Origin of the sequence: Mesorhizobium sp. ESP-6-4 (assembly GCF_020164735.1) — a bacterium.
Lineage (GTDB): Bacteria > Pseudomonadota > Alphaproteobacteria > Rhizobiales > Rhizobiaceae > Mesorhizobium.
This window is the reverse complement of the sequence record NZ_JAIUGS010000006.1, coordinates 169,844-344,615: the sequence shown is the minus strand read 5'-3', so window position 1 is coordinate 344,615 and position 174,772 is coordinate 169,844. Positions and strand designations below refer to the sequence as shown.

The 174,772-nt window shown below is 64.3% G+C and carries 164 protein-coding genes, 1 tRNA gene and 1 pseudogene (1 of these 166 only partly in view); 100 read left to right on the top strand and 66 right to left on the bottom strand.

The genetic code is table 11. From position 1 onward, the window contains the following. Positions 1–115 precede the first annotated feature (115 nt). A complete protein-coding gene (locus tag LB523_RS15095; protein WP_095766723.1) occupies positions 116–373 on the bottom strand; it encodes a hypothetical protein in 258 nt (85 codons plus the stop codon). 121 nt (positions 374–494) lie between these two features. Here LB523_RS15095 and hemF point away from each other — a divergent pair, with 121 nt between their 5' ends. From hemF to LB523_RS15070, 5 genes are all read left to right on the top strand, one after another. Then, entirely contained in the window at positions 495–1,406 is a 912-nt protein-coding gene (gene hemF / locus LB523_RS15090; protein WP_224603762.1) for an oxygen-dependent coproporphyrinogen oxidase, read from the top strand. A 260-nt stretch (positions 1,407–1,666) separates the two neighbouring features. Then, entirely contained in the window at positions 1,667–1,927 is a 261-nt protein-coding gene (locus LB523_RS15085) for a DUF1344 domain-containing protein (RefSeq protein WP_095766498.1), read from the top strand. A gap of 168 nt (positions 1,928–2,095) precedes the next feature. Continuing rightward, positions 2,096–2,281 (top strand): DUF1059 domain-containing protein, encoded by a 186-nt coding sequence (locus LB523_RS15080; protein ID WP_095766497.1) that lies wholly within the window; start codon positions 2,096–2,098, stop codon positions 2,279–2,281. Positions 2,282–2,484: 203 nt separating this feature from the next. After that, positions 2,485–3,147 carry a hypothetical protein gene (locus LB523_RS15075; protein WP_224603759.1) on the top strand — a complete coding sequence of 221 codons (663 nt, stop codon included), beginning with the start codon at positions 2,485–2,487 and terminating at the stop codon, positions 3,145–3,147. Positions 3,148–3,232: 85 nt separating this feature from the next. Next, the gene (locus LB523_RS15070) at positions 3,233–4,213 is read left to right on the top strand and encodes a S8 family serine peptidase (RefSeq protein WP_095766496.1); all 981 of its coding nucleotides are present in this window, start codon (positions 3,233–3,235) and stop codon (positions 4,211–4,213) included. A 23-nt stretch (positions 4,214–4,236) separates the two neighbouring features. On the opposite strand, the gene LB523_RS15065 is transcribed toward LB523_RS15070, so the two are convergent. The 3 genes from LB523_RS15065 to LB523_RS15055 are packed head-to-tail and all read right to left on the bottom strand — an operon-like array spanning position 4,237 to position 6,808. After that, complete coding sequence (locus LB523_RS15065; RefSeq protein ID WP_224603755.1) at positions 4,237–5,505, bottom strand: CCA tRNA nucleotidyltransferase; 1,269 nt, start codon at positions 5,503–5,505, stop codon at positions 4,237–4,239. Further along, the gene (locus LB523_RS15060) at positions 5,502–6,134 is read right to left on the bottom strand and encodes a CoA pyrophosphatase (protein ID WP_224603752.1); all 633 of its coding nucleotides are present in this window, start codon (positions 6,132–6,134) and stop codon (positions 5,502–5,504) included. Before LB523_RS15060 ends, LB523_RS15065 begins: the two co-directional genes overlap by 4 nt. Then, positions 6,134–6,808, bottom strand: a complete 675-nt coding sequence (locus tag LB523_RS15055; protein WP_411966464.1) for a DUF1285 domain-containing protein — start codon at positions 6,806–6,808, stop codon at positions 6,134–6,136. The genes LB523_RS15060 and LB523_RS15055 overlap by 1 nt, the downstream gene beginning before the upstream one ends. Positions 6,809–6,962: 154 nt before the next feature. Between LB523_RS15055 and LB523_RS15050 the strand changes: the two genes are divergently transcribed. The 4 genes from LB523_RS15050 to LB523_RS15035 are packed head-to-tail and all read left to right on the top strand — an operon-like array spanning position 6,963 to position 13,791. Then, a complete protein-coding gene (locus LB523_RS15050; protein ID WP_224603746.1) occupies positions 6,963–7,967 on the top strand; it encodes an AAA family ATPase in 1,005 nt (334 codons plus the stop codon). Continuing rightward, a complete protein-coding gene (locus LB523_RS15045) occupies positions 7,967–8,881 on the top strand; it encodes a DUF58 domain-containing protein (RefSeq protein WP_095766492.1) in 915 nt (304 codons plus the stop codon). The genes LB523_RS15050 and LB523_RS15045 overlap by 1 nt, the downstream gene beginning before the upstream one ends. Continuing rightward, on the top strand, positions 8,878–11,700 hold the full coding sequence (locus LB523_RS15040; protein ID WP_224603743.1) for a DUF4159 domain-containing protein: 2,823 nt from the start codon (positions 8,878–8,880) through the stop codon (positions 11,698–11,700). Before LB523_RS15045 ends, LB523_RS15040 begins: the two co-directional genes overlap by 4 nt. Before the next feature lie 3 nt (positions 11,701–11,703). After that, positions 11,704–13,791 carry a hypothetical protein gene (locus LB523_RS15035; protein WP_224603739.1) on the top strand — a complete coding sequence of 696 codons (2,088 nt, stop codon included), beginning with the start codon at positions 11,704–11,706 and terminating at the stop codon, positions 13,789–13,791. Between the two features lie 170 nt (positions 13,792–13,961). On the opposite strand, the gene clpS is transcribed toward LB523_RS15035, so the two are convergent. From clpS to LB523_RS15015, 4 genes are all read right to left on the bottom strand, one after another. Then, positions 13,962–14,267, bottom strand: coding sequence for an ATP-dependent Clp protease adapter ClpS (gene clpS, locus LB523_RS15030; RefSeq protein WP_224603737.1), 306 nt, complete (start codon positions 14,265–14,267; stop codon positions 13,962–13,964). A gap of 127 nt (positions 14,268–14,394) precedes the next feature. Further along, a complete protein-coding gene (locus tag LB523_RS15025) occupies positions 14,395–14,727 on the bottom strand; it encodes a hypothetical protein (protein WP_140838734.1) in 333 nt (110 codons plus the stop codon). 152 nt (positions 14,728–14,879) lie between these two features. Further along, entirely contained in the window at positions 14,880–15,155 is a 276-nt protein-coding gene (locus LB523_RS15020) for a hypothetical protein (RefSeq protein ID WP_095766487.1), read from the bottom strand. A gap of 37 nt (positions 15,156–15,192) precedes the next feature. Further along, positions 15,193–15,498, bottom strand: a complete 306-nt coding sequence (locus LB523_RS15015) for a hypothetical protein (protein WP_224603735.1) — start codon at positions 15,496–15,498, stop codon at positions 15,193–15,195. 246 nt (positions 15,499–15,744) lie between these two features. On the opposite strand from LB523_RS15015, the gene LB523_RS15010 reads away from it, so the two are divergent. The 3 genes from LB523_RS15010 (at position 15,745) to LB523_RS15000 (ending at position 18,337) form a co-directional block, all read left to right on the top strand. After that, positions 15,745–16,461 (top strand): response regulator, encoded by a 717-nt coding sequence (locus LB523_RS15010; RefSeq protein WP_095766485.1) that lies wholly within the window; start codon positions 15,745–15,747, stop codon positions 16,459–16,461. Next, entirely contained in the window at positions 16,458–17,867 is a 1,410-nt protein-coding gene (locus LB523_RS15005) for an ATP-binding protein (RefSeq protein ID WP_224603733.1), read from the top strand. The genes LB523_RS15010 and LB523_RS15005 overlap by 4 nt, the downstream gene beginning before the upstream one ends. Positions 17,868–17,962: 95 nt before the next feature. Beyond that, positions 17,963–18,337, top strand: a complete 375-nt coding sequence (locus LB523_RS15000; protein ID WP_224603731.1) for a YciI family protein — start codon at positions 17,963–17,965, stop codon at positions 18,335–18,337. Between the two features lie 20 nt (positions 18,338–18,357). Here the strand turns inward: LB523_RS15000 and LB523_RS14995 are convergent, their stop codons facing one another. Continuing rightward, positions 18,358–19,836 (bottom strand): pyridoxal phosphate-dependent decarboxylase family protein, encoded by a 1,479-nt coding sequence (locus LB523_RS14995; RefSeq protein WP_224603729.1) that lies wholly within the window; start codon positions 19,834–19,836, stop codon positions 18,358–18,360. A gap of 80 nt (positions 19,837–19,916) precedes the next feature. Continuing rightward, positions 19,917–21,002, bottom strand: coding sequence for a PLP-dependent cysteine synthase family protein (locus tag LB523_RS14990; protein ID WP_224603727.1), 1,086 nt, complete (start codon positions 21,000–21,002; stop codon positions 19,917–19,919). Between the two features lie 235 nt (positions 21,003–21,237). Here LB523_RS14990 and LB523_RS14985 point away from each other — a divergent pair, with 235 nt between their 5' ends. Continuing rightward, the gene (locus tag LB523_RS14985) at positions 21,238–23,238 is read left to right on the top strand and encodes a BTAD domain-containing putative transcriptional regulator (RefSeq protein WP_224603726.1); all 2,001 of its coding nucleotides are present in this window, start codon (positions 21,238–21,240) and stop codon (positions 23,236–23,238) included. 149 nt (positions 23,239–23,387) lie between these two features. Here LB523_RS14985 and LB523_RS14980 read toward each other — a convergent pair whose 3' ends face one another. From LB523_RS14980 to LB523_RS14965, 4 genes are all read right to left on the bottom strand, one after another. Beyond that, positions 23,388–24,425, bottom strand: coding sequence for an MBL fold metallo-hydrolase (locus LB523_RS14980; RefSeq protein ID WP_224603722.1), 1,038 nt, complete (start codon positions 24,423–24,425; stop codon positions 23,388–23,390). 108 nt (positions 24,426–24,533) lie between these two features. Continuing rightward, positions 24,534–25,715 (bottom strand): choline ABC transporter ATP-binding protein, encoded by a 1,182-nt coding sequence (gene choV, locus LB523_RS14975; RefSeq protein ID WP_224603713.1) that lies wholly within the window; start codon positions 25,713–25,715, stop codon positions 24,534–24,536. Next, on the bottom strand, positions 25,712–26,566 hold the full coding sequence (choW, locus tag LB523_RS14970) for a choline ABC transporter permease subunit (protein ID WP_095766478.1): 855 nt from the start codon (positions 26,564–26,566) through the stop codon (positions 25,712–25,714). The genes choV and choW overlap by 4 nt, the downstream gene beginning before the upstream one ends. Positions 26,567–26,688: 122 nt before the next feature. Beyond that, the gene (locus LB523_RS14965; protein ID WP_224603698.1) at positions 26,689–27,624 is read right to left on the bottom strand and encodes a choline ABC transporter substrate-binding protein; all 936 of its coding nucleotides are present in this window, start codon (positions 27,622–27,624) and stop codon (positions 26,689–26,691) included. Positions 27,625–27,909: 285 nt separating this feature from the next. Here LB523_RS14965 and LB523_RS14960 point away from each other — a divergent pair, with 285 nt between their 5' ends. The 7 genes from LB523_RS14960 (at position 27,910) to LB523_RS14930 (ending at position 38,016) form a co-directional block, all read left to right on the top strand. Then, on the top strand, positions 27,910–28,521 hold the full coding sequence (locus LB523_RS14960; protein WP_224543208.1) for a thymidine kinase: 612 nt from the start codon (positions 27,910–27,912) through the stop codon (positions 28,519–28,521). Between the two features lie 429 nt (positions 28,522–28,950). After that, a complete protein-coding gene (locus tag LB523_RS14955; RefSeq protein ID WP_224524557.1) occupies positions 28,951–30,039 on the top strand; it encodes a hypothetical protein in 1,089 nt (362 codons plus the stop codon). Between the two features lie 34 nt (positions 30,040–30,073). After that, entirely contained in the window at positions 30,074–31,219 is a 1,146-nt protein-coding gene (locus tag LB523_RS14950; protein WP_224603697.1) for a hypothetical protein, read from the top strand. Between the two features lie 23 nt (positions 31,220–31,242). Continuing rightward, positions 31,243–33,153, top strand: a complete 1,911-nt coding sequence (locus LB523_RS14945; protein ID WP_224603694.1) for an AAA family ATPase — start codon at positions 31,243–31,245, stop codon at positions 33,151–33,153. A gap of 222 nt (positions 33,154–33,375) precedes the next feature. Further along, entirely contained in the window at positions 33,376–34,680 is a 1,305-nt protein-coding gene (locus tag LB523_RS14940) for a DUF6638 family protein (protein WP_224603691.1), read from the top strand. Between the two features lie 218 nt (positions 34,681–34,898). Continuing rightward, positions 34,899–36,023, top strand: coding sequence for a DUF2333 family protein (locus tag LB523_RS14935; RefSeq protein ID WP_224603688.1), 1,125 nt, complete (start codon positions 34,899–34,901; stop codon positions 36,021–36,023). A 313-nt stretch (positions 36,024–36,336) separates the two neighbouring features. Then, positions 36,337–38,016 carry a formate--tetrahydrofolate ligase gene (locus LB523_RS14930; protein WP_224524542.1) on the top strand — a complete coding sequence of 560 codons (1,680 nt, stop codon included), beginning with the start codon at positions 36,337–36,339 and terminating at the stop codon, positions 38,014–38,016. A 65-nt stretch (positions 38,017–38,081) separates the two neighbouring features. Here the strand turns inward: LB523_RS14930 and LB523_RS14925 are convergent, their stop codons facing one another. The 3 genes from LB523_RS14925 to LB523_RS14915 form a co-directional block, all read right to left on the bottom strand. Then, entirely contained in the window at positions 38,082–39,386 is a 1,305-nt protein-coding gene (locus LB523_RS14925) for a hypothetical protein (RefSeq protein WP_224603685.1), read from the bottom strand. Positions 39,387–39,401: 15 nt separating this feature from the next. Then, the gene (locus LB523_RS14920; RefSeq protein WP_224603672.1) at positions 39,402–39,617 is read right to left on the bottom strand and encodes a hypothetical protein; all 216 of its coding nucleotides are present in this window, start codon (positions 39,615–39,617) and stop codon (positions 39,402–39,404) included. Between the two features lie 159 nt (positions 39,618–39,776). Further along, positions 39,777–40,418: a cysteine hydrolase family protein gene (locus LB523_RS14915; protein WP_224603669.1), complete on the bottom strand. Its 642-nt coding sequence runs from the start codon at positions 40,416–40,418 to the stop codon at positions 39,777–39,779. A gap of 127 nt (positions 40,419–40,545) precedes the next feature. Here LB523_RS14915 and LB523_RS14910 point away from each other — a divergent pair, with 127 nt between their 5' ends. Beyond that, complete coding sequence (locus LB523_RS14910) at positions 40,546–41,532, top strand: helix-turn-helix domain-containing protein (protein ID WP_224603666.1); 987 nt, start codon at positions 40,546–40,548, stop codon at positions 41,530–41,532. On the opposite strand, the gene LB523_RS14905 is transcribed toward LB523_RS14910, so the two are convergent. Further along, complete coding sequence (locus tag LB523_RS14905; protein ID WP_224603663.1) at positions 41,519–42,076, bottom strand: sugar O-acetyltransferase; 558 nt, start codon at positions 42,074–42,076, stop codon at positions 41,519–41,521. The genes LB523_RS14910 and LB523_RS14905 overlap by 14 nt on opposite strands. A 133-nt stretch (positions 42,077–42,209) precedes the next feature. Between LB523_RS14905 and LB523_RS14900 the strand changes: the two genes are divergently transcribed. The 5 genes from LB523_RS14900 to LB523_RS14880 all read left to right on the top strand — a co-directional run bounded on the left by LB523_RS14900 (position 42,210) and on the right by LB523_RS14880 (position 48,671). Next, the gene (locus tag LB523_RS14900; RefSeq protein WP_224603660.1) at positions 42,210–42,671 is read left to right on the top strand and encodes a DUF4126 domain-containing protein; all 462 of its coding nucleotides are present in this window, start codon (positions 42,210–42,212) and stop codon (positions 42,669–42,671) included. After that, on the top strand, positions 42,668–44,044 hold the full coding sequence (locus LB523_RS14895) for an FAD-containing oxidoreductase (RefSeq protein WP_224603656.1): 1,377 nt from the start codon (positions 42,668–42,670) through the stop codon (positions 44,042–44,044). Before LB523_RS14900 ends, LB523_RS14895 begins: the two co-directional genes overlap by 4 nt. A gap of 190 nt (positions 44,045–44,234) precedes the next feature. Continuing rightward, positions 44,235–45,290, top strand: coding sequence for a succinylglutamate desuccinylase/aspartoacylase family protein (locus tag LB523_RS14890; RefSeq protein WP_224603654.1), 1,056 nt, complete (start codon positions 44,235–44,237; stop codon positions 45,288–45,290). Between the two features lie 238 nt (positions 45,291–45,528). Continuing rightward, positions 45,529–47,718 (top strand): anthranilate synthase, encoded by a 2,190-nt coding sequence (locus LB523_RS14885; protein ID WP_224603652.1) that lies wholly within the window; start codon positions 45,529–45,531, stop codon positions 47,716–47,718. Between the two features lie 5 nt (positions 47,719–47,723). Further along, positions 47,724–48,671, top strand: coding sequence for a cation diffusion facilitator family transporter (locus LB523_RS14880; protein ID WP_224603650.1), 948 nt, complete (start codon positions 47,724–47,726; stop codon positions 48,669–48,671). Positions 48,672–48,823: 152 nt separating this feature from the next. Here LB523_RS14880 and LB523_RS14875 read toward each other — a convergent pair whose 3' ends face one another. Continuing rightward, positions 48,824–49,924: a hypothetical protein gene (locus tag LB523_RS14875; RefSeq protein WP_224603648.1), complete on the bottom strand. Its 1,101-nt coding sequence runs from the start codon at positions 49,922–49,924 to the stop codon at positions 48,824–48,826. A 187-nt stretch (positions 49,925–50,111) separates the two neighbouring features. On the opposite strand from LB523_RS14875, the gene LB523_RS14870 reads away from it, so the two are divergent. The 5 genes and pseudogenes from LB523_RS14870 to LB523_RS14850 all read left to right on the top strand — a co-directional run bounded on the left by LB523_RS14870 (position 50,112) and on the right by LB523_RS14850 (position 52,780). Next, on the top strand, positions 50,112–50,546 hold the full coding sequence (locus LB523_RS14870) for a DsrE family protein (RefSeq protein ID WP_224603647.1): 435 nt from the start codon (positions 50,112–50,114) through the stop codon (positions 50,544–50,546). A gap of 68 nt (positions 50,547–50,614) precedes the next feature. Next, a complete protein-coding gene (locus tag LB523_RS14865) occupies positions 50,615–51,388 on the top strand; it encodes an SDR family NAD(P)-dependent oxidoreductase (protein WP_224603644.1) in 774 nt (257 codons plus the stop codon). Between the two features lie 51 nt (positions 51,389–51,439). Then, positions 51,440–51,751, top strand: coding sequence for a putative quinol monooxygenase (locus tag LB523_RS14860; protein WP_224603642.1), 312 nt, complete (start codon positions 51,440–51,442; stop codon positions 51,749–51,751). A gap of 1 nt (position 51,752) precedes the next feature. Then, positions 51,753–51,876: pseudogene (locus LB523_RS14855) on the top strand (AbrB family transcriptional regulator); the annotation flags it as partial. 151 nt (positions 51,877–52,027) lie between these two features. Beyond that, positions 52,028–52,780 carry an SDR family NAD(P)-dependent oxidoreductase gene (locus tag LB523_RS14850; protein ID WP_224603783.1) on the top strand — a complete coding sequence of 251 codons (753 nt, stop codon included), beginning with the start codon at positions 52,028–52,030 and terminating at the stop codon, positions 52,778–52,780. A 34-nt stretch (positions 52,781–52,814) separates the two neighbouring features. Here the strand turns inward: LB523_RS14850 and LB523_RS14845 are convergent, their stop codons facing one another. Continuing rightward, positions 52,815–53,702: a LysR family transcriptional regulator gene (locus tag LB523_RS14845; RefSeq protein WP_140838790.1), complete on the bottom strand. Its 888-nt coding sequence runs from the start codon at positions 53,700–53,702 to the stop codon at positions 52,815–52,817. A 144-nt stretch (positions 53,703–53,846) separates the two neighbouring features. Between LB523_RS14845 and LB523_RS14840 the strand changes: the two genes are divergently transcribed. From LB523_RS14840 to LB523_RS14830, 3 genes are all read left to right on the top strand, one after another. Continuing rightward, positions 53,847–55,382 carry an MFS transporter gene (locus LB523_RS14840; RefSeq protein WP_224603639.1) on the top strand — a complete coding sequence of 512 codons (1,536 nt, stop codon included), beginning with the start codon at positions 53,847–53,849 and terminating at the stop codon, positions 55,380–55,382. 109 nt (positions 55,383–55,491) lie between these two features. Next, positions 55,492–57,603, top strand: a complete 2,112-nt coding sequence (locus LB523_RS14835) for a TonB-dependent siderophore receptor (RefSeq protein ID WP_224603636.1) — start codon at positions 55,492–55,494, stop codon at positions 57,601–57,603. After that, positions 57,603–58,820 carry an MFS transporter gene (locus tag LB523_RS14830; RefSeq protein WP_224543237.1) on the top strand — a complete coding sequence of 406 codons (1,218 nt, stop codon included), beginning with the start codon at positions 57,603–57,605 and terminating at the stop codon, positions 58,818–58,820. The genes LB523_RS14835 and LB523_RS14830 overlap by 1 nt, the downstream gene beginning before the upstream one ends. 9 nt (positions 58,821–58,829) lie before the next feature. Here the strand turns inward: LB523_RS14830 and LB523_RS14825 are convergent, their stop codons facing one another. The 5 genes from LB523_RS14825 to LB523_RS14805 form a co-directional block, all read right to left on the bottom strand. Beyond that, positions 58,830–59,903, bottom strand: coding sequence for a siderophore-interacting protein (locus tag LB523_RS14825; RefSeq protein ID WP_224603633.1), 1,074 nt, complete (start codon positions 59,901–59,903; stop codon positions 58,830–58,832). 150 nt (positions 59,904–60,053) lie between these two features. Continuing rightward, entirely contained in the window at positions 60,054–60,368 is a 315-nt protein-coding gene (locus LB523_RS14820) for a nuclear transport factor 2 family protein (RefSeq protein ID WP_224603631.1), read from the bottom strand. Positions 60,369–60,525: 157 nt separating this feature from the next. After that, positions 60,526–61,302 carry an esterase family protein gene (locus LB523_RS14815; RefSeq protein ID WP_224603618.1) on the bottom strand — a complete coding sequence of 259 codons (777 nt, stop codon included), beginning with the start codon at positions 61,300–61,302 and terminating at the stop codon, positions 60,526–60,528. 4 nt (positions 61,303–61,306) lie between these two features. Further along, positions 61,307–61,639: a hypothetical protein gene (locus tag LB523_RS14810; protein WP_224603616.1), complete on the bottom strand. Its 333-nt coding sequence runs from the start codon at positions 61,637–61,639 to the stop codon at positions 61,307–61,309. Then, on the bottom strand, positions 61,615–62,472 hold the full coding sequence (locus tag LB523_RS14805; protein ID WP_224603615.1) for an ATP-grasp domain-containing protein: 858 nt from the start codon (positions 62,470–62,472) through the stop codon (positions 61,615–61,617). Before LB523_RS14805 ends, LB523_RS14810 begins: the two co-directional genes overlap by 25 nt. 440 nt (positions 62,473–62,912) lie before the next feature. On the opposite strand from LB523_RS14805, the gene leuA reads away from it, so the two are divergent. From leuA to LB523_RS14785, 4 genes are all read left to right on the top strand, one after another. Beyond that, on the top strand, positions 62,913–64,643 hold the full coding sequence (gene leuA / locus LB523_RS14800) for a 2-isopropylmalate synthase (RefSeq protein WP_224603613.1): 1,731 nt from the start codon (positions 62,913–62,915) through the stop codon (positions 64,641–64,643). 327 nt (positions 64,644–64,970) lie between these two features. After that, positions 64,971–66,758, top strand: coding sequence for a tetratricopeptide repeat protein (locus LB523_RS14795; protein WP_224603610.1), 1,788 nt, complete (start codon positions 64,971–64,973; stop codon positions 66,756–66,758). A gap of 205 nt (positions 66,759–66,963) precedes the next feature. After that, a complete protein-coding gene (locus LB523_RS14790) occupies positions 66,964–67,767 on the top strand; it encodes an alpha/beta fold hydrolase (protein WP_224603779.1) in 804 nt (267 codons plus the stop codon). A gap of 134 nt (positions 67,768–67,901) precedes the next feature. Then, entirely contained in the window at positions 67,902–68,519 is a 618-nt protein-coding gene (locus LB523_RS14785; RefSeq protein WP_224603607.1) for a hypothetical protein, read from the top strand. Here the strand turns inward: LB523_RS14785 and LB523_RS14780 are convergent. Beyond that, positions 68,509–69,444, bottom strand: coding sequence for a metallophosphoesterase family protein (locus tag LB523_RS14780; RefSeq protein ID WP_224603604.1), 936 nt, complete (start codon positions 69,442–69,444; stop codon positions 68,509–68,511). The genes LB523_RS14785 and LB523_RS14780 overlap by 11 nt on opposite strands. 164 nt (positions 69,445–69,608) lie before the next feature. Here LB523_RS14780 and LB523_RS14775 point away from each other — a divergent pair, with 164 nt between their 5' ends. After that, positions 69,609–70,112, top strand: a complete 504-nt coding sequence (locus LB523_RS14775; RefSeq protein ID WP_095766444.1) for an NUDIX domain-containing protein — start codon at positions 69,609–69,611, stop codon at positions 70,110–70,112. Here the strand turns inward: LB523_RS14775 and LB523_RS14770 are convergent, their stop codons facing one another. After that, positions 70,113–71,099, bottom strand: a complete 987-nt coding sequence (locus LB523_RS14770; RefSeq protein ID WP_224603602.1) for a glutathione S-transferase family protein — start codon at positions 71,097–71,099, stop codon at positions 70,113–70,115. 326 nt (positions 71,100–71,425) lie between these two features. Here LB523_RS14770 and LB523_RS14765 point away from each other — a divergent pair, with 326 nt between their 5' ends. The 6 genes from LB523_RS14765 to LB523_RS14740 all read left to right on the top strand — a co-directional run bounded on the left by LB523_RS14765 (position 71,426) and on the right by LB523_RS14740 (position 76,170). Further along, the gene (locus LB523_RS14765) at positions 71,426–72,031 is read left to right on the top strand and encodes a GNAT family N-acetyltransferase (protein ID WP_224603599.1); all 606 of its coding nucleotides are present in this window, start codon (positions 71,426–71,428) and stop codon (positions 72,029–72,031) included. 26 nt (positions 72,032–72,057) lie between these two features. Next, positions 72,058–72,819, top strand: a complete 762-nt coding sequence (locus LB523_RS14760; RefSeq protein WP_224603597.1) for a 3-hydroxyacyl-CoA dehydrogenase — start codon at positions 72,058–72,060, stop codon at positions 72,817–72,819. Between the two features lie 6 nt (positions 72,820–72,825). After that, a complete protein-coding gene (locus LB523_RS14755) occupies positions 72,826–74,013 on the top strand; it encodes a CaiB/BaiF CoA transferase family protein (RefSeq protein ID WP_224603594.1) in 1,188 nt (395 codons plus the stop codon). Positions 74,014–74,049: 36 nt separating this feature from the next. Continuing rightward, entirely contained in the window at positions 74,050–74,820 is a 771-nt protein-coding gene (locus LB523_RS14750; protein WP_224603591.1) for a HugZ family protein, read from the top strand. 158 nt (positions 74,821–74,978) lie between these two features. Continuing rightward, positions 74,979–75,317 (top strand): ArsR/SmtB family transcription factor, encoded by a 339-nt coding sequence (locus LB523_RS14745; protein WP_095766438.1) that lies wholly within the window; start codon positions 74,979–74,981, stop codon positions 75,315–75,317. Between the two features lie 55 nt (positions 75,318–75,372). Continuing rightward, positions 75,373–76,170, top strand: coding sequence for a TrmH family RNA methyltransferase (locus LB523_RS14740; protein WP_224603590.1), 798 nt, complete (start codon positions 75,373–75,375; stop codon positions 76,168–76,170). Between the two features lie 179 nt (positions 76,171–76,349). Here the strand turns inward: LB523_RS14740 and LB523_RS14735 are convergent, their stop codons facing one another. Together LB523_RS14735 and LB523_RS14730 are read right to left on the bottom strand one after the other, a co-directional pair. Then, positions 76,350–77,492 carry a hypothetical protein gene (locus LB523_RS14735; protein WP_224603588.1) on the bottom strand — a complete coding sequence of 381 codons (1,143 nt, stop codon included), beginning with the start codon at positions 77,490–77,492 and terminating at the stop codon, positions 76,350–76,352. 134 nt (positions 77,493–77,626) lie between these two features. Beyond that, positions 77,627–78,163, bottom strand: coding sequence for a DUF1134 domain-containing protein (locus tag LB523_RS14730; RefSeq protein WP_224514585.1), 537 nt, complete (start codon positions 78,161–78,163; stop codon positions 77,627–77,629). Between the two features lie 382 nt (positions 78,164–78,545). On the opposite strand from LB523_RS14730, the gene chpT reads away from it, so the two are divergent. Beyond that, positions 78,546–79,175 (top strand): histidine phosphotransferase ChpT, encoded by a 630-nt coding sequence (chpT, locus tag LB523_RS14725; RefSeq protein WP_095766435.1) that lies wholly within the window; start codon positions 78,546–78,548, stop codon positions 79,173–79,175. A 220-nt stretch (positions 79,176–79,395) separates the two neighbouring features. Next, on the top strand, positions 79,396–79,764 hold the full coding sequence (locus LB523_RS14720) for a response regulator (protein ID WP_224603777.1): 369 nt from the start codon (positions 79,396–79,398) through the stop codon (positions 79,762–79,764). Between the two features lie 188 nt (positions 79,765–79,952). On the opposite strand, the gene ctrA is transcribed toward LB523_RS14720, so the two are convergent. Further along, a complete protein-coding gene (ctrA, locus tag LB523_RS14715) occupies positions 79,953–80,648 on the bottom strand; it encodes a response regulator transcription factor CtrA (protein ID WP_006203583.1) in 696 nt (231 codons plus the stop codon). A gap of 449 nt (positions 80,649–81,097) precedes the next feature. Here ctrA and LB523_RS14710 point away from each other — a divergent pair, with 449 nt between their 5' ends. Further along, a complete protein-coding gene (locus LB523_RS14710; protein ID WP_224603586.1) occupies positions 81,098–81,475 on the top strand; it encodes a flagellar export protein FliJ in 378 nt (125 codons plus the stop codon). Positions 81,476–81,556: 81 nt separating this feature from the next. On the opposite strand, the gene LB523_RS14705 is transcribed toward LB523_RS14710, so the two are convergent. Next, complete coding sequence (locus tag LB523_RS14705) at positions 81,557–81,958, bottom strand: winged helix-turn-helix transcriptional regulator (RefSeq protein WP_140838824.1); 402 nt, start codon at positions 81,956–81,958, stop codon at positions 81,557–81,559. 92 nt (positions 81,959–82,050) lie between these two features. On the opposite strand from LB523_RS14705, the gene LB523_RS14700 reads away from it, so the two are divergent. Beyond that, a complete protein-coding gene (locus tag LB523_RS14700) occupies positions 82,051–82,977 on the top strand; it encodes an NADP-dependent oxidoreductase (RefSeq protein ID WP_224603584.1) in 927 nt (308 codons plus the stop codon). A 66-nt stretch (positions 82,978–83,043) separates the two neighbouring features. Here LB523_RS14700 and LB523_RS14695 read toward each other — a convergent pair whose 3' ends face one another. Next, entirely contained in the window at positions 83,044–83,319 is a 276-nt protein-coding gene (locus tag LB523_RS14695) for a DUF1153 domain-containing protein (RefSeq protein ID WP_006203587.1), read from the bottom strand. 254 nt (positions 83,320–83,573) lie between these two features. Here LB523_RS14695 and mnmA point away from each other — a divergent pair, with 254 nt between their 5' ends. Next, on the top strand, positions 83,574–84,764 hold the full coding sequence (mnmA, locus tag LB523_RS14690) for a tRNA 2-thiouridine(34) synthase MnmA (protein ID WP_224524460.1): 1,191 nt from the start codon (positions 83,574–83,576) through the stop codon (positions 84,762–84,764). 18 nt (positions 84,765–84,782) lie between these two features. Here the strand turns inward: mnmA and LB523_RS14685 are convergent, their stop codons facing one another. Continuing rightward, positions 84,783–85,748 carry a Gfo/Idh/MocA family protein gene (locus LB523_RS14685; protein ID WP_224524457.1) on the bottom strand — a complete coding sequence of 322 codons (966 nt, stop codon included), beginning with the start codon at positions 85,746–85,748 and terminating at the stop codon, positions 84,783–84,785. A gap of 252 nt (positions 85,749–86,000) precedes the next feature. On the opposite strand from LB523_RS14685, the gene LB523_RS14680 reads away from it, so the two are divergent. Both LB523_RS14680 and LB523_RS14675 read left to right on the top strand, forming a co-directional pair. Further along, a tRNA-Met gene (locus LB523_RS14680) sits at positions 86,001–86,077 on the top strand. 46 nt (positions 86,078–86,123) lie between these two features. Beyond that, complete coding sequence (locus tag LB523_RS14675; protein WP_224603582.1) at positions 86,124–86,402, top strand: hypothetical protein; 279 nt, start codon at positions 86,124–86,126, stop codon at positions 86,400–86,402. 153 nt (positions 86,403–86,555) lie between these two features. Here LB523_RS14675 and LB523_RS14670 read toward each other — a convergent pair whose 3' ends face one another. Further along, positions 86,556–87,731 carry an acetate/propionate family kinase gene (locus LB523_RS14670; protein WP_224603580.1) on the bottom strand — a complete coding sequence of 392 codons (1,176 nt, stop codon included), beginning with the start codon at positions 87,729–87,731 and terminating at the stop codon, positions 86,556–86,558. Positions 87,732–87,792: 61 nt separating this feature from the next. Continuing rightward, positions 87,793–90,174 (bottom strand): phosphoketolase, encoded by a 2,382-nt coding sequence (locus LB523_RS14665; protein ID WP_224603578.1) that lies wholly within the window; start codon positions 90,172–90,174, stop codon positions 87,793–87,795. Here LB523_RS14665 and LB523_RS14660 point away from each other — a divergent pair. Next, a complete protein-coding gene (locus LB523_RS14660) occupies positions 90,155–90,790 on the top strand; it encodes a divalent metal cation transporter (RefSeq protein ID WP_318011959.1) in 636 nt (211 codons plus the stop codon). The genes LB523_RS14665 and LB523_RS14660 overlap by 20 nt on opposite strands. Positions 90,791–90,829: 39 nt before the next feature. On the opposite strand, the gene LB523_RS14655 is transcribed toward LB523_RS14660, so the two are convergent. The 3 genes from LB523_RS14655 to LB523_RS14645 all read right to left on the bottom strand — a co-directional run bounded on the left by LB523_RS14655 (position 90,830) and on the right by LB523_RS14645 (position 93,359). Beyond that, complete coding sequence (locus tag LB523_RS14655) at positions 90,830–91,591, bottom strand: SDR family NAD(P)-dependent oxidoreductase (RefSeq protein ID WP_224603575.1); 762 nt, start codon at positions 91,589–91,591, stop codon at positions 90,830–90,832. Between the two features lie 68 nt (positions 91,592–91,659). Then, positions 91,660–92,430 carry an SDR family NAD(P)-dependent oxidoreductase gene (locus LB523_RS14650; RefSeq protein WP_224603573.1) on the bottom strand — a complete coding sequence of 257 codons (771 nt, stop codon included), beginning with the start codon at positions 92,428–92,430 and terminating at the stop codon, positions 91,660–91,662. Positions 92,431–92,525: 95 nt separating this feature from the next. Continuing rightward, a complete protein-coding gene (locus LB523_RS14645) occupies positions 92,526–93,359 on the bottom strand; it encodes a GNAT family N-acetyltransferase (protein WP_224603572.1) in 834 nt (277 codons plus the stop codon). Positions 93,360–93,822: 463 nt separating this feature from the next. On the opposite strand from LB523_RS14645, the gene LB523_RS14640 reads away from it, so the two are divergent. Continuing rightward, positions 93,823–94,689: a hypothetical protein gene (locus LB523_RS14640; RefSeq protein WP_224603570.1), complete on the top strand. Its 867-nt coding sequence runs from the start codon at positions 93,823–93,825 to the stop codon at positions 94,687–94,689. Positions 94,690–94,817: 128 nt separating this feature from the next. Here the strand turns inward: LB523_RS14640 and LB523_RS14635 are convergent, their stop codons facing one another. After that, a complete protein-coding gene (locus LB523_RS14635) occupies positions 94,818–96,020 on the bottom strand; it encodes an ROK family protein (protein ID WP_224603568.1) in 1,203 nt (400 codons plus the stop codon). Positions 96,021–96,243: 223 nt separating this feature from the next. On the opposite strand from LB523_RS14635, the gene LB523_RS14630 reads away from it, so the two are divergent. The 6 genes from LB523_RS14630 to LB523_RS14605 all read left to right on the top strand — a co-directional run bounded on the left by LB523_RS14630 (position 96,244) and on the right by LB523_RS14605 (position 102,419). Continuing rightward, complete coding sequence (locus LB523_RS14630) at positions 96,244–97,482, top strand: extracellular solute-binding protein (RefSeq protein WP_224603557.1); 1,239 nt, start codon at positions 96,244–96,246, stop codon at positions 97,480–97,482. A 187-nt stretch (positions 97,483–97,669) separates the two neighbouring features. After that, positions 97,670–98,554: a carbohydrate ABC transporter permease gene (locus tag LB523_RS14625; RefSeq protein ID WP_224603545.1), complete on the top strand. Its 885-nt coding sequence runs from the start codon at positions 97,670–97,672 to the stop codon at positions 98,552–98,554. Then, on the top strand, positions 98,554–99,399 hold the full coding sequence (locus LB523_RS14620; protein ID WP_224603535.1) for a carbohydrate ABC transporter permease: 846 nt from the start codon (positions 98,554–98,556) through the stop codon (positions 99,397–99,399). Before LB523_RS14625 ends, LB523_RS14620 begins: the two co-directional genes overlap by 1 nt. Before the next feature lie 2 nt (positions 99,400–99,401). Continuing rightward, positions 99,402–100,418: an SIS domain-containing protein gene (locus tag LB523_RS14615; protein WP_224603533.1), complete on the top strand. Its 1,017-nt coding sequence runs from the start codon at positions 99,402–99,404 to the stop codon at positions 100,416–100,418. Next, positions 100,418–101,356 (top strand): PfkB family carbohydrate kinase, encoded by a 939-nt coding sequence (locus LB523_RS14610; RefSeq protein ID WP_095766418.1) that lies wholly within the window; start codon positions 100,418–100,420, stop codon positions 101,354–101,356. Before LB523_RS14615 ends, LB523_RS14610 begins: the two co-directional genes overlap by 1 nt. Further along, entirely contained in the window at positions 101,343–102,419 is a 1,077-nt protein-coding gene (locus LB523_RS14605) for an ABC transporter ATP-binding protein (RefSeq protein WP_224603531.1), read from the top strand. Before LB523_RS14610 ends, LB523_RS14605 begins: the two co-directional genes overlap by 14 nt. A gap of 87 nt (positions 102,420–102,506) precedes the next feature. Here LB523_RS14605 and LB523_RS14600 read toward each other — a convergent pair whose 3' ends face one another. From LB523_RS14600 to LB523_RS14550, 11 genes are all read right to left on the bottom strand, one after another. After that, positions 102,507–104,021 (bottom strand): aldehyde dehydrogenase family protein, encoded by a 1,515-nt coding sequence (locus tag LB523_RS14600; protein WP_224603529.1) that lies wholly within the window; start codon positions 104,019–104,021, stop codon positions 102,507–102,509. A 179-nt stretch (positions 104,022–104,200) separates the two neighbouring features. Continuing rightward, on the bottom strand, positions 104,201–105,475 hold the full coding sequence (locus tag LB523_RS14595; RefSeq protein ID WP_224603528.1) for an RNA polymerase sigma factor: 1,275 nt from the start codon (positions 105,473–105,475) through the stop codon (positions 104,201–104,203). Further along, positions 105,472–105,846 (bottom strand): YciI family protein, encoded by a 375-nt coding sequence (locus LB523_RS14590; RefSeq protein ID WP_095766415.1) that lies wholly within the window; start codon positions 105,844–105,846, stop codon positions 105,472–105,474. The genes LB523_RS14595 and LB523_RS14590 overlap by 4 nt, the downstream gene beginning before the upstream one ends. A 110-nt stretch (positions 105,847–105,956) precedes the next feature. Beyond that, a complete protein-coding gene (locus tag LB523_RS14585) occupies positions 105,957–107,048 on the bottom strand; it encodes a DNA topoisomerase IB (RefSeq protein WP_224603525.1) in 1,092 nt (363 codons plus the stop codon). Positions 107,049–107,111: 63 nt separating this feature from the next. Continuing rightward, positions 107,112–107,855: a hypothetical protein gene (locus LB523_RS14580; protein ID WP_224603522.1), complete on the bottom strand. Its 744-nt coding sequence runs from the start codon at positions 107,853–107,855 to the stop codon at positions 107,112–107,114. Then, positions 107,852–108,724 (bottom strand): glycosyltransferase family 2 protein, encoded by an 873-nt coding sequence (locus tag LB523_RS14575; protein ID WP_224603519.1) that lies wholly within the window; start codon positions 108,722–108,724, stop codon positions 107,852–107,854. The genes LB523_RS14580 and LB523_RS14575 overlap by 4 nt, the downstream gene beginning before the upstream one ends. Beyond that, a complete protein-coding gene (locus tag LB523_RS14570) occupies positions 108,724–109,659 on the bottom strand; it encodes a glycosyltransferase family 2 protein (protein ID WP_224603516.1) in 936 nt (311 codons plus the stop codon). The genes LB523_RS14575 and LB523_RS14570 overlap by 1 nt, the downstream gene beginning before the upstream one ends. 110 nt (positions 109,660–109,769) lie before the next feature. After that, a complete protein-coding gene (locus LB523_RS14565; protein WP_095766410.1) occupies positions 109,770–110,654 on the bottom strand; it encodes a transglutaminase N-terminal domain-containing protein in 885 nt (294 codons plus the stop codon). Positions 110,655–110,778: 124 nt separating this feature from the next. Next, on the bottom strand, positions 110,779–113,190 hold the full coding sequence (locus LB523_RS14560) for a circularly permuted type 2 ATP-grasp protein (protein ID WP_224603513.1): 2,412 nt from the start codon (positions 113,188–113,190) through the stop codon (positions 110,779–110,781). 6 nt (positions 113,191–113,196) lie between these two features. Then, positions 113,197–116,547, bottom strand: coding sequence for a DUF2126 domain-containing protein (locus LB523_RS14555; protein ID WP_224603496.1), 3,351 nt, complete (start codon positions 116,545–116,547; stop codon positions 113,197–113,199). A gap of 106 nt (positions 116,548–116,653) precedes the next feature. Further along, the gene (locus LB523_RS14550; RefSeq protein WP_224603493.1) at positions 116,654–117,850 is read right to left on the bottom strand and encodes an acyl-CoA dehydrogenase; all 1,197 of its coding nucleotides are present in this window, start codon (positions 117,848–117,850) and stop codon (positions 116,654–116,656) included. A 106-nt stretch (positions 117,851–117,956) separates the two neighbouring features. Between LB523_RS14550 and LB523_RS14545 the strand changes: the two genes are divergently transcribed. Next, the gene (locus LB523_RS14545; protein ID WP_224603489.1) at positions 117,957–118,868 is read left to right on the top strand and encodes a LysR family transcriptional regulator; all 912 of its coding nucleotides are present in this window, start codon (positions 117,957–117,959) and stop codon (positions 118,866–118,868) included. Here LB523_RS14545 and LB523_RS14540 read toward each other — a convergent pair whose 3' ends face one another. From LB523_RS14540 to LB523_RS14505, 8 genes are all read right to left on the bottom strand, one after another. Continuing rightward, positions 118,869–121,190, bottom strand: coding sequence for a Tex family protein (locus LB523_RS14540; RefSeq protein ID WP_224603487.1), 2,322 nt, complete (start codon positions 121,188–121,190; stop codon positions 118,869–118,871). Between the two features lie 122 nt (positions 121,191–121,312). Beyond that, positions 121,313–122,491, bottom strand: coding sequence for a serine hydrolase domain-containing protein (locus tag LB523_RS14535; RefSeq protein ID WP_224603484.1), 1,179 nt, complete (start codon positions 122,489–122,491; stop codon positions 121,313–121,315). A 29-nt stretch (positions 122,492–122,520) separates the two neighbouring features. Continuing rightward, entirely contained in the window at positions 122,521–123,717 is a 1,197-nt protein-coding gene (locus LB523_RS14530; protein WP_224603481.1) for a serine hydrolase domain-containing protein, read from the bottom strand. A gap of 121 nt (positions 123,718–123,838) precedes the next feature. After that, positions 123,839–124,867: an extracellular solute-binding protein gene (locus LB523_RS14525; protein ID WP_224603478.1), complete on the bottom strand. Its 1,029-nt coding sequence runs from the start codon at positions 124,865–124,867 to the stop codon at positions 123,839–123,841. 45 nt (positions 124,868–124,912) lie between these two features. Continuing rightward, positions 124,913–125,725 carry an ABC transporter permease gene (locus LB523_RS14520; RefSeq protein ID WP_224603474.1) on the bottom strand — a complete coding sequence of 271 codons (813 nt, stop codon included), beginning with the start codon at positions 125,723–125,725 and terminating at the stop codon, positions 124,913–124,915. Next, the gene (locus tag LB523_RS14515; protein WP_224603473.1) at positions 125,718–126,665 is read right to left on the bottom strand and encodes an ABC transporter permease; all 948 of its coding nucleotides are present in this window, start codon (positions 126,663–126,665) and stop codon (positions 125,718–125,720) included. Before LB523_RS14515 ends, LB523_RS14520 begins: the two co-directional genes overlap by 8 nt. Continuing rightward, positions 126,665–127,768, bottom strand: a complete 1,104-nt coding sequence (locus tag LB523_RS14510; RefSeq protein WP_224603471.1) for an ABC transporter ATP-binding protein — start codon at positions 127,766–127,768, stop codon at positions 126,665–126,667. The genes LB523_RS14515 and LB523_RS14510 overlap by 1 nt, the downstream gene beginning before the upstream one ends. A gap of 141 nt (positions 127,769–127,909) precedes the next feature. Then, positions 127,910–129,577, bottom strand: coding sequence for an amidohydrolase (locus LB523_RS14505; RefSeq protein WP_224603470.1), 1,668 nt, complete (start codon positions 129,575–129,577; stop codon positions 127,910–127,912). Between the two features lie 250 nt (positions 129,578–129,827). Here LB523_RS14505 and LB523_RS14500 point away from each other — a divergent pair, with 250 nt between their 5' ends. The 4 genes from LB523_RS14500 (at position 129,828) to LB523_RS14485 (ending at position 133,463) form a co-directional block, all read left to right on the top strand. Further along, positions 129,828–130,481 (top strand): TetR/AcrR family transcriptional regulator, encoded by a 654-nt coding sequence (locus LB523_RS14500; RefSeq protein WP_224603466.1) that lies wholly within the window; start codon positions 129,828–129,830, stop codon positions 130,479–130,481. A 41-nt stretch (positions 130,482–130,522) separates the two neighbouring features. After that, complete coding sequence (locus LB523_RS14495; protein ID WP_224603465.1) at positions 130,523–131,554, top strand: histone deacetylase family protein; 1,032 nt, start codon at positions 130,523–130,525, stop codon at positions 131,552–131,554. A gap of 431 nt (positions 131,555–131,985) precedes the next feature. Next, positions 131,986–132,696, top strand: coding sequence for a helix-turn-helix transcriptional regulator (locus LB523_RS14490; protein ID WP_140842032.1), 711 nt, complete (start codon positions 131,986–131,988; stop codon positions 132,694–132,696). After that, complete coding sequence (locus LB523_RS14485; RefSeq protein WP_140541759.1) at positions 132,693–133,463, top strand: helix-turn-helix transcriptional regulator; 771 nt, start codon at positions 132,693–132,695, stop codon at positions 133,461–133,463. The genes LB523_RS14490 and LB523_RS14485 overlap by 4 nt, the downstream gene beginning before the upstream one ends. A gap of 160 nt (positions 133,464–133,623) precedes the next feature. Here LB523_RS14485 and LB523_RS14480 read toward each other — a convergent pair whose 3' ends face one another. Genes LB523_RS14480 through motA form a run of 6 tightly spaced genes read right to left on the bottom strand, consistent with a single transcriptional unit; the run spans position 133,624 to position 138,508 of the window. Beyond that, positions 133,624–134,061, bottom strand: coding sequence for a hypothetical protein (locus tag LB523_RS14480; RefSeq protein ID WP_224603463.1), 438 nt, complete (start codon positions 134,059–134,061; stop codon positions 133,624–133,626). A gap of 17 nt (positions 134,062–134,078) precedes the next feature. Beyond that, complete coding sequence (gene flhB, locus LB523_RS14475; RefSeq protein ID WP_224603459.1) at positions 134,079–135,161, bottom strand: flagellar biosynthesis protein FlhB; 1,083 nt, start codon at positions 135,159–135,161, stop codon at positions 134,079–134,081. A gap of 24 nt (positions 135,162–135,185) precedes the next feature. Beyond that, complete coding sequence (locus tag LB523_RS14470; protein WP_224603457.1) at positions 135,186–136,208, bottom strand: flagellar motor switch protein FliG; 1,023 nt, start codon at positions 136,206–136,208, stop codon at positions 135,186–135,188. Positions 136,209–136,251: 43 nt separating this feature from the next. Beyond that, positions 136,252–136,632, bottom strand: a complete 381-nt coding sequence (fliN, locus tag LB523_RS14465; RefSeq protein ID WP_140541755.1) for a flagellar motor switch protein FliN — start codon at positions 136,630–136,632, stop codon at positions 136,252–136,254. 30 nt (positions 136,633–136,662) lie between these two features. Further along, positions 136,663–137,598 (bottom strand): FliM/FliN family flagellar motor switch protein, encoded by a 936-nt coding sequence (locus LB523_RS14460; RefSeq protein ID WP_224603454.1) that lies wholly within the window; start codon positions 137,596–137,598, stop codon positions 136,663–136,665. Between the two features lie 34 nt (positions 137,599–137,632). After that, on the bottom strand, positions 137,633–138,508 hold the full coding sequence (gene motA, locus LB523_RS14455) for a flagellar motor stator protein MotA (RefSeq protein WP_095766389.1): 876 nt from the start codon (positions 138,506–138,508) through the stop codon (positions 137,633–137,635). Between the two features lie 148 nt (positions 138,509–138,656). Between motA and LB523_RS14450 the strand changes: the two genes are divergently transcribed. The 32 genes from LB523_RS14450 (at position 138,657) to LB523_RS14295 (ending at position 169,080) form a co-directional block, all read left to right on the top strand. After that, a complete protein-coding gene (locus tag LB523_RS14450) occupies positions 138,657–139,778 on the top strand; it encodes a DUF1217 domain-containing protein (protein ID WP_224603453.1) in 1,122 nt (373 codons plus the stop codon). Between the two features lie 7 nt (positions 139,779–139,785). Then, positions 139,786–140,508: a flagellar basal-body rod protein FlgF gene (flgF, locus tag LB523_RS14445; RefSeq protein WP_140688792.1), complete on the top strand. Its 723-nt coding sequence runs from the start codon at positions 139,786–139,788 to the stop codon at positions 140,506–140,508. 4 nt (positions 140,509–140,512) lie between these two features. Continuing rightward, positions 140,513–141,919, top strand: coding sequence for a flagellar protein export ATPase FliI (gene fliI / locus LB523_RS14440; protein ID WP_224603451.1), 1,407 nt, complete (start codon positions 140,513–140,515; stop codon positions 141,917–141,919). Further along, complete coding sequence (locus tag LB523_RS14435) at positions 141,900–142,676, top strand: hypothetical protein (RefSeq protein ID WP_224603448.1); 777 nt, start codon at positions 141,900–141,902, stop codon at positions 142,674–142,676. The genes fliI and LB523_RS14435 overlap by 20 nt, the downstream gene beginning before the upstream one ends. Before the next feature lie 195 nt (positions 142,677–142,871). Beyond that, positions 142,872–143,252 carry a flagellar basal body rod protein FlgB gene (gene flgB, locus LB523_RS14430; RefSeq protein ID WP_224603446.1) on the top strand — a complete coding sequence of 127 codons (381 nt, stop codon included), beginning with the start codon at positions 142,872–142,874 and terminating at the stop codon, positions 143,250–143,252. 2 nt (positions 143,253–143,254) lie between these two features. Further along, the gene (gene flgC / locus LB523_RS14425; RefSeq protein WP_095766383.1) at positions 143,255–143,671 is read left to right on the top strand and encodes a flagellar basal body rod protein FlgC; all 417 of its coding nucleotides are present in this window, start codon (positions 143,255–143,257) and stop codon (positions 143,669–143,671) included. Continuing rightward, positions 143,671–144,000: a flagellar hook-basal body complex protein FliE gene (locus LB523_RS14420; RefSeq protein WP_095766382.1), complete on the top strand. Its 330-nt coding sequence runs from the start codon at positions 143,671–143,673 to the stop codon at positions 143,998–144,000. The genes flgC and LB523_RS14420 overlap by 1 nt, the downstream gene beginning before the upstream one ends. Positions 144,001–144,004: 4 nt before the next feature. Beyond that, complete coding sequence (gene flgG, locus LB523_RS14415; protein WP_224603445.1) at positions 144,005–144,793, top strand: flagellar basal-body rod protein FlgG; 789 nt, start codon at positions 144,005–144,007, stop codon at positions 144,791–144,793. A 3-nt stretch (positions 144,794–144,796) separates the two neighbouring features. Further along, positions 144,797–145,321 (top strand): flagellar basal body P-ring formation chaperone FlgA, encoded by a 525-nt coding sequence (gene flgA, locus LB523_RS14410; protein WP_411966463.1) that lies wholly within the window; start codon positions 144,797–144,799, stop codon positions 145,319–145,321. Positions 145,322–145,470: 149 nt separating this feature from the next. After that, positions 145,471–146,559 carry a flagellar basal body P-ring protein FlgI gene (locus LB523_RS14405; RefSeq protein ID WP_224603773.1) on the top strand — a complete coding sequence of 363 codons (1,089 nt, stop codon included), beginning with the start codon at positions 145,471–145,473 and terminating at the stop codon, positions 146,557–146,559. A gap of 2 nt (positions 146,560–146,561) precedes the next feature. Then, positions 146,562–147,173: a MotE family protein gene (locus LB523_RS14400; protein ID WP_095766378.1), complete on the top strand. Its 612-nt coding sequence runs from the start codon at positions 146,562–146,564 to the stop codon at positions 147,171–147,173. Next, positions 147,170–147,874: a flagellar basal body L-ring protein FlgH gene (gene flgH / locus LB523_RS14395; RefSeq protein WP_095766377.1), complete on the top strand. Its 705-nt coding sequence runs from the start codon at positions 147,170–147,172 to the stop codon at positions 147,872–147,874. Before LB523_RS14400 ends, flgH begins: the two co-directional genes overlap by 4 nt. A gap of 18 nt (positions 147,875–147,892) precedes the next feature. Beyond that, positions 147,893–148,387 carry a flagellar basal body-associated protein FliL gene (gene fliL / locus LB523_RS14390; RefSeq protein WP_095766376.1) on the top strand — a complete coding sequence of 165 codons (495 nt, stop codon included), beginning with the start codon at positions 147,893–147,895 and terminating at the stop codon, positions 148,385–148,387. Further along, positions 148,384–149,115 carry a flagellar type III secretion system pore protein FliP gene (fliP, locus tag LB523_RS14385; RefSeq protein ID WP_224603440.1) on the top strand — a complete coding sequence of 244 codons (732 nt, stop codon included), beginning with the start codon at positions 148,384–148,386 and terminating at the stop codon, positions 149,113–149,115. The genes fliL and fliP overlap by 4 nt, the downstream gene beginning before the upstream one ends. Before the next feature lie 248 nt (positions 149,116–149,363). Then, positions 149,364–150,350: a flagellin gene (locus LB523_RS14380; RefSeq protein ID WP_224514468.1), complete on the top strand. Its 987-nt coding sequence runs from the start codon at positions 149,364–149,366 to the stop codon at positions 150,348–150,350. A 258-nt stretch (positions 150,351–150,608) separates the two neighbouring features. After that, positions 150,609–151,679 carry a flagellin gene (locus LB523_RS14375; RefSeq protein ID WP_224603439.1) on the top strand — a complete coding sequence of 357 codons (1,071 nt, stop codon included), beginning with the start codon at positions 150,609–150,611 and terminating at the stop codon, positions 151,677–151,679. A 173-nt stretch (positions 151,680–151,852) separates the two neighbouring features. Continuing rightward, positions 151,853–153,511, top strand: a complete 1,659-nt coding sequence (fliF, locus tag LB523_RS14370; protein WP_224603438.1) for a flagellar basal-body MS-ring/collar protein FliF — start codon at positions 151,853–151,855, stop codon at positions 153,509–153,511. A gap of 3 nt (positions 153,512–153,514) precedes the next feature. Beyond that, the gene (locus tag LB523_RS14365) at positions 153,515–154,141 is read left to right on the top strand and encodes a hypothetical protein (RefSeq protein WP_224603437.1); all 627 of its coding nucleotides are present in this window, start codon (positions 153,515–153,517) and stop codon (positions 154,139–154,141) included. Continuing rightward, positions 154,138–155,556 carry a MotB family protein gene (locus tag LB523_RS14360; protein ID WP_224603436.1) on the top strand — a complete coding sequence of 473 codons (1,419 nt, stop codon included), beginning with the start codon at positions 154,138–154,140 and terminating at the stop codon, positions 155,554–155,556. Before LB523_RS14365 ends, LB523_RS14360 begins: the two co-directional genes overlap by 4 nt. Next, positions 155,553–157,016 carry a chemotaxis protein MotC gene (locus tag LB523_RS14355; RefSeq protein ID WP_224603435.1) on the top strand — a complete coding sequence of 488 codons (1,464 nt, stop codon included), beginning with the start codon at positions 155,553–155,555 and terminating at the stop codon, positions 157,014–157,016. The genes LB523_RS14360 and LB523_RS14355 overlap by 4 nt, the downstream gene beginning before the upstream one ends. Continuing rightward, positions 157,013–158,362: a flagellar hook-length control protein FliK gene (locus LB523_RS14350; protein ID WP_224603433.1), complete on the top strand. Its 1,350-nt coding sequence runs from the start codon at positions 157,013–157,015 to the stop codon at positions 158,360–158,362. The genes LB523_RS14355 and LB523_RS14350 overlap by 4 nt, the downstream gene beginning before the upstream one ends. Further along, positions 158,292–158,882, top strand: coding sequence for a transglycosylase SLT domain-containing protein (locus LB523_RS14345; RefSeq protein ID WP_224524331.1), 591 nt, complete (start codon positions 158,292–158,294; stop codon positions 158,880–158,882). The genes LB523_RS14350 and LB523_RS14345 overlap by 71 nt, the downstream gene beginning before the upstream one ends. Positions 158,883–159,103: 221 nt before the next feature. Then, entirely contained in the window at positions 159,104–159,772 is a 669-nt protein-coding gene (locus tag LB523_RS14340) for a response regulator transcription factor (protein WP_095766367.1), read from the top strand. A 91-nt stretch (positions 159,773–159,863) separates the two neighbouring features. Continuing rightward, the gene (locus LB523_RS14335) at positions 159,864–161,117 is read left to right on the top strand and encodes a flagellar hook protein FlgE (protein WP_224543337.1); all 1,254 of its coding nucleotides are present in this window, start codon (positions 159,864–159,866) and stop codon (positions 161,115–161,117) included. 29 nt (positions 161,118–161,146) lie between these two features. Beyond that, positions 161,147–162,598, top strand: coding sequence for a flagellar hook-associated protein FlgK (flgK, locus tag LB523_RS14330; protein ID WP_095766365.1), 1,452 nt, complete (start codon positions 161,147–161,149; stop codon positions 162,596–162,598). A 3-nt stretch (positions 162,599–162,601) separates the two neighbouring features. After that, entirely contained in the window at positions 162,602–163,651 is a 1,050-nt protein-coding gene (locus LB523_RS14325; protein ID WP_224603431.1) for a flagellar hook-associated family protein, read from the top strand. Between the two features lie 31 nt (positions 163,652–163,682). Next, entirely contained in the window at positions 163,683–164,030 is a 348-nt protein-coding gene (gene flaF / locus LB523_RS14320) for a flagellar biosynthesis regulator FlaF (RefSeq protein WP_040989989.1), read from the top strand. Then, positions 164,027–164,464, top strand: coding sequence for a flagellar biosynthesis repressor FlbT (gene flbT, locus LB523_RS14315; RefSeq protein ID WP_224603429.1), 438 nt, complete (start codon positions 164,027–164,029; stop codon positions 164,462–164,464). Before flaF ends, flbT begins: the two co-directional genes overlap by 4 nt. A gap of 1 nt (position 164,465) precedes the next feature. Then, a complete protein-coding gene (flgD, locus tag LB523_RS14310) occupies positions 164,466–164,873 on the top strand; it encodes a flagellar hook assembly protein FlgD (protein ID WP_224603428.1) in 408 nt (135 codons plus the stop codon). Between the two features lie 121 nt (positions 164,874–164,994). After that, positions 164,995–165,261: a flagellar biosynthesis protein FliQ gene (gene fliQ, locus LB523_RS14305; protein WP_095766361.1), complete on the top strand. Its 267-nt coding sequence runs from the start codon at positions 164,995–164,997 to the stop codon at positions 165,259–165,261. Positions 165,262–165,420: 159 nt separating this feature from the next. Beyond that, entirely contained in the window at positions 165,421–167,286 is a 1,866-nt protein-coding gene (gene asnB, locus LB523_RS14300) for an asparagine synthase (glutamine-hydrolyzing) (protein WP_224603427.1), read from the top strand. 150 nt (positions 167,287–167,436) lie between these two features. Next, the gene (locus LB523_RS14295) at positions 167,437–169,080 is read left to right on the top strand and encodes an MFS transporter (protein ID WP_224603426.1); all 1,644 of its coding nucleotides are present in this window, start codon (positions 167,437–167,439) and stop codon (positions 169,078–169,080) included. Between the two features lie 99 nt (positions 169,081–169,179). Here LB523_RS14295 and LB523_RS14290 read toward each other — a convergent pair whose 3' ends face one another. Next, positions 169,180–170,961, bottom strand: coding sequence for a chloride channel protein (locus LB523_RS14290; protein WP_224603425.1), 1,782 nt, complete (start codon positions 170,959–170,961; stop codon positions 169,180–169,182). 321 nt (positions 170,962–171,282) lie between these two features. Then, positions 171,283–171,582, bottom strand: a complete 300-nt coding sequence (locus LB523_RS14285; RefSeq protein WP_224603424.1) for a putative quinol monooxygenase — start codon at positions 171,580–171,582, stop codon at positions 171,283–171,285. Positions 171,583–171,707: 125 nt separating this feature from the next. Here LB523_RS14285 and flhA point away from each other — a divergent pair, with 125 nt between their 5' ends. The 3 genes in view from flhA to LB523_RS14270 are tightly spaced (at most 2 nt apart) and all read left to right on the top strand, a layout consistent with a single transcriptional unit that may run on beyond the window. Beyond that, entirely contained in the window at positions 171,708–173,795 is a 2,088-nt protein-coding gene (gene flhA / locus LB523_RS14280; protein ID WP_095766356.1) for a flagellar biosynthesis protein FlhA, read from the top strand. After that, a complete protein-coding gene (gene fliR, locus LB523_RS14275; protein WP_095766355.1) occupies positions 173,792–174,544 on the top strand; it encodes a flagellar biosynthetic protein FliR in 753 nt (250 codons plus the stop codon). Before flhA ends, fliR begins: the two co-directional genes overlap by 4 nt. Before the next feature lie 2 nt (positions 174,545–174,546). Then, positions 174,547–174,772, top strand: the 5' portion of a protein-coding gene (locus LB523_RS14270; protein ID WP_095766354.1) for a hypothetical protein. The gene runs 161 nt beyond the window's last position; the window shows 226 of its 387 coding nt (coding positions 1–226); its start codon is at positions 174,547–174,549; its stop codon lies beyond the right edge, outside the window.

Genomic DNA, 174,772 nt, shown 5'->3' with positions numbered 1-174,772 from the left:
GAGTCGAAAATGGTGGCTTCCGAGAACCGGAGCGGAGCGTACTTAAAGTACGTGAGCACCGGAAGCGCAGGAAGCCGGCATTTGCAGGCCGGCATCACCTGAATATCAATGCACCTTAATCGGCCGCCGGCAGCCGCCGCATGGTAAACTCGATCACATCGCCCGGGCGCTCGAACCAGCTTTCGATCTCGGTCCAATAGGCCTGTTTCGGAAAACGCTCGAACCACTCCTTGGCCTTCAGGCGCGCATCCGGGCGCGGCAGCACGAAGGTTTCGCGCAGGAAACCGTCGCGCGGCTGGTTTTCGCGCTCAGCCCGTGAGCGCTCCAGCCTCTTGCGTAAGCCATCCAGCGGCGGTCTTGCCGGGGTGCGCACGAAGGAACTCCCTTGCACCTTGGTCAGACAGGACTTGACCCTTCCTCTCAAGAGATTAGGGATCGCGCCCTGAAAAGACGAGTCATTTGTCAGGCAAGCGCGCCTGCGACTGGAGACCGAATTGGAAAGACCTGACCTTCCCGTGGGCCTGCCGGCCGACATCGAGCAGAAGAAGATGAAGGCACGTCTGTGGTTCGAGGCCTTGCGCGAGCGTATCTGCGCCACTTTCGAGCAGATCGAGCAGGAACTCACCGGCCCGCAAGCGTCATGGTCGCCCGGCCATTTCGAGAAGACCCCCTGGGAGCGCGACGAGGGCCGCGGCGGCGGCACCATGTCGATGATGCGCGGCCGCGTCTTCGAGAAGGTCGGCGTCCACACCTCGACCGTCCATGGCGAATTCTCGCCCGAGTTCAGGAAGCAGATTCCCGGCGCCGAGGAAGACCCGCGCTTCTGGGCGAGCGGCATCTCGCTGATAGCACATCCCTGGAACCCCAACGTGCCGGCCGTGCATATGAATACCCGCATGGTCGTCACCACGCGCCAGTGGTTCGGTGGCGGCGCCGATCTGACGCCGGTGCTCGACCGCCGCCGCACCCAGGACGATCCCGACTCGATCGCCTTCCATCGCGCCATGCAGTTCGCCTGCGAGAAGAACGCCGCCGTCGCCGACTATCCCAAATTCAAATCCTGGTGCGACGAGTATTTCTTCCTGCCGCACCGCAACGAGCCGCGCGGCATCGGCGGCATCTTCTTCGACTGGCTGCATTCTGACGAGGACAGGGGCGGCTGGGACGCCGATCTCAATTTCGTCCAGGATGTCGGACGTTCTTTTCTCGTCGTCTATGCCCATCTGGTGCGGGGCAACTTCAACCAGAACTGGACCGATGGCGAGCGCGAGGAACAGCTCATCCGGCGCGGCCGCTACGTCGAATTCAACTTGCTTCACGATCGCGGCACCATCTTCGGCCTGAAAACCGGCGGCAATGTCGCCTCGATCCTGTCCAGCCTGCCGCCCGAGGTAAAATGGCCGTAACGATCCGGTGAGCGCGGCGACGGCCGCATTGCTGTCCAATTCGCCGAATCTTGGCCGGCAATGTGGCAGGGACGATATCTTTTTCGTCTAATATCCTTTTGAAAAAATTGAGCTATTTAAGATCGCCGGGTCGGGAAGCGCCGGCGGTCGAAGCGGAGATCATCTCGTCTCCCTCCGGCCGTGAGCCGGCGCGACTTGACGACCCTGATCACGAGAGGTGCCTCGCCGAATCGGGCACCCGCATTCCAGGAGAGCACGCCATGCGCAAGCTTATCGTGACCGCAGCTACCGCCGCCCTTCTCGCCTCCGGCGGCGCCGCGTTCGCAGCGGTCAAGCACACCACCGGCACCGTCAAGAGCTTTGACGGAACGGCCATGAGCCTTGTTCTGGACGACGGATCCACTTTCAAGCTGTCCAAGGCCTTCAAGGATCCCGGCATCCAGGCCGGCGAGAAGGTTCGCGTCTCCTGGGACATGAGCGGCAAGAACAAGATTGCCGAGGCCGTCAAGATCATGAAGTGAAGGCCTGCCCGTCAAAGGCAGATCGAGTTCTCAGGCGGCAAGGAAGGCGGGGCAGCACTGCTCCGCCTTCCTTTTTGGAGAGAAAAGCAGTCTGCCGCGGGCTGCGATGCAACCGAAACCGGTCGCATGTGTTATGGTTTTCCAGCAGAACGAGGAAAGGAAAGTCCCATGAAGGAATTCCAATGCGGGTCGCTTGTCCCCGGCTGCGACTGGCATACGCGCGCCGAGGAAGAAGCCGAGGTGATGCGCCGTGCCGTCGAGCACATGCGCGAGACGCATGGCGAGACCGTCATCCGCGAGACGATGATCGAGGCGATACGCTCCCGCATCCAGAAGGTTCGCGACGCGGCCTGAGGGACTTCTCACCTTCGAACAGATCGACCGGCAGCGAAATCAGGACGGCTCAGGGCCTGAGCATGTTCCATCGCGAGTTGCGAACCAATTTGCCTGAGTCGATCCCGGAAGGTCCGGACCGGCCAGGCATTTCAAACAGATACTTATATTCGAGTCGTCTCATTTAAGTTTGCGGTAACGGAATTCGTGCCACCGTCGGGCAAATGATCCGGCTGCAGGGCTGGCCGAGAAACTCGCCGCCACCCAAGGCGCTGACCGGATCGGTGGGGCGAGGTGTTTCGCGCATGCGCGAACGATCCGGCAAGAGGAGCACATCGTGCGAGGCGGCGCTGCTGCTGTGCGCATGTCTCGGCGCGTCTCCCGCGACCGCCCAGGAAATGATGACCACCTCGCTGATCGGCATGCATCAGGGGTCGCCGCTGAGCGACCGTGCCCGAGGCCTCGGCGGTGGCGGCTATGAGCTGCAGAATGGAAGCTGGGTCTCATTCAACCAATGGTACCACACGAACTGGGTAGACATGCATGTCGACCTGCTCACCCAGGTTACCGAAAACACCGGCATCCTTTGGGGGTTCGGGACCGGCGAACAAGGCGACAAATACACCATCGGGCCCAGCCTGAAGCTCGGTTTCCTCACCCAGACGCATCCGAATCCGAACAGCACCCTGTCGCTGTCCGTAACGTCGATCATCGGCGGAAACCTCACCGAGAAACCTTGCCTGGCCGACTACGGGGATCTGGGCTCCTACGGTGTCAATTGCCGGCTCGCAGCCGGTGAGATGGCGCCGCAGGAAACCCTGAAATACCTGGTTAGCGCCAAGCCTGAGAGCATGCATCTGTGGCTGAATTATCGTCTCACTTTCTGATCGCCGGGAGCCGCGAATGAAAAGTCCATCTCGTCCCGAAACGCGCGATCGCCCGTCCTGGTTCTTGTTTGGCTGGAGTTGGAACATGTCTGCTGGTCACCTGAAATTCGGCCTCGTTGCCGCCCTTGCCATCCTTTCGGCGCCCATTGCCTCGGCGCAGGAGGGCCTCGGCGCGGACGAGACGGCGGCGCTCTGCCATGGCGGCGGCTCCATCTGCGTGAGCGCAAAGATACCGGTCGCGCGCACGACGCAAACGGTACAGAACTGGATGAGCCCCGACGTCGGCGCGGCATGGGCCGCCGGCTACAAGGGCAAGGGCGTCACCATCACCATGGTCGACGACTTCAGCAGCACCTCGCGCTTTTCCGGCAATTTCGGGATCGGCGTGCAGACCCAGCGACACGGCGAATGGACGCGCGAGGAAGCAAGCATGATTGCTCCCGCCGCGACCATCCGCTCCAAGGATTTCTCGACGGGCACGGCCGTTTCGCTGGCACGCGGCCTTAATGTGCTGAACCTGAGCTACGGCATGTACACAACCGCAGGCTACAGCGCGAACCAGATCTGGTGGGCTCCAGAGGAGTCCTCGATCATCTCCTACGCCACCAAAGGTTCGGCCATCGTCTCGAAGGCGGCCGGCAACGACGCGGTCGCTGTTGGCGGGGTCACTGGTGGCCAGCAGGACTATCTCGACCTTGCTTTGATCGGCAAACCGACCGCGATCTTCGTCGGCGCGCTGTCGACGAACGGAACCACAGCCAACAAGGCCCAGCTCGCCTGGTATTCCAATTATGCCGGCTCCGACCAGGCTGTGCAGAGCCACTTCCTGGTGGTCGGCGTCGAGGGTGACAAGACCGGGCTCTACGGAACGTCTTTTGCCGCGCCGATCATCTCCGGCTATGCTGCGATCATCGGCAGCAAGTTCACCAAGGCGACGCCCGTCCAGATCACCAACGACCTGCTCAATACGGCCCGCACCGACACGCTGGCCAATTACGACCCGTCCGTCTACGGCAAGGGCGAAGCAAGTCTCTCGCGCGCTCTCGCTCCTGTGGCCATACACTGACAGGCACCGGCCGTTCCGGCCCGTCAGCTCTCCAGCGCCTGCGCGGCGCGTTCCACCAGCGCGCCGCGTTCCAGGGTGAAGCCGGACTCGACCCATTCCTTCTCGAGGTTCTTCAGCGTGGCGCCGAGCTTCGGTCCTGGCGACGCGCCAAGCGCGGTCAGGTCGGCGCCTTTTATCGGAAACACCGGCTTTTCCCATTTCAGCGTGAAATTGAGCAGGCGTGAAAAGCCGCCGGCTTCCATCATCGCCTGATTGTCCTCGACTGCGCGCGTCCGCGCGGCGGCAAGCGCCAGCCGAATGCGGTCGATATAGCCGTTGCGATCGCCGTAATAGAGTTTCTTGGCCAGCTCGGTCTCCGTCGCCTTGGCATCCGGCGCGATGGTCAGTGCCCAATGCCGCAGGCGGCCGGCCTCGTCGTTCGACAATCGCAGCCGCTCGCCAAGCGTCTTCATGCGCACGGCATCGGGCGGGACGATTGCCTCCAGCCTCAGCACAGGATCGGCGGCCCAGCCGAGATCTTTTCCAGTTTTGACCAGGCCATGGACGGCGTCGATGCCCCACTTCTCGCTTTCCGGCAGCACGGCGGTGAGCACGCCTGCCTGGCGCATCCATAAGAGCGCGCGCGAGGGATCGGGAGCCGACAGCAGCTTCTTCAGCTCGGACCAGACGCGTTCGGCCGAAAGCCGGGCAAGTCCGTCCTTCAGCCTGGCACAGGCCTTCAGCCCTTCCGCGTCCGGCCGTCCGTCGCCATACCAGGCAAAGAAACGGAAAAAGCGCAGGATGCGCAGATAATCCTCGCGGATGCGCGCCTCCGCGTCGCCGATGAAACGCAGCCGTCGCGCCTCTATATCGGCGACACCGCCGACGAGATCGACGACCGTGCCGTCCGCTTCGGCGTAGAGCGCGTTGATGGTGAAGTCGCGCCGCTCGGCGTCCGCTTTCCAATCGCGCCCGAAGATCACCTTTGCCCGCCGGCCGTCGGTCTCGACATCGGCCCTGAGCGTCGTCACCTCATAAGGCTTGCCGCCGGCGATCACCGTGATCGTGCCATGCTCGATGCCTGTCGGCACCGTCTTGAAACCGGCCGCCTCGGCGCGCCGGACCGTTTCCTCGGGCACGGTGGTTGCGGCGATGTCGATGTCGGCGACCGGCTGGCCGATCAGCGCATTGCGCACCGCGCCGCCGGCGACACGCGCTTCCTCGCCGCCCTGCTTCAGCGCGGCAAGAAGCTTCTGCAGATGCTTGTCGGCCAGCCAATCGGCCCTGCCCGAGAGTGACGCCTCAGCGGTCAACCATAAAGCCTTTCATAGAGCGTGCGGATGATGCCGGCGGTGACGCCCCAGATACGCTGGCCGCCATAGGGCATCTCGTAGAAGAACCATTCAAGCTCGTTCCACATGCGGCTGTCGCGCGCGTGGTTGGCCGGATCCATCAGGAAACTCAGGGGCACCTCGAAAGCCGCGTCGACCTCATCGGCATTGAGCGTCAGCGAAAAACCCTGGCGCACGATGGCAAGCACCGGCACGATGCGGTAGCCGCTGCCGGCGACGTAATCGGGCATGCGGCCGATGATCTCGACGAAATCCCGTTCGAGACCGATCTCCTCGAAGGTCTCGCGCAAAGCGGTTGCCTCGGGGCTTGCATCGGTCGCATCGATGGTGCCGCCCGGAAAGGCCACCTGGCCGGAATGGCTGCGCAGCCTCTCGGCGCGCTTGGTGAGCAGCACCATGGCGCCCTCGGCGCGGTCGACCACGGGAATCAGCACCGCCGCGTCTCGCAGCGGCTTGATATTTTTGAGCCTGGGATGGCCGGGATTGAAGCGATGATCGCCGAATTCGTTGCCGGGAACGATCGCCGCTTGCGCCGCGACGCGCGCCCGAAAATCCGCGACCGAAAACGCCGCCGGCGTCACCTGGTCCATCACGCGCTCAGCCGCTTCAGTTTCTCGGCCGGCATGATTGGATAGACCTCTCCGCCCGAGCGAATGGCGAACATCGCCTTGCCGCCGATGTCGATCTCCTCGCCATGCTCGACCAACTCATACATCACCGGACGCGCCACCAGCGCTTCCAGTCGTCCGCGCACCAGCACATAGGGTTTCAGTCCGCCGGTTTCGTCCTCGTCGACGAAGCGCAGCGCATGGCCGGGGCCGGCGGCGACGACATCGCCGACATTCGTGCGGAAGGTGACAACCTGGTCGTTCCCGCTCCCGGACACGTTCATTTCGACGGCGATGAAGGGCGCGTCGACGACGCGGATCCCAACCCGCTCGACCGGCGTCACCAGATAGGTCTTGCCGTCGGCATCCTTGCGCAACACGCTGGAAAAGAGCTGCACCAGCGGCATGCGGCCGATCGGCGTGCCGAGATAGAACCAGGTCCCGTCGGCCTTGATCTCCATGTCGAGGTCGCCGCAGAACTCCGGATTCCAGCGCTCGACCGGCGCCGGCCCCTTGCCGGCCCGGGCCGCGCGGGAGATCAGCGCCTCAAGGCCGCGCGCCTCTGTGGCGCCGATCAGGCTCTGTTTGCTCAAGCTGTGCTCGCCAGCGCTCTGTTCGTCAGGCGTTTGTTCACGATGTTCGCTGCGTTCGGCCATGGTCACGAAATAGTCACTGTTGTCCCGATTGTCAGCCTTGTCCGCCCGAGTCTGTGATTTAAGTTCAATTACAGGCGCCAGGTGAGGCCGAATCGAGGCATTCTGCGGCATCGAGAGTGCAGGCCGGCATTTCCAACCACAAGGATCGAACGGCATGAGCGTGATGATCAAGGAAAGCCCGATCAGCGAAAAAGCGATGATCGAGGAAGCCGAAAAGGCGCTGGCCGATATCTCCAGGATCCGCGACGCGGTCGGCAGGGTGATCTTCGGCCAGGAGGCGGTCGTCGAGCGCACGCTGGTGGCTCTGCTGGCCGGCGGTCATGCGCTGCTGGTCGGCGTGCCGGGCCTCGCCAAGACCAAGCTGGTCGAGACACTAGGCATCGTGCTCGGCCTCGATTCGCGCCGCGTCCAGTTCACGCCCGACCTGATGCCGTCGGACATCCTCGGTTCCGAGGTGATGGAACAGGACGAGTTCGGCAAGCGCTCCTTCCGCTTCATTTCCGGGCCGATCTTCACGCAATTGCTGATGGCCGACGAGATCAACCGCGCTTCGCCGCGCACGCAATCGGCGCTGTTGCAGGCGATGCAGGAATATCATGTCACCATCGCCGGCGCCCGCCACGACCTGCCCTCGCCCTTCCATGTGCTGGCCACGCAGAACCCGCTGGAGCAGGAAGGCACCTATCCCCTCCCCGAAGCCCAGCTCGACCGTTTCCTGATGCAGGTCGATATCCTTTATCCGGAGATCGAGGCGGAACGCCGCATCCTGCTTGAAACGACCGGCGTCGACGAGGCCAAGGCCGACAATGTGCTGCAGCCGGCCAGGCTCAGGGAAATCCAGACGCTGATCCGCCGCATGCCGGTGCCGGAAAGCGTCGTCGAGGCGATCCTCAAGCTGGTGCGCTCGGCGCGGCCAGGCCAGGGCAATGCCGAGACCGACAAGCACGTCGCCTGGGGGCCGGGCCCCCGCGCCAGCCAGGCGCTGACCCTGTGCGCCCGCGCCCGCGCCCTATATGATGGCAGGTTGGCGCCTTCGGTCGACGACGTTCGCGCCTTGGCCGAACCGGTGCTGCAGCATCGCATGGCGCTGACTTTCGCCGCCCGCGCCGAAGGCACTTCCGTGCGTGACGTGGTGGCGAAGCTGGCAAAAGGCATCTGATGGGTCGAATAGGCGAGGTCCAGGCACCGGTTGCGACGCGCGACGCGCTCGCCCGTGGCCGGTTGCGGGCTTCATTGGTGCCGGACCTGCTGGTCGAGGCGCGCCGTATCGTCAACACGGTGATCGCCGGCTGGCATGGCCGCCGCAAGCGCGGCATCGGCGAGAATTTCTGGCAGTTCCGGCCCTATGTCGAAGGGGATTCCTCGCGGATCGACTGGCGCCGCTCGGCGAGAGACGACCATACCTATGTGCGCGACCGTGAATGGGAAGCCGCGCACACCGTCTGGCTCTGGGCCGACCCCTCGCCTTCCATGCTCTACAAATCCGCCGCGGCAAGCGTTTCCAAGCAATCGCGCGCGCTGGTGCTAGCGCTCGCCTTGGCCGAGCTCTTGTCGCGCAGCGGCGAGCGCATCGCCTGGCCGGGCCTGACGGATCCGTTCACCGCCCGCAACGGCGCCGAGCGGATCGCCGCCCAGCTCAGCCACGCCGCCGCGCTTCCGGCCAAGCCCGATCTGTCGGCCATCCGCCGTTTCTGCGACATCGTGCTGGTCAGCGATTTCCTCGATCCGGTTGAGGAAACCATGGCCTGGCTCGACGTGCTCGCCCGCCACGGCGTGCGCGCGCATCTGATCGAGGTGGCCGATCCGGCCGAGGAAACCTTCCCCTATGCCGGCCGCACCGAGTTCACCGATCCCGAGACCGGCGACAAGCTGACCGCCGGCCGCGCCGAGATGCTGGCCGAGGAATATCGCCTGCTTTACCGGGCCCGCCGCGACGAACTGGCTGCCTGGTGCAAGCGTCTCGGCTGGAGCTACACCGTCAACCACACCGACCGCCTCGCCTCCGAGGCGCTGGTGCGCGTCCACCTGGCGATGACCGCCGACGGCACCAATTTCGGAAGGGCGGTCGCATGAGCTGGCTGCCGCTTTCGTTCGGGGCGCCCATGGTGCTGTGGGGCCTTCTGGCCCTGCCGGTGATCTGGTGGCTGCTGCGGCTCACCCCGCCCAGGCCGCAAACGGAAGTTTTTCCGCCGCTGAGAATCCTCGCCCGGGTCCTGAGGCGCGAAGAAACCCCGCAGCAAAGCCCGTGGTGGCTGACGCTGCTTCGGTTGCTGATGGCGGCGCTCATCGTGATGGCGCTGGCCGAGCCGGTCTTCAACCCGCGCGAAAAACTGCCGGCGGAGGGCGCCGCCCTGGCGCTTGTCGTCGACAATGGCTGGGCGAGCGCCGCCGACTGGAACAAGCGCGTCGCCACCGCCGAGCGGCTGATCGCCGACGCCGGCTCGAACGGCGTGCCGATCGTCATCGCCTTCACCGCCGAGAAGCCCAATGCCGAGATCGGCCCTTTCGACGCTTCGGGCGCGCTCGATCACCTGCGCGCCGCCAAGCCGCGGCCGATTCCTACCGACAGGCCCGCCGTCTACGCCCGCGTCGCCGCCGCGTTGGAGCGCCTGCCGGGTGCCAGCGTCGCGGTGCTCGCCGATGGGCTTGCCGCCAAAGGCGACGAGGCCGCTTTCAAGACGCTGCTCGAAAAGAATGCGACACGGCTGGTCTGGGCCACGTCCGACCGGCCTTCCGTGACCGGCCTGATCGGCGCCGACAACCAGGTCGATGGTTTCGCTTTGAGCGCCATTCGCGCGCCGGGCAATCCGGCGCCGGCGCAGGTCACCGCTGGCGCCTTCGATGACAAGGGCCGCCGCATCGCCGATGCGACGCTGACCTTCGCGCCGGGCGAAGCCACCGCCACGGGGACGATGGCGGTTCCCTTCGAGCTGCGCAACGACTTCGCTTCGATCGCGCTCGACGGCGAGCACCAGGCCGGCGCCGTGCGCGTGCTGGACGAGAGCTCCAAACGCCGCCGCGTCGGCCTTCTGTCGCAGGCCGAAGCCGACCAGGCGCAGCCGCTTCTGTCGCCGCTCTATTACATCCGCCGCGCCCTGCAGCCCTTTGCCGACCTGGTCGAGCCGTCGAGCGCCGATCTCGCCGACGCCATTCCGCAGCTTCTCGACCAGAAGCCGGCGATGATCATCATGGCCGATGTCGGCACCATCCCGGCGCAGGTCAAGCAGCGGCTGGTCGACTGGGTCGACAAGGGCGGCACGCTGGTCCGTTTCGCCGGTCCCCGCCTTGCCGCGTCCGGCAATGACGACGACCTTTTGCCGGTCAGGTTGCGCAGCGGCGAGCGCGCGCTGGGCGGCGCGCTGTCGTGGACGACGCCGCAGGCGGTGACCGAATTCCCGAAGAGCGGCCCCTTCGCCGACCTCTCGCCGCCCTCCGAGGTGACGGTGAGCCGGCAGGTTCTGGCCGAGCCGACGCCCGACATCGTCGAGCGCACCTGGGCCACGCTCGCCGACGGCACGCCGCTGGTGACGGGCATGAAGAAGGACAAGGGCACGCTGGTGCTCTTCCATGTCACGCCTGAGGCGACCTGGTCGAACCTGCCGATCTCCGGCAGCTTCGTCGAAATGCTGCGGCGTGTCGTGCAATTGTCGCGCAACCAGGGCGCCGCGATCGCCAATGCCGAAGCCGCCGCCGCGTCGCTCGCGCCCTACCGCATGATCAGCGCCGACGGCATGCTGACGCCGCCCTCGCCGGATGCCCGACCGCTGGTGCCCGGCGCCGGTCCGCTGCCGGTGACGCTGGAGAATCCGCCCGGCCTTTACGGCTCCGAGACGGGCGTCTTCGCACATAATCTGCTCGATGCGTCGAGCACGCTTACGCCGCTGGTCCGTCCGCAGGTTTCGCTGCCGGTGACAGCCATCCCCTACGCCTTCGATGAATCGGAGAACCTGAAGGGGCCGCTGGTCGCCATCGCGCTGCTGTTGATGGTGCTCGACACTTTGGCCGTGTTCTGGATGGGCGGACTGCTGGCGCGCCGGCCGCGCCGCGCAGGCACGGCGGCGACCGCCGCGGCCGTTCTGGTCGTGCTGGGCGGCCTCTTCGGCCATGCCGATCTTGCCCGCGCCGATGATTCCAAGCCCGGCGACACCCAGGCGATCGAGGATATTTCGAAAACCCGCATCGCCTATGTCATCACCGGCGAGCCGGGCGTCGATTCGATCAGCCGCGCCGGCCTCGAAGGCCTCACCCGTTTCCTCATCGAAAAGACCGCGCTTGAGCCCGGGCCGCCGGCGGGCGTCGACATCGCCAAGGACGAGCTGTCATTCTTCCCGCTGATCTATTGGCCGATCGATGCGACGGCGCCTATGCCCAGCCAGGCGGCGATCGCCCGCATCGACGCCTATATGCAGCAGGGCGGCACGGTTCTGTTCGATACGCGCGACCAGTTTTCGAACGGCATCGGCGCCGGCTCGGCAAGCCCGGCGACCGAGCGGCTGCGCGACATCCTCGGCAATCTCAACGTGCCGCCGCTGGAGCCGGTGCCGTCGGACCACGTGCTGACCAAATCCTTCTTCATCCTTCCGGAGTTCCCCGGCCGCTTCAACGGCAGCCCGCTCTGGGTCGAGGCCTCGCTGGACGCCAGCAACACCGAGAACCGCCCCGTGCGCACCGGCGACGGCGTCTCGCCGATCATGATCACCGCCAATGATTTCGCCGGGGCCTGGGCCATCGACGAGAACGGCGATCCGATGCTGCCGACCGTGCCGCCGGACCCGATGCAGCGCATCTACGCGCTGCGCGCCGGCGTCAACATCATGATGTACATGCTGACCGGCAACTACAAATCCGATCAGGTGCATGTGCCGGTGCTGCTCGAACGGCTGGGGCAGTAGATCATGAACTGGTCGGTCTCATTCGAACCGCTTCTCTCCTGGCCTCTCTTCGGCCTGCTCTTCGTGCCGCTGCTTTTGCTGGCGCTGGTCGGCCTGTGGTTCCGCCAGCGCGGCTCGGCATTGCGCTTCATCGCGCTGCTCGCACTCGCCGCTTCATTGCTCAATCCCGTTTTCCTCGCCGAGGAGCGCGAGGCGCTGAAGAGCGTCGTCGCCCTCGTCGTCGACCGCAGCCAGAGCCAGGACATCGGCGACCGCACCAAGCAGACCGACGAGGCGCTGGCCGGCCTGCAGCAGCGTCTTGCCCGCTTCAAGCAGTTCGATGTCCGTGTCGTCGAGGCCGGCAAGTCCGAAGCCGCCGACGAGCGCACCGAAACCAGGCTGTTCAACGCGCTGGAAGGCGTCTTCCGCGACGTGCCGCCGTCGCGCATCGGCGGTGCCGTCATGATCACCGACGGCGAGGTGCATGATGCGCCTGCCGGCGCGCCGGAGTTCAACGCGCCGCTGCATGCGCTGATCACCGGCAACGAGCATGAGAAGGACCGCCGCATCCGCTTCGAGAACGCGCCGCGCTTCGGTCTCGTCGGCAAGCCGCTCGACATGACCTACCGCGTCATCTCGACGGAAGGCGACGGCGCTCCGGTGGACGTGCGCGTCTCGGTCAATGGCGAGCAGGTCTCGGTCGAGCACGCGACCGTCGGTCAGCCGATGAAGCTCTCGGTCACGATACCCAATGCCGGCCGCAACATCGTCCAGCTCGGCATCGACCGGGAGCCCGGCGAGCTGACCGACGCCAACAACCGGGCGATTGCCCTGGTCGACGGCATCCGCGAGAACCTGCGCGTGCTCCTGGTTTCCGGCGAACCGCATGCCGGCGAGCGCACCTGGCGCAACCTTTTGAAGTCGGACGCGTCGGTCGATCTCGTCCACTTCACGATCCTGCGTCCGCCGGAAAAACAGGACGGAACGCCGATCAATGAGCTGTCGCTGATCGCTTTCCCGACGCGCGAGCTGTTCGTCGAGAAGATCAAGGATTTCGATCTGATCATCTTCGACCGCTACCAGCACCGCGACGTGCTGCCGATCCTCTATTACGACTACATCTCCGAGTATGTCGAAAAGGGCGGCGCGCTGCTGATTGCCGCCGGCCCCGAATATGCCGGCGAGAACTCCATTGCCCGCACGCCGCTCAATGCTGCGCTGCCGGCCATGCCGACCGGCGAGGTGGTGGACAAGGCCTTCTACCCACGCCTGACCGATCTCGGCCAGCGCCATCCGGTGACGCGCGGGCTCGACGGCTCGGCAAGCGAGCCGCCGCATTGGAGCCGCTGGTTCCGCACCATCGGCGTCAAGAACCCGGAAGGCGAAGTGGTGATGAAAGGCGCCGACGATCGGCCCCTGCTCCTGCTCGCTCGCAAGGGCGAGGGCCGTGTCGGCATGCTCCTGTCCGATCAGGGCTGGCTGTGGGCGCGCGGCTTCGAGGGCGGCGGGCCGCATGTCCAGCTTTATCGCCGCATCGCCCACTGGCTGATGAAGGAGCCGGAACTGGAAGAAGAACGGCTAACCGCCGACGGCCGCGGCATGATGCTCGAAATCCGCCGCCAGACGATGAGCGACGATCCCGGTCCCGCCCAGGTCATCACGCCGTCCGGCAAGGCGGTGGCGGTGAAGCTCGAGAAAGCCGAGCCCGGCATTTTCACCGGCAGCCTGCAGACCGGCGAGATCGGCCTTTACCAGATCGGCAATGGCGACCTTACTGCGCTTGCCCATGTCGGCCCGATCAACGCGCCGGAATTTTCCGACGTGATCTCAACCGAGGATCGGCTGAAGGCGCCCGCCGAGGCGACCGGCGGCAGCGTGCGGCGGCTGGCTCCGTCGTCGACGCTCGGCAATCTCGCCGGCGGCTTGACACTGCCGTCGATCGTTCCCGTCCGCTCTTCAGCGGCCGCGTCGGGCGACGACTGGATCGGCCTGCGCACCACCGACGACAGCACGCTCAAGGCCGTGTCGCGCGTGCCGCTGTTCGGCGGCTTCCTCGGCCTCGGCCTGCTGCTGCTCGCCATCGGCTCGATGTGGTATCGCGAAGGGCGGTGACGCCACCTTCTTCCTTCTCCCCTTGTGGGAGAAGGTGGATCGGCGCGCAGCGCCGAGACGGATGAGGGGGTGTTCCAGCGGAGTGAGGCGTCGGCGTTCCCTGGAGCACCCCTCATCCGGCCGCTCGCGGCCACCTTCTCCCACAAGGGGAGAAGGGAAAGCGCCTGCCCCTACTCTTCCGGTTCTGTGGTGAACAGCAGCGGATAGCCCTTGGCCTTGCCGGCGTCGGTCGCCCGCGTCGCCTTGGTCTCGGCGATATCGCGCGTAAACACCGCGACGACGCACACGCCGCGCGTATGCGCGGTGATCATGACGCGATGCGCCTGATCGTCACTGAGCTTGAATTCGCCCTTGAGCACCGTCACCACGAACTCGCGCGGCGTGAAATCGTCATTGACGAGGATGACCTTGTAGAGCTTCGGCCGCTCGGTTTTCGGCTGCGTCTTAGTGCGGGGTTTGAGGACGGTTTCGGGCATCGGATCCACCAGCGAGAACTGGGCTCTCTCGCTCTCATTCTGTCACGCAGCAAATATACGTCCAATTCCACGCGCGGGTAATGCCGGCTTGGACCATCAGCCCTATGTGGGGAATCACTGCCGAAGGTCAACGGCCCTGGCGGCGCAACGCGGTGCCCGATCTGCCGGAACCTGCACCGCCATCCATGTCGGAGCCGCGTTCGACGAAGGCGAAGAACATCCAGCCGACAAAGCCGATCACGGTCGCACCGGTCAGCAGGATCAGGACCCAGGACTGCGCCGGCGTGATGTAGTCGAAGCTTGAAGAGATCAGCGGAGCGAACAGCTCGGGCTCGGTCCTGCCGCTGGCGGGATCCGGCACGGGGCTTGCGGTAAAGATGATCAACGATCGTGCCGCCGCGGTGGCGATCAGGCCGCCGAGGGTCAGCGAACGCATCAGGGACGAAAACCGCTTCTTCATGCGGACTGTCCTACAGCACCGGCATTGCGATCGGGTTAAGGATAGGACTTGAGCGCGGTGGAAACCTGCTGGTTTCGGGCTCCCTGCCGCAAGCAAGCCGCCCCTGCCGAAATCGACCGGAGCGGCTTCGTCTAGTGGCGCAGAGCGCTGGATCAGGGCTTCTTGGCAGCCGGCTTCGCAGCAACGGGCTTCGCAGCCGACGCTTTCTTCTTGACCGGGCACTTGTGCGTCTTGGTCACTTTGCAGGCCTTCTTGGCAGCGACCTTCTTCATCGGCTTCGCAGCCGTGCTATCCGCCGGAGCAGCCGTGGTGGTCGCGGTCGAAGCAGCCGGGGCAGCCGTCGTCGTGGCGGCGGCGTTGCCGAGCGCCGGCATCGCGAAGGCGAGAGCAACACCGAGGCCGAGGGCGGAGAGGATGGACTTCTTCATGGCTTCATTTCCTTTTTCTTGCGGGTCTGGGTGGGTGTCACTGAACGGGATCGATCGGTGCCACTCCAAGCAGCTTCAAAGCATTTGCGAGCATCCGGATTCCCTGTGCCTGCTTCTTGTTGGCGCAGAACCGGTTTCCCCTTCTTTGCAGTGCTTTCGCCGCGGTGACCTGCGTTGCCGCGGCATGGGTTTCGAGAGCTTCGTCAAGCTGACGGCTCAGATTGGTGCAGCGCTCGGTCCGGGTGAGCGGAGCGACGACCTTTGCGGTGGAGGCGCCGTCCGCGGCTGTGATGAGCGATATGCTGAGCAAAGCACCCATCACGCTGATCCAGAACCTCTGCATTGGTCTTGTCCGTTACTCCGGAAACTCGCGTCGCAGCCGATGACCTGACCGCCACGGCACCGGTTATGCCCTTGAAATTTTTCACCAGTTTTTCCCAACTGTAGAATTTTGTTTCTGGATTGTTTCTGGGCACTCAGCCGGCGCGGCGATCGCGGCCACTGGCCAAGATGTGGCCCGAATTCTATCGTGTGGGTTGTCTCGAACGGATATCCAGCAAGAGCCGGCAAAGAGAATCATAGGTTTCGAGTGAAATCCGATGCGCACATACTGATCGTCGACGACGACAAGGGCATACGCGACCTGCTGCAGGAGTTCTTCCACAAGCGCGGGCTGCACACGACGGTTGCCGGCGACGGCACCGAGATGGAAGCGGTCCTGCGCCGCACGCCGGTCGACCTGATCGTTCTCGATGTGATGCTGCCCGGCAAAAGCGGACTTGAGCTTTGCCGCGAGATCCGCGCCAACTACACCACGCCGATCATCATGCTGACCGCGGTCACCGAAACGACCGACCGCGTTGTGGGCCTCGAAATGGGCGCCGACGACTACGTGCCCAAGCCCTTCGATCCGCGCGAGCTGTTGGCCCGCATCCGCGCCGTGCTGAGACGCAACGGCAGCGCCGAGCCGCGTCGGCCCGCCGCCAGGCAGGTCTACCGCTTTGCCGGCTGGACCATGGATTGCGCGCGCCGCCGCCTGACCGCGCCCGACGACGTCCGGGTTGAGCTGACGATGGCGGAATTCAACCTGCTGCAGACCTTCGTCAAGAGCGCGCAGCGCGTGCTTACCCGTGAGCAGCTGATCGAGCTGTCCGGCGGCGACACCGGCTACAGCTTCGACCGCAGCGTCGACATTCTGGTGAGCCGGCTGCGCCGCAAGATGGAAGACGATCCGAAAACGCCGAAACTGATCCTGACCGTGCGCAGCGGCGGCTATCAGTTCCTGCCCGAGACGACGGCCGAATGAGACGCTTCCTGCCGCAGACCCTGCCAGTCTGGGTGCTGCTCATCGTCATTGCCGGTCTCATGCTGAGCCAGGTGACGACGCTTTACATCGTCGCGCGCGATCGGGCCGCCGCCAACGGCGTCGTCGATCTCTACCGGTTGAACGACCGCGCCTATTCGCTGGTGCAGCTGATGCATGACGCCACGCCCGAAGAGCGCAAGGCGACCGCCTCCGGCCTGTTCAACTCGACCTATGCACTGACGGTTTCGGACACGCCCGCCGTCACCTCTTCGATCGCCGGCGACGACCAGCTTGCCGAGTTGGAGGATATCCTGGTCGGACGCTTGTCGAAGTTCGGCATCACCGATGCGCGCGTGCGGCGCGATCCGGCCACCCAGGAGGCCGATGTCCCAGACGGGCAGGCGGTGAACAAGGATGTCGGCCAGGTCGAGCGCGACCTGCTGGTCTTGGCCGCGGATTTCGCGCAAAGCGACAAGCTGACCGCCTCGCTGCGCTTTTCCGACGGGCAGTGGCTGAATTTCACCGAACCGATCACGCCGGCGGGACCGATTCTGAGCCTCGACAGCCTGCCGCTTTACTCACTGATCGCCGGCTTGATCATCATCATGTCGATCTGGTCGCTGCGCCGGCTGACCGCGCCCTACCGGATGATGGAAACGGCGGTGACGCGCATTGGCAACGATCTGAAAAGCCCGCCGATCGCCGAAAGCGGCAGCCGCGAGATCCGCGCGGCCGCAAAGGCGATAAATGCCATGCAGATGCGGCTGCGCGATTATGTCGAGGACCGCGAGCATCTCGCGGCAGCACTGGCGCATGATCTGCGCACGCCGCTGACCCGGATGCGCCTGCGCCTCGAACTGTTGCGCAGGTCGCCCGCGCGCGAGGCGCTGGCGCACGACCTCGCCGACATCGAAAGCATCGCCAGCTCGGTCATCGACTTCGCCAAATTCGAGGTGACAGAGGAAAAGGCCGAGCGGATCGATTTCTGGTCGCTGGTGGAATCGGTGGCGGACTCCTTCGACGGCGCGTCCTTCGACGAAGGCGTGGTCCCGTCGCGCGGCCTGATCTGCGTCGCGCGGCCGGTGGCGCTGCGGCGCTGCGTCACCAATCTTATCCAGAACGCGGTGACCTACGGCAAGAAGGCGCATCTCGGCGTGCGGCGATCGGGCGACATGATCACGCTTTCGATCCGCGACGAGGGCCCCGGCATCCCGCAAGCGAAGCTGGACGCGGTGTTCGGCTCCTTCGTGCGGCTGGAGGAATCGCGCAACCGCACCACTGGCGGTCTAGGCCTCGGCCTCACTATCGCCCGCAACATCGCGCGCGGCGCCGGCGGCGAGGTCGATCTCTCCAACTACCCCGGTGGCGGGCTGTTGACGGAGCTGCGGCTGCCGCTGGCAGCTTGAGTCAGGAGTGGGCTCTGTCCGCCACCGGCGCCACTGGATCAGCCGAACCATCCTTGTGATAGTGCGGCCCGCCTGGTCACGAGGGAAATCCACCCATGTTCTACGCCGTCCTTGCCTATCATGTCGAAGACACCGTGCAGTCCTGGTCGCCCGATGAGGATGCGGCGCTGATGAAAGACCTGCTCGAGGTCAACGACAGGCTGACGCGCGAGGGCAAGCTCGGGCCCGCGGCCAGGCTCGGCGCGACGGCCAAGGCCGTGACGCTGCGCGGTCCGGGCGACGGCTTGGTGATCGACGGTCCCTTCGCCGAGACCAAGGAGCAGTTGCTCGGCCTCTATGTCCTCGACTGCGCGACCCAGGACGAGGCGATTGCCGCGGCGCGCGATCTCAAGCGCGTCAACCCCACCGCCGTCTACGAGATCCGACCGATCATGCTCTATCTTCCGGGCGCCACGCTGACGGTAAGCTGAGATAGCTTCCCGAGCGTGCCTCAGACCGGTATCGCGGCCTCGATTTCCCGTCCCAGCCGGAGCATCTCCGTCACCAGCAGGTCGAGATCGCTGCGGCGGGTGCGGTGATTGGCGATCGCCACCCTCAGGCAGTGCCGGCCCTGCACCGTGGTATCGGACAAGGCCGCGGTGCCCTCCTCCTGGAGTCTCAGCATGATCTCGGTGTTGAACGCCTTGAGCCGTTCCTCGGATGCCCCATCCAGGCGATGGCGGAAGCAGACGATGTTGATGGTGGTTGGCGCCATCAGTTCGAGCGCCGGCTCCGCCTCGATCAGACGGGTGAGGTGGCGGGCCTGGGCGATGTTCTGGTCGATCAGGCGGCCGAACTTCTCGACGCCATGCTCCTTCAGCGCCATCCAGATCTTGAGCGCACGGAAGCCGCGCGACGTTTGAAGCCCATAATCGTGCAGCCACTCTCCGGAGGCCAGGCCCCGCGGCGTCGATTCCAGATATTCCGGCGTCACGGCAAACGTATTGCGGTGCTGGGATGCGTCCCGCACCAGGGCGCAGCCGGCTTCGAACGGCGCGTGCAGCCATTTATGCGGATCGAGCGCGATCGAATCCGCCTGTTCGATGCCCGCGACGAGCGATCGGTTCTCAGGTGCGATCGCGATGAGCGCGCCGATGCAGCCGTCGACATGGAACCAGAGGTCCTCTTCGGCCGCCACGCTCGCCAGCGCCTGCAGGTCGTCGACCGCGCCGGTGTTGACGGTGCCGGCGGTGCCGATCACGCAGGCCGGCCTGAAGCCCGTCTCGCGGTCCTCCGCGATTGCCGCCTTGAGCGCGGCGATATCGATGCGCAAGCCGGCATCGGTCTGGATGCGCCGCAGCGCCTGATTGCCGAGGCCGAGCGCCTCCACAGCCTTGCGATGACAGGAATGGACCTGGTCCGAGGCGTAGTAGCGCAACGGCTTCGGCATGGCGCCGACACCCCGCTCGCGCACGTCGACGCCTGCCTTGACGTTGCGCGCCACGGTCAGTCCGATAATGTTGGCCATCGAGCCGCCGCTGACCAGGGTGCCGCTGGCCGAGACTGGGAAACCGACCATCTCCTTCATCCAGTTGACGACCTGGCTGTCCATCAGTGCGGCGGCATGGTTGCCGCCGCCGAGATTGGAGCCCTGGATCGCCGCCAGGAAATCGCCGAGCGCGCCGGTGAAGTTGCTGGATCCCATATACCAGGACCAGAAACGCGGATGGATGTTGCCCATCGGATAAGGCATAAGGTTACGGGCGACGTCGTCGTATACGTCGGCCGCGGGCGCCGGAGATCGCGGCAACGGCGCCGAGAAGAATGAGCGCACTTCAGCCGGCATCTCGCGCCAGACCGGCCGGTCGCGGACATCCTCGAGATAGGCGATGGCATCGTCGAGGATTCGGTGCGAGAGCGCTCCCACATCGGCCCAATCCGGCGGATCGAGCGTTTCCTCCGCGTTGGTCGCTTCCGGAAATATATCCATCTCGCCTCTCCCGCCGGCGTGGGTCGACCCGCGCATAAAAGAACGACGCCGCCATGCGGGGCGGCGTCGCGTTTCTGTTCTCAGCCTTCGAACTGGCAGCTCGGCGTCGAGCGCGACAGCGCCGTCTCCTCGGCGTCCATCTCGGCCTCGATGCCGTCGAAAAGCGGCGTCGACATGTAGCGCTCCCCCGTGTCGGGCAGCATGCACAGGATCACCGAGCCGGCGGGGGCCTTGCCCGCGATCTGCCGCGCCACGGCGAAAGTGGCGCCGCCGGAGATGCCGGTGAAGATGCCCTCCTGCCGCGCCAGCGCCTTCGTCCATTTGATGCCTTCGGGACCGGGGATCGGCACCACCTCGTCATAATAGCGTTGGTCGATCGCCTCCTGCAGCACGTTGGGGATGAAGTCCGGCGTCCAGCCCTGGATCGGATGCGGTTCGAAGGCCGGATGGCTGGCTGACGGCGCGCCGCCGGCGCCGCGCTCCTGGGCCTTGCCGCTGCCGATCAGCTGCGCGTTCGCCGGCTCGGCGAGCACGATCTTCACCTCCGGCCGCTCGCGGCGCAGCACGCGGCCGACGCCGGCCACCGTGCCGCCCGTGCCGTAGCCGGTGACGAGCACGTCCAGCCTCGAGCCGGCGAAGTCATTGATGATCTCGCGCGCCGTCGTCGCCTCATGAATGGCGGCATTGGCCTCGGTCTCAAACTGGCGCGCCAGGAACCAGCCATTGGCCTCGGCAAGCTCGACCGCCTTCTTGTACATACCGAAACCTTTTTGGGCGCGCGGCGTCAGCACCACCTTGGCGCCAAGCATGCGCATTAGCTTGCGGCGCTCGATCGAGAAGCTGTCGGCCATCGTCACCACCAATGGGTAACCTTTCTGCGCGCAGACCATGGCAAGGCCGATGCCGGTGTTGCCGCTCGTCGCTTCGACCACGGTCTGGCCAGGCTTGAGCTTACCGCTGCGCTCGCCTTCCTCGATGATGTTGAGCGCCAGCCGGTCCTTCACCGAGGCCGCCGGGTTGAAGAACTCGGCCTTCACATAGATCGTGGCATGCGCCGGGCCGAGATTGTTGATGCGGATGACCGGCGTGTCGCCGACCGTGTCGAGAATGCTGTCGAACAGACGGCCGCGCCCGGCCGTGGTCCTGATTTTCAACTGATGCAACATGGCCTTTCTCCTCACGTGCCGGTTACAAACCGGCGGCTTGGGCGGCGCGGTTTCGACACCTTGCCGCGTTAGTTGCGTGTGACTTGCCGGCAAATTCGGCAAAGGCCGCATCCGGCTCGAAAATTCGCCGCAGGATGCACCCTGTCGTGTTTGGTGATAGAACATGGACCAACTGTTCGGCGTGGGAGCGAGCGTGGAAACGGACGTGGAATCCGTTCGGTCGACTCTGAAAAGCATGCCAGCCAGCCTTTCGATCAGGCTGCTCGGCCCGTTCGCGATCATGCGCGACGATGTTCCTGTGGCCTTGCCTTCGTCACGCAAGCTGCGCGCCCTGCTGGCCTATCTAGCGCTGGCGCCCCACCCAGTCAGCCGCAGCCGTCTTTGCGAACTTCTCTGGGACGTGCCCAACGATCCGCGCGGCGAGTTGCGCTGGTGCCTGAGCAAGCTGCGTGCCGCGCTTGACGAACCGGGCTTGCGCCGAATCGAGACGGAAGGCGACACCGTGGCGCTTCGCCTCGGCGATGTGAGCGTCGATGCCGTCGAGGCCGCTGCCGCCGTGGCGGAAGGCATTGAGACGCTTGGCCTCGACCGCCTGCGGACGCTTGCGCAACTGTTCGCCGGCGACTTCCTTGATGGCCTGGAACTCGATCGCAGCCCGCATTTCGGCAGCTGGCTGACGGCGCAGCGCCGCCGTTTCAGCGCATGCCATGTCGCGGTCCTGGAGCACATTATCGGCCTTGTCCCGCAGGGAGCCGATGAGGCCGGCCCCTATATCGACAAATGGCTGGAACTAGCGCCCTTCGACGGCCGCGCACATGTGGCGCTGCTGGAAAATCTGGCACGGCGCGGACAGATCGGCGCCGGCGAGGAGCATCTTGCCACCGCGGCGGAGCTGTTCCATTCGGAAGAGCTGGATTTCACGCCATTGCGCGAGGCGTGGCAGGAGATAAGAGCCCGGAACGCCGGCGCAACGGCATGCGCCCGATCCGGGCCGGCTTTCCCGCTCCCGGACTTGCCGGTCACCGCGATCGAATCCGAGCCCGTTGCGACGCGCCGGGCTTCGCTCGCGGTGATGCCGTTTGCGGAGAGCGCCGGCACTGGCGGCTTCCGCGGCGGGCTTGCCGACGGCCTCACGCATGACATCATCACACGACTTGCCAAGCTGCGCGATTTCTTCGTTATCGCCCGCGGCTCTGTCTTCGCGCTCGCCGAGAAGAACATCGCGCCGGAAGACGCCGGGCGCAGGCTGAATGTCGACTATGTCGCGACGGGCTCGGTGCGGGCTCTGCCGGGCAGGTTCATCGTCTCGGTCGAGCTTGTCGAGGTCCGCACGGCAAGGATCGTTTGGGCGGAAACCTTCGAGCATAAACCCGACGACATCTTCATCGTCATCGAGGATATCGGCAACAGCATCGTCTCATCGATCGCCGCCGAGATCGCGACGGTGGAGCGCAACCGCGCATTACTGAAAGCGCCAAACTCGCTCAATGCCTGGGAGGCCTATCATCGCGGCCTCTGGCACATGTATCGCTTCACCCGCCAGGAAAACGAGCTGGCGCAGCATTTCTTCGGCGAGGCGCTGAAGCTCGATCCCACTTTCGCGCGCGCCTATGCCGGCATGTCCTTCACCCACTGGCAGAACGCTTTCCAGCGCTGGGGCGACCGCGACCGCGAGGCCGCGCTTGCCTTCGAGAGCGCCGGCCAGAGCCTGCTGGTCGACGACCGTAACCCAGCCGCCCATTGGGCGATGGGCCGCGCGCTATGGCTGCGCGGCGAGCAGGATGGATCGCTGCTGGAGCTCGCGAGCGCCGTCGACCTCAGCCCCAATTTCGCGCTCGGCCACTACGCGCTGTCCTTCGTCCATTCGCAGTCGGGCGACCCGCAATCGGCGATCGGTTCGTCCGACCATTCCCGCCATCTAAGCCCCTTCGATCCGCTGCTGTTCGGCATGATGGGCGCGCGCGCCATGGCTCATGCGAGGCTGGGCGAATTCGAAGCGGCGGCCGAATGGGCGCTGAAGGCCGCGGCACGCCCTAACGCGCATCTCATCATCCTGGCGATCGCCGCTCATTGCCTGGCGCTGGCCGGCCGGCAGGAGGAGGCGCGAACCTTTGCCGCCGCGATCCGCAACACCTTGCCGAACTATCGCGCCGACGATTTCATCGCGACATTCCGTTTCGACCGGGATGGAGAAGCCCTGTTCCGGAACGGCGCCAAGCTCATCGGGCTGAACTGAACCTGGCCGGCGCGCCTAAAGCAATTCCAGGAAAAGTGTGAGCGGCTTTCCGTCCGGAATTGCGTAAAAAACAAAGAGATAGGGCGTTTCGCCGTTTCCGTGAAACGGTGAAACGCACTAGTGCATGTCGCCCAGAAGTGCGACGCGCTTTAATGCATCAGCGGGCCGCTGGCTTTCCGCCAGGCGTCGATGCCGCCCTGGATATGGCGGGCACTGGTAATCCCGACATCCTGCGCCGCTTGCACCGCCATCGCCGAGCGCTCGCCGAAGGCGCAGTAGAACAGGATCTGTTTGCTGGTCGATTTCGCCAGCTCGTGCAACATGCCGCCGGCGGCGATGTTTTCCTGCAGCCTCGCATAGGGCAGATGGATCGCGCCGGGGATGACCCCGTGTCGCTCGCGCTCGGTTTGCTCGCGCAGGTCGATCAGCGCCACGTCGGCCCGCCCGACCAGCGCCAGCGCCTGCTCCGCGCTGACCGCCCAGCCGCGGCTGGCGATGTCGTCCTGATGCAGCCCGACCCGCATGTTGGCGGGCACGGCCACATCCATCATTTTCGGGTTGGACAGATTGAGATTGTTCATGATGTTGACATACTCGTCGACCGACTTAACCTGCAGGCGCGGATTGAAGGCCTTTTCCTCGCCGATCGTCGACACGGTCTCGCCCTTATAGTCATGCGCCGGGAAGATCAGCGTCTCGTCGGGCAGCTTGAGCAGGCGGCCGAAGATCGATTCATATTGCTGGCGCGGATCGCCGTTCTGGAAGTCGGTGCGGCCGGTGCCGCGGATGAGCAGCGTGTCGCCGGTGAAGACCCGGTCGGGCAAGATGAAGCTGTAGGAATCGTCGGTGTGGCCCGGCGTGTAGATGACGTCGAGCGCCAGGCCTTCGATGCCGAGCTTGTCGCCGTCGGCAAGCCGCATCGACACCACGTCGGCCTTGGTCTGCTCGCCCATCACGGTCACGCAATGCGTCTTGTCGCGCAGCGCGCCGAGTCCGGTGATGTGGTCGGCATGAAGATGCGTGTCCACAGCCTTGACCAGCCTGAGGTCGAGCTCATTAACGAGCTGCAGGTAGCGCTCGACCTTCTCCAGCACCGGATCGATGATCAGCGCCTCGCCGCCGCGCCGGCTGGCAAGCAGATAGGAATAGGTGCCCGAAACGGAATCGAAGAGCTGACGGAAGATCATTCGCGCCTCTTTCGCCTGACGCCGGTTGTTCGGCTGCCGACCAGTCTAGAACAAGCGCGAGGTGCCCGCCAGCGGCACAACTCGCGCCCGTCAAAAAGGCTGAAGGCCCTACCGCCTCAGCACGGCACTCAGCACGTCCCTGATGCCAATCGAGCCGACGAAGCGCGAGCCTTCATCGAACAGCGCCACCGGAGCCGTCTGCGACCGGTGCATGGCGAGCATCACCGTTTTCAGCGGCGTGCCGGGATTGGCCCAGAACACCTGGGCGCCCTCCTCCGGCTGGCGCTCGACATCGGCGCAGGACACCCACACCGCCGGCTTGCCGTCGCGCTCGGCCGCCGCCACAAGGCCGTGGTCGTCGATCTTGAAGCGTGTCGTCTTGCGTCGGTCGAGCCACACCCAGCCGTTATCGCCGTGCTCCAGGTCGCGACGGTCCCGCATCACGTTCCACGCCGTCAGCACCGACAGCGGATTCACATTGGCGATGAAGTCGCGGACATAGTCGTTGGCGGGCCTGAGCACGATGTCTTCCGGCGCGCCGGTCTGGACGATGCGGCCGCCCTCCATGATCGTGATGTGACTGCCGATCTTCAGCGCCTCCTCGAGGTCGTGGCTGACGAAGATGATGGTCTTCTTCAGCTCGGCCTGGAGCTGCAGCAATTCGTCCTGCAGCTTGGTGCGGATCAGCGGGTCCAGCGCCGAAAACGGCTCGTCCATCAAAAGGATCGGCGCCTCGGTGGCGAAGGCCCGGGCGAGACCGACACGCTGCTGCATGCCGCCCGAAAGCTCATGAGCATATTTCTTCGACCATTGGTCGAGATGGACCAGTTGCAATTGCTTCTGCACGCGCGCCTTGCGTTCCGCCTCCGGCACGCCGGCAAGCTCGAGGCCGAAGCCGACATTTTCCTCGACCGTGCGCCAGGGCAGCAGCCCGAACTGCTGGAATACCATGGCCACCTGCTTCTGGCGCAACCGCCGCAAGGTCGCCTCGTCGCAGGTGACGACATCGACCACACGATCGCCGTCCTTGACCAGCACCTGGCCGCGCGACACCACATTGAGCCGGTTGACGGCCCGCAGCAGCGTCGACTTGCCGGAGCCGGACAGGCCCATCAACACCGAAATCTCGCCCTCATGGACGGTCAGGCTGGCGCCGGCGCAACCCAGCACATTCCCGGTCTTTTCGAGAATCTCGGCGCGCGTTGCGCCCTGGTCGATCAGCGCCAGCGAACCTGCCTGATCAGCGCCGAAGACGATGTCTACGTTCTTGAAATCAACCGCGACGGTCATTTCTTGCCTCCAACGCCGATGCGGGTCATGCGGTCGAGCACGATGGCGAGCACGACGATCGCGAGGCCCGCCTCAAGCCCGAGATCGATGCGGCGCGAGCCGAGCGCCCGGTTGATTTCCGTGCCGAGGCCGCCGGCGCCGATCAGGGCGGCGAACACCACCATCGACAGCGACAGCATGATCGACTGCGTCAGACCCGCCATGATGGTCGGCAGCGCCGAGGGCAGTTCCACCTTCCACAGAAGCTGGCGCTTCGTGGCGCCGAACGCCTCGCCCGCTTCGATGATTGCCTTGGGCACCGAAACGACGCCCAGATGGGTGAGCCGAACGGCCGTCGGGATGACGAAGATGATGGTGACGATGAGGCCGGGCGCATTGCCGAGCCCGAACAGCGTGAGCACCGGTATCAGGTAGACGAAGGTCGGCAGCGTCTGCATCAGGTCGAGCACCGGCAGCATGACGCGGTAGACCTTCGGCTTGTGCGCCGCCCAGATGCCGAGCGGCACGCCGATCGCCATTGCCATTGCGGCGGCGGCAACGACCAGGACCAGCGTCTGCACCGTCTGTTTCCACAGATTCTGGTTGATGATGAAGATCAGGCCGAGGAAGACGCCGATGGCGAGCGGCCGCGAACGCTGTAAGAGCCAGGCGATGAACGCGATGACCAGGGCCAACAAAACCGGCGGCACCATGAGCAGGAGGCTCACTGCTCCGTCCAGGATGAAATTCAGACCGTTTGAAAATGCGCGGAAGATGGTGTCGAAATTGTCGGTCAGGAAACCGAAGAAAGCCTTGCCCCATGGCCCGATCGGAATTTTGTAGTCGGTCAGGAATTTAGAAATCGGATCCATCTTTCCCCTCTCGGCTTCGCCGCGCTCGCCGCACGGTTATCCTCTCACGTCTCCAGGCATATGAAAAAGGGCAGCCTCTTCAAGGGCTGCCCTTTTCCGGAAATCATCCCGGTCCCAAGCGATCAGCCCCCGAGCGCGGTCTTGACGGCCGCAGCCGCGTCGCCGCCATCAAAGGTGGTGACGCCGGCGATCCAGGGCGCCACCGCGTCCGGATGCTTCTTCAGCCAATCGGTCGCCACCGTCTGCGGATCGCCACCCTTGAGGATCGCGTCCATCATCTCGCCTTCCATGTCGAGATTGAACTTCAGGTTGGCGATGAACTTGCCGACGTTCGGGCATTCGGTGGTGTAGCCCTTGCGCACGATGGTATAGACGGTGGCGGCGCCGAAGCCGCTGTCGCCCATGCCGTCGAGATAGGTGATCTTCATGGCGCCCATCACCGGATGCGGCGTCCAGCCGAGGAAGGCGATCCACTCATTGTTCTTCATCGACTGCTCGGCCTGCGTCAGCATGCCGGCCTCCGAGGATTCGACCAGCTCGAAGCCTTCGAGATTGTCCTTCGGGTTCTTGATCATGTCGAGGATGATGCGGTTGCCGTCATTGCCGGCCTCGATGCCGTAAATCTTGCCGTTGAACTTGTCCTTGAACTTGCCGAGATCGGTCAGCGTCTTGACACCGGCATCCGCGACATAGGTCGGCACGACGATGCCATAGCCTGCGCCGGTCAGGTTGGTGCTGATCGTCTCGATCGAGCCTTCCTTGGTGTAGTCCTTGATGTCGTTGGTCATCGACGGCATCCAATTGCCGAGGAAGACGTCCAGGTCCTTGTTCTTCAGCGAGGCCATGGTCACCGGCACCGAAAGCTGGATCGTCTGCGGCTCATAGCCGAGCGCGGTGAGTAGCACCGAAGCCAGGCCCGTGGTGGCCTGAATGTCGGTCCAGCCGACATCCGACAGCCGCACGGCCTTGCAGCTCGCCGGATCGCCGGCATTGGCGGCGGTTGTCGACAGGAACGCCGCAAGGCCGAGGCCTGCGACGAAAGATTTCATACGCGACATGAACTTATCTCCCATTGGATTTCCGAGGCAAAGCGAAGTCACGGTTCTTGCGCCCGCCTTGTTTCGTCAGCCAAACACCATTTTGATGTTGTTTCAAGCGGTTCAACGTCGCGACGAACGGCGCGCGCTGGCCATTAAGCGACATGACAGCTTTTTGAACGACATCGAGTTTTTGGTGGACGGAGCCGGTGCCCTCTCCCCGAGCCGCGGCTAGTCGGCTTAGGGTGTGTCGGAATTCAGGTCGGGCCGGCCTCGCCTGAATCCCGACACACCCAAAAGAGCGACATGGCCAAGCTTTACTTCCACTACGCGACGATGAACGCCGGCAAGACGACGATGCTTTTGCAAGCGTCTTACAATTATCGCGAACGCGGCATGTCGACGATGCTGTTCGTCGCCGGCCACTATCGTAAGGGCGACACCGGGCTGATCTCGTCGCGCATCGGTCTCGAATCCGAGGCAGAGATTTTCCGCGACGGCGACGACCTCTATGCCACGGTCGCGGAGCACCACCGGCATGGCCCTGTGCATTGCATCTTTGTCGACGAGGCGCAGTTCCTCGAGGAAGAGCAGGTCTGGCAGCTCGCCCGCATCGCCGACCGTCTGGGCATTCCGGTCATGTGCTACGGCCTGCGCACCGACTTCCAGGGTAATCTGTTCTCCGGCTCGCGCGCTCTGCTCGCCATCGCCGACGACCTGCGCGAGGTGCGCACCATCTGCCGTTGCGGCCGCAAGGCGACGATGGTGGTGCGCCTGGGACCTGACGGCAAGGTGGCGAGACAGGGCGAGCAGGTGGCGATCGGCAAGGACGTCTATGTCTCGCTCTGCCGCAGACATTGGGAAGAGGAGATGGGCCGGGCCGCGCCCGACGACTTCATCGGCTTTGTCAACCGCTGAGCCGAAAGCCTGCATAGAGCAATTCCAGGAAAAGTGCATAGCGTTTTCCGTCCGGAATTGTGTAAAAACAAAGACTTAGAGCAGTTCGGCGATTCCGTGAAACGCTGAACCGCTCTAGAGCCGGATGTCGTCCGAAAACCGCTTCAAGCCCTGACTGGCGCCGGTGAAACCGGCATCGCCGCCGCAAGATATTTGCCGGCGCTGTTTCATGGCCGTTCGCAAAAACAAGACCTTAAGGCATGTCAGCAAAAGCTGTTCGATGATGGTGCGCGTTACTATGCGCCATGCGCATGCTTGCCTTGCCTTTCAAGGACCTAACCAATTCTTTTGTTTTGACGCTTCCCTTTGTCTTCCTTCTTTCAATCCCTTGAAGCCCCACATATATTCGCCGCCACGACACGGAAACGGATGCCGAAGCGGGAGGCCCCAATGGCGACATTGCAGAATTTCGATGCCGAAATTGCCAAGACCAAGCAGGTCGTGCAGGACATGCGCAGCAAGATCGAGCAGTCCGGCACGGTGCTCGACACGCTTGCTCAGGCCGACAAGAAGATCGGCGACGCCAATTTCGACATCGAGAACGCCCGCATCGAGGACGTGCTCAAGCAGCAGAAAGTCATGGAAGGCAATATTGCCGACCTGATCATCGGGCTCGAGGACGCAACCAATGTCTTCGGCGCCGAGTTCGAAAGCATGAAGAACTACACCGGCTGGGAAAATTTCGTCGGTGTCTTTTCGGCGCAGCGCAAGCAGCGCATGCGCACCGACCGCGTCCGCAACATGTCGCTTGCCGGCAATCTGCAGGAGCTGCTGGCCAAGTCGGACACCATCGTCGGCATCCTGAAGGCGCAGAAGCAGGTCCTCGACCAGCGCTACAAGACCTCCGAGGCCAGCCTTTCGCAGGTTATCGAACGCCGCAAGATGACGATGACCAACCTTGAAGCGGTGCAGAAGCGCATCGAGGAATTGAACCCGATGCTGCTCGACATCGAAAACAAGATCGCCGCCTCCACGACCCAGAAGGAGCGCACCGAGCTTGAGGGCGAGCGCTCCAAAATGGCGACCGAATACAATGAAAAGCAGGCCAAGGAGCAGGAGCTGCTGGCCGAAAGCCAGACGCTGGAGCGCTACACCTCGATGTTCCAGACCTTCGTCGATTCACTCAACAACCAGATTGCCGCGCAGTCGACGCTGATCAACAAGCTGACCATCGACACCGAGCAGCGCATCGTCCTCTACAAGGCGCTGGAAGATTCGCTCAAGACCGCCGCCCAGCAGGACGTCGCCCACAAGATCAACACGCTGGGCAGCCAGGTCGACAACACGGCCGAGGAGACGATGGCCGGCATCGGCGCCGCCTCGCAGAAGCATATCGGCGACCTGCTCGAGATGCATGAGAAGAACATGGTGGCTTCAGCCGACATCCAGCGCCGCAAGAAGCTTGCCGACGATGCTTTCGCCCGCCGCTTCGACGATGTGATGAAGAAGCACAACGCCGCCAACTATGTGCAGCAATAGGCGGCGCCGCTGATTTCATTTCCACGGCAGCCACATGACACCTGAGAACGACGCCGCGGCACGCTATTTTTCCGCCATCACGGCGGCGCTGAGCGGGCTGGAAGTGTTCATGCGCGACGACCGCTCGCCGCTCTACCGGCACGGTATCGTCGCCAGGATCGTCGCCGAGTATATCGCGCGGCTCGACAAGTCCTTTGCCTGCTGGCGCAACCGGCTGGGCTTCATGGACACCTTCCGCATCTCGCGCGCCGAAAGCGGCTATCCCGTCTTCCAGAACCTGCTGGAGCTGGAAAACGACCGCCAGCAGGCCGATGCCCGCCTGGCCAACATCCCGCAGGCCGGCGAGCTGCGCGAGGAGATGGCCGACTTCATCCTGCGCCATAAGGAATTTCCCGAGGCGCTACAGAAGTCGATGGCCGAGCGGCTCTATCTGGAGGACGTCAAGAGCGAGGCGACCTTCGGCCCGTTCACGCTTGCGCAGACGGCCAAGGTCTCGGTCAACCCGAAAACCATGCGGCCCTATTACCTCGTCCACTGGGCCGCGTTCGACGGCAGCGCCAACCTGCCGCTGGTCTACATGGTGACGGTGGAGGACTCCTCCGAAAGCATGGTGCGCCAGCTGGTCGACGTGAACGGCAAGCTCAACGAGCGGGTCGATATCCCGCTCCCCGTCGACGGCTTGCTCAACCCGGAGCTTGCGCACCGCTTCGACGATTTCACCGAGAAGAACTCGGCCTATACGCTGTCTCCGGCGACGATCGCCGTCAATCTCGACAAGGATTTCGAGCCGCTGCATCCCAAGCAGCTGAGGCGCGTGGTGCTGGGGCCCTTCTACTCGGCCGGCATCACCGAGAACAATTCGACGGTGGCCGAGGTGCTGGCCAAGGTGCGCAAGCCGCAGAACGCCTGGCTGCTCACCTGGACCATCCAGGAAGTCTTCTCCAAGAGCGAGAAGCCCGGCCGCAGGGGCCTGTTCTCCAGCGAGAAGACGACGCAGGAATTCTTCATCAACACCGACGATCTCGAAGCGGCGCGCCAGGGCGTGTCGAGCTACGAGAACCACGCGCTGATCCCGCACGAGGCCTATCAGGCACTCTACGCCGCCGGCGAGGCGCAGAAGATCTTTTCCGGTTACAAGGTCCACATCCTGTCCAACGGACAGGTGATCAGCGACGTCTGACCGTCAATCGCGGAGCATCCTTCATGGACACCGGCCTGACCACGATCTCGGAAGCCGCAATCGAAAAGCACCGCGCGACCGCGCAGAGCTTCATCACCCGCATCGTCGTGCTGGAGGACCCTTCGCGCGAATCCGGCACGGCGCTTGCCGGCACCAACCGCCGCTTCGTCTCGACCGTGTCGGTCGGCTCGGTGCGCCGCACGCGCGAGGTCGAGCTCACGAAAACAGTAACGGCCATTCATCCCGACGACCAGTTGATGAGCATCCCGCAGCACACGCTGCTCTACCGCGCCCGCCGCGGCCTGGCGATCGCGCTCGCCATATCCGACGTCTTCGCCGAAGGCTCCGACCTCGAAAGCCTGCAGGCGAGGAATGCGCGTGCGCCGCTGGAAGGCGATGAGGCAGCCACCTTCAAGAAGCTTCTGTCGGCCTCGGCTTACGTTTCCGCCTTCAGTTTCGCTTCGTATCTCTTCCAGCTGATCGACAGCGATGGCGAGGCGCCGAACGACATCCCCGAGCCCGACTTCCTGTTCGACACACCGCAGGACGCGGTCAAGTCGATCATCGCCGGTCTCGACAAGGCAATAGCCGGCTCGAAGGACGACGCCGACCTGACGACGCGCGCTCGCGCCTTCGCCCGCGTCGCCATCGACGGGTTGCTTGCGCGCAAAGGTCGCTTCGACGGCATTGGCCCGTTCGAAAATGCGCATATCCGTATCGACGTCGACGATTTCACCCTCGATGGTTTCGACGTCGCGCCCGGCAAGCGCACCAAGCCGCTGGTGATGACCTTCAAGAAACCGGAAGAGGTCATCGGCAACCACATCGCCAAATTCCAGTCGGTCAGGCTGGCCAAGATGCTGATGGCCTACGACTTCGAGCGCGAACTGAACCCCTTCGTCGAGCTCGGCGGGTTCCTGTTCACCTTCATCGGCGACGGGGCGCCGGGCACCGGCAAGACGACGCTGATCCAGATGATCGCCGGCCTCGTCAACGGCTACTGCCAGGTCGCCGGCTATCCCTTCGCCTATGAGAATTTCGGCGTCGACCAGATCTCGTCCTACCAGGGCAAGTCGGGCCAGAACTGCCGACAGTTCATCAACAACGTGCTCAATCCGCGCGTCATCGGCTTCGGCACCATCGACGACATCGACCAGGTGGCGGCGCGCCGTTCCGACGACCGTGCTTCCGCCGGTCAGCAGGAGATCACCGGCGTCCTGATGGACGCCTTCGCCGGCGCCTCGACGGTGGTGCGCGGTAATTGCTCCTTCGGCATGTTCTCCAACTATCCGGAAAATGTCGACGATGCGCTGCGCCAGCGCGCCGGCGCGCGCTGGCTGGTCGACGGCCCACAGACCCGCGACGACTATATCGACATCTTCGTGCTGCTTGCCGGCAAGAACCACGAGATCCCGCTTGGCAAGCACGAGCTCTATGCCGCGCAGGAAATCCAGCGCGCCGTGGCCGAGGCCTATGAAGAGCACGAGAAGCCGCAGGAAGACGGGCTGATGAAGGTCTATGAGCGCTACATGAAGGAAAACGGCGCGCCGAAGACCATGGCCGATGTCGGCACCTATCTGCACATGATCAAGGACGCCGAGCCGCGCTTCACCGGTCGCGCCATCAAGAACGTCACCGACGCCATCAAGATGCGCGCCATGGACATCGAACTGCCGGACGACTGGTTCGAGAAGCCGGAAGCCTTCATGCACAAGAGCTACGACGACAAGAAGGCGATGATCGAGGAACTGCGCGGACCGTTCTCGATGGACATGGTCATGCAGGAGATCAACCGCTACGCCGATTCCGAGTTCCGCTATTCCGATAAATCCGACGACGCCGCCGTGGAGAAGCTCCTGCGCGACGCCAGGCTGCGCGAGCGCGCAGCGCGCGAGATGGAGGAGTTGAAGAAGAAGGGGCTGTGGAATGCGTGAGTTGCGCCGACCTCGCCTTCTCCCCTTGTGGGAGAAGGTGTCGCCGAAGGCGACGGATGAGGGGGGCTCCAGGGAACGCCAGCGTCTCACTCCGCTGGAACACCCCTCATCCGTCTCGGCGCTATCGCGCCGATCCACCTTCTCCCACAAGGGGAGAAGGAAAGGTCGCGCCCCTCATCCGCCCTTCGGGCACTTTCTCCCCGTGAACGGGGAGTAGGGAAGATGAGCGCAATTAAAAAACCCGACCTTCTGCGCGACAACGAGCTGATCTACGGCAGGCTGCTCGCCATCGACGAGCCGCATCTCATCCAGCGCTACAACAAGGCGCTTGCCGCTTTCGGCCTCGAGCCCACCAAGCTTGCGAGCTTCCAGATCGACCGCACCGGCTTCTCGCCCGAAATCGCCGAGGAATGCGGCGACTATAACTATCTCGATCCCAATGAGGTCAACCGCCGCTTTATCATCCTGACGCCGTCGCAGATCGACCTGCCGGTGGTCCACACCGCCTTCTCCAACACCTCGCAGTTGATGTTCGAGTTCATGTCGAAGAACCGGCGCGCCATCGACGCGCTGACCATCAAGGACGTCATCTACGGCGAGATCGAGGACTCGGTTCCCAAGGTCAACGATATCGAGGACCTGCTGTCGATCAACCAGGTCGAGTTCAAGGTGTTGTCAGCCGAGGACGTGCTCGGCAAGGCGGCTGAGCTCGGCAAGCTCGTCGACCGGCTGAGGCAGGAGCCTGACGCCTGGCGCGACGACGCCATGCTTGAGCGCATGGTCGAGCTTGCCAAGGTCTGCGGCGACATCCGCGAGAACGCGCTGGTGCCGGACCAAGTGATCTTCCGCCACAACGCCTACTGGACCAGCCATTTCGGCGGGCTCTACGTCTTCGTCGACCCCGATATGACGACGGTGATCAGCGATCCGGCCGCTCCCGGCTTCCGCCGCTCGCGGCCCTGGCAGGTGAGCTATCTGTCGATCAACGACGCCGACAAGGTGTTCGGCTTCCTGGCCGCCACCGGCCGTCTCGATCTGCCTCGCGCCTCCTGGATCGAGACTTCCGGTTATCTCGAACACCGCGCCGAAATGGTCGTGCGGGCGCTGATCCGCGACGCCGAGCCCAACCGCAATCTGACCGATGTCGACAAGGTCTGGCTGCAGACCTGGATCCTTGGCCACGCCGACCTGATCGCCAGCGACGGCAATTTCCCCTTCCTCAACGCCGCCAAGCGCGAGATCGCTCAGCTCGGCCATCTCAAGATCGAGGATGTGTCGCCGCGCCAGCGTTTCCTGGTCGTGCGCGCCAAGCCCGATCATGCCGATGCCTGGCTGACCAACCAGCTGATCTCGGATTTCGTGCCGCAGGACTTCGTGTCGCGCTACGTCTTCAACAAGCCCGGCTTCTACAAGGATTATGACGGCTTCAGCGACGCCTGGCGAAGCCATGTTGTGGACGTTCTGAAAACCACATATCTGAAGGACAAGGCGGCGTTCCGCGCGCGCCTTTACGGTTTGACTGACTAGAGCATGATTCCGAAAAGTGGGAACCGGTTTTCGGGGGAAATCATGCTCCAACAAAGAGTTAGATCAGGATGACGTTTCAACGAAACGTTATTCTGATCTAGAGCAATTCCAGGAAAAGTGTGGGCGGTTTTCCGCCCGGAATTGCGCCAAAACAAAGGGTTAGGGCAGATCGCCGTTTCCCTTGAAACGGTGAAATGCTCTGAGGGGGTACCACAGCCATGCTCGACCCGATCGTGAACTTCTTCACCCGGATTTTTCAATGGATCGGCCGCGGCATCGGCTTCGTTATCGGCCTCATTCTGTGGCCGTTCATGTGGGTTGGCCGCTGGTACGGCCAGCGCGGCTGGATCCTCAAGGCGGTGGTCGGCCTTGCCGTTCTGGTATTGATCGGCCTCTACGCCAATTTCTTCTACGCCACGCAGTGGTGGAACAATTTCAACCCGAACTATCCCGACACCTACATTTTCGAGAAGCGGAACGTGTCGGCGGGCGAGCAGGTTTCAGCCGGCAGCGGCACCGATACGGCCAAGACGTGCGGCAACTCGGCGATCGCCCAGGTTGCCGCCGATTTGACGGACTTCAACGTCAACCAGAATGCCTGGATCTCCTCGATGATCCTCTACAAGCTCGGCTTGTTCGGCATCGATTGGGACCACACGCCCTGGATGGACAACAAGGCCTCCTTCCAGCGCGGCATCAACCAGGCGGTGCGGCGCACCGCGACCGAGCTTGCCGACAATCTCGGCCGCGTGCGCACGACATCGCAGATCGACGCCGACCTGCAGGATGCGCGCGGCAATCTCCAGTTCGATGAATACACCTGGTATTTCGGCCTGAACCCGTTCGGCCCCAAGACGCCGACGCCGAGCTATTATCGCGACGCGGTGCGCAAGCTGCGAAACTTCAACGCCCGGCTGGCCACCTGCCAGGCGACGTTCGACGCCCGTGCCGACAATCTGAAGCAATATATCGACCGCATCTCCTCGGACATCGGATCGACCTCGGCCATCCTCAAGGAGCGCGCGGAAAACCACAATGATGGCTGGTTCGATACCCGCGCCGACGACCGCTTCTGGTTCGCCTATGGTCAGCTCTATGCATATTACGGCCTGATGAAGGGCGCCCAGGCCGACTTCGACGACGTGATCAAGGAAAAGCACCTACAGAGCCTTTGGGACACGATGGATTCGCAATTCGTCTCGGCGCTGCGCATCCAGCCCTTCATCATCGCCAACGGCCGCGAGGACGGCTGGCTCCTGCCGACGCATCTGACGACGATGGGCTTCTACATCCTGCGCGTGCGCTCCAACATGGTCGAGATCAGCAACGTGCTCACGCAATAGCGCCTTTCGAGGCGACACGGCGATGGTGGATTTGCGCCGTCGCCTCTGTCGCTTTTCGCGTATTCAGCGGCTGTTTTGAGACGGCGGAACGGTCTTGGCTCTGGCTTCTATACGCCGCAAGCGACCGGGGCCGAAGACCCGAACAGGTCGGACCGGGAACAGCAGTTTTTCTTTGCAGGAAACTTAGTTGCATGGAAGTTGACGCCGCGGCCGCGACAGGGTTAGAACTTGCCCTTGCGCCCGCGCGGCGTTTCGAACATGCACAAATGATCAAAACCGTCCCTTCCACCGCCCAATCCAGAGGAAAGCCGTCATGGCCGAAGTGAAGTCCGACATCGAGATCGCGCGCGCCGCCAGGAAGAAACCGATCCAGGAGATCGGCGCCAAGATCGGCATCCCGAACGAGCATCTCCTACCCTATGGCCACGACAAGGCGAAGGTCTCGGCCGAGTTCATCAAGTCGGTGAAAGACAGGAAGGACGGCAAGCTGATCCTGGTCACCGCCATCAACCCGACGCCGGCCGGCGAAGGCAAGACCACCACCACGGTCGGCCTTGGCGATGGCCTCAATCGCATCGGCAAGAAGGCGATCGTCTGCATCCGCGAGGCCTCGCTCGGACCGAATTTCGGCGTCAAGGGCGGCGCCGCCGGCGGCGGCCTCGCCCAGGTGGTGCCGATGGAGGACATGAATCTCCACTTCACCGGCGACTTCCACGCCATCACCACCGCGCATAATTTGCTATCCGCGCTGATCGACAACCACATCTATTGGGGCAACGAGCTCGGCATCGACACCCGCCGCGTCGCCTGGCGCCGCGTTATGGACATGAACGACCGGGCGCTGCGCGAGATCATCTGCTCGCTCGGCGGCGTCGCCAACGGTTATCCGCGCGAAGCCGGCTTCGACATCACCGTGGCTTCCGAAGTCATGGCGATCCTGTGCCTCTCCACCGACCTCAAGGACCTCGAGAAGCGCCTCGGCGACATCATCGTCGCCTATCGCCGCGACAAGTCGCCGGTCTATGCCCGCGACCTCAAGGCCGACGGTGCCATGGCGGTGCTGCTCAAGGACGCCATGCAGCCCAACCTCGTGCAGACGCTGGAGAACAACCCCGCCTTCGTGCATGGCGGCCCGTTCGCCAACATCGCGCATGGCTGCAACTCGGTCGTCGCCACCACGACAGCGCTGAAGCTTGCCGACTATGTCGTTACCGAAGCCGGCTTCGGCGCCGACCTCGGCGCGGAAAAGTTCTTCGACATCAAGTGTCGCAAGGCGGGGCTGAAGCCGTCGGCGGCGGTCATCGTCGCCACGGTGCGCGCCATGAAGATGAATGGCGGCGTCAAGAAGGAAGACCTCGGCAAAGAAAACATCGAGGCGGTCAAGAAAGGCTGCCTGAATCTCGGCCGCCATATCGAGAATGTGAAGCAGTTCGGCGTGCCGGCAGTGGTGGCGATCAACCACTTCACCACCGACACCGAAACCGAGATCCAGGCGATGAAGGACTTCGTCAAGGCGCAGGGCGCCGAGGCCATCCTGTGCAAGCACTGGGCGCAGGGCTCGGCAGGCATCGAGGACCTCGCCAGGAAGGTGGTCGAGATCGCAGAATCCGGCGCCTCACAGTTCTCGCCGCTCTACCCGGACGAGATGCCGCTGTTCGAGAAGGTCAACACCATCGTCAAGCGCATCTATCGCGGCGACGAGGCGATCGCCGACAAGTCGATCCGCGACCAGTTGCATGCCTGGGAGCAGGCCGGCTACGGCAATCTGCCGGTCTGCATGGCCAAGACCCAGTACTCGTTCTCGACCGACCCGAACCTGCGCGGCGCGCCGACCGGCCATACCGTGCCGGTGCGCGAGGTCAGGCTCTCGGCCGGCGCCGGCTTCGTCGTCATCATCTGCGGCGAGGTCATGACCATGCCGGGCCTGCCCAAGGCGCCGTCCTCGGAGAAGATCTTCTTGAACGAGGTTGGCCAGATCGAGGGCCTGTTCTAGACGCTGCTCGAGCTGAAAGACCAAAGGCGCCGCCTCACCGCGGCGCCTTTTTTCTTCGCCGGCTTTCACGCCACCGTGGGCGAGCCGAACTTCTTGATGCCGGCGACCGACATCGAGACGAACTGGTCGAGGATGGCGAAGAAGATATCGAGGCTGAAGCCGAACAGGAAAGCGAAGGTGAACAGGCTGAAGCCTATGCCGGTCACCTCGCCGCCGAGCTTGGTTCCCGGCGCCATGAACCAGGCGAGGATCATGCCGGCAAGCCCGCCCAGCGCGATGCGATGAATGAGCCGCGACAGCGGCGGATTGGGCAGAAGCGGGTTCAGGATCATGCGCATGTGGAACATGATGCCGCCAAGCGCGCCGTAAAGCGCGGGCAGGATCCACAGCGCATAGGGGCTGAGGACTTCGCTGAGCGTCTTGGCCTGCAGTGTCAGCGTCGAAATCGAATTCGGCGTGATGGTAATGACGCCTTCGCATTGCAGGTCGCGTGTCGCCTCGTCGAAATCCGCGCTCACGTCTTCGACCATGCCGGTAGAACTGACGACTTGCATGCCGCCTTGAGTGTTGCCGTTGTTCCTGCAATCGAAGTCCGACTGCTTGAGCGGCTGGCTGCTCCCGGCCCCGCTCTGCTGTTGCGCCAGCGCGATTTGCTGGCCGCAGAACTGGTCTATGGCCATCTGCCTGGGGTTCGAGAAATCGAGCGGCGCGCCCGCTTTCCCTGGCGAAGCTGAGAGCTTGCAATAGGCCCATTGCATGCCCCAGAGCGGAAACGGCGCCTCCTGCGTCATGAACCCCTGCGCCCGCACCAGCAACGAGGAAAAACGCTGGTCGAGCGAATGCAGGTTGTCGACGGAATTGTAATAGGCGTCCTTCAGAAGCGTCAGATCGGTCGCCGACGCCTGCTGGGCGGCGGCCGAGCTCGATTGCTTCTTGGTCGCCCAGACCTGCCTGATCGACTGCCCGAACCGAGCGCTGAAATCGTTGTTGTCGATCTCCTGCAGCTCCGCGTTGATCGAGACGCCCCTGTTGTAGACATAGGTCAGCTTGCCGATGACGATCATCATCGTCACCGACAGGGCGATGAGGAAATAGGTCGCGAGCGCGGTCCGGCGCGACATGTCGCCCGGCGACCAGCCGGTGCGCAGCGCAGCCAGGGTTGAAAACGGCACGGTGCTGGAGCAGTCGTTGAGCACCGTTTGAAGTTTGACGACCTCGGGCTGGCTTGCGCTCGCGTCACTGAGTTTTTCCGCGTCGCCGATCGCAGCGAAGAGCGCGCTGTCCTTGAACACGCCGTAGCGGCCGTAGCCGGCAACCAGCTTGGCGTCGGCAAGCAACCCGGAGACAAGAGGATCGTGGAATGTCGTCATCGCGCCCCCCGACGACTAGCCCAGATAACCCTGCACGAAGCCATATTGCGACGGGCATCCGCAGGGATAGCCGGCCGGCCCGGGCGGTTGCGCCCAGCACCAGAAGAATTGGGTGAAGCAGATCGTACCTGGCGCATGCGGCGGCACTTGCGCGAAGGCGGGCCACGGCAGCAGCGCCGCGCCGACAGCGAGGGTCAGGATGACCAAGGTTCGTGCAACGCGCGCCTTCAATCCAGCCCCCCGAGCCATCCGCGCTTATTCACATGCGCGGCGACTTTCTGAAAATACCGGAACGGCGTCCGTGAAATGGCTCACGCTCTTGCTGGATATTTGGCGCCAAGAAAAAGGCGCCGCATCTTGGCGGCGCCCTTGCTTTTGAAAGGCTTCGGGTTACGCTGCGTTCCGCTGCAGGGCCCGCTGGTTGGACGCATAGATCGTGTCGCGCTCGGGCAGGGCGCCGGTCTTCAGGCAATCGATCCACTCGGCGGTCTTGAGCACCGCAGCGAAGCGCGACTGCAAGACGACGCTCACCACCCGGTGTATGTCCTCGGCGGACGCGTAGCCGGCGCTGTTGGCATAGGGCACCGAGCCGCTGGCATCCGAAAGGAACTCGACGGCAAAGCCCATATGCACCGCGTGGATGATGGTCGACAGATCGCAATTGTGGGTCATGTAGCCGACGACCGCGATCGTATCGATGGCGTTGGCGCGCAGCCAGGCTTCAAGATCCGTGCCGGTGAAGGCCGAAGGCAGCGTCTTCTCGACATAGTGGTCGCGGGCGCGCCTGGCGATCTCGGGATGCAGCTCGCCGCCATGGCTGCCCTTGGCGAAGATCGGCGAGGTCTCGGGCGCCATCTGCTTGACGACGACGATTTTGATGCCGGCCGCCGCGGCGGCATCCATGGCGCGCGCCACATTGGCGACGGTCTCGTTGAAGGGCGGATGCTGGATGGCGAGGTTGCCGCCATCGTAGTCGTTCTGGACATCGACGACGACAAGCGCGCGGCGCGGCTGGGTGGCTGGTGCTGACATGGCGGTTTTCCTTTCGACCGGGTTGATGGACGCAAAGCTAGGCCGATGTTTCGAGTCGAGAAAGTGTCCCGATTGACATCATTCGAAAAAATTGGGACATTCAACTTTCAACGAAACGATGCTTGCCATGAAGAATCCGATCATCGTCGCCGTCGCCTTCGACGGCATCAGTCCTTTCCACCTCTCCGTGCCGTGCCTGGTGTTCGGCACCGATCGAACCAGGCTTGGGCTGCCGCGCTTCGATTTCCGCGTCTGTGCGATGGACGAGGGACCCATTCATACCGATGCGGGGCTGAGCATCGTCGTGCCGCACGGGCTTTCGGCGCTCGACGAGGCCGACATCGTCATCATCCCAAGCTGGAAGGATCTCGAGGATCCCTTGGCCGCGCCGTTCAAGGACGCGCTGCAGCGCGCGCATCGGCGCGGCGCGCTCATCGTCGGCTTGTGCCTCGGCACCTTCGCCATTGCCGGCGCCGGATTGCTGGCCGGACGCAAGGCAACCACCCACTGGGCCTATACCGACCGGCTGCAGGCGCTGCATCCCGACATCGCGATCGATGCGGACGTGCTCTATGTCGACGATGGCGACATCGTCACCTCCGCCGGCGTCGCTGCCGGCCTCGACTGCTGCCTGCACATCGTTCGCGCCCGCTATGGCGCGGAGGCCGCCCTTCGGGTTGCCCGCCACGTCGTGCTCTCGCCGCATCGGCAGGGCGGCCAGGCGCAGTTCATCGAGCGCCCGCTTGCGCCGACGCCGAATGCCGACCGGTTCTCGCGCGCTCTCGACCAGGTGCGGGCGACGCTCGGCGAACCGCACAGCCTCGACAGCGTCGCCGATGCGGCCGGCCTCACCCGCCGCACCTTCACGCGCCGCTTCCAGAAGTCGATAGGCACCAGTTTCGGCGACTGGCTTGCCGACCAGCGCGTAGCACTTGCGCAGAGGCTGCTGGAGCAGACGGACAAATCGATGGACATCGTGGCCTTCGAAGCCGGCTTCGGCAGCGCCACCTCGCTGCGCCAGCATTTCGCCGCGCGGCTAAGAACCTCGCCGTTGCGGTACCGGCGTGAATTCTCAAAAACCGCTCAAAACGCCGGTGCGCTCATCGGCGCGTAACGGCCCGTGCCGGGTTGCCGACGACGGTCGCGTTGGCCGGTACGTCGCGGGTCACCACCGCGCCCGCGCCGACGATGGCGCCCTCGCCTATGCTGACGCCGGCGAGGATCACCGCGCTGCCACCGATCCAGGCATTGTCGCCGATCGTTACGGCTTTTGCGATCTCCAGCCCGGCCAGCCGGCCAGAAGCTTCGCGATGATGCTCGGCGCAGTAGATCTGCACATTGGGCCCCAGCATCGTCCCCTTGCCGATGCGCACCGGCGCGGTGTCGAGGATGGTGCAGCCGGCATTGAGGAAGACGCCGTCGCCGAGGAACAGGTTGAAGCCATATGCGCAGTGGAACGGCGCCTCGATGCGCGCCCCCTCGCCCGCGCCACCGAGCAGCGCCTGCAGGGCCGGGGCGATATCACCGCGCTGCCGGGGCGGCAGGCTGTTGTGCTCGAACACCGCATCGCGTGCGGCGATGCGCAACGCCTCGAGCTCATCGTCGATGCAGGTGTACCATTCGCCCGCCGCCATCTTTATGCGTTCGCTTGTCGTCATGGTGGCCCTCAGGTTTTCGTCTGCTCCCAAAGCACAATCGATCGTCTGACAAAAGCCCCGTAGCCAAACGCCTGGCTTGTGCTAGCCTGCCGTTGCGAGGCCATGCGACGGTCTCGGTTTGAGGGGGTCGATCATGCTTTACATTCTTGCATTGCTGATAGGCGTCATTGCCGGCCTGCGCGCCATGACGGCGCCCGCCGCCGTCGCCTGGGGTTCCTATCTCGGCTGGCTGCCGGTAACAGGCACCTGGGCGAGCTTCATGGGCCACTGGATCACTGTCGGCATCTTCACCATCCTGGCCATCGTCGAGCTGGTCGCCGACCAGCTGCCGTCGACGCCGAGCCGCAAGGTGCCGCCGCAGTTCGGCACCCGCATCGTCGTCGGCGCCTTCTGTGGCGCAGTCATCGGCGCGACCGCCGGCGCCACCATCGGCGGCCTGGTCGCCGGCGCGATCGGCGCGGTGATCGGCACGCTGGGCGGCGCCGAGGTCCGCGGCCGGCTGGCCGCCGCATTCGGCAAGGATCAGCCCGCCGCCTTCATCGAGGATGCGGTGGCCATCATCGGCGGGCTGCTCATCGTGGCGGCGGTCGCATGAGCGCAAAGAGCTTCGACGCCATCGTCATCGGCGCTGGCCAGGCCGGGCCGCCACTGGTCGGCCGGCTTGAGGCCGCCGGCAAGAAGGTTGCGCTGATCGAGCGCAAGTTCATCGGCGGCACCTGCGTCAACACCGGCTGCATGCCGACCAAGGCGATGGTAGCGAGCGCCTATGCCGCGCATCTCGCCCGCCGCGCCGCAGACTACGGTGTCGCCCTCTCGGGCCCCGTCGGCGTGGACTACAAGCGCATCAAGGCGCGCAAGGACAAGGTCACCAACGACGCCCGCGGCAATCTCGAAAAATGGATCGCCGGCCTGAAGGGCTGCACGCTTTATCGCGACCATGCCCGTTTCGTCACCTCCGACACGGTGCGCGTCGGCGATGAGCTGCTCACCGCGCCAAAGATCTTCCTCAATACCGGCGGCCGCGCCTCGGTGCCCAATCTGCCCGGCGTCAACGACATACCCTATCTCACCAATTCCTCGATGATGGATCTCGATGTGCTGCCCAGCCATCTGATCGTCGTCGGTGGCAGCTATATCTCGCTCGAATTCGCGCAGATGTTCCGCCGCTTCGGCTCAGAAGTCACGGTGATCGAGAAGGCGCCGCGGCTGACCGGCCGCGAGGATGAAGACACCTCCGCCGCCATCCAATCGATACTCGAAAACGAAGGCATCGCCGTCCATGTCGGCGCGGACGACATCGCCTTTGCCAGACAAGGCAATGGGATCGCCGTCACCTTCGCCGCCGGCAAGCCGCCGGCGGTCGGCTCGCATGTGCTGCTGGCGCTGGGGCGCAAGCCCAACACCGACGATCTCGGCCTCGACAAGGCCGGCGTCGCGGTCGACCAGCGCGGCTATATCGTCGTCGACGACCAGTTGCGCACCAATGTGCCGGGCATCTGGGCGATGGGCGACTGCAACGGCAAGGGCGCCTTCACCCACACCTCCTACAACGACTTCGAGATCGTCGCCGCCAACCTGCTCGACAACGATCCGCGCAAGGTGAGCGACCGCATCGAAGCCTATGCGCTCTATATCGATCCGCCGCTCGGGCGCTGCGGCATGACGGAAGCCGCCGTGAAGAAATCAGGCCGCCGCGCGCTGGTAGGACAGCGGCCGATGACGCGTGTCGGCCGCGCGGTCGAGAAGGGCGAGACGCAAGGCTTCATGAAGATCCTGGCCGATGCCGACACCGGTGAAATCCTCGGCTGCTCCGTGCTCGGCCCGGGCGGCGACGAGGCGATCCACTGCGTGCTCGACCTCATGTACGCCAAGGCGCCGATCTCGACGCTGGCGCGCGCCATGCACATCCACCCCAATGTCTCGGAGCTGCTGCCGACCATCGCCCAGGAGCTGAAGCCGCTGGAGTAGAGCAATTCCGGAAAAAGGCGCAGCGGTTAGGCTCGGCAACTTCGCCGTAGCAAGGCTCGGCAACTTCGCCGTAGCAAGGCTCGGCGTCTTCGCCGTAGCCACGCTGCCCCGACAACCCGGCGCGGCTGGACCACTCGACAGCCCGATCGCAACAATGCATGGCTGAAACCTCCTCACGCGGAGATATCCCATGCAGAAGACGATCGAACGCATCGCCGGCGACAGCGAGGGTGTCGCCTACGAATTTCCGGTCTTGCGCTTCGAGGGCAAGGACAAGGCGGCTCCCTCCGCCTATCTGCAGGCGGCGCTGCATGCCGGCGAGCTGCCGGGCGTCGTCGCCATCGACGCGCTGATGCCGATGCTGGCCAAGGCGGAGGCCGAGGGCCGCATCAAGGGTCCGATCACCATCGTACCCTGGGCAAACCCGATCGGCCGCGCGCAATATCATTTCGGCGAGCACCAGGGCCGCTTCAATCTCGGCACCCGCACCAACTTCAATCGCTCCTTTCCGCTGCTTGCCGCGCCCGACGCCAGGCTTCTGCCGGATGTCAGCCTCGGCGGCGCCGATCGCCGGCTGAAGAACCGGCTCGTCCAGCTCTCGCTCAGCACCGACATCGTCCTTGACCTCCACTGCGACGACGAAGGTCTGGCCTATCTCTACATCCACACCAGCCTGTGGCCGCATATGGCCGATTGCGCGGCGGCCATGGGCGCCGAAGCCGTCCTGCTGTGGAGCGAGGACGATACCGGCACCTTCGAAGGCGCCTCGATCATGCCCTACCAGAACGTGCCGGCGAGCGTCGCGCGCTTCGATCGCCGCGCCGTCACCACGGTCGAATATCGCGGCATGCTCGATGTCGACGCCGCCTTCGCCGCGGCCGATGCCGCGGGACTTTACCGACTGCTTGTGACGCGCGGCGTCGTCCAGGACTCATCCGTGCCGAAATTCGAGAAATTTTCCGGACCGGTCGTACCGCTGGAAAACATCGACATGATGCCTTCGCCCAGGGCCGGTGCGATCCTTTACGACGTCAAACCCGGCGACCGCGTCAAGAAAGGCGAAAGGCTGGCGACGATCGTCCACGCGCCCGGCGAAGCCGGCGGCCGCACGGAAGTGTTCGCCCCTCAGTCGGGCTTCATCCTGACCCGCCGCGCGCGCCGCATCATCCGCGCCGGCGAGGATCTTCTGAAGCTCGCCGGCGACGCCAGGAGCACCGATGCACGCTCCGGCACGCTGGAAGACTGAGGCGTAGCGGCTTTCACCATCGCCGTGAAATCCAGTTGCATGGACCTCCATTCGCCGCTATGGGAGTCGCCATGAACATGCGTTCGAACAAGACCATTTGGTGGTGGGCTCGCTGACAGCGGCCTGTTCGTGCGTGTGCGCGTGAAAAAGAGGGTGGCCGCAGCGGAATATCCGGGCGGCCATTTGTTTTTTAACGCCATTCCCGGGTCCGTTGCCCAAGACGCTGATGGAGACGGCAATGACGACTAAAGTTCTGGACAACGGGGCCGAGCGCTTCATCACCGCGGGCGGCGTGACGATCACCCGCGAGCGGCACGACCGGCCCTATGAAGGCGCGATCGATGCCTATGTCGACGGCCTGAATTCGCGCCGCGGCGCGGTGTTTTCCTCCAACTACGAATATCCGGGCCGCTACACGCGCTGGGATACGGCCATCATCGATCCGCCGCTGGTGATCTCCGCGCGGGGACGCACCATGCGCATCGAAGCACTCAACAAACGCGGCGAAGTGTTGCTGCCGGTGATCGGCAAGGCGCTTGGCGAGCTCAGTGAAGTGACGATCGTCGAGACCTCGAAGACGCTCATCCGCCTCGATGTGGCAAAGCCCGGCCGTGTCTTCACCGAGGAAGAGCGCAGCCGCGTACCGTCCGTGTTCACCGTGCTGCGCGCCATCACCGCGCTGTTCAAGACCGCCGAGGACGCCAATCTCGGCCTTTACGGCGCCTTCGGCTACGACCTAGCTTTCCAGTTCGATCCTGTCGACTACAAGCTCGAGCGCAAGGAGAGCCAGCGCGACCTGGTGCTGTTCCTGCCCGACGAGATCCTCGTCGTCGACCATTATTCGACCAAGGCCTGGACCGACCGCTACGACTATTCCGGCGACGGTTTTTCGACCGAGGGCTTGGCCCGCGATGCCCATGCCGAGCCGTTCAAGACCGCCGACCGCATCCCGCCGCGCGGCGATCATGAGCCGGGCGAATACGCCAACCTGGTGCGCCGCGCCATGGAGAGCTTCAAGCGCGGCGACCTGTTCGAGGTCGTGCCTGGACAGATGTTTTACGAGCGCTGCGAGACCCAGCCTTCCGACATTTCGCGCAAGCTGAAATCGATCAACCCCTCGCCCTACTCCTTCTTCATCAATCTCGGCGAGAACGAATATCTGATCGGCGCCTCGCCGGAGATGTTCGTGCGCGTCAACGGCCGCCGCGTCGAGACCTGCCCGATCTCCGGCACTATCAAACGCGGCGACGACGCCATTTCCGACAGCGAGCAGATCCTGAAGCTGCTCAACTCGAAGAAGGATGAGTCCGAGCTCACCATGTGCTCGGATGTCGACCGCAACGACAAGTCGCGCGTCTGCGAGCCAGGCTCCGTGCGCGTCATCGGCCGCCGCCAAATCGAGATGTATTCGCGCCTGATCCACACCGTCGACCATATCGAGGGGCGGCTGCGCGAGGGCATGGACGCCTTCGACGCGTTTCTCTCGCATGCCTGGGCGGTCACCGTCACCGGCGCGCCGAAACTGTGGGCCATGCGCTTCATCGAGCAGAACGAGAAGAGCCCGCGCGCCTGGTATGGCGGGGCGGTCGGCATGGTCAATTTCAACGGCGACATGAACACCGGGCTGACCTTGCGCACCATCCGCATCAAGGACGGCATCGCCGAGGTCCGCGCCGGCGCCACACTGCTTTTCGACAGCATTCCCGAGGAAGAAGAAGCCGAAACCGAACTGAAGGCATCCGCCATGCTCTCCGCCATCCGCGACGCCAAGACCGGCAACGCCACCGGAACCGAGCGCACCACCGCGCGCGTCGGCGACGGCGTCAACATCCTGCTGGTCGACCATGAGGACAGTTTCGTCCATACCTTGGCCAACTACTTCCGCCAGACCGGCGCCAACGTCTCCACGGTTCGCTCGCCGGTGCCGGAGGAGGTCTTCGAGCGGTTGAAGCCGGACCTCGTCGTGCTGTCGCCCGGCCCTGGCACGCCGAAGGATTTCGACTGCGCCGCCACCATCAGACGAGCGCGCAGCCGCGACCTGCCGATCTTCGGCGTCTGTCTCGGCCTGCAGGCATTGGCCGAGGCCTATGGCGGCGAGCTCAGGCAGTTGCACATCCCCATGCATGGCAAACCGTCGCGCATCCGCGTTTCGAAGCCCGGCATCATCTTCTCAGGCCTGCCCAAGGAAGTGACCGTCGGCCGCTATCACTCGATTTTCGCCGACCCGGTGCGCCTGCCCGACGGTTTCGTGGTGACCGCCGAGACCGAGGACGGCATCATCATGGCTTTCGAGCACCGCAAGGAGCCGATCGCGGCGGTGCAGTTCCATCCGGAATCGATCATGACGCTCGGTCACAATGCCGGCATGCGCATCATCGAAAACATTGTCGCGCATCTGCCGCGCAAGGCCAAGGAAAAGGCCGCGTAGGACCTATGGCTGCGACGCAGGACACGGTGGCGGCCGCGGCGAAAGCCGCGACCCGCGAGAAGATTGCCAGGCTTGCCTTCTGGTCGATCCTGGTCGCCTTCGTGGTGCTCGTCTTGAAGCTTGCCGCCTGGTACATCACCGGTTCCGTGGCGCTCTATTCCGACGCGCTGGAATCGATCGTCAACGTGATCGCATCGGCCGCCGCCTTCTGGGCGATCCAGGTCAGCTACAAGCCCGCCGACCAGGACCATCCCTTCGGTCATCATAAAGCCGAATATTTTTCCGCCGTCCTCGAAGGCGTGCTGATCGTCGTCGCGGCGCTGCTGATCCTCAACGAGGTCTGGCAGTCCTGGCAACATCCCGCCCCGCTGGAACAGCCTTGGGAAGGACTTGCCGTCAACGGCGTCGCGACGGTCATCAATGCGATCTGGGCCTGGACGCTGATCCGCGCCGGCCGGAATGCGAAATCACCTGCGCTTGTCGCCGACGGCCAGCACATCATGACCGACGTGGTAACATCAGTCGGCGTGTTCGGCGGTCTTGTCGGTGCCGTGCTCACCGGCTGGCAGATCCTCGACCCGGCACTTGCCGTGATCGTCGCGCTCAACATCCTGTGGCAGGGCTGGCATGTCATCGGCTCGTCGATGAGCGGGCTGATGGACCGAGCCGTCGACAATCATGAGCACATGCAGATCCGCGACATCATATCGGCCAATTCGAAGGGCGCGCTCGAGGTGCATGATCTCAAGACGCGCATTGCCGGGCGCGCCACCTTCATCGAGTTCCATCTGGTGGTCGACGCCGACATGACCGTCGGCGCCAGCCATGTCATCTGCGACCGCATCGAGGACGCGCTGAAGGCCGAGATCCCCTCGGTGCGCGTCACCATCCATGTCGAGCCAGACGACGAAGCGAAGCTGCCGAAAGGCACCGCGGCGGTGCCTTTCGCTTAGCAGAGCGCGAAGGTCCGTCGAGATTCAGGTCAGGCCGAGTCGAGAACGACGGCTTCCGAGAACCGGAGCGGAGCGTACTTGAAAGTACGTGAGCACCGGAAGCGTAGGAAGCCGTCGTTCGCAGGCCGGCCTCACCTGAATACCGGCAAACCTCACGGAGCGCATGCCGACTGCGGCATCGGCTGCAGCCGATAGACCTTGTCGTCGGACCTGGTCTTGCCGCTCGCCGCCTTCGAACAGAGATCGACAATTGCCACTGCATTGTTGGGATTTGCGACCATCATCGTCCCGTTGACGCCGCGCTTGAGGAAGATCTCCTTCTGCGAGACGTCGCAGGAAAAATCGCTCATCTTGGAACTGGCCGAGCAGCGCCACTGATCGGCCTCGCCCTGGCAGGAATAGGTCTGCGTGACCTTTTTCCCTTTCTGCCTGGTCGTCACCGAAACGGCGACATCCGCCCCATCCGGCCAGTTCGCGGCATCGCCGCCGGCTGAGAAGGAGGCGAGCTCGACGGGTCCGCGAAACACGCGGATCGATTGCGTCAGCTGGTTGGGATGCGACTTCAGATGCGCATCGTCGTAGTCACGCCCGAAGCAGAAGGGCTGATCGGGCTTCAGCCGCACGCGCAGCGGATCCCCAAGCGCCGGATCGATCGGGTCGATGCGCGCGAACTCCGCTTTGCACGTCTCGGCCGGCATCGGGTCCAGCTTGAAATTGTCGTCCTCGCTGCCCAGCGCCTGCTTGTTGTACTCGGCCTTGCCGAGATCCTCCTCGGCGCCGGCGTCGAGATACACATCAGGCTGTACGTTGGAGAGGAGTAGCCGGCCGTTGTCGTCGACTTTCAGCGAGGCGAGCGTGCGGTCGCATTCCATGCCGCAGCGGATGCCGCTTGCGGTGTCGCCCGGGTCCTCCTTGTTGCACCAGCCAGCCGCCCAGTCCGGCTTCTTGGCGCCGCGCACCGTGGTGGTGAGAAAGCCGTTATAAGCGGCGTCCGACATCGTGCTCGGCTCCTCGTTCGGTCGGCTGACCGGGTCGTGCCCGTAGTAGAAGAAGATGCGCGCCACCTTCTGGTGCGGATGAGCCTTGAGATGGGCGGCATCATAAACGCGGCCGAAGCAGGCGTCGGCGCCGGTCGGGCTGAGTTCGGGAAGCTTGGGCGGTTGTTCGGCGCGCGCTACGCCGGCAAAAGCGACAAGGGCGGCGCAAAGCACCGCGCCCGCCATGGCCCTCCCCACAACGATCCTCGATGCCATATGATCCTCCTCCCGCCACAGGACTGGCTTCATGCTAGAGCAATTCCAGGAAAAGTGTGAGCAGTTTTCCGTTCGGAATTGCGTAAAAACAAGGAGATAGGGCGTTTCGCCGTTTCCGTGAAACGCAGTAATCTAGGAGCCCGGACCATGCAAAATTGAGCGAACGGGCAAGGCAAGGGAGGACAGGATGCTGCGCCGTGACATTTTTCGTGCCGGTCTCGCGGGCGCCGCGGGCCTGTTCGGCCTGAGCCGTGCAAATGCGGCAACGCCTGAGGGAAGGCTGAAAGTCGCCTATCACCTCAGCGACGCCGACAAGGTCAACTTCGTCCTCGGCAACATCAAGAACCACTATGAAGGCACCGGCGGCAATGTCGACATCGTGCTCGTGGTGCACGGTCCGGCTCTGGCCGCTTTCAAAGCCAAGGGCGCATCCGGCGCTGTTTCCAGCCGCTTCGCCGGCCTTGTTCAGCGGGGACTCGTCCCGCAAGCCTGCGGCAACACCCTGCACGGCATGGATATCACACTGACCGACCTGCTGGCGGGCTTCGAGCTTGCCGAGAAAGGCGGCGTCGTGAAGCTCGCCGAACTGCAGCACCAGGGCTATCTATATCTCAGGCCCTGAGCGCGACCGGGCTTGAACGGCAGGCAGGCAATGGCCTACGAAGGATGGCAACTCGGAGGCCAGCCGACATGACGACACTTGCCATCCCCGATCTTGCCGGCAAGGCGGTGCTGGTCACCGGCGCTTCGACCGGCATAGGCGCAGCACTTGTTCGTGCCTACGCGGCGCAGAGGTGCCGTGTCGCGCTGCACTACAATGCGAGCCGCGAGGCCGCCGAGAACCTGGCCGGATCCATCCGCGACGATGGCGGCGAGGTGTTTCTGGTCCAGGGCGACTTCTCGAAACCTGCCGACGTCGAGCGTGTGGTCGAAGAGAGCGCAAACCACTTCGGCCGGCTTGACGGCCTGGTCAACAATGCCGGCGGCATGCTTGGCCGCGTCGCCTATGCCGATCAGGATGAAGCGCATTACGACGCGGTGATGGACCTCAATGCGCGCTCGGTGCTCACCGCCTCGCGCAAGGCGATACCATGGCTGAAGCGCCAGGGCGGCTTCATCATCAACACCACCTCGATCGCCGCCCGCAACGGCGCCGGCGGCGGCGCCGGCCTCTACGGATCGTCCAAGGCCTTCGTTTCCAACGTGACGCGCGGCATGGCCAAGGAGCTGATCGGCTTCGGCATCCGCGTCAACGCCGTGGCGCCCGGCACGATCTTGACGCCCTTCCACGAACGCTATTCGAACGCCGAGCAGATCAAGGCCATGGTCGCCACCATTCCGCAAGGGCGCGCCGGAACGCCGGAGGATTGCGTCGGCGCTTACCTGTTCCTGTCGTCCGATCTGTTGAGCGGCTACATCATCGGCCAGGTGATCGAGGTCAATGGTGGCCAGTTGATGCCGTGAGCGGTCGACTGCATACTCGATGCAGCGCACAACCTGGAGGAGATCAAGGGCATGTACGGACTGATCGGCAAGATGCGGGCGGCGCGCGGCCAGCGCGATGCGGTCATGGACGTGCTGCGCGAAAGCACCGGCGCTCTCCCCGGCTGCCTGAGCTACATCATCGCCACCGATCCAGCCGACGCCGACGCCATCTGGGTCACCGAAGTGTGGACCGACCAGGCGAGCCACAAGGCATCGCTGCAGCTGCCGGAAGTCCAGACGGCGATCGCCAGGGCGCGTCCCTTCATCGCCGGCTTCGAATTCCAGATCGAGACCCATCCCGTTGGCGGCTTCGGCCTTCCTGCGCCCGAAAAGGCCGGGTGAAATCGCCGCCGCGGCGCAGAACGTCGACATCTCTTTCTTCATGGCCTTGCAGGCGGCGCGCTTCCTGGTCGTGCTGCTTTGTGCCAAGCGTAGCCAGGCTGGTGGCGCGAAACGTCGGGGCTTGATCCGGGGTATCCAATGCCAAAGGAATTCCAGGAAAAGTGCTCGGCGGTTTTCCGTTCGGAATTGCGTAAAATCAGAAAGTTGGAGCAAGTCAGCAATCCATCAGGATGCTGAATTGCTCGACGAGCAAGGGAATTGCCAATGAACCGCCGTTTGAACGCCGTCGATCTTTCCGGCCGCGTCGCCGTGGTGACCGGCGGCGCGCAAGGCATCGGCCTTGCGGTCGCCCGGCGCCTGTTGTCGTCGGGCGCCGGCGTTGCCATCTGGGACGTCGACCAGGCCGCAATGACCCAGGCTGTCGCCGAGCTCGCTTCGCTCGGCCGCGTTGAAGCCATTCTCTGCGACCAGTCCCAGATCGAGGCCGTCGATCGCGCCGCCGCCGCGACTGAGCGCTCGCTTGGCCCCGTCGATCTCCTGGTCAACAATGCCGGCATTGCCGGGCCGGCGGCGACCGTGGCGGACTACGACCCCGCCGCCTGGCGTCAGATCGTCGATATCGACCTCAACGGCGTCTTCTACTGCTGCCGGCGCCTGGTGCCCGGCATGGTCGCGCGCAATTACGGCCGCATCGTCAACATCTCCTCGGTGGCCGGCAAGGAAGGCAATCCGAATGCCGCCGCCTATTCGGCCGCCAAGGCCGGCGTGCTGGCGCTGACCAAGTCGCTCGGCAAGGAGCTCGCGGGACACGACATCGCCGTCAACGCGCTGACCCCCTCGCCCGCCCGTACCAGAATTCTCGAGCAGCTCACGGAAGCGCAGGTCGCTTATATGCTCGGCAAAGTGCCGCGCGGCCGCTTCGTCGAGGTGGAAGAGGCCGCCGCGATGATCGTCTTCATGCTGTCGGACGAGAACTCTTTCACCACCGGCGCGACCTTCGATCTCTCCGGCGGCCGCGCGACCTACTGACCATCCCCGCGGAGCTTCGTTTGGATTGCCGGGCCTATCGCCCCGCCGCAAGCCTCTCGGGAAGAAAATCGACGAAGACCCGGACCTTCGGCGAAAGATGGCGATTGGACGGCCACAGCATGCGGAACTGGCCGCGGCCGTCGACATGGTCGTCGAGCACGGCGCGCAGCCTGCCGTCATGCAGCGCCTCCCGCACCAGGAAGTCGGGCATGCAGGCGATGCCGAGACCGGCAATCGTCGCGCCCTTCAATGCCTCCATGTTGTTGCAGGTCAGCATCGAACGGATCTGCGGCTCGGCGCTCCCGGTGATGAACGGCCAGTTGAGCAGCCTGCCGCTGTTGAGAAAGCGGAAGTGTATCCCGAAATGTGCCGCTAGATCCGCCGGCGTGCCGGGCGTGCCATGGCGATCGAGATAGGAGGCGGCCGCGCACAAGATCATGCGAAAGGGCGCGACCGGCCTCGACACCAATCGCGAATCGGGCAGCTCTCCGCTGCGGATCGCGACGTCGATACCCTCGTCGATGACGTCGACGATGCGATCGTTGAAATCGATGTCGAGCTCGATTTCCGGGTATCGCGCCATGAATTCCGACAGCACCGGCAAAAGCAGATGATAGGTGACGATCGGCGTTGAGATGCGCAGCCGGCCATGCGGCGTTTCGCGTGTACGCGACAGCATCGCCTCCGCGTCTTCTATGTCGTCGAGGATGCGGCGCACCCGCTCGTTGAAAAGCTTGCCCTCCTCGGTCAGACCTATGCGCCGCGTGCTGCGCTGCAGGAGACGCACGCCGAGTTCCTGCTCGAGCCGGGCGACGCTCTTGCCGACGGCGGAGGCGGAAATGCCGAGCGCTTGTCCGGCGGCGACGAAACTGCCGAGCTCGGCGGTGCGGGCGAAAGCCAGAAGGCCGTTGAGACGATCCATGGTGAACCTATTCGAGCGTTTTGTTCCGAGATGAACGGAGATTTAATACTATTTTGCCGGAAACGTCGCCGCCCTATCTTGTCGTTGCGATCGGCTGTGCCAGTCAGGACATGCCGGCAAATCCCGCCCCGGATAGGAAAATCCATGACTTTGATGACCAGAACCGGCCCGGCCGGCAGATGGCTCGTGCTGCTGTCGGTTTGCCTCGCAGCCATGACGATGCCGTTGAGCTTCACCGGTCCCGCCGTGGCGCTGTCCCGCATTGCCGCCGATCTCGGCGGCAGTCCGATCGAGCTCAATTGGGTGACCAATGCCTTCATGCTGACCTTCGGCGCCGGCCTAATGGCGGCTGGAGCGCTGGCTGACAATCATGGCCGCAAGCGGATTTTTCTCGCCGGCCTCGCCGCCTATTCCCTAGCCGCGCTGGGCTGCATGCTGGCGCCAGGCATCGTCTGGTTCGATTTCTTCAGGGCTCTGCAAGGCGTTGGCGGCGCTGCCGCCTTCGCCGGCGGCGCCTCTGCGCTTGCCCAGGAATTCGACGGGCAATCGCGTTTGCGCGCCTTCAGCTTCCTCGGCACCAGCTTCGGCATCGGCCTTGCCTTCGGCCCTGTTGCCTCCGGCCTGCTCATCGACGCGTTCGGCTGGCGCGCGATCTTTCTTCTGGTGGCGGTGCTTGGCGTTGCCGCCGCCGCGCTCGGCCTGCGCACCGTCGCCGAATCGCGCGACCCGGACGCAACCGGGCTCGACTGGGCGGGAGCCGCCACCTTCACCATCGCGCTTGCCGCGCTGACCTGCGGCGTGCTGCAGGCGCCCCAGAGCGGTTGGGCCAATCCCCTCGTTATCGCCCTCCTCGGCGTTGCAGCCATCTTCTTTGCCGCCTTCGTCATTGTCGAGCGGCGCGTGCGCCGGCCGATGCTGGACCTGACGCTGTTTCGCTTCCCGCGTTTCGTCGGCGTGCAGTTCCTGGCCGCCGCACCTGCCTATGCCTTCGTCGTCCTGCTCGTGCTCTTGCCGATCCGCTTCATCGGCATTGAGGGGATGAGCGAGATCAAGGCGGGGCAATTGATGATCTGCCTGTCCGGGCCGCTGCTGATCTTGCCGCTGCTGGCCGGCCAGGCGGCACGCCGGATCGCCCCGGCCACCATCTGCGGTGTGGGCCTCCTCGCTGCCGCGGCCGGCCTGGTCTGGCTCAGTTGCGTACCCGTGGCGGACAACGCGCTGCTGCTCCCGCTGGTCTTGGTCGGCATCGGCATCGCCTTGCCCTGGGGACTGATGGACGGACTTGCCGTCAGCGTCGTGCCAAAGGAGCGCGCCGGCATGGCGGTCGGCATATTCAACACCACCCGCGTCGCCAGCGAGGGCGTGGCCCTGGCTATCGTCATGGCGGCCTTGTCCGGTTTCACGGCCACGCAGCTTGGCGCTCAAGGATTGGCCTCGCCTGCCGAAGCGGCCGCGGCGGCACAGCTACTGGCAACCGGCAATATCAGCGAAACGGTGCAACATCTGCACTTGGCCGACGCCAGTGCCCTGGTCCAAGCCTATGAGACGGCTTTCGACCGGCTGCTCATCGTGCTGGCGACGATCACCGTGCTCACCGCCGTCGTCGTCTTCTTCGGCTTGCGTCGCGGATCGCCGTCGCAACAAGACGTCGCGCCTGTCCCGGCCTGCCTGGAAGGCTGACGCCATGTGACGCCGTCAAGTCCGGCGAGGTATCCAAAAATACTTGACTCTCTTACTCATATTTGAGAGCGCGGAGGCGCAACCAAACATGAGGATTGGAGACAAGTTAATGACGAAGCGGTCGAGGACGTGGCGCCGGGGATTATCATTGCTGGCGGGCAGCGCCATCCTCGGCCATGCCTGGCCGACAATTGCCCAGGAAGGCGGCGACGCCACCGTTCTCGACAGGATCGAGGTGACCGCCGAGAGCAACGAGATCCTGAAGCAGGACGGCTACGTCGCGAAGAAGGACCGCATCGGCACCAAGACCGACACGCCGATCGCCAGGATCCCGCAGGCGGTCTCGGTCGTCACGCAGAAGCAGATCGAGGACCAGAAGCCGCGTACACTGAACGACGCGCTGGGCTACACGGCCAGCGCCAATCCAAACAGCTTCGGTTTCGACACGCGCTACGACGCCTTCTTCCTGCGAGGCTTCCAGGCCTTCTACAACGGCATGTTCCGCGACGGGCTGCGCCAGTACAACGGCCCTTCCGCCTGGTTCAAGACAGAACCTTACGGCATCGAGGGCGTCACCATCCTGAAGGGACCGGCCTCCTCGCTTTACGGCGTCAGCGGTCCGGGCGGCATCGTCAATGTCGTCACCAAACGCCCCAAGGACGAGCCGTTCCATGAGATCGAGTTGCTGGCCGGCGAGCACAACCGCTTCCAGGCGGCGCTCGATGCTTCCGGGCCGGTCAATGACGACGGCAGCATTCTCTATCGCTTCACCAGCCTCGGCCGTCTGAGCGGGACCGGCCTGCCCGACTATCCCGACGATAAACTCTATCTGGGGCCGGCTGTCACTTTCAAGCCGGACGAGGACACCAAGCTCACCATCCTCGGCGAATATTCGAAGTCCGTCACCGGTGGCACCGCCGCCTTCTACAACTCCGCCTATGGCGTGCTGTCGAACGTCTATGAAGGCGATGCGTCCTGGAATGATTTCACCCAGGATCAGGGGCGCATCGGCTACGAGTTCGAGCACCGCTTCAATGACTGGCTGACCGTGCGCCAGAACCTGCGCTACAACGCCGTTGACTCGGATATCGAATATAGCGGCCATTACTCGATCGGCGCCGATCAGCCGCTTGAGCGCTACTGGGGCCACTATACCGAGACGATGAAGAACTTCGTCGTCGACAACATGGCGCAGCTCGAATTCGACACGGGTCCGGTGCGGCACACCGTGATTGCCGGCATCGACTATGCCTGGTCGGACTATGACGCCGGCAGCGGGCTTTCCTATGTCTCGGTCGAGGATATCAAGGCCGCTCCCGTCCCCCATTTCGGCGGGCAGGAGATGAACCAGCTCGGCGTCTACCTGCACGACCAGATGGAGTGGAACGATTTCACCCTGTTCACCAGCGGCCGCTACGACTGGGTCGACACCACCTCCACCGCGGCGGATTTCAGTCAGTCGAAGCAGAAGGACAGCGCCTTCTCCGGCCGCGTCGGCCTGTCCTACCGGACCGAATGGGGCATCATCCCCTACGTCAACTATTCGACCTCGTTCTCTCCCAACATCGGCTTCGTCTATGACGACGTCTCGAGTTCCGTCAGCCGCGTCGCCCGCCCGACCATCGCCACGCAGACGGAGATCGGCGTCAAATACGAGATCCCCGATCACAACGCGACCGTCAGCGCCGCGCTGTTCGACATCGACCAGAAGGACGGCGTCGTCTTCGACGCCTCGACCGGCATCAACAAGCAGCGCCAGCTCGACCTCAACTCGCGCGGCGTCGAGCTGGAAGCCGATGCCTCGCTCGATGATGGCTTCAGCCTCATCGCCTCCTACACCTATCTGCGCGTGAAGATCGAACGCGGCGCCGAAGGCACCGACGGCAAGGAACTGTCGGCGACGCCGAACCACATCCTGTCGCTCTGGGGCCATTACCAGTTCGAGAACGGCACGCTTGAAGGGCTTGGGCTCGGCGCTGGCGTGCGTTTCGCCGGCGCGAGCTACGGCGACGACACCAATACTTTCAAGAACGACGCGCGCGCCTTCGTCGATGCCTCGCTGTCCTATGATTTCGGCTATCGCAACCCGAGGCTCGAAGGCGTGAAGCTGCAGATCAACGCCAAGAACCTGTTCGACAACCAGCAGGCAATTTGCTCGGCCGGCTATTGCTACCGCGACGAGGGCCGCTCGCTGTTCGGCAGCCTGCGCTATCGCTTCTGATGTCGGTCTCCGTCTCGAACCGGGCCGCCTCGTCGCCGGCGGCCATCGTCGCTGCGATCGGCGGCCTCTATGTGGCGCAGAGCGTGATCGGCGGCATCACCTGGACGGGTCTCCCGGCCGTGATGCGCGACCAGGGCCTGCCGCTCGACCGCATCGGCCTGCTCACCCTGATCGCCCTGCCATGGGCGCTGAAGTTCCTGTGGTCGCCGGCGGTGGAGCGCTACCGGCTTCCGCCAGCGGGCAGGAATCGCACCGGCGCGATCGTCCTCATCGGCGGCCTCATCTCCATCGCCGGACTGCTGGCCATCGCCCAGTTCGGTCCCGCCGCCTTCTGGCCGGTCGTCGCCTGCCTGACGGTGGTCGCCTTTGCCGCCTCGACGGTCGACATCGCCTGCGATGGCTTTGCGGTGCAGAACCTTGCCGGCAAAAATCTCGGCTGGGGCAATGCCGCCCAGGTCGGCGGCGCCTATTTCGGCTCGGCGATCGGCGCCGGTCTTTTCCTCTATCTGGTCGAAATCCACGGCTGGCGCGCGGCGGTGTCGGCGATGGCCTCGCTGCTGGTGCTGCTCGGCCTGCCCTTCCTGCTCGGCATCGCCGGCCGATCGCGCGAGGAAGTGCGCCAACACGTGCCCGCGCTCGGCACGGCGCTGCGGCGCCCGCAGATACGCCGCGGTCTGGCGGCGTCGGCGATCTACGTTCTGGCGCAGAAGGCGGCGCTGACCATGCTCGGCCCGTTTCTGGTCGATGCCGGGCTCAGCCTTTCCACGATTGGCCTGGTCAACGGTGTCGGCAGCATGGTTCTCGGCGGCGCGGCCGCCCTTGCCGGCGGCGCTCTTGTCCGATGGCTGGGCACGCGCAGCGTGCTTGTGCTCGCGCTTATGCTGCAGGCCGGATCGCTGTTCATCCTCGCGGCCTTCGCGCTTTCCGGCGTTTTCCCGGCAGGCCCGCTGGCGGCCGTCGCGACGCTGAGTTCCTCCGGCATCATGGCGCTCGGCTTCGTGGCGCTCTATGCGCAGTTCATGCGCTGGTCGGATCCGAGGCAGGCAGGGGTCGATTTCACGCTTTTCCAGTGCATGGATGCCTTGGTCAGCATGGCGGGCGGCATCCTGGCCGGCTATGCGGCGCAGCATCTGGGCTATGGCGCACTGTTCGGCGGCGCGGGCGTCGTCGCGCTGCTGGCGGTGCCGGCCATCGCCATGGTCAGCGATCGCAACTAAAAGATTGAACTATTCCTCGCCGGCACCGTCTCCGCCCGACGCGCCGCGGCGCCAATAGGCGGTGACAAGATGCCGGTTGCGCGACAGGGCCCATTCCTTGCGCACGGTCCGGCGGATGTCGCGGAAGTCGGCGAACTCGCATCCGGCCCAGACAAAGAGATCGTCGGCCCCGCGGCCGCGCTCGCGCAGCGCTTCCGGCAGCAGGCCGGCCCGGCCTGCTTCGCGGCCATGCCGATAAAGCCAATGAACAGCGATGTTCTCGCCCGCCGCCAGCGTCACCCGGTCTTGCGGACCGTCAACCTCGATGAAGGCCTCGGCACGGACGGACGGCGCAAGCTCTTCCAGCATCCGGCCGATCGCCGGAAGCGCGGTATCGTCGCCCAGAAGAAGCAGGTTTGATGCCTCGGGCACATCGCCGCCGCCGGGGCCAATCATGCCGATGATGTCCCCGGCCCTCGCATTCTGCGCGAAACTCGCAGCCGGCGTCTCGGCGCCGGGATGCAGCACGAAGTCGATGTCGAGCCAACCCTCGGCCACGTCCAGCGCGCGGATCGTATAGACGCGGATGGTGAGCGCATCCTCGCCCGACGGCCAGACGATCAGGCCGTCCGCGCCCATGGTCGGCCAAACCGCCTGCCGTCCGGCCGGCGGCAGCAGAAGCCGAACATGAAATCCGCCATGGGCGAAGCGTCCGAGGTCGCGGCCGCAGAAGCGCACGCGTTGCATATGCGGCGACAACCGCCTCGAGGACAGGACCGATATCTCGCGGAAGAATATCGGCGTGCCGGCATCCTTGCCGTCTCCTTGCCAGCGCAAGCCTTCGGTGGTGCTGAGATGCGCGGCGATGTGGCCGGCGAAGATCATCTTCATGTAGGAGAGGCAGGTCTCGTCCTCCGCCGCGACACGGACCAGCACGCCGCGGTCGTCGAATGAGGCATTCAACGTGCCGTAATGCATACGGAATTCCCATTGGCCGGCAACGCCGGTGTCGCTTTCATAATCGCCGTGCTCGGCGCGCAGCCTGTCCATCACCGCGCGGATGTTGTCGTTTTGGATACGGGTTTGCGCGCTCAAGAGCTTCATCGCCGGGCCTTCCGATATAGACGAGATCGGCCGAAGCCCCATATCGCCGCGCCGGCATGCCACAGCGCCGGCGGCATTGCCACAAAAACATGATTACAATGATCATATTTTTGGACGATGCCGCACGAAGGTCGGCGACGCATCCGTTCTTCAGCTGATGACCAGGCTCGCGATCCGGTCGCCGTTGAGCGTGAAGGCCATGTCGCCCTCGCCGTTGAAGCCGTTGCCGGTCACGGCGACGCGGGCATGGTAGACGCCGTCGCGCTCCGCGATGCGAACGATGCGAAGGTTGGACTGCACGCCGATATTGTCCGACTGGTTCCACTGCGCGACGCCATCGCGGCCACTGAAATCGCGACCCCAGTCGCTGAGGAAAGCATCGTCTGTGAATGTGGCCAGAAAGGCTTCGGTATCGGCGGCGTTGGTTGCTTCGACAAAGCGACGGATCGGATCGGGTGTGGTCATTGGTCTGTACATTTTGAGGTGTGTTGAGATTCAGGTCAGGCCGAGACGAAAATGGTGGCTTCCGAGAACCGGAGCGGAGCGTACTTCATGTACGTGAGCACCGGAAGCGCAGGAAACCGCCATTTGCAGGCCGGCCTCACCTGAATATCAACGCACCTCAGTCCAACCTGTGCATGAGGTCGTCATCCAGCCAACGGCCGAAGAAATAGACGAGCTGCTTATGCCACCACGGCCAGTCATGGCTGACGTCGCCACCCCAATAGTCGACCCAGGCCGGGATCGATTTGTCGCGCAGCACCTGTTCCAGCTCGCGCGTTTCGACCAGCATGCGCTCTTCCCAGGCGCCTTGGCCGCAGCAGAAGATCAGCCTGAGCGCCCTGAGCCGCCCGAGCAGCTTCTGGTCGACGATGCCGGGCAGATAGTCGAGCGGCGAATTGAAATAGATGTTGCCTTCAAGCACCCGGCCGAAGAAATCGCGGGCCGAATAGACGCCGGACAGCGAGATCACCCCGCTCGCCAGCTCCGGGAAGCGGAACACGAAATTGGATGAGTGATAGCCGCCCATCGAGCAGCCGCAAAACAGCGGCTTCAAAACGCGGCCACCGTTGGACCTGGCGGCAACCGCCTGCAATTCCGGCAGCGCTTCTTCGCGCACATAGCGGAAATAGGCTTCGTGGCGGGCGATGCGTTGCGCCGGGTCGGCACGCTTGTCGAAGAAGGATTCCGAATCTACGCCGTCGAGCGTGAAGAGCTGGATGCGGCCGGTGTCGATGAAGTCGGCAAGCGCGCCGATCCCGCCCGAATCCTCGAGCTGGTAGAACCGCCCTTGCGAGGTCGGGAACACCACCACCGGCCGCCCGGCATGGCCGTAGCGCTTGTATTCCATGTCCCGGCCGAGATTGCGGGCATGACCCTTGTGATAGGAGACGTCCATCGGCTCAGGCCTTTTCCGCGTGGATGTAGTCGACCGCCTGGCGCAGCGCCTTCGGATCCTTCGAACGCATCTGGTAGGCGTAATTGCCCATGGCGCGGCTGAAGACCTCTTCGATGGCCTGATGATGGACGATCTTGTCGCCGTGGGCGGCTAGCACGTCCGCATGGCTGTGCAAATAGTCGATGTGGCGTTTGCGGCTGGCATAGGCGGTGAAATACTTGCCCTTGTAAGGGCCGCCGGCGGCATCCTTGACCACCATGTCGGCCCAGGCGGCATAGACGTCGATGTCGAATGTGTAGTTGATGGCGTCCGTCATCCAGGCGCCGGGCGGCCGCATGTTGACCTCGAGCGCGATGACGCGCTTGTCGCTGGTTTCGAACAGCTCGATATGGAAGAAGCGCTCGCGTACGTCGAACGCCTTGAGGATCTTGCGGCCCGCCTCCTCGACTTCCGGGCTGATCTCGGAAAGCAGGTGTAGCTCATATGGCGATCCTTGTTGACCGCCTCCATGATGCTCTGATCGTAACGGTGGCTGGCCGCCAGCACCACCTCGCCGTCGCGGTTGACTAGCCCGTCGAAGGTCACCACCAGCCCTTCTATGAACTGCTCCATGACGAAGGTGACACCCTCCGGCTTGTCCTTGAAGAACTGGTCGAGCTCCTTGGCGTTGGAGATCTTGAAGGTGTTCGAGGCGCCGGAGCCCGAATCCGGCTTGACCACCACCGGAAAGCCGACGCGGCGGATGAAGGTCATGGCGCCGGCGCGGTCGGAGCATTTGCGCTGCGGGATGGTCTCCACGCCGCTCTTGCGGAAGAAAGCGCGCATACGGCTTTTCCGCTTCAAATTCTTCACGAAGTCGAGCTTGGTGCCGAAGATGTTGAAATCGGTGCGGATGTTGGCTTCGAGTTCGAGCCAATGCTCGTTGAGGGACTCGAAGCGATCGATGCGGCCCCATTTATGGATGAAGTGCCCCATCGCCCGGAAAACGGCGTCGTAATCTTCCATGTCGGCGATGCGGTAATATTCCGAAAGCGCCGCCTTGAGCTTGGCGTTCAAGGTTTCGTAAGGCGCATCGCCGATGCCGAGCACGGTGGCGCCCGCCTTTTTCAGCCGGTCGCAAAAATCGGTGCCGTTGGCCGGGAAATGCGGCGAGAAGAACACGAAATTCATGGACGAACCCCTCCCCGGAGCTTCGCTCGGTGCCAAGCCTTCGAAACCAAGTCTGGCGCATTTGCGAGGCGCGGGGAAGACTGTCCGCACCGGCGGCGATATTAGGCAAGGGCGTTCATTCATGCGTCCCGCTTGCCTCCGACGGGCCGCTCCTGTAAGAGAGCCGGCATGACCACGCGCGTCCGCTCCGTCGCCTCCTCTCGCACCGGCTTTGCCGGCGAGACCGCGCGCGCGCTCGCCTCGACCCTGCTTCTTCTCGGCCTTATCGGCGATCGCCGGGTTCGCTGAAGGAGCGCCCGGCGGTCGAAACCGCCGCTCAAGGCGCATGCTCCTTGGCCAGACTTTGGCAAAGTCACATCAAGCGAACGAATTTTTGGTAGAGGCGACGCTCGCCACCCATCCGCCTGAAGCGGGCATGCGGGCCGCCGGGAGAAACGACGATGAACGCACGAGAAGAAATCCGCGCCGGCGAGGCTGAAGCCGGGAAGCGCGCGGCCGGCCACATGCCGGATGCGGCACGCAAATACCAATCCTACCCGACGGTCGGCCTGACCGACCGCACCTGGCCGAACAGGACCATCGACAAGGCGCCGATCTGGTGCTCGGTCGACCTGCGCGACGGCAACCAGGCGCTGATCGACCCGATGGGTCATGAGCGCAAGGCGCGCATGTTCGCGCTGCTCCTCGACATGGGCTTCAAGGAAATCGAAATCGGCTTCCCCTCGGCTTCGCAGACGGATTTCGACTTTGCCCGCTGGTGCATCGAGGAAGGCGGCGTCCCCGCCGACGTCTCGCTCCAGGTGCTGGTGCAGTGCCGGCCCGAGTTGATCACGCGGACCTTCGAGGCGCTCAAGGGCGCACACCGCCCGATCGTGCATTTCTACAATTCGACCAGCGAGCTGCAGCGCCGCGTCGTGTTCGAGAAGGATGTCGCCGGCATCAAGCGCATCGCCACCGACGCCGCCAAGATGATCACCGACATGGCCGCCAAGGCCGGCGGCGGCTACCGCTTCGAATATTCGCCGGAGAGCTTCACCGGCACCGAGCTCGAAGTCGCGCTGGAGATCTGCAACGCGGTCACCGAGATCGTGAAGCCGACGGCCGACAACAAGCTGATCATCAACCTGCCGTCGACGGTCGAGATGTCGACGCCCAACGTCTATGCAGATCGCATCGAATGGATGTGCCGCAACCTCGATGCCAGAGAGAACCTGATCGTCTCGCTGCATCCGCACAACGACCGCGGCACCGGCATCGCCACCACCGAGCTCGGCCTGATGGCTGGCGCCGACCGCGTCGAAGGCACGCTGTTCGGCAATGGCGAACGCACCGGCAATGTCGATATCGTCACGCTGGCGCTCAACATGTTCACCCAGGGTGTCGATCCGGAGCTCGACTGCTCCGACATAAACCGGATGAAGGACGTCTACGAATATTCGAACCAGCTGAAGATCCCGGAACGTCACCCTTATGTCGGCGAGCTGGTCTACACGGCTTTCTCCGGCTCGCACCAGGACGCCATCAACAAGGGCATGAAAGCTCTGAAGAAGGCCAACACCCCAATCTGGGAAGTGCCCTATCTGCCGATTGATCCGGCCGATGTCGGCCGCACCTACGAGGCGATCATCCGCATCAACTCGCAGTCCGGCAAAGGCGGCATCGCCTATGTGCTGCAGGCAGATTACGGCCTCAACCTGCCGCGCAATCTGCAGATCGAGTTCAGCCAGGCGATCCAGGCGATCACCGATGCGGAAGGCAAGGAAGTGCCGGCCAGGCGCATCCACGAACGCTTCCTCGAAACCTATGTCGACCAGCCCGGCGCGCGGCTGAAGTTCCTCGACCATCGCACCTATCCCGATACCGAGGTGAAGGGCCGGCGCATGGTCGAAGCGGATATTCTCGACAATGGCAAGGAAGTGACCATCACCGGCTCGGGCACCGGCCCGATCGACGGCTTTGTCGATGCGCTCTCGCGCCATGTGGGCGTCGACATGTCGGTGCTCGACTATTCCGAGCATTCCTTGCAGCGCGGCTCCAACGCCTCGGCGATCTCCTATGTCGAGATGGAGTATCCGGGCGGCAAGCTGTTCGGCGCCGGCATCAACACCAACATCGTCGCCGCCTCGCTGGAGGCCGTAGTTTCGGCCGCCAACCGGATCATCGGCGGCTAGAGCAAATTCCAGGAAAAGTGTGAGGCGGGTTAGGCTCGGCGGTTTCGCCGTAGCCTTCCGTCCGGAATTGCGGTCAAACAAAAAATTGAGCGGTTCACCGTTTCGTGAAACGGTGAACCGCTCTAGCCGGATGATCTGATTCAGCGATGGAGCTGGCGCGTTCCAGCTTGCGCCACGCTGCAGACGCGGACGCGAATCTGCCATTCGTTAACCGCCGGAGGAATTTCCGGTGGCTTACGCGATCACATAATAGAAGCATCCTTGTGCGCCGGCGCGAGCGCTATATTATCGCTCCCTAACCTGTGCCGACTTCGAAAGGTTCGACACTTGGAGCATGCCCCGCCTGCCGCCCCCGCAGTGCGCGAGACATTGGAGCGACTGCTTGCCAGCGAAACGTTCGGCCGATCCGAGCGTGCCCGCAGGCTATTACGCTATCTGGTCGAACGCGAGCAGGCCGGCGAGGCGGACAGGCTGAAAGGCGTTTCCATCGCCATGGACGTCTTCGGCAAGGACGGCGATTTCGACGCCTCCACCGATGCCGTGGTCAGGGTTCAGGCCGGTCGTCTGCGCGAGCTTCTGGAGCAGTATTTCGCCAATGAAGGTGTCGCCGAGCCGGTGCGCATCGCGATCCCGCGCGGCGGTTATGTCCCGTCCTACGAGCCGAATGCGATCCGCCTGCCCAGCGACGCCAGGTCCGCCTCCAAAACCGTCGCGCAGCGGTCCGACGCTTTGGCCGAAGCCGCTCAGGCCGCAACCGAACATCTCGACGCCTCTGCCGCGGGCGAACCTGCAGCGCTGATGGCGCCGGCAGCACCCGCCCAGTCGCTCACGCGGCAATTGCGGTTCTTCTGGGCTGCCATGGCTCTGGTCATTGTCATGCTCGGCGTGCTCATCGTGCGTCAAGGCAATGCCTTCCTCAACGGCGGCGACACTGCCGCGACAGTCGAGACGGCGCGCCTGGCCGGCACCGCCCAGTCCGGATTCGAATCCCTGCCGCTGATCTACATCGCCGTCAAAGCCGATGGAGCGGAGGCGGCTCGCGTCGCGTCGTCGCTGCGCGCCGGGCTTGCGGGTTTTGACACCATCGATTTCATCGGGCGCGATGCGGATTCGACGCGTGATCGGTCCGCCGATCCGATCAGTTTCGTTTTCGAAATTGTTCCCGGGCCCGCTGCCGGCGACGTCACGGTGGAGTTGCAGAGCGTCGGGACCGGGCGGGTTCTCCTGTCGCGCAACCTTACATCGGCCGAGAGCGCCCCTGGCGCGGTTGAAGGCAACGTCGCCAGCCTTCTCACCTCGACAGTTCCCGCTTCGGGCGCGATCTACAGCTACATCGACCAGAGCGACATCCGGACCAGCCAGATCGGATGCCTGGTGCTCGACGACCGCTATTATCTCGACATGAGCGCCCAGACGCACGAAATTGCGTATCGCTGCCTGGAGAAGCTGGTCGGCGAAGGCACCAAATCGTCGCTTGTCTATGCGGAGCTGGCCGCGCTTCATGTGGAAGCCGTCACCGCGCACTATGCCTATCCGCCGGAAGCGACGCTCGAAAAGGCCATGTCGCTTGCCCACCGCGCCGTCCAGATGGGGCCGATGAGCCCGCACGCGCATCGCGCCTTTGGCTACGTCAACTCGCGTCTCGGCAACACGGACGAAGCGATCCGATTGATGCGAAAGGCTTACGAACTCAACCCGTACGACCTCGGCATGGCCGCCGCCTATGGCTACGGCCTGATCTTCGCCGGCAAATATGATGAGGGAACGCCGATCCTGGACCACGCGGTCGAAGCCTTCAGCGGCCATCCAACCTGGTGGGATTATGGCCTTTTCGTCGGAGCCTTCATGCAGGGCGATATGAAAAAGGCCGCGCTCGCCAGCGAGTCGCTGCGCACGACGGCATCAAAGTCGCATTACCTGGCCGCGCGCCTGATCGGCGCCAGGATTTCGGGACGCGACAAGCTGGCGGGCAAGCTTGCCAACGAGCTCACCGCGCAATTCCCGAAGTTCGCCGCCGACCCGCGCGCGACATTCGTCGATCGCAAATACCCCCCGGATCTCACCGATCGGCTGGTTCAATCCTTGCGGGCCGCTGGGATCGGCAACCCGAGCTAATCCAACTCTCCATACTCATTTGGGCCACACGAATGCCGGAGCACCAAACTATGACGCTGTGATCCGGCATATATTAGGACATTCTTGCGCATCGAGCGCCTGACGGGGCGCTGCGGTCGCGAAAATTTTACTGGCCATCAATCCGGTTCGGGAGCAATTCAGCCACAATTTGAAGCTCCTGCCTTGTTCACCGCCCCATTTTTTCATGCGTCCATTCCCTTATGCGGTCGAAAGCGGCGCCCGTCCGAGGACGATCGTGCTTCTGCACGGCTTCGGAGCATGTGGTGAGATCTGGCGTGACGTCGCGGCCTCGCTGGCGGCGCGGGCGAGAGTGTTGGCCTATGATCTGCCGGGCCATGGACAGTCCCTGGAAAGCGAAGGCCTGGGCGGCGCCAAGCCAGCCGCGCGAGCCATCCTCGCCGATCTGGCCGCCCGCCGGTTGGGCAAGGTCCATCTCGTCGGTCACTCAATGGGCGGCGCGGTCGCGACATCGATGGCGCTTGCCGACCCCGACAGGGTGGCCTCGCTTACGCTGTTGGCGCCCGGCGGTTTTGGCCCGGAAATCAACGCCGACTTGCTGCGCCGCTACGCCGCCGCGGCCGGCAGCAACCAGGTCCGCGCCAGCCTTGTCGCCATGTCGGGTCCGCGCAGCGTGCCGCCTGATCACGTGGTGGATGCACTCTGCCGGATGCGCACCCGACCGGGCCAGTTGCAGACCCTGATCGATATGGCGGCCGCGATGACGAGGGATGACCGGCAAGGGATCATCCCCCGCGCGCAGTTGGATACGCTTGACATGCCGGTCATGGTCGTTTGGGGAGCGGAGGATCCGCTGCTGCGGATTGAGCAGGCCGAGGCGCTGCCGTCGCATTTCCATCTGCATCATGTCCTTGACGCAGGTCACATGCTGGTCGAGGAAGCTCCTGACCTGATCGCCGAAATCGTGCGTCGCAACGTGCGGCGGCGCGGCAGACGGTTGCATCCACCGCTGGACGCTTCGGCGAGTTGATCTCTCCCGGACCGATCTCGAAACGTCCCTTACCCGCTTTCGCCGGACCGCGGCAGTCGCGCGGTTCGTCGTCGGCAGTGCATTTTGCCGGCGACTGTGGTAACTCGCTGTTAACCAACAGTGAGGCAGCCGCCATGACGGATGCAGGCGACAAAATCACCCCGATCGAACCGTCGCGAAAGCTCGCCGATGCCGTACGCGACGTCAAGAACGCCTTTGCCGACCGCGATGACGTGGTCGTCGACATGCGCGAGGCGCACCGCATGCGACTCGATCTTCTGGCGAGCGAGCTTGCCCCGGTCTTTGCCGATGTCCCGGCCGACATGGACAGCTTCGACTTCGCCGTCTCGTCCGGCCTGCAGCCGCGGCTATGGATCGATGCGGTGAGCCATGTCGCCATGGGACGCGACCGCCGCACCTATCGCTTCCTCAGGGATACGCGCATCGGCCGCGTGGTGCTGGCCGAATCGACCGAGATGAAAGTCGTTGCCGATGCGGTGATGCGCTACGTGGCCGAGCGTGTCGTCGAGCGGCAGCGCATGATGGAAGGGAGCGTGGAGAGCGCCGTTCGCGGCCTGCATCGCCCCGTGGTCCAGGAAGCGGAGCCGCCCATCCGATCCGAAAGCGGCCGCAATGGCTGGACAACCTTCTTCGCCGGCCTCGGCCTGATCGCCGCAGGCGCCCTTGTCGGCCTGGCGGTTTCGCTGGCGTTGTTTTGGGACCGCATCATGCAGATGAAGATCAGCTTCTGACGAGCTGGCGCGCCGTGCCGGCGGGCACATCGAGGTCGATGGCCTGCAGGTCGGCAGGCGGCAGGGCTGGCCCCGTCAGGCCGCGCCGGATCAGGCGAAGACGCCAGTCGCCCTTTTCACCGTCGATTTCGAAGATGTTGTATTGCGCCGGCGGGTGTTTGCCGCCGGGCGCCTGGCCCGCGGCGGCAACCCCGACCACGGGCACCTTGGCGCCCCGTGCGCCGATGGTGAACAGTGACGGCAGATGCGAATGCCCGTGCAGGACGAGTTCAGCGCCATGACGGCGAATGACCTTGTGAAAGCGAGTGATGCCGAACAGCCGCTTATGCTGCGGGACGGCACCGCGCACCGGAGGATGGTGGATCATGATGGCGCGGAACAGCCCTTGCTCCGCGGCATCGTCGAGGATCTTGGCGAGCCGCTCGGCCTGCCCTTCCATGAAGAAGCCGTTGGCCATGAAGGGCGCGGTGGCGCGCGCCGTGGTGACGCCGATCAGCGCTACATTGCCGCGCACACGCAGATACGGAAAGGAATTGCGGTCGACCGGGCTATTGACGCCGTCGCCCGTCATCCAGGGAGCCCACGACCGGCAGACCTTGTCGAAGGCGCCCGGCACATAGGCGTCGTGATTGCCGGGGACCACGGAAACGTCATTTGGCGATCCAAGCGTCTCCAGCCAGTGCTTGGCCATCTCGATCTCGCCATCGAGCGCCAGGTTGACGAGGTCGCCCGTGACGGCCAGGTGATCGGGCGCGCCGGCCTTGATGTCGGCGACGATGGTGTCGATCACCGAGTCATGCATATGGCGGCGGCGATTGCGCTGCCAGTTGACGTAGCCCAGCACGCGCTTGGAGGCGAGGTCGCGATAGGTTACATCGGGCAGCGGTCCCAGATGAGCATCGGAAATATGCGCGAGCCTGAACATGGCCCCTTCTTAAGCGACGCCGACGAGGCTTTCCACTCACCGTTTGCTGTTCGCCCAAGCAAGTTCCGCAAAAGTGTCCCACGGTTTTGCGGCCAGAACCTGCGAAAAACAAGGAAAGCCAGGCAGATGTTCGTGGGGCAACCCATCTGCTTGGGGATCGTTGAATGAACCGCCCGGCCGATCCTGACGCGGCATTCCGCCAGACCGGCTGGCCGGGGTTGCGGGCAAGGCTGTTCCATTTCTACTTCCTGCTGCGCCGCCCGATGACGCTTGGCGTGCGCGGGCTGGTCTATGACCGTGCCTCCAACTCAGTCTTCCTGATCCGCCACACCTATGTTCCCGGTTGGCAATTGCCGGGCGGCGGCGTCGAGGTGGGCGAGACCCTTGAGGAAGCGCTGGCGCGCGAACTGGCCGAGGAAGGCAACATCGCTCTGACTGCGCCGCCGGTGCTGAAGTCGATGCATTTCAACCATCGCCCCAGCAAGCGCGACCATGTCGGCCTTTATCTGATCGAAGCCTTCTACCAGACGGCGCCGAAACTGCCTGACCACGAGATCGCCGAAGCGGGTTTCTTTCCGCTCGACCGCCTGCCGGAGGGCACGACGCCGGCGACGCTGCAGCGGATAGCGGAGATTTTTGGCGGCGAGCGTAACTCGGCTTACTGGTAATCACGCCGCCTTCCTGAACCTGTTCCGGTCATGCGGCGCGGCATAATCAAGCTCCGGCCCTGCCGGAATGATCCCCGTCGGGTTGATCGATCTGTGGCTGCCGTAATAATGCGCCTTGATGTGATGCAGGCTGACCGTGCCCGCGACGCCGGGCACCTGATAGAGATCGCGCAAATAGTTCGACAGGTTCGGATAGTCGGCGATGCGGCGCAAATTGCATTTGAAGTGGCCGACATAGACCGGATCGAAACGAACCAGCGTCGTGAACAGCCGCCAGTCGGCCTCGGTGATGCGTTCGCCGGTCAGAAAGCGCTGCTGCGAAAGCCGCTCTTCGATCGTATCAAGCGCTAAGAACAATTCGCCGAACGCTTCCTCATAGGCTTTCTGCGTGGTGGCGAAGCCGGCGCGATAGACGCCGTTGTTGATTGCCGGATAGACCAGCGCATTGATCCTGTCGATCTCCGCGCGTAGCGCCGCCGGATAGAAGTCGAGACCGGCGTCGCCCCATTCGTCGAAGGCGGAATTGAGCATGCGGATGATCTCGGAGGACTCATTGTTGACGATGGTCTCTTGCCTTTTGTCCCACAGCACCGGCACCGTCACGCGGCCTGAATATGCCGGATCGGCCTTGGCATAGACCTGGTGCAGAAAATCGAGGCCGTAGAGCGTGTCGCCCGTGGCGCCGTCCTCAGCTTTGAAGGTCCAGCCGTTCTCCCCCATGAAATGGTGCACCACGGAGACGGAGATGATGCCCTCCAGCTTCTTCAGGACGCGAAAGATCAGTGTGCGATGCGCCCATGGGCAGGCGAGCGACACATAGAGGTGATAACGGCCGGGTTCCGCCTTGAAGCCGCGCGTGCGCCCTTGCGCCGGCACGCCGTCGCGCGTGATCCAGTCGCGCCATTGCGATTCCGTTCGCACGAACCGGCCGCCGCTGTCGGTGTTGGGCGCGCGATCCTGCCATCTGCCTTCAATCAGCAATCCCATGCGAAAAATCTCCCTGCGGCTCGATATTATCTAGGTTGATGACCGGGCTGGCGAAGCCCTCAGCGGATGAACAGTTCGTCAAACGACGAACCAGTTCGTCAAATGACCAACCGCTCCGGGGACGGATAAGTTCGTCATGGACGCAAAGAAAGCCTGAAAGCACCGATTGCAGCGGCCCAAAATTGATGCTAGCGGAGGCGCCCATGTTCGACTTTGCCTCGATCCGGTTCGACCGACGACGAAAGGGCGCCCGCGCTTAAGAAGCGTTGACTGGCGAACGCTGCCGCTTTGCAGCAGACCTTCCTCGATACCGGAACGCAAAGACCATGAGCCTTGCCGACGTGAAATACCTGCCGGAGACTCCGGCGCATGACCCTGAAATCGAAGCCATCAACGACGAGGCCTTCGGTCCGGGTCGTTTCGTGCTTGCCGCCTACAAGATCCGCGAGTCGGGAGGACATGACCGCTCGATGTCCTTCGTCGCCGTCAAGGACGGCACGGTCATCGCTTCGGTGCGCATGACGCGCGTGGCAGCGGGGGCCGGACGCGCTATGATGCTCGGCCCGCTTGCGGTGCGCCCTGCCTACAAGAATCTCGGCATCGGCCGCAAGCTGGTCGCGATCGCGCTGGAGGCGGCCAGGACGGCCGGCGCGTCCGCCGTTATCCTGGTTGGCGACGAGCCATACTACGGACCGCTTGGCTTCAAGCGCTTTCCGCGCGGGCAGATCACCATGCCACGCCCGGTCGATCTCGACCGGTTGCTGCATCACGAGATCAAGCCGGGCGCCGTCGCCCGCTTTACCGGCGAGGTCTGCCACGCCAACATGACGAGGGTTGCGGAACTTGTCCCGGCCCTGGCGCGGTCGGCCGCTACCGGGCAGGCATCTGTCGACCCGCCTATTGCTGTTGCGCCTCCTTTGCGCGCTTCGTAGCATAATCCGGTCCCTGGGAGGCCTGCATGAACCCGAACGGCCAGATCGCGATCGTCACCGGCGGCGGGTCGGGCCTTGGCGAGGCAACGGCGCGCGCCTTGGCGGCCAAGGGCGCCCGCGTCGCCATCCTCGACGTGGGCATCGAGCGCGCGGCGAAAGTTGCAGCCGAGATCGGCGGCGTTGCCGTCCAATGCGATGTCGGCAGCGGCGACCGCGCTACGGCCGCGATCGCCGAAGTGGCTGAAAAGCTTGGGCAGCCGCGCATCCTGATCAATTGCGCCGGCATTGCCATCGGCATGAAGACGATCGGCAAGGACGGACCGCATCCGCTCGACCAGTATCGCAAGGTGATCGAGATCAACCTGATCGGCACCTTCAACATGATCCGCCTCGTTGCCGACCGGGCGGCGAAACTCGAACCGCTTGCCGGCGGCGAGCGCGGCGTCATCGTCAACACCGCATCCGTCGCCGCCTATGACGGCCAGATCGGGCAGGCCGCCTACGCGGCATCCAAGGGCGGCGTCGTCGGCATGACGCTGCCTGTGGCCCGCGATCTGGCGCGATCCGGCATTCGCGTCTGCACCATCGCGCCCGGCATCTTCAAGACGCCGATGATGGCCGGCATGCCGCAGGAAGTGCAGGATTCGCTCGGCGCTTCCGTGCCCTTCCCGCCGCGGCTCGGCGAGCCGTCCGAATATGCGTCGCTTGCGCTCCACGTCGTCGAGAACCAGATGCTGAACGGCGAGACCATCCGCCTCGACGGCGCTATCCGCATGGCGCCGAAATAAGCGGGAATGTCTGGCTCGCCGACAGGCGCCGGTGCTTCCACCGGAAAGACCGGGCCGCTCGCCGGCCTGAAAGTGATCGAAATGGCCGGGCTTGGTCCGGTGCCGCTTGCCGCCCTGATGCTGTCCGAAATGGGCGCCGAGGTGCTGCGCGTCGAACGTGCCGATGCCGGTCAGCCGCTTCTGAGCCTGCCCGAACAATACGATCTCGACCGCCACGGCCGTTCCATTCTCAAGCTCGACCTGAAGAGCCAGGCGGGCGCCGACCTGCTGCTGTGCCTTGTGGCAGGGGCCGACGTGCTTGTCGAAGGCTTTCGCCCCGGCGTGATGGAACGGCTCGGCCTCGGGCCGGATGCCGTTCTGCAGCGCAATCCGGCGCTGATCTATGGCCGCTTGACCGGATTCGGACAGGACGGGCCGCTGTCCGGGCGAGCCGGGCACGACATCACCTATCTCGCCTATGCGGGCCTCTTGCATGCGATCGGCAGGCAGGACGCGCCGCCGGTGCCACCGCTCAACCTCGTCGCGGATCAAGGCGGCGGCGCCATGATGCTGATCGCCGGCGTGCTCGCCGCTCTTTTCCAGCGCTCGCGCAGCGGAAAGGGCCAGGTGGTCGATGCCTCGATGATCGAGGGAGCCTCGATGCTCGCCGCACCCATCCACGCCTACATGGCGGCGGGTCTCTGGAGCGACAGGCGCGGCGACAACCTGCTCGATTCCGGCGCGCCTTTCTACGATACGTATGAGACGGCTGACGCAAGGCACATTGCCGTCGGCTGCCTCGAGCCGCGCTTCTTCGCCGAATTCGCCAGGCTGCTGTCTCTCGACGAGCATTTTGTCGGCAGCCAGTTCGACAAGTCGTCGTGGCCCGCAATGCGCGCCGCCATTGCCGGCCGGATCAAGCAGAAGACGCGCGACGAATGGACCACGCTTTTCGCCGTGACCGACGCTTGTGTGGCGCCCGTGCTGTCCCTGGTCGAAGCCAGGAACCATCCGCACAACCGCGCCAGGAAATGCTTTGTGAAGTCCGGCGAGCTCGACCGCCCGGCACCGGCGCCGCGTTTCTCGCAAAACCCGCAGACGCTTGCCGCGGCGCCGGACGTCGCCGATCGCGACCCTGCGGACATATTGAACCGTTTTGGGTTGAACGAAGACGAAATCGCAGCCCTTGCAAAGGCGGGTGTACTCGGCCGATAACCGGAGAGCAGAAATCAACTTATCTCGGGTGAACCTGTGACCGAACCGAAAAAGGACGTCATTCGCGAGACCGACGCCGAGGCGATCAGGCTCGCGAAAACCCTGATCCGCGCGGCACGTTTCGGCGCGCTCGCGGTGATCGAGCCCGGCACCGGCGCGCCGCTGGCAAGCAGGGTTGGCGTCGCCACCGACATCGACGGCACGCCCCTGATCCTGATCTCGATGCTGTCCGCGCATACCGGTGCGTTGCTCGCGGATCCGCGCTGCTCGCTGCTGCTTGGCGAACCCGGCAAGGGCGATCCGCTGGCGCATCCGCGCATCAGCCTGGCATGCCTGGCCCGGCGGCTGGAGCAGGGATCTGCCGATCAGATCCGAGCCGAACGCCGCTATCTCAACCGCAATCCGAAGGCGAAGCTCTATGCCGGGCTCGGCGACTTCTCGTTCTTCCGGCTCGAGCCCGAGCGCGCCAGCCTGAATGGCGGCTTCGGCAAGGCCTTCCTTCTCGACCGTGATGATTTCATCACCGATCCCACCCTTATCGAGGAGTTCGCCGGCAGCGAGCAGGCCGCACTCGATCACATGAATACCGACCATCGCGACGCGCTTGCCCTTTACGCCCGTCATTTCGGCCGCGCCGAAGACGACGGCTGGATCGTCACCGGTTTCGACCCCGATGGCATGGATCTCGCCGCCCCCGATGCGACCTGCAGGATTTTCTTTCCCCAGCCTTTGCAAAGCGCGCGCGAATTGCGTTCGGTGCTTGTCGAGATGGCCAGGGCGGGACGCGCGGCCGAGCAAGAACGATAGTTGATCGCGCGCCGGCAAAAGCAACGCTTGAGATTCAGATGAAATGATCTACCTTTGTAGTGGCGCTGATTCAGCAGCGCCTAGCGACATCTGAACATCGTGGAATCAGGCGCCATTGCCCCCTGGCGTCTGGATGAGCCAGGACCCTTGGGGGATCTATGATCTCAAATAAGCTAATCGCCAATGCGGAATCGGCGGCCGCCTTTCTCACGCTCATGGGCAACGAAAAGCGCTTGCTGATCATGGCTCACCTGATCGACGATGAAATGTCGGTCGGCGCCATCGCCGAGAAGGTGCAACTCAGCCAGTCCGCGCTGTCGCAACATCTCGCCAAGCTGAGGGCGCTCGATCTCGTCGAGACCCGGCGCGACCGCCAGATGATTTACTATTCCTGCAAATCCGAGGCGGTGCGGGAATTGCTGCGCATGCTGGAAGGCATTTTCGGCGACGGCGACCTTTCACAGATGGCCTATCGGTTGCGCCGCGCCGGGGCTTGACCCGCGCCATCCAAAGCCCCTTATCTCGCTGGCAATGTTTGCCGGCGAGATTTGGATGAATCTCATCCCCATCGACGATCCTCGGGACCCGCGCGTCGCCGTCTATCTCGACATCCGCGAGCGCGACCTCGTCGGCCGGCATGGCCGCTTCGTCGCCGAAGGCAAGGTCGTGCTGGACCTTCTTCTGTCGAGCGGACGCTTCGCCGCCGAGTCTGCCCTCATCCTCGAAAACAGGCTGGCTGGCGTGCAGGACATCTTGCGCAAGGCGCCCGCGGGTTTTCCGGTCCATGTCGCCGCCGGCGAGGTCATGGACCGGATCGCCGGCTTCCACATGCACCGCGGCATCCTGGCGATCGGCTTGCGCGGCGATCCGGCGCCCGCCGAGATTCTGGTGGAAACCTTGCCCCGGCGTGCCTTGGCCGTCATCCTGGTCGGCATATCCAATCACGATAATATGGGCGCGATCTTCCGCAATGCGGCGGCCTTCGGTGCGGACGCGGTGCTGCTGGACCAGACGTGCTGCGATCCGCTCTACCGCAAGGCAATCCGTGTTTCCGTCGGTGCGGCGCTGAAGGTTCCCTTCGCGTCATTCGGCGACATCGGAAGCTTCACCGCGACGCTCGATCGGCTTGGCTTCGCCCAGTTCGCACTATCGCCACGCGGAAACGTCGACATCCGCGCCGCGGAGCGATCGGCGCGCCTGGCGCTTTACCTCGGCACCGAAGGCGAAGGCCTGCCGCAAGACCTGCTTGCCCGGTTGCACACGGTGCGGATCGGCATGGCGGAAGGTTTCGACAGCCTGAACGTCGCCGCCGCGTCGGCCATCGCGCTGCACCACTTTTCAAACCGCTAGCGGTCCCGACCTGGGAGCCCGAACAGCTGCAACGCTTGAGGTGTGTTGAGATTCAGGTCAGGCCGAGTCGAAAATGGTGGCTTCCGAGAACCGGAGCGGAGCGTACTTTAAGTACGTGAGCACCGGAAGCGCAGGAAGACGGCATTTGCAGGCCGGCCTCACCTGAATACCAACACACCTCAGTTGGACGAGCCGGCCTTCTGCAAAGCCCTCACGCGGTCGGCAAGGCTGACGCCGCGCCCATTTTGCTGCCCCTCGCCCGCCAGGGCCTTGGCGATAGGCGAATCCGGCCCGTCGAGCTTCATCGTCAGATTGACCACCTCGGCTGCCAGTTCGTTCATTTGTTCGCGGAGGCCTGCACCGGAGCGTGCGTCGCCCGCCGATTCGGGCATTGCCGCCCTCGTGGCGGCGGCAAGATCGGTCTTCAGCCGCTTGTTCTCGCGCGCCAGCGCCGTCAGCCTCGCCTCCAGCCGTTCCCGATCGCCCTCGAGCCTGGCGATTGCCTTGTCGACATCGTCGCCTTTCGTGTCCGTTCCGGCAGCCAGCCGCGCAACGCCGTTTGCAGCGCTCTCCTTCGAACGTTCGCGCATTCGGGCGAGATCCTTCTCGCGCCGGTTGAGCTTTTCCTCGCGGTCGGCAAGCGTCGCCAGAAGCCGCTCGACCTTCTTGTCGAGCTCGGCCGTTTTCTTCTTCTCCGCCTTCAGCGCTTCGCGTGCGGCCTTGCTTTCCGACGCGACCTCCTGATTGCGTCGGTCCGCCTCCCTGCGCTGGCCTTTGAGCAACGCGATGTCACTGGCGAGCTTTTCCAGCTCCGATTCGCGGGCAACCAGCTCGATCTGCCGGTTCGAGGACGAGAAGCTGGCGTCGTCATACATCTGCTCGAGCTTCTGCAACTCCAGCGCGCGCTTCTCCAGCGCCCGTTCCGTCTGCGCGTGCTTCTCCGCCAGGCGGTGCAACTCTTCCTCACGCTGCCTGAGCTCCGCAGTCTTGGCCTGCAGGTCGGAAAGCGCCTGATTCTTGTCCTTTCTTTCAACCGCGAGCCCCTTCAAAGCCTCGTTCGCGCGGCCGATCTCCACCAGTTGCTCAGCGACCCTTTGCTGGAGGTTCTTGACGGTTATCTCCAGCCGGCGCGTCGTCATGGCATATTCCGCCCGCACCCGGTCCTTGTCCGCCTGGATTTCGGCTGGTGTCAGCGGCAGCGAAGCCTCGAGGCGCCTGCGCGTCAGGACAACGGCCCGCCGCCAGACGGCCGGCGCGACCAGCGACGCCAGAAAAACGGCGCAAAGGAAACCGAGTACGAAGAACAGAACCGACTGGACCAAGGCGTGCTATCCACTTTACGGCGCGGCAATCGCTGGATCGTGCCAGCTTGGCATGGCGGAAATTCAACGCGGCGGCAAGAGCCTGCCGCGGCGCGATCAGCACTGTCCGAGCGATCGTAGCGAGCGCAATCCGATCAGAACGGGTTCCAGGTCGGCCTTTCGGTGAGCTTCAGATAGCCGAGATTGACTCCCAGACGCGCGCCGACGCCGGTGCGGATCGGCACGAGCAGCACCCGGTTGCTCTGCAGCACGTTGAAGCCGACGCCGGCGATGACATAGGCTGAGCCGGCAACGCCGCCGAAGCGGTTATAAAGGCTGCTGATGTCGTCGAGGTTATAGACCAGCATCATCACCCGGGACCCCTCGCCGCCAAAATCCCAGCCGAGCGAAGGGCCTTGCCAGAACACCTTATGGTCGCCGGCGTTCTTGGTGTAGAGCGTCCCCTCGCCATAGGTCAGGCCGCCGATCAGGGCGCCGGATCCTTCCTCGCCGAGCAGGTAGCCATTGGGCAGACCGTAGGAGGCGAAGATCTTCTCGACGACGGTGGCCAGGCCGCCGGATGTCTCGCCGAAGAATTTATGACCGGAATCGACGATTTCCTGAGCGGTGTACTGCTGAGCCCGCGACGCCGAGGTCGAAAGGACCAAAGCCGCCAGGAGTGTGATGGTCATGGTGAGGACGCGGACGAACGTCCGGTCGTAGTATCGGGAAAACATGCTTCCAATCTCCGTCAGGGAGCACTTTCGCCGACGCCTCGCACCCCTGCGGCTCTTGCCGGCCGTTCGGGGTGGCTATCACGGGCAAATTATGCCGTAATCCTTTTTCAACCATTAAGCTCCCACACGAAGATGGCGGTTCGAAGGCTGCGCTTTTGCCGCTGCGGCGGGTTTCCCCCGCGAAACACACCATTTTCGCCGTCGATGATTTTGGATTTGTTGATGCGCGCTCGGGCCCTGTGTATTCAGAAAGCCTTGGAAAAGAGCGTGATTCGTGTGGGCAGGCGCGAAACCGTCGCTCGGCCATGAACAAATGACTTAAGCAGGGATTTCGCCGATGGCCGAGCTTTTCACCCTTTCCGCGCCAGATCTCGCCGCGCTGCTTTGCAGCCGTGTCTGCCACGACATCATTTCGCCGGTCGGCGCAATCAACAACGGCCTCGAGCTGCTCGACGAAGGCGGCGCCGACGAAGACGCCATGAAACTTATTCGCCAGAGCGCCAAGAACGCTTCGGCGCGATTGCAGTTTGCCCGCATCGCCTTCGGCGCCGCGGGTTCCGCCGGCATGATGATCGACACGGGCGATGCCGAGGCCGTGGCCATCGCCTTCTTGAAGAACGAAAAGCCGGAACTGCTGTGGAACGGCCCCCGTGCGCTGCTTCCTAAGAACAAGGTCAAGCTGCTGCTCAACCTCATTCTCGTCGCCAACGCGGCCATACCGCGCGGCGGCAAGCTGGTGGTCACGCTGGAAAGTCTCGAAACCGAGCCGCGTTTTTCGCTGTCGGCCAGTGGCCCGATGCTGCGCGTGCCGCCGAAATTCCTCGAGCTGCATTCCGGCCACAAGCCGGAGGAGCCGATCGACGCCCATTCGGTCCAGCCCTATTATACGCTGCTTCTGGCGCGCGAGGCCAATATGACGATCTCGATCCACGCAACCGCCGAGGAGATCGTGCTGACGGCTGCCTAAGAAAAACCGAAGTATCTTTTATTGCTGATATTTTTGCTGGCGGCGCAGATTGAGCAATGCCAGCCGCGATCCATGTAATCGCGCCGCGGGGTCAAGGCCGCGCGATACCGTGTTTGGAAAAACTTTACCTAACGGCTTTTCGGCTTCTTTACCAGATTGGCCTATGGTGGTTTGCGGCCACCCCGATTGCGGTTCGGCAGATGGCAAAGAGGACCCGGACATGAAGCGCTGCCTGTTCGTCGATGATTCGAGCGTCATCAGGAAGGTCGCAAAACGCATTCTTGGCGGCTCGGATATGATTGTCGTCGAGGCCTCGACCGGAGTCGAAGCGACCGACATTTGCGCCGGCGACATGCCCGATGTCATCGTCATCGACGGTGGTCTTGCCGACGTCCCGGCCGTGGACCTTATTCGCCGCATCCGTGCTATCGAAGCGCCCAACAAGCCGCAGATCCTGGTCTCGCTGGTCGAGGTCGACGTCGCGGCGATCATGCGCGCCAAGCGCGCCGGCGCCCAAGGCTATCTGCTGAAGCCCTTCAACCGTGCGCAACTGCTCGAAAGCTTTCGCGTCCTGAAGATAGCCGCCTGATTCGCCGGAACCGTTTTCAAGCAAAAACCCGGCCTGAGCCGGGTTTTCGTTCGAATCACCTGGATCGCTTATGCGCTCAAGCAAAAACCCGGCCTGAGCCGGGTTTTCGTTCGAATCACCTGGATCGCATATGCGCTCAAGCAAAACCCGGCCTGAGCCGGGTTTTTCGTTCGAATCGCTGGGATGGCTTATGCGCTGACGCGAATATCTTCCGGCTCGCGCAGCACATAGCCGCGGCCCCACACCGTTTCGATGTAGTTCTGACCGCCGGACGCCGCGTCGAGTTTCTTGCGCAGCTTACAGATGAAGACGTCGATGATCTTCAGCTCCGGCTCGTCCATACCGCCGTAGAGATGGTTGAGGAACATTTCCTTGGTGAGCGTCGTGCCCTTGCGCAGCGAGAGCAGCTCCAGCATCTGATATTCCTTGCCGGTCAGGTGCACGCGCTGACCGCCGACCTCAACCGTCTTGGCGTCGAGATTGACCACAAGGTCGCCGGTGGTGATGACCGACTGGGCATGCCCTTTGGAGCGGCGCACGATCGCGTGGATGCGCGCCACCAGCTCGTCCTTATGGAAGGGCTTGGTCATATAGTCGTCGGCGCCGAAGCCCAGGCCGCGCACCTTGTCCTCGATGCCGGCCATGCCGGAGAGGATCAGGATCGGCGTCTTGACCTTGGAAAGGCGCAACGTGCGCAGGACTTCATAGCCCGACATATCAGGGAGATTGAGGTCCAGAAGGATGATGTCGTAGTCGTAGAGCTTGCCGAGATCGACACCTTCTTCGCCGAGATCGGTCGTATAGACGTTAAAGCTCTCCGACTTCAGCATCAGTTCGATGCTCTGTGCGGTTGCACTGTCATCTTCAATCAGCAGAACACGCATTTCATTCCCCTTTTCTGCTGCCGGACCGTGTCACGACCCGTCCGGGACCCGGAGCAGTGATTGCCTGAACAGAAGGTGCCACCGACTGGTTAACAAATCCTAATTTCGTGCCATCCACGATACCAGATTTTTTAACCGCTTTCTACACCCACTTGAATCTAATAACGAATCACAGACCAAAACCGCTAATGCACCACATTAAGAAGTCAGCCTAAGTGACTCCAGGGACTCGCTGGCCCGGGCTTCCCGCCGCCGCCGGAATTTTTACCCGGCCTTAAGTCCTCGCCCGTATGATTAACAATGCCCGTAAATGAATGGTTACCGCCGGCGAAAATCTTTAGGGCTTTGTTTCCTATAGCCCAGGGAAAGCCGGGGGAAACGGGCGGCGCTTAGGTCTTTCCGGGCGGACTGGACGGTATTGCAGGTGTGCGTTTGCGGAGTATCGAGTCATGAAGTCACGTGAAAACCTCGTTCGACTGAAACAGTTTCACGTGAATGAGAAGCGGCGGCAGCTCTTGCAGCTGGACATGATGATCGCCGAGTTCGAGCGCATGGCCGTCGAGCTGGAGGCGCAGATCATCGCCGAAGAGAAAAAAGCCGGCATCACCGACATCAACCATTTCGCCTATCCGACCTTCGCCAAGGCGGCCCGCTTGCGCCGCGACAACCTCAGGAATTCACAAAGTGACCTCGCCCAGCAGCGAAGCACCGCCGAATCATTACTCGGCGAAGCTGAAGCGGAGCTGTCCAAGGCAGAGATGCTGGAATCGCGCGACACCAAGATCCGCGAGGCCGAAACGGGCGGCCGCAGCGCCATGATCGGCTGATCGCCGGGCATAGTCGAGTCATGCCGGAGACCTGCCGGCATCCTCAGAGCTGGCAATCGCCAAAAATCGGCCTCGCCGTCTTCACGGCATAGCGGCCTTCTCGCCGTGATCGGCCGATGCCCGGGTTCGGGCATCCTTGATTTCGGATGCATGCTCTTCCGCCCAGGAGCGTATCTGGCTGAGCAATCCCGCAAGGTTCCGCCCAAGCTCCGTCAGTTCGTACTCCACGCGCGGCGGGATCACCGCGAACACCTCGCGCCGCACGAGGCCGTCGCGCTCCAGCACGCGCAGCGTCTGCGTCAGCATTTTGGGCGTGATGCCCTCCAGCTTGCGCGCCAGCTCGCCATTGCGCAGCCGGCCGCTCCGCAGCGCGCAGACGGTGAGATAAACCCATTTGCTCGCGAGCATCTCGAGCACGGTATGCGATGGGCAGGAGCGCCGGAACGCGTCGTAGCCGAAGGGAGATCTGTCTTCGCTATCCATGAGGTGCCTATATATACAAAAGGTACATACTCGACAATCGAATACTACTATCCAAATGATAGCGGGCACATTCACTCGAACAGGAGGCGTTCATGCGTGCCGTTATCCAGACTTCCGTCGGCGGACCCGAGGTCCTTTTCGTGGCCGAGCAGCCCGACCCCAAGCCCGGCCCCGGTGAAGTGCTCGTCCGCGTCAAGGCCGCGGGCGTCAACCCGGTCGATGGCGCCGTGCGCGGCGGTTTCGTTCCGCTGCTCGGCGAACCGCCTTTCATCCTTGGCTGGGACATTTCCGGGACCGTCGCGGCGCTCGGAGACGGCGTGACCGCCTTTAAACTCGGCGACGAGGTGTTCGGCATGCCGCGCTTTCCCAAGCAGGCCGGCGCCTATGCCGAGCTCGCCGCGGCGCCGGCGGACGAGATCGTCGCGAAACCTGCCGCCATCGACCATGCCCATGCCGCGGCCTTGCCGCTGGCCGGTCTGACGGCCTGGCAAGGCCTCGTCCGCCATGGCGGCCTGCAAGCGGGCCAACGGGTGCTGGTTCACGCCGGCGCCGGCGGCGTCGGCCATCTGGCGGTGCAGATCGCCAAGGCGCGCGGCGCCTGGGTGGCATCGACCGCCAGTCCGGACAAAACCGACTATGTCCGCTCGATCGGCGCCGACGAGGTGATCGACTACACCAGGGACGATTTCACCGGGAAGGTCGGCAATGTCGATCTGGTGCTGGACCCGATCGGCGGCGACCACGCCGACAAGTCGCTGGAAGTGCTGCGTGACGGCGGCGTTCTGGTGTCGCTGCTCGACGTTCACGACGCCACCAGGGCGAAGGCCAAGGAGCGGAACATCCGCGTTGAACGCATGTCTGTGGTGCCTGATCGCGAGGGGCTCGCCGAACTCGCCAGGCTGGTCGGGGCCAAAAAGCTGATGCCGCATGTGGCGAAAGCTTTCCCGCTCGACCAGGCGGCGGCCGCCCATGCCTTCCTCGCGACCCGCCCCATCGGAAAGGTCGTGCTGACAGTTTGAATGGAAGGCCGCCGCAAAAGCGAAGGGCGCGGAGTCCCGCGCCCTTGCACGTTTTCGGCCGGCAGCTTAATGCCGGTATTGCTGGATTCGCGTGGTGCGCAGCCCGGCAAGGCCGTATTCGTCGATCGATGCCTGCCAGGAGAGAAATTCTTCGGTGGTGAGCTTGTAGCGCTGGCAGGCTTCCTCAAGGCTGAGCAGGCCGCCGCGTACAGCGGCGACCACTTCCGCCTTGCGCCGGATAACCCAGCGCCGCGTGTTCGTCGGCGGCAGATCGGCGATCGTAAGAGGGCTGCCGTCGGGCCCAATAACATACTTGACTCTAGGTCTAACCAGATCGGTCATCGTACTCTCTACTAAAAACTCAAAGACCCAATCCCCGCCACAGTACCGTCACAGCTTTAAAAATTGCCTAAGCGAACCCTAATGACTAAGTAAGGATCGTGAACGCCCGGTTAGGATTTCGTTTAGAATTTGAAACACCGGCCTCCGGGCCTTGATTTTTGCCGGTGAACTCGTCTTGGCCGCAAGCTGGCGCATGCGTGGCGCTTGACCTATATTCCGGCCATTGGCATTGAGCGCCGCACAGTGAAAGCATCATGAACAGCCTCGATCTCCCTCGCCGCCCCGAAGAAACCCGCGTCGTCGTCGCGATGTCGGGTGGTGTCGATTCCTCGGTGGTTGCCGGCATCCTCAAGCGCGAAGGCTATGATGTCGTCGGTGTGACGCTGCAGCTTTACGACCACGGCGCGGCCACCCATCGTGCCGGCTCCTGCTGTGCCGGACAGGATATTGATGACGCGCGTCGCGTCTCGGAGACGCTCGGCATCCCGCATTACGTGCTCGACTACGAGGAACGTTTCCGCAAAGCGGTCATCGATCCCTTTGCCGAAAGCTATGTCGCCGGCGAGACCCCCATCCCTTGCGTGTCCTGCAACCAGACTGTGAAGTTTGCCGATCTTTTGGCGACCGCTCAGGATCTCGGCGCCGACGCCTTGGCCACCGGCCATTACATCCGTTCGCGCGCCAATGGCGCGCATCGTGCGCTTTACCGGCCGGTCGACGCTGACCGCGACCAGAGCTATTTCCTGTTCGCCACCACGCAGGCGCAGATCGACTACCTGCGCTTCCCGCTCGGCGGCCTGTCGAAGCCGCAGGTCCGCGCCATCGCCGAGGAAATGGGGCTTACCGTCGCCGCCAAGCAGGATAGCCAGGACATCTGCTTCGTGCCGCAGGGCAAATATTCCGACATCATCGCCAGGCTGAAGCCGGCCGCCGCCAATCCCGGCGACATCGTCCATATCGACGGCCGCGTGCTCGGCCGCCATGAAGGCATCCTGCGCTACACGATCGGCCAGCGCCGCGGCATCGGCATCGCTTCCGGCGAGCCGCTCTACGTCGTTCACCTCGACGCCGACCGCGCGCGCGTCATCGTCGGCCCGCGCGAAGCGCTGGAGACGCACAAGATCTATCTGCGCAACATGAACTGGCTGGGTGACGGACTGTTGTCGGATGTTCCGGCCGGCGGGATCGAGCTCTTCGCCAAGGTCCGCTCGACCAGGCCGCCGCGTCCGGCCGTGCTGCATCACCGCGACGGCGTGACCTCTGTCGAGCTGGCCGACGGCGAGTCGGGCATCGCGCCGGGGCAGGCCTGTGTGCTCTATTCCGACGACGGCAACGAGGCGCGGGTGTTCGGCGGCGGCTTCATCGAGCGCTCCGAGCGCGGCGCCGAGGCCGAGGCCATGCTGTCCCGGCTGGCGGCCAGGCCGGCGCAGATTCCCGCTGAGTAAATTCTCGATCTGATTGCTTTATGCAGACGAGCCGGTGTGGATCACTGTGCCGGCGGTCAGGATGCGCAGCACCCGGATCGCTTCCTCGCCATCGGTGCGGGGCTCGGCGCGCGTCTCGATGCATTGCATGAAATGGGCAAGCTCGCGAGTCAGCGGCATGCCCTCGCCGACGGCCACATAGGCAGGTTCGTTGGCGGTGAAGGCCCACTGGCCGCTGTCCTGCCACACTGCGTGGCGGTAGACGGCAAGCTTGCGCTCCCAGGGCTCGACGTCGTCGAACACCGCCATCGCCTTGGTGCCGACGACCGTCAGCCGCCGCTCCCGATAGGGATTGAGTCGCGAGGCGAAGAGATGGCTGCGCAATCCGTTCGGGAAGCGCATATGCAGATGCGCGAAGTCGCTGAGGTTGTCGAGGAGTGCTGCCCCCTCGCCCCTCACTTCGATCGGCTCGGTGCCGGTGATGGCGAGGATCATCGACAAATCGTGCGGCGCAAGGTCCCAGAGAGCGTCGTTCTCGGTATGAAACTTGCCGAGGCCGAGCCGGTGCGAATGGATGTAGCGCACCTCGCCGAGCTCGCCATTGTCGATCAGCGCCTTGAGCGTCTCGAATGCGGGATGAAAGCGCAACACATGGCCGACCATGAAGATGCGGCCATTGTCCTTTGCCGCCTTCACCGCGCGCTCGGCGTCGGCGACCGTCAGCGCGATCGGCTTTTCCACCAGCACGTCCTTGCCGCTTTCGACGGCCCGCACCGCGGTGTCGGCATGGAATTGCGGCGGCAGCGCCATGACGATGGCGTCGATATCGTTGCGCTCGAACAGCCTGTCCGGCTCGATTGCCAGGCAATCCTGCTCGCTGGCGAAACCTTCGGCGCGGGCGCGGTTGGCGTCGGAAACGGCATGGAGCGCGCCAAGCGCCTTGAGGGTGCGGATATGGTTGCTGCCCCAGTATCCGCAACCGAGGACGGCGATGCGCGGCTTCATTCGCTCAACTCTAGAATTTCTTGGCCGAGACATAACGACGTGCCCCGCCGAACTCAACCCCGGGGCAGGCCCTGAGTGTCTGTCCGGCAAAGCTTTTCTGGGATGAGATCATGACGGCCGGATTATGCCCACATGTCGGCCGCTTCGAAGCTTGACAGGCCCACCCTCCCAACCTTATATCCGCGCGACCTTGGCGAACGCCTTGAAACAACCCGTCCGTCCAGGACGGTTTTTCGGGCCATTTGCCACCCTGGCGGGGTAGCTCAGTTGGTTAGAGCACGGGAATCATAATCCTGGGGTCGGGGGTTCAAGTCCCTCTCCCGCTACCATTGCTCCCCCTGTACGGCCGAAATGCTTAGAGGAATGCTGATCGCGGTGGCGACCCTCGCAGCCGATCCGGCCGACAGGCGTGGCGAAGTCGCCATCTGCATTCGCGAGGACCGCAAGCATCTCGGCGTCGGCTGGGAATTTCTCGGCTATATCGCGCACTATGCCGACGACCATGGCATCGAGACGCTCGAGTCGATCGAAAGCCGCGAGAACCGTGCGGCGATCGAGCTTGAGCGCGAGATGGGCCTCACTGTCGCGATGGTTCCCGACGATCCGACGCTTGTCCTGGTCCAGCGGAAGCTCGGCGCCACGTTGGCGAATTAAGATCCTGCCATTTCCAGCCGTATGGGAGCCGCTACCAGGATCGTCGAGATCGGTAGCGGGCGCAAATGGCTGCCCGAGGGATCGGCCATCCACCTCAATCGACAGCTCAGGCATGCGAGGGGCGTTCCGCCAATAAGCGGGAGACTGTTCCGCTCAAGCCGTTTCGACGCCGAGCAGTTCTGCCGCCACCGCGCGTTCTTCGTCGGCCGGAATGACAAGCACATCGACACGGGAATTCGCGGCACTCACAAGGTCTTCGCCGCTGCCATTCAAACCGTCATCCATAGCGACGCCCAGCCATGCGGCAGCCTCGCATATCCGTCGCCGGATCGCCGGCGCATGCTCGCCTATGCCGGCGGTGAACACCAGCGTGTCGAGCCCGCCCAGCGCGGCCGCCAGTGATCCGATCTCTCGCCCGACCCGATAGACGAACAGATCGACAGCGCGCATTGCCGCCGGGTCCTTCGACGCCAGCAGCGTCTGCATGTTTCCCGACATGCCAGATACGCCGAGAAGCCCGGACTTCTCGTAAAGCAAGGTGGACAGTTCGTCGGAGGACAGCTTCCTGTCTTGCAGAAGGTGCAGGAGGACGCCCGGATCGATCGCGCCGCAACGCGTGCTCATGACCAGGCCGTCGAGCGTCGAGAAACCCATGGTGGTGGCCTGGCTTACCCCTGCCTTCATCGCGCAAAGGCTTGCGCCGCTGCCAAGATGGGCTACGACGGCGCGGCCACCCGCGCCGGCGCCGTAACGCCTGCGGAGCTCGTTGGCGATATGGCTGTAGGAGAGCCCGTGGAACCCAAAGGACACGATGCCCTGCTCCGACATCTCGTGCGGCAGGCCATAAAGTCTTGCGATCTGAGGCTGCGTGGCATGAAAGGCGGTATCGAAGCAGCCGACCTGCATGGCGCCGGGCAAAAGACGGTGGGCCAGATCGACGAGCTCCAGGTTGATCGCCTGATGAATCGGAGCGAGCGGCTCGAGCTTGTGCAAGGCATCGAGCGTGGCCTGGTCAAGCAGCGTTGCGCGGGCAAACTCCCGACCGCCATGGACGATGCGATGCCCGACCCTGCTCACGCGGCGCAACAGGCCGCGGTCCGTCAGATAGGACGCAACGGCTTCGAATGCCTCGCCGACGGAGATCGCTCGTTCGCCGAGGCTCCTGTCGAACGGCGGCGTCGTTGCAGTCGGCGCGACATGGAGTCTGGGCCGCTCGCCGATCGACGAGACGCTGCCCCGCATCAGCAGGTGAAGCTCGCGGCGTCCTTGAAAGGCGGCGAACTTCAGGCTCGATGAGCCGCCATTGAGGACAAGGATGACATCAGTCATGTCCGACAGTTCCAGCCACTTTTGCGGGTCGGATCCTGTCGGCCTGGCGCTTCGGCATCGGCTACTGCTCCCATTTCCAGCCGAGGATCTCCGGCATGTCCTGCCCGTGCTCGCGGATATAGGCCCGGTGCTCGATCAGCTTGCCTTCCATGGCCTGTTTCAGCTGGATATGCGCACCGGCCGGCTCGGGAATGCGGTCGAGCACGCCGAGCACCAGATGATAGCGGTCGAGCCCATTAAGCACGGTCATGTCGAAGGGCGTCGTCGTCGTCCCCTCCTCATTGTAGCCGCGCACGTGGATGTTGTCGTGATTGGTCCGCCGGTAGGTCAGGCGATGGATGGTCCAGGGATAGCCGTGATAGGCGAAGATGACGGGCTTGTCCCTGGTGAACAAAGCATCGAATTCGCGATCCGACAGCCCGTGCGGATGGTGTTCCCTTGGCTGCAGGGTCATCAGGTCGACGATGTTGACCACACGCACCTTGAGGCCGGGAATGTGGCGCCTTAGGATTTGAACGGCGGCCAGCGTCTCGAGCGTCGGCACGTCTCCGGCGCAGGCCATCACCACATCCGGCTCGGCCCCGCCGTCGGTCGACGCCCAACCCCATATGCCGATGCCGGCGTTGCAATGGACTTTCGCCTCGTCGATGGACAGCCACTGCCAGGAATTGGCTTTCCCGGCGACGATGATGTTGATGCGGTTCCATGTCCGCAGCACATGATCCGTCACGCAGATCAGGCTGTTGGCATCCGCCGGCAGATAGACGCGCACGACATCCGCCTTCTTGTTCAACGCCACGTCGATGAAGCCCGGATCCTGATGGCTGAAGCCGTTGTGCTCCTGCTGCCAGACATGGCTGGACAACAGATAGTTCAGCGAGGCGATCGGCCGCCGCCAGGCAAGCTTGCGGCAGGCATCGAGCCATTTCGCATGCTGGTTGAACATGGAATCGACGATGTGCGTGAAAGCCTCGTAACAGGAAAAGAAGCCGTGGCGCCCGGTGAGCAGGTAACCTTCCAGCCAGCCCTGGCAGGTATGCTCGGATAGAATTTCCAGAACCCTGCCTTCTCGACCGAGATGCACGTCCTCGGGCAGGATCTCTTCCATCCAGGCACGCTCCGTCACCTCGAAGACGTCCTGCAGCCGGTTCGATGCCGTTTCATCGGGCCCGACGATGCGGAAGTTCCTGGTGCCTTGATTCAATGCCATGACGTCACGCAGGAAACGGCCCATCACACGGGTCGACTCCGCCTTGACGCCGCCGGGCCGCTCGAACGGGACGGCGTGCTCTTGCAGGGCGGGCAGTTCCAGAGACCGGCGCAGCAGGCCGCCATTGGCATGCGGGTTGGCGCTCATGCGCCTTTCACCTTTTGGCACGGTAGCGCGGACCGCAGCCACCGGCGCGCCGGCGGCATCGAAAAGCTCTTCGGGCCGGTAGCTTCTCATCCATTCCTCGAGCATCCTCAGATGCGCGGGGTTATCGGCGAGGCCGGAAAGCGGGACTTGGTGGGCGCGCCAGAACCCTTCGGTCTTCAGTCCGTCGACCTCCTTGGGACCGGTCCAGCCCTTCGGGCTTCGCAGCACGATCATCGGCCAGCTCGGCCGCGGCTGCGCGGTCTTCGCGCCGTTACGAGCCGTGTCCTGAATCGCCTTGATGCGGTCGAGCGCATCGTCGAGCATGAGCGCCATTCGCTCATGCATCCATGCCGGATCGTCGCCCTCGACGAACAGCGGCTCGTAACCATAGCCGACGAACAAGGCACGCAGCTCTTCTTCGGGAATGCGGGCGAGAATGGTGGGATTGGCGATCTTGTAGCCGTTGAGATGGAGGATCGGCAGCACCGCGCCGTCAAGCGCCGGGTTGAGGAACTTGTTGGAATGCCAGGAGGTGGCGAGTGGTCCGGTTTCCGCCTCGCCGTCGCCAACCACGCAGGCGACGACAAGGTCCGGGTTGTCGAAAGCCGCGCCATAGGCATGCGAGAGCGCGTAGCCAAGCTCGCCGCCTTCATGGATCGAGCCGGGCACGTCGGGAGCGGCATGGCTTGGGATGCCGCCCGGAAAGGAGAATTGCCGGAAGAGCTTCTTCATTCCAGCCTCGCCCGGCGCGACGTCCGGATTGATCTCGCTGTAGGTGCCTTCGAGGTAGCTGTTGGCGACCATCGCGGGTCCGCCATGACCCGGACCGCAGACATAGATGACATTGGCGTCGCGTTGCCGGATCATTCGGTTCAAATGCGCATAGATGAAACTGAGGCCCGGCGATGTGCCCCAATGGCCGAGCAGCCGCGGCTTGACGTGCTCCAGCCGAAGCGGCTCGCGAAGCAGCGGATTGTCGAGCAGATAGATCTGCCCGATGGTCAGATAATTGGCGGCACGCCAGTAGGCATCGATGTCGTGCAGTTCCTGTGCGGACAAGCGATAGGTGCTGGGACGCTCGGTCATTTTCCGACTCCTTCGCTGGTGCCAGACCCACCCGGCTGAAGCTGAACGCTTGAAGGCCGCCACCGGTTCACCGCTGGTCGGTGTCAACAACGGACGAGCTTTGATCCATCGCAGATGCCGGTCGTGTGCGACCCGAATTCCAAAGCCCGGTTGTGTGGCAAGACAGCGCCGTCTTGGTTTCAGAGCCGCTGGCGGGCGATTTCGCCTTCGTGCTTTTTGCCGCCGGCATACTGGGAGTAGAATTGATTGGCGTGCCCGTCCTGGCGTATCGGCGGCTTACGCGCTGGCGGAGGCCACGGGCTGGCAGGAGGGGCTTGAGCGCAAGGCGGGCGATGCGCGTGGCTTCTATGGCGTCATCGCGGTAAGCATCCTGGCGGCGCTGGCCATCCAATATCTGCCCATCAGCCCGATGAAGGCGCTGTTCTGGAGCGCCGTCATAAACGGCGTCGTCGCGGTGCCGCTCATGATAGTGGTCATATTGCTGGCCTCAAGCCGATCGGTTGCGCGGACAACCCGTTCAGGACAGCGTGGAGAGCGGCCCTATTTTGCGGGTCCCTCTGGTTACCGGCCAGTTCCTCGTGTTTCTGGGTTCCCATTTCATCCTGTTATGAGCTGAGTATCGAGGCGTCCTGTATTTTGACTTTCGCGCTCGCGGTCATGCCTTGCGTTCCTGCAGGATGTTGCCGCCGTCCACGACGAGAACGGCGCCGTTGACATAACTGGCTCCGTCGGACGCCAGGAACAGCACGGCCGCCGCGACTTCCTCGGGGCTGCCGGCACGGCCAAGCGGTGTGTTGCGGGCAGCGACAAGCTCCTCGGGCGTCGAGGCGCCCGTCGCGATCCATCCCGGCGCCACGGCATTGACCGTGACGCCGCTGCGGCCGACCTCCAGGGCAAGCGCATGCGTCAGCCCGATCATGCCGGCCTTGGCCGCGGAGTAGGCGGCCTCGCCTTCATTGGATACGTAAGGCCCGGTCACCGATGCCATGTTGACGACGCGTCCATGGCCGCGCTGCACCATGCCGGCCAGAAAGCCGCGCGTGCTCAAAAAGGCGGTTTTCAGACTGACATCGATGCCGCGATCCCAATCGCTTTCTGTGAGATCGAGAAACCGCCGCTGCAGCGCCGGCTGGGCAACGGTGCCCATCCCGGCATTGTTGACGAGGACGTCGATCTCGCCGGTCTCGGAGCGTAAACGATCGACGTCGCCCGAGAGCGTCAGGTCGGCCGCGAAAGCGCGGACATCGAGCCCCTCGCCCCGCAGTTCCGCCGCTCGTTGCTCGACGCGTGCGGATGAAGCGGTGATGGTGACCGAAACACCGGCCTCGGCCAACGCACGCGCGATCGCCACGCCGATGCCGTCGGCGGCGCCCGCGCCGGTCACCAGTGCCTTGCGGGATTTGCGGAACACGACCATTTGCCCTCCAGGATGCAGGCGCCGACATGCCGGCGCGGCCAATCACAGCCGCGACGACCCGAACCGGCTCAATAGCCGGCGCTGACGCCGAAATCGATCGAAAGCGCGGCCCCGGTGATCGGCGCCGCGCCCGGCTGGCACAGATAGTGGATGAAGGAAGCAATCTCCTCCACCTGGATGAACCTTGCCTTGTCCCCTTGCGGATAGTGCCCCAGGAGCCGGCGCTTGTAGCCGTCGGGGTCGTCCGCACCATAGGTCTTGGCCTGATATTCGATCATCGGCGTTGCCGTGTCGCCAGGACAGACGGCGTTGACCCTGATGCCTTGCGGGGCGAGTTCCAGCGCGAGAGCCTTGGTCAAGAGCACCAGTCCGCCCTTCGAGGCGCAATAGACGGAAGCCCCGTTGTTGCCGACGATGCCGGCGTCGGACGCAATGTTGACGATCACGCCCTGCGCCGCCGACAGATGCGGTATGGCTGCCGAGATCAGGAAGAAGGCTCCCTTGAGATTGACGTCCAGCACCAGGTCCCACTGATCTTCCTCGACCTCGCGGGCCGGTCCCTCGAGCCAGACCCCGGCGGCGTTGACGAGAATGTCGATCGCACCGCCCCACTCCCTGGCCTTGCCCACCACGTCGCGGCAGGCAGCGACGGAGCGGATATCGAGCGGCAAGCCGATCGCGCCCGCCCCGGCCGCGGCAATCTTGGCCACGGCGCCGTCGAGCTTGGGGCCGGGAAGATCCGCGAGCACGATCCGCTCGCCGTCGGCGGCGAAACGCAGTCCGGTCGCCAGACCCATTCCGCCGGCGCCGCCGGCGATCAGAACAGTCCTTCCAGCCATTCGATAGTCTCCGAAACGCAGCTCGGCAAAGGCAACCACGTCATGAAGCCATGTCGCATGGACCAGCCAGGCAAAACAATGATCTCAGCACGCGATCATCCCAGCTCGAGCGTCGTGACGCCGAAAACCGTCGACTGGTCGTTGCCGGGCTTGCCGCCCTTGTACATGCGTGTCGTCGTGAAGCCCGGAACCATGCCGGCGGCCTGCAGCATGGCGGTGAATTGAACCTGGCCGGCCGGCACGTCGATATGCAATTCCTCACCGGCAGTTGTGTCCGACAGGTCCGCCAGCATTGCCAGGGCCAGGTCCGTCCGATCTGCGAACAGCGGCCCGACCTTGAAACCCTGCCTGCAGCGGCGCGCGAAGCCGTAGCCGGTAATACCGTCCGGTCCGGCTGAGAGCCGCGCAATCCGCGGCGGCCGCAGCCACTCGCCAAAGAAGGTTTCGCGCAGTGCTGGAAAGCACTTGCGATCGTAGGCGAAAATCTCGACCATGTCGCCGGCCGCCACGGGTCTTGTCTTGTCGCCCTCGGGCAAGCCGGCGGGGCGGCCGCTGTGGCGGACGGTCTCATAGGCAGGCACGAAGCCCATACGCCGGTAGTTCGCCTGCTGCTCGGCCACCCCGTCGAGACCGATGATGCGGTTGCCCAGACGCGCCATGCCGGCGTCCCAGACCGCCTTGCCGTGACCTTCGCCACGCCGGTCGGGCCGGCAGATGTAGAGGCCGATAAAGCCAAAGCCCGAGCCGTATGCGACGGCCGAAATGCCGGCCACCATCTCGCCGCCGACAAAGGCGCCGATGAACCCTTGCGGATCGACCGCCCGAAACGCCGCGGCATCGCCGGTGCCCGGATTCCAGCCCTCCTCCGCTGCCCAGCCAACAAGCGTTTCCACCTCGCTGGCGGTCAGCGTCCTGATTGTTCTCGGCATCGTTTCACTCAGGGTCGGCCATCACCGACCAGGATAGGCCGCCCTCCTCAGGCTGCAAAGTGCTGCGCGGATTCCTCGTCAACCATACGTTATCGATCGGCGCCGACCGGCGCGGCCGACGCCAAGGCGCATGTATTGGAGACCGTCGCGCTGGCCCGACAAACGCGGCATCCTCGAAGCGCGGATCCTGCAGGATTGTCTGCGAATCGGCACCAGGGACGGAGCCCGGCCCCGGGAAGCACTCCCCGCAGCCCTGATGGCGCGGAACCTATGCTCGCCTGGCGGGACTCGTCAATTCAACGCAGGAGCTGCGGGCCCGACGGCTTTCCCGAACCGATGCAAAGAGTTAGCAGCGAATTCACCGCCTGATCGTTCGTTGTTCCAATGGGCAACTGGACACGACCGGCGAAGACTGGGAATCTTCATTTGTCGTTGCTTGGAATCGCATGGAGTGCCGTAGGAAATGCCGCTGAGTGCCGCAGAGATCGCCCGTCATCCGGCAGCGCTTCACGGTATCCAGGAGCAGTCCAAGGCGCTCATCCATATTTATCAAACGAGCCCGCGGCTGGCTGCCGTGTTTGCCACCCAGCAGCGCTGGCTGCTCGCTCATGTCGGCTTGGCTCTGCATTTCCGGCGCGATCCCAACGACCGCCGTACCGACATGACGATGGCGCGTTTCATCGAGGTCGTGCGCCGCAATTCCGTGGCCAGCCGCAACACCGCCGAGGCCTTCGTCAAGGAGATGCTGCGCTACAACATCGCCGAATATATTTCGGCCAGCGGTGATGGCCGCGCCCATCCGTTGCGGGTCACGGCGGGCACCATAGAGACCTTCACCGGCTGGATTTACGCGCATCTGAGAACGCTCGACCGCATAGATGGCGCGAACCGGCTGGAAACCTTCCTCGAGCGACCCGAGATGCTGCCCATCCTGCAGCCTCTGATCGCCGATGGATTGCTGGCCAGCGGCGCAGTGCGGGAGCCTGGGCAGACCTTTTCATTGTTCATCTGGCTAAACAACGGCGGCATCGTCATGGACTGGCTGATGTCCGGTATCGATCCTGAGGATGTCCATCTCGACAGGATACCGACCGGCGTCATCTCGGTCAGGGAATTCGCCCACTGGTTGAAGCTCTCACGCACCCATCTGGCGCGCAAACTGTATGATGCCGAGGCGCTCGGCAGCATCGGCTGGATCGGCCAGCGCGGCCATTCCGTGATGTGGGTTTCGAGGACTTTCTTCGACGAATACATGGCCGTCCAGGCAGCCAAGCTCGCCGTCGTCGACGAGGCCTTCGAAGCCTGTATCTCAGCTCTGAAGAATCGCTGACCGTCAAGACTCCGCCTGGCGCCGCGCAAGACCGGTACCCGCGCTGGCGGGCGCCGCGCAGGCGGTCAAGCTCGCCATCATCGTCGCGGCTTTCGCCGCAAGCGACGCAGGCGACGGGCCGACAGCTTCTATCCGGCCTTCAGGATCGCGGAAAAGCGCGGATCGAAGGCCCGGCTGATCGGCTCTGCCGCGGCGCCGACCGCGATCGCCCAGGGGTCGGTGGTGCCCAGTTGCAGCCGTGGCAGGCGCCGGACCGGGCGATCCGCGATCGACGGCAGCAGCGGATGCATGGCCCGAAGCAGGAGCCGGGCGAGCGCCTCCGGCGCGCTGGAGGTGAGGATGACGGTTTGCGGATCGAAGATCGTTTCGATCAGATGCACGCTCCAGCGCAGGTCGGACGCGGCTTTCTCGACCCAGCCCATGACCCTCGGGTCTTGCGCGAGCGCCAGCGCGCCGAGCGTCTCGTAAAGCCCCCTCTCGGTGGGGTCGAGGCCGAGATGCTGGTAGAGCGAGGCCAGCGATGCACGGTGTTCGAGCGGCGTGGAACCGGGGCCGGCCGGCGAAAGCAGGGCCATGCCGACCTCTCCCGCATTGCCGTTGCCGCCGCTGTAGAGCTCGCCATTGAGGATCAGTCCGGCTGCTATGCCGTAACCGACATAAAGGCAGACGGCGTGGTCGACGCCATGCGCCGCGCCGACGATCCGCTCCGCCGTCGCGCAGGCCGCCGCATCGTTCTGCAGGCCTACATCGAGCCCGGTGCCGGCCGCAAGCGCCTCCACCAGCGGAAATTGCTGCCAGGCAGGCATCATCCATTTGTTGTCGGGGTTCTTCAGCCCGAACGGTCCCGGCATGGCGACGCCCAATCCGACCAGCCGCCGCTCGGACTGGGCAAACAAGGAAGCCAGCTCGCCTCTGACACGGTCGACCAAGCCGAGGATTATTTCCACGCCCTCTGAGGGCACGTCGAACGGCAGCCCCGCCTCGGCGCGTGCGATCACCTTGCCGACGAGATCGACCACCACCACGCGTGTCAAATGCCGGTCGATCTGCAGCCCGATGGCGAAAGCTCCCTCAGGGACCAGCCGGTAGGGCGTGAAAGGCTGTCCCCTGCCCTTGCGCACCGCATCCAGCGCCACGACCAGGCCATCGCGCTCGAGATCCTCGACGATGTTGGAGACCGCCTGCTTGGTAAGCTGCGTCGCCCGCGCCAGGTCGGCGCGCGAAAGCGCGCCGTTGAGCCGCAGCGCCTCGATCATGACGCGGCGATTATGGGCGCTCGTTCCCTCCTGGTTGGTGCCGCTTTTGGCGCGGATCGGGCTGATGTCGTGCACCGTCGTTTCCCCTCTTGACTCCATTAAAGGATTGATCGACTAATTAAGTCAAGCGAATTGACTTAATAGGTGAAACCCGCGCGGTTCTAAAAAAAGACGGCAAAAGCTTTCGAGCTCCGCCGCATGCCGTTGGGGATGGATCCGGTCAGACGCGATGCGAATTCGAGAAAGCGGCACAGCCTTGGCCGCCCACTCGCAGCCGTCGAAAATGGGAGAAATACAAATGCTGAAATCGACCGGTAAGACACTTCTGGGCGCGGTGTTCGTTGGCGGGCTGCTCGTCCCCCACGCCTTTGCTGAAACCACCTTGAACGCGCTCTTCATGGCGCAGGCCGCCTATAGCGAGGCCGACGTGCGCTCGATGACGGAGGCCTTCACCAAGGCCAATCCGGACATCAAGGTCAATCTCGAATTCGTTCCCTATGAAGGCCTGCACGACAAGACCGTGCTCGCCCAAGGATCCGGCGGCGGCTATGACGTGGTGCTGTTCGACGTCATCTGGCCGGCCGAATATGCGACCAACAAGGTGCTGGTCGATGTCTCGTCGAAGATCACCGATGACATGAAGAAGGGCGTTCTGCCCGGGGCCTGGACCACCGTCCAGTATGACGGCAAGTACTATGGCATGCCGTGGATTCTCGACACCAAATACCTGTTCTACAACAAGGAAATCCTGGAAAAGGCAGGTATCAAGGCGCCGCCGAAGACCTGGGAAGAACTCGGCCAGCAGGCCAAGGCCATCCAGGACAAGGGCTTGCTGAAGACGCCGATCGCCTGGAGCTGGTCGCAGGCCGAAGCCGCCATCTGCGACTACACCACGCTGGTCAGCGCCTATGGCGGCGACTTCCTCAAGGACGGCAAGCCCGACTTCCAGAACGGCGGCGGTCTCTCGGCGCTGAAATACATGGTCGACAGCTACAAGTCGGGCCTGACCAATCCGAACTCCAAGGAATTCCTGGAAGAGGATGTGCGCAAGGTGTTCGAGAACGGCGACGCCGCTTTCGCGCTGAACTGGACCTACATGTACAACATGGCCAACGATCCGAAGGACTCCAAGGTCGCGGGCAAGGTCGGCGTCGTGCCGGCGCCGGGCGTTGCCGGCACCAGCGAGGTCTCGGCCGTCAACGGCTCGATGGGCCTTGGCGTCACGGCGGTGTCGAAGCACCCGGACGAAGCCTGGAAATATATCGAGTTCATGACCTCGCAGGCGACCCAGAACCAGTATGCCAAGCTGTCGCTGCCGATCTGGGCCTCATCCTATGACGATCCGGCCGTCACCAAGGGCCAGGAAGAACTGATCGCCGCCGCCAAGCTCGGTCTTGCCGCGATGTATCCGCGCCCGACCACGCCGAAATACCAGCAGCTGTCGACGGCGCTGCAGCAGGCGATCCAGGAATCGCTGCTCGGCCAGGCGACGCCGGAAGACGCGCTCAAGACCGCTGCCGAAAACAGCGGCCTCTGATCTGGCGTTCCTCCACGCGGGCGGCCTCATCCACGAGCGCCGCCCGTGCTATTTCTAGAGCAATTCCAGGAAAAGTGTGAAGCGGTTTTCCGTCCGGAATTGCGTCAAAACAAAGAGATAGAGCGGTTCGCCGTTCCCGTGAAACGGGTGAACCGCTCTGACCGGATGACAGGAGAGAGGCGCTCTAATGTCGGGCACCTGGATGACGATGCGCGCGTGGCTGTTGATGCTGCCGCTTCTGATGATCATGGTGGCCGTCATCGGCTGGCCGTTGGTCGATACCGTCAGGCTTTCCTTCACCGACGCCCACCTGGTCGGCACGTCCGGCAACTACGTCGGCTTCGACAACTACACCAAGATGCTGACCAGCTCGAACTTCGCCCGCACGCTCTCGACCACCACCTGGTTCGCCGTCATCTCGGTCGCCGCCGAGATGGTGCTCGGCGTGCTGGCGGCGCTGCTGCTCAATCAGGAGTTCCGCGGTCGCGCCGTCTTGCGCGGACTGATGATCCTGCCCTGGGCGCTGCCCACCGTCGTCAACGCGACGCTCTGGCGGCTGATCTACAATCCCGAATATGGCGCGCTGAACGCCGCGCTGACGCAACTCCATCTCATCGATGACTATCGCTCCTGGCTGGGTGAGCCCGGCACAGCGCTCGCGGCGCTGATCGTCGCCGACTGCTGGAAGAATTTCCCGCTGGTCGCGCTGATTGCGCTCGCCGCCCTGCAGGCCGTGCCGCGCGACATCACCGCAGCGGCGCTTGTCGACGGCGCGGGCCCGCTCAACCGCTTCCGCTTCGTCATCCTGCCCTATTTGGCAGGCCCGCTGATGGTGGCACTGGTGCTGCGCACCATCGAGGCCTTCAAGGTCTTCGACATCATCTGGGTCATGACGCGCGGCGGCCCCGCCAACAGCACGCGCTCGCTGTCGATCCTGGTCTACCAGGAAGCCTTCTCCTTCCAGCGCGCCGGCTCCGGCGCCTCGCTGGCGCTGATCGTCACCCTGCTCGTCACAGTGCTCGCCGTCGCTTATGCGACGCTGGTCAAGAAGACCGCGGGGAGCGCGGCCTGATGGAACGCAAGAGCCAGGTCTTCACCGCCTTCGTCTATGCCTGCGCCATCCTGCTCGCCGTGGTGATCCTGGCGCCGCTCGCCTGGCTTTTCGTCATGAGCATATCGCCGGCCGCCGACCTCGCCGCCAAGCCGCTGCGCTGGTGGCCGCAGGCGGCCGACTTCTCCCGTTACACGCAGCTTCTATCGAGGGCCGAGAACAGTGCCGGCGCCGCCTTCACCGCATCGCTGCGCAACAGCCTGGAGGTCGCCGGCATGGCGACGCTCGCCGCTGTTGTGCTTGCCGTGCCGGCCGGCTGGGCCGTTTCGCGTACGCCTTCGGTCGGCTGGTCGCTTTCGATGGTGATCGCCACCTACATGCTGCCGCCGGTGGCACTCTCTGTACCCCTTTACATGGGCCTGTCCCATCTCGGCCTGCTCAACAACGTCTTCGGCCTGGCGCTGATCTATCTGACGATCCTCGCGCCCTTCACCACCTGGCTGATGAAATCGGGTTTCGATTCCATCCCGCGCGAGATCGAGGCGGCGGCCATGATCGACGGGGCGGGACTGTTCCAGACCTGGCGCATCATCACCTTGCCGCTGGCGGCGCCCGTGGTGGCGACATCGGCGTTGTTTGCCGTGCTGCTTGCCTGGGACGAGTTCTTCTACGCCCTGCTCTTCACCTCGGACCAGCGGGCAAAGACGCTGACGGTCGCCATCGCCGATCTGGCCGGCGGCCGCGTCTCCGACTACGGACTGATCGCCACCGCCGGCGTGCTTGCGGCCTTGCCGCCGGTGCTGATCGGCCTCGTCATGCAACGCGCGCTGATCTCGGGCCTGACCAGCGGCGGTGTGAAAGGATAATCATGACCGCAGACAAACAACGGCCGACAGGCCTCCTTGCCATCGACCGCGAGATGGCGCGCCAGCATGAGGATGCGCTTGCCTCGTTCGCCAGCAATCGAGAAGTAGCCGCCGAGATCGCTGCCTCGATCAACAAGAACGGCAGGCTCCTCCTGCTCGGCATGGGCGCCTCGCATGCCGTCGCCCGCGCAGTCGAGCCGCTCTATCGCGCGCACGGCATCGACGCCATCGCGCTGCCGCTGTCGGAGCAGCTCGGCCAGCCGCTTCCGCTGGCCGGCAAGACGGTGATCGTCACCTCTCAATCCGGCGAAAGCGCCGAGGTCTTGCGCTGGTTTGCCGAGACCGGCGATCGCACGGAGACCTTCGGTCTGACGCTCGAGGCCGGCTCGTTTCTTGGCCGTACGGTGCCTTGCCTCGTCGGCGCCGGCGGTAGCGAGCTCGCCTTTGCCGCGACCCGCAGCCTGACCGTGACCTTCGCCCTGCATCTCGCCATCCTGACTGCGCTAGGCGACGATCCCGCCGGCGCGCTCGCCGGGCTCAAGGCGCCCCAGACGGTCGAGATCGATGCCGCGCTCGCGGCGCTGAGAATGGTCACGACCATCGTCACGTCCGGCCGCAAGCTTCAAGGCGTGGCTGAAGCCCTTGCGCTCGGCTTCACCGAATTGTCGCGCCTGCCTTGTTTCTCGCTCGAAGGCGGTCAGTTGCGCCACGGGCCGATGGAGATGCTGGGCCCAAGCATTGGCGTCGTGCTCTTCCGCGGCAACGACCCGACCGCCGACCTCGTCACCGCCATGGCCACTTCAGTGGTCGAGACCGGGGCGCCGCTGATCGTCTTCGACGCTTCGGGCAAACCGCCGGTCGCAGGCGCCGTCACATTGAGGTTCAAGCCCGCGTCCGGACTGGCGGCAATCTTTGCCATGCTGCCGGTGGCGCAGCGCCTGATGATCGCCTTCGCCGATTCCCGCGTCGAGAATGCCGGAACGCCGGTGCGCACCACCAAGATCACCAGGAGCGAGTGATGCGGCCGCTCGCTGTGATCGGCAACGTCAATGTCGATCTGATCGTCGGGCCGGTCGCGCCCTGGCCGAAGGCGGGCACGGAGACCGTCGTCGACCACGATGACCTGCGTGTCGGCGGCCAGGCCGGTAACACGGCGCTTGCCTGGCAGGCGCTGGGCATCGATTTCGAGATTGCCGCCAATCTTGGCGACGACCAGTTCGGGCGCTGGCTGCGCGAGGCATTCGGGGGCCGCGCCGCGAGATGGCCGGTCCACACGGAGGGCACGACGCTGTCGGTCGGCATGACCCATCCGGACGGCGAACGCACCTTCTTCACCACCCGCGGTCACCTGCCGCGCTTCAATCTCGACGACGTGCTTTCGGTTCTGGACGGCAAGCGGCTTTCGGGCGGCTACGCGCTGCTTTGCGGCTCCTTCCTGACCGACGACCTCACGCGCCAGTACGATGCTTTTTTCGATTGGGCGGAGGCACACCGCATCGCCGTCGCGCTCGACACCGGCTGGCCGATGGATGGCTGGACGGCGCAAAATTGTGCCGCGGCGCGCGCCTGGCTGTCGCGTTGCGAGCTTGCGCTCTTCAACGAGGTCGAGACGACGACGCTGGCGGGGTTGAAGAATCCCACGGACGCGGCACGCAAGATCCGCGACGGCATGAAAAAAGCCGCGACCGTGGTCGTCAAGCGCGGACCCGAGGGCGCGATCGCTATCGGCCCGGACGGCCAGATCATCGATGCGACCGCGCCACGCGTCAACGTCGTCGACACCATCGGCGCCGGCGATGTCTTCAACGGCGCCTTTCTGGCGGCGCTTGCTCGGGAGCACGCTCTGGCACGTTGCCTTGCAGCGGCTGTTCAGGTGGCATCGCGGGCCATTTCCACCCTGCCCCGCGATTATGGCGGGCCGATTTTCTTCGAGGAAGCCATCCATGAGCGCGCTTGAAATCCGCGATATCCGCAAGAATTACGGCAGCGTCGAAACGCTGAAAGGCATCGACATCGCGCTCGAGAACGGCGAGTTCCTGGTGCTGCTGGGCTCCTCCGGCTGCGGCAAGTCGACCTTGCTCAACATCATCGCTGGTCTTGCCGAGGCGACCAGCGGCGACGTGTTGATCGGCGGCCGGTCCGTGCTTGGCGTGCATCCGAAGAACCGCGACATCGCCATGGTCTTCCAGTCCTACGCGCTCTATCCGAACCTGACGGTGAGCCGCAACATCGGCTTCGGGCTGGAGATGCGCAAGGTTCCCGTAGCCGAGCGCGACAAGGCTGTGCGCGAGGCGGCGAAGCTTTTGCAAATCGAGAACCTGCTCGACCGCAAGCCCGGGCAGCTCTCCGGCGGCCAGCGCCAGCGCGTCGCTATCGGCCGGGCGCTGGTGCGCAAGCCGCAGGTCTTCCTGTTCGACGAGCCGCTCTCCAACCTCGACGCCAAGCTGCGGCTCGAGATGCGCACCGAGTTGAAGCGCCTGCATGAGATGCTGCGCACCACGGTCGTCTACGTCACCCACGACCAGATCGAGGCGATGACGCTGGCGACCCGCATCGCCGTCATGCGCGACGGTCGTGTCGAGCAGCTCGGCACGCCGGAAGAGATCTACAACCATCCGGCGACGCTCTATGTGGCAGGCTTCGTCGGCGCGCCTGCGATGAACATGCTGGAAGCTTTTGTCGAGGACGGCAAGCTCGCCATTGCCGGCACGGATGCGCGGCTGGCGCTGCCGGCGCGCTACGCCAAAGCAGGCCGTGACGGTGCTCAGGTCATTGTCGGGGTGAGGCCGGAAGCGCTCCGGCTGGGGCCGGGCAGCGGCGCCGATCTGTCACTGCCGGTCGAGATCGACGTCGTCGAACTGACCGGTCCCGAACAGGTCACCACGGCCCGGATCGGCGCGCAGAACTTGACGGCGACCTTGCCGCCGCGCGCCCGCGTCGCCAAGGGTCAGCCATGCGCGTTCGTCTTCGATGCGGACGCGCTCCGCCTCTTCGATCCGGCTACCGGCAAGGCTTTCTGAGCAATCGACCGCCTTCCGCCCGCATGGCCCGATCGATAGTCGAGCCGGGTCAGCTCGCGGGTGAGGGCTGACCCGTCGCTTCGTCCCTCAATCGATGTCGAACGACACGCCTTGCGCGAGCGGCAGCGCCTTGGAATAGTTCACCGTATTGGTGGCGCGGCGCATATAAGCCTTCCAGGCGTCCGAGCCGCTCTCGCGGCCGCCGCCGGTCTCCTTCTCGCCGCCGAACGCGCCGCCGATCTCCGCGCCCGAGGTGCCGATATTGACGTTGGCGATGCCGCAATCCGAACCGTCGACGCCAAGGAAACGCTCCGATTCCTGCAGGTCGCGCGTGAAGATCGACGATGACAGGCCGGCGCCCACGGCATTGTGCTGCTCCAGTGCCTCGTCGAAATCGGAGTATTTCATTACATAGAGGATCGGCGCGAAGGTCTCTTCCGTCACCGGCGAGACCTGGGCAGGCATCTCGACCAGTGCCGGATGCACATAATAGGCGTCCGGGTGGCCGTTCTCGACCCGCGTGCCGCCGGTCACCTTGCCGCCATGCGCTTCAGCCTCCTTCAATGCCTTCTGCATGTTGTCGAAGGCCGCCTTGTCGATCAGCGGACCGACCAGCGCCTTGCCCTCCAGCGGATTGCCGACCGAGACGGACTGATAGGCCTTCTTCAGCCGCGGCAAGAGCGCGTCATAGACGCTGTCATGCACGAACAGACGCCGCAACGTGGTGCAACGTTGGCCGGCCGTGCCCATGGCGCCGAAGGCAATCGCCCGCAGCGCCATGTCGAGATCGGCGGTGGGCGTGACGATGCCGGCATTGTTGCCGCCGAGCTCGAGCACGGCGCGCGCAAAACGCCTGGCGAGCCTGGGGCCGACCTCGCGGCCCATTCGGGTCGAGCCGGTGGCCGAGACCAGCGGCACCTTCGGATGATCCACCAGCACCTCGCCGGCAGCGCGGTCGCCGATCAGCACCTGCAGCAGCCCTGCCGGCGCATCAGTGCCGAAACGCTTGGCGGCGCGCTTGAAGATCGCCTCGCAGGCAAGCGCCGTCAGCGGCGTCTTTTCCGACGGTTTCCACACCACCGCGTCGCCGCAGACGAAGGCCAGCGCCGAGTTCCAAGACCAAACGGCAACCGGGAAATTGAAGGCCGAGATCACCCCGACGACGCCGAGCGGATGCCAGGTCTCCATCATGCGGTGTCCGGGGCGCTCGGTGGCGATGGTGAGGCCATAGAGTTGCCGGGAAAGGCCGACGGCGAAATCGCAGATGTCGATCATCTCCTGGACTTCGCCCAGCCCCTCGGACGGGATCTTGCCGACCTCGATCGACACCAGCCGGCCAAGCTCGTCCTTATGCGCGCGCAGCTCCTCGCCGAGCAGGCGCACCAGCTCGCCGCGCTTTGGCCCCGGCACCAGCCGCCAGGCCTGGAAAGCCTTGTGCGCGGCATCGATGGCCTTGCCGGCGTCGGCGGCCGAGATCGACTTCAGCGCCGCGATCTGTTCGCCCGTCACCGGGCTGCGCACGATCAGGTCGCCCCCCGAAAGCGCATCCCCGGCGACGCCCAGTTTCTCAAGAAGTGAAGCGGTTTCCTTCGCTAACGTCATTTTTGTCCCTTTCATATCCCGCCGCTCATGGGACGGGCGTGGAAGCCATGCGCCATGTCCGTGCCGTCGGGCACAGCCGGACGCTTTCATGGCGTGGCATTACGCGTTTCGGGAGAAAACCGCTACCCCGGCATGGTCCAAGGCCGGATTGCGAAATTGGGCCAGACGGCGAAGCCGGATCAGCGCGCTTTTTGGAAGGAAGACTTCTCAGTGCTTTCCTTGATCAGCCGGTCGATATGCATGCGGATATGCGCCGCCTCGGCCGCGGTGTTGGCCAGCGCGATGGCGCGGTCGAAGGCGATGCGCGCCTCGTCGTTGCGCCCAAGCTGCATCAGCAGCCCGCCCCTCAGCCCGAAGAAGTGGAAATAGCCCGACAGCCGCTCTTCCAGCGGCTCGATCATGGCAAGCGCGGCTTCCGGGCCGCGCACCTTGCTGACCGCGACGGCGCGGTTGAGCGTTACCACCGGCGATGGCTGCATCTGCTCCAGCAGACCGTAGAGCAGGTCGATCTCGGTCCAGTCGGTATCCTCGGCCGTCGCCGCCCGCGCATGCAGCGCCGCGATCGCCGCCTGCACCTGATAAGGGCCGGGCTTGCGGTGGCGCAGCGCCTTGTCGACCAGCGCCAAGCCCTCGTCGATCATCTTGCGGCTCCAGAGCGAGCGGTCCTGGTCCTCGAGCAGCACGATCTCGCCGTCTTCGTCGAAACGCGCCGGTGCCCGCGCATGCTGGAGAAGCAGCAGCGCCGTCAGCCCCATGATTTCAGGTTCCTGCTGGAACAGCCTGAGCAGCAGCCGGGCGAGCCGGATCGCCTCCTCGCACAGCGGCGCGCGAGCCGGCGCCTCGCCGCCATTGCTCGAATAGCCCTCGTTGAAGATCAGATAGACCATTGCGGAGACTGCGGCGAGCCGCTCCGAGCGCTCGACCGCGCCCGGCGTCTCGAACGGCACGCCGGCATCGGCAATGCGCGCCTTGGCGCGGGTGATGCGCTGTTCCATGGCGCTCTCGCCGACCAGGAAGGCGCGCGCGATCTGCTTGACGGTGAGGCCGGACACGATGCGCAGCGCCACCGCGATCTGCTGCGTCGCCGGCAGATCCGGATGGCAGCAGATGAACAGAAGCCGCAGGATATCGTCGCGATAATGCGCACCGTCCAGCCGCTCGGCCATATCGCCTTCGGCATCCTCAAGATCGGAAATCTGGTCCTCTTCCGGCATCGGCGCCTGCTTGGCGCGCTTGCGCACGGCGTCGATGCCGCTGTTGCGTCCGACGAAGATCAACCAAGCCGCGGGATCGCGTGGCGGTCCGTTCTTCGGCCAGTTGTTGAGCGCCCTCAGGCACGCGTCCTGGAAAGCCTCTTCCGCGGCGTCGAGGTCGCGGAAGTAGCGCAGCAGCGCGCCCATCGCCTGTGGGCGGGCATTGCTGATCGCGGCGCTTATCCAGGCGAGTTCCGTCATACCGCGACCTTTGTCGGATTGAAGACCGAAACCGGCCGGATCTCGTAGGAACCGCCGCTCGGATTGACTTCGGAAAGCTCGCGCGCGAATTCGACGGCTTCGTCGAGATCGTTGCATTCGAGCGTGTAGAAGCCGAGGAATTGTTCCTTGGTCTCGGCGAATGGGCCGTCGAGCACGATCGATTCCCCTTTGACCTTTCGCAGCGTCGTGGCCGCCGTCGTCGGCAACAGGCGCGCCACCGGCCCCAGCCGGCCCGCCTTGGCGTATTTGTCCTGCACGTTGAGGAGCTTTGCCATGACCTCGTCGTCCTGTTCCTTGCTCCAGGAGCAGACGACGTCTTCGGAGGCGTAGCAGAGGATGGCGTAAAGCATGGCAGGGTCCTTTCCGTATCAAAGGACGCGACACTAGGACCCTTCCCGACACCAGGTCGATAAAAAAATTTATCGAGGATCACTGACTTGACGATCACTGCAACCGCCTGTCAGGCGCCGCGCGCCTGCAGCCATCTGAGCACCAGCGTTTCTTCCTCGTCGAGACCGGGTATGACGCGCTTGCGCTTATTGGCTTCGGCGATTTCGTCGAGCAGGCGCCCGTTGCTCCACGCCTCGAACACCAGCGGGTGGATGTAGCATTTGCGACAGACGGCACGGGTGTTGCCCAACCGCTCGGCGACCTTGTCGACGACGCTGTTGATGACCCGGTTTTGCTGCGTTTTGCTTTCCGGCAGCTCGGTCTGCGCAAACAGCGAAGCGGCGTGGATGGTGCCGCCCCAGGTGCGGAAATGTCTTGAGCTGAATTCGGCGCCGGAGGCCTCGCGAATATAGCGGTTGACGTCCTCCGAACGCACCGGCCGCCGGTCGCCATCCTCATCGAGATATTGGAACAGCTTCTGTCCCGGCAGGTCCTGGGCGCCGCGCACGATCTTGGCGATGCGGCGATCGGCCAGCTTCAGCTTCCATTCCTTGCCCGACTTGCCCTTGAAGGCGAAGCGCAGACTGGAGCCCGTGATCTCGACATGGCGGTCGCGCAGCGTGGTCAGTCCGAAACTCTTGTTGTCGCGCGCATAGGCTGCGTTGCCGATCCGGATCATGGTGTTGTCGAGCAACCAGACCACCGAGGCGACGACGCGCTCCATCGGCAGCCCGTGGCGGCGCAGATCGGCATCGATCTGCCGCCTGAGGGCAGGCAGGCTTTGCGCGAAGGCGACGAGGCTGGAATATTTGACGCCGTCGCGTTCCTCGGTCCATTGCGGGTGATAGCGGTACTGCTTGCGGCCCCGCTGATCCCGGCCTGTTGCCTGGATGTGGCCGTCCGGATCGGGTGATATCCATACATCCGTCCAGGCCGGCGGAATGACGATCGCCTTGATGCGGGCAAGTGTCTCCGCGCTGACCTTGCGCCCGTTCGGACCGACATAGGAAAATCCCTTGCCTTTTCTCAATCGTCGGACGCCGGGATCGGTGTCGCTGACATAGCTGAGAGACGCGCGCTCGGCCGAATCCTGCGCACCGTCTTTCCGGCTTCGGTCCTCGCCTGCCGGCCGGTCGACGCAGGATCGCGATTGTTGCAGCATGATGGCTCCACGGAAGTTCCCGTAGATAAGCCGCGTAACCGGCGGCTGGTTCCGAAACAGCTTTCAGTCCCGCCGCTTGGCGGTGAGATCCGCCATCCAGAGCCCGCCGTCGTCGGCATGAGCGGGAATGTACTCTCGCCCGGCCGGCACGGCCTCGAGAACCATTCCCGACTCGTCCGCCAGATAGTCGTAGCCGATCTGCTGCAGCCGGCGATCCGGGTCGAGGCGATTGTAGAGGTCGCGACGTGCCGCCCGCCGCTTTGGCTCGATCATCTTCAAATGATAAAGATTGAGACCGCTATCCTCGAGCCTGAAGCCGATATCGTCGGGAAACCAGGCGCCGTGCAGATCTTTCGATCGATAACGGTCCGGGGGATAGGCGGCAAAAAGCCTGTGCTGCATCTTCTGGCCCCAGCGGCCATCGATCCTGTAGCTGGCCGGCGTATACAGTTCCCGACAGCGGAACCCCCAGGCGATGCGCCTGGGCCCGCTGGTCAGCCGGCCGATCCGACCGGCAACGGCTTGTTCCAGCCTTTCATCAGGATCCATGGCTAGAACCCAATCGGCGCCGGCTTCATGGGCCGCGGCGATAAGCGCACGCCGCCTCTGCGGCTCGCTGCTGAAAAGCCCCTCCGAGGCGCGGTCGTCATAGGCGATCCAGCCGTCGACGACAGGCTCGAGATTGGCAATAAGGTCGGGCACGAGATGCTGATCGTAGCGATAGCTGAAAACGGCGACGATTTTGCGCTGTGACCAAAACCATCGGCCGCGCCGCCGACGCGGCGGCTTCATCTCGATGGTGATCATCGCCGGTCCTCCGTCGTGTCGCCATGCCGGGCGCCGGCGGACGCCCCCAGCGATTTGGCGAACAATGCCAGCCACACGATCGGCAGCGACAGCCTTGCGAAGGTCCTGTCCTTGCCGGACAACCCCTCCTTGATCAGCTTGCCGACATTGCGCCGGTCGCGGAACACCTTTCGGAACGGACGCATGGGTTTTCCGGTGTCGAGGGACCGGAGATAGGCGCCATAGCGGCGCCCGCGGCGATACTGGTCGGCAAGCAAGCCGGACAAGCTCATCTCGTTGCGGTGAACGGTCAGGACCCTCGGTTCCCAGACCGGCCGCAGAGCCTCCGGCAGTCTGGCCATGAATTCGGTGTCTTCTCCGGACTTCAGCCCCTCGTCGAACGCTCCATATCGCTCGAACAACTTCCGGTCGAACGAAACGCCGTAGCACTGCGCCTTCCCGGCCGGGAGACCGGGCAGGCGTCGCATATAGGTGACGAGATGCGCCGCGCAGGCGACCAGATTGCGCGGATGGCTGTTGAGGACGGCGCTCGCCACAGCCGCGGCGCCCTGCCGGTGACGCTGCAGCCGGATTTCGGCCCATTGCGGACAGGCCAGGCAATCATCCGCGAGAAAGGCGATGAACGGAGCCTGCGTTGCAGCGATGCCGCGATTTCGCGCGGCCCCGGCAAACAACCGCTCCTCGACATCGATGACAGTTACGCCGATGCCGCAATCGGCAAGCAGCGCCATGGCGTTGCCGCCGCCGGAATTCACCACCACGATCTCGAGCGGAACATTCTGGTCGAGTACCGACCTTACCGCAGCCGCCAGTGAGGCGGGTGCCCGCAAACCAATCACCACAACCGCGAGATCCGGCCTTGCGGCCATCAGGCGCGTTGCAATTGGGCGGCCGGCGCCGAGAACCGGCGCCGCAACGCGATCTTCAGCCGATAGCGCATGCAGCGCCAGACAGCCGCGCCCGTCCGTGGCGCAGCTTCGGCCACGCTGAGGAATCTTCCCGCCATGTCGAAATCACCGCGCGCATAATGAACGCGCGCGATCTTCAAGGCGACGAGGCCTTCCCTGGTCTTGAGCGACCGCTCCGCGATGCCGCAGGACCGGAGCCGGCGCAGCGCCAGACGCCATTCGAGAAAGCAAGCGGCGGGCCTGATCGTGAAACGGTCGTCGGAACGCTCCGCCGAGACGAAATAGATGAAGATCGGTCGTGTCAGGACCGCAAGCGAGGCTTTGGCCATCAGGCGCGCCCAAAACAGCGTGTCCTCGTCATAGGCGAGCCCGGTGGGAAACCTCGTGTCGCCGACAACCCGCCGCGACACCAGCGCGCTGCCGACAGCGATCGACCGTATCCGCCCTTCGAGATAGGCGCAGGCATTGGCCGGTCCGCTCGTCGTGTAGCCGCCCGGCAGCTTGGTCGACCGCTCCTCGCCGCCGACCTGTCGGCGGTAGGCGCCGACCACCATGTCCGCTCCTCGATCCCCTGCGGCCTTGGCCAGCAGTGCGCGCAGGCCGCCTTCCAGATGAATATCGTCGGCATCGATCAGATAGATCCATGGAAAGCGGGCCTGCTCCAGAGCCAGATTCCTGGAGCCGCCGGCGTCACGGCAGCTCGAATTGACGACGCGCAGCGGCAACCCGCACTGCAAGGACAAATCCGAGGCGACGGCCGCGGTGGCGTCGGACGACGAATCGTCAACCAGCAGCACCTCGCCGATAACTTCTTTTTCCGAAACCAGTGAAGCGAGCGTCCGGGCAATCGTCCGAGCCGCATCATGTGCTGGTATGATGACGCTTACCGCTTCCAAATCTGTCTCCGCGCGCCATGCCCACGCAGGCGCGCGCCCCCGTCAATCCCGTGCCCAGGATACCGACGGCAGGCGCATTTGAGAAGCGCCCGCGGGCAATCGGGTTGTCGTTACACCTTTTCGACGACGACCGGAATGACGTCGACCGCTTGCTCGCCGACCTGGCCGCCGGTGGTCTTCAACACGCCGACGATCGGCGCTACGTCGGAATAGTCGCGGCCGTAGCCGACCGTGATATGGTCGTTGCTCGCCCTTATGCCGTTGGTCGGGTCGAACTCCTGCCAGCCGGCATCGCGTCCGCACCAGGCCTTGACCCAGGCATGCATGGCATCGGCGCCCTCGAGCCGAGGCTTGCCCTTGGGCGGGATCGTGCGCAAAAAACCGCTGACATAACCGGCGGGAATGCCAAGCCCGCGCAGGCCGGCGATCATGATATGCGAGAAATCCTGGCAGACGCCGCGTTTCAGCGCGAAGGCGTCGCTTGCCCGCGTCTGCACCGTGGTTGCCTTGCCGTCATAGGTGAAATCGCGATGGATGCGGTTGCAGAGATCGGCCGCCGTTGCCACCGCCGAGCCGGCTAGGCTTTCCCGCGCATAGGCCGTGATCGCCGCATCGATGCCGGCATGGTCGCTGGCGGCGAGGAAATGATGCGGCGCGGACGGCAATAGCGAGCGTACCAGGTCGAGCTCCGACCTCAGCCCGCTTATATCGGGCGAGACATCGAGACCTGGCTCGGGCCGCGAGACAGACACGCGCGCGCTCATGCGGATGTCGAGCGTCTCATGCGCGTCGCGAAAGGCGATCGAGGTGACGTTGTTGCCGAAGAAATCGGAAAAATCGGCACGCTCGGCCGGCGACGGCTGGAACGACAGCGAGGCGGCGATCACGCGCTGCACTCCGGCGATCGTCTGCGGCATGACGCGCACCTGGTGCCGTCCGCCGCCGGCGGCAGCGGCGTAGTCGTAATGCAAATGGAGTTTGATGTCGTAGAGCATTAGGGCAATTCCAGCAAAAAAGCGTAGCGGTTGGGCTCGGCGGCTTCGCCGTAGCCTTGCGTCCGGAATTGCGCAAAAACAGAGAGATAGAGCATTGGAGGCGATCCTTTTCGCTGGAGATGCTCTAACCGAAATAGGCTCTGGAGAGGCTGTTGTAGAGATCGCCTATCTGGCCGGCGAGGTCGTCGAGCGCCTTGGCGCTCATGTCCGACGGCTCCATGACGGCTATTGCCGTGTTGAGCCGCAGTATCTCCTTGGCGGCGGGTGACATGTGCCCCTCGCCGCCGATCGAAGGCAGCATGCCGATCTCGGCCTTCAGCCGCTCGAGCTGGAACAGGATGGAGCGAGGATTGAGCGGGTCGAGCGCAAGCAGGTCGATAACCGTGCGCCGCCCGGCCTGCACCGGATATTGCCGGCGATGGGTCATGACGCTGTCGCCGATCTCCAGCATCATGTCCAGCGCCCCTTCCGGCGCCCCATTCCTTGTCAGCTGGCTGAGCGTGCGCGCAATCTGGATGCCGCGTTCCAGCCTGCGGCCGATCTCCAGGAAGCGCCAGCCGGTGAAGCGGTACATGTTCTCGTGCAGCAGGCCGGAAAAGCCGGCAAGCTTGCGCAGCATCACCGTCATCGCCCGCGTCGCGTCGTCTCCGGGCGCGACCGTCTCCGCGAATTTGTGGATGGTCTTGGACAGATCCTTCAGCGCCAGCCAGCCATCGGGAGAGAAGCGGTCGCGAATCTGGCCGGCGCTGTAGACCGCGCTGTCCAAAGTGCCGATCAACCCCGGTGGTATCGCCGTTTCGACGTCGATGCCGAACGGTTCCAGATAGTCCCTGATATCGGCAAGCAGCGGCATATCCGGATCGGACGTCTCGGCAAGCCGCACGTGATAGGCGCGCAGCACGCGCACCGTGTCTTCGGAGCGCTCGATATAGCGTCCGAGCCAGGTCAGGTTCTCGGCCGCCCGGCTGGGCAGGCTCCCCGGCATGGTGCGAGTGAACCCGTCGTGCTCCTGCGGCAACAATGTCTCGCGCTCGACCGGCCTGTCGCTGACAACCCAGACATCCGCCGCCTGGCCGCCGCGCTGCATGGCAATCGCCGTCGGGTCGAGCGAAAATCCGACACGGGCGAAGCCGCCGGGCATCACCGTCCAGCCTTCCGGTGTGCGCGCCAGATAGACGCGCAGGCTGGCAGGCCGCGGCTCCAGCAAGCCGTCGACGAACACCGGCGTGGTCGACAGCGTCACGGCTTCCTGGCCGACGAAGCCGGCGCCGTCCGCCTCGATGCGCGCGATGAGCTCGGCCCGCTCGCCGGCCGAAAGGGACGAGCCGAGCCGGGTCGCGCCATCGTCCTCGAAGGCAAGCCGGGTCGAGAGCGCCGGGCCGACCACCATGCGGTCGATATTGGCCAGCACATGCGCGCGCTCCGCCTCCTGCCCGCACCACCAGGTGGCGATGCTCGGCAGTTTGAGATCGTCACCTTGCAGTTCTCGCGCGATCCTGGGCAGGAACGACAGCAATGCCCGCGTCTCCATCAGGCCCGAACCCAGCGCATTGACGGCCGATACGGAGCCGCGTCGGATTGCCTCGACCAATCCCGGTGTGCCGATCTGCGAGTCCGGCCTGAGCTCCAGCGGATCGGCGAAGGCGGCATCGAGCCGCCGCCACAAGACACCGATCGGCATCAGGCCGGAAACTGTTCGCACCATCAGCCTGCCGCCGGAAACGGTCAGGTCCTCGCCCTCGAGCAGCATGATGCCCAGATACCGGGCGATATAGGCGTGCTCGTAATAGGTCTCGTTGAGCGGCCCTGGCGTCAGGATGGCGACGCGACCGCCGGACTCCTTGGCCATGGCGTTCAGCGTGTCGCGGAAGCGGCGGAAAAAGCCGGCGAGCCGATGCACATGCATCTCGCCATAGATATCCGACAGCGCACGCGTTGTGGCGACGCGGTTCTCCAGCGCAAAGCCCGCGCCCGACGGCGCCTGGGTGCGATCGCCAAGCACCCACCAGCTACCGTCCGGGCCACGGCCGAGCTCGAAGGCGACCATGTGTAGAAAATGCCCGTTGGCCGGCCGGACGCCTGCTATCGGGCGCAGATATTCCGGACTGGCTGCAATCAGACCGGCTGGCAGAATGCCTTTCTCGACCAACCGGTTCGGCCCGTAAATGTCGGACAGGATCGCCTCGAACAGGTCGGCGCGCTGGACGAGGCCGGCGCTGATGTCGGCCCATTCCTTCTCGTCGATCAGCAGCGGGACATGCGCGAGCGGCCACTCCCGCTCATTGGCGCCAGCCTGCTCATAGACACGGTAATAGACGCCGGCATCGCGCAGATACTGGTCGGCGCGGGCAAACCGCTGCCCGAGCCGATCCGCCCCGAGATCGTCGAGTGCGTCGATGAAGGAGCGCCAGGCCGGGCGCGGGCTGCCGGCCGCGTCGACCATCTCGTCGACGACGCCTTCGATCGGTCGGTAGCGTTCCAGCAGGCTCGGCGCCCGCGGCCTGCCGCCCGCCCGTCTCTGATTCCCCTTGGCCATTGTCGATCAGAATCTCGCCGGCTGCCTGAGGTCAAGGGTCATGGGGAACTCTTCAGCAGCTTCTTCGTCACGCAGCACATAGCCGCCCGGCGTGTGGCCGCGCGGTTCGAACCGGGCAAGCCGTCGCGCCTCGGCCTCGTTGCCGTTGACTGGGAAGGTGTCGTAATTGCGGCCGCCCGGATGCGCGACATGGTAGACGCAGCCGCCGACCGAGCGGCCCGACCAGCGGTCATAGATGTCAAAGACCAGCGGCGTGTTGACCGGCAGCGCCGGATGCAGGCCCGACGCCGGCTGCCAGGCCTTGAAGCGAACGCCGGCCACCGCGATCTCGCGATTGTCGGTGACCTTCATCGGCACGAGGCGGCCGTTGCAGACGATGGCGTGACGCTCCGGATTGAGGCCTTCGGTTCGCACCTGCAGCCGCTCGACCGAGGAATCGACGAAGCGTACCGTGCCGCCGATAGCGCCCTGCTCGCCCATCACATGCCACGGCTCGAGCGCCTGCCTCAACTCCAGCTTGACGCCGGCATGTTGCACCTCGCCGCAGAACGGGAAACGGAATTCGAGCTGGGCCGCGAACCATTCGGGGCGGAAATCGAAGCCGTTCAGCTTCAGATCCTCCAGCACGTCGAGGAAATCCGCCCAGACGTAGTGCGGCAGCATGAAACGGTCGTGCAGCGAGGTGCCCCAGCGCACGAAGCGGCCGTCGAGCGGGTTCCTCCAGGCGCGGGCGATGATCGCGCGCACCAGCAATTGCTGCGCGAGGCTCATGCGCGCATTGGGCGGCATCTCGAAGCCGCGGAACTCGACCAGGCCGAGCCGGCCGGTCGGGCCATCCGGCGAGAACAGTTTGTCGATGCAGATTTCCGAACGGTGCGTATTGCCGGTCACGTCGGTCAAGAGATTGCGGAACAGCCGGTCGACCAGCCACGGCAAGGGCGCCTCGCCCTTGTCGGGATGCGGCACCTGCGCCAGCGCGATCTCGAGCTCATAGAGCGAATCGTGCCGCGCCTCGTCGATGCGCGGCGCCTGGCTGGTCGGGCCGATGAACAGGCCCGAAAACAGGTAGGACAGCGACGGATGCCGCTGCCATTGCAGCACCAGGCTCTTCAGAAGGTCTGGCCGGCGCAGGAACGGGCTGTCATTGGGCGTCGCGCCGCCGACCACGACATGATTGCCGCCGCCGGTGCCGGTGTGGCGGCCGTCGATCATGAACTTGTCGGTACCGAGCCGCGACTGCCGCGCTTCCTCGTAGATAGCCGTGGTGGTGGCAACACATTCCTGCCAGTTGGCGGCCGGATGGATGTTCACCTCGATGACGCCTGGATCCGGCGCGACGCGGATGACGTTGAGGCGCGGGTCGTGCGGCGGAGCATGGCCCTCGATATGCACCGGCAACCCGATGGCCTGGGCAGCATTTTCCGCCGCCGCCACCAGTTCGAGATAATCCTCCAGCGCCTCGACCGGCGGCATGAACACGCAGAGCCTGCCGTCGCGCGGCTCGACGGTGAGTGCGGTCCGCACCGCGCCGCCGATCTCGGTCAGTCGCTGCTCGACCCGGTCCTGCTGGGCCGTGGCGGCAGTGAAGGAGGCCTCAGCCTGCTGACGCGCCATTTCGTCCGCGCCGCCGGCCGGAGTTTCCGGCAGGATTTCGGCGCGCGCAGGCAGCGCGCCCCGTGGCACTGAGGGGTCGACAGGCACGATGTAAGGGAATTGCGCCGGCGGAACATAGGGCAACGTACCGAGCGGCAAGCGGTAGCCGACTGGAGAGTCGCCCGGCACCAGAAACAGGCGCCCGCGCCTGGTCTTCCATTTTTCCGAGCGCCAGCGCTGTCCAGCGGCCTGGCTGTTCCAGCGCTGCACCGGCAGCACATAGCCTGACGGCTTGGTCAGGCCGCGCTCGAAGACGCGCGCCATGCGGCTGCGCTCTTCCGGGTCCTCCAGCTTCGAATTGGACGGATCGACATTGTCCGGCAGCTTGCCTTCCTTGAGCAGCCACTCGCCCGGATCCTCATAGGCCTCGCCGACCATCGCCTTGTCGATGCCGAGCTCGCCGGCGATCGCCGTGAGCAGGCTTTCGGCCTGTTCGGGCCCGATGGCGGCGCTGCTCGTCTCGCGCGCGATCAGCGACGGATCGCGCCAGATCGGCTCGCCATCGGTGCGCCAGTAGAGCGAGAAGGTCCAGCGCGGCAGGCTCTCGCCCGGATACCACTTGCCCTGGCCGTAATGCAGGAAGCCGCCCGGCGCAAAGCGCTCGCGCAGCCGGCGGATGAGCTGGTCCGCCTTGTCGCGCTTGGTCGGACCGACGGCCGCCGTGTTCCATTCCGCGGATTCGAAATCGTCGATCGACACGAAAGTCGGCTCGCCGCCCATGGTGAGCCGCACGTCGCCGTCTTTCAGCACCGCGTCGACCTTTTCGCCCAGTCGATCGAGCGCCTCCCAGCTTTCGTCCGAAAATGGCTTGGTGATGCGCGGATGCTCGGCGATGCGGTCGGCCCGCATGTCGAAGTTGAAATCGACATTGGCGAAGCTCGCCATGCCTGAGATCGGCGCGGCATTGCGGAAATGCGGCGTCGCGGCAAGCGGCACATGGCTTTCGCCGGTGAGCAGGCCGGAGGTCGGGTCGAAGCCGATCCAGCCGGCGCCCGGAATATAGACCTCGCACCAGGCATGCAGGTCGGTGAAGTCGACAGCGGTCCCCGGCGGTCCGTCGAGCGAGACGAGATCCGGCTTCAACTGGATCAGATAGCCGGAGACGAAGCGCGCGGCGACGCCCAGATTGCGCAGGATCTGCACCAAGAGCCAGCTCGAATCCCGGCACGAGCCCTTGCCGGCGGCTAATGTCTCCTCGGGCGAATAAACGCCCGTCTCCATGCGCACGATATAGGCGATCTCGCGCTGCAACCTTGCATTGAGGTCGACGAGGAAATTGACGGTGTTTGTCGGGCTGCGGCCGATCGTGCGAAGGAATGCCGTCAACAGCGGCCCGGCGGGCTCCGGCGCCCGGTAGATGGCGAGGTCTTCCCTGATCTCCTCCGGGTAGTCGAACGGGAAAGTCTCGGCGCTTTCCTCGACGAAGAAGTCGAACGGGTTATAGACCGTCATGTCGGCGACGAGGTCGACCTCGATCTTCAATTCCGTCACCGGTTCCGGGAAGACGAAGCGGGCGAGGAAGTTGCCGTAGGGATCCTGCTGCAGGTTGACGAAGTGGTTTGCCGGCTCGACCTTCAGCGAATGGCTGAGCACCTTGGTGCGCGAGTGCGGCGCCGGCTGCAGCCTGATCACCTGGGGACCGAGCACCACCGGCCGGTCATATTTGTAATGGGTCAGGTGATGAACGGCTGCCTGAATTGCCATGGTGCCCCGGAGTTCGGCGTTTCAATTCGCCGAACCCTGACATAGATGCTGGCCATTCTCCAAGCAGAGATGTTGCGCTGCACCTAATTTAAGCAGCCTTGCCGGCTTAGAAAAACGCCTGGATCCGCGTCTGCGCCCTTCCGAGGATCAGCGCATGCACATCATGCGTGCCTTCGTAGGTGTTGACCGTCTCCAGGTTCTGCGCGTGGCGCATCACGTGATAGCCGATCTGGATGCCGTTGCCGCCATGCATGTCGCGGGCCTGGCGAGCGATGTCGAGCGCCTTGCCGCAATTGTTGCGCTTGACGATCGAGATCATCTCCGGCGCCATCTTGCCTTCGTCCATCAGCCGGCCGACGCGCAGCGAGCCCTGCAGTCCGAGCGCGATTTCGGTCTGCATGTCGGCGAGCTTCTTCTGGAACAATTGCGTGCCGGCGAGCGGCTTGCCGAACTGTTTTCTGTCGAGGCCGTATTGCCGCGCCCGCTGCCAGCAATCCTCGGCCGCGCCCATCGCTCCCCAGGAGATGCCGTAGCGCGCCCGGTTGAGGCAGCCGAACGGACCGCCAAGGCCCTTGGCGTTGGGCAGCAACGCGTCTTCGCCGACCTCGACGCCTTCCAGCACCACCTCGCCGGTAATCGACGCCCGCAACGACAACTTGCCGCCGATCTTCGGGGCCGACAGTCCCTTCATGCCCTTTTCCAGCACGAAGCCGCGGATCTCATCCTTGCCGCTGTCGCCCTTCAGCTTCGCCCACACGACGAAGACGTCGGCGATCGGCGCGTTCGATATCCACATCTTGGAGCCGGAAAGCCTGTAGCCGTTCGCGGTCTTCTCGGCGCGCGCCTTCATGCCGCCTGGATCGGAGCCGGCGTCTGGCTCGGTGAGCCCGAAACAGCCGATCCATTCGCCCGACGCCAGCTTGGGCAGGTATTTCTTGCGTTGCGCTTCCGAGCCATAGGCATGGATCGGATACATGACCAGCGAGGATTGCACGCTCATCATCGAGCGGTAGCCTGAGTCGATGCGCTCGACTTCGCGCGCCACCAGGCCGTAAGTCACATAGTTGGCGCCCAGCCCGCCATATTCTTCCTGAATGGTGATGCCGAGCAGGCCCGCTTCGCCCATCTCGCGGAAGATCGACGGGTCGGTCTTCTCGTCGGCATAGGCTTCCTCGATGCGCGGCGCCAGCTTGTCGGCGGCGAAGGCGGCAGCGCCGTCGCGCACCATGCGCTCGTCCTCGGAAAGCTGGTCCTCGATCAGGAAAGGATCGTTCCACACGAAGGCGTTCTTCTCGGCGGCCATGGCCTCGATCTCCCGACATATTGTTGAGGTGGCCGGCTTATCGGACTCCGCGTGCAAAAAATCAAACGAAATTGCATCACGGATCAATGATCGTTAGTAATGGATCATGAATGTCCAGCGCCGCCTTCTACCCAACACCGCCGCCCTCGCCGCCTTCGAAGCGGTTGCGCGTCTCGGCTCCTTCACCGCCGCCGCGCGTGAGCTCGACCTGACGCAAGGGGCTGTCAGCCGGCAGATCAGCCTCTTGGAAGAGCAATTCGGTCGCCGGCTGTTCGAACGCGACAGCCGCAATGTCCGGCTGTCGCCGCCCGGCGAGATCTATGCCGAAGCGGTGCGCTCGGCGCTTGGCCAATTGCGCGACGCAGCACTTGGATTGATGAGCAATCGGCATAGCGGCGTTCTCAACCTGGCCATCCTGCCGACCTTCGGCACACGCTGGCTGATGCCGCTGATCCCGGATTTCGTCGCCCGCCATCCCGACATCACCATCAACTTCGCCACCCGCATCGGACGCTTCGACTTTGCCCGCGAACGGCTCGACGCCGCGATCCATCACGGCATGCCCGACTGGCCGGAGGCCGACTGCACGCTCTTGATGCGCGAGACCGTCATGCCGGTGGTTTCGCCCGAATTCCTCGCCACCCGCGCCATCGTGACGCCGGCCGATATCAGCCGTCTGCCGCTGCTGCATATGGCAACCCGCCCCGGCGCCTGGAGCGAATGGCTCGAGCACCAGGGGCTTGAGGCCCCAACCGGGCCCGGCATGCAGTTCGAGCAGTTCGGCACGGTCGCGCAGGCTTGCATGGCCGGCCTCGGCGTGGCGCTGCTGCCGGAAATCCTGATTGCCGGCGAATTGCAGCGCGGCCAACTGGTGCCGGCGCCGGGCACGCCGATGCAAAGCCGCAGCGCCTATTACCTCGTCGTGCCGCACGACAAGCGCGGCCACCCGCCGGTCGCCAGCTTTCGCGACTGGCTGCTGGGCCAGATCGGCAGGGAGCCGGCTGTCCTGGCGTGGTAGCTATTTGCGCTTCATCGCCTCGGCGAGCGCCGCACCGAGCGCGCCCTGCGACGGCCGCTCCGGTTGGCGCTGCGGCGCTGGCGAGCGCGGCGCCGACTTGCTGCCGCCGTGATCGCGCTGGCCGCCACGGGGCGCCCCACCCTCGCCGCCATCCTTGCGCATCGAAAGCCCGATGCGCTTGCGCTTGATGTCGACATCGACGACCCGTACCTTCACGACATCGCCGGCCTTCACCACTTCATGCGCGTCCTTGATGAAGCGGTCGGCCAGTTGCGAGACATGCACCAGCCCATCCTGGTGCACGCCGATATCGACGAAGGCGCCGAAAGCCGCGACATTGGTGACGGTGCCTTCGAGCAGCATGCCGGGCTTCAGGTCCTTGATGTCGTCGACACCCTCGGCAAAGGTCGCCGTCTTGAAGCCGGGGCGCGGGTCGCGTCCGGGTTTTTCCAGCTCGGCGATGATGTCGCGCACAGTCGGCAGGCCGAACCGCTCGTCGACGAAGACGCGCGGGTCAAGCGCCTTCAGCGCGGCGCTGTCGCCCATCAGCGCGCGCACGTCGCGGCCGCAAGCGGCGACGATCTTCTTCGCCACGCCATAGGCTTCCGGATGCACCGATGACGCGTCAAGCGGCTCTGTCCCGTTCGGTATGCGCAGAAAACCGGCGCTTTGCTCGAACGCGCGCGGCCCGAGCCGCGCAACCTTGAGCAGGTCCTTGCGGGTGGCAAACGGCCCGGCCGCGTCGCGATGCGCAACGATCGCCTCGGCCAGCGACGGCCCAAGTCCCGACACGCGCGCCAAAAGCGGCGCCGAGGCCGTGTTGAGGTCGACGCCGACGGCGTTCACCGCATCCTCGACCACTGCCTCCAGCGAACGACCGAGCCGATACTGGTCGACATCGTGCTGGTATTGCCCGACGCCGATCGACTTCGGCTCGATCTTGACCAGCTCGGCCAACGGATCCTGCAGGCGCCTCGCGATCGACACCGCGCCGCGCAGCGACACATCCAGGCCCGGGAATTCCGCCGCTGCCGTCGCCGAGGCCGAATAGACCGAGGCACCAGCCTCGCTGACGATCACCTTGAGAGGCTTCGGCCCGGCACCTGCCGGCAGGTCCGAAAGCATGTCGGCAACCAGCTTCTCGGTCTCGCGGCTGCCGGTACCGTTGCCGATCGAGATCAGCTCGACCTTGTGCTGGCGGATGAGGGCGGCGAGCTCGGCCTGCGTGCCGCGCACATCGTTCCTTGGCGGGAACGGATAGACGGTGGTGGTCGCCACCAGCTTGCCGGTGCCGTCGACCACCGCAACCTTGACGCCGGTGCGGATGCCTGGATCGAGCCCCATGGTCGGCCGCGAGCCGGCGGGCGCGGCCAGCAGAAGATCCTTCAGGTTGCGAGCAAAGACATGGATCGCTTCTTCCTCGGCCCGCTCGCGCAGGTCGCGCATCAGGTCGAGCGTCAGATGCAGCGACAGCTTGATCCGCCAGGTCCAACCGGCTACCTCCATCAGCCATTTATCGCCGGGCAGCGTCGCGCCGATCGCATAGGCGTTGGCGATCATGCGCTCGACCGGCTTCACCGGCGATTGATCGTCGGCATCGACCTCGATGTCGAGCGACAGCACTTCCTCGTTGCGGCCGCGCAGCATGGCCAGGGCGCGGTGGCTGGGCACGCCTGCCCAGCGCTCGACATGGTCGAAATAGTCGGAGAATTTCGCGCCGGCCTCCTGCTTGCCGTCAACGACGCGAGCGCGCAGGAAGGCGCGTTCCTTCATATAGGCGCGCAGCTTGCCGACCAGATCGGCATTTTCGGCGAACTGCTCCGACAGGATGTCGCGCGCGCCTTCAAGCGCCGCCTTGGCGTCGGCCACCTCTTCCGTGACATAAGCGAGGGCGAGCTCGGCCGGAACTTTCGATCGATCGGCGAGGATCGCCTCGGCGAGCGGCCCAAGCCCGCGCTCCCTGGCGATTTCGGCCTTGGTGCGCCGCTTCGGCTTGTAGGGTAGATAGATGTCCTCCAGCTCCGCCTTTGTGGCGGCCGCGGCGATCTTGGCTTCCAGCTCCTCGGTCAGCTTGCCCTGTTCGCGGATGGAGCCGAGGATCGTCTCGCGCCGTGCATCGAGCTCGCGCAGATAGGCGAGGCGCTCGGAAAGGTCGCGCAGCTGCGTATCGTCGAGCCCGCCGGTGACTTCCTTGCGGTAACGCGCGACGAAGGGGACTGTCGCGCCTTCGTCGAGCAGCCCGATTGCCGCCGCTGCCTGTTCCGGCCGCGCGCCGATCTCGGCCGCGATGATTGCTGCGATGCGCTTGATGTCCGATGCCATGCTGGTCCCTGCCGAAAAGAGCGGCGACCATAGGCCGGGAGAACCGCTGCGCCAACCGCAACGGTTTCATCACGCGCCGAAGGTCCACAGAAAACAGCTGTTGGAACCAGCCTCTGACCGGCTCAAACCATGCCGCTCAACGCTTCGAAGAACGCCACGATGTCCCCATCCAGCTTGTCGTCCACCGGTTCCGGTTGTGACGACATCTTGGCGATGACCACGTCCGTCTTCGGATTGACGTAAAGCCACTGGCCGTGAATGCCGATGCCGCAAAAGGCGCCGCTGTCGTGGCCGGTCTGGTACCATTTGTTGCGATAGCGTCCCTTCGGGAACAGGAACACCATCGTGCCGCGCTGCCAGGCTTCATGGCTGCCGCCGGTGGCGACCGTGTCGCGCACCCAGGCTTCCGGCACGATGCGGCGGCCATTGGCCGTGCCGCCCTGCCGCATCATCTCGCCGATGCGGACAAGGTCGCGCGGCGTCATCGACATGCCACCGGCGGTGCGCGCCGTGCCTTCCATGTCGACGGTCACCGACATTTCGCTTCCAGCACCGAGCGGCTGCCACAGTTTCTCGCTGAGCAGGTCGCTGACACGCCTGCCGGAGGCCCGTTCGATCAGGATGCCGAGCACGTCTGAATTGGGCGAACGGTAGCGATAGGTCTGGCCATGCGGCTCGGCAAGCCGCTGGATGGTCATAAGGAACGCGGCGAGGCTTTCGGACCCGCCGCCGGGGTTCCACAGTGTCGAGCGGCGGTAGCGGGCGAAGGCGCTTTCCGGATCGAGATAGGCTTCCTCGAAATCGAGGCTGACCGTCATGTCGAGCACGTTGCGCACGCTCGCGTCGCCATAGGCTGAGCCCTTGGCTTCAGGGATGTAGTGCGTTACCGGCGCGTTGGGATCGAACAAGCCCTCGCCTTCCAGTATGCCTGCGAGGATCGCCGTCACCGACTTGCTGATCGAAAAGATGATGTGGCGCGCTCCGAACGGCATATGCGGCGCCGACCAGTCGCCGAAAGGCTTGCCGGCCTTCAGGATCGTCAGCCCGTCCGTGTTGGAACGCTTTAGGAAGCTCTCGACGGTCTCGCTGCCGCCGGCAAGCGATATCTTTTCCTCAAGCAATGCGCCGAGCGATTTCGCTTGGCTCTCGCCGGCGGGCGCCGCCGCGATATGCGCGCTCGGCACCAGCTCGCCGACATTCTGGAACGACCATCGGTTGAACGGCGAAAGCCGCCAGTTGTCGAGCCGCACATCCTTGCGGGCAAAGCCGTATCTGGCCTCGAACGCGGTCTTGCCGCTCATGATGCTCTCCCGGATCTTGTTTTGCGGTTTCAGGCCAGCGCCGCGGCGATGGCATGCACCGCCTTCTGCGTCGCCGCCGAATAGGCGGAATTGACGAAATCCGGATAGCTCGAAAGCTTCACCACGACCATCCTGTGTTCCCAGCTCATATGGATCAATTGGCCGAACACGCCGCGGCACATCAGCGAGCGTGAGCGTGAATCCTCGATCCAGAACTGGTTGCGGTAGCTGCCGTCGGGAAGGCTCGGGCTGAAATTCGGCCCGTGCTTGCCGCTGCGTGTCGCCTCGATCCAGTCGGCCGGGATCACCCCGCCGCCATTGTCGAGGATCAATTGCCCGAAGCGGCCATAGTCGCGCAGCGTCGCATTGAAGCCGCCATCGGCCAGCGCATAGCCGGCGCTGTCGACGGTGAAGCAGGCGCTCTCGTCGGCGCCGAGCTGTTGCCAGAGTTCTTCCGAGACGAGCTGCGCCAGGCGCTTGCCGCTCACCCGCTCCATGATGAAGGCGAGCACGTCGGTCTCGATCGAGCGGTATTCGAACGCCTCGCCATGCGGGCGCACTCTGTCCTTCAGCCGCAGGATCAGCTCGAACAGATGCGACGGCCACTCGAAGTCCGGGTCGCTGCCCGGCGGGATCGGCTTCCAGCCGGTCGCGACATCGACCTGACCGATCTCGGAATAGCGGTCGGTATATTCCTCGGAAAAGCGCACGCCCGTCGTCATGTCGAGCACCTGCTGCACCGTGGCGCCGGCCCAGCCGGTCTCGACAAGTTCCGGCAGATAGTCGGTGATCAGCTTGCCCGGATCGATCAGGCCGCGCCCGACCAGGATGCCGCACACCGCTCCGGTAACCGACTTCGCCATCGATTGCGACAGATGCAGCGTGCGCTCGTCCATGCCGTTGAAATAACGCTCATAGGCGATCCTGCCGTCCTTCAGCACCAGGAAGCCGTCGGCATAGGTTTCGTCGAGCAGGCCCGCGAGCGTCGTCGGCGCACCGTTGCTGTCGGCCACCGGCAGATTGTCGAGGTCCACCTCCGCGCGCTCGAGGCGACGGCGATGGCCGCTGCCGCGCCACACCTCGATGGTCGGCAGAAATTCGCGAATGTGCTGGAAGGCCCAGCGGTTCCAGGGCGGCCGGTCCCAATCGAGCTTCGGCGGCACCAGCTTTGGCGGCGAGCCCTGCATGATCGGCAGCCGCGGATCGGAGTTGCGATAGGACGACAAGATTTCCTCCTCGATGCATGTCGCCCAAATGCGTAAGCGGTTTTTCGCAGAACGATATGCACAGAACCAGTCACAAGAAAGGGAGGCCGGAGCCTCCCCTCCTTCCATGCGCCGCGCTGTTTTATTTGCGCAGGTTGGTCCAGATCTTGTTGTAGATCTCCACCACGTCCGGCGGGCATGGCGGTACGAATTCCGGCGTCGGCGAGCCGGCCGGAGGGCTGATTTCCGGCGAGTTGGCAAACTCCGGCGGCAGGAATTTATGGCTGCCGGCGATGCCGTTGTCGTAACCAGCAAACTCGGAGATCAGCGCCGCGTTCTCAGGCGCCATGACGAAGTCCTGGAACAGCTTCGCGTTTTCGAGGTTCTTGGCGCCCTTCAGCACCGCGACATTGTCCATCCAACCTTCGATGCCTTCCTTCGGATAGGCATATTTGATCGCCGGAATCTTCTGCCGCGAACGGTAGCTGGCGCCGTTCCACTGCTCCGAGACGATGACGTCGCCGGAGGTGATCTTGGTGATGGTGTCGTAACTGAAGGTTTTCCACGACGGCTTGGCGGCCGTTAGGATGTCGTTGATTTTCTTCAAATTGGCCTTGTCGGCGCCGCACCGCGGCACGCCGGCATAGCGCTCGGCCGCATGCATGACGGTGTTGACGTCGTCCAGCATGTTGATCTGGCCCTTCAGTTCATCGGGGGGATTGAACAGGATGGCTAGCGTGTTGATGTCGCCCTTGAACTTGTCCGTATTGACGGAGAACGCGGTCGTGCCGAATTGCCACGGCACGGTATAATGGCGGCCGTCGTCCCAATAAATGTTGAGGAAGCGCGGATCGATGTTCTTGCCGTTCGGCATCGCGTTGGGCTCGGTTTTTTCGAGCAGGCCTTCTTCGATCATGATCTTCACAGTGTAGTCGGACGGCACGACGATGTCGTAGCCGGAATTGCCGGCGCGCACCTTGGACAGCATGGTTTCGTTGGAATCGTAGTCGTCCAGCGTCACCTTGACGTTGTACTGCTTCTCGAATTTTTCGATCAGCTTGGGGTTGGTGTAGTCGCCCCAATTGTAGATGTGCAGTTCGCCGTCGGCGAGCGCCGGCACTGCCCATAGCAGAACGGCCGCGGACACGGCCGCCATCATCTTTCTAGACATTTTATGTTCTCCTTGCCTTCCCATTGTTGTGTTGGAGCTCGCGGATCATTTTGCTCGCCGCCGCGCGATCAGGAACGAGACCGAAACGAACAGGATCGACACCAGGAGCAAGATGGTCGAGATGGCGTTGATCTCCGGCGTCATCGGCCGCCGGATCTGGTTCCAGATGTAGAGGGGCAGCGTCGTTTGGCCGGGGCCGGCGACGAGTTGCGTGATGGTGAAATCGTCGAAGGAGACGATGAAGGCCAGCGCCGCGCCCGACATGATGCCGGGAACCAAAAGCGGCAGCGTGATGCGCTTGAAGGCGTTCCACGGCGTCGCATAGAGATCTGCCGCCGCGTATTCCAGCGTCAGGTCCATGTCCTCGAGCCGCGCCCTGATCGGCATATAGGCGAAGGGGATACAGAACACGGTGTGGGCGAGGATCAAATTGCCGATGCCGAAATTCAGCCCGAGCGTGCCGGCGATCAGCGCGAAGAACGAGAGCGTCGCCACCGCCGTGATGATCTCCGGCACCATTAGCGGCAGGTTGATGACCATGAAAGCCGCGGCGAGCCCGCGCCATGGCTTCACACGCGTCATGCCGATCGCGGCAAGCGTCGCGCAGATGGTCGAGACGATCGTCGCTGTCACCGAGATGATCAGCGTGTTTTTCGCAGCACTGTGGAACTCCTCGTTGAGGAATGCGCTGCCATACCATTTGAGCGTGACGCCTTCCCAATGCGTGACCAGCGAGCCGCTGTTCAACGAGAAGATCATCAGGATCAGCACCGGCACATACAGAACCAGCAGGCAGATGATGGCGATCGAGCGGAAGCCCGGCTGGTCCTTGATGTCCATGACGCGGGGCTCAGCCATGCTGCACCTTCCCCGACGTGTTGCGGACATAGAAGTACAGCGCCACCAGCACCGCCGCCATCAGAATCAGCGCCTGCGCGCAGCCGAGCGGCCAGTTGCGGCCCGAACCGAATTGCTGCGCGATGAGATCGCCGATCATCAGGTGCACGCCGCCGCCCAGGATCAGCGGCGTCACATAAGCGCCGAGCGCCGGGATAAAGACGAGCAGGCAGCCGGCGATGATGCCGGGCTTGGACAGGGGGATGATCACCCGCCACAGCACCTGCCGGCGCGTCGCGTAAAGATCGTAGGCTGCCTCGACCAGGCGGAAGTCGAGCTTTTCCAGGCTCGAATAGAGCGGCAGCACCATGAACGGCAGGAAGGCGTAGAGCAGGCCGAGCTGGATGGCGAAATTGGTGTAGAGCATGGTGATCGGCTTATCGATCACGCCGAGCGCCAGAAGCGCGTTGTTGATCAGCCCCTCGTCGCGGATGATGAACATGATCGCCAGCGTGCGGACCAAAAGGTTCGACCAGAACGGGATGGTGATCAAGAGCACCCACCAGTTGCGCTGCGCGGGCGGCCGCGTCGCCATGAAATAGGCGGTCGGGAAACCGAGCAGCAGGCAAATGATCGTCGTAACCACCGCGAACAGGAAAGAGCGCAGATAGATGATCAGGAAGTCCGGCGTGAACTGCAGCGTGTCGTCGAAAATGTCGCGCTGGAACAGGAAGTTCAGATAGGCGTCGGTCGAGAACTGCCACTGCACGCCGCCATAAGGCGCAGCGACGAGGAACGAGTAAACGCAGATGATGAGAAGCGGCAGCACGCCGAAAATGCCGATGATGATCAGCGCCGGCAGTGACAAGAGCCGGTTGCGCCGCGCGCTGGTTTTCACCGCCTGGGCTTCAAACAACGCGGCCTTGGAGAGCGGGGCTGAGGAGAGAGCAGCTGTCGTCATCAGTCTTTCAGGACGCGGGCGGCGTCCTCCTCGAATTGGATGCCGACCTTGGCGCCGGTCTCGTAGGTCACCGCGCTCGAACGGCTGTTCTGGTGGCGCACGATGAAATTCTCGCCGCCGCCGTCGAGCTTGATGTGGTAATGCGTGTCGGTGCCGAAATAGACGATGTTGGAGAGCGTGCCGGTGATCGTGCCCTTGGCCGGATCGGGCACCAGATCGGCATGCTCGGGGCGCACCACCAGCGTCACCTCGCCGGTCGGATCGAAGCCTTCCGGATAGCCGGCGCTGATCATGGCGCTGCTGGCGAACTTGACAGTCGCCACGCCGGCCTGCTTCGACACCACAGTGCCGGGCAGGAAATTCGTCTCGCCGATGAAGTCGGCGACGAAGCGTTCGGCCGGCCGATCGTAGATGTCGCGCGGCGTGCCGACCTGCAGGATCTTGCCGGCCGACATGACCGCGATGCGGTCGGACATGGTCAGCGCTTCTTCCTGGTCATGGGTGACGAAGATGAAGGTGATGCCGGTCTCGTGCTGCAGCCGCTTCAGTTCGATCTGCATCTCCTTGCGCAGCTTGTAGTCCAGCGCCGACAACGGCTCGTCGAGCAAGAGCACCTTGGGCTGCGGCGCCAGCGCGCGGGCCAGCGCCACGCGCTGCTGCTGGCCGCCCGAGATCTGGCTGGTGCGGCGCGCCTTCAGCGCCTCCATCTTGACCAGCTTCAGCATCTGGGCGACGCGCGCTTCGGTCTCCCCTTTCGGTTTGCCGAGCATCTCCAGCCCGAAGCCGATATTCTGCGCCACGGTCATGTGCGGGAACAGCGCGTAGCTCTGGAAGACGGTGTTGACCGGGCGCTTGTAGGGCGGCAGCGGCGCGATGTCCTGCCCGTGCAGCAGGATCTCGCCGGCGGTCGGAAAATCGAAACCGGCAATCAATCTCAGCAGCGTGGTCTTCCCGCATCCGGACGGGCCGAGCAGTGTGAAAAACTCGTTCTCGCGGATCGACACCGACACGGTGTCGAGAGCGGCTACCTGGTTCTCGCCTGTTCCAAAGACCTTGCGAACACCGCGAACTTCGATCGCGTTCTTACCCGGTTGTTCCGGCACGATTACCCCATTGAGAGCGCCTGCTCTTGTCGGCAGGTGTGTTCCTGTTTTGATTGTCACCATAAGCCGATCGGCTTGGCAACTGCGCAGCAGTGACTCGATCCCGAGTCCCCATTCAATTAAGCAATTCCTATGCCATCGTTAGGCTTGATAGGTGATCCTCCCCCCACAGATGGTGGTCACCGGATGGACGGTGTGCAGCGCCTCCGGCGCGGTCGCCTCGATGTCGGCCGACAAAACGACGATATCGGCGAGATATCCGGTTTTGAGGCGGCCTTTGCGGTGCTCCTTGAACTCGGCGTAGGCGCCCTCGACCGTGTAACCCTCTATTGCTTCCCGCAGCGAGAAGCTCTGGTCCGGCATGCCTTCTGCCCAAGGCTTGCGCATCACTGCCGCCTGGATCGACAGGATCGGATCGACCGGCGAGACCGGCCAGTCGGATGCGAACACCACGCGCGCGCCGGCTTCTTTCAGCGTGCGCCAGGCATAGCTCAACGGCCACTTGTCGCGGCCGATGCGCGAGATCGTCGGCTCGAGCGGGAAGTTCATGGCGCCGGGGGGATGCGCCGGCTGCATCGACGCCAACACGCCGAGCTCGGCGAAGCGCGGCACGTCGGCGGCCGTGATCACCTCAATATGCTCGACGCGATGCCGGCTGTCGCGCCGACCGTTCTTCTTCAGCGCCGCCTGGTAGCCGTCGAGCACTGCCCGCACGGCGCCGTCGCCGATCGAATGCACGGCAATCTGCAGCCCGCGCCTGTCGGCCTCGACTGCCACCTCGGCGAAATGTTCAGGCGAAAACAGCGGCTCGCCCCGCCATCCGGGCCGATCGGCATAGTCGTCGACCATCACCGCCGTCCAGGAATCCAGCACGCCGTCATAGAAGAGCTTGACCATGCCGGACGACAGCCACTCGGAATTGTAGCTCGCGGCCATCCGCGAGGCTTTCTCAAGCATGTCCAGCTTCATGAAATTCTTGAAGTGGAACGGGATCTTGGTGCGGCAAAGGAGCCGCCCCTCTTTTTCCAGCCCGGCCAGCAGCTCGAGCTGATAGAGATTGCCGTCCATGTTCTGAATCGAGGTGATGCCATGCTTGGCGCACCATTCAAGGCCGCGATGCATCAGGTCCCGATCGGCAGCCAGTTCCTTCGCCGAAGGATAAGGATCGGGCTCCGCGCCTTCCAGGCCAAGCCGCGTCCGGTTCGCCCCGTAATGGTCGAGGACCGGTCCGAAGGCCTCGCCTTCGCGCAGCTCGCCGGCGGCGAGCCCGTCGGCCCCCATGACGATCTCGTTGCCTTGTCCGACCTCTCTGCCATGCAGCAGCCCGGCCTCTTCCAGCGCCTTGGTGTTCGCCCACATCGTATGGTGGTCCGAAGCCGACATGGCGAAGGGACGGTCGGGAATGATGCGGTCGAGATCGTGGCGCGTCACCGGCTCCGGCAGGATGGCGTAGTCGACCCCGGCGCCGATCAGCAGCCTGGCGTCCGGGCGTTTGGCCGCGAAGTCCTGGATCGCGTCGCGCAGCGCCTCGAAGCCGTGCACACCCGCCAGATGCAGATTGTCGAGCTCGGCCGCGCCGCCGAACAGATGCATATGCGCCTCGATGAAGCCCGGCAGAACGGAGCCGCCCTGTGCATCGACGACCTTTGTCGTCGGACCTTTGAGCTCCTCGATGGAAGCGCGGCTGCCAATGGCGATGATGGCGCCGTCTTTGACGGCAACGGCCTCGGCAGCGGGATTGTCATTGTCCATGGTCAGCACGCGGCCGTTGACGACCACAAGATCCGCACCACCATCCGCAACCGACATCGCGACTCCACATTTTGCTGAGGGACCGGCAACGCCAGATCCAACGAGCCGCCGCTCCACATGGACAGCGCCGTGGGACAAATCGATGCCGATGCGCCGTCTTCGAAATTCCCCTTGTTATCGTGGAAGACAGCGTGGATAAAGAATGCGACTGATTATTCGCGTTTGTCAACATGCCGGATTTAGAATGTACTGTGGACTGCACCGCACGCCGATGGCGAGGCCGAGCGGGGAACGGGGGCAACAAGCAGTGAAGCGCAGTCTCGACCGCAAGACCAGAATAGCGCTCGAACCGCGCAAGCAGCCGCGGCAACAACGGTCAAGCAAGGTGGTCGACAGGATTCTCGATGCGGCCCTGATCCTGACGCGAGAGCAAGGAACCAGAACGCCGACGACGCTCGCCATCGCGCAGCGCGCGGGCCTGTCGGTGGGCTCCGTCTATCAGTACTTTCCCAACAAGGAAGCCATTCTTCTGGACCTGGCCCGGCGCTGGCTGTCGTCTTTTCCCGAGGTGATCCGGAAACGCGTCAACGTCCCCCGGCCGACCAACCGTGACGAGTTTCGGCGCGAGGTGCGCAAGCTCTTCGCCGACACATCGAGGCTCTATCTCGAAAACGCCACGCTGATGCCGGTGATCGAAGCAATATCCGGCAACGCCGATCTGAGGCCTATCCAGGACGAATACGACAAAGAGATCGTCGCCCTTTACGCCGCGTGGCTGCGGCATGTGAATCCGGCGCTTGAGGACAAGATCGCCTGTCGGCTCGGCGTGCTGATGATGGAAGTCGGCCATGTCTGCCGGCTTGTCGGGCTGAAGAGAGACCGCAGGACCTACGACCTCATCGAGGACGATGTGGAAACCATGTGGCTCGCCCTGGTCAGCCCCCATCTCAATCTCGAGTGATTTCGCACTTCCAACCGATTTCGCACTTCCAGGGAGTTTCCATGAAAACTGTCTATTCGCCACTTCATGCCGGCCATTCAGGCCAGATGGAACTGGTCACGTCGGCGATCGTGCCGGGTTTCGAGAAGCCGTCGCGGGCGGAATTCATCAAGGCGCGAGTTGAGAGCGAGAAGCTCGGGCCGATCATCGGACCGGCCGAGCACGACCTCGCCGCCGCCAAGCGTGTGCATGAGGCTCACTACATCGACTTCCTGCCGACGGTGTGGCCGCAATGGGTCGCCGCCGGCTTCACGGGATCGGCGATGGGGTTCACCTGGCCGACGCGCGGCCTGCGCGGCGATGTGCCGCCGAAGCGCGTCGATGCCTTGCTCGGCTATTATTCCTTCGACGCCGGGGCCACCTTCGTCGAAGGCACCTGGGCGGCGATCAAGTCGTCCTATGATGTGGCGCTGACCGCCGCCGCTTTGGTCAAGGACAGCGAGCGCAGCGCCTTCGCGCTTTGCCGCCCGCCCGGCCATCATGCCGGCGCTGCCTTCATGGGCGGCTACTGTTTCATCAACAACGCCGCCGTCGTCGCGCAGTGGTTCCGCGACCACGGCGCCAAGCGCGTTTCAATCCTCGATGTCGATTACCATCACGGCAACGGCACGCAGGAAATCTTCTATCGCCGCGGCGACGTCCAGGTGCTCAACCTGCATGGCGATCCGATGGTCGAGTATCCCTTCTTCCTCGGCCATGCCGACGAGCGCGGCGAAGGCGACGGCGAAGGTTTCAACGTCAATTACCCGATGCCTTTCGGCACCGATTGGGACGGCTGGAGCGCGTCGCTTGAGGACGCCTGCGCCAGGCTCGCGGCCTACGCCCCTGATGTCGTCATCGTCTCGCTCGGCGTCGATACCTTCGAGAAGGACCCGATCAGCCAGTTCAAGCTGAAGAGCGAGGATTATCCCAAGATCGGTCGCCGTATCGCCAAGCTCGGCCTGCCGACGTTGTTCGTCATGGAAGGCGGCTACGCCGTGGAAGAGATCGGCATCAACGCCGTCGGCGTGCTGACCGGCTTCGAGGATCGCTAAGCCCCTGTTCAAGGCCATGCGCTCCCGGATGCAACCGGGGGCGTATTTTTTTACGACCTCGCCTCGAAATCATCGACTCAATTCAGCTTTGAACTACCGCCAAATAACGCGAAGACCGGCTGCTGAGTCGCAATGCGAGTCCATCGGATTCGATTTTGTCAAATCGCGTTTGATGTCAGATTCATCTGCGGGTAGATTAGACCCGAATCAGCCGGTCCACGGGGGCGCGGCGACCACCCAAAGTCTCGAGTCCGGCGCCAGGCCGGCACCAGACGCGGACGGTTTCGCGTTCCCTAGAAGGATTCGGCGCGGTTGGGCGCCGTTCGCGCCCGTGAGTGTGTCTTCGTAAACGTGACGCGTTTCGGGTCCGGCCGTTGGCTTCGCCAGCACCGGGCACAAGGATCGATTCCGGCAAGAATCCAAGAATTAAAATGAGCAGTCCCGCCGCGCTTCTCCAACCCGACGCTTCAGGCTCGCGCCTGACGTCGCGCGGCGATCTCACCAGCTTCTTCATGCAGCTCGCCGCCGATATCGGCGCCGACAGCTACATGCTGGTCGCCATCGTGCATGATCAGGACCGTAACGATGCGCGCATCGTCTCCTCCAACTGGATCTTCGACGCCATCGAGCTGATCGGCAAAAGGCTGATCGCCAATTTGGCGCTAGGCCCCTTGACCGTGGCGCCGGGCGTACGCCCGAAGCCGTTGGTGGCGGCGCACGCGCCCGACGCCGGTGCGTTGCTGAACGGCGAGGAAGCCCGCCTGCTCGACGTGCTCGGTCACGCCGAAATCTATTCGCTGCGGCTCAATGTCGGCCGGCAGCGCCTGTTCGTGCTGTTCTCGGCTGCCGAGGCAGGCAGGATCGACCTGGCCGCCCTGATGAAGGCGCAGATCAAATGCTGTTATGCGCTTTCCAGCATTCCGCAGCTGATCGCGGCGGCATCCATGCAGGACCCGCTGTCGGACCGCGAGCGCGAGTGCCTGTTCTGGGTTTCGGAAGGCAAGACCACCGATGAGGTTGCCGTCATCCTCGGTGTCTCGTCGAACACCGTCAACAGCTACATCACGCACGCCATCCAGAAGTTCGCGGCCAGCAACCGCGCGATGGCGATCGCGACCGCGATCAGGAGCGGCATCATTTGAAGCACGCACAGGTCAAAGAGGCGGCCGCCGCCCTTTTCAACGATCAGCGCAATCCGTTCGGCGCCTTCTCGCTCGGCTCGGAGACCCATCAAGCGGTCACCATTCCGGATGCCGTGCGTCGCTGCCGCTGGATCGCCGTCGATATCAACGCCTCGGCCTTCGGCCTCTATTTCGTCAGCCCCTCGCCCGAGCGCGCGCGTCTCGTGGCGTGTTTCGATTCCGACTATCCCGGCACCGCGGTCGCGACCAAGTTCATCTCCGGCGCCAATGGCGAGGACATGGTGCGCCACAGCCGGCTCTCGACGGCGCCGCGCTGGTGGGCCGACGACGGCAGCGCCGGATCGCGGCAGGTCTTCCACTCGCTCGCTTGGGCCGAGCCGACCACGCCGCTGGCGCCCGGCACCAACGGCATTGCCTTTCCGGTGCATGCCGATCGCGGCCAATGCGGGCTGGTCGTCTTCCTCGGCTCGGAGATCGCGCTGTCCGACGAAACGCTGTGCGAGATCCACGCCCGCTCCTTCGCGCTTTTCGCGGCGGTCGCCCGCATCCGCCCCGGCGACACCGGCAGGGCGCGTTCAATCTCCAAGCGCGAGCTGGAATGCCTGAAGCTGACCGCCAACGGCAACACCAGCGAGGAGATCGCCAAGCTCCTCAAGCTCTCGGTGCATACCGCCAACCAGTACCTCACCCAGTCGACGCAGAAGCTCAACGCGGTCAACCGCAACCAGGCGGTCGCCAAGGCGTTGCGGCTCGGCTTGATCGAGTGACGTCACGCCTGCGGCGCTGAACGTGCCGCGGCTAAAGCATGTCTCCCGAAAGTGGGAACCGGTTTCGGGGCAAAGACATGCGCAAAATCAAAGCCTAAAGCGCAGGGAGCGAATCCAAAAGATTGCGACGCGCTTTAGGTCGGCTCGCCTGCTATCAATCTCAGGGGAATGCCAGCGGCTCGGTCCTGCGGATGCGAGCCTCTTCGATCGCGTCCTCGAGCAAGGCCGTGTTGTGCTCGGGCGTCTCGCCAGGCTTCTCGAACGACACGTAGTTGACCGTCACGGCTGCCTCGCGCTCGATCAGCGTAAGCTGGAAATAGACCGTTACGCCGCGCGGCCGAAGCTCGAGGTCGAGCACGATGCGCGGGCTGCCGCTCCAGTCGACATGCGCCTCGCCGCCATGGCCGAGCCGCAGCATGCCCGGTCGGAAGTAGAGCTCGGCCGCCGAATCCACCAGGTCCGAGAGGCAGGCGAAATGCTCAAGCCGGATGAAGGCGATATAGTCGGCAACGTCGATGAGCCTCAATTCGCCCACCACGGGCTCGATGGCGCTGGCGACGATCAGCTCGCGGGAATTGGCGTGTGGTTGCCGGTCCATGGGTTAGCGGCGTCCGTTCATTGGGTTGCTTTTCGTGCTGCCTTCTTCGAGTAGACGATCCGCACCAACTCGGCGACCGCCTGATAGAATTGCGATGGGATCACGCTATCAACCGAAACTTGCTTGTACATGGAGCGCGCTAGCGCCACGTCCTCGAAGATCGGGATGTTGTTCTCCCTGGCGATCTCACGGATCTTGAGCGCCACCAGGTCCTGTCCCTTGGCCAGCACGATTGGCGCGGAATCCTCCTCGCGTACATATTTCAGCGCGATCGAATAGTGCGTCGGATTGGCGATCACCAGCGTCGCGCGCGGCACGGCCGTCATCATGCGTTTGCGCGCCCGGTCGCGCGCCAGCGAGCGCAGCCGCGACTTGACGATCGGATCGCCTTCCGACTGCTTCAGCTCGTCCTTGACTTCCTGCTTGGTCATGCGCAGGTCGCGCCGCCAGTGGAAACGCGACCAGACGATGTCGACCACCGCGATCAGCCCCATGACGAAGACGATCGCCACCAATATGTCGACGAAGATGCCGCGTATGACCAGGCCGAACGAGGCCGGATTGGTGATCATGCCGGCGAGCAGCTTGCGATGATCTTCCGAGAGCGTGAAGGTCAACACCGCGATAGCGAAGCCGAGCTTGGCCAGCGACCTCAGGAATTCGACCCAGCCCTGCACGCCGAACATCCGGCTCCAGCCCTTGGCGATCGAGATGCGCGACAGCTGCGGCCTGATCCGCTCGCCGACGATTTGCGGCATGTTCTGGAACACCGAGGCGCCGATGCCGGCAACCGTCAGCAGCACCAGCAGGCTGACGACAGCGCCGCCGATCTCGACCAAGACCTGCTTGTAGAGCGAGATGACGTCGGTCTCGGTGTCCATCGGCCAGGCTTCCGGCTTTTCCAGGAACGTCGACAGGAACATGCCGAGATCGACGATCGCGTCCTTGGCGTAGAAGACGGCGAAAACCAGTATGGCGAGGAAGGAGGCAAAGATCGCGGTCTCACGCGAATGGGGCAGCTTGCCCTGTTCGATCGTGTCGCGGATCTTCTTTTCTGTGGCTTCCTCTGTTTTGGAATCCTTGTCGACCACTTCAGCCATGGCGTCCTGACCGGGCTATGATCGTCAGGCGGCTTCGGCGGTGGCGGTCTGCGTCGAGGGCAGCTCGAAAGCCCCTTCGCGCGACAGCCGGATGGCCGCGACCGATATGCTCTTGCGCGCCGCCATGATGTCGGCAAGGGCAATGCCTTCCGATCCTTGTCCGAGCTCGGATTCGATCATGCGGCGGGAGCGTGCGCCGATCGCCGAGAGCACCGATTCGGCGAGTTCCGGCGGCGCGCCGCGCAGCGCCAGCGTGACGAGCTCCGTCGACAATCCGTCGAACAGCAGAACCCGGGCTTTTTGCGGCAGCAGCGGCAGATCGTCGAAGGCGAACAGCCGCGACCTGACGCCGGCGAGATCTGGCGTGCCGGCTTCCTCCAGGTCCTGCATAAGGTCGTCCAGTTCCGGCTTCGCCATTTCGTTGAGCATGCTGGCGACGCGCTCCTGGCCGGCAGTGGTGTCCCGGCTGGCTTTCTGCGACAGCACGCTCACGCGCAGCTGGTTCTCGACGATCCGCGATGCCGCGTCCGGGATGTTGGCCATTGTCACCATGCGTTTGATGATCTGGCTGCGCATCGGTTTTTCCATGGTGAGCAGCACGTTGGCGGCTGTCTGCGGCGCAAGCTTCGACAGCACCATGGCCGATGTCTGCGGATGCTCGCCCGCAAGGAAGGAGCCGAGACGCGACGGCTCGAGCTTCTCGAGGTCCGGCCATATCGGCGCAGGTCCTTCCGGGACAGGCTCGAACTTCCTCTCGCCCATGATGGCGCTCATCTCCTCGGGCGACAGCGATTCGTTGAGGATCGTGTCCATCCGGTCGGCTGAATCGAGCAGGCCGGCGCCCTCGGTGAACTCGGCTTCGAACTCGGCGACGATCCGTTCCAGATCAGCCTGCGGAATGGTGCGTAGGAGACGCGCGCCCTCGATCAGCGCCTTCAGCTCGTCCTGTTTGAAGAATTTGAGCAGGCGGCTGGCCGCGGGCTTGCCCATGGCCACCAATATGGCCGCCGCCTTTTGCGGACGTGTGAGCGCCAATGCCGTCGTCATACGTGTTGTCCTCGCTGCCGATTGGTCCGCCCGCCGGCCATTCTCAGGCGCTCTTCGTCGCGGCGATGATTTCGGTGAGCCGGATACCGAAACGCGTCGGATCGCTTTCCAGCACCGTGATCTCGCCGCGCGCTATTCTGCGGCCGTTGACCACGACGTCGACCGGCTCGCCGATGCGGCGGTTGAGCGCGACGGTGGAACCCTTTTGCAGCGCCATCAGCTCCGACACGGGCATCTCCGTGCTGCCGAGGATGATCTGCACGTCGACCGGAATGGTCATGATGATCGAGGAATTGGCACCCGAATACAGCGCGCCATCCGGGCGCTTTTCCTCTTCCCGCAGCACGCCGCGCAGTTCCTCGATGGCGCGGTCGAGCTGTTCGTCGGGCTGATCGGGTTCGGCTTCCACCTTGGTTTTTGCCATCTGTCGTCTCCATGAATCCCGTGCCTGGCGTCAGCCCGGCATCAGTCCGTCGATGAAATCCTGCCCGGCGTCATGCGGATGGCTGATGCGGACGGTGTAGTTCTGCCCCAGCTTGCCGAACTCGCAGACAAACAGTGTCTTGTCGCGGGCGCTGAGCCTGGCGTTGAGCTGGGCGTTCTCCTCCAATTCGATCACCTGGCCGGGCTCGAACGCGGCGAGGTCGCCGAGCGTCAGCCGGGCAAGCGGCATCGTCGCTTCGAGCCGGACGGTCGAGCGCATCACCTCTTCGGAGAAGCGGGCCCGCCAGTCGAATTCACTGGCTTCGCCTTCTTCGGTTCTGGCGGTGGCTCCGCGCGTAGACAGAAGGACGCGCTGCGGAATCATCACCGTGATGGTGCCGGTATCGGTCGGCGTGGAGACACCGAACACGATGCGGACCGCGGCGCCGTCGCGCAGCACGCGCCGCCTCGCTTCGCCGCCAGACGTCGCCTTTGGCACCGGCAGGCGCAGCTCGAGCGAGCGCTTGCCGGATCCGTTGAGCGCCGCCGCGACCTCCTGGAACACCATGGTCGCGACATCGGCCTCGATCTGCGACAGGTCGCGCTCGATCGGCGCCACCGGCTGGTCAGGATCGCCGCCGAACAGCGCGCTCACCATGACGGCCACCGCATGCGCATCCATCACCAGCGTCATAGCGTCGGCCGAGGCCGGCGAGGACACGATGGTCAGCGCGAAGGCATCGCCGGCGCGCGAACGCGCCTCTGGAACGCGGCCGACCTCTACCACTTGCAGATCGACGGTCACCGCCGCGCCGAGTTCTGCGACAAGCGCCTTCTGCAGCAACGGCAGCGCCCGCTCGGCCATGCCGCGGCCGACGCCGATCACCTGCGCCGCCTCGCCGCTGTCGCCGACGAGCCGCTCGATGATCAAGGCCCGCGTTTCTGACGGACTGGCCGGACTGGTCATGACGGCAGGCGGCCCTGTCTGGGATGGAGCATGCTCAGGCCGCCTTCTTCTCGGCGGTGCCGGCGTTCATGGTGCTCTGCTCCACCGCATCGATCGTCGGACGTTCGTAAGAGGATATGGTCTTGCGGCCGAATTCGATCGCCACCTGCGGCAGGGCGCCATTCATATACGCAAGCAGCGTCTGTTTGACGATGATGTAGAGGCGGTTCTTCTTTTCGCGCACCGTCTTGATCTTGGTGGCCACCGGACCGACCACGGCATAGGACAGGAAGATGCCGAGGAAGGTTCCAACGAGTGCCGCGCCGATCAGGCCGCCGAGGATTTCCGGCGACTGGTCCAGCGCACCCATCGCCTTCACCACGCCGAGCACGGCCGCGACGATGCCCAGCGCCGGCAGGCCGTCGCCGACCGCGACCATCGCGTGATAGGCCTTCAGCTTGTCGGTACGGATCGTCTGGATCTCCTCGTCCATCAGCGCCTCGATCTCATGCGAGCGGGCGTTGCCGATGATGATGATGCGGCAGTAGTCGCAGATGAAATGGGTCAGGTCGTGGTTCTTCAGCACGGTCGGGAAGGCCTGGAAGATGGCCGACTCCTCCGGATTGTCGATATGCGCCTCGACCTCGCTGCGCGACTTCGAGCGCAGCTCGCGCATCAGGCTGTGCAGGACGCCCAGCGTCTCGAGGTAGTCGCGCTCCTTCGGCACCGCCTGCTTGAAGGCTTCGAGAATGCCCTTGCCGGTATCCTTGACCGTCTTCATCGGATTGGCGACGAGGAAGGTGCCGAGCGCGGCGCCGCAGATCACCACCGCTTCCCACGGCTGCAGCAGCACATGCAGATGGCCGCCCATGGCCATGAAGCCGCCGAGAACGCAGCCGAGCGTCACCACAAGTCCGATCAGAATGCCCACGACAGGTCCTTCCGCATGTCACATCGTGGATCAGGGATAGTCCTCGTGCCTTGTGTGAGGCTTGAATCGCAGGCATCGGAAGCGATTCAGCTTCGCGCAAGGAAGTGACGCTATTGTGCGGGGATAGCTTCGGCCGGAGGCACGCCCTTTGCTTAGTACCTACCTCAGCTACCAGTTGATCGCCAAAGACATCCCCAAGTCTATCGCCCGCATCGAGCAGCAGCCGACGGTCGATCGCGACACCCAATACTATCTGGCCAACATCACTAAGGTGAAATCGATCGACGATTTCGTCAAAAACGACCGCCTGTTCAAATACGCCATGAAGGCTTACGGGCTGGAGAACATGGACTATGCCAAGGCCTTCATGGTCAAGGCGCTCAAGGAAGGCGTCTCCGATCCCAACAGCTTCGCCAACAAGCTGACCGACAAGCGCTACGCCCAATTCGTCCGCGCTTTCAACTTCGCGGCGGATGGCGCCGATGCGACGGTCTACAATCCGGCGCAGCAGCTGGTCACGAAGAATTACGCAATGCAGGCTGAGATCGCCGGTCTCGACCCGGATTCGGACTATGTGAAGGGCGAGACGACATATTATCTCGCCAACATCACCAAGGTGAAATCGGTCGACGACCTGATGTCGAACGACCGGCTCTACACCTACGCGCTGGCCGCATTCGGTCTCGACTCCGCCACCGAAGACAAGGGCCTGATCAGGCAGGTCCTTGAGGGCGGTGTGCGCGATCCGGACAGCGTTGCCAACAAGCAGACCAACAAGGCCTATGCCGGGCTGGCCTCGGCCCTCAACTTCGAGCAGTACGGCGCAAATGCCACCACCTATGTTCCAGCGCAGCAGCCGACCGTCGACAAATACCTGCGCCAGACCTTGGAAGAGGACGCCGGCCAGACCAACGAGGGCGTGCGGCTGGCGCTCTATTTCCAACGCAAGGCGCCGGACATCACCAGCTGGTACGACGTGCTGGCCGACACCGCTTTGGCCAGCTTGGCGCGTACCGCGCTCGGCCTGCCCGATTCCTTCGCTACCGCCGACATCGACAAGCAGGCGCAGCTGTTCGAGCAGAAGCTCGACATCAAAGACTTCACCGACCCCGAGAAGCTCAGCAAATTCCTGACCCGCTTCACCAGCATGTACGAGATCAACCACCCCACCTCGACGGCGGTGACGTCGGTCAGCGTGCTCTTCGCGCAGCCGACCAGTGTCGGCATATCCACCGACCTGATGATGGCCATGCAGCAGTTGAAGTTCTGAGAAGATCATGCAGGATAGCCTTTACGTCGCCCTTTCCTCGCAGATCGCGCTCGAGCGCCGTCTCGACACCATCGCCGACAACGTCGCCAACGCCTCGACAATCGGCTTTCGCGCCACCGGCGTGAAGTTCGAGGACGTGGTTTCGGGCACCGGGCCGAAGTCCGTTTCCTTCGCCTCCTCCGGCAAGACCTATCTTTCCGGCGCGCATGGCGCGCTGACCGAAACCGGCAACCCGTTCGACTTCGCCGTCCAGGGCGACGCCTGGTTCGCCATCGAGACGCCCGCCGGCACGGTGATGACGCGCGACGGCCGCTTCTCCATGAACGAGAACGGCGAATTGATGTCGATAGAAGGCTACCCCGTCCTGGACGGCGGCGGCGCCCCGATCCAGCTCGATCCGCGCAACGGCCCGCCCAAGGCGGGCGCCGACGGCTCGCTCAGGCAGAACGATCAGCTGGTCGGCGCGATCGGCCTCTACAATTTCGACCCCGGCGAGAATTTCGTCCGCTATGGCAATTCGGGTGTCGTTCCGGCGCGCACGCCCGAACCCGTCACCGACCGCTCGGACGTCGGTATCGCCCAAGGGTTTCTGGAAGAGTCGAACGTCAACCCGGTGCTGGAAATGACTCGGCTGATCCAGGTGCAGCGCGCTTTCGAGAACACGGCGGCGCTGATGCGGCAGACCGATTCCTCCACCGACGACGCGATCAAGACGCTCGGCTCGAAGTGACGGCATGACGACCGGCTCGTCCCTGTTGCGCGCTTCCGACAGCCCGCCGGATACCGGACGGACCGACAGGCTGGCCGCGCTCGAACGCGTCTGGCGGCGGTTCGACGATCCGCAGGCGCTGCTTTCACGCGGCGGCCGCGTCGTCGAGATCTCGCCGACGCATTACAAGGTCCGCGGCCTGTCCGGGATTGCCAGGCTCGGCGACATCGTCGAGCAGCGCGGCAAGGCCGGCGCACGCCGCGGCGAGATCGTCAAGATCGGCAGCGACGAGGTGGTGGTCGCGCCTTTCGAGCGCAGCGCCGACGCCGGCATCGGCGACGTCGTTTTCCGCCGCGGCCCGCTCGCGGTCGCACCGCATGTCTCCTGGCGCGGGCGCGCCATCGATGCCTTGACGCGGGTCATCGACGGCGGATCGCCGCTGATCAGGCCGAATGCCGCCGGTGCTGCGGACGGGGCGACACCCGGCGCCTTGGCACGTCAGCGCGTCGGCACCGGCTTCCTCACCGGCGTCAGGGTCATAGACATCTTCACGCCGCTCTGCTTCGGCCAGCGGCTCGGCATCTTCGCCGGCTCCGGCGTCGGCAAGTCGACGCTGCTTGCGATGCTGGCCGGCGCCGAGGCCTTCGATACGGTGGTCGTGGCGCTGATCGGCGAGCGCGGCCGCGAGGTGCGCGAATTCCTCGAGGATACGATCGGCGCCCAGAGCATGGCCAAGACCGTCGCCGTCGTCGCCACCAGCGACGAAAGCGCCATGATGCGCCGGCGCGCGCCCGATACCGCCATGTGCGTGGCCGAGCATTTCCGCGACCAGGGCCATCGCGTGCTGCTGGTGCTGGATTCCATCACCCGCTTCGCCCATGCGCTGCGTGAGGTGGCGACGGGAACCGGCGAGCCGCCGGTCGCGCGCGGCTATCCGGCTTCGGTCTTCACCGACCTGCCGAAGCTGCTCGAACGAGCCGGGCCGGGAGCCGAAGGCAAGGGTTCGATCACCGCCATCATTTCCGTGCTGGTCGACGGCGACGACCACAACGATCCGGTCGCCGATTCGGTGCGCGGCATCCTCGACGGCCACGTCGTGCTCGACCGCGCGCTTGCCGAGCAGGGTCGTTATCCGCCGGTCAATCCGCTGTCGTCGATCTCGCGCCTCGCCGACAAGGCTTGGAGCGCGGAGCAGCGCATGCTGGTGACAAGGCTGAAATCGATGATCGCGCGCTTCGAGGACACGCGCGACATCCGTCTGCTGGGCGCTTACCAGAGCGGCGCCGATGCCGAGCTCGACATCGCGGTGCGCCAGGTGCCGCTGATCTATGAGGCGCTCACGCAATCGCCGAGAGACCGCGCATCGGCCGATCCGTTCGCCGACCTCGCCCGCCACCTCAAGGGGAAGCTGAATGGCGATCAAGGAGACTGAGCTCCAATACACCGAGCGCATGTTGCGCGACATGCTTGCCGAGGCCGAGGCGGCGGAGAAAGCCGGCGCCGATAAAGCAAGAATTGCCAGGAACAGAGCCGCGCGCGCCAGGACGGAGAAGGCGACGGCTCTTCTAAGCAGAGCCAACAGGCCGCATCCGCCGAGGGCGACCGCCGATATGGCACAGGCCAGTCGCGATTCGTTGCTCGACGGGCTTTTTCCTCACACCGAGTGGCCTGAGCCGCCGAAAGCCCAGTTCCCGCGCCTCGCCGACAAGAGCGCGGACCGCCGCAGCGATTTCGTCATCGCCGCGCTCGGCATCACGCTCGGGCTGATCTGCGCCTTGTTTCCCTGGTACATTTTCTTCAACCAGGAGCAGTTCGGCGTTCAGGCCATCAAGTTCGGCGGCAGCGGCAGCAATTCCGGACGCGAGGGTGGCGGCGTTGTGGCCGAACGCAGCGGGCCGCTGACGGTCAAGGACATTCCAAATGCCGATATCGACCTGTTTGCCACCGGAACGGTGCAGGACGACCCCGCGCCGGCGCCTGGCGAACAGCCCTTCCCGGCCGCCGCTTCGGAATTCAAGATGGTGCATGCCGCCAACGGCCGCGCGATGATCGAGGACGATACCGGTCTGTGGATCGTGCAGCGCGGCTCCGTCCTGCCGGATTCCAGCCGCGTCGCCTCGATCGAGCAGCGCGGCGGCAAATGGGTGATCGTCACCAGCGCCGATAAGGTGATCCAGCTCTCGAACTAGCCGCTAGAGCATGATGCCGAAAAGTGTGAAGCGGTTTTCGGACGACGTCGTGCTCTATTCCTTGATTTAGAAGAGGATTCAGATTTCAGGTCCATAGACCTGAAATCATCCGGCTCCAGGGCGCAAGCCCACCCCGCGCAAGGTCCACGCAAGACTGGCCGCCTAGTCTTGCGCGTACTTGCCCGGGAGATTCCCATGGAACCCGTAAATCTTTTCGATCTCGCCACGCGGCAGTCGCAATGGCTGGCCGTGCGCCAGTCGGCGATTGCCTCCAACATCGCCAATGCCAACACGCCCGGCTACACCGCCAATGACGTCGAGCCCTTCGAAAAGGTCCTCGACCGGACCGCGGTGACGCTTGCCGCCACGCAGACTGGCCACCTTGGCGGCGAAAGGGCCAATGCCGGCTTCAACGTCAAGCCCGAGGACCCTGACGGCGCGATCATGCCGTCGAAGAACACCGTGGTTCTCGAACAGGAGTTGATGAAAGCCGGCGAGGTCCGCCGCTCCTTCGAGCTCAACACGGCGATCGTCAAGGCCTTCCACTCGATGATGACGATGGTGGTGAAGAGCTGATCATGGATGCGCTGACTGCAGCCCTCAAAGTCGCGGCATCCGGCCTTGGCGCCCAGTCCGAGCGGCTGCGCGTGGTCTCGGAGAACCTTGCCAACGCCCAGTCGACCGGCAGCACGCCCGGCGCCGATCCCTATCGCCGCAAGACCATCACCTTCCAGTCCGAGGTCGACCGCGCAACCGGCGGCTCGCTGGTGGAAGTCAACGCGATCTCCCGCGATCCTTCGGACTTCCCGATCGAATTCCAGCCCGGCAACGAAGCCGCCGACGCCAAAGGGTACGTCAAGATGCCCAACGTCAACACATTGGTCGAAATGGCCGACATGAGCGAGGCGAACCGCTCCTATGAAGCCAACCTGCAGGTGATCAAGCAGGCTCGCGATCTGATTTCCATGACCATCGACCTGATGAGGAACCAGTAATGATCGGCGGTATCGGGGCAATACAATTCAAGACGGCGGTTGACGGGGCGGAGCAGGCGTCACCGAACCTGCTGCAGGGCGGCGTCGGAACGCAGACCGGCGAAAGCGTCGGCAGCAGCTTCGCCGAGGTGCTCAGCCAAGCGGCGACGAAGACCGTCAACACGCTGCAGGGCGCCGAGCAGATGTCGATACAGGCCCTGAAGGGCGACGCCGATACGCGTCAAGTTGTCGATGCGGTGCTGAGCGCCCAGCAGGCGCTGCAGACCACCATCGCGATCCGCGACAAGGTCGTCTCGGCCTATCTCGAAATCAGCCGCATGAGTATCTAGCGTCATGAAAGCCCTTGCCATCGCCGCCACCGGCATGAATGCCCAGCAGACCAACCTGGAAGTCATCGCCAACAACATCGCCAACATCAACACCACCGGCTACAAGCGGGCGCGGGCCGAATTCTCCGACCTGCTCTACCAGGTCGACCGCACCCAAGGGGTGCCCAACCGTTCCAACACCTCGCTGGTGCCGGAAGGCGTCTCGATCGGTCTTGGCGTCAAGACGACGGCGGTGCGCAACGTCCACACGCAAGGCGAGCTGACCAGCACCGGCAACAGCTTCGACCTGGCGTTGACCGGCAGGGGCTGGTTCCAGATCGAGGGCGCCGATGGAGCCACGCTCTACAGCCGCGCCGGCGCCTTCAACACCAACGCCACCGGGCAGCTCGTGACAGTCGACGGCGCCAATGTCGTTCCGGCCATCTCCGTGCCGACCGACGCGGTCGAGGTGATCGTCAACAAGACAGGCCAGGTCTTCGCCCGCATCCAGGGCCAGACCGACCTCCAGCTGCTCGGCCAGCTTCAGATCGCCAACTTCGCCAATGAGGCGGGCCTGGCGCCGCTCGGCGATAACCTCTTCCAGGAAACGGCCGCCTCAGGCCCGGCCAATGTGGGCGTTCCCGGCGATCCGGGCTTCGCCACGATCCAGCAGGGCTATCTCGAATCCTCCAACGTCGATCCGGTCAAGGAAATCACCGAGCTGATTTCGGCGCAGCGCGCCTACGAAATGAATTCCAAGGTCATCCAGGCCGCCGACGACATGGCCTCGGTGGTCTCAAAGAACATCAGGTAACGGATGATGGCCGGACCGATCTCCTCCGCACTCCGTTGCGCCGCGCTGGCCACCGCCCTGGTGGCCGCCGGCACGCCGGCTCTGGCGCAGGACCCGACCGGCCAGTCGGCAAACCAGATCGCCGCCGGCCAGGTCGTCGGCGAGGCCGTGCTGATCCCCAACCGGGTCATCTATCCCGGCGAGACCATCGAGCCCGCCTCGCTCAAGCAGGTGACGCTCATCCCCGGCAAGCACAAGCCGGACGGCATGGCAACGCGCTCGGAGGAGCTCCAGGGCAAGGTCGCCAAGCGCACGCTGCTGCCCGGCCGCTACATCCCGGTGGCCGCCATCCGCGACGCCTGGCTGGTCGAGCAGGGCGCTTCCGTGCAGGTCTATTTCACCGCCGGCGCGCTCACCATTTCGGCCGCAGGCGTCACGCTACAACCAGGTGCTGCCGGTGACCAGATCAAGATCCGCAACACCGACAGCGGCAAGATCATCTCCGGCACGGTGATGGCCGACGGCACCATCAAGGTCGGCGCTTCGTGATGCGCGCCTTTGTTTTTCTGCTGAGCGCCGCCATCGGCCTGCAGCCGGCATTGGCGGATGGGCTGACGCCCAAGGCCAAGCGGGAGCTCGCGCAGAAAAACGGCGGTGTCTACGACGATCCGGAATACGATCCGGCCACCACCCAGCGCATGTTCCGGGTCTCGACCGGGCCAAGCACGCTGCCGCCCGGCCAGGTCGCGGCGCGCATCAAGGACATCGCCCAGTTGCAGAGCGCGCGCGACAACCAGCTCGTCGGCTATGGCCTGGTCATCGGCCTCGCCGGAACCGGCGACAGCCTGCGCAACTCGCCTTTCACCGAACAGTCGATCCGGGCCATGCTGGAGAATCTAGGCATTGCCACTGAGGACGGCCGAGCGCGCGCCAAGAACGTGGCGGCCGTCATCGTCACCGCCAACATGCCGCCCTTCGTCCAGTCGGGCAGCCGAATCGACATCGACGTCTCCTCGATGGGCGACGCCACCTCGCTCGCCGGCGGCACGCTGGTGATGACGCCGCTGAAGGCGGCCGACGGCGAAATCTATGCCGTCGGGCAGGGCTCGGTGATCGTCGGCGGTTTCACCGCCCAGGGCCAGGCCGAGCAGTTGACGCAAGGCGTGCCGACCGCCGGCCGCGTGCCGAACGGCGCCATCGTCGAGCGCTCGGTGCCGGCCGAGTTCGATGACCAGGGCGTGTTGACGCTGCAATTGCGCAATCCCGATTTCTCGACCGCCATCCGCATCGCCGACGCCATCAACGACTACACCTCGCAGCGCTTCGGCATGCGGGTCGCCGCCGAACGCGATGCCCGCACGGTGCAGATCAGGCGGCCGAGGAATGTCTCGGCCGCGCGTTTTTATGCCGAGATCGAAAATCTCGTCGTCGAATCCGACGCCCCTGCCCGCGTCGTCATCGACGAGCGCACCGGCACCATCGTCATCGGCAGCAATGTCAGGATCTCGCGCGTGGCGATCAGCCACGGCACCCTCACCGTGCGCATCACCGAAGCGCCGAAGGTGGTTCAGCCGGAACCCTTCTCCAGGGGTCACACCGCCGTCGAGCCCTTCACCGCCATCGAGGCGAGCCGGCCTGACGCCCGCGTTGCCGTGCTCGACGGTCCCGACCTCGAAACGCTGGTCTCGGGCCTCAATCGCCTCGGCGTGAAGCCCGACGGCATCATCGCCATCCTGCAAGGCATCAAATCGGCCGGCGCCTTGCAGGCCGATCTGGTTCTCCAATAGGCATGCCGATGATCGCGCTTTCCTCCCTAACACCCCGCCGTCACCTGAGCTTCCGGGCCATCGCAGCAATGGTTGCTCTGCTTGGCGGCACCGCTGCCCATGCGGACGAGGTACGACAGGTGTTGCCGGGCGGTCAGGCGCCGGTTCAGCCGGCACAGCTCACACATGAAAACGCGCCGCTTCAGCCGGCTGCGCTCGCAGGCGGCAAGGCGCCGGACGAAAGCGAGATCCAGCGCTTCTGTTCCAACATCGCGGACGCCGCGCGCGACCGCCGCTACGCTCTCCAGGCCGAGGAATTGAAGCAGCTGCAGGCCGGCATCGACGAGCGCATGAAAGCGCTGGAGGCAAAGCGGGCCGAATACGAGGAATGGCTGAAGCGCCGCGAGGTGTTCCTGGCGCGTGCCGAGGACGGCGTCGTCAAGATCTATGCCGGCATGAAGCCCGATGCCGCCGCCGAACGTCTGGCGATGGTCAACGCCGAGCTCGCGGCGGCCATCCTGATGAAGCTCGATTCGCGCAAGGCCGGCGTCATCTTGAACGAAATGGACCAGAAGGCGGCGGCGACGCTCACCGGCATCATGGCCAGCGCGGCGCGAAGGGTTGATCCGTCATGAAGTTGAAATTGCTGGCCCTGATCGCCCTCGCCACCCTGGCCGGCTGCGGTACCGATCTCAGGGAGGTCGGCAGGGAGCCCGCTCTGTCGCCGGTCGGCTCCGGCATCGGCGAAGGTGGTTCCGGCCCTTACAGCTACCCCGAGCCGCCTGTCTCCCGGCCGAAGAAATTCTCGCTGTGGGACGATCGCCAGAGCCGGCTGTTTACCGACCCGCGCGCGCTGCGCGCCGGCGACATCCTGACCGTCAACATCAGGCTCAACGACAAGGCCAATTTCAAGAACCAGAACGACCGCAGCCGCACCGCCGCGCGCAAGCTTGGCTATGACATCAATCTCGGATGGGAAAAGGCAAGCACCAGCGGCAAGGGCGACGCCGGCCTGAGCTCCAGCACAGAGACCAATGCCGACGGAGAGATCAAACGCTCGGAAAACCTCGAGCTCAATGTCGCCGCCGTCGTCACAGACGTGCTGCCCAACGGCAATCTGATGATCAGGGGCTCGCAGGAGGTCCGCGTCAATTACGAGCTTCGGGTGCTGACCATCGCCGGCATGGTCCGTCCGTCCGACATCGGCGCGGAAAACACCATCCCCTACGAGCGCATCGCCGAGGCGCGCATTTCTTATGGCGGCCGTGGCCGTGTGAGCGAGGTCCAGCAGCCTGCCTATGGCCAGCAGATCCTCGACCAGGTTCTTCCTTTCTAGGGCCGGGAGAGCGCTGCCGTGGCAAATGTCGAGCAAATCCAGCCCAAGAAGGGACCTTCTCTGGCGATCCAGCTCGCCATGCTGTTGGCCATGACCGGCGCGGCCGTCGGCATGGGTTGGCTTTCCGGCGGCTATCTCAAGCAAGGCGAAACGCCGGCAGCGGTGCCCGCAGCTCCGGAAAACGCCGGTGCCGCGGAAAAACCCGCCGAAGGCGGCAAGGTGGGCGCCGGGCCAGCGCTGGTGCAGCTGGCGCCGATCACCACCAATCTCGCCTCGCCGTCGGAAGTCTGGATCCGGCTGGAGGCGTCGCTGCTCTACGATGCCCCGCAGCCGCAGGAGATGACCGAGCAGATCCACCAGGACCTGCTCGCCTATGTGCGCACGCTCAAGCTGCATCAGATAGAAGGCGCCAGCGGCTACCAGCATCTCAAGGCTGATCTCGAGGAGCGCGCGGCGCTGCGCAGCGGCGGCCACGTCAAACAGGTTCTCGTCAGGACGATGCTGCTCGAATGAGAAAGTTCCTCATAGCCACGGCGCTCATCGTCGTCACCACGTCCGTCGCCGCGGCTCAGCAGCTCGATCTTGGCGGCATCGGCAAGGCCGACGGCACGACCGTCGGCTATCTGATTCAGATGTTCGGCCTGCTCACCGTGCTCTCGGTGGCCCCGGGCCTTTTGATCATGGTGACGAGCTTCACCCGCTTCGTCATCGCCTTCTCGATTCTGCGCGCCGGCATCGGCCTGCAATCGACGCCGGCCAACCTGATCCTGATCTCGCTGTCGCTGTTCATGACGTTCTATGTCATGGCGCCGACCTTCGACCAGGCCTGGAACACCGGCGTCAAGCCGCTGATGGACAACCAGATCACGCAGGGCGAGGCGTTCGAGAAGATTTCCGGCCCGTTCCGCGACTTCATGCTGCACAATGTGCGCGACAAGGATTTCGACCTCTTCGCCGACCTCGCTCGCGAGCGCGGCCAGACCGTCTCGCGCGAGACTGTCGACCTGCGCATCCTGGTGCCGGCCTTCATGATCTCGGAGATCCGCCGCGGCTTCGAGATTGGCTTCCTCATCGTCCTGCCCTTCCTCGTCATCGACCTGATCATCGCCACCGTCACCATGGCCATGGGCATGATGATGCTGCCGCCGACAGTGGTATCGCTGCCGTTCAAGATCCTGTTTTTCGTGCTGATCGACGGCTGGAACCTTCTGGTCGGCAGCCTGGTGCGATCCTTCACCTGATCGTTCCCGCCGAACCGCGCGCAGGCGTGTCGCCTCACCTCTCGACGGATTGAGGAACGTGCACGCAAGCCTTCCAACATTATTTTCGATTAACCGTCCGATTTAGGTCTTTGGTAGGGACTTCCCGCCATAGTCGCTCGCAGATGGCGGGTGACCCGACTGAGCGGTCATTGGCATGATGCCGCACCGTCATACCGGACATGCCGGTATGTAAAAAAAATCCGTGTAAAAAATAGGTACGAGTAACCATGGCCAGTATCATGACCAATGCCTCGGCGCTGACCGCGCTGCAGAGCTTGAACGCCACCCAGAAGAACCTCGACACCACCCAGGCCCGCATCTCGACGGGTTATCGCGTCTCGCAGGCTTCCGACAACGCCGCTTACTGGTCGATCGCCACCACGATGCGCTCCGACAACCAGGCCATGTCCACCGTCTCGGACGCGCTCGGCCTCGGCGCCTCGAAGGTCGATACCGCCTACACCGGCATGGACAGTGCGATCTCGACCATCAACCAGATCCAGCAGAAGCTGACCGCTTCCTACGGCCAGACCGATGCTTCCAAGGAAAAGACCCAGGTCGAAATCGCCGCTCTTCAGAACCAATTGAAGGCCTATGCCGACGGCGCCACCTTCTCCGGCACCAACATGCTGTCGGTCTCGACGGCTTCGGGCACGGCGGCGGACGTCAAGATCGTATCGGCGTTCAACCGCGGCGCCACCGGCGCGGTTTCGATCTCGACGATCGACGTCAATGTGGAAAGCATCAAGCTCTATGACTCGGGCGCTGCCCCGACCGCGAAGGGCATCCTCGACACAGAGCGCCTCGGCACCACCGGCGCCGCTGTCACCACGGCCTCGGCCCCGACCCTGGGCGCTGCTGCCGCCGCCACCGACACTTATTCGGTCGCCGGCCTGAAGATCTTCTCCGGCACCACCGCTGCAAGCGACACTCAGATCCAGGCGATGATGAACGTCGTCGACGCCGCGCTGAAGGACATGACGAACGCCGCCACCAAGCTCGGCGCCGCCAAGAGCTCCATCAACCTGCAGAAGACCTTCACCTCGAGCCTGATGGACTCCATCGATCGCGGCGTCGGCCAGCTCGTCGATGCCGACATGAACAAGGAATCGACCCGCCTCCAGGCGCTGCAGGTTCAGCAGCAGCTCGGCGTCCAGGCGCTGTCGATCGCCAACGGCTCGTCGCAGTCGATCCTGTCGCTCTTCCGCGGCTGATCGCTCCATACTGACCGGACCAAAGCATCGGGCCGCGCCAAAAGCGCGGCCCGATTTGCGTTTGCTCAAGCCTCGCGCAACCCTCGTTCCTTAACTTCCCGGAAGCGTATTTTTAACAGGCCATTAACCATATCGCGCTAGGTATGGTTAACCAATCACTTAGGTTGTCGAATCGGCCCGACCGGCGATGATCGCAACCGATGGACGGGCCGAACCCGGCCTGTGTGGCATGCCGGCTTTTGAGAAGGAGCGAGTTTCTTGGCGAGCATCATGACGAACGCTGCGGCGTTGACTGCACTTCAAAGCCTCAACGCCACCAACAAATCGCTCGAGCAGACGCAGGCCCGGATCTCGACCGGCTACCGGGTCTCCGAGGCCTCCGACAACGCCGCCTACTGGTCGATCGCCACCACCATGCGCTCCGACAATTCGGCGCTGTCGACTGTGCAGGATGCGCTCGGTCTCGGCGCCTCGAAAGTCGATACAGCCTACACTGGTATGAACAACGTCCTTTCGACGATCGGCCAGCTCAAGACCAAGCTTTTGTCGGCTGTCGGCCAATCGGGTGCCAACAAGGCCAAGACGCAGACCGAAATCACCACGCTGCAGGCGCAGATGAAATCCTTCGCCGACGCCGCCACCTTCTCCGGTTCGAATTACCTTTCGGTCACGTCGACCCAAGTCGCCGCCGCCAATGACGGTGTCCAGCCCGACGCCCAGATCGTCTCCTCGTTCAACCGCTCCTCGTCCGGCGCCATCTCGCTCGGAACCATCGACATCAATGTCGAGAGCACCAAGCTGTTCGATTCCGGCCTCGCAACGGCCGTCAAGAACCAGGGCATTCTCGATCGCAAGACTTCGATCTATTCCACCGCTGCGGACCAGTCGGCATATGATGCCGCTTACGCGGCCTCGATCGCCGGCGGCGCCACCGACATCGCCGCCAACACCGCGGGCCAGGCCGCTGTGTCGGGCTCGCCCGTCAAGATCGACAACGTCTCCGCCTTCAATCTCGACATCACGGCAACGGGCGTGACCGACGACATCATCACGCAGATGGTCACCAAGATCGACAACGTCATGAGTCAGCTTACCGACGCCGCCACCGTGCTCGGCGCCGCCAAGAGCTCGATCGACCTGCAGAAGACCTTCACCCAGAGCCTGATGGACTCCATCGACCGCGGCGTCGGCCAGCTCGTCGATGCCGACATGAACAAGGAATCGACCCGCCTTCAGGCGCTGCAGGTGCAGCAGCAGCTCGGCATCCAGTCGCTGTCGATCGCCAACAGCTCCTCTCAGTCGATCCTGGCGCTGTTCAAGAACGGCTAATCGGCAGAAATATTCCGACCGGCGAAAGGCCGCGCCTCGGGCGCGGCCTTTTTCGTTTTTCGATAAGAGCCGGGTCGACGCTTTGCTGGACCTTCGGCGGCACGCCTATCATCCTCGCACAAGCTTCGCGGTCTAGTCTTCCGGCGGACAGTCATGCTGGGAGCGGTTGAATCGTGCCGGAACAGATCCAGAGCATCATCGCGAATTTGAAGAGCTTCGGCGTGAGGCGTCTGGCGCTCATGGGCGGCATCGCGGCCCTGGTCATGGCCGTCATCGGCATCGCGTCGGTCTATCTCAACCGTCCGGCCTATGAGACGCTCTATGTCGGCCTCGAGCGTTCCGACGTCAATCAGATCGGACTGGTGCTGGCCGACGCCGGCATCGGCTTCGACGTCGGCTCCGACGGCACATCCGTGATGGTGCCGGCCGGCACCACCGCGCAGGCGCGCATGCTGCTTGCCGAGAAAGGCCTGCCGACCAGCGCCAACGCCGGCTATGAGCTGTTCGACAATGTCGGCTCGCTCGGCCTCACCTCCTTCATGCAGCAGATCACCCGCGTGCGCGCCCTGGAAGGCGAGATCGCGCGCACCATCCAGTCGATTGCCGGCGTCAAGGCGGCTCGAGTCCACATCGTCATGTCCGAGCGCGCCAATTTCCGTCGCGACGAGCAGCAGCCCTCCGCCTCGGTGGTCATCCGCTATGCGGGCAGCGATGCCGAGAAGAGCGCCATGTCGATCCGCCACCTCGTCGCCGCGGCCGTTCCCGGCCTCTCGGCCGACAAGGTCACCGTGCTCGATTCCAACGGCAACCTTTTGGCCGCCGGCGACGACCCGTCCAACACGAGCGCCGCGCGCACGCTGGGCGTCGAGCAGACGGTCGAGGCGCAGATCGGCGACAACATCCGCCGTGCGCTCACCCCTTATCTCGGCCCGGACAATTTCCGCGCCAGCGTCAAGGCCGACGTCAACACCGACACGCGCCAGACCGAGGAGACGATCTTCGATCCGAACTCGCGCGTCGAGCGTTCGGTGCAGTCGGTGAAGACCAACGAGGCCAGCAACCAGAAGCAGGCTTCGACCCCGACCAGCGTCGAGCAGAACCTGCCCGAGACGCAGACCACCACCACCGAGGGCCCGCAATCCACCTCGCAGAACGACCGCAAGGAAGAGATCACGAACTACGAGATCAATTCCAAGAAGATCGCCACCGTCTCCAACGGCTACACGGTCAACAAGATGTCGATCGCGGTCGTCGTCAACCAGGATCGCCTGAAGACCATTCTCGGCAAGGACGCGACGCCGGAGCAGATCGCCAAGCGAGTCACCGATATCCAGAAGATGGTCGCCTCGGCGACCGGCTTCGACGACAAGCGCGGCGACATCATCGACGTCTCGGCGGTCGAATTCATCAACGGCCTCGACGGCGAGCCGATAGATCAGCCGGGCATTCTCGCCTCGATCGGCACCTATACCGGCACGCTGATCAATGCCGGCGCCTTCATCGTCGTCGTCTTCCTGGTGGCGTTCTTCGGCCTCAAGCCGATGGCCGCCGCGCTGACGGCGTCGGCAAGGCCTGCGGCCATTGCCGGCCCGAGCTTCGACGACGTGCAGCGTTCCTTGCCGACGCCCGATGCGCCGGTCGCCACGATCACCGCCGAGGCCCCGGCCGGCGCCCTGCCCGGCGCGCGCGCCGGTACAACCCCGCTCGATGACCTGCGCCAGAAAATCCGGCCGGCGCCGCAGGACCGGCTTGCCCGCATGGTCGACCTCAACGAGGAGCGCACCGCGCAGATTCTGCGCAAATGGGCAGCCGTCCCGGAAGCCGTAGGTTAGGCCATGGCCTCCGCAGCCCTCTTCGATCTCCTGCCCGATTTCGGTTCGCGCACGCCGCGTGCCAATCAGGCGCCGACCGCGCGCGACGCCGAGCATCTGCCGGCCGCGCCGGAGCCGCAGGCCGACATCGGCGCGCTGATCGCTGAGGCCGTGGCCGACGCGGAGGCAGCGCTCGAGGCGCGCCTCGCGCTGGCCCATCAGGCAGCGCTCGACGCCGAGCGCCAGGCCAGCGACCAGGCCGCGCAAACATTCCTTGAAAGCTTCGGCGGCGATCTCGGCGCCGCCGTCGCCACGCGGATCGAGGCCATGGAGCAGCGCGTTGCCGAGCTTGCCGGCGCAACCGTCGCCCGTATCGTCGGGGGCCTTCTCAGCGACAACCTGCAGGAGCGTTCGCTCGCCGCCCTTTCCCGTGCCATCAGTGCGGCGGTCGCCGACAGCGAGGCCGTGCGCATCGCGGTCCGCGGGCCGTTGTCGCTGTTCGAGCCGCTGCAGGCGGCGCTCGGATCCCGCGCCGCCAATCTCGACTTCAGCGAGGCGCCGGGCTTCGACCTGACCGTCACCATCGACGAAACGGTGTTCGAGACGCGTATCGCCGAGTGGTCGGCGTCCTTGTCGGAGGTCCTGTCATGAGCGCCGTCGACCATGCCGACCCCCGGCACGAGATCATCATCGTCAAGCGCAATCACGACGGTCATGACGACGGCCACCATGGTGGCGTGTGGAAGATCGCCTTCGCCGACTTCATGACGGCCATGATGTGCTTCTTCCTCGTCATGTGGCTGATCAACGCCGCCAACGAGCAGACCAAGGCAGCCGTCGCCAGCTATTTCAATCCGGTCGAGCTGATCGATCGCAACTCCAGCCGCAAGGGCCTGGAAGACCTCGGCGACGGCCCGAGCAAGGTCGGGCTGACTGCGGACAACCCGCAACAGGGCGCGACCAAGGCGGGCGATGACGGCAAGGGCGGCGCCGGTTCCTCCGAACGCCGCCAGACCAAGGCCGGGGCGCAGGATGCCCAGCTGTCCGACGAAAAGCTGTTTGCCGATCCCTACGCGGTGCTGGCGGAGATCGCCGCCGATACGGGCGTGATGCAGAACGTCAGCGCCAAAGGCGAAGGCGGCGCTCAGGCGGCCGGTCCGGCGACCGGCGCGTCCGGCGGCGAATCCTATCGCGATCCGTTCGCACCGGATTTCTGGTCGCAGCAGGTGGCGGCGCCCGGCGCCGAGGCCACCGCCGAACGCGCCAAGATCGAGGGCGATCCGGTCAGGCCCGGCGAGAAGGTCGCCACCGTCGCGATACCGAAGGTGAAGGCCGTTCCGGCCGCTCCTGCGCTGACGGCCGCGCCGCTGGAGCCGCTGGCAACCCCGCAAAAGACCGAGGCCAAGAGCGGGCCAAAGGCCGCGCAAAGCGGGGCCGAGAAGGCGTCTGGCGAAGCAGACAAGACCGAGAAAGCCCAAGGCGGGAAAGCTGAAGTCGACAAGCGCGAGGCTGCAGCGGCCGACACCAAAGCCGAACCTGCGAAGGCGGAAAAGACTGAATCCGAGCAAGCCGCCGACAAAGGCGAAAAGGCTCCGAGCAAAGCCGCTCTTCAGGAAGCGGCGGATATCAAGAAGGAGCTCGCCAAGGCATTCCTGCCGGGTGAAAAGCTCGCCGACGGCGTCTCGGTCGAGGCGACCGACAAGGGCGTCGTCATTTCGATCACCGACCAGCTCGATTTCGGCATGTTCGAGATCGGCTCGGCCATGCCACGCCGCGAGCTGGTGCTGGCGATGGAAAAGATCGGCCGCATCGTCAACGAGAAGAAGGGCACCATTACCATCAGCGGCCACACGGACGCGCGGCCGTTCCGCAGCGACACTTACGACAACTGGCGGCTGTCCACCGCGCGCGCCCATTCAGCCTACTACATGCTGGTGCGCGGCGGCGTCGACGAAAGCCGCATCACCGAGGTCGCGGGCTTCGCCGACCGGCAGCCCAAGATCGCCTCCGATCCAATGGCGGCCGCGAACCGGCGCATCGAAATCCTGATGACGGCCGGCGGATGAAGGGCAGGAGCGCCATCGGCTGCGCGGTAGCGCTGCTATTGCTTGCGGCAGGGTCGCCGTCGGCGGCCTTCGCGCAGGACGCCCTGCAGCCCTATCAGCTGGTGCGTTCGCTGCAGCTGATCCAGGATCGCATTGCCGGCGGCGATCATGCCGCGCTGCCGATGCAGGCAAAACTCCTCGAAATGATCGACGCCCGGATGCGCAATGCCGATGCCGAGGATTTCAAGGAGCCGAAGAACTTCCGCGCTCTGCTCGTCTACGGCATGAGCGGCGGCAACCCGGTGACGGTCGCGGCGTCGGCTTCGCGCGCAATAACCGACCCGCAAAGCCTGGCCATCGCCAAAGGCGTCGTCGCCTATCTGAACGGCCGGCCGGCCGAGGCGATCGAAATGCTGAAGCCGATCGATCCGATGGGCGTGCCCGCCGACCTCGGCGCCTTCCTGGCGCTGGTCAAGGGTTCGCTGCTTGCGACGGATGATCCGGCGGCAGCGCTGAACCTGCTCGACGAGGCGCGCCTGCTCAGCCCCGGCACGTTGGTCGAGGAGGCAGCGCTTCGCCGCTCCGTGGGCATCGCGGCCGCACAGGGCGACGCCGCCCGTTTCGCGCTGGCCTCGACACAGTATGTCGCCTCCTACCTCTATTCGCCTTACGCCAGCCAGTTCGCCGATGCCTTTGTTTCCGGCGTCATCACGCTGCACATGGCGATCAGCCAGGACAAGATCGCCGACATCACCTCGATGATGGATCCCGAGCGCGAGAAAGTGATCTACCTGCGCATCGCGCGCCGCGCCGCGATCGACGGGATGACGGAGCTCTCGGCTTTCGCCTCGGCGAAGGCCGAGCTGGGCCGCAACGGCAACGGCAGCCGGGACGACCCGCGCACCCAGCTCTATTCGAGCCTTTCCACCATGACATCGGCCAATGTCGATGAAGTGCGCGCCAAGCTCGGCAAGATCGATCGCGGCAAGCTTTCGCAAAGCGACCGCGACCTGCTCGACGCCGCGCAGGCCGTGGCGGGCGAAGTGATGGCGCCGGTAAAAGCGCCCGCCAATGCCGAAGCCGCACCGACGATCGTTGCAAGAGGCGACGGAGCTAAATCCGCGACCGAAGCCTCAGCCGACCCGGCCAATGCGGACTTGCCTCCCGTGGAAGGAGCGGTGCCCGAGCAGGCAGCGGTCGCGGTAAGCGATTCGCCGGTCGCGGTAAGCGATCCGCCGGTCGCGCCGAGCGACCAGGCGAAAGACACGGCGCCCGCCGCTTCGCCGCCCCCTGTCCAGCGGCCGGCGCAAACATCGGCTGAAACCCTGGCGGCCGCTCCGGCTCCGACCGGCGCCGCGCCGGTGGTTAAGGCATCCGCACCGGCGACGCCCGATATGCAAGACCCGATCGATGCGGCGGTCACCAGCACGCGGCGTCAGCTCGACCAGATCGACCAACTCCTCGGAGCAGCCCCAAAATGACCAGCGTCAACCAGACCTTGCCGGGCTTTGCTTCGACACAGGCCCAGTCCCGGCAGCACACTGCCGGCGACAAGGATGGGGATCAGAATTTCGGCAAGATTGTGCATGGGACCGAGAGCCCACAGGACAAGCACACGGCCGGACCGGTAATACCCAACGCGCATCCGGCAAGGCGCTTGCCGGCCAATGCCGGCAGGCATGAGCCGGACCAGGACCCGCAGGGGAAAACCGGTTCGCAGAAGGCGACGGGAAAGTCCGCGAAGACCGACGGGCAATCCTTATCCGCGAAGCAGACCGCAGATAAGGATACCGCGGCGCAATCCGACGATCCCGCGCCGCTGCAGGACCGCTTGCCGTTGCTGATGGCGCTGGGCGACATGAAGCATTTCGCGCAATCGTCGGGCGCGGGCGGCGCTGATGGTGAAGAAGCCGCCGGCGACCACGGATCGCTGGAACTGCGGCTGCGCGCCGGCAAGCGCACGGCGATCGACAGTTCCGCCGGGCCGCTGTCGCGATCCACCCGTTCGACGGCAGCGGACGATTCCGGCCCCGATTTTGGGCTAAAGCCGATGAAGGCGCAAATGGCTCTCGATATGCCGGGCCGGCGTGATGCCGATGCCTTGCCGGCGCAAGGGGATGATCCGGCGGCCGGTAGCCCGTTGCCGCCGCAAGGCTGGCGGCCGGCTTCCGCATCCAAGGCTTCGCTGCAATCGCAGTCGGCCGCGCAGCAGACTCCGGGCAAGCCGTCTTCTTCCGCCGGACGCATGGAAGTCGTCAGCCAGCAGAGCTTCCCGGCGCCGGCGCAAAATCCGATCGGCCAGACGGCATCGGCGCTGGTTGAAGGGCTTGCCTCCGACAATGGCGTCCAGCAAGCCTTTGCAAGCGCCTCGATGGGCTCCCAGACGACCAATTCTGTTGCCGTTCCGACACACGTGCTGAAGATCGAGCTGCACCCTTCGGAGCTCGGATCGGTTGTCGCCAGCCTGCGGCTCTCGGGGGAGCGACTTTCGATTGAGATGAAGCCCGAGACACACGAGGCATACCGCCGTCTCACCGCCGACAGCGACGCCGTCGTCAAGTCGATGCGCAGCCTCGGCTTCGACGTCGACAAGGTCACCATCCTGCAACCCTCGATAGCAGCGCATGCAGCCAGCCGCGCCGACGCAACCAGCGCCATGCCGATGTCGACAGGCCGTGACCAGCCTTCGTTCCAGCCTGGGAATTCGGGCGGCAACGGCGCGGGCGGCGGCCGGCAACCGGGAAGGAACAATGGCGATGGCGCACAGGAATTCGGTCGACCCGCTTCGCCTCTTCGCGAGCGTGCTGACGACGATATGTATATCTAGTTTCGCTGCCGGCGCGGCCAGCGCCGCAGCCAATCCCTGCGAGCCGGAGATCCTGCGCGCCGCCGATCGCTACGGGGTGCCCGCCGGAATCCTGTACGCCGTCGGCCTGACCGAGACCGGAAAGAAGGGCAGCCTTCAGCCTAATGCCTTGAATATAGAAGGAAAAGCCGTGTTTCCTCGCAGCCGCGGCGAAGCGCTCGCCGCATTCGAGAACGCGCGTCGCGAGGGCAAGACGCTGATCGATCTCGGCTGCATGCAGATCAACCATCGCTATCACGGCGCGCAGTTCCGCAGCGTCGAGGACATGCTCGACCCGCATCGCAATGTCGACTACGCGGCGCGCTTCCTGGTCAGCCTGCATGCCCGGCACATGACCTGGTCAATGGCCGTCGCCCGCTATCATGCCGGCCCCGACAACGACCCCGCGCAGAAGGTCTATGTCTGCCGCGTCATCGCCAACATGGTCGCCACCGGCTTCGGCAAATGGACGCCGAATGCCAGCACCTTCTGCAATCAATAGTTGTTGTACGTGAGAGCCGGTCCACCTTCGCCAGCCTATCCGCCGGCGCCGATATTCGTCGGCCAACAGTTGGCGCGAATACACCAGCGCAACCGCTTTTATTACGGCTCCCAAAAAAACTCCCAAGAAAATAGCTACAAGAAATGATGGTTTTTCAGGATTCATCGAGCCGGGTACGCCTTTCCCCACGGGGCAAGTGAAATGATTCGGAGGGCGGGCCGATGATCGTGATCGTTGACGAGCGAGAGCTCGTGACAGAGGGCTACTCTTCACTTTTCGATCGCGAGGGGGTGGCCACTGCCGGCTTTGCGCCAGGCGAATTCGGCGAGTGGGTGAGTTCCGCCGCCGACACCGATCTCAGATCCGTCAGGGCCTTTCTCATCGGCGACTGCCGCGAAGGCGCGATATCGCCGCGCCAGATCCGCGACCGCACCGGCGCGCCGGTGATCGCCCTGAGCGAACATCACTCGCTCGAGCACACGCTGCGGCTGTTCGAAAGCGGCGTCGACGATGTCGTGCGCAAGCCGGTGCATATCCGAGAGATTCTCGCCCGCATCACCGCCATCCGCCGCCGCGGCTCCGAAGAGGCCGCCTATACCGAGGTCGGGTCGATGCGGATCTTCATGGACGGCCGCGATCCGGAGATCAACGGCGAGCCGCTGCCGCTGCCGCGGCGCGAGCGGCGCATCCTGGAATATCTGGCCGGCAACCGCGGCCGGCGCGTGACCAAGACCCAGGTCTTCAACGCCATCTACGGCATCTTCGACGAAGAGGTCGAGGAGAACGTGGTGGAGAGCCATATATCGAAGCTGCGCAAGAAGCTGCGCGAGAAGCTCGGTCACGATCCCATCGATTCCAAGAGGTTCCTCGGCTACCGGCTGGTGTTTTGATGGCCGCGCCAGGCCCATCCCGCGCCAGCCTCGCGCAAGACACGAGGCATAATTTTACGGCCTGCTACCCAGGCACTGCGGAGATCCATCGATGAGCCTCTACGGAATGATGCGGACCGGCGTTTCCGGCATGAACGCGCAGGCCAACCGCCTCTCCGCGGTGGCCGACAACATCGCCAACTCCGACACCACCGGCTACAAGCGCTCTTCGGCCGAGTTCTCGTCACTGATCATGCCCGGCACCGGCGGCGCCTATAATTCCGGTGGCGTGACCACCACGATCCGCTCGGCCGTCAGCACGCAAGGCGTCATGACCTACACCACCTCGGTGTCCGATCTTGCCGTCAACGGCGACGGCTTCTTCGTCGTCCAGGATGCCGGCGGCACGCCCTACCTCACTCGCGCCGGTTCCTTCGTTCCGGATGCGCAGGGCCGGCTGGTCAATGCCGCGGGCTACCAGCTCATGGCCTACGACTACGCCAATGGCGATCCGGCAGCGACCGCCAACGGCTTCGAGGGCCTCGTGCCGGTGCAGATCTCCGATCAGCAGATGACGGCGACGCCGAGCACCGAGGGCCTGTTTTCCGGCAACCTGCCCGCGGGCGCGACGCCGCCCTCCGGTCCGCTGCCGTCCAGTAACAGCGCGACCGCCGAATACACGTCGAAAACCTCGCTGGTCGCCTATGACAATCTCGGCAACAAGAAGCTGCTCGACGTCTATTTCACCAAGACCGGCACCGGAACATGGGAAGTCTCGGTCTTCGATCAGTCGAAGGCGACCCCCGGCACCTCCTTCCCCTATACCGGCGGTGCGCTGGGATCGGCCAACCTCACCTTCGACACCACCACCGGCAAGCTCACCGGCGCGACCACGGGCGTCTCCTTCACCGTTCCGGGCGGCCAGACCCTCAACCTCGATCTCTCCAAGCTGACCCAGCTCGGCACCGGCTTCACCGTCGCCGACGCCAAGGTCAACGGCAACGCCCCGAGCTCCATCCAGAAGGTTCAGATCGGCCAGGACGGCGTCATCTACGCTCAGTTCGCGGACGGCTCGACCAAGGCGCTTTACAAGATCCCGCTTGCCGATGTTCAGAGCCCCGACAACCTCACCGCGATGCCCGGCAACGTCTATGTGCAGAGCACCGACTCCGGCGCCGTCCACATCGGCTTTGCCAATGAGGGCAAGCTCGGCTCCATCGTCTCCGGGGCGCTCGAAAACTCCAACGTCGATATCGCCGAGGAACTGACCAACATGATTGCGGCGCAGCGCAGCTACACCGCCAATTCCAAGGTCTTCCAGACCGGCTCGGACCTGATGGACGTCCTCGTCAACTTGAAGAGATAAACGACGGGCGCCGCCCGTGAAAGATCAGCATGTCGCTTTCCTCCGCACTAAGCATTGCCCAATCCGCGCTCCTGGCCACGTCCAAGCAGACCAGCGTCGTATCGCGCAATGTGGCCGACGCGTCGAACCCTGACTATACCCGCCGCATCGCCGTGGTGACCAGCACGGCGCCGGGCGCCCGGGCGGTGGAAATCCAACGCGCCGCGAACGAGCTCCTGTTCCGCCAGAACCTTTCGGCGCTGTCGGCATGGAGCGGCCAGAGCGCGCTTTACAACGGCATGGATCAACTCGAACTGTCGGTCAACGGGGTCGACAACGCGTCGTCTCCCTCGACGGCCATCGCCAAGCTGCAACAATCTCTGCAGCTTTACGCCACGACGCCATCGAACCAGACCCTCGGCACCAGCGTCATCGATGCCGCCAAGCAGGTGGTGAATTCTCTCAACAGCGGCACCAAGGCGATCCAGGACTTCCGCACTCAGGCCGACAGCCAGATCGCCACCGCCGTCGACGACCTCAACTCCCTGCTCGGCCAGTTCCAGGACGCCAACAAGGCCGTCATCTCCGGCACGCGATCTGGCACCGACGTGTCCGACGCGCTCGATCAGCGCGACGCCCTCCTGAAGAAGATATCGGAATATGTCCCGGTATCGACCTTCACGCGCGGCGACAACGACATGGTCGTCACCACCAAGGACGGCACAACGCTGTTCGAGACCGTGCCGCGCTCGGTGACCTTCGCGCCGTCGGCCGGTTATTCGGCCGGCACGCCCGGCAACACGGTCTACATCGACAACGTGCCGGTCTCGGCCGGCACTGGCGACAACGCGACCGCCGACGGCAAGCTTGCGGGCCTGCTGAAGCTGCGCGACGGCGTCGCCTCGACCATGCAGAGCCAGCTCGACGAGATCGCGCGCGGCCTTATCACCGCATTTGCCGAAACCGCGCCATCGCAGCCCAATGCGGCCGGCCTGTTCACATGGTCCGGCGCGCCGGCAATCCCGGCCGCCGGCACCCTGGTCGACGGCCTCGCCGGATCGATCGGCGTCAACGCCGCCTTCGATCCGAGCGCTGGCGGCAATCCCGCGCTGTTGCGCGACGGCGGCGCCAACGGCGCGGCCTATGTCGTCAACACCGGCAACGCATCCTATTCGGACCTTCTGATCAGCTATGGCAACAAGCTCGATCAGCCGATGGCCTTCGATGCCTCGGCCGGCATCGCCGTCAGCTCCGGCGTCTCCGATTACGCGGCCAATGCCATCGGCTGGTTCGAAGGCGTGCGCCAGCAGGCCTCGACCAACGCCGACAGCAAGCAGGCGCTGGCAGCGCGAACGGCCGAGGCGCTGTCCAACGATACCGGGGTCAATGTCGACCAGGAGATGTCCCTGCTTCTCGACCTCGAGCACACCTATCAGGCCTCGGCGCATATGATGAAGACCGTGAGCGACATGCTGGACGCCCTGATGAGCGCGGTAGGATAATTCATGAGAGCGACAGCCGTTTCCTCAGCCGCCATCTCCAACGCCCTGCGTTACCAGCAAGCGAAAATGCAGGCCGACCTTGTGAAGGCGACGACGGAATCCACGACCGGCAAGGTCGCGGATGTCGGTCTGGCGCTGGGCGGGCGCACGACCCAGGCCGTCACCTTCCAGCGCGACCTCGACCGGCTGAACGGCATCGTCGATTCCAACGCCCTCGTCACCGCGCGACTGACATCGACCCAGGATTCGCTCGGCCAGATCGCCGGTGCCGCGCAGAGCTTCCTGTCGGCACTGACCAGCGGCGTGTCGGGCGACTCCTCGACCAGCATCCTGCAGACCGCCGGCGCCTCGGCGCTGCAGCAGATGACGGGTATCCTCAACACCAGCGTCAACGGCGAATATCTGTTTGCCGGCACCAACACCGATGTCAAGCCGATCGACGATTTCAACGCCACGGGCTCGCCGGCCAGGGCCGCCTTCGATGCGGCCTTCACGAGCTATTTCGGTTTTGCCCAGACCGACCCGGCGGCGGCCAACATCACCGCTGCCCAGATGGACGACTTCATCACCACCAAGGTCGAGCCGCAATTCCTGGGCGCCGGCTGGCAGGCCAACTGGTCGAGCGCCACCGATGAGCAGATCACCAGCCGCATCTCGCTCAACGAAACCACCCAGACCTCGGTCAGCGCCAACGAACAGGGCATCCGCAAGCTCGCCATGGCGTCCGCCATGGTCAGCAGCCTGCTTACCGGCAGCATCAGCGAGGCCGCCCAGAACGCCGTCGTCAGCCGCGCGCAGGCGCTGGTCGGCGAAGCCATCGGCGGCATTACCCAGGTGCGGGCCGAAACGGGCCTTGCCCAGCAGCGCGTATCCGACGCCAGCGACCGCATGAAAACCCAGGTCGACCTGTTCGAGAAGCATATCGTCGATCTCGAAGGCGTCGATCCCGCGGAAGCCGCTACCCGGGTCGCCGACCTGACGCAGCATATCGAGACCTCCTTCGCCTTGACCGCGCGTCTGCAGCAGCTCAGCCTGCTGAATTATCTGACTTGAACACGTAAACCGGAACGCCAGAGCGCCGACGATGTATCAATTCTCCTACGCCGACATCCAGACCGACTCCGTCGCCGATGCCAAGGACCGGGAGCGGCAATTGCTCACCCGGTCGATCGACATGCTGGCAGCGGCAGCAGCCGTTGGCACCGAGTCGATGGAAGCCGTCGAGGCGCTGCATTTCACCAACCGCATCTGGACCACCTTCGTCGAGGATCTCGGCTCCAGCGACAACGCCCTGCCCAAGGAACTGCGCGCCAACCTGATCTCGATCGGCCTATGGCTGCTGCGCGAGACGGAAGACATCCGCCAGGGCCGCACCAACAATTTCGAAGGACTGATCGAGGTCTCCCAGATCATCCGAGACGGCATCCAATGACCAACACGCTGAAGATCTCACTAAAGCCCAACGAGAAGATCTATATCAACGGCGCGGTCATCCGCGTCGACCGCAAGGTCACCATCGAGCTGATGAACGACGTGCAGTTCCTGCTCGAAAGCCACGTCCTCCAGGCCGATCAGGCCTCTACGCCGCTCAGGCAGCTTTATTTCATCGTGCAGATCATGCTGATCAACCCGCTCGGCGCCCCCGAGGCGCGCGAGATGTTCCGCCGCTCGCTGCCGATGCTGATCGCAAGCTTCGACAACCAGGACATCTGCAAGAGCCTGAAGCAGATCGACCGGATGGTCAGCGAGGATGAGATCTACGAGGCGCTGAAAGCGATCCGCGCGCTCTATCCGCTCGAGCGCAGGGTGCTCGAAGACGATGACGACATTTCCCAAACGCCGCGCGCACTGGCTGTAGGAGCATAAGATGGCCGTCGACATGACGACAACGATCCCGGTCGGCGCCAACCAGGCCAGCCAGAAGACTTCCAAGACGGCGGTTGACTACCAGTCGTTCCTGAAGCTCCTGATCGCCGAGATGAAGAACCAGGATCCGACCAAGCCGATGGATTCCACGCAATATGTCGCGCAGCTCGCCACCTTCTCCCAAGTCGAGCAGTCGGTGCAGAGCAACACCAAGCTCGACCAGATCATGCAGTCCTCGGCATTGTCGCAGGCCGACGCGCTGATCGGCCGCTCGATCACCTCGGCTGACGGCCAAACAACCGGAACGGTGGCTTCGGTGACGCTCTCCAGCAGCGGCCTGATCGCCGTGCTGCAGGACGGCACCGAGGTTCCCGTCGGCGCGGGCGTGTCGATCAAGCCGGCCGCCTGAGCATGTCTCACGAAAGTAGATCCGGTTTCGGGGCAAAGACATGCTTAAATCAAAACCAAAAACAGGTCGCGTGAACTGTTTTTCATGCGACCCGCTTTAGCGGGCTCGCGAGAGGTCAGCCATGAACGAGGCCGATGCCCTCGACATCGTCCAGTACGCCGTGTGGACGGTTCTTACCGCTTCCGCTCCCGTGGTGCTGGTGGCGATGGTCGTCGGCATCGGCATCGCGCTCATCCAGGCGCTGACCCAGATTCAGGAAATCACGCTGACCTTCGTGCCGAAGATCGTCGCCATCATGCTCGTGGTGGCGCTGACCGGCCCCTTCATCGGCGGCCAGATCTCGGCCTTCACCAACGTCATCTTCGAGCGCATCGAGCACGGCTTCTGACGCAAGGCAGCGAGCGTCGGGTTGGCTCCGCCCCGACCCGGATGATCTTGCAGCGGCATCTGTAGCAGCTAGATTGTGAAGCGCGCCGGCATCGGTCGGCGCCCTTGTCCTAAGCCACTTTCAGGAAGCGATGCATCAGGCAAGAACGGCCGGCGGGCCATGTGCGCAATAGCCGGCGTCTGGCGAAAGCGCGATCCGATCGGCAGCGGCGATTGTCGCGACGTCGCGCGCATGATGCAGGCATTGGCGCATCGCGGCCCCGACGATCACGGCAACTGGAACGACGCCCGCCTGGCGCTCGGCCATCGCCGGCTGACCATCATCGACCCATCGCCCGCGGCGCGCGAGCCGATGTTGACCGCATCCGGCGACGGTGTGCTGTGCTACAATGGCGAGGTCTATAATTTTCGCTCGTTGCGCAAGTCGCTGGAGGCGGAAGGCCTGACGTTCCGCACGGTGTCCGACACCGAGGTGGTGCTTCAGGCCCTGCATCACTGGGGCCCGCAAAAGGCGGTGCCGTTGTTCGACGGCATGTTCTCCTTCGCCTATTTCGATGCCAGCGCCGGCGCCTTGTGGCTTGCCAGGGACAGGCTGGGCATCAAACCGATGTCGGTCGCCGAGACCGGCGACCGACTGCTGTTCGCCTCAGAGGACAAGGCGATCCTCGCCTGCCACGACTTTACCCGCCGGATCGACACGCGCGAGCTGACGCTGCGGCTGGCCTGGCAGAGCCGCGATTCGAGCTACAGCGTCTTCGACGGCATCGAGCGCCTGCCGCCGGCCGGCCTCTGGAAGATCACGGCGCAGGGCATCGAGAAGCGCCGCTTCTGGCACGTTCTCGACGTCCTCGAGACCGCGCGCATCGCCGGCGACAAGACATCCGACGCCGAACATATGGCGACGCTCCGGACACTGCTCGACGAAAGTGTCGAGCTGCATTGCATCGCCGATACCAGCGTTGCCACTGCCTGCAGCGGTGGCATCGATTCCGGCCTGATCACCGCGCTTGCCAAACGCTTCAGGCCTGAGATGCATGGTTACGTCGTCGACCCGAAGCTCGGCCGCAGCGAGGTCGAGGATGCCGAGCGGACCGGTCGGCATGTCGGCGCCAGCCTGCGCCGGGTGCCTTTGGACAAGGACCGGTTCCTCGAGCTCTGGCCGCGCGCGGTCTGGCACCTCGAAACCGACGGCTGGCATGCCAGCCACGCGGCGCTGCTGGCGCTTGCCGAGCAGTGCCGCGCCGATGGCGTCAAGGTGCTGCTGACCGGCGAGGGTTCCGACGAGCTTTTCGGCGGCTACAAATGGCAGGCATCGACGGTCAGGCTCTGGCGCCAGTCCTGGCTGCAGCGCCTGTTCCGGTCGAAGGCCGGGCGTGACCGCAAATTCGCTGAATTGCGCCGCGCCCCGTTCCGCAACTCGATCGGTCGCGGCTCGCCGACGGACCGCGCCATGGCGCTCAGAGCCCTGTCGCCCGAGCTGAATTTCCTGCAGACCAAGCTGTTCGACAGGTTGGACGGCGTCGCGCCGCCCGGCGATCGCGCCTTCCTGGCAAGCTGTTTTTACGACCTTTACTCGCATCTGCAGGACCTGCTGCACCGGCACGACCGGTTGAGCATGGCGGCGTCCGTCGAGCTCAGGGTGCCGTTCCTCGAGAACCGGCTGATCGACTTCACCCTTCATTTGCCGCGCCGGCAGAAATACCGCGACGGGACCGGCAAGTGGCTGCTCAAGAAGGTCGCCGAACGCCATCTGCCGCGCGAAAACATTCGCGCCGCAAAGAACGGCTTCGAGATGGATGCCGCTTTTTCGGCTGGCACGCAGGGCCTGCTGCGCGGTGGCCTGCTGCGCGACGCGATGAAATGGTCTGCTTCCGAATTGGACGACCTGATCGACATGGCAAGCAGCCAGGAAACGTCGCGCCTGCGTCTCGTCGGCATGGAAATGCTGCTCAGGCTTTACATGAATGGCGAGACAACAGGCGCGTTGACCGAGGCCCTGCATGCCGAGGAGAGAGGCGCGAAATAACCCAAAGTTGGTCCAGACAGGCCAGATGCTTGGCTTAAAGCTTCGCCGACGCATTTTCGCCTTTGCCATCCTGTTGTTGGGTCGCACTCTTTGGCGAGTCGCCCGCCTGCGCGGGCGCGGCGAGCCTCTATAGCGGATGAAGGCGCAACCATGATTGACGACGAGCCGGAAAGCGAACGCGTCTCCGCGCTGGCGCCGTTCCGGCACGGCATCTTCCGCGCCGTCTGGTCGGCCAGCCTGGTGTCGAATTTCGGCGGCCTGATCCAGGGCGTGGGCGCCGCCTGGATGATGACCACGATCGCCACCTCGCCCTACCAGGTGGCGCTGGTCCAGGCCTCGACTACCTTGCCGATCATGCTGTTCGCGCTCGTTGCCGGCGCCATCGCCGACAGCTTCAACCGCCGCAAGGTGATGCTGGTGGCGCAGACCTTCATGCTGGTCGTCTCGGCGCTGCTGACCTTGTTCACCTGGCAAGGCTGGATGACGCCCTGGACGCTGCTTGCCTTCACCTTCCTGATCGACAGCGGCACGGCGCTGAACAGCCCGTCATGGCAGGCCTCGGTCGGTGACATGGTGCCGCGCGCCAAGGTGCCGGCGGCGGTCGCGCTCAATTCGCTGGGTTTCAACATCACCCGCAGTGTCGGCCCGGCCATCGGCGGCGTCATCGTCGCCGCCGCGGGTGCGGCGGCCGCCTTCGCCGCCAACGCCGTGAGCTATATCGGTCTGATCGTCGTGCTCGCCCGCTGGAAGCCGGCGCTGCCCGAGCAAACCCTGCCGCGCGAGTCGCTCGGCGCGGCGATGGGCGCCGGCCTGCGCTATGTCGCCATGTCGCCCAACATCGCCAAGGTGCTGGTCCGAGGTTCGGCCTTCGGCTTCAGCGCCGGCGCGGTGCTGGCGCTTCTTCCCCTGGTGGCGCGCGATGTCGTCAAGGGCGATGCGCTGACCTACGGCATCATGCTCGGCGCTTTCGGCATCGGCGCGGTCGGCGGCGCGCTGATCAGCGTGCGGCTCAGGCAGCTGCTGTCCAGCGAGACGATGGTGCGCATGGCCTTTAGCGGCTTCGCGCTCTGCGCCCTCAACGCCGCCGTAAGCCACAATGCCTGGCAGACATCGGCGGGCCTGCTCATCGGCGGCGCCTGCTGGGTGATCGCGCTCTCGCATTTCAACGTCACGGTGCAGATGTCGACGCCGCGCTGGGTGGTCGGCCGCGTGCTGTCGATCTACCAGACGGCGACCTTCGGCGGCATCGCGCTGGGCAGCTGGATCTGGGGCGTCGTCGCCGACGCGCATGGCGCGGAGACCGCGTTGACCGCTGCGGCGGTCGCGATGCTCGCCGGCGGCGCCATCGGCTTCGTCCTGCCCTTGCCGCGGCAGACGGTGCTCAACCTCGATCCGCTCAACCGTTTCAAGGAACCGCTGCTGGCGCTCGACCTCAAGCCGCGCAGCGGCCCGATCGCCATCATGATCGAGTATATTATCCGCGAGGAGGACGTACCGGAATTCCTGGCGACCATGGCCGAGCGCGGCCGCATCCGCCGCCGTGACGGCGCCCGCAACTGGACCTTGGCCCGCGACCTCGAAAATCCGTCGGTGTGGATCGAGCACTACCACACGCCGACCTGGGTCGAGTATATCCGCCACAACCGGCGCGCCACCCATGCCGACGCCGTGGTCGGCGAACGCATCCGCGCGCTGCACAGCGGCGACAACCCACCGCGCGTGCGCCGCATGATCGAGCGTCCGACCACCGCTGGCACGACGCTCGTTTCGCCGAAAGGCCCGATCGATCACTGATCGCACGTCGTCCGAAGCCTGCTTCGGCGTGCAAAGGGTCGACGATCAGTCGGCGCTCTGGATCATGTAGAGCTTGCGAGTGGCTGTGCCGTCGACCGACTAGCCCTCGCCGGAAAGATCCCGCCGCGCCTTGTCGAGCTCTTCGGCATAGCGGCGCATCAGATGGCTCTCGGTGAGCAGGCCGAGCACGATGCGCTCGTCGAAATCCTCGACCACCGCCAGTTCCTCGGCCCCGGTGCGCTGGAAGGTCTCGGCGGCGGTCTGGACATTCATCGACGGCACCAGCACCGCGTCCTTGAACTGGGCGAGCGTGCTCACCGGCATTTCGCCATCAGAGCGATCGCTGTGCAGTTCCGGCACCAGCAGCATGCCGACATATTGGTCGGCCTGCTCGACGGCGATGACCCGCTGCGCCGAGCCGAGCGGCACCTCCTTGCGGAATTCGGAGAGCGTGGTCGAGGCAGGGACGGTGCGGACGTCCTTGCGCATCATCGTACCGACGGTGAGGCTGCGCATCCAGCCGACGTCATGGGCGCTGCGGATCGTTTCGCCGCGCAGGTGGAAACGCCAGGTCGAGAAGGAGTAGCCGAAGGTCTCGCGCACCAGGATCGCCGACATGATCGAGGCGGCCAGCACCACGCCGGTGAGCGTCAGGTCGCGGGTCGATTCCAGCGCCAGGAACGTCATGGTCAGCGGACCGCCGACGACGCCCACCGCAAGCGAGGTCATGCCGACGACGGCGGCGACCGCCGGGTCGATGCCAGCCGACGGCGCGGTCAGCGCCATGACGCCGGCAAAGACCTTGCCGAGCAAGGCCCCAAGGAACAGCGAGGCGAAGAACAGGCCGCCGCGGAAGCCCGAGCCGAGCGAGATGGCGGAGGCCGCCAGCTTCATCACGAAGACGCTCGCCACCACGGGAAGGGCATAATTCATGGCGAACTCGCGGTGCAGCGCGCCATGGCCGCTGGAGAGCACCTGCGGCGTGACCAGCCCGAGCAAGCCAACGAAGATGCCGCCGATGAACGGCCTGACCGATACGTCGATCGACAACCGTACAAAGAGCCGCTCGACGATGCTCACCAGATGCATGATCGCGATCGAGGCAGCCCCGCCGAGCAGCCCCAGCAGCAGGAACGGCACATATTCGCTGGCGGTCAGATTCGGCAGACCTGAGAGTTCCAGCGGGAACGGCACGCCGCCGAACATTTCCGCCGTCAGCGAAGCGGCGATCGCCGCCGCCATCACCGGCGCCACATTGGCGACGGAGTAGATGCCGATGACCAGCTCGAAACCGTAGAAGGCGCCGGTCAGCGGCGCGTCGAAGGCGGCGGCAATCGCGCCGGCCGCACCACAGCCGACCAGAATGCGCACGTCATTGCGGCGCAGGTGGAAGGCCCGCGCCAGCCGGGAAGCTACGCCGGAGCCGATCTGCGTGTAGCCGGCTTCCAGCCCGACCGAGGCGCCGAAGCCGCTTGAGACCATCGTCTGCGCCACGATGATGAAAGTATCGGTGAGCGACATGCGCCCGCCATAGAGCGCGTTGGCTTCGATCGGGTCGACAGGTGTGCGAAACTTGCGCTTTCTGAGCCAGATGACGGAAAGGCCGAGCAGCAGGCCGCCGATCGCCGGGAACATCGCCTGCACCGGATCGGCGAGCGAGAACATTGCCGAAAGCCGCCCGCCCGGCTGCACGTCGAACAGCAGGTAATGCATGCCTTGCACCAAGGCGCTCATGCCGGTGACCAGCGCGCCCGCGATGACGCCGACCATGCCGGCCATCAGCACGATCACGATGCCGCGCGCCTCGAGCACGGGGATCGAGCTGATCAGCACCGCGCGAAGCCGGCGGGCGTAAACTTGTGGGTCGTTTCTGGCAGGCAACGAAGCGGCTCGCCGGTATGCGAAGATAAGAACTGCCGTGCCTGATACGCGCGGCGGCTTTGCGTGGCAACCGCAATGCCGACCGCATGTGGCGCCATTTTGGCGTTGCGCCGCATTAGTCTTAAGCAAGACTTGCCGCGTGACCAGGAGATAGACTTAGTCGGGCACCGGTATGGTGAAAGGGCCGGAATCGTCTTGTACGACGAAGATCGCCAGCAGCTCCGCCCGCCGGCCTCTCCGCCGAGGAGGAACGCGCCGTGCGGCGCTGGCTGGTCGCCGTCGCGACCGCGGAGGCGGCACAGCCGTAAATGCCTCACACGATCAGGTCGGCGCGCCGCCGTCCGTCTCGAAAAGCGTGAGCTTGCGCTCGCCGATGCCGAGCTCGGCCCAGCTCGCGCGCCATTCGGCGATATGCGCCGACTTGAAATGCGTTTCGAGCGCGGCACGGTCGCTCCAGGCCTCCGAGACATGGATGAGCCCGGCATCCAGCACGTCCTGCGCGTAGGAATAGCCGAGGCAGCCGGGCTCGGCGCGGCTCGCCGAGATCATTCGCTGCATCGCCGGCTTTGCCTGGTCTAGCCTGTCGGGCGGCAAGCGGACCGTGCCAATGATCAGGAGCATGCGATTTTCCCTTCCGATAGGTGGCTAAGGCGCCGTAGCCGCTCTCCCACCTTCGCGCAAGCTTGGAGGGCTACGGTCGAGGGCCTGCCCTGTGCGTGGCGGACGGCCTGGATTTTGAGGACGACATGGCGATCAGCGAAACACTTCCGTCCGGCCTGGCGGTCAAGAACGGCCGTGACATCTTCTTCGCGCTCGGCATCGTCTTCATCCTCGCAGTGCTGTTCCTGCCGATTCCGGCCTTCCTCATCGATATTGGCCTTGCCTTCTCGATTGCGCTTTCGGTGCTGATCCTGATGGTGGCGCTGTGGATCCAGCGGCCGCTCGACTTCTCATCTTTCCCGACCGTGCTGCTCATCGCCACCATGCTGCGGCTATCGCTCAACATCGCCACCACCCGCATGATCCTGTCGCACGGCAACGAGGGCACGCATGCCGCCGGCTATGTCATCTCGGGCTTCTCGAAGCTGGTGATGTCGAGCGACTTCGTCATCGGCCTCATCGTCTTCATGATCCTGATCGTGGTGAACTTCATCGTCATCACCAAGGGCGCGACCCGTATCGCCGAGGTCGGCGCGCGCTTCACACTCGACGCCATTCCCGGCAAGCAGATGTCGATCGACGCCGACCTTTCCGCCGGCATGATCGATGAGAAGACCGCGCAGCTGCGCCGCCGCGAGCTGGAGGAGGAGAGCTCCTTCTTCGGCTCGATGGACGGCGCCTCGAAATTCGTGCGCGGCGACGCCATCGCCGGCCTGATCATCACCGCCATCAATATCGTCGGCGGCATCGCCATCGGCTATCTGCGCCACGGCATGGGCCTTGGCCAGGCGGCCGACGTCTTCATCAAGCTGTCGGTCGGCGACGGCCTCGTCACCCAGATCCCGGCGCTTATCGTCTCGCTCGCCGCGGGCATGCTCGTCTCCAAGGGCGGCACGCGCGGCTCGACCAACCAGGCGGTGTTCGGCCAGCTCGGCGCGCATCCGCGCGCGCTCTACGTCGCGGCCTCGCTGCTGGTCATCCTCGGCCTGATGCCCGGCCTGCCCCTGTTCCCCTTCTTCGCGCTTGCCGGCGGCATGGCCGGCCTCGGCTACATCATCCCGCTGCGCCTGAGCCGCGAGCGCGCCGCCGCCGAAGCCCTGAAGACGCAGGAAAAGGCGAACAAGGTCGAGGAAGAGAAGAACTCGGTCAAGGCCTCGCTGGTCACTGCCGAGATCGAACTTCTGATCGGCAAGCAGCTTTCGACAAGGCTGATGGTGGCGCATCAGGAACTGGTGTTCCGCATGTCGAAGATGCGCAAGAAATTCGCCCAGCAATATGGCTTCGTGGTGCCGGAGGTGCGCGTCGCCGACGACTTCGCCATCCCGCCGAAGAGCTATCAGATCAAGGTGCACGGCACTGTGGTCGCAGAATACCAGATGCGCGTCGGCGAGATCATGGTGCTGCTCGGCACGCGCGGCGTGCCGGAAATCCCCGGCGAGGAAATCCGCGAGCCGGCCTTCGGCATGCGCGCCTATTCCGTGCTCGAAACCTTCGCCGAGGATCTGAGACGCGAGAACTTCACTTTCGCCGACAACATGTCGGTGCTGCTCACGCATCTCTCCGAGGTGATCCGCAACAACCTGCCGCAGCTTCTGTCCTACAAGGACATGAAGGCGCTCCTGGAGCGGCTCGACCCGGAATACCGCAAGCTCGCCGACGAGATATGCACCTCGCACATCTCCTATCCGGGCCTGCAGGCCGTGCTGAAGCTGCTGCTCGCCGAGCGCGTCTCGATCCGCAACCTGCATTTGATCATCGAGGCGATCGCCGAGATCGCGCCGCATGTGCGCCGCACCGAGCAGATCGTCGAGCACGTGCGCATCCGCATGGCGCAGCAGATCTGCGGCGACCTCTCCGAAGGCGGCACGCTCAAGGTGCTGCGCCTGGGCAACCGCTGGGACCTGGCCTTCCATCAGAGCCTCAAACGCGACGCCAAGGGCGAGGTGCGCGAGTTCGACATCGATCCGCGTCAGCTCGAGGAATTCGGCCAGGACGCCACCAAGGCGATCCGCAAGCATCTCGAGGCCGGCGAGCGTTTTGTGCTCGTCACCGCGCCCGACGCCCGTCCCTATGTACGCATGATCATCGAGCGGCTGTTCACGACGCTTCCCGTTCTCAGCCATGTCGAGATCGCCAAGGGCGTCGAGATCAAGGTGCTCGGAACAATCTCGTGAACGCGCTCTCGCAAGGCGTCGTCATCGCCGCCTTCCTCGCCTTCTGCCGTATCGGCGCCTGCTTCATGCTGATGCCCGGCCTGTCCAGCGCCCGCGTGCCGCTGCAGATCCGGCTGTTCGTTTCGCTCGCCGCCACCGGCGGCCTGCTCGCTTTCCTTTGGGACCGCATCTACCCGTTCGTCGATCCGCGCCCGCAGGTCCTGGCACCGATGATCGTCTCGGAGCTCCTGGTCGGTGGCCTGATCGGCGCCATGACCAGGCTCTACATGGAGGCGCTGCGCTTCATGGGTTCGGCCATCGCCATGCTGATCGGCTATGGCGGCTCGGGCGGACCGGCGATCGAGGAGCCGGAACCGCAGGCGGCGCTTGCCGCCATCATCTCGTTCTCGGCGCTGCTTCTGCTCTTCGTCTTCGACTTCGACCACGAGATCGTCAAGGCGCTCGTCGCCTCCTACCAGGTCGCTCCGGTCAACGTGTTCTTCAACCCGCAGGCCGCCCTGGTCGACGTCACCGACACGGTGTCGGATGCGTTCTTTCTGGTCATTCGGCTCGGCAGCCCGTTCGTCGCCTATGCCATCCTGGTCAATCTGACGATCGGCTTCGTCAACAAGCTGACGCCGCAGATCCCGGTCTATTTCATCTCGCTGCCCTTCGTCATCGCCGGCGGCATGATCATCTTCTATTTCGCCGTCGGCACCTTGCTGTCGCTGTTCGTCGACGGCTTCGTCGACCTCACGCTGGCGAGATAGCCATGACTGCGCGCAAAGACCGCCTGAAGAAATTGGTCAAGGTGCAGGAGCAGTTGAAAGCGCTGCACGAGACCCGCCATGCCGGCTTCCTCGCCGCCGCCGTCAAGGCCGAAACGGAGGCCAAGGAGCTGATCGAGCGCTTCGACACCGACAGCTCGCTGGGTTCCCTCTTTCCGGAAATCTACCACCGCCGCATCACCGACGCGCTCGGCCGTCAGGAACGGAACC

Bases quoted from the DNA above. Each gene is read 5' to 3' on its own strand.
- LB523_RS14990 (WP_224603727.1), bottom strand. From the start codon at position 21,002: ATGTTGCATCAGTTGAAAATCAGGACCACGGCCGGGCGCGGCCGTCTG.
- flbT (WP_224603429.1), top strand. From the start codon at position 164,027: ATGACCAACACGCTGAAGATCTCACTAAAGCCCAACGAGAAGATCTAT.
- LB523_RS14460 (WP_224603454.1), bottom strand. From the start codon at position 137,598: ATGACCAGTCCGGCCAGTCCGTCAGAAACGCGGGCCTTGATCATCGAG.
- LB523_RS14285 (WP_224603424.1), bottom strand. From the start codon at position 171,582: ATGCTCCTGATCATTGGCACGGTCCGCTTGCCGCCCGACAGGCTAGAC.
- LB523_RS14915 (WP_224603669.1), bottom strand. From the start codon at position 40,418: ATGTCAGCACCAGCCACCCAGCCGCGCCGCGCGCTTGTCGTCGTCGAT.
- LB523_RS15040 (WP_224603743.1), top strand. From the start codon at position 8,878: ATGAGCTGGCTGCCGCTTTCGTTCGGGGCGCCCATGGTGCTGTGGGGC.
- leuA (WP_224603613.1), top strand. From the start codon at position 62,913: ATGAACGCACGAGAAGAAATCCGCGCCGGCGAGGCTGAAGCCGGGAAG.
- LB523_RS14435 (WP_224603448.1), top strand. From the start codon at position 141,900: ATGGCGATCAAGGAGACTGAGCTCCAATACACCGAGCGCATGTTGCGC.
- LB523_RS14950 (WP_224603697.1), top strand. From the start codon at position 30,074: ATGACACCTGAGAACGACGCCGCGGCACGCTATTTTTCCGCCATCACG.
- LB523_RS14775 (WP_095766444.1), top strand. From the start codon at position 69,609: ATGAACCGCCCGGCCGATCCTGACGCGGCATTCCGCCAGACCGGCTGG.
- LB523_RS14495 (WP_224603465.1), top strand. From the start codon at position 130,523: ATGAAAACTGTCTATTCGCCACTTCATGCCGGCCATTCAGGCCAGATG.
- LB523_RS15035 (WP_224603739.1), top strand. From the start codon at position 11,704: ATGAACTGGTCGGTCTCATTCGAACCGCTTCTCTCCTGGCCTCTCTTC.
- LB523_RS14650 (WP_224603573.1), bottom strand. From the start codon at position 92,430: ATGGCTGGAAGGACTGTTCTGATCGCCGGCGGCGCCGGCGGAATGGGT.
- chpT (WP_095766435.1), top strand. From the start codon at position 78,546: ATGGCCGAGCTTTTCACCCTTTCCGCGCCAGATCTCGCCGCGCTGCTT.
- LB523_RS14945 (WP_224603694.1), top strand. From the start codon at position 31,243: ATGGACACCGGCCTGACCACGATCTCGGAAGCCGCAATCGAAAAGCAC.
- LB523_RS14755 (WP_224603594.1), top strand. From the start codon at position 72,826: ATGTCTGGCTCGCCGACAGGCGCCGGTGCTTCCACCGGAAAGACCGGG.
- flaF (WP_040989989.1), top strand. From the start codon at position 163,683: ATGTATCAATTCTCCTACGCCGACATCCAGACCGACTCCGTCGCCGAT.
- LB523_RS14810 (WP_224603616.1), bottom strand. From the start codon at position 61,639: ATGCGGCCGCCCGGCGCCTGGATGACGGACGCCATCAACTACACATTC.
- LB523_RS14905 (WP_224603663.1), bottom strand. From the start codon at position 42,076: ATGACGACAAGCGAACGCATAAAGATGGCGGCGGGCGAATGGTACACC.
- LB523_RS14295 (WP_224603426.1), top strand. From the start codon at position 167,437: ATGATTGACGACGAGCCGGAAAGCGAACGCGTCTCCGCGCTGGCGCCG.
- LB523_RS14550 (WP_224603493.1), bottom strand. From the start codon at position 117,850: ATGGCCGCCGAGAAGAACGCCTTCGTGTGGAACGATCCTTTCCTGATC.
- LB523_RS14340 (WP_095766367.1), top strand. From the start codon at position 159,104: ATGATCGTGATCGTTGACGAGCGAGAGCTCGTGACAGAGGGCTACTCT.
- LB523_RS14835 (WP_224603636.1), top strand. From the start codon at position 55,492: ATGACGAAGCGGTCGAGGACGTGGCGCCGGGGATTATCATTGCTGGCG.
- LB523_RS14590 (WP_095766415.1), bottom strand. From the start codon at position 105,846: ATGCTTTACGCCATCCTCTGCTACGCCTCCGAAGACGTCGTCTGCTCC.
- LB523_RS14470 (WP_224603457.1), bottom strand. From the start codon at position 136,208: ATGACGACGGCATTGGCGCTCACACGTCCGCAAAAGGCGGCGGCCATA.
- LB523_RS15020 (WP_095766487.1), bottom strand. From the start codon at position 15,155: ATGAAGAAGTCCATCCTCTCCGCCCTCGGCCTCGGTGTTGCTCTCGCC.
- LB523_RS14980 (WP_224603722.1), bottom strand. From the start codon at position 24,425: ATGATCTTCCGTCAGCTCTTCGATTCCGTTTCGGGCACCTATTCCTAT.
- LB523_RS14930 (WP_224524542.1), top strand. From the start codon at position 36,337: ATGGCCGAAGTGAAGTCCGACATCGAGATCGCGCGCGCCGCCAGGAAG.
- LB523_RS14505 (WP_224603470.1), bottom strand. From the start codon at position 129,577: ATGTCGGTTGCGGATGGTGGTGCGGATCTTGTGGTCGTCAACGGCCGC.
- LB523_RS14895 (WP_224603656.1), top strand. From the start codon at position 42,668: ATGAGCGCAAAGAGCTTCGACGCCATCGTCATCGGCGCTGGCCAGGCC.
- LB523_RS14790 (WP_224603779.1), top strand. From the start codon at position 66,964: ATGCGTCCATTCCCTTATGCGGTCGAAAGCGGCGCCCGTCCGAGGACG.
- LB523_RS14345 (WP_224524331.1), top strand. From the start codon at position 158,292: ATGGCGCACAGGAATTCGGTCGACCCGCTTCGCCTCTTCGCGAGCGTG.
- LB523_RS14860 (WP_224603642.1), top strand. From the start codon at position 51,440: ATGTACGGACTGATCGGCAAGATGCGGGCGGCGCGCGGCCAGCGCGAT.
- LB523_RS14695 (WP_006203587.1), bottom strand. From the start codon at position 83,319: ATGACCGATCTGGTTAGACCTAGAGTCAAGTATGTTATTGGGCCCGAC.
- LB523_RS14740 (WP_224603590.1), top strand. From the start codon at position 75,373: ATGAATCTCATCCCCATCGACGATCCTCGGGACCCGCGCGTCGCCGTC.
- LB523_RS14640 (WP_224603570.1), top strand. From the start codon at position 93,823: ATGCCGCTGAGTGCCGCAGAGATCGCCCGTCATCCGGCAGCGCTTCAC.
- LB523_RS14645 (WP_224603572.1), bottom strand. From the start codon at position 93,359: ATGCCGAGAACAATCAGGACGCTGACCGCCAGCGAGGTGGAAACGCTT.
- ctrA (WP_006203583.1), bottom strand. From the start codon at position 80,648: ATGCGTGTTCTGCTGATTGAAGATGACAGTGCAACCGCACAGAGCATC.
- LB523_RS14420 (WP_095766382.1), top strand. From the start codon at position 143,671: ATGATCGGCGGTATCGGGGCAATACAATTCAAGACGGCGGTTGACGGG.
- LB523_RS15080 (WP_095766497.1), top strand. From the start codon at position 2,096: ATGAAGGAATTCCAATGCGGGTCGCTTGTCCCCGGCTGCGACTGGCAT.
- LB523_RS15015 (WP_224603735.1), bottom strand. From the start codon at position 15,498: ATGCAGAGGTTCTGGATCAGCGTGATGGGTGCTTTGCTCAGCATATCG.
- LB523_RS14935 (WP_224603688.1), top strand. From the start codon at position 34,899: ATGCTCGACCCGATCGTGAACTTCTTCACCCGGATTTTTCAATGGATC.
- LB523_RS14785 (WP_224603607.1), top strand. From the start codon at position 67,902: ATGACGGATGCAGGCGACAAAATCACCCCGATCGAACCGTCGCGAAAG.
- flgF (WP_140688792.1), top strand. From the start codon at position 139,786: ATGCAGGATAGCCTTTACGTCGCCCTTTCCTCGCAGATCGCGCTCGAG.
- LB523_RS14705 (WP_140838824.1), bottom strand. From the start codon at position 81,958: ATGGATAGCGAAGACAGATCTCCCTTCGGCTACGACGCGTTCCGGCGC.
- clpS (WP_224603737.1), bottom strand. From the start codon at position 14,267: ATGCCCGAAACCGTCCTCAAACCCCGCACTAAGACGCAGCCGAAAACC.
- LB523_RS14925 (WP_224603685.1), bottom strand. From the start codon at position 39,386: ATGACGACATTCCACGATCCTCTTGTCTCCGGGTTGCTTGCCGACGCC.
- LB523_RS14610 (WP_095766418.1), top strand. From the start codon at position 100,418: ATGCGGCCGCTCGCTGTGATCGGCAACGTCAATGTCGATCTGATCGTC.
- flhA (WP_095766356.1), top strand. From the start codon at position 171,708: ATGGCGATCAGCGAAACACTTCCGTCCGGCCTGGCGGTCAAGAACGGC.
- LB523_RS14565 (WP_095766410.1), bottom strand. From the start codon at position 110,654: ATGCTCTACGACATCAAACTCCATTTGCATTACGACTACGCCGCTGCC.
- flgD (WP_224603428.1), top strand. From the start codon at position 164,466: ATGGCCGTCGACATGACGACAACGATCCCGGTCGGCGCCAACCAGGCC.
- LB523_RS14615 (WP_224603533.1), top strand. From the start codon at position 99,402: ATGACCGCAGACAAACAACGGCCGACAGGCCTCCTTGCCATCGACCGC.
- LB523_RS14890 (WP_224603654.1), top strand. From the start codon at position 44,235: ATGCAGAAGACGATCGAACGCATCGCCGGCGACAGCGAGGGTGTCGCC.
- LB523_RS14830 (WP_224543237.1), top strand. From the start codon at position 57,603: ATGTCGGTCTCCGTCTCGAACCGGGCCGCCTCGTCGCCGGCGGCCATC.
- LB523_RS14625 (WP_224603545.1), top strand. From the start codon at position 97,670: ATGTCGGGCACCTGGATGACGATGCGCGCGTGGCTGTTGATGCTGCCG.
- LB523_RS14900 (WP_224603660.1), top strand. From the start codon at position 42,210: ATGCTTTACATTCTTGCATTGCTGATAGGCGTCATTGCCGGCCTGCGC.
- LB523_RS14955 (WP_224524557.1), top strand. From the start codon at position 28,951: ATGGCGACATTGCAGAATTTCGATGCCGAAATTGCCAAGACCAAGCAG.
- LB523_RS14670 (WP_224603580.1), bottom strand. From the start codon at position 87,731: ATGACTGATGTCATCCTTGTCCTCAATGGCGGCTCATCGAGCCTGAAG.
- LB523_RS14595 (WP_224603528.1), bottom strand. From the start codon at position 105,475: ATGACGGAACTCGCCTGGATAAGCGCCGCGATCAGCAATGCCCGCCCA.
- LB523_RS14720 (WP_224603777.1), top strand. From the start codon at position 79,396: ATGAAGCGCTGCCTGTTCGTCGATGATTCGAGCGTCATCAGGAAGGTC.
- LB523_RS14575 (WP_224603519.1), bottom strand. From the start codon at position 108,724: ATGGCCGCAAGGCCGGATCTCGCGGTTGTGGTGATTGGTTTGCGGGCA.
- LB523_RS14885 (WP_224603652.1), top strand. From the start codon at position 45,529: ATGACGACTAAAGTTCTGGACAACGGGGCCGAGCGCTTCATCACCGCG.
- flgG (WP_224603445.1), top strand. From the start codon at position 144,005: ATGAAAGCCCTTGCCATCGCCGCCACCGGCATGAATGCCCAGCAGACC.
- LB523_RS14825 (WP_224603633.1), bottom strand. From the start codon at position 59,903: ATGAAGCTCTTGAGCGCGCAAACCCGTATCCAAAACGACAACATCCGC.
- LB523_RS14585 (WP_224603525.1), bottom strand. From the start codon at position 107,048: ATGCTGCAACAATCGCGATCCTGCGTCGACCGGCCGGCAGGCGAGGAC.
- LB523_RS14605 (WP_224603531.1), top strand. From the start codon at position 101,343: ATGAGCGCGCTTGAAATCCGCGATATCCGCAAGAATTACGGCAGCGTC.
- LB523_RS14995 (WP_224603729.1), bottom strand. From the start codon at position 19,836: ATGGATATATTTCCGGAAGCGACCAACGCGGAGGAAACGCTCGATCCG.
- LB523_RS14600 (WP_224603529.1), bottom strand. From the start codon at position 104,021: ATGACGTTAGCGAAGGAAACCGCTTCACTTCTTGAGAAACTGGGCGTC.
- flgC (WP_095766383.1), top strand. From the start codon at position 143,255: ATGGATGCGCTGACTGCAGCCCTCAAAGTCGCGGCATCCGGCCTTGGC.
- flhB (WP_224603459.1), bottom strand. From the start codon at position 135,161: ATGGCTGAAGTGGTCGACAAGGATTCCAAAACAGAGGAAGCCACAGAA.
- LB523_RS15075 (WP_224603759.1), top strand. From the start codon at position 2,485: ATGATCCGGCTGCAGGGCTGGCCGAGAAACTCGCCGCCACCCAAGGCG.
- LB523_RS14655 (WP_224603575.1), bottom strand. From the start codon at position 91,591: ATGGTCGTGTTCCGCAAATCCCGCAAGGCACTGGTGACCGGCGCGGGC.
- flgK (WP_095766365.1), top strand. From the start codon at position 161,147: ATGTCGCTTTCCTCCGCACTAAGCATTGCCCAATCCGCGCTCCTGGCC.
- LB523_RS14630 (WP_224603557.1), top strand. From the start codon at position 96,244: ATGCTGAAATCGACCGGTAAGACACTTCTGGGCGCGGTGTTCGTTGGC.
- LB523_RS14710 (WP_224603586.1), top strand. From the start codon at position 81,098: ATGAAGTCACGTGAAAACCTCGTTCGACTGAAACAGTTTCACGTGAAT.
- LB523_RS14620 (WP_224603535.1), top strand. From the start codon at position 98,554: ATGGAACGCAAGAGCCAGGTCTTCACCGCCTTCGTCTATGCCTGCGCC.
- LB523_RS14540 (WP_224603487.1), bottom strand. From the start codon at position 121,190: ATGGCATCGGACATCAAGCGCATCGCAGCAATCATCGCGGCCGAGATC.
- LB523_RS14685 (WP_224524457.1), bottom strand. From the start codon at position 85,748: ATGAAGCCGCGCATCGCCGTCCTCGGTTGCGGATACTGGGGCAGCAAC.
- LB523_RS14965 (WP_224603698.1), bottom strand. From the start codon at position 27,624: ATGTCGCGTATGAAATCTTTCGTCGCAGGCCTCGGCCTTGCGGCGTTC.
- fliN (WP_140541755.1), bottom strand. From the start codon at position 136,632: ATGGCAAAAACCAAGGTGGAAGCCGAACCCGATCAGCCCGACGAACAG.
- LB523_RS14880 (WP_224603650.1), top strand. From the start codon at position 47,724: ATGGCTGCGACGCAGGACACGGTGGCGGCCGCGGCGAAAGCCGCGACC.
- LB523_RS14805 (WP_224603615.1), bottom strand. From the start codon at position 62,472: ATGAATTTCGTGTTCTTCTCGCCGCATTTCCCGGCCAACGGCACCGAT.
- LB523_RS14845 (WP_140838790.1), bottom strand. From the start codon at position 53,702: ATGGATCGTCTCAACGGCCTTCTGGCTTTCGCCCGCACCGCCGAGCTC.
- LB523_RS14815 (WP_224603618.1), bottom strand. From the start codon at position 61,302: ATGGACGTCTCCTATCACAAGGGTCATGCCCGCAATCTCGGCCGGGAC.
- LB523_RS14665 (WP_224603578.1), bottom strand. From the start codon at position 90,174: ATGACCGAGCGTCCCAGCACCTATCGCTTGTCCGCACAGGAACTGCAC.
- LB523_RS14480 (WP_224603463.1), bottom strand. From the start codon at position 134,061: ATGGACCGGCAACCACACGCCAATTCCCGCGAGCTGATCGTCGCCAGC.
- LB523_RS14365 (WP_224603437.1), top strand. From the start codon at position 153,515: ATGGCCTCCGCAGCCCTCTTCGATCTCCTGCCCGATTTCGGTTCGCGC.
- LB523_RS14335 (WP_224543337.1), top strand. From the start codon at position 159,864: ATGAGCCTCTACGGAATGATGCGGACCGGCGTTTCCGGCATGAACGCG.
- LB523_RS15000 (WP_224603731.1), top strand. From the start codon at position 17,963: ATGTTCTACGCCGTCCTTGCCTATCATGTCGAAGACACCGTGCAGTCC.
- LB523_RS14780 (WP_224603604.1), bottom strand. From the start codon at position 69,444: ATGTTCAGGCTCGCGCATATTTCCGATGCTCATCTGGGACCGCTGCCC.
- LB523_RS15060 (WP_224603752.1), bottom strand. From the start codon at position 6,134: ATGGACCAGGTGACGCCGGCGGCGTTTTCGGTCGCGGATTTTCGGGCG.
- LB523_RS15050 (WP_224603746.1), top strand. From the start codon at position 6,963: ATGAGCGTGATGATCAAGGAAAGCCCGATCAGCGAAAAAGCGATGATC.
- LB523_RS15055 (WP_411966464.1), bottom strand. From the start codon at position 6,808: ATGGCCGAACGCAGCGAACATCGTGAACAAACGCCTGACGAACAGAGC.
- fliI (WP_224603451.1), top strand. From the start codon at position 140,513: ATGACGACCGGCTCGTCCCTGTTGCGCGCTTCCGACAGCCCGCCGGAT.
- LB523_RS15045 (WP_095766492.1), top strand. From the start codon at position 7,967: ATGGGTCGAATAGGCGAGGTCCAGGCACCGGTTGCGACGCGCGACGCG.
- LB523_RS14730 (WP_224514585.1), bottom strand. From the start codon at position 78,163: ATGACCATCACACTCCTGGCGGCTTTGGTCCTTTCGACCTCGGCGTCG.
- LB523_RS14545 (WP_224603489.1), top strand. From the start codon at position 117,957: ATGAATGTCCAGCGCCGCCTTCTACCCAACACCGCCGCCCTCGCCGCC.
- flgB (WP_224603446.1), top strand. From the start codon at position 142,872: ATGGAACCCGTAAATCTTTTCGATCTCGCCACGCGGCAGTCGCAATGG.
- LB523_RS14380 (WP_224514468.1), top strand. From the start codon at position 149,364: ATGGCCAGTATCATGACCAATGCCTCGGCGCTGACCGCGCTGCAGAGC.
- LB523_RS15005 (WP_224603733.1), top strand. From the start codon at position 16,458: ATGAGACGCTTCCTGCCGCAGACCCTGCCAGTCTGGGTGCTGCTCATC.
- LB523_RS15085 (WP_095766498.1), top strand. From the start codon at position 1,667: ATGCGCAAGCTTATCGTGACCGCAGCTACCGCCGCCCTTCTCGCCTCC.
- LB523_RS14840 (WP_224603639.1), top strand. From the start codon at position 53,847: ATGACTTTGATGACCAGAACCGGCCCGGCCGGCAGATGGCTCGTGCTG.
- LB523_RS14580 (WP_224603522.1), bottom strand. From the start codon at position 107,855: ATGATCACCATCGAGATGAAGCCGCCGCGTCGGCGGCGCGGCCGATGG.
- LB523_RS14870 (WP_224603647.1), top strand. From the start codon at position 50,112: ATGCTGCGCCGTGACATTTTTCGTGCCGGTCTCGCGGGCGCCGCGGGC.
- LB523_RS14555 (WP_224603496.1), bottom strand. From the start codon at position 116,547: ATGGCAATTCAGGCAGCCGTTCATCACCTGACCCATTACAAATATGAC.
- LB523_RS14770 (WP_224603602.1), bottom strand. From the start codon at position 71,099: ATGGGATTGCTGATTGAAGGCAGATGGCAGGATCGCGCGCCCAACACC.
- LB523_RS14560 (WP_224603513.1), bottom strand. From the start codon at position 113,190: ATGGCCAAGGGGAATCAGAGACGGGCGGGCGGCAGGCCGCGGGCGCCG.
- LB523_RS14515 (WP_224603473.1), bottom strand. From the start codon at position 126,665: ATGACGACAGCTGCTCTCTCCTCAGCCCCGCTCTCCAAGGCCGCGTTG.
- LB523_RS14490 (WP_140842032.1), top strand. From the start codon at position 131,986: ATGAGCAGTCCCGCCGCGCTTCTCCAACCCGACGCTTCAGGCTCGCGC.
- LB523_RS15025 (WP_140838734.1), bottom strand. From the start codon at position 14,727: ATGAAGAAGCGGTTTTCGTCCCTGATGCGTTCGCTGACCCTCGGCGGC.
- flgA (WP_411966463.1), top strand. From the start codon at position 144,797: ATGATGGCCGGACCGATCTCCTCCGCACTCCGTTGCGCCGCGCTGGCC.
- LB523_RS14865 (WP_224603644.1), top strand. From the start codon at position 50,615: ATGACGACACTTGCCATCCCCGATCTTGCCGGCAAGGCGGTGCTGGTC.
- fliQ (WP_095766361.1), top strand. From the start codon at position 164,995: ATGAACGAGGCCGATGCCCTCGACATCGTCCAGTACGCCGTGTGGACG.
- choW (WP_095766478.1), bottom strand. From the start codon at position 26,566: ATGGATCCGATTTCTAAATTCCTGACCGACTACAAAATTCCGATCGGG.
- LB523_RS14520 (WP_224603474.1), bottom strand. From the start codon at position 125,725: ATGGCTGAGCCCCGCGTCATGGACATCAAGGACCAGCCGGGCTTCCGC.
- LB523_RS14405 (WP_224603773.1), top strand. From the start codon at position 145,471: ATGTTCCGGGTCTCGACCGGGCCAAGCACGCTGCCGCCCGGCCAGGTC.
- flgH (WP_095766377.1), top strand. From the start codon at position 147,170: ATGAAGTTGAAATTGCTGGCCCTGATCGCCCTCGCCACCCTGGCCGGC.
- choV (WP_224603713.1), bottom strand. From the start codon at position 25,715: ATGACCGTCGCGGTTGATTTCAAGAACGTAGACATCGTCTTCGGCGCT.
- LB523_RS14765 (WP_224603599.1), top strand. From the start codon at position 71,426: ATGAGCCTTGCCGACGTGAAATACCTGCCGGAGACTCCGGCGCATGAC.
- LB523_RS14960 (WP_224543208.1), top strand. From the start codon at position 27,910: ATGGCCAAGCTTTACTTCCACTACGCGACGATGAACGCCGGCAAGACG.
- LB523_RS15070 (WP_095766496.1), top strand. From the start codon at position 3,233: ATGTCTGCTGGTCACCTGAAATTCGGCCTCGTTGCCGCCCTTGCCATC.
- LB523_RS14985 (WP_224603726.1), top strand. From the start codon at position 21,238: ATGCCAGCCAGCCTTTCGATCAGGCTGCTCGGCCCGTTCGCGATCATG.
- LB523_RS14400 (WP_095766378.1), top strand. From the start codon at position 146,562: ATGCCGATGATCGCGCTTTCCTCCCTAACACCCCGCCGTCACCTGAGC.
- LB523_RS14875 (WP_224603648.1), bottom strand. From the start codon at position 49,924: ATGGCATCGAGGATCGTTGTGGGGAGGGCCATGGCGGGCGCGGTGCTT.
- LB523_RS14940 (WP_224603691.1), top strand. From the start codon at position 33,376: ATGAGCGCAATTAAAAAACCCGACCTTCTGCGCGACAACGAGCTGATC.
- LB523_RS14325 (WP_224603431.1), top strand. From the start codon at position 162,602: ATGAGAGCGACAGCCGTTTCCTCAGCCGCCATCTCCAACGCCCTGCGT.
- LB523_RS14745 (WP_095766438.1), top strand. From the start codon at position 74,979: ATGATCTCAAATAAGCTAATCGCCAATGCGGAATCGGCGGCCGCCTTT.
- LB523_RS14910 (WP_224603666.1), top strand. From the start codon at position 40,546: ATGAAGAATCCGATCATCGTCGCCGTCGCCTTCGACGGCATCAGTCCT.
- mnmA (WP_224524460.1), top strand. From the start codon at position 83,574: ATGAACAGCCTCGATCTCCCTCGCCGCCCCGAAGAAACCCGCGTCGTC.
- LB523_RS14350 (WP_224603433.1), top strand. From the start codon at position 157,013: ATGACCAGCGTCAACCAGACCTTGCCGGGCTTTGCTTCGACACAGGCC.
- LB523_RS14535 (WP_224603484.1), bottom strand. From the start codon at position 122,491: ATGAGCGGCAAGACCGCGTTCGAGGCCAGATACGGCTTTGCCCGCAAG.
- asnB (WP_224603427.1), top strand. From the start codon at position 165,421: ATGTGCGCAATAGCCGGCGTCTGGCGAAAGCGCGATCCGATCGGCAGC.
- LB523_RS14525 (WP_224603478.1), bottom strand. From the start codon at position 124,867: ATGTCTAGAAAGATGATGGCGGCCGTGTCCGCGGCCGTTCTGCTATGG.
- LB523_RS14760 (WP_224603597.1), top strand. From the start codon at position 72,058: ATGAACCCGAACGGCCAGATCGCGATCGTCACCGGCGGCGGGTCGGGC.
- LB523_RS14355 (WP_224603435.1), top strand. From the start codon at position 155,553: ATGAAGGGCAGGAGCGCCATCGGCTGCGCGGTAGCGCTGCTATTGCTT.
- fliP (WP_224603440.1), top strand. From the start codon at position 148,384: ATGAGAAAGTTCCTCATAGCCACGGCGCTCATCGTCGTCACCACGTCC.
- LB523_RS14360 (WP_224603436.1), top strand. From the start codon at position 154,138: ATGAGCGCCGTCGACCATGCCGACCCCCGGCACGAGATCATCATCGTC.
- LB523_RS14700 (WP_224603584.1), top strand. From the start codon at position 82,051: ATGCGTGCCGTTATCCAGACTTCCGTCGGCGGACCCGAGGTCCTTTTC.
- LB523_RS14820 (WP_224603631.1), bottom strand. From the start codon at position 60,368: ATGACCACACCCGATCCGATCCGTCGCTTTGTCGAAGCAACCAACGCC.